This window comes from Porphyromonadaceae bacterium W3.11 (assembly GCA_030434245.1).
Taxonomy (GTDB): domain Bacteria; phylum Bacteroidota; class Bacteroidia; order Bacteroidales; family Porphyromonadaceae; genus Porphyromonas_A.
This window is the reverse complement of sequence record JAUISX010000002.1, coordinates 288,357-519,042: the sequence shown is the minus strand read 5'-3', so window position 1 is coordinate 519,042 and position 230,686 is coordinate 288,357. Positions and strand designations below refer to the sequence as shown.

At 41.6% G+C, this 230,686-nt stretch carries 210 protein-coding genes, 1 tRNA gene and 5 pseudogenes (1 of these 216 running past the window's edge); 98 read left to right on the top strand and 118 right to left on the bottom strand.

The annotated features are described in order from the left end of the window. Positions 1 to 450 precede the first annotated feature (450 nt). The 12 genes and pseudogenes from QYZ87_04930 to QYZ87_04875 all read right to left on the bottom strand — a co-directional run bounded on the left by QYZ87_04930 (position 451) and on the right by QYZ87_04875 (position 8,441). Complete coding sequence (locus QYZ87_04930; GenBank protein MDN4753874.1) at positions 451 to 621, bottom strand: hypothetical protein; 171 nt, start codon at positions 619 to 621, stop codon at positions 451 to 453. Further along, the gene (locus tag QYZ87_04925) at positions 614 to 898 is read right to left on the bottom strand and encodes a transposase (GenBank protein MDN4753873.1); all 285 of its coding nucleotides are present in this window, start codon (positions 896 to 898) and stop codon (positions 614 to 616) included. Before QYZ87_04925 ends, QYZ87_04930 begins: the two co-directional genes overlap by 8 nt. Then, the gene (locus QYZ87_04920) at positions 895 to 1,278 is read right to left on the bottom strand and encodes a DUF4372 domain-containing protein (protein MDN4753872.1); all 384 of its coding nucleotides are present in this window, start codon (positions 1,276 to 1,278) and stop codon (positions 895 to 897) included. Before QYZ87_04920 ends, QYZ87_04925 begins: the two co-directional genes overlap by 4 nt. Before the next feature lie 112 nt (positions 1,279 to 1,390). After that, positions 1,391 to 1,756, bottom strand: a pseudogene (locus QYZ87_04915) (Arm DNA-binding domain-containing protein). 365 nt (positions 1,757 to 2,121) lie between these two features. Then, positions 2,122 to 2,466, bottom strand: coding sequence for a hypothetical protein (locus QYZ87_04910; protein MDN4753871.1), 345 nt, complete (start codon positions 2,464 to 2,466; stop codon positions 2,122 to 2,124). 146 nt (positions 2,467 to 2,612) lie between these two features. Continuing rightward, a complete protein-coding gene (locus QYZ87_04905; GenBank protein ID MDN4753870.1) occupies positions 2,613 to 3,065 on the bottom strand; it encodes a DUF1896 family protein in 453 nt (150 codons plus the stop codon). 4 nt (positions 3,066 to 3,069) lie between these two features. Beyond that, positions 3,070 to 4,308 (bottom strand): site-specific integrase, encoded by a 1,239-nt coding sequence (locus QYZ87_04900; GenBank protein ID MDN4753869.1) that lies wholly within the window; start codon positions 4,306 to 4,308, stop codon positions 3,070 to 3,072. 367 nt (positions 4,309 to 4,675) lie between these two features. After that, positions 4,676 to 4,749, bottom strand: a tRNA-Asp gene (locus QYZ87_04895). A 937-nt stretch (positions 4,750 to 5,686) separates the two neighbouring features. Continuing rightward, on the bottom strand, positions 5,687 to 6,175 hold the full coding sequence (locus tag QYZ87_04890) for a hypothetical protein (GenBank protein ID MDN4753868.1): 489 nt from the start codon (positions 6,173 to 6,175) through the stop codon (positions 5,687 to 5,689). A 2-nt stretch (positions 6,176 to 6,177) separates the two neighbouring features. Then, a complete protein-coding gene (locus tag QYZ87_04885) occupies positions 6,178 to 6,603 on the bottom strand; it encodes an STAS-like domain-containing protein (GenBank protein ID MDN4753867.1) in 426 nt (141 codons plus the stop codon). Positions 6,604 to 6,614: 11 nt separating this feature from the next. Beyond that, the gene (locus QYZ87_04880) at positions 6,615 to 7,685 is read right to left on the bottom strand and encodes a hypothetical protein (GenBank protein MDN4753866.1); all 1,071 of its coding nucleotides are present in this window, start codon (positions 7,683 to 7,685) and stop codon (positions 6,615 to 6,617) included. 36 nt (positions 7,686 to 7,721) lie between these two features. Next, positions 7,722 to 8,441, bottom strand: coding sequence for a S24 family peptidase (locus tag QYZ87_04875; protein ID MDN4753865.1), 720 nt, complete (start codon positions 8,439 to 8,441; stop codon positions 7,722 to 7,724). 111 nt (positions 8,442 to 8,552) lie between these two features. On the opposite strand from QYZ87_04875, the gene QYZ87_04870 reads away from it, so the two are divergent. The 14 genes and pseudogenes from QYZ87_04870 (at position 8,553) to QYZ87_04805 (ending at position 16,573) form a co-directional block, all read left to right on the top strand. Further along, a complete protein-coding gene (locus tag QYZ87_04870) occupies positions 8,553 to 8,921 on the top strand; it encodes a hypothetical protein (GenBank protein ID MDN4753864.1) in 369 nt (122 codons plus the stop codon). 79 nt (positions 8,922 to 9,000) lie between these two features. After that, complete coding sequence (locus tag QYZ87_04865) at positions 9,001 to 10,992, top strand: hypothetical protein (GenBank protein ID MDN4753863.1); 1,992 nt, start codon at positions 9,001 to 9,003, stop codon at positions 10,990 to 10,992. 44 nt (positions 10,993 to 11,036) lie between these two features. Next, positions 11,037 to 11,228 carry a hypothetical protein gene (locus QYZ87_04860; GenBank protein MDN4753862.1) on the top strand — a complete coding sequence of 64 codons (192 nt, stop codon included), beginning with the start codon at positions 11,037 to 11,039 and terminating at the stop codon, positions 11,226 to 11,228. A gap of 24 nt (positions 11,229 to 11,252) precedes the next feature. Beyond that, positions 11,253 to 12,137 (top strand): ATP-binding protein, encoded by an 885-nt coding sequence (locus tag QYZ87_04855; GenBank protein ID MDN4753861.1) that lies wholly within the window; start codon positions 11,253 to 11,255, stop codon positions 12,135 to 12,137. A gap of 1 nt (position 12,138) precedes the next feature. Then, entirely contained in the window at positions 12,139 to 12,756 is a 618-nt protein-coding gene (locus tag QYZ87_04850; GenBank protein ID MDN4753860.1) for a hypothetical protein, read from the top strand. A 43-nt stretch (positions 12,757 to 12,799) separates the two neighbouring features. Further along, positions 12,800 to 13,006: a hypothetical protein gene (locus QYZ87_04845; protein ID MDN4753859.1), complete on the top strand. Its 207-nt coding sequence runs from the start codon at positions 12,800 to 12,802 to the stop codon at positions 13,004 to 13,006. After that, positions 13,006 to 13,614: pseudogene (locus QYZ87_04840) on the top strand (master DNA invertase Mpi family serine-type recombinase). The gene QYZ87_04845 and the pseudogene QYZ87_04840 overlap by 1 nt, the downstream one beginning before the upstream one ends. Positions 13,615 to 13,810: 196 nt before the next feature. Next, positions 13,811 to 14,080 carry a hypothetical protein gene (locus tag QYZ87_04835; GenBank protein ID MDN4753858.1) on the top strand — a complete coding sequence of 90 codons (270 nt, stop codon included), beginning with the start codon at positions 13,811 to 13,813 and terminating at the stop codon, positions 14,078 to 14,080. 21 nt (positions 14,081 to 14,101) lie between these two features. Further along, a complete protein-coding gene (locus QYZ87_04830; GenBank protein ID MDN4753857.1) occupies positions 14,102 to 14,437 on the top strand; it encodes a hypothetical protein in 336 nt (111 codons plus the stop codon). 1 nt (position 14,438) lies between these two features. After that, a complete protein-coding gene (locus QYZ87_04825; GenBank protein ID MDN4753856.1) occupies positions 14,439 to 14,954 on the top strand; it encodes a hypothetical protein in 516 nt (171 codons plus the stop codon). Between the two features lie 7 nt (positions 14,955 to 14,961). Beyond that, positions 14,962 to 15,657 carry a DUF3164 family protein gene (locus tag QYZ87_04820; GenBank protein ID MDN4753855.1) on the top strand — a complete coding sequence of 232 codons (696 nt, stop codon included), beginning with the start codon at positions 14,962 to 14,964 and terminating at the stop codon, positions 15,655 to 15,657. Between the two features lie 3 nt (positions 15,658 to 15,660). Then, entirely contained in the window at positions 15,661 to 15,828 is a 168-nt protein-coding gene (locus tag QYZ87_04815; protein ID MDN4753854.1) for a hypothetical protein, read from the top strand. A 12-nt stretch (positions 15,829 to 15,840) separates the two neighbouring features. Then, the gene (locus tag QYZ87_04810; GenBank protein MDN4753853.1) at positions 15,841 to 16,227 is read left to right on the top strand and encodes a hypothetical protein; all 387 of its coding nucleotides are present in this window, start codon (positions 15,841 to 15,843) and stop codon (positions 16,225 to 16,227) included. Positions 16,228 to 16,345: 118 nt separating this feature from the next. Further along, positions 16,346 to 16,573 carry a hypothetical protein gene (locus QYZ87_04805; GenBank protein MDN4753852.1) on the top strand — a complete coding sequence of 76 codons (228 nt, stop codon included), beginning with the start codon at positions 16,346 to 16,348 and terminating at the stop codon, positions 16,571 to 16,573. On the opposite strand, the gene QYZ87_04800 is transcribed toward QYZ87_04805, so the two are convergent. The 6 genes from QYZ87_04800 to QYZ87_04775 all read right to left on the bottom strand — a co-directional run bounded on the left by QYZ87_04800 (position 16,570) and on the right by QYZ87_04775 (position 22,639). Continuing rightward, positions 16,570 to 17,004 carry a hypothetical protein gene (locus QYZ87_04800; GenBank protein MDN4753851.1) on the bottom strand — a complete coding sequence of 145 codons (435 nt, stop codon included), beginning with the start codon at positions 17,002 to 17,004 and terminating at the stop codon, positions 16,570 to 16,572. The two genes, QYZ87_04805 and QYZ87_04800, sit on opposite strands and share 4 nt — an antisense overlap. Further along, complete coding sequence (locus tag QYZ87_04795) at positions 17,001 to 17,498, bottom strand: phage virion morphogenesis protein (protein MDN4753850.1); 498 nt, start codon at positions 17,496 to 17,498, stop codon at positions 17,001 to 17,003. The genes QYZ87_04800 and QYZ87_04795 overlap by 4 nt, the downstream gene beginning before the upstream one ends. 129 nt (positions 17,499 to 17,627) lie before the next feature. Further along, positions 17,628 to 20,222, bottom strand: a complete 2,595-nt coding sequence (locus tag QYZ87_04790; protein MDN4753849.1) for a DUF935 family protein — start codon at positions 20,220 to 20,222, stop codon at positions 17,628 to 17,630. 1 nt (position 20,223) lies between these two features. Beyond that, positions 20,224 to 20,625, bottom strand: coding sequence for a DUF1320 family protein (locus QYZ87_04785; GenBank protein ID MDN4753848.1), 402 nt, complete (start codon positions 20,623 to 20,625; stop codon positions 20,224 to 20,226). Between the two features lie 22 nt (positions 20,626 to 20,647). Then, positions 20,648 to 22,192, bottom strand: a complete 1,545-nt coding sequence (locus QYZ87_04780; GenBank protein MDN4753847.1) for a hypothetical protein — start codon at positions 22,190 to 22,192, stop codon at positions 20,648 to 20,650. Positions 22,193 to 22,195: 3 nt separating this feature from the next. Then, positions 22,196 to 22,639: a helix-turn-helix domain-containing protein gene (locus QYZ87_04775; GenBank protein ID MDN4753846.1), complete on the bottom strand. Its 444-nt coding sequence runs from the start codon at positions 22,637 to 22,639 to the stop codon at positions 22,196 to 22,198. 131 nt (positions 22,640 to 22,770) lie between these two features. On the opposite strand from QYZ87_04775, the gene QYZ87_04770 reads away from it, so the two are divergent. From QYZ87_04770 to QYZ87_04705, 14 genes are read left to right on the top strand one after another with little or no spacing between them, the layout of a single operon-like run. Next, on the top strand, positions 22,771 to 23,739 hold the full coding sequence (locus tag QYZ87_04770) for an HK97 family phage prohead protease (GenBank protein MDN4753845.1): 969 nt from the start codon (positions 22,771 to 22,773) through the stop codon (positions 23,737 to 23,739). A 25-nt stretch (positions 23,740 to 23,764) separates the two neighbouring features. Continuing rightward, complete coding sequence (locus tag QYZ87_04765) at positions 23,765 to 24,661, top strand: hypothetical protein (protein MDN4753844.1); 897 nt, start codon at positions 23,765 to 23,767, stop codon at positions 24,659 to 24,661. A 4-nt stretch (positions 24,662 to 24,665) separates the two neighbouring features. Beyond that, the gene (locus QYZ87_04760) at positions 24,666 to 25,073 is read left to right on the top strand and encodes a structural protein P5 (GenBank protein MDN4753843.1); all 408 of its coding nucleotides are present in this window, start codon (positions 24,666 to 24,668) and stop codon (positions 25,071 to 25,073) included. A gap of 49 nt (positions 25,074 to 25,122) precedes the next feature. Continuing rightward, a complete protein-coding gene (locus tag QYZ87_04755) occupies positions 25,123 to 25,452 on the top strand; it encodes a hypothetical protein (protein ID MDN4753842.1) in 330 nt (109 codons plus the stop codon). After that, a complete protein-coding gene (locus QYZ87_04750; protein ID MDN4753841.1) occupies positions 25,445 to 25,894 on the top strand; it encodes a hypothetical protein in 450 nt (149 codons plus the stop codon). Before QYZ87_04755 ends, QYZ87_04750 begins: the two co-directional genes overlap by 8 nt. Before the next feature lie 31 nt (positions 25,895 to 25,925). Beyond that, positions 25,926 to 26,390 (top strand): hypothetical protein, encoded by a 465-nt coding sequence (locus tag QYZ87_04745; protein ID MDN4753840.1) that lies wholly within the window; start codon positions 25,926 to 25,928, stop codon positions 26,388 to 26,390. A gap of 16 nt (positions 26,391 to 26,406) precedes the next feature. Then, a complete protein-coding gene (locus tag QYZ87_04740) occupies positions 26,407 to 27,006 on the top strand; it encodes a hypothetical protein (protein ID MDN4753839.1) in 600 nt (199 codons plus the stop codon). A gap of 6 nt (positions 27,007 to 27,012) precedes the next feature. After that, positions 27,013 to 27,534, top strand: coding sequence for a hypothetical protein (locus QYZ87_04735; protein MDN4753838.1), 522 nt, complete (start codon positions 27,013 to 27,015; stop codon positions 27,532 to 27,534). A 17-nt stretch (positions 27,535 to 27,551) separates the two neighbouring features. Beyond that, positions 27,552 to 27,716 (top strand): hypothetical protein, encoded by a 165-nt coding sequence (locus QYZ87_04730; protein MDN4753837.1) that lies wholly within the window; start codon positions 27,552 to 27,554, stop codon positions 27,714 to 27,716. Beyond that, on the top strand, positions 27,713 to 31,348 hold the full coding sequence (locus QYZ87_04725) for a glycine zipper domain-containing protein (protein MDN4753836.1): 3,636 nt from the start codon (positions 27,713 to 27,715) through the stop codon (positions 31,346 to 31,348). Before QYZ87_04730 ends, QYZ87_04725 begins: the two co-directional genes overlap by 4 nt. A 13-nt stretch (positions 31,349 to 31,361) precedes the next feature. Further along, the gene (locus QYZ87_04720) at positions 31,362 to 31,820 is read left to right on the top strand and encodes a hypothetical protein (protein MDN4753835.1); all 459 of its coding nucleotides are present in this window, start codon (positions 31,362 to 31,364) and stop codon (positions 31,818 to 31,820) included. A 4-nt stretch (positions 31,821 to 31,824) separates the two neighbouring features. After that, a complete protein-coding gene (locus tag QYZ87_04715) occupies positions 31,825 to 32,562 on the top strand; it encodes a hypothetical protein (protein ID MDN4753834.1) in 738 nt (245 codons plus the stop codon). Further along, on the top strand, positions 32,559 to 35,417 hold the full coding sequence (locus tag QYZ87_04710; protein MDN4753833.1) for a hypothetical protein: 2,859 nt from the start codon (positions 32,559 to 32,561) through the stop codon (positions 35,415 to 35,417). The genes QYZ87_04715 and QYZ87_04710 overlap by 4 nt, the downstream gene beginning before the upstream one ends. A 32-nt stretch (positions 35,418 to 35,449) precedes the next feature. After that, on the top strand, positions 35,450 to 35,659 hold the full coding sequence (locus QYZ87_04705) for a hypothetical protein (protein ID MDN4753832.1): 210 nt from the start codon (positions 35,450 to 35,452) through the stop codon (positions 35,657 to 35,659). Between the two features lie 173 nt (positions 35,660 to 35,832). Here QYZ87_04705 and trxB read toward each other — a convergent pair whose 3' ends face one another. The 9 genes from trxB to QYZ87_04660 form a co-directional block, all read right to left on the bottom strand. Next, positions 35,833 to 36,789 carry a thioredoxin-disulfide reductase gene (gene trxB, locus QYZ87_04700; protein ID MDN4753831.1) on the bottom strand — a complete coding sequence of 319 codons (957 nt, stop codon included), beginning with the start codon at positions 36,787 to 36,789 and terminating at the stop codon, positions 35,833 to 35,835. A gap of 15 nt (positions 36,790 to 36,804) precedes the next feature. After that, complete coding sequence (locus QYZ87_04695) at positions 36,805 to 37,419, bottom strand: LolA-like putative outer membrane lipoprotein chaperone (protein MDN4753830.1); 615 nt, start codon at positions 37,417 to 37,419, stop codon at positions 36,805 to 36,807. A 30-nt stretch (positions 37,420 to 37,449) separates the two neighbouring features. Further along, positions 37,450 to 39,990, bottom strand: coding sequence for a DNA translocase FtsK (locus tag QYZ87_04690; GenBank protein MDN4753829.1), 2,541 nt, complete (start codon positions 39,988 to 39,990; stop codon positions 37,450 to 37,452). Between the two features lie 64 nt (positions 39,991 to 40,054). Continuing rightward, on the bottom strand, positions 40,055 to 41,386 hold the full coding sequence (dgt, locus tag QYZ87_04685; GenBank protein ID MDN4753828.1) for a dNTP triphosphohydrolase: 1,332 nt from the start codon (positions 41,384 to 41,386) through the stop codon (positions 40,055 to 40,057). A 17-nt stretch (positions 41,387 to 41,403) separates the two neighbouring features. Further along, positions 41,404 to 42,108 (bottom strand): Sir2 family NAD-dependent protein deacetylase, encoded by a 705-nt coding sequence (locus QYZ87_04680; GenBank protein ID MDN4753827.1) that lies wholly within the window; start codon positions 42,106 to 42,108, stop codon positions 41,404 to 41,406. Positions 42,109 to 42,139: 31 nt separating this feature from the next. Beyond that, complete coding sequence (gene dnaB / locus QYZ87_04675) at positions 42,140 to 43,708, bottom strand: replicative DNA helicase (GenBank protein MDN4753826.1); 1,569 nt, start codon at positions 43,706 to 43,708, stop codon at positions 42,140 to 42,142. A gap of 30 nt (positions 43,709 to 43,738) precedes the next feature. Next, positions 43,739 to 45,526 (bottom strand): translation elongation factor 4, encoded by a 1,788-nt coding sequence (lepA, locus tag QYZ87_04670; protein ID MDN4753825.1) that lies wholly within the window; start codon positions 45,524 to 45,526, stop codon positions 43,739 to 43,741. Between the two features lie 154 nt (positions 45,527 to 45,680). Next, positions 45,681 to 46,376 (bottom strand): murein L,D-transpeptidase catalytic domain family protein, encoded by a 696-nt coding sequence (locus tag QYZ87_04665; GenBank protein MDN4753824.1) that lies wholly within the window; start codon positions 46,374 to 46,376, stop codon positions 45,681 to 45,683. Between the two features lie 27 nt (positions 46,377 to 46,403). Further along, positions 46,404 to 47,429 carry a L,D-transpeptidase gene (locus QYZ87_04660; GenBank protein ID MDN4753823.1) on the bottom strand — a complete coding sequence of 342 codons (1,026 nt, stop codon included), beginning with the start codon at positions 47,427 to 47,429 and terminating at the stop codon, positions 46,404 to 46,406. Between the two features lie 441 nt (positions 47,430 to 47,870). Here QYZ87_04660 and QYZ87_04655 point away from each other — a divergent pair, with 441 nt between their 5' ends. Then, entirely contained in the window at positions 47,871 to 48,515 is a 645-nt protein-coding gene (locus tag QYZ87_04655) for a hypothetical protein (GenBank protein MDN4753822.1), read from the top strand. Positions 48,516 to 48,937: 422 nt separating this feature from the next. On the opposite strand, the gene QYZ87_04650 is transcribed toward QYZ87_04655, so the two are convergent. Next, positions 48,938 to 50,284, bottom strand: coding sequence for a short-chain fatty acid transporter (locus QYZ87_04650; protein MDN4753821.1), 1,347 nt, complete (start codon positions 50,282 to 50,284; stop codon positions 48,938 to 48,940). Between the two features lie 850 nt (positions 50,285 to 51,134). Between QYZ87_04650 and QYZ87_04645 the strand changes: the two genes are divergently transcribed. After that, positions 51,135 to 52,232: a hypothetical protein gene (locus tag QYZ87_04645; GenBank protein MDN4753820.1), complete on the top strand. Its 1,098-nt coding sequence runs from the start codon at positions 51,135 to 51,137 to the stop codon at positions 52,230 to 52,232. Between the two features lie 35 nt (positions 52,233 to 52,267). On the opposite strand, the gene QYZ87_04640 is transcribed toward QYZ87_04645, so the two are convergent. Next, positions 52,268 to 52,399: a hypothetical protein gene (locus QYZ87_04640; protein MDN4753819.1), complete on the bottom strand. Its 132-nt coding sequence runs from the start codon at positions 52,397 to 52,399 to the stop codon at positions 52,268 to 52,270. Positions 52,400 to 52,532: 133 nt separating this feature from the next. Beyond that, a pseudogene (locus QYZ87_04635) lies at positions 52,533 to 52,622 on the bottom strand (IS982 family transposase). A 234-nt stretch (positions 52,623 to 52,856) separates the two neighbouring features. On the opposite strand from QYZ87_04635, the gene QYZ87_04630 reads away from it, so the two are divergent. From QYZ87_04630 to QYZ87_04600, 7 genes are all read left to right on the top strand, one after another. Further along, a complete protein-coding gene (locus tag QYZ87_04630) occupies positions 52,857 to 54,566 on the top strand; it encodes a tetratricopeptide repeat protein (GenBank protein ID MDN4753818.1) in 1,710 nt (569 codons plus the stop codon). 327 nt (positions 54,567 to 54,893) lie between these two features. Beyond that, on the top strand, positions 54,894 to 55,313 hold the full coding sequence (gene mce / locus QYZ87_04625; protein MDN4753817.1) for a methylmalonyl-CoA epimerase: 420 nt from the start codon (positions 54,894 to 54,896) through the stop codon (positions 55,311 to 55,313). Between the two features lie 24 nt (positions 55,314 to 55,337). Then, positions 55,338 to 56,891 carry an acyl-CoA carboxylase subunit beta gene (locus QYZ87_04620; GenBank protein MDN4753816.1) on the top strand — a complete coding sequence of 518 codons (1,554 nt, stop codon included), beginning with the start codon at positions 55,338 to 55,340 and terminating at the stop codon, positions 56,889 to 56,891. 44 nt (positions 56,892 to 56,935) lie between these two features. Further along, entirely contained in the window at positions 56,936 to 57,199 is a 264-nt protein-coding gene (locus QYZ87_04615; GenBank protein ID MDN4753815.1) for a hypothetical protein, read from the top strand. Between the two features lie 69 nt (positions 57,200 to 57,268). Next, positions 57,269 to 57,772, top strand: a complete 504-nt coding sequence (locus tag QYZ87_04610) for a biotin/lipoyl-containing protein (protein MDN4753814.1) — start codon at positions 57,269 to 57,271, stop codon at positions 57,770 to 57,772. Positions 57,773 to 58,167: 395 nt separating this feature from the next. Further along, positions 58,168 to 58,395 (top strand): hypothetical protein, encoded by a 228-nt coding sequence (locus tag QYZ87_04605; protein MDN4753813.1) that lies wholly within the window; start codon positions 58,168 to 58,170, stop codon positions 58,393 to 58,395. Between the two features lie 978 nt (positions 58,396 to 59,373). Beyond that, complete coding sequence (locus QYZ87_04600; protein MDN4753812.1) at positions 59,374 to 60,516, top strand: IS256 family transposase; 1,143 nt, start codon at positions 59,374 to 59,376, stop codon at positions 60,514 to 60,516. A 400-nt stretch (positions 60,517 to 60,916) separates the two neighbouring features. Here QYZ87_04600 and rplQ read toward each other — a convergent pair whose 3' ends face one another. From rplQ to rpsL, 33 genes are all read right to left on the bottom strand, one after another. Continuing rightward, entirely contained in the window at positions 60,917 to 61,417 is a 501-nt protein-coding gene (gene rplQ / locus QYZ87_04595) for a 50S ribosomal protein L17 (protein ID MDN4753811.1), read from the bottom strand. A gap of 12 nt (positions 61,418 to 61,429) precedes the next feature. Next, a complete protein-coding gene (locus QYZ87_04590) occupies positions 61,430 to 62,428 on the bottom strand; it encodes a DNA-directed RNA polymerase subunit alpha (protein ID MDN4753810.1) in 999 nt (332 codons plus the stop codon). Between the two features lie 44 nt (positions 62,429 to 62,472). Further along, positions 62,473 to 63,072 carry a 30S ribosomal protein S4 gene (rpsD, locus tag QYZ87_04585; GenBank protein MDN4753809.1) on the bottom strand — a complete coding sequence of 200 codons (600 nt, stop codon included), beginning with the start codon at positions 63,070 to 63,072 and terminating at the stop codon, positions 62,473 to 62,475. Between the two features lie 259 nt (positions 63,073 to 63,331). After that, complete coding sequence (rpsK, locus tag QYZ87_04580; GenBank protein MDN4753808.1) at positions 63,332 to 63,718, bottom strand: 30S ribosomal protein S11; 387 nt, start codon at positions 63,716 to 63,718, stop codon at positions 63,332 to 63,334. 15 nt (positions 63,719 to 63,733) lie between these two features. Further along, on the bottom strand, positions 63,734 to 64,114 hold the full coding sequence (gene rpsM / locus QYZ87_04575; protein MDN4753807.1) for a 30S ribosomal protein S13: 381 nt from the start codon (positions 64,112 to 64,114) through the stop codon (positions 63,734 to 63,736). Positions 64,115 to 64,201: 87 nt separating this feature from the next. Next, positions 64,202 to 64,318, bottom strand: a complete 117-nt coding sequence (gene ykgO / locus QYZ87_04570) for a type B 50S ribosomal protein L36 (GenBank protein ID MDN4753806.1) — start codon at positions 64,316 to 64,318, stop codon at positions 64,202 to 64,204. 78 nt (positions 64,319 to 64,396) lie between these two features. Continuing rightward, a complete protein-coding gene (infA, locus tag QYZ87_04565; protein MDN4753805.1) occupies positions 64,397 to 64,615 on the bottom strand; it encodes a translation initiation factor IF-1 in 219 nt (72 codons plus the stop codon). A gap of 60 nt (positions 64,616 to 64,675) precedes the next feature. Further along, on the bottom strand, positions 64,676 to 65,476 hold the full coding sequence (gene map, locus QYZ87_04560) for a type I methionyl aminopeptidase (protein MDN4753804.1): 801 nt from the start codon (positions 65,474 to 65,476) through the stop codon (positions 64,676 to 64,678). A 46-nt stretch (positions 65,477 to 65,522) separates the two neighbouring features. Then, positions 65,523 to 66,845 carry a preprotein translocase subunit SecY gene (gene secY, locus QYZ87_04555; protein MDN4753803.1) on the bottom strand — a complete coding sequence of 441 codons (1,323 nt, stop codon included), beginning with the start codon at positions 66,843 to 66,845 and terminating at the stop codon, positions 65,523 to 65,525. 19 nt (positions 66,846 to 66,864) lie between these two features. Beyond that, positions 66,865 to 67,311, bottom strand: coding sequence for a 50S ribosomal protein L15 (rplO, locus tag QYZ87_04550; protein ID MDN4753802.1), 447 nt, complete (start codon positions 67,309 to 67,311; stop codon positions 66,865 to 66,867). A gap of 62 nt (positions 67,312 to 67,373) precedes the next feature. Next, on the bottom strand, positions 67,374 to 67,553 hold the full coding sequence (gene rpmD, locus QYZ87_04545; GenBank protein MDN4753801.1) for a 50S ribosomal protein L30: 180 nt from the start codon (positions 67,551 to 67,553) through the stop codon (positions 67,374 to 67,376). A gap of 15 nt (positions 67,554 to 67,568) precedes the next feature. Next, positions 67,569 to 68,075 carry a 30S ribosomal protein S5 gene (gene rpsE, locus QYZ87_04540; protein ID MDN4753800.1) on the bottom strand — a complete coding sequence of 169 codons (507 nt, stop codon included), beginning with the start codon at positions 68,073 to 68,075 and terminating at the stop codon, positions 67,569 to 67,571. Between the two features lie 28 nt (positions 68,076 to 68,103). After that, the gene (gene rplR / locus QYZ87_04535; GenBank protein MDN4753799.1) at positions 68,104 to 68,448 is read right to left on the bottom strand and encodes a 50S ribosomal protein L18; all 345 of its coding nucleotides are present in this window, start codon (positions 68,446 to 68,448) and stop codon (positions 68,104 to 68,106) included. A 31-nt stretch (positions 68,449 to 68,479) separates the two neighbouring features. Next, positions 68,480 to 69,031, bottom strand: a complete 552-nt coding sequence (gene rplF / locus QYZ87_04530) for a 50S ribosomal protein L6 (GenBank protein MDN4753798.1) — start codon at positions 69,029 to 69,031, stop codon at positions 68,480 to 68,482. A 24-nt stretch (positions 69,032 to 69,055) separates the two neighbouring features. Further along, the gene (gene rpsH, locus QYZ87_04525; GenBank protein MDN4753797.1) at positions 69,056 to 69,454 is read right to left on the bottom strand and encodes a 30S ribosomal protein S8; all 399 of its coding nucleotides are present in this window, start codon (positions 69,452 to 69,454) and stop codon (positions 69,056 to 69,058) included. A 165-nt stretch (positions 69,455 to 69,619) separates the two neighbouring features. Next, on the bottom strand, positions 69,620 to 69,889 hold the full coding sequence (gene rpsN, locus QYZ87_04520) for a 30S ribosomal protein S14 (protein MDN4753796.1): 270 nt from the start codon (positions 69,887 to 69,889) through the stop codon (positions 69,620 to 69,622). A gap of 20 nt (positions 69,890 to 69,909) precedes the next feature. Beyond that, on the bottom strand, positions 69,910 to 70,464 hold the full coding sequence (rplE, locus tag QYZ87_04515; protein MDN4753795.1) for a 50S ribosomal protein L5: 555 nt from the start codon (positions 70,462 to 70,464) through the stop codon (positions 69,910 to 69,912). Positions 70,465 to 70,503: 39 nt separating this feature from the next. Beyond that, positions 70,504 to 70,824, bottom strand: coding sequence for a 50S ribosomal protein L24 (gene rplX / locus QYZ87_04510; GenBank protein MDN4753794.1), 321 nt, complete (start codon positions 70,822 to 70,824; stop codon positions 70,504 to 70,506). Positions 70,825 to 70,868: 44 nt separating this feature from the next. Then, the gene (rplN, locus tag QYZ87_04505; GenBank protein ID MDN4753793.1) at positions 70,869 to 71,234 is read right to left on the bottom strand and encodes a 50S ribosomal protein L14; all 366 of its coding nucleotides are present in this window, start codon (positions 71,232 to 71,234) and stop codon (positions 70,869 to 70,871) included. A 19-nt stretch (positions 71,235 to 71,253) separates the two neighbouring features. Beyond that, entirely contained in the window at positions 71,254 to 71,511 is a 258-nt protein-coding gene (gene rpsQ / locus QYZ87_04500; protein MDN4753792.1) for a 30S ribosomal protein S17, read from the bottom strand. 14 nt (positions 71,512 to 71,525) lie between these two features. Next, positions 71,526 to 71,729, bottom strand: a complete 204-nt coding sequence (gene rpmC / locus QYZ87_04495) for a 50S ribosomal protein L29 (protein ID MDN4753791.1) — start codon at positions 71,727 to 71,729, stop codon at positions 71,526 to 71,528. Between the two features lie 48 nt (positions 71,730 to 71,777). Continuing rightward, on the bottom strand, positions 71,778 to 72,197 hold the full coding sequence (gene rplP, locus QYZ87_04490; protein MDN4753790.1) for a 50S ribosomal protein L16: 420 nt from the start codon (positions 72,195 to 72,197) through the stop codon (positions 71,778 to 71,780). A gap of 63 nt (positions 72,198 to 72,260) precedes the next feature. After that, positions 72,261 to 73,016, bottom strand: a complete 756-nt coding sequence (gene rpsC, locus QYZ87_04485) for a 30S ribosomal protein S3 (protein ID MDN4753789.1) — start codon at positions 73,014 to 73,016, stop codon at positions 72,261 to 72,263. A 14-nt stretch (positions 73,017 to 73,030) separates the two neighbouring features. Beyond that, positions 73,031 to 73,432, bottom strand: a complete 402-nt coding sequence (rplV, locus tag QYZ87_04480) for a 50S ribosomal protein L22 (protein MDN4753788.1) — start codon at positions 73,430 to 73,432, stop codon at positions 73,031 to 73,033. A gap of 50 nt (positions 73,433 to 73,482) precedes the next feature. Next, complete coding sequence (rpsS, locus tag QYZ87_04475; protein ID MDN4753787.1) at positions 73,483 to 73,749, bottom strand: 30S ribosomal protein S19; 267 nt, start codon at positions 73,747 to 73,749, stop codon at positions 73,483 to 73,485. Between the two features lie 59 nt (positions 73,750 to 73,808). Next, on the bottom strand, positions 73,809 to 74,645 hold the full coding sequence (rplB, locus tag QYZ87_04470) for a 50S ribosomal protein L2 (GenBank protein MDN4753786.1): 837 nt from the start codon (positions 74,643 to 74,645) through the stop codon (positions 73,809 to 73,811). Between the two features lie 8 nt (positions 74,646 to 74,653). Continuing rightward, positions 74,654 to 74,947: a 50S ribosomal protein L23 gene (gene rplW / locus QYZ87_04465; GenBank protein MDN4753785.1), complete on the bottom strand. Its 294-nt coding sequence runs from the start codon at positions 74,945 to 74,947 to the stop codon at positions 74,654 to 74,656. Between the two features lie 33 nt (positions 74,948 to 74,980). After that, the gene (gene rplD, locus QYZ87_04460) at positions 74,981 to 75,616 is read right to left on the bottom strand and encodes a 50S ribosomal protein L4 (GenBank protein MDN4753784.1); all 636 of its coding nucleotides are present in this window, start codon (positions 75,614 to 75,616) and stop codon (positions 74,981 to 74,983) included. A gap of 7 nt (positions 75,617 to 75,623) precedes the next feature. Beyond that, complete coding sequence (gene rplC, locus QYZ87_04455) at positions 75,624 to 76,241, bottom strand: 50S ribosomal protein L3 (GenBank protein MDN4753783.1); 618 nt, start codon at positions 76,239 to 76,241, stop codon at positions 75,624 to 75,626. A 53-nt stretch (positions 76,242 to 76,294) separates the two neighbouring features. Then, positions 76,295 to 76,606: a 30S ribosomal protein S10 gene (gene rpsJ, locus QYZ87_04450; protein ID MDN4753782.1), complete on the bottom strand. Its 312-nt coding sequence runs from the start codon at positions 76,604 to 76,606 to the stop codon at positions 76,295 to 76,297. A 37-nt stretch (positions 76,607 to 76,643) separates the two neighbouring features. After that, entirely contained in the window at positions 76,644 to 78,767 is a 2,124-nt protein-coding gene (gene fusA, locus QYZ87_04445; GenBank protein MDN4753781.1) for an elongation factor G, read from the bottom strand. Positions 78,768 to 78,795: 28 nt separating this feature from the next. Continuing rightward, positions 78,796 to 79,272, bottom strand: coding sequence for a 30S ribosomal protein S7 (gene rpsG / locus QYZ87_04440; protein MDN4753780.1), 477 nt, complete (start codon positions 79,270 to 79,272; stop codon positions 78,796 to 78,798). 558 nt (positions 79,273 to 79,830) lie between these two features. Further along, positions 79,831 to 80,214 (bottom strand): 30S ribosomal protein S12, encoded by a 384-nt coding sequence (gene rpsL, locus QYZ87_04435; GenBank protein MDN4753779.1) that lies wholly within the window; start codon positions 80,212 to 80,214, stop codon positions 79,831 to 79,833. Between the two features lie 430 nt (positions 80,215 to 80,644). Between rpsL and QYZ87_04430 the strand changes: the two genes are divergently transcribed. From QYZ87_04430 to QYZ87_04400, 7 genes are all read left to right on the top strand, one after another. Further along, positions 80,645 to 81,688, top strand: a complete 1,044-nt coding sequence (locus QYZ87_04430) for an aminotransferase class I/II-fold pyridoxal phosphate-dependent enzyme (GenBank protein MDN4753778.1) — start codon at positions 80,645 to 80,647, stop codon at positions 81,686 to 81,688. Between the two features lie 56 nt (positions 81,689 to 81,744). Further along, entirely contained in the window at positions 81,745 to 83,088 is a 1,344-nt protein-coding gene (gene gldE, locus QYZ87_04425; GenBank protein ID MDN4753777.1) for a gliding motility-associated protein GldE, read from the top strand. A gap of 5 nt (positions 83,089 to 83,093) precedes the next feature. Continuing rightward, positions 83,094 to 83,747 (top strand): 4'-phosphopantetheinyl transferase superfamily protein, encoded by a 654-nt coding sequence (locus QYZ87_04420; protein MDN4753776.1) that lies wholly within the window; start codon positions 83,094 to 83,096, stop codon positions 83,745 to 83,747. A 101-nt stretch (positions 83,748 to 83,848) separates the two neighbouring features. Continuing rightward, positions 83,849 to 85,369 (top strand): HAMP domain-containing sensor histidine kinase, encoded by a 1,521-nt coding sequence (locus QYZ87_04415; protein MDN4753775.1) that lies wholly within the window; start codon positions 83,849 to 83,851, stop codon positions 85,367 to 85,369. A 3-nt stretch (positions 85,370 to 85,372) separates the two neighbouring features. Further along, positions 85,373 to 86,113, top strand: coding sequence for a response regulator transcription factor (locus QYZ87_04410; protein MDN4753774.1), 741 nt, complete (start codon positions 85,373 to 85,375; stop codon positions 86,111 to 86,113). Positions 86,114 to 86,507: 394 nt separating this feature from the next. Continuing rightward, positions 86,508 to 88,946 carry a TonB-dependent receptor gene (locus tag QYZ87_04405; protein ID MDN4753773.1) on the top strand — a complete coding sequence of 813 codons (2,439 nt, stop codon included), beginning with the start codon at positions 86,508 to 86,510 and terminating at the stop codon, positions 88,944 to 88,946. An 8-nt stretch (positions 88,947 to 88,954) separates the two neighbouring features. Continuing rightward, the gene (locus QYZ87_04400) at positions 88,955 to 90,202 is read left to right on the top strand and encodes a DUF4249 family protein (protein MDN4753772.1); all 1,248 of its coding nucleotides are present in this window, start codon (positions 88,955 to 88,957) and stop codon (positions 90,200 to 90,202) included. Positions 90,203 to 90,889: 687 nt separating this feature from the next. On the opposite strand, the gene QYZ87_04395 is transcribed toward QYZ87_04400, so the two are convergent. The 10 genes and pseudogenes from QYZ87_04395 to QYZ87_04350 form a co-directional block, all read right to left on the bottom strand. Beyond that, positions 90,890 to 91,438, bottom strand: coding sequence for a cysteine peptidase family C39 domain-containing protein (locus QYZ87_04395; GenBank protein MDN4753771.1), 549 nt, complete (start codon positions 91,436 to 91,438; stop codon positions 90,890 to 90,892). 610 nt (positions 91,439 to 92,048) lie between these two features. Then, a complete protein-coding gene (locus QYZ87_04390; GenBank protein ID MDN4753770.1) occupies positions 92,049 to 92,270 on the bottom strand; it encodes a hypothetical protein in 222 nt (73 codons plus the stop codon). After that, positions 92,254 to 92,685, bottom strand: a complete 432-nt coding sequence (locus QYZ87_04385; protein MDN4753769.1) for a hypothetical protein — start codon at positions 92,683 to 92,685, stop codon at positions 92,254 to 92,256. The genes QYZ87_04390 and QYZ87_04385 overlap by 17 nt, the downstream gene beginning before the upstream one ends. A gap of 12 nt (positions 92,686 to 92,697) precedes the next feature. Next, positions 92,698 to 92,916 carry a hypothetical protein gene (locus QYZ87_04380; protein ID MDN4753768.1) on the bottom strand — a complete coding sequence of 73 codons (219 nt, stop codon included), beginning with the start codon at positions 92,914 to 92,916 and terminating at the stop codon, positions 92,698 to 92,700. 323 nt (positions 92,917 to 93,239) lie between these two features. Continuing rightward, the gene (locus QYZ87_04375; GenBank protein ID MDN4753767.1) at positions 93,240 to 93,617 is read right to left on the bottom strand and encodes a hypothetical protein; all 378 of its coding nucleotides are present in this window, start codon (positions 93,615 to 93,617) and stop codon (positions 93,240 to 93,242) included. Beyond that, positions 93,614 to 94,809 (bottom strand): annotated as a pseudogene (locus QYZ87_04370) (tyrosine-type recombinase/integrase). Before QYZ87_04370 ends, QYZ87_04375 begins: the two are co-directional and overlap by 4 nt. Before the next feature lie 15 nt (positions 94,810 to 94,824). Beyond that, the gene (locus tag QYZ87_04365) at positions 94,825 to 96,054 is read right to left on the bottom strand and encodes a site-specific integrase (protein ID MDN4753766.1); all 1,230 of its coding nucleotides are present in this window, start codon (positions 96,052 to 96,054) and stop codon (positions 94,825 to 94,827) included. 540 nt (positions 96,055 to 96,594) lie between these two features. Continuing rightward, positions 96,595 to 97,251 (bottom strand): endonuclease III, encoded by a 657-nt coding sequence (gene nth / locus QYZ87_04360; GenBank protein MDN4753765.1) that lies wholly within the window; start codon positions 97,249 to 97,251, stop codon positions 96,595 to 96,597. Between the two features lie 11 nt (positions 97,252 to 97,262). Further along, positions 97,263 to 98,291 (bottom strand): phenylalanine--tRNA ligase subunit alpha, encoded by a 1,029-nt coding sequence (pheS, locus tag QYZ87_04355; protein ID MDN4753764.1) that lies wholly within the window; start codon positions 98,289 to 98,291, stop codon positions 97,263 to 97,265. Beyond that, positions 98,275 to 99,333 (bottom strand): lysylphosphatidylglycerol synthase transmembrane domain-containing protein, encoded by a 1,059-nt coding sequence (locus QYZ87_04350; GenBank protein MDN4753763.1) that lies wholly within the window; start codon positions 99,331 to 99,333, stop codon positions 98,275 to 98,277. Before QYZ87_04350 ends, pheS begins: the two co-directional genes overlap by 17 nt. A gap of 129 nt (positions 99,334 to 99,462) precedes the next feature. Between QYZ87_04350 and rsmA the strand changes: the two genes are divergently transcribed. From rsmA to QYZ87_04315, 7 genes are all read left to right on the top strand, one after another. Then, complete coding sequence (gene rsmA, locus QYZ87_04345; protein MDN4753762.1) at positions 99,463 to 100,260, top strand: 16S rRNA (adenine(1518)-N(6)/adenine(1519)-N(6))-dimethyltransferase RsmA; 798 nt, start codon at positions 99,463 to 99,465, stop codon at positions 100,258 to 100,260. Next, positions 100,253 to 101,611 (top strand): magnesium transporter, encoded by a 1,359-nt coding sequence (gene mgtE, locus QYZ87_04340; GenBank protein ID MDN4753761.1) that lies wholly within the window; start codon positions 100,253 to 100,255, stop codon positions 101,609 to 101,611. The genes rsmA and mgtE overlap by 8 nt, the downstream gene beginning before the upstream one ends. An 8-nt stretch (positions 101,612 to 101,619) precedes the next feature. After that, entirely contained in the window at positions 101,620 to 103,158 is a 1,539-nt protein-coding gene (locus tag QYZ87_04335) for a family 10 glycosylhydrolase (protein MDN4753760.1), read from the top strand. 616 nt (positions 103,159 to 103,774) lie between these two features. Beyond that, entirely contained in the window at positions 103,775 to 105,193 is a 1,419-nt protein-coding gene (locus QYZ87_04330) for a PL29 family lyase N-terminal domain-containing protein (GenBank protein ID MDN4753759.1), read from the top strand. A gap of 5 nt (positions 105,194 to 105,198) precedes the next feature. After that, on the top strand, positions 105,199 to 106,815 hold the full coding sequence (locus QYZ87_04325; protein MDN4753758.1) for a PL29 family lyase N-terminal domain-containing protein: 1,617 nt from the start codon (positions 105,199 to 105,201) through the stop codon (positions 106,813 to 106,815). Positions 106,816 to 106,834: 19 nt separating this feature from the next. After that, entirely contained in the window at positions 106,835 to 107,701 is an 867-nt protein-coding gene (locus QYZ87_04320) for a PL29 family lyase N-terminal domain-containing protein (GenBank protein MDN4753757.1), read from the top strand. Beyond that, positions 107,698 to 108,459 (top strand): hypothetical protein, encoded by a 762-nt coding sequence (locus QYZ87_04315; GenBank protein ID MDN4753756.1) that lies wholly within the window; start codon positions 107,698 to 107,700, stop codon positions 108,457 to 108,459. Before QYZ87_04320 ends, QYZ87_04315 begins: the two co-directional genes overlap by 4 nt. A 354-nt stretch (positions 108,460 to 108,813) precedes the next feature. On the opposite strand, the gene htpG is transcribed toward QYZ87_04315, so the two are convergent. Beyond that, on the bottom strand, positions 108,814 to 110,892 hold the full coding sequence (gene htpG, locus QYZ87_04310) for a molecular chaperone HtpG (GenBank protein MDN4753755.1): 2,079 nt from the start codon (positions 110,890 to 110,892) through the stop codon (positions 108,814 to 108,816). Between the two features lie 278 nt (positions 110,893 to 111,170). Then, complete coding sequence (locus QYZ87_04305; GenBank protein MDN4753754.1) at positions 111,171 to 111,338, bottom strand: rubredoxin; 168 nt, start codon at positions 111,336 to 111,338, stop codon at positions 111,171 to 111,173. Between the two features lie 790 nt (positions 111,339 to 112,128). Between QYZ87_04305 and QYZ87_04300 the strand changes: the two genes are divergently transcribed. Beyond that, complete coding sequence (locus QYZ87_04300) at positions 112,129 to 113,514, top strand: MATE family efflux transporter (GenBank protein MDN4753753.1); 1,386 nt, start codon at positions 112,129 to 112,131, stop codon at positions 113,512 to 113,514. A 114-nt stretch (positions 113,515 to 113,628) separates the two neighbouring features. On the opposite strand, the gene QYZ87_04295 is transcribed toward QYZ87_04300, so the two are convergent. The 6 genes from QYZ87_04295 to QYZ87_04270 all read right to left on the bottom strand — a co-directional run bounded on the left by QYZ87_04295 (position 113,629) and on the right by QYZ87_04270 (position 122,093). Further along, positions 113,629 to 114,126 carry a threonine/serine exporter family protein gene (locus tag QYZ87_04295; GenBank protein ID MDN4753752.1) on the bottom strand — a complete coding sequence of 166 codons (498 nt, stop codon included), beginning with the start codon at positions 114,124 to 114,126 and terminating at the stop codon, positions 113,629 to 113,631. Next, positions 114,123 to 114,899: a threonine/serine exporter family protein gene (locus QYZ87_04290; protein ID MDN4753751.1), complete on the bottom strand. Its 777-nt coding sequence runs from the start codon at positions 114,897 to 114,899 to the stop codon at positions 114,123 to 114,125. The genes QYZ87_04295 and QYZ87_04290 overlap by 4 nt, the downstream gene beginning before the upstream one ends. 401 nt (positions 114,900 to 115,300) lie before the next feature. Continuing rightward, on the bottom strand, positions 115,301 to 117,457 hold the full coding sequence (locus QYZ87_04285; protein ID MDN4753750.1) for an elongation factor G: 2,157 nt from the start codon (positions 117,455 to 117,457) through the stop codon (positions 115,301 to 115,303). 523 nt (positions 117,458 to 117,980) lie between these two features. After that, on the bottom strand, positions 117,981 to 119,678 hold the full coding sequence (locus QYZ87_04280; GenBank protein ID MDN4753749.1) for an ATP-binding protein: 1,698 nt from the start codon (positions 119,676 to 119,678) through the stop codon (positions 117,981 to 117,983). 225 nt (positions 119,679 to 119,903) lie between these two features. Next, complete coding sequence (locus tag QYZ87_04275) at positions 119,904 to 120,905, bottom strand: NAD(P)-dependent oxidoreductase (GenBank protein ID MDN4753748.1); 1,002 nt, start codon at positions 120,903 to 120,905, stop codon at positions 119,904 to 119,906. 3 nt (positions 120,906 to 120,908) lie between these two features. After that, complete coding sequence (locus QYZ87_04270) at positions 120,909 to 122,093, bottom strand: pyridoxal phosphate-dependent aminotransferase family protein (protein MDN4753747.1); 1,185 nt, start codon at positions 122,091 to 122,093, stop codon at positions 120,909 to 120,911. 746 nt (positions 122,094 to 122,839) lie between these two features. Here QYZ87_04270 and rnr point away from each other — a divergent pair. The 8 genes from rnr to QYZ87_04230 all read left to right on the top strand — a co-directional run bounded on the left by rnr (position 122,840) and on the right by QYZ87_04230 (position 133,491). Further along, a complete protein-coding gene (gene rnr / locus QYZ87_04265; GenBank protein ID MDN4753746.1) occupies positions 122,840 to 125,050 on the top strand; it encodes a ribonuclease R in 2,211 nt (736 codons plus the stop codon). A gap of 14 nt (positions 125,051 to 125,064) precedes the next feature. Continuing rightward, the gene (gene ruvB / locus QYZ87_04260; GenBank protein ID MDN4753745.1) at positions 125,065 to 126,156 is read left to right on the top strand and encodes a Holliday junction branch migration DNA helicase RuvB; all 1,092 of its coding nucleotides are present in this window, start codon (positions 125,065 to 125,067) and stop codon (positions 126,154 to 126,156) included. A 9-nt stretch (positions 126,157 to 126,165) separates the two neighbouring features. After that, complete coding sequence (locus tag QYZ87_04255; protein ID MDN4753744.1) at positions 126,166 to 127,659, top strand: hypothetical protein; 1,494 nt, start codon at positions 126,166 to 126,168, stop codon at positions 127,657 to 127,659. Between the two features lie 75 nt (positions 127,660 to 127,734). Beyond that, the gene (locus QYZ87_04250) at positions 127,735 to 130,398 is read left to right on the top strand and encodes a transglutaminase domain-containing protein (GenBank protein ID MDN4753743.1); all 2,664 of its coding nucleotides are present in this window, start codon (positions 127,735 to 127,737) and stop codon (positions 130,396 to 130,398) included. Between the two features lie 7 nt (positions 130,399 to 130,405). Then, complete coding sequence (rpoN, locus tag QYZ87_04245) at positions 130,406 to 131,863, top strand: RNA polymerase factor sigma-54 (GenBank protein ID MDN4753742.1); 1,458 nt, start codon at positions 130,406 to 130,408, stop codon at positions 131,861 to 131,863. A 108-nt stretch (positions 131,864 to 131,971) separates the two neighbouring features. Next, on the top strand, positions 131,972 to 132,352 hold the full coding sequence (gene gcvH / locus QYZ87_04240) for a glycine cleavage system protein GcvH (GenBank protein ID MDN4753741.1): 381 nt from the start codon (positions 131,972 to 131,974) through the stop codon (positions 132,350 to 132,352). Positions 132,353 to 132,381: 29 nt separating this feature from the next. Further along, positions 132,382 to 132,897 carry a 5-(carboxyamino)imidazole ribonucleotide mutase gene (gene purE, locus QYZ87_04235; protein MDN4753740.1) on the top strand — a complete coding sequence of 172 codons (516 nt, stop codon included), beginning with the start codon at positions 132,382 to 132,384 and terminating at the stop codon, positions 132,895 to 132,897. A 96-nt stretch (positions 132,898 to 132,993) separates the two neighbouring features. Then, complete coding sequence (locus tag QYZ87_04230; protein ID MDN4753739.1) at positions 132,994 to 133,491, top strand: copper resistance protein NlpE N-terminal domain-containing protein; 498 nt, start codon at positions 132,994 to 132,996, stop codon at positions 133,489 to 133,491. A 232-nt stretch (positions 133,492 to 133,723) separates the two neighbouring features. Here QYZ87_04230 and QYZ87_04225 read toward each other — a convergent pair whose 3' ends face one another. From QYZ87_04225 to QYZ87_04175, 11 genes and pseudogenes are all read right to left on the bottom strand, one after another. Next, complete coding sequence (locus tag QYZ87_04225; GenBank protein MDN4753738.1) at positions 133,724 to 135,226, bottom strand: DegT/DnrJ/EryC1/StrS family aminotransferase; 1,503 nt, start codon at positions 135,224 to 135,226, stop codon at positions 133,724 to 133,726. Continuing rightward, positions 135,212 to 135,355 (bottom strand): annotated as a pseudogene (locus tag QYZ87_04220) (pyridoxal phosphate-dependent aminotransferase). Before QYZ87_04220 ends, QYZ87_04225 begins: the two are co-directional and overlap by 15 nt. Positions 135,356 to 135,370: 15 nt before the next feature. Continuing rightward, complete coding sequence (locus QYZ87_04215) at positions 135,371 to 136,015, bottom strand: acetyltransferase (protein ID MDN4753737.1); 645 nt, start codon at positions 136,013 to 136,015, stop codon at positions 135,371 to 135,373. Further along, positions 136,016 to 136,633 (bottom strand): sugar transferase, encoded by a 618-nt coding sequence (locus QYZ87_04210; protein ID MDN4753736.1) that lies wholly within the window; start codon positions 136,631 to 136,633, stop codon positions 136,016 to 136,018. It abuts the gene before it with no gap. Between the two features lie 8 nt (positions 136,634 to 136,641). Then, a complete protein-coding gene (locus QYZ87_04205) occupies positions 136,642 to 137,811 on the bottom strand; it encodes a glycosyltransferase family 4 protein (protein MDN4753735.1) in 1,170 nt (389 codons plus the stop codon). 4 nt (positions 137,812 to 137,815) lie between these two features. Continuing rightward, a complete protein-coding gene (locus QYZ87_04200; GenBank protein ID MDN4753734.1) occupies positions 137,816 to 138,934 on the bottom strand; it encodes a glycosyltransferase in 1,119 nt (372 codons plus the stop codon). Positions 138,935 to 138,992: 58 nt separating this feature from the next. Next, positions 138,993 to 140,159 carry a hypothetical protein gene (locus QYZ87_04195; GenBank protein ID MDN4753733.1) on the bottom strand — a complete coding sequence of 389 codons (1,167 nt, stop codon included), beginning with the start codon at positions 140,157 to 140,159 and terminating at the stop codon, positions 138,993 to 138,995. A 124-nt stretch (positions 140,160 to 140,283) separates the two neighbouring features. Then, the gene (locus QYZ87_04190; GenBank protein MDN4753732.1) at positions 140,284 to 141,291 is read right to left on the bottom strand and encodes a hypothetical protein; all 1,008 of its coding nucleotides are present in this window, start codon (positions 141,289 to 141,291) and stop codon (positions 140,284 to 140,286) included. 64 nt (positions 141,292 to 141,355) lie between these two features. Beyond that, entirely contained in the window at positions 141,356 to 142,621 is a 1,266-nt protein-coding gene (locus QYZ87_04185; GenBank protein MDN4753731.1) for a flippase, read from the bottom strand. A gap of 10 nt (positions 142,622 to 142,631) precedes the next feature. Beyond that, positions 142,632 to 143,906, bottom strand: coding sequence for a nucleotide sugar dehydrogenase (locus tag QYZ87_04180; protein MDN4753730.1), 1,275 nt, complete (start codon positions 143,904 to 143,906; stop codon positions 142,632 to 142,634). Between the two features lie 30 nt (positions 143,907 to 143,936). Continuing rightward, on the bottom strand, positions 143,937 to 144,914 hold the full coding sequence (locus tag QYZ87_04175) for an SDR family oxidoreductase (GenBank protein ID MDN4753729.1): 978 nt from the start codon (positions 144,912 to 144,914) through the stop codon (positions 143,937 to 143,939). Between the two features lie 347 nt (positions 144,915 to 145,261). On the opposite strand from QYZ87_04175, the gene QYZ87_04170 reads away from it, so the two are divergent. From QYZ87_04170 to QYZ87_04155, 4 genes are all read left to right on the top strand, one after another. Then, positions 145,262 to 146,134, top strand: coding sequence for an SDR family oxidoreductase (locus QYZ87_04170; GenBank protein MDN4753728.1), 873 nt, complete (start codon positions 145,262 to 145,264; stop codon positions 146,132 to 146,134). Between the two features lie 798 nt (positions 146,135 to 146,932). Next, entirely contained in the window at positions 146,933 to 147,592 is a 660-nt protein-coding gene (locus QYZ87_04165) for a hypothetical protein (GenBank protein MDN4753727.1), read from the top strand. Between the two features lie 235 nt (positions 147,593 to 147,827). Continuing rightward, positions 147,828 to 148,451 carry a DUF4254 domain-containing protein gene (locus QYZ87_04160; protein MDN4753726.1) on the top strand — a complete coding sequence of 208 codons (624 nt, stop codon included), beginning with the start codon at positions 147,828 to 147,830 and terminating at the stop codon, positions 148,449 to 148,451. Continuing rightward, complete coding sequence (locus QYZ87_04155) at positions 148,448 to 149,500, top strand: glycosyltransferase family 9 protein (GenBank protein ID MDN4753725.1); 1,053 nt, start codon at positions 148,448 to 148,450, stop codon at positions 149,498 to 149,500. The genes QYZ87_04160 and QYZ87_04155 overlap by 4 nt, the downstream gene beginning before the upstream one ends. Here QYZ87_04155 and QYZ87_04150 read toward each other — a convergent pair. The 11 genes from QYZ87_04150 to topA all read right to left on the bottom strand — a co-directional run bounded on the left by QYZ87_04150 (position 149,487) and on the right by topA (position 160,584). Then, on the bottom strand, positions 149,487 to 150,125 hold the full coding sequence (locus QYZ87_04150; GenBank protein MDN4753724.1) for an ATP-binding cassette domain-containing protein: 639 nt from the start codon (positions 150,123 to 150,125) through the stop codon (positions 149,487 to 149,489). The two genes, QYZ87_04155 and QYZ87_04150, sit on opposite strands and share 14 nt — an antisense overlap. Next, positions 150,122 to 150,973 carry a zinc ABC transporter substrate-binding protein gene (locus tag QYZ87_04145; GenBank protein ID MDN4753723.1) on the bottom strand — a complete coding sequence of 284 codons (852 nt, stop codon included), beginning with the start codon at positions 150,971 to 150,973 and terminating at the stop codon, positions 150,122 to 150,124. Before QYZ87_04145 ends, QYZ87_04150 begins: the two co-directional genes overlap by 4 nt. 1 nt (position 150,974) lies before the next feature. Continuing rightward, a complete protein-coding gene (locus QYZ87_04140; GenBank protein ID MDN4753722.1) occupies positions 150,975 to 151,571 on the bottom strand; it encodes a histidine phosphatase family protein in 597 nt (198 codons plus the stop codon). 24 nt (positions 151,572 to 151,595) lie between these two features. Next, positions 151,596 to 151,946 (bottom strand): S4 domain-containing protein, encoded by a 351-nt coding sequence (locus QYZ87_04135; protein ID MDN4753721.1) that lies wholly within the window; start codon positions 151,944 to 151,946, stop codon positions 151,596 to 151,598. Between the two features lie 51 nt (positions 151,947 to 151,997). After that, a complete protein-coding gene (locus tag QYZ87_04130) occupies positions 151,998 to 152,912 on the bottom strand; it encodes a tRNA dimethylallyltransferase (GenBank protein MDN4753720.1) in 915 nt (304 codons plus the stop codon). 14 nt (positions 152,913 to 152,926) lie between these two features. After that, the gene (locus QYZ87_04125) at positions 152,927 to 153,832 is read right to left on the bottom strand and encodes a nucleotidyltransferase (GenBank protein ID MDN4753719.1); all 906 of its coding nucleotides are present in this window, start codon (positions 153,830 to 153,832) and stop codon (positions 152,927 to 152,929) included. A 28-nt stretch (positions 153,833 to 153,860) separates the two neighbouring features. After that, positions 153,861 to 154,694, bottom strand: a complete 834-nt coding sequence (kdsA, locus tag QYZ87_04120; GenBank protein MDN4753718.1) for a 3-deoxy-8-phosphooctulonate synthase — start codon at positions 154,692 to 154,694, stop codon at positions 153,861 to 153,863. 514 nt (positions 154,695 to 155,208) lie between these two features. Further along, positions 155,209 to 156,585 (bottom strand): mechanosensitive ion channel, encoded by a 1,377-nt coding sequence (locus QYZ87_04115; protein ID MDN4753717.1) that lies wholly within the window; start codon positions 156,583 to 156,585, stop codon positions 155,209 to 155,211. Next, entirely contained in the window at positions 156,582 to 157,400 is an 819-nt protein-coding gene (locus QYZ87_04110) for a hypothetical protein (GenBank protein ID MDN4753716.1), read from the bottom strand. The genes QYZ87_04115 and QYZ87_04110 overlap by 4 nt, the downstream gene beginning before the upstream one ends. Before the next feature lie 98 nt (positions 157,401 to 157,498). Beyond that, complete coding sequence (gene tsaB / locus QYZ87_04105; GenBank protein MDN4753715.1) at positions 157,499 to 158,245, bottom strand: tRNA (adenosine(37)-N6)-threonylcarbamoyltransferase complex dimerization subunit type 1 TsaB; 747 nt, start codon at positions 158,243 to 158,245, stop codon at positions 157,499 to 157,501. A 5-nt stretch (positions 158,246 to 158,250) separates the two neighbouring features. After that, a complete protein-coding gene (gene topA / locus QYZ87_04100) occupies positions 158,251 to 160,584 on the bottom strand; it encodes a type I DNA topoisomerase (protein ID MDN4753714.1) in 2,334 nt (777 codons plus the stop codon). A gap of 810 nt (positions 160,585 to 161,394) precedes the next feature. Between topA and QYZ87_04095 the strand changes: the two genes are divergently transcribed. From QYZ87_04095 to recA, 19 genes are all read left to right on the top strand, one after another. Continuing rightward, positions 161,395 to 161,982 (top strand): DUF3575 domain-containing protein, encoded by a 588-nt coding sequence (locus tag QYZ87_04095; protein MDN4753713.1) that lies wholly within the window; start codon positions 161,395 to 161,397, stop codon positions 161,980 to 161,982. 7 nt (positions 161,983 to 161,989) lie between these two features. Beyond that, complete coding sequence (locus QYZ87_04090) at positions 161,990 to 163,495, top strand: DUF3868 domain-containing protein (protein MDN4753712.1); 1,506 nt, start codon at positions 161,990 to 161,992, stop codon at positions 163,493 to 163,495. 92 nt (positions 163,496 to 163,587) lie between these two features. After that, positions 163,588 to 165,093: an Mfa1 family fimbria major subunit gene (locus QYZ87_04085; protein ID MDN4753711.1), complete on the top strand. Its 1,506-nt coding sequence runs from the start codon at positions 163,588 to 163,590 to the stop codon at positions 165,091 to 165,093. 172 nt (positions 165,094 to 165,265) lie between these two features. Beyond that, complete coding sequence (locus QYZ87_04080) at positions 165,266 to 166,234, top strand: FimB/Mfa2 family fimbrial subunit (GenBank protein MDN4753710.1); 969 nt, start codon at positions 165,266 to 165,268, stop codon at positions 166,232 to 166,234. A gap of 50 nt (positions 166,235 to 166,284) precedes the next feature. Further along, entirely contained in the window at positions 166,285 to 167,553 is a 1,269-nt protein-coding gene (locus QYZ87_04075) for a hypothetical protein (GenBank protein ID MDN4753709.1), read from the top strand. 87 nt (positions 167,554 to 167,640) lie between these two features. After that, positions 167,641 to 171,618 (top strand): FimB/Mfa2 family fimbrial subunit, encoded by a 3,978-nt coding sequence (locus tag QYZ87_04070; GenBank protein ID MDN4753708.1) that lies wholly within the window; start codon positions 167,641 to 167,643, stop codon positions 171,616 to 171,618. A 592-nt stretch (positions 171,619 to 172,210) separates the two neighbouring features. Further along, complete coding sequence (locus tag QYZ87_04065) at positions 172,211 to 175,453, top strand: SusC/RagA family TonB-linked outer membrane protein (protein MDN4753707.1); 3,243 nt, start codon at positions 172,211 to 172,213, stop codon at positions 175,451 to 175,453. Between the two features lie 13 nt (positions 175,454 to 175,466). Beyond that, entirely contained in the window at positions 175,467 to 176,867 is a 1,401-nt protein-coding gene (locus QYZ87_04060) for a RagB/SusD family nutrient uptake outer membrane protein (GenBank protein ID MDN4753706.1), read from the top strand. A 9-nt stretch (positions 176,868 to 176,876) separates the two neighbouring features. Beyond that, entirely contained in the window at positions 176,877 to 178,076 is a 1,200-nt protein-coding gene (locus QYZ87_04055; GenBank protein MDN4753705.1) for a TlpA disulfide reductase family protein, read from the top strand. A gap of 805 nt (positions 178,077 to 178,881) precedes the next feature. Beyond that, on the top strand, positions 178,882 to 182,298 hold the full coding sequence (locus QYZ87_04050; GenBank protein MDN4753704.1) for a BACON domain-containing carbohydrate-binding protein: 3,417 nt from the start codon (positions 178,882 to 178,884) through the stop codon (positions 182,296 to 182,298). Positions 182,299 to 182,774: 476 nt separating this feature from the next. Further along, the gene (locus QYZ87_04045) at positions 182,775 to 184,481 is read left to right on the top strand and encodes a LysM peptidoglycan-binding domain-containing protein (GenBank protein MDN4753703.1); all 1,707 of its coding nucleotides are present in this window, start codon (positions 182,775 to 182,777) and stop codon (positions 184,479 to 184,481) included. Positions 184,482 to 184,483: 2 nt separating this feature from the next. Beyond that, entirely contained in the window at positions 184,484 to 185,146 is a 663-nt protein-coding gene (locus tag QYZ87_04040; GenBank protein ID MDN4753702.1) for a porin family protein, read from the top strand. Between the two features lie 3 nt (positions 185,147 to 185,149). Then, entirely contained in the window at positions 185,150 to 186,823 is a 1,674-nt protein-coding gene (locus QYZ87_04035) for a putative transporter (GenBank protein ID MDN4753701.1), read from the top strand. Positions 186,824 to 186,896: 73 nt separating this feature from the next. Beyond that, positions 186,897 to 190,184: a DUF2723 domain-containing protein gene (locus tag QYZ87_04030; protein MDN4753700.1), complete on the top strand. Its 3,288-nt coding sequence runs from the start codon at positions 186,897 to 186,899 to the stop codon at positions 190,182 to 190,184. A 24-nt stretch (positions 190,185 to 190,208) separates the two neighbouring features. After that, a complete protein-coding gene (locus QYZ87_04025; GenBank protein MDN4753699.1) occupies positions 190,209 to 190,883 on the top strand; it encodes a polysaccharide deacetylase family protein in 675 nt (224 codons plus the stop codon). After that, positions 190,880 to 191,449, top strand: coding sequence for a 1-acyl-sn-glycerol-3-phosphate acyltransferase (locus QYZ87_04020; protein MDN4753698.1), 570 nt, complete (start codon positions 190,880 to 190,882; stop codon positions 191,447 to 191,449). Before QYZ87_04025 ends, QYZ87_04020 begins: the two co-directional genes overlap by 4 nt. 520 nt (positions 191,450 to 191,969) lie before the next feature. Then, positions 191,970 to 193,166, top strand: coding sequence for a saccharopine dehydrogenase family protein (locus tag QYZ87_04015; protein ID MDN4753697.1), 1,197 nt, complete (start codon positions 191,970 to 191,972; stop codon positions 193,164 to 193,166). After that, positions 193,163 to 193,630 carry a thioredoxin-dependent thiol peroxidase gene (bcp, locus tag QYZ87_04010; GenBank protein MDN4753696.1) on the top strand — a complete coding sequence of 156 codons (468 nt, stop codon included), beginning with the start codon at positions 193,163 to 193,165 and terminating at the stop codon, positions 193,628 to 193,630. The genes QYZ87_04015 and bcp overlap by 4 nt, the downstream gene beginning before the upstream one ends. A gap of 17 nt (positions 193,631 to 193,647) precedes the next feature. Next, positions 193,648 to 194,724, top strand: a complete 1,077-nt coding sequence (gene recA / locus QYZ87_04005) for a recombinase RecA (GenBank protein MDN4753695.1) — start codon at positions 193,648 to 193,650, stop codon at positions 194,722 to 194,724. 257 nt (positions 194,725 to 194,981) lie between these two features. On the opposite strand, the gene QYZ87_04000 is transcribed toward recA, so the two are convergent. The 6 genes from QYZ87_04000 to ssb all read right to left on the bottom strand — a co-directional run bounded on the left by QYZ87_04000 (position 194,982) and on the right by ssb (position 200,216). Next, entirely contained in the window at positions 194,982 to 196,892 is a 1,911-nt protein-coding gene (locus QYZ87_04000) for a long-chain fatty acid--CoA ligase (GenBank protein MDN4753694.1), read from the bottom strand. A 33-nt stretch (positions 196,893 to 196,925) separates the two neighbouring features. Further along, positions 196,926 to 197,534: a LuxR C-terminal-related transcriptional regulator gene (locus QYZ87_03995; GenBank protein MDN4753693.1), complete on the bottom strand. Its 609-nt coding sequence runs from the start codon at positions 197,532 to 197,534 to the stop codon at positions 196,926 to 196,928. Positions 197,535 to 197,537: 3 nt separating this feature from the next. Continuing rightward, on the bottom strand, positions 197,538 to 198,248 hold the full coding sequence (locus QYZ87_03990; GenBank protein ID MDN4753692.1) for a helix-turn-helix transcriptional regulator: 711 nt from the start codon (positions 198,246 to 198,248) through the stop codon (positions 197,538 to 197,540). A 71-nt stretch (positions 198,249 to 198,319) separates the two neighbouring features. Continuing rightward, positions 198,320 to 198,916 (bottom strand): 7-carboxy-7-deazaguanine synthase QueE, encoded by a 597-nt coding sequence (locus QYZ87_03985; GenBank protein MDN4753691.1) that lies wholly within the window; start codon positions 198,914 to 198,916, stop codon positions 198,320 to 198,322. Next, complete coding sequence (locus QYZ87_03980) at positions 198,913 to 199,332, bottom strand: 6-carboxytetrahydropterin synthase (protein ID MDN4753690.1); 420 nt, start codon at positions 199,330 to 199,332, stop codon at positions 198,913 to 198,915. The genes QYZ87_03985 and QYZ87_03980 overlap by 4 nt, the downstream gene beginning before the upstream one ends. A 437-nt stretch (positions 199,333 to 199,769) precedes the next feature. Continuing rightward, positions 199,770 to 200,216, bottom strand: a complete 447-nt coding sequence (gene ssb, locus QYZ87_03975; protein MDN4753689.1) for a single-stranded DNA-binding protein — start codon at positions 200,214 to 200,216, stop codon at positions 199,770 to 199,772. Between the two features lie 120 nt (positions 200,217 to 200,336). Here ssb and tpx point away from each other — a divergent pair, with 120 nt between their 5' ends. Further along, positions 200,337 to 200,834 carry a thiol peroxidase gene (tpx, locus tag QYZ87_03970; protein ID MDN4753688.1) on the top strand — a complete coding sequence of 166 codons (498 nt, stop codon included), beginning with the start codon at positions 200,337 to 200,339 and terminating at the stop codon, positions 200,832 to 200,834. Positions 200,835 to 200,936: 102 nt separating this feature from the next. Here the strand turns inward: tpx and dnaJ are convergent, their stop codons facing one another. Together dnaJ and QYZ87_03960 are read right to left on the bottom strand one after the other, a co-directional pair. After that, a complete protein-coding gene (gene dnaJ, locus QYZ87_03965; protein ID MDN4753687.1) occupies positions 200,937 to 202,100 on the bottom strand; it encodes a molecular chaperone DnaJ in 1,164 nt (387 codons plus the stop codon). 10 nt (positions 202,101 to 202,110) lie between these two features. Beyond that, positions 202,111 to 202,710 carry a nucleotide exchange factor GrpE gene (locus QYZ87_03960; GenBank protein MDN4753686.1) on the bottom strand — a complete coding sequence of 200 codons (600 nt, stop codon included), beginning with the start codon at positions 202,708 to 202,710 and terminating at the stop codon, positions 202,111 to 202,113. Between the two features lie 289 nt (positions 202,711 to 202,999). Here QYZ87_03960 and QYZ87_03955 point away from each other — a divergent pair, with 289 nt between their 5' ends. After that, positions 203,000 to 203,401 (top strand): START-like domain-containing protein, encoded by a 402-nt coding sequence (locus QYZ87_03955; protein ID MDN4753685.1) that lies wholly within the window; start codon positions 203,000 to 203,002, stop codon positions 203,399 to 203,401. A gap of 20 nt (positions 203,402 to 203,421) precedes the next feature. Here the strand turns inward: QYZ87_03955 and QYZ87_03950 are convergent, their stop codons facing one another. The 4 genes from QYZ87_03950 to QYZ87_03935 all read right to left on the bottom strand — a co-directional run bounded on the left by QYZ87_03950 (position 203,422) and on the right by QYZ87_03935 (position 211,238). Continuing rightward, entirely contained in the window at positions 203,422 to 203,775 is a 354-nt protein-coding gene (locus QYZ87_03950; GenBank protein ID MDN4753684.1) for a DUF2007 domain-containing protein, read from the bottom strand. A 64-nt stretch (positions 203,776 to 203,839) separates the two neighbouring features. Then, positions 203,840 to 205,249, bottom strand: a complete 1,410-nt coding sequence (hemG, locus tag QYZ87_03945; protein MDN4753683.1) for a protoporphyrinogen oxidase — start codon at positions 205,247 to 205,249, stop codon at positions 203,840 to 203,842. Positions 205,250 to 205,377: 128 nt separating this feature from the next. Further along, complete coding sequence (locus QYZ87_03940) at positions 205,378 to 210,408, bottom strand: alpha-2-macroglobulin family protein (GenBank protein MDN4753682.1); 5,031 nt, start codon at positions 210,406 to 210,408, stop codon at positions 205,378 to 205,380. Beyond that, positions 210,408 to 211,238 (bottom strand): tetratricopeptide repeat protein, encoded by an 831-nt coding sequence (locus QYZ87_03935; GenBank protein ID MDN4753681.1) that lies wholly within the window; start codon positions 211,236 to 211,238, stop codon positions 210,408 to 210,410. The genes QYZ87_03940 and QYZ87_03935 overlap by 1 nt, the downstream gene beginning before the upstream one ends. 461 nt (positions 211,239 to 211,699) lie before the next feature. On the opposite strand from QYZ87_03935, the gene QYZ87_03930 reads away from it, so the two are divergent. The 11 genes from QYZ87_03930 to QYZ87_03880 all read left to right on the top strand — a co-directional run bounded on the left by QYZ87_03930 (position 211,700) and on the right by QYZ87_03880 (position 226,336). Beyond that, complete coding sequence (locus QYZ87_03930; GenBank protein MDN4753680.1) at positions 211,700 to 212,590, top strand: transglutaminase-like domain-containing protein; 891 nt, start codon at positions 211,700 to 211,702, stop codon at positions 212,588 to 212,590. Between the two features lie 619 nt (positions 212,591 to 213,209). Continuing rightward, positions 213,210 to 215,564 (top strand): TonB-dependent receptor, encoded by a 2,355-nt coding sequence (locus QYZ87_03925; GenBank protein MDN4753679.1) that lies wholly within the window; start codon positions 213,210 to 213,212, stop codon positions 215,562 to 215,564. Positions 215,565 to 215,568: 4 nt separating this feature from the next. Continuing rightward, positions 215,569 to 216,909, top strand: coding sequence for a hypothetical protein (locus tag QYZ87_03920; GenBank protein MDN4753678.1), 1,341 nt, complete (start codon positions 215,569 to 215,571; stop codon positions 216,907 to 216,909). Positions 216,910 to 216,928: 19 nt separating this feature from the next. After that, complete coding sequence (locus QYZ87_03915) at positions 216,929 to 218,239, top strand: hypothetical protein (protein MDN4753677.1); 1,311 nt, start codon at positions 216,929 to 216,931, stop codon at positions 218,237 to 218,239. Positions 218,240 to 218,311: 72 nt separating this feature from the next. Then, on the top strand, positions 218,312 to 219,334 hold the full coding sequence (locus QYZ87_03910; GenBank protein MDN4753676.1) for a DUF4876 domain-containing protein: 1,023 nt from the start codon (positions 218,312 to 218,314) through the stop codon (positions 219,332 to 219,334). 344 nt (positions 219,335 to 219,678) lie between these two features. Further along, a complete protein-coding gene (gene mnmG, locus QYZ87_03905; GenBank protein ID MDN4753675.1) occupies positions 219,679 to 221,559 on the top strand; it encodes a tRNA uridine-5-carboxymethylaminomethyl(34) synthesis enzyme MnmG in 1,881 nt (626 codons plus the stop codon). A 25-nt stretch (positions 221,560 to 221,584) separates the two neighbouring features. Continuing rightward, on the top strand, positions 221,585 to 223,411 hold the full coding sequence (gene uvrC, locus QYZ87_03900) for an excinuclease ABC subunit UvrC (GenBank protein MDN4753674.1): 1,827 nt from the start codon (positions 221,585 to 221,587) through the stop codon (positions 223,409 to 223,411). Then, entirely contained in the window at positions 223,408 to 223,857 is a 450-nt protein-coding gene (gene dtd / locus QYZ87_03895; GenBank protein ID MDN4753673.1) for a D-aminoacyl-tRNA deacylase, read from the top strand. Before uvrC ends, dtd begins: the two co-directional genes overlap by 4 nt. Then, positions 223,854 to 224,195 carry a nucleotide pyrophosphohydrolase gene (locus QYZ87_03890; protein ID MDN4753672.1) on the top strand — a complete coding sequence of 114 codons (342 nt, stop codon included), beginning with the start codon at positions 223,854 to 223,856 and terminating at the stop codon, positions 224,193 to 224,195. Before dtd ends, QYZ87_03890 begins: the two co-directional genes overlap by 4 nt. Before the next feature lie 44 nt (positions 224,196 to 224,239). Continuing rightward, a complete protein-coding gene (gene deoC, locus QYZ87_03885; GenBank protein MDN4753671.1) occupies positions 224,240 to 225,103 on the top strand; it encodes a deoxyribose-phosphate aldolase in 864 nt (287 codons plus the stop codon). A gap of 21 nt (positions 225,104 to 225,124) precedes the next feature. Then, on the top strand, positions 225,125 to 226,336 hold the full coding sequence (locus tag QYZ87_03880; GenBank protein MDN4753670.1) for a hypothetical protein: 1,212 nt from the start codon (positions 225,125 to 225,127) through the stop codon (positions 226,334 to 226,336). Here QYZ87_03880 and recG read toward each other — a convergent pair. Genes recG through QYZ87_03865 form a run of 3 tightly spaced genes read right to left on the bottom strand, consistent with a single transcriptional unit; the run spans position 226,333 to position 229,679 of the window. Continuing rightward, positions 226,333 to 228,429, bottom strand: a complete 2,097-nt coding sequence (recG, locus tag QYZ87_03875; GenBank protein ID MDN4753669.1) for an ATP-dependent DNA helicase RecG — start codon at positions 228,427 to 228,429, stop codon at positions 226,333 to 226,335. The genes QYZ87_03880 and recG overlap by 4 nt on opposite strands. Then, complete coding sequence (gene ispD, locus QYZ87_03870) at positions 228,429 to 229,118, bottom strand: 2-C-methyl-D-erythritol 4-phosphate cytidylyltransferase (GenBank protein ID MDN4753668.1); 690 nt, start codon at positions 229,116 to 229,118, stop codon at positions 228,429 to 228,431. The genes recG and ispD overlap by 1 nt, the downstream gene beginning before the upstream one ends. A gap of 12 nt (positions 229,119 to 229,130) precedes the next feature. Continuing rightward, on the bottom strand, positions 229,131 to 229,679 hold the full coding sequence (locus QYZ87_03865; protein ID MDN4753667.1) for an RNA methyltransferase: 549 nt from the start codon (positions 229,677 to 229,679) through the stop codon (positions 229,131 to 229,133). Between the two features lie 237 nt (positions 229,680 to 229,916). Here QYZ87_03865 and QYZ87_03860 point away from each other — a divergent pair, with 237 nt between their 5' ends. Further along, complete coding sequence (locus QYZ87_03860) at positions 229,917 to 230,300, top strand: transposase (GenBank protein ID MDN4753666.1); 384 nt, start codon at positions 229,917 to 229,919, stop codon at positions 230,298 to 230,300. A gap of 1 nt (position 230,301) precedes the next feature. Then, on the top strand, positions 230,302 to 230,686 hold the 5' portion of the coding sequence (locus QYZ87_03855) for a hypothetical protein (GenBank protein MDN4753665.1). It continues 23 nt past the right edge of the window; only the first 385 of its 408 coding nucleotides appear in the window; it begins with the start codon at positions 230,302 to 230,304; its stop codon lies off the right edge, out of view.

Below are 230,686 nucleotides of genomic sequence, written 5' to 3'. Positions count from 1 at the left end.
AGTTATAATAGGAAAAAATGTGTTGGGCTCTTCCTTAGTAGCGGATTCCTAGATGGGGGATGCGAATGGGAAGAGCTCCTTTTTTTAGTGTGCCGTCCTTTTTGTGGGTGGTAGTGCTTAGGGGATAAAAATATCACCCCAGTGTCTTGATTATCTATTTGGACGCAATAGTCGACGCATCTAAATTCTCTTCTCTCTCAATCAGAATTACAATGCTTCATAAGCATAAATTATGGAGTTCGAGAAACAGATTTATTCCTCTACAGAGTAGCAAAGCATTTTAGCTGATAAACAGAAACACAAAGAAAGAGATCTCAATCCCCGAAAGTACGCAGTACATCAAAAATTATTGCTGTCCGGTAAAAGTTTAAAATGACTTTTTGAAGGTTAGATAGCATAGTAATATTGGGGGTTTGCTTTTAAAACTGAAAAAGCAAGCCCCCCCTTTTGTTATAGCTCGGGAAAAAGAGGGTATTGGGGTGGCGAATTAGCCCGTTCTGCCATGATAATTTGCTCTTCTTTGTTTGGATTCTCCATAAATCCGAGGAAATCGGTGTAGTACATGAGTGTGATACGCAACATGGCGACGATTTGTGAGAAAGAGCAGTGCCTTTTAATCATACTCCCTGCATTCTGCCAACCCATACTCATTGACACTGATAACCGATGAAAGTACCGTATAACGGAGGTTTTTCTTCATCTTCGTGACGTAGCAGACGCCCTCCTCTGTAAGTCGCTGGAACTGGGCATAGTCTATGTATGCTCTGTCCATCGCTAGTACGCTTTCTTTTGGCAGATGAACTTCCTTGAGCAAATAATGGTCATGCTTGGCTGCACTCGTTAGCTGGACGACCATAGGCACACCCACTTGGGACTTTAAGAGGGTATGAACTTTCATTCCTCCCTTCTTTTTGCTCGGCTGTCCGCTAAAAATCGCTTGTAACGCTCCAGAAGGTAAGCATACACCTGTGCGAAGAACTCTTGAGGTCGTCGCATATTCGCTTCTGAAAGAGTACTACGCTTCGCCACATAGTCTATTCCAAGGTGCTGAAATTTATGGACTTCTGCTTTCAGCCCAATCTCCAATTCCCGCAATGAGTCATAATGACGAAGAACCCCGAAGAGCATGGTTACCAGGTGGGTATATCCGTCTAACTTCTTGATATACATTTCGCTACCTAGCGTGTCTTTGCTTATTTGCTCGACCTTTGCCCTGTCTATCAACTTTAACACTTGTGCGAATACCGGCTGTCCGGTAAAATATGTACTTTTGCTCATGTCTTATATTTGTTTTGGAACACTAAAGATAAGACAATAGGGGCTGATTTCCAATTACGGAAAACAGTCCCTAACTTTTATACCCGATAAAAACTTTACCGGACAGCAATAGTTCCATATCTTTAACCATTCGGTCGTATCGCTCCAAAAAGGTGATTTGAGTTTGCATACTTCCTTGGAACAGCTCCTTGATGTCTGTTGCAGTAAAGAGCATTCCTCGCTCGCAAAGAACACGATAAGCCGACTGTACCGAGAGAAGCAAGCGTTCCAACTTGCCATTCGTTACCACCGCTTCACGGCTCTTGCCGTTTAGTCTGCTCTCACGAGCATTCCACAACTTGGGGTCGCACGAGAGTTTACAACTGAATTGGGCGATGGTTCGCCCGCAGGTTATACGCCCCATTATCGGAGCTTGCCCCGACTTGTCCAATCCGCTCTTTTTGAGGTAGAGCAACACCTTGAATTTGTCTGTTTGCATACGCTTCTTTTTTATGGGCAAAGTTACCCGTTACCGAAGCGTTCTCAGCTACGCAAAACATTGTGGTACAAAGCATCAGCACCATAATTACAGAAAGATGAGTTACCGAATACTCTTCTGTCAATTACCTTCTCTTACCTCTTCGTTACCATTCGAGGAATGGACTAACGATTTGGTAACGGAACTTCTGCATAAATCCACGCTTTCTGCACTTAATCCCTCTGTGCAAATCACCGAGATATGGCGCAAATCGCTCTCATTTCCATTTACTTACCTTTCATCCTCATTCTAATACCCTTTACTCGAATAGTTGCGCTTGGATTTTTTGAAAAATGCCAAAGATAAGTCATAATTATTGCTATTGGTCAAAAAACTAAAAGAAATAGAACGCATATAAATACTAACCAGAAAACGAGGCTGAAGATAGTGAAAGCGATACGGAGGACTATGCGGACTATCCAACGGAGAGTAAGGAAGCCTGCAATGATGCCGATAACAGTAAGGACTTCGGGGGTGAGGATCTTGGCAAGGAGTCGGTAGCCTCCGTAAAGGATGCAGATGAAAAGGGCGAGAGGAAAGAGTTGTCGAAGTCTCCAACGTATGAGTTGTGACTTGCTCAATTCTGCCTCTGGCGGAGCTTTGGGAGCTTGCTTATCAAAAGGGAGAAAAGCTGGTTCGTGCGGGTCTTTATTCATAACTATCTTATTCATAACTGGAGCCTCTATTGGTTTCAAGAGCGGGCAAGATAAAGCGGTGGCACAAAGACAAGAGTAAGCTTATTGGCGTGTGTCACGGCTTGAATATCTTAGCTCTTGAAACGATAGAAGCTCCATGGGATAATGATAAGTTCCGCACGTTATGCGTCCACCGTTGGGAGCTTATTCTCTTCAATCAGTAGAGCAATAGTGCCAGTCAGTTCAGTGTACAGCAACTCATACGCAGGTGTGCCGTCAAACTCATCGTTAAGATCGTACTTCTGCAATACCTCCTTGACTGCCTGGCTGCCGAGTAGAATAGGTGCAAGCTTTTCAGGCAGTGGTTCAGGTAGTTCAGCCTCGAACTCATTCTCCAAGACTGTCCGAATTGTATCATATGCTGAGAAATGAAGCCCTAGAAATAAAGTCTCTGAAGCTAGTTCTTCCGCTTGCAAGTAGTCATGTCCTTGCTCAATAGCTTCAAGATAGACCGTGAGTGCCTCTTCTGCTCGAGCATTCGTGAAAGCCTTATCCTGTAACTTCCCAGGATGATAATCATTCAAATACTCCTCCAGCTTCAAGAGAAAGTACGATAGTTCTTTCTTTTGTCTCATAATTCTATTGTTGTAAAGGTGGTACATTGTTCAGTGAAAAGTTACCGATCTTATCGGCAAGTTCCATCATATCCTTCTCAATCTTCTTACTTGTGATACGACCATAGATTTGAGTAGTCTTAATATTGGTGTGTCCAAGCATTTTTGATACAGATTCCATTGGGACACCTTTAGTAAGACAAAGGGTCGCAAAAGTATGACGAGCGAGGTGGAAGGTTAAATTCTTCCTAATATTACAAATGTCGGCAATTTCCTTTAAGTATGAATTCATCTTCTGATTGCTCAATATAGGAAAAAGCCTACCTTCCCGATATGTTTCATGGTTGTACTTGGATATTATTTGCTTTGGAACATCAAGAAGAAGTACATTACTCGGAACCTTTGTCTTCTGTCGATTGGTGACGATCCATTGCTTATCGTTCATTGTCACAATATTATCTGGTTTCAGATTGGCGACATCAATGTAGGCAAGCCCCGTAAAACAAGAAAATAAGAATATATCCCTTACAACTTCGAGTCTTTTAACATGGGAGAGGTCTTTGTCAGCCATAATTGCTAACTCTTCTTCCGAAAGGAATCCTCTATCTACCGGTTTAGCATGAAAGTGAATGTCGAGAAATGGGTCATGTAAGATATAGCCTCGTTTTTGAGCATAAATAGTCATTGTTTTCAGAAGCTTCAATTTTTTCTGTGCTGTGTTGTGGGCAATATTTAGCTTTGACTTCAGGTAAAGCTCAAAATCTTCTACAACTGAGGGTGTGAATTCAATAATAGCCAAATCACTCTTGTGATATTCGGCACTTAGAAAATCTCCAAACTGTCTAGTTACTAAGTCGTACTTTTGATAAGTAGCCTTAACCATCGACTTCCCAACTTGTTGAGAGATACCCTCATTGTACTTTTCAAATATCGGGATAATGGAGCTGAACTCCTTGTCATACCCTAAGAATTTAGCCTTAAAAGACTCAGCTGTCAAGTCTTCTTGAAACTCACACTTTCTAAAGAGTTCTTGTGCAGCTGCAGACAGAGAGTCTAAAGAAGCATTAACTTCAATGGCTTCTGCTGTTCTTCCTTTTGCCCTGCTGGTCTGGTTACTCCATAGGGTCTTCTTTACAGCCAGTCGAGTAGACCCAAGGTTCGCCATACCACCGTTGATGTTAACTCGCATCATTATTGGTGATTTTCCCTCTTTGTTCTCGTAGTTTGAGCGTAGGTAGTAGGACACCTTAAATTGATTCTTCATGTCACTTAATTTTAATGTAGCACTAAGAGTCTTTTATGTAGCAAAAACATGGTTTATTGCTACAGTTTTTCACCCTCTCGAATTGCCACAAAGTTAGTAATAAAGTCTCTGAAAGATAGCGAGTTGTAGTATTCAATTTGGTGTTCATTTTGTAGTCATTGCTACAATTTCAGGTCGTGCATTTTTTGTGTAGCAGAAAATGTAGCAGAAAAGTGGTCTATTGATGACTATCTAACCCCCACAAAAGATATTCAGTGGTATGCACTGAAATAAGAAAAGTCGCTGTAAAGACCTGCTTTACAACGACTTTTCGATTGATTTTGAAGCCTAGTTTGACTACTCTCGTAGGTCACTTTTTAGCTTCTTGCGGTATGGACGGGACTCGAACCCGCGACCCCCTGCGTGACAGGCAGGTATTCTAACCAGCTGAACTACCACACCGTTGCTTTCTGGTCTCATTGTTTCCTTTTGCTCTGCAAAGATACATACAAAAAATGATACGTACAAATTTTTATCAAAAAAAAATTTTTTATCCGAAACCCAAAAAGCTACATATAAGGGGGGTAAAACGAAAGGTACATTTAGGGGGGAGGAAGGAAAGTTGGGGGAATGATGATGGATAGTGGGATGTTAGGGGGTTGAGGTTTTTTGGCGTTTGAAAACGAAAAGTACATTTGCTTTAATTTCGGTTTAATTTTGGGTTAACTTCGGGTTAATTTTTGGATGATTTATGGGGCTCTCAATTGAGGGCCTCTTTTGTTTTGTATTTATGGGGGTACTGGAGGTGTTATTGTGCGTTGTGAAAAGGGATTGGTGTAGATTTAGAGGGGTTTTAATAAGAAGACATAAATAGGGTTTACAAGGGAGATTAAAGGGTGTTTATGTGGCTTGGAGGCAAAAGCACTTAAAAACTAAAAGTACATGAGTTAGCCCCAAGGTAACCCCAAAAGTAGCCCCAAAATAGCCGTGGAACATACCCTATAATGCAGAAAACCGCGTTAAATTGAGTTAAAAACACGAGATAGCACCCCACCTAATGGTTAAAATGGAGTTTTTGAGGTCGTGGAACATTTATGGAGGTTGCATTGATTATCAGTGAGTTAGGTGAGTGAAAACGAGAAAAAAGGGGAGAAAAAGGTGGAGAAAGGGTAAAAACTTCGTGTACTTTTTGATTTTTCTAAGACTATTGGATAAGGGCAATCTAATACGTAGATTGCTGGATTTAGAATTTGTTACGTAAGCTCGTTTGCTGCTTGCCCCTTACAATTAGCAGTCTTGTGGCTTATTCTCTCTTCAAAAATCAGATAGAAGTAGGTATAAAAATAGGCTTAAGCAACCTATTGATTTGATCATGAGATTGTCTGTAATACTTTTAAACTTACTTCCTTCTTGTTTTTTGGTCGTTTATTTTACAAATTAGGTCTAAAAATAGATGGTGATTATTCTTGTGAAATCCTTGAATATCATTGGTCAGAGCATTAGAAGGCTTGAACATCTCTGATTTAAAGTTATTCATGTATGACTCATCATTCGTAATTAACTCTCTTAAATCAGCTTGGAAAGGCTTTAAAAATGAGCTGTCAATCCCATACATTTCACTTGCCTTCTTCAAAAGGGCATCGGCTTCAATATTGAATGACTTAAACCATGATAAAATTAATCTCGGATTTATACCTTCTTCCAATATTTTAGAGTATAAAAGATCATACTTATCGCTCAGCTTGTCAATTCTTTTAATCAGAATGTCTTTAATTGTCCTTTCTGCAGTTAGAACAGTTTGCAGAGTATAGCCTACCCAGATGGCTACAAATACCCCAGCAATTGAAACTAAAACACCAACAGCATCAATCCAGTCTGAAATATTCATAATCAATTACTCTTAGCAACCCAATTATCTTTCACAAGTTTACCATTAACAAGTCTAAACCAAGGGGCATGGTCTTCAGTGATTGTTGGAGCATCCTCTTTCTTCCTTCTTTTTTCCCACTCAATAAACGTCTTTTCTTCGAGCATCTTCTTCCAATGTGGTTCAAGGTTAGAAATGATTTGGATGTGTTTTTTTACTATATCCAAAGTGAAGTCATATACCAAGTTTCCAAATGCCTCATCAAGAAATGATGAAGCATAACCATCTGTATTATCAAGATCTACTTGGAGTATAGCATTGTCTTTAACAGTCTTCGCAAATTCTTCGTTCAAAATAGTATGATAATACTCTTCTCCTGAAGCTTCACTTATTTTGCAGTGGCGTAATCCTGGGTATTCTGTAAAGTCGACTATTCTTAGCTTATTCATTGTTATTCTTTTCAATCATTTTCATCATTCAACATATTCTCAATACACTCTCTTGTAATCTTCCATTGGTACATTGTACCCTGAAAAGGAACTGATAAGACTCTTGACTTTTTCTTGTCAACAAAGTCAAGTATAACATTATTGGTTATCACGTACAAATCTAAGATTTTTCTTTCATCAAAGGCTGCTTTTACAGAAATAAGTCCTTTTGCTCTGTTGATCTCCCCAGTTGATGACCCATATTTCATCCTGAAGGCGTTCTCTAGGATTCGGACAGGTTTATTTGCAATAAATAATTCCTGTAATTTGTGAGTGAATTTCCTTCTAATCGTTGAAATAATCCCTCTACCCAAGTCTACCGCTGTGAATGTAACAGACTCCTCCTCCATGTACATCCCGACAAGTCTCATTTTCCCTCTTGCACTACTCCATTCTACTGAATTTCCGCAAATTTCTGTAAAGAGAGTGCTTATTCGTTGTAATCTAATTCTTTCTCCAGTTAAATTCTGAGAAGCCTTTCTGAAGAGGAGAGACATGTTCTTTCTTTCTTCAATCGTAAACTTCCCTTTTTCTGTTTGTATTTTAATGTGTTCTGCTTTTTCAGCCTTCTTGAAAGGATTCCCGTTCTGATCCTTCATGTAGTCCAAGAAACCAGAATCCTCAAAGAATTTCCTACATTCTTTGTTCTTTGGGAATGTCCCCCAAAAAGTTATTCCTTTGTCTCTTTGGTGGTTTGAAATAGCAATAAGAAGACTTATACTTGCATAGTCAATATTCTCAACTCCTTCCATTTCTAGGAAAATCACCCTGTGCAATGGTGTAATCTGTGATGCGTTTTGCTCACTTCTAATCTCATTGAAGAACTTGAGACATTCATCTGTATTGTGCATAAGTCGGAAATCAGTTGGAACTACAATTGGTGGTTTTCTTATGCGTTTATTACTTGGAACATGTCTTTGTTTTTGAAAACTTTTTCTTCTGTTTTTTGTCTTTCTTTTATGAGTAAGATTTCTCTTGTGCAATCTTTCTGCATGAGCTCTATTCCTTTTCTTGTATTTTGACTCTGAGACAAGTTTTTTCATCTATACAATATATGGTATCTAGATATTTTTGAAGGGTTAGTAGCCAGTGAGTTTGATGGAGGCGACGGCAATGAAGAGGTGGCGGACTTTGGATATTTCGATCTCGAAGTCGTCATAAGCTGCATTGTCGCTCTGGGCGATCCAGAATTTATTTTGAAGTGATTTGTCTGGGTGTCTTCTTAGCCTTTTAATAAAGGTGAGGTAATTGTCATCATCATTATCAATTACGATTGCAAACACTTCTCCGAATGGAATATTAACCGTTGGATATTGTCGGTCAAATTGTATTTTCCTAATGGCTACTTTGCTACCCGCTGGGTATGAGCTGGACATTGAATCACCCTCAACTTCGATAATCATATCCGCCTTTGTATTAGGGAGAGCCCAATATGCTTTAATGGTATCGGTACTGATCATATTTCCAACTTCTCCACCCCTAAAAGTATCAGTGTATTCAGGTATCAGCGACATACCTAATCCCTTGGCTACTTCATAGTCCTCTTTATTTTCAAGATAAGTTCCATTGACGGAATTACTTTCACGAAACATATCTCCTTTTCCAGTGATAAGCCATTCGGGAGAAAGTTCACTAAACCTTTCGTATAAGAGCTCAATATCAAATGTTCCTCTATTAAACCAGTTGTTTAATGCCTGTGGAGACATACCTAATTTCTCTGCAAAGTCAGTCTTTGTGCCATTCGAGAAGTGCTTAATTAACTTATAAAGCTGCTCGAGTCGTCTATCATTTACTCCCATAAAGAATATTTTATACCCAAAATGTTTGGCAGTTATAAACATTTCGTTTATATTTGCATTGGTGTTTATAATTAAACACGGTTGTAAATATACTTAAAATAATTTATGCGTATGGAAAGAAGAATTTTGGTGACCCCCGAGGGTCGTGATTTCTTGATGAGATCGTTTGCTGTTAGCGAGCAGATGATAAGCTATGCACTCAACTACAAGCGTCATTCAGATTTGGCCCAGAAGATTAGATCTCTCGCCCTCCAGAGGGGCGGTAAGCTCGTAACCGAAGAGATGGTAACTATCTATGAGAGTAATGGTGATATGATCCAAACTTGGGGTAATCGTGCCCGCTTGGTTGCAAATATGAAGAGTGGAGATGTCATGGTGTACATTGATGGTCAGCTTGACCGCCAGTTCAAGAATATGAGTATTGCTGAGCTCATGAAAGAGCAAAATAGAATCTCATTACTTTTGGGAAGTAGAGGTTAAACTTACTTTGAATATCATAATGGTTCATTTAGAGATTTGTAGTCCCTACAAATATAAGGAATAAAGAAAGGAGTAGTGTATGTATCAGATGGTAGATAATACTTTGGTGCTGTCGGTGAATGATTGGTGTAAGGCGGGTTTGACTTACAAACAGTTTAACCATGATAGCTACCGTGGGTATTTGGATATCTACCAGCGTGGCATCAATGGTAATACACTTATTGATGTCAAGAGCATCAAGCGTAAGGATCGCTTAGAGGTGATTGAGGCTGCGTATGGCAAAATCCAAAAGGCTGAAACGAACTCTGTATTTTATGTTGAACGAGACCAAGGGGCAGTGGAGTTTTTCACTTCTTTTCTGAAAGAAGATGGATCTAAGTTAGATGATGATCAAATCCTAAAGTATATCAATCGAGCATCCATCTTTGAGGGCGTAAAAAGAGGTTTGGAGACACAGCGAGCTGCGAGAGCACGAAGTGGTAAGAGGTTGCTGATGGGGAAGTTTTGGAAGCAAGCGTGTCAATGGTATGGCGAACAATTGAATGACTATCCAGCGGATGAAATTAAGAATGCGAGAAGCTTTGAAAGAGCTTTTAAAGCTTATATAAAAGAGGGTTATCAATCGATATTACATAAAAACCTTGGTAATGATTCAGCGAGATTGGTAAGTGCAAGGATGGAGAATTTATTTTTGGCTATCTATCGTATTTATCACAAGCCATTTGTTACAGATGTTCATAGGATTTACATGGAGTTTGTATGTGGTACAAAAGAGCTATTTGATAAGGAGACTGGGGAGATTTTCAAGCCAGAGGACTTTCGGTATAAAGGTAGAGCTATCGAGGTGAGCGAGGCTACTATATGGAATTACCTGAAGAATGTGCTCAACAATACCTCTATATACGATGATCGCAATGGTAACTTCGATTATGTGAATAAGAGACGACCAAAGCACAAGCGTAAGGTGGGTAAATACTCGCTGAGTAAGATTACCATGGACGACGTGGCTATAAGCCGTAAGAGCGATAAGGAGTGGGTATATAAATATATTGCTGTGGATGTGGTGAGTGGCTATATTTTCAGACCTCCATACATTGTTGGTAAGCCAACGATTGATACGGTGATTGAGTGCTTTCGGTATATGTTTTGCGAACTCATAGAGCTGGGGCTACCGATGCCAGGCGAGCTGGAGGTGGAGAATCACTTGATGCGAGATATCCCTTGGCTTAATGAACTTTTCCCCTTTGTAAGATTCTGTTCGTCTGCAACAGAGAAGCGTGCAGAACATACCAATAGGCAGTTTAAATATGGTATTTCAAAGAGAAATGGGCACACAAGAGGTAGATGGTACGCCAGCCATGAGGCATACAGGAGCACTCGCTATAAAGTAGATGGTGATATGGTAGAGCCTGAATACTCAGTAGATGCAATCATCTGTGATGACCTGAATGATATTGAAGAGTACAATAATGAGCTACACCCGCTGCAGAAGACCTACCCAGGGATGACTCGAAAGGAGGTACTACTCCAGCAGTATAACCCAAATCTGAAGCCCATCGACCAAGCTTATCTATATAAGTTTATCGGTAATGAAACATCCACAAGTATCTATAACAATGACTACTGCCCACTGCAGTATGAGCAATTTACACTTAAGAATTTTGAGGATTTGAAGAGGCTTAAACCTAATAACTATAAGGTGACGGCATTTTGGCTACCCGAGGAGGATGGTAGTATCAAAAATGCCTACTTATACCAAGATGGTAAGTATATCGGTGAGGTCATAAATAGTACTCAATATCAGTACAATGAAAATAAGATTGAGCAAACAGAAGAGGATAGAGCCAATATGCTATATCAAGATAAGCGTAATGCCAAGTTTGACAAATTAATAAGAGATAGAAAAAAAGAAATCTACAAGGTTGGCTGGATGGATGCTCAAGATGCACAGCTATTGGATGATGTGGAGGTGGAAGTACTGGAGGGCGTGCAACCTAAGGGGTATGAGGAGGATGAATTTACTCGGATTGAGAATGTGAATTTTGGTGCCCAAGCGATTGGTGATATGTAATGAATAATAGTATGGATATAGAAGTGAAAATGAGGTTTCCCACAATGACCAGGGATGAATTTTTAAGAGTATTCGATGATGGTGATTGTAAGAGTAATGCCATGAAACAGGTTATTGATTGGGTTCGAGTCCTGCCTAAGTATGCAAAAATACGTATCGATAAAGACTTTACATCAGGTGAATTGTCTTTTACTCGAGTGGATAGAAAGAGGAGAAAGAAAAAAAGCAAGAATTAAATCACTTATAAACAAGGATTAAATATGATTACTGAAGAATTAAAAAACCGAATTGTCAAAGAGATGTTGAAGCGTCGGAAAAACTTCAGCGGAAGCGATGCAAAGTATGCGACATCCTTAGGTATCAACTCTGCACAGTACAGCAGAGTGAAGAATGGTGAGAGAGAGCGAGTGCTGAGCGATGCTACTTGGCTTCTCCTAGCTCGTAAGCTTGATGTGGGTGTGGAGCGAGAGATTGATTGGGTACCTGTGCGTACCCCAGTGTATGATTATATCACCGCTCAGCTGGAGGTGTGCCAACGCCAAAGCATCAGTGCTATTATGTGTGATCTCGCTGATATAGGTAAAACCTACACGGCGACTCAATACGTGAAAAATCATAAGAATGCAGTGCTGATCGATTGCAGTCAAGTGAAGACCAAGCGAAGCTTAATCAAGCAGATTGCCAAAGAGTTTGGTGTACAGACTGTTGGTAAGTATAGCGAACTGTATGAGGATTTGATTTTTTATCTTAAGACCATAGAAAATCCACTCATCATTTTGGACGAAGCTGGAGACCTCCAGTATGATGCTTTCCTAGAGATTAAAGCTTTATGGAATGCTACCGAGAATGTGTGTGGCTTTTATATGATGGGTGCAGACGGATTGGAAGCAAAAATGAAGCGAGCAATAGAGAATAAGAAGGTGGGATATACTGAGATATTTTCACGATTTGGAAAGCGATTTGGGAAGGTCATTGCTGATGGCGATGATGGCAAATTGATCATCAATGCCAGTGCTATGAAAATTATTAAAGCCAATGCACCAGAGGGGGCTGATGTACGTAAGATTTTGAACGGGACGATGGACGGAGAGGGTAGAGCGTGTCTGAGAAGAATTTCTGTGGAACTTAATAAGCTTAGAGTGTGAAATGAAGCGTGCCCTGAGTGTCCATAATGTGATTAAAGCAAAATTCAAAACCCTCGACTTTGAGGGTGAATGGTTGGCCGCATGCGGTCGTCCTGAATTTTGCGGCACATGGTTTATTTACGGGGCTCCCAAAAATGGCAAGACCTCATTTGCGATGATGTTGGCTAAGTATATGACCAACTTTGGGAAAGGGGCTTATAACAGTATTGAAGAGGGTTTAAGCCTTTCGATTCAGATGGCTATGGAGCGAGTGGATATGGCTGCTGCAGGTAACAAGATGGTGCTTCTTGACAAGATGGAAATTGGCGAAATGGTCAAATGGTTAGAGCGGAGAGATAGCCCTGACTTTGTGGTGATAGACTCGGTACAATTCGCAGGATTGAAATTTGATGATTATAAGGAGATCAAAGAGAAGTACCCAGAAAAGTTATTTATCTATGTGAGCCATGTAGATGGAAAGCAACCTGATGGTAATGATGCGAAAAGAATTTGGAGGGATGCCAATATAGCTTTTAGAATTGAGGGCTTTAGGGCTTTTCCGACTGGGAGATACGGTGGCGGGGAGTACATCAATGTAAGTGAAGAGTTAGCAGCTAATTTTTGGGGATTGGAGGTATAGCATGGCATACAATAGGAGATTTTTCTATAAACGAGTGTTGGAGATGCAACGGACTGTGTTGCAAGTGCAGGAAGAGCACAAGGGATTGCCCTTAGTGGAAATTTACAGGCAGTATATCAAAGATCAATTTCACATTAGTAAATCAACCTTTGACCGTTGGCTTTCGATTCCAGCGGGAAGTAAGCTTGCCATGATGGATAAGGATAAAAAGAATTATAAAAAAAAAGGATTTTTTGATTGGGATGTATGATGACAAAAGAACTTGAAATAAATAAAGTTTATGGCTACATACGTGTAAGTAGTGATAAGCAGACTGTTGAAAATCAGAGACACGAAATCAAGCTATTTGCTGAGCGTAAAGGTCTGGTGGTTAATAGTTGGATTGAGGAGACAATTTCAGGAACGAAGTCGTATAACAAACGTAGACTTGGTGATCTTCTAAAAAATATCAAGAAAGATGACTTAATCATCTCTTCTGAGCTCTCAAGGCTTGGTCGAAACTTATTTATGATTATGGAAATATTATCCCTAATCATGAAAAAGGAAGCATACATCTGGACAATTAAAGACAACTATAGGCTTGGCGATGATATACAAAGCAAAGTGCTTGCTTTCGCATTTGGGTTATCAGCTGAGATTGAAAGAAATCTAATTTCACAACGTACATCTGAAGCATTGAAAGCGAAGCGGGCAAATGGAGCTGTGCTTGGAAGACCAAAAGGAAGGAGTAGTACAATTACAAAAAATCCATGTTTTAAAAAAGATGAGTTGATAGTGAGTCTTTTGGCATTGAACGCTTCTAAAAGACAAATATCGAAGATTATAAAAGTTAACAGAAACACACTTGCTCGATACCTTGAAAATACAGAGCCATATAGAGATGAATTTGGAGTGTTTAATCATATACAATATGACAAAGATAATATCACGAAATCAGCAGACAAATCTGAATATCTTAATCGTATTCACTACGACTTGACAAAGAAAGGATTGACTCTTGAGCAAAGCTGTAAGAAGCTAAAAGTAAACGTAAACGATGCAAGAATATTAATGAATGAACGGGGTTTTGCTGAAATATAAAGTAGATAAATTGTTAAAACTGACAGGCTTTGGCAAAGAGTTTGGTTCAGTTGGAATTGATTATTGCTTGACATTTGGGTTGGGATTTTTAGTAATCAAACCTGAGGTACTCTTGGAGTTTTGTGAACAGGCTGGTATGAAAGAAAATGAAAGTATGCAAGAATTTTTCACCAGAACACGAGGAGCTAATAAAGCAAAAATGATAGAGGAAATTATTGGAGCAAAATTGGATAGTAATCGTTGATTTAAGTTTGAATGTAAAGTTATGTTGCAAATCGAACTACATAAGAAGTTTAAGTTGAATCTTAGTCGAGTAGAGATTGAGTCGGTATTGAGGATGCTCCTTTGGTATATCTATACCCGTGAAATTCCTTGTAGATCAATCATTGAGCTCGCTAATATTCAGAGGGCAATTAAGTTAGGTCAGCGGTTAGAAAATAGGCTTTTCAGTATGGAAAAAAGCAAATGTAAATTGACACTTAATATACAGGAGGCGAGCACTATTTATTCAATTATGGAATTACTCTCCTCTTCTGAATTAGGAGCTCTTGATCAAGTGGTTGTTATGAAGGTTAATGATATGATATATAGAGGTGTGTAGTATGGTAAAAAGAGATTACAAAGACATCTGGGCGATGCTCACAAGGATTGCTGGACCATTAGGTAAGGAGGATCTCAAGGAGATCATGTGCGAATCAGTGAGTGATGGGCGTACAAATAGCCTGACTGAACTTAGTGAGGTGGAGTTGACAGCTCTAAGGGTTGAGCTCAAGAAGCAGACAAAAAGTGGCTATGGAAGTAATCCAGATCTTAAGAAGAAACGTGGTCAAGTGCTCAGACAATTGCAAAAGTATGGTATTGACACCCGAAATTGGGATGCAGTAAATGCTTTCTGTAGGGATAGTAGAATTGCAGGGAAGGAGTTTGGTCAGCTTAAAATTGAGGAGTTGGAGGAGATACGTAGGAAGATGTACTCTATCAATAGGAAAAATAGAGAGCGTAAGAGTGAAAAGGTAGAGGTGACTGTAAAGCGGTCAAAGCCTAAACGTAAAAAGCTGATGATCTATAGCCCTATGCCTTTGAGTGAGATGGTTGGAAATAGTAAATATTATAATTGAATGAAGTATGGAAGAGATTAAGAAGGTAGAGATGACGGCGGAGGAGTACCAGGAATACCTCGCCATGAAAAAGAAGAGAGCAGCGGAGGAGGCTAAAGAAAAGAGGAAAGCAGATCTTGAAGCTTACCGCCAGTTGGTTGATACCACCCTTGTGGATGTGTCCGCAATACTGATTGATAAGAGTAGAGAGCTATCTGCTACCAAAGCATACGTACTAGAGCTCTTTAGGGAGGTGATACGGATGAAGCAAGATGTGGTTGGTCTAAAGGAGGGAGGGCAATTCAGCCACACCTTTACCGATAGCGATAGCACTGTACGTATCACTATTGGCTACAACACGGTAGATGGTTACCTAGATACGGTAAATGAGGGCATTGCGATGGTGCGTGAGTACATCGAGAGCCTTGGCAATGATGATAATAGTCAGACACTCGTGCAAATGATCCTGCAACTGCTATCTACTGACCAGCAAGGCAACCTCAAGGCAAGTCGTGTGGTACAGCTGAGAAAGTATGCCAATGAGAGCGGCAATGAGCGATTTATTGAGGGTGTGGAGCTCATCGAAAGTGCGTACCTACCACAAAAAACAAAGCAGTATATCCGCCTAGATATTAGAGATGCAAAGACAAATGCTTGGCGACCTGTGCCACTCTCTTTGACGGATGCAGAGCCAGAGATTAAAAGTGATCATAAGGAGGAGTAGTGTATGAATGATAAAGTAGTGCGTAAGCAAAAGTATGCGGTTCACCTCTTTCAGGTCAATAGACCATGCTTTTCGCAGCAAAGATGCTTGGAAATTGTCGCTGCTCGAGCTGGATATACGACCACCACCGAGGTTAAGAAGTTGTTGGAGCGAAAAGGTAAACTGTGGTAAAAGTAAGATGATATGATAATAGCAGTAGATTTTGACGGAGTGATAAATGCCAGCCCTTACCCCAATGTGGGGGTGCTGGTGGGGGGAGCCAAGGATGCCATGCAGGAGCTGAAGAGGCGGGGGCATCATCTTATTATATGGACGTGCAGAGAGGGGCAAGATCAGACCGATGCCATTAACTTTTTGCTGGAGAAGGGTATCCCCTTTGACAACATCAATTGTAACGCTCGAGAGAACTTCGAGCGCTACTCGAATGATTGCCGAAAAGTGTATGCCGACCTCTACATTGATGATCGTAACCTCGGTGGCTTCCCCGGCTGGAAGGAGGCTCTAAGGCTCATCGATGAGGGCACGAACGAGGAAAAATGCAACCCCTATGAGGGATGTTTTGGATATTAGTAATTTCTTTTTTTCATAATTGTATAGTGATTAATGAGGAGTGGGAAATGCAGTGATGCACGTCCCACTCTGCTTTTTGCTGAATAAACGTTATATTTGTGAGAAGAAGGTAGATGGGATGGGAAAAGTACACAAAAATACACGTAAGATGTCGCTGATCATACAGGAGATTGTGGAGGCGAACTATGAGCCAGGTCGGCAAGATCGCTCCAAGGAGTGGGTGTACCGCTCTATTGTCCAGCACATCTACCCGATGAGCCGCCGCACCTTCTACCGCCACCTGCAGCGGGCAAAAGAGAGCGAAAGCAATCCACCGATGCCACGCCAACGTTCGCTCTTTGACTAAACTTGAATAAAGGTGGTTTCGAAATCTAATCGATAGACAAATAAACCATTGCTCTGTCGCTCACGCTCCTGACTGATACGAGAGAGAGGACTAAAGGATTCTTTACCTGTAAATCCCTGCAGGCACTCCCGCACCTCCTCCACAAGGTCGTAAATCTGTAGTGATCTCGACCGCTCCGATTGGTGCGCTGCCGTACGCATGTAGGTGTCATCTGCGATGCGGATAGTTACCCTCGCATTGCATAGCTGAGAGACTTCAGTAATGTCCTGCTGGCGGTTCACAGAAATAGTAATAAGTGCGGCTGGGTAGGCGATGGGTGGTCGCTGGGTTTCCGCGAATCCCACTTCGAGCTGGCCAGTATCCATGTCGATGTATTTAAGCTGAGTGATGGTCTGTAGTTGCCCGAGGAGGGCGGTGTAAATTGGTTTCATTTCTTTACGATGTCTAATATTTTACTATATATTTTCTCTTCGATTTTACGCATGAGCACCTTGCTACGCCCTATAAATGGGCGTGTTGGCATGGTGAATGGCTTTTTGCCGTAGATCTTTGCTGGTTGGCCGTACTGATGCACTGCAGCATAAGGAGCACTATTGGAGACACGCACCCCATCAGGGAGGTAGGTGTATCGGATAGAGTCTTTGAGTAAGCCTGTTTCGCCATTCAGGATAGGTGCACTGGTCCGCTCAAGACTAAACTTCCTCGTTTGCCCCGAGTGTCCAAACCAGGGCGATTCGGGCTTCCGTCGCTCCACCTCCTTCCAAGGGTTGAGGGTCTCATCGGTAAAGCCCTCATTCTCGAAGCTTGCTTTGAAATGTGCTACCGCTTCCGTGCCCACAATATCTTTAGTAGCATTTGAGCGGAGAAACTCTTGCAATTCCTGCTTCTTAGCTTCTATCACTTTTCCAAAGTCTTGAATATCCATTGTTTGTTCATATTAAATTGTTTACGTACCTTTGTGGTGCACTCAAGAACTCTTGAGTGAATGGTGAGATCGGAAAACATAGACACCGATCGCGCCCCCTGGCAGTGAAGTAAGGTTTATTCCCTGACTTCACTGTTCTTTTTTTATTCTTAAAATCTTCCTGATATCACTAACCTTGTATTTCTTTGTTGTTCCATCAGAGAGCAAAAACGTAACTTGTTTAATATTCTTCGCTCTCCCTTTCTGAAAAGCAGCTTTCGTACCTTCCCATATGGTTGAGTATATTAGTGGCGATTTAATATAGATTACAACCTCATAAGAATTTTGCTTTTGAGCTTCCTTTATAGCGTTTTGCACTGAGGTTTTACTCATACTTTCCAAGACCTTTATATCCAAAAAAGCCCTTTTGGATAAGTCAAATCCATCAGGATTCTTGTCGCCATCATTAATGACAGGCAAAGCCCTTACTTTCCTGCCATATTGCTTCGCGAGTATAGTAAGCACCTTTTCATTCTTCGCCTGCTCAGAGCCGTTTTGGTATCTTCCGTCTGGCTTTTCTAAGTATCCACCACTTTTGAAGTTCTTACGCTTAAATACCCAGTTTTCATACCTTCGTAGTCGTTCGATCATATTCGCCTGCTGGTGCATCTGGCAGAGTTCGTCGCCAGTGCCATCTGACACCAGTCCTTGGCGGCGGCACTCGGGGCAGGTGGCTACGCCCTTGCCCTTGAGGTATGGGTGTTCGTTAAGCTTAACAAACTCGGCTGTTTTGCCCGGATTGTTTTGAAATGTTGGAGGTATCATTTGGGTGATCTTAGGCACACCCGTTGCAGGCTTATCTGTAGGGCGGAAGCTGCATTGGCAATTCCAGTCCCACGGCGGAAGGTAGATATCCCAAAATGGGTCCTCTATCGGTAGAATGGTCCCAACCAGTTCGAGGTGCTCCTCCCGCTTATCTCGTGCATTACTGACGAGATACTCCAAATTTGGGTAAGTATCTTTTGATCGGAGGGCATCTTGGTAGTTGGCGGCCGATCGTGCAGAGCGTACGGCGGTATTGTATTCCGTGCGGAGCCACTGTTCATTCCACTTGATATTGACTGCCTTGACCGCCTTGCGGAACTCTCTAAATGAGCGTAGATTGCCCTTCTCGTCGAGGAGCATCGACACCAGTAGCTTTTGTTCGGCATGTGCCTTAAAGGCTGCAAAAACGCCCGTATTGTACTTAAACTGTTCAAGGAAGCCTTGCTCAGGCTTGCCAAACTCAGGCGATGCAAATGCAGAGTCCACCGCATGCTGTAGTGGCTCATTGGTTACTCTAAAAAGCGATGGAGAGAGGGTCTTCTTGGACTCCTCTACCAGCGCTTCGCCGTATACCTCCTTAAGTGCCTCCTCGAAGAGTTTGTCAATATTGATGGAGTAGTCGTCAGCGAGTTGAATGTCCCCCGTAATAGAGTGCTTCAATCTCAGCCACCAAGGCGTCCGAGGAACTTCCAGGGCTTTTTTTTTTGAAACTGCAAGAGTTACATCATGCAGCTTATTATCGGGTTGCTCCTCCTTTTTTGGCTCCTTCGGCTCCTCTTCTTCAGGCTTCTCCTCCTTTTTGCCTGTGGTTGGCTCGTCTCCATCGGGTGCAGGTATGCCGTAGCGATCCCGCAGGTAACTCTCAGGTATCGCCATTAGTGTAGAGAGCTGAACGAGGTCATTGACCGATGTTTGCTCCATAGAGCTTGGGAAGACAAAGCGGCCACCACTCACGGGCAATCCTCGCTCCTCAAGGAAAGGTAACACCTGACTATTGAGGATACGCTGCACATACTTCTGGTCGCTCTTAAATAGCGACTCCTCCACCTCCATGTGTACCTCACCCAGCGATCGTGCCCCCTTATCCCCTGCGATGGTGGTGAGCGTTTGCCCGAGTAGACTGATTAATATCTCCTCGTTACATGCTTTTCTGAACTCGTCGAATGATGTCCCGCTGGTTGCCTTGGTCTCCCGAATGTCTATCTCCGCACCGTCTGGCACTACCATGTAGGAGGCAGAACCAGCTCGCTCAAGAGCTTGCTCGAGTACCCGCCGAGATGCTTGGTCGTAAGAGTTGTATTTACCAATACGCATGGGCATCCCGAAGAGCTCTATCCACTGTGCCCAATCCCCAAAGCCCCCACGCTTAAAGATAGCATACGGGATGCCTTTGAGGATTAGCCCCCAATAGCGAGGCTTACCGCACACGATCAGCGAGCGCTCCCCCTCGTAAGGGATTACCTTCTCCTCATTAGCGAGGTCAAGGATGATGCCCTTCCGCTCCAAGGAGATATGCTTTGGCGGTATGCCAGCCACCACCAGCCCATTATCATTAAAACTCAGCTCCACAGCGGAGCGACCATAAAATCGAGACTTGGCAATCTCCTTGAGTAGATCCTCAAAAGCAATCGTATCCATGAGGTCATCCATCACCTCTACAGGTTTGCCCTTGCTGTCAGCAAATACCAAATCGGAGAGAGCCACCGCATTGGTACGCTTATCCACCCCATGCGATAGGTATGGATCCAGCAGCATATCATCATACATGTCATAGAGGGTAGAGGTGCGTCCGTAGTCAGCACTACGTAGTGCCGAGCGCCAAGCACTCGCCTCCCACACATTGCGTCGGATGGGCTTAATCACCAAATCTTGTATCACGGTGCCAGTCTGAGCTGGTTTTTTACTCTTTTTCTTTGCCATATCAATAGTGGTTATTGCGTTTAGGGTTGGATCCAAATAGATAAGTGGTAGGCTGGTCGGGCTCACCATCGCCATCCTCGTCAGGCATCGGGAGGTCTGGGCTTACATCACCCTTTTGCACCGCCTTGAGCCAGTCGATGGCACGGGCATACCTGCCGTGTCTAAAATCGAGGTCGCTTCCCACATTGCAGAGCGTTAGGAAGTGCCAAGCCGCAATATCTTTTGCGAAGGTCAAAAGTAGTGCATTACGCTCCTTGCCTTCCGCACTGAAGATGGCTTCTCGGTCATATTTCCCGAGGTAGCTCCGTATCTCTGCCGTGGCGGTATCGATCGCCGCCAGCATGATGGTGTCATCACCACCACTGATTAGGTCCACATCCTCCTTATAGAGGTGTGTTTTCATCTCTTCGATTGTTATATACATCTCAATACCTTTTACTATTTCTGCGAGCTCCTCCGATGATGATAGCATCGGTCGATACACTCGATAATTTTACATTGGTTTGGAAAATCGCACCCTCCAAGCAGTCGGGTCCATCGGCAGGGGCGGGAAGACCTGGCGATACTGCCAGCATCTGCTCTTCGAGTCGCTGCATGTTGGGATTACCCGATTCGTCGATATTAAATACCAACCTCGATTGTCTATTGAGAGGCTCCAGCGTCGCCTCGATGCGGGCATACTTATCTCCCTTACGGGTGCTGTCGGTGATAATCGGTATCATTCCGCCTTGATTCTCACCGAGCTTCACGGCTAGCGGCTGAAGCACTTGCTCCCACACAGGATCCTGCAGGGAGTTATTCTCGATGAAATAATAGACCACCGTTTTACCCCCATACTTTGCCCGCATATCGTAGTACCATTGGATAAAGTCGCTGTTCTTCGTTTGTTCGAGGCAAGCATCATAGACGTAATATTTACCCGCTTGATAACCTACAGCGATGACTGCCTTATGCGACGCTCCCTTGGCTTTTCTCCCGCTCTTATTGCTCGGTGATGGGTCACCGTACACCACGATAAATGGGAGCGACTTCATCGGCGGACACTTACCCCAGGTGATCTCCTTGAATACTTCGCCCTCTGTGATTGGGTTATTGTAGTACTCCTTCTGGATCGCCACCATAGACATTATGGATAGAGCTTGATCAATGTCCTCCTCGCTATTCTTCTCTGGCCAGGAACTTTTGCCATTGGCATCACGGATATTAACAATGTCCACATAATTAGCCTTTTCCATAGCTCGGGTGATACAGCAATCCTTGGCGATGACATTTCCGCAAAAAACAACTCGGAAATTGCCACTTATAGATCGTGTAGGTATCAGAGCCTCCTCGATCCACTTCCACTTGGTCTTGATGCGGTCGGGATTTCGGCACTCCTCATCCGTATCGATATCATCGATGAGGATGCAGTCAGGGCGTGCCGCTTCATTGCGTGTACCACGAGGGGATTGGCCCGCACCTATCGCCCTAAAGCTCACCCCGCCATTGGTGGTAAATTCGCCCTCCTCCCATGCACCTATTTTGGCTTGCTGTCCGTAGTCATTAATGATACGCTGATTGTACTCGAGCGTAATCTGATAAGGGGTGAGGAGGCGGTCGGCATTGTCCTTAGAGTTAGATACGAGGAGGATATTGCGCATCTCACCAGTTAGTGCCAGCTTGATCACCTCCATCATCGTGCGGGTGGACTTGGCGAGCTCTCTCGACCACGCCCGCACCTCGTACCATCGGGCATTGGCCATAATGCGCTTGGTGGCATCAATGTGAAACTTAGCTGGCTTGGCGGAGTAGTAAGATGGGAAGTAGTAGGCGAACCACTCCTCATCGTTTGCCTCCAGTCGCTTAATTCGCTTGTGCTTATCGCTCTCGCTCTCGGTGGTATCGACCACTGCCGAATTGAGGATGCCCAGTTTGGTCTCCTCCCACTCTTGTAGCCACCTCTTATCATCTGCCGTTAGTCTCTTTGCCATAGCCTATAGTTTGCTCTTGATAAATGCGTCCATCAGCGGTATAAATCGTTTGGCAAGGTCCATATCGGTTACCCTTAGAAAACTCAGAAACTGCTGAAAGGAGCTGATGATTTCTCCCAGCCCAGTCTCCCGCTCCATCTTATCGATAGCGGCCGCAAGCTTATTGATGGCATCAGCCTCCTTGGAGTTGGCAAATCGCTCTCCCTCTGGACGATTACTGATGTTATTGTTGAGCTCCGCCACCTGTCTGTAGAGGTGACCGAGCTGCTCCTCACGAGTTACCGTCAGGCTCGCCTGTAGGAGCTCCCAGTTCTCCCGCTTGATCCATCGATTCACCGTAACGGGCGATACACCCACCCGCTCGGCAATTTCTACCTGCGGGAGGTGCTCTTTTGTGTAAAGGAGTTTTGCCCACTCCTTCTTTTGGGCATTCGTCATTTGTGCCATAATCTCTAAATCTTTACTGCAAAATTGAGCTGAAAAAGCCCCAAAAGAAAAAAGTAGTGCCACTATGGCACTGGTTTTATGAGTGTTAGAAGGTAGTTGCCAACTTTGTGGTGTAATTAATAATAGACGCTATGGCAAAGGATAAACTGATAACATTCGTCTTGCACGACGAGACACTAAATACGCACGGGTTCCGAATGCTCACCTCTGGGGCCAACCTCGAGGAGTTTCACAAAAACCCTGTGATGCTCTGGAACCACGACAATTGGGAGCTACCTATTGGTAGGTGGGAGAACATCCGCATCGAGGGCACCAAGATTTTGGCTGATGCTAATTTTGACCTAAAAGACCCCAAGGCGGCCGAGATTGCCCGCAAGGTTGAGGCTGGATATATCAAAGCCTGTAGCATCGGTGCGTGGGCGGTGGCAAGCTCTACCGATGCATCAGTGATGCTCGCAGGACAAAAGTATGCGACGGTTACCGAGTGGGTGGTACGCGAAGCCTCTATATGCACTATCGGTGCTAATCATAATGCACTCTCAGTGGCGCTCTACGACGCCTACGGCACCAAAATCAATATGGAGAGCAGTACAGACATCGAAACGATTATAACACTAATAGATAAACCAATAACAAAAACAGAAGGTATGAATAAGCAACTACTCGAGCTGCTGAACCTTGCAGACAACTCCAATGAATCAGAGGTGTTGCAGGCGGTGCAGAAGCTCTCACAGACCAATCAGGAGCTATCAGCTGAGCTCAAGGGCATCAAGGAGAAGGAGGCAGCAGCCCTCAAGGAAGAGGCAGTCAAGCTCACCGACGAAGCCATCAAGGCAGGGAAGCTCGCAGCATCTGCCAAGGAGAGTACCCTCCAGCTCTTTGCCCTCAATCATGAGGCAGCAAAAGCGATGATAAATGGACTCCCCGAGCGACCATCCATCGCTAACCAAATCAACAACTCCGACAAAAAGGAGGACGGACTCCTCACCATGAGCTGGACGGAAATCGACAAGGCTAATAGGCTGGCGGAGCTCAAAGAGAAGTACCCCGAAGAGTACCGAGAGAAATTCAAGGAATGCTTCGGACGCGAACCAAGATAAGTAGTAATAATAAAAACAAATAGTTATGGCTTTAGAAAAAGAAATTTGGCTTAAAGATATCGAAGAGGGACTTTACCCTGACGACTCATTTGCGAGCAAGTCCAGAGATGACTCAGAGTATGTCGACCACAAGACGGTGCACATCCCAAATGCAGGAGCTCCTAGCGGAGTGGTAGAAAACAGAACTGAATTGCCTGCCAAGGTGGAGGAACGTAAGGACTACGACGTGACGTACGACCTTTCTGAGTTTACCACTAATCCTATCCGCATCTCGAATGCAGATACGGTACAGCTGTCTTATGACAAGCGACAAAGTGTGATCAGCAGTGACAAAAAGGAGCTGCATCGCAAAACTCACGAAAGCATCCTCCAAAAATGGGCCCCTGTCGGTGATTCTACGCGCATCCTGAAGACATCAGGAGCGGAAGTAGATGCTCATGTCCCAGAGGCGACAGGCAAACGTAAGGCGTTCACTAAGGACGACCTACGGAAAGTCTTTACGAAGATGAATGTGGACGAAATCCCTGCGGAAGGGAGGTACGCATTGATGGATGCAATCATGTACGATCAGTTCATCGAAAGCTTGACCGTCAAGGAGTCTGCCGCATTTTTCTCAGCAGTGGATGTCAAGAAGGGTATCGTCGGCGAGCTTTACGGCTTTAAGATCATGATGCGAAGTACTGCACTCGTCTACAATGGGTACGCATTATCCAAAACACCTGCAGAGACAGACAACGCTGGAGTACTTGCATGGCACGAGGACTATGTATCGCGCGCACTGGGAGAAGTAAAAATGTTTGGAGATGAGGATTCTCCTCTCTACTATGGTGATGTCTATGCTTTCTTGCTTCGCGCAGGTGGAGGAAAACGCCGCAACGACAAGAAGGGTGTATACGCCATCGTACAGGAGGCAATAGCGTGATGTAATGAGAGTACCTCGAGGCATAAGGAATAATAACCCAGGCAATATCCGCATAGGCAATAGCTGGCGTGGCGAGGTGCCTCCAGGTGAGCGCACAGATAGGCAGTTTGAGCAGTTTGTCAGCTTGGAGTACGGTTACCGTGCTCTGCTGATGACGCTCAGAACTTACATCACTAAGCACAAGCGGACGACCCTGCGGGCGATCATTACCCGCTGGGCCCCGAGCAACGAAAACGACACCGAAGCCTACATCCGCCGTGCAGCTGAATACTCTGGCATCTTGCCAGGTAAGATGCTCAAGGCGACAGATAAAGTAGAGCTCTGCAAGCTGGCGTATGCGATTAGCCGTGTGGAAAATGGCAGGTACGTGGGTGATATGGCACTGATCGAGCGTGCCTGGGAGATGATTTAGAAGCCCCCTAACCCCCTAAAGGGGGAATGTGAAAGAGAAAGGTTAATTAATGGATTGGAATTTACTCATAGGTACAGTACTTGGGCTGATCGGCACTCCGATAGCTTGGTTAGCGGGTCGAAGGAAGGCGAATAATGACTTTCTACGGGATCTGCAGGATAGCATCGACCTACTCTCCGAGAAAAATAAATCATTGCTTGAGGAGGTGGTGCAGCTGCGGCTTGAAAACTCACAATTGCAGGTCAACCAGCAGGAGCTGATGCGTCAGCTGGAGGCATTGCGTGAGGAGTCCGAGGCGATGAGTGCTGTGCTGAAGGAGATGAACATATCCATCCCTCGCTCGAGACGTAGAACTACAACGATTAAAAAAGATGATTAAACACTATTTAATACTCATTTTAATGCTCATCGCCCTTGCAGGATGCAGGGCGAAGCAACCTGTGATCCAGCAGGTGCCGATTAAGGAGACCACCCAAGTGGAGCTAAAGACAATTGAGCTACCAGGCGACTCGGTACTCATACGAGTGCCGCTCGAACGGCTTTCAAATGGCACTCAGACATCAGGAGTGTCTGTCTCTCCTAAAGGGCTACAGCTCCTATGGCAATTAAGACAAGGTATGCTCGAGCTACAAGCGAGGCACCCTCCAGAGCGCGTCGAGTACCCCGAAACGACTACCATCAAGGAAGTACCCGTGGAAGTGGTCCGAGAGATAGAAGTGAACCACCTACACTGGTGGCAAAAAGCCTTGATGTGGATCGGGGTAATGGCATCTATATACGGATTTATCCGTGTCTATAAATGGACACCACCGCGTCTATAAACGAATTTACTCATCTATAAACACAAATTAAATGGCATTTCAATACAAGATAATCCAACGAAAGAACAGGCTGAAAGACAATCAAGTGATGCAGTCTGCCATGCAGGTCAATAGAGGGCGTGTACCCATTAGGGATATCGCCAAGCGACTGGAGCAAATCACCTCCCTTGGTCGAGGTGATGTGATGAACGTACTGACGCACCTGGGCGAAGTGGTGGCTGAGTACATCCGACTGGGCTACTCGGTCAATCTCCATGAGTTGGGGACTTTCACACCCCGCCTATCGAGCAGGTCGGTACCCGCTGGCGAGAAGTTTACCGCTGATTACATCAAGGGCGTTAATATGCGGTTTACGCCATCCACCTACATCAAGGATGAGCTCAAGCAGCTACAGCTCGAGTGCTCCGAAAATGTGTGCAGTATTGGCAAAAAAGAAGAGAGTGAAAAAGAGACCAGACCTGCTGAACCGGGATCTGGAGAAGACTTAGGAATTTAAAGTAATAGTAATAGTTATGGAGAAAAATATTCCAATTAGAGCAAGAGTTAAGAGTATCGAATTTGGAGATGAACCTATTGACCTTGATGGATATGATTTGTTTAAGAGCAAGTCAAATAAGCAAGCGTATAAGTTGTATACGCTGGAAAATGATGAGATATTTATTCGTCAAGAACCTTACGAAAAGGATGAGATTCGAGTGAATGAATTAAAAACACCTCTTGAGGTTGATTTTAATTCAAGTGCCATTACATTTCAAGGAACATTTATCTGTAAAGGTAAAAAGGACGAAAGTGGTGGTTATCCATCTCCTTTCGCAGATCTGTATAGTGGCCCGACATCTTATAATCACAATAGTCAGATAAACACTTCTATTTTGATCAGATTGTGGGATGACTCGCTTATCTTCATACCGAACGCTAGAGGATATATACGAATGGATTTAAAATTGGGTAAGGGTGGCATGTTTAAATTCCCATTTTACTTTGAATGCCTTGAGGAAGGAAATGGTGTTGTGATTGATTTCCCAGATAAGAGACCCACTGGTGTAAGCGGAGGGGGCGTAAATACTAGTCCCGATCCAGAAGAAACTGATTCTGGAGACTCAGGTATATAAGTCATTATGAAAAGTAAAGAGATAGATATGCCTATTCTGGCGGCAGATTTACTATTAGAAAGGGGCGTGCGGTTTCGACTGACCGCTCCTTTCTTCTTAAGGTGGATATGTCCACGATATGCAACTATTAGAGCTCTGAAGCTCGGTACGATTATCAAGATAGATAAACTTAGTAGGAGTTGTAGTTTGAGCGAATTGAGTAGTAAGTGGAATAATACAGCTCTATCTGCTGAGCAGGCAGTACCACTCTCCGAAGCTATTGCTCTTGCGGTCCTCAATCACCCCGTGAAGCAGCAGCTATTCTGTAAGCTCTTAGCTTGGCAATTGAGGTGGAGCCTCACTGGCAAATCACTTCTTCAGCTTTGGCAAGTGGTACAAAGCATGAATGATGTAGAGGCTTTTACAAATTCTACCGCCTTGATGATGGCCATAGCAAGCCTCATCAATATGACGGGTCAAAAGAGAAGCGAGCATACAGAGGACTCGAAAGCCCCTTCGGAATTATCGGACAGCTTCGTAGAGAGCTAGGAGTATCCCTCAAGCAATTGCTCTGGGATGAGCCTTGGATAGAGCTCCTGCTCGAATCAGCTGATCAGCTCCGACACAGTAGCGATGAAGAACCTGATGAAGAACCTGATGAATGGGATGAAGCTAATGCTAAAGAGATAGAGAGTAGTAGTGAATTGAAGAATTTCTTGAAGAAATCATGAATACCGAACCAGTATATATAGACTTTGAGCTACGTAGTAATGTAGCGGAAGAAGCAAATAAAGCCACCACATCAGTGGAGGAGCTTGCCCGCACATCGATTGAATCCCGCAAGCAAACTCGAGATGCTCTAGAGATGGAGAAAGCGGTGATGAAAGAGCTTAATGCTACGCTTCTTGAGCAAAAACAAATCCTAAGTGAACTGGAGCAGAAAAAGAAAAGTGGAGGCTCCAGCGTAATAGATAACCAAATCAAAAGTGCTAAGGGTGAAATCGCTGCTATTACCGATGCCATCAAGGAGCAACAAAGCAATGTGGATGCCGCAGAAAAGGCACTTGATAAGCTGAATAATACTTATGGTGAATTAGCTCGACGACAGCGTGGCTTGAAAGCCGAAATGCAAGAATTAATCGCCGCAGGTAAGGGGAATACTCAGGAGTACCATACTCTTAGGAAAGAGCTCGAGGAGCTCTCAAGGGCCACACGAATCGTGAATGAGGAGTCCTCTCGACTCGGACATGGTAGAAGCTGGGATGGAATGGTGCAGGGATTGCAGGGATTGGTGGGCTCGATGTCTGCACTACAAGGTGCTTACTTCGCACTTGGTGGTAGTGCTGATAATTATGCACAAGCCCAAGTGAGGCTACAGAGTGCTATCGCTCTGGTGGTAGGCATCCAGCAAGTGCAAATGAGCTTGGCCAAGGGTTCGGCATTTCAGACACAAGTAGTGGCCAAAGGGACACAGATGTGGGCTACTGCGACTACACGCTTAGCAGCAGCTATGAAAATTTCGACAGCAGCAGCAAAAGCACTTAGCATAGTCATTACTGGTGGCTTGATTGTGGGGCTTACTTTTGTGGTCAATATTATTGGTAAAATCACCGATCGAATTCGTCAGCAACAAAAAGACACGCAAAAACTTGCCGATGCTACATCAAATCATCTTGCCAGCCAAATGGCGACTTGGGGAAAGCTCAATGTGATGTATGAGGAGCTCAAAGCGAATGGAGGTGATGTCTCTCGACTACTTAGTGAGAATAAAAGTGACTTTGAGCAGCTGGGAGTAAGTATTAGTAACACATCGCAAATCGAGCACCTCTTCAAAGAAGGAAAGATTGAATTTGAGGAAGCCTTGAAGTATCGTGCAATGGCTATGGCTAAAATGGAGCTGGCAACCGAGCGATATAAAGAAGCTCTCACCAAAATGATTGAGCACGAGAAGCGTGGCGTGAAGCCTACATTTTGGCAAAATGTGGTCGGTTCGGTAGCTGTAGCGAATGGTGTACAAGGATTGACGGCACAGGGTATGGCGCAAGCCTCTTATGAAAAAAAGAATAAGGCAATTAAAGATGAGTTAAATGATGGATTAAAGCTAATTAAAGAAGCCTGGGATGATGAATCGGTATGGAATAACTTTACGAAAAAAAGTGGACTTGCGGCTCAAAACAAATTGGCATCTGCATCTAAGACAGTGGTAGATTATGCCCAGCAATTAGCATCATTGCAGAAATCAATAGAGGAAGAATTGAGTACATCTATCATCGCTCAAATGCAGGAGGGCACTGCTAGAGAATTAGCAGTGCTGGATGCGAGAAACAAATCAAGAATTGATAAAATAAAGGAGTATGAAGGTAAGCTCAATGACCTTGAATCCAAGTCAAAGATAGATGTATCTAAGCAAAGAGGTCTGCTGAGAGAGTTGGAGCTAGAGCAGCAAAAAGAATATGAAGTAGAGCGACAGCGTATCATGGAAGCATCTCAAAAGGTCATCCAAGAGCTCGAAAAGGAGCTTAACTCCAACTTCCTTACGGATAAGGAAAGAAGATTGGAGGACCTAGAGGATTTCTACAATCAAATGATAGCCGTAGTGAAAGAAAAGGGGGGAACTATCGAAGAGCAAAATAAAACAATTAATGAAATTGAGCTGGCTAGAATGAAAGAGCGCTCAAAGCTACTTCGTGAATTTGAGCTCAAGGACCTTGCATTTCAAGAGCAAATAGCCAATAGGCGAGCTGAAATCGCTAATCAGAGAGGTGGATTTAAGCTGGACACAGATCGGGAGCAGTATAAACTCAACATCCAGCTTGAAGGTGTCGAAAAGCGTATTTCGCAGCTCGAAAAAATGGCTGAAGCAGGTGATGATGTAGCTGAAGCACTTGAGGATGCTAGAGTAGAGCAAGAGCGTCTCAATGGTGAGATTGCTAAAATACCGCTGAAAAGAGTGCAAGAGCTTGGAGATGCCGTAAAGGGTATTTTTGGCTCGATGTCGAAATTGGGTGGGATTATGGGTGAAGTGTTTGGAGAGCTTAGCAATAGGGTGGATGATGTGCTTAAATTGATGGATGATACCCTGAGCCTACCTGAGCGAATAGGAGCTGGTATTTCGGGTTTGGTTGATTTGGTGGGGATGGCGATGAATCAGGCCCGAGAGAATGCAGAAGCGGAAGCTAGATTTGCATCACTAATTGAGAATGCGTACCACCGTGCTGCACTTGCCCGTATAGAAGCTCTAAAGTATAAGCCCTCCAATATTTTCGGAGTCGATAATCCATTTGCTCAAGTAATCGCTGGTGCCAATCAGTATCGCAGTGCCATGGAGGAGCTATCTGCTACGATTGATAGGATGGGTGAAGGCCAAATACAAGTAGGAACTAAAAAAGTAGTCAGTGGGAAAAATATAGCTAAAGGTGCTGGGGGAGGTGCAGCCGCTGGAGCAGCTGTTGGCTCTTTCCTTGGGCCAATAGGTACAGGCATCGGAGCTGCAATTGGAGCTGGAATTGGAGCTATAATTGGTGGACTATTTGGGGCTACCCAGCGTAAGGTAGTTCCGATATTTAACTCACTAATAAGCCAATTCGGAAGTGTCCTAAAGTCTGGTAGTAAAACATTTGAGCTGAACCCCAAAATCATAGAGAATTATGCAAAGCTAGATGATGCCACTAAAAAATTAGTTGATAATTGGGAGCAAATACGAGAAAAAGCCCTCGAAGCCGAAAAGCAAATGGAGGATAGCTTTCGTCAGCTGGCAGGTGATTTAGGAGGGATGCTATCTCAATCTCTTGCAGATGGGTTTCGGTCAAATGATATAGAGGCGGCTCTGAGGGAGTTTGACGGAAAAGTGAGTGAGGTCATCATGCAAATCATAGAGCAGCAGTTATTCGCCACCTACTTTAAGGAGCACTTTGATGCCCTAACAGAAGGAATGAAAGCATCTTTTTCAGTAGGTGGTGATGGTGATATCATTGATGATATTAAAAAGTTTGTTAGGGATTACCGCCAAAACTTAGATGCTTACGAGGATGCTATCCGAGAGGCTGAATCGGAATTGGAAGCGCAGGGATTTGAGATGGATAGTAAGCGAGAAGCTGTCGAAAAAAGGGGATTAGCTCAAGCAAGCCAAGATAGTATCAATGAGCTCATGGGTATTTCCACCAATCAATTACTTCAGCTAAGACTTTTGGTGGAGTTCGAAAAGAAGAAGGAGCTTCAGGATCGTACACAATTTATGCTGCTCCAGTCGATGGCTCGAAACGTGGAAATTATCGCATCCAATTCGGTATTTCTAAGGAGGCTGGAGACGATTGACCAATTTTTGAATAAGATGGATAGAGAAGGAATATTACTTAAAGGATAAATAAATATACGATATGAAAACGCTATACCTTGAAGTTGCGAAGCAATTGAGTGAGAAGTGCCCATTCTTGCGAATGATAGATCTAGACCTTGGGCAGATGGAAACTCCATTTGGTGCTACATCACGACCAATGGTGGCATACCCATGTGCATTGATTACTATTGATATCCCGAGAGTAGAGGATATTACCATCCTAACCCAGAGATGTGTGGCTACAATTACTATCCGTTACAATATTGATCGAACCCAAGATACGGCATTGCATGTGAGTGAAGCTCGACGCTCTCAGGGCTTAGAGCCTTATGATCATATTACTGAAATATACAAAGCTCTTCAGGGCTTTTGGACACCTCACTTTTCGCCACTTCATCGTACTCGGCAGGGGCGAGAGCATAGTGCACCCAAGGGTATCTTTCGATATACCATTCAGTTTGAGACAGAGTTTGAGGATTTTTTGGCAGAAGAAGATTAATGATATGGATAATCGCATATATTACGCTGTGGGAGGGTATGCGGACCTCTTCAAATTTCCTCCTCGTAAAAAGCCATTAACCAATAATTGGAATGATGAGGATGGGCTGGAAGTGGATCTAAGAGTTCCTCTATGGGATATTTATAATGTAGAATTAAGGGTGGTGTATTATCCGAATGCTTATAGCCTAATTGACCGAATGAGTGATAAGCTGGGTGATAAAGCTAAATATCTGATTCCCGTTTCTATTTCAAATCATACTTATAAATACCATGTAAAGATTAGCGAAGCGACAATAATCTATCAGTGCATTAAACCGATTGAGTTTTGGCAAGATTTGAGTTATGAGCGTGGCTCACATCGCAAATATGATGTACAGGACCATACACTTAACGATATTAAGCTGGGTGATATGGGCATACTGGTTAATGAAGTATGGGATGATTTGAAGTTTCCTCAGCTCTACAAAGAGCATGATTATGGATGCAATAGTCTTGACTTGAGTGGAGTAGAAGTTTATCAACAAAATAAGAAAAAGAAAACCAGAGAAATAGCAGCTCGGTGCACAATCCCATTTAGTGATAAATACCAGCTATTGGGGGCATTGGCAAAACTAGCAGAACAAGTAACTCAACCAGATGAACAGAAATTTGATGGTATGCAAGGTTACTATACTCGCATGGACGAGTGTAGCATTACGAGAAACAAGTTTGAATTCACATTTAATTTTCAATTAATATGAAACTAAAGATATATAACTATAATAGCCAACAAATCGCAGATGTGGAAGTCTCCGACCAATCAGATGCAACTTTTGCCATAATGCAGAGCGGTCGCTTGACCCTACACTTCAAAAGTAAACAGGTGATAAACTTCACGCCAAGTAGCTGGTGCCAATTTGAGGGTGTCAGGTTTATTCTGGTGTACCCTGAGAAAATAACAAAGCTATGGAAGGGATACTACGAATACACAGTGATATTTCATACCGAAGCAGAGCTAACCAAGATGAAGCTTGTAAAAGACCCCTCGAACGTCGCTCGAACGTCATTCGTCTTTACGGGTAATCCACGTGAGTTTGCTACACTAATAGCTCGCTCACTCGGGAATGAGTGGAGCGTAGGGCAATGTATAGACTCATCCTATAACAAAACGATTGCCTTTAAGCAGGATTCTTGCTGGTCTGCACTTGGTAGAGTTGCCCAAGAGTTTGATACCGAATGGGTGATTCAAGGATACCAGATTTCTTTTAAGAAGCATGAACTTAACGCGACTAATCCCCTGAAAATGTCTTATGGAAAAGGAAAAGGGTTTGTAACGGGAGTATCCAGACAGGGGAGTTCAGACCAACAAGCCATAGGCCGATTGTATGTGCTAGGTGGTAGGAGAAATATTGACTATGCTGATTATGGCGATAGTGCCTTACACCTTCCGAGAAGTTGGTCAGATGGCCGACTTCGGACTGATGAGAATGGAAAGTATATTGAATTTATTAATGGCAATGGAAATGAAGGGGCGGTAGAGCTTACTGAAATATACCCTCATAGAAAAGGTACAGTGAGTGGGGTGGTCACTGTCAATGCCCAAAAGAATTTCTATGACATCATTGATGGAAGTATTCCTGAATCACTTAACTTCAATGATTATCGAATACCGCAAGAAAAAGCGTCTATTAAGTTTGAGACAGGAGCACTTGCAGGTAGAGAGTTTGATATTAAGCAAACACAGGATGCTCTAACTGGATATCATCATAGTGAGCGTAGGATAGAGATAGTACCAGCCGAGCATGATGGAATTGTAATGCCATCAGCAGAGTGGATGCCAGCGGTAGGTGATAAATATGCTATTTTTGGCATCAAATTACCTCATGAGTATGTGAGAAAAGCTGAAATGGACCTACTCAGTGAAGCGATTAAAAAGATTAGTGATGAAAATAAAGTACCCTACACGTTTGACGGAAAAGTTGACGGGATTTGGAGTAAAAGTAAGTGGCTGGAGGTAGGTGGAATATTGAAGCCAGGTGGCTATATCTTTTTTATCGATGAGGAATTTCACCCACAGGGTACTCCAATACGCATTACTAGCGTGCGATATCAAGTCAATAGCCCTCACACACCAGATATCACACTGAGTAACACTTCAATCAGTGGTACATTTAGTAATAAGATTGACAGTATTTCGGCTAATGATGTAATCTATAAAAAGCAAATAGATGGTGTAGTACGTCATCAGAGGTATGAGTATCAACAAGCTTTGGAAGCTATTGGAATGATTGAAAAGGCCATGACTGGTGTAGAGGACTTTACCGCGGGGATTAAACCATCCGTAATGCAGACAATGGCAATATTAATCGGTAGCCAAAGCTCACAGTTTGATTTTGTTACAGGTTTTAATACTACTCAGACGGCTAATTTTTGGGTGTACTACAATCAAGCTAGCCAATGTGTGGAGATAAATTCTGCTTATATCAGACATCAAACTTTAGGAATTACTTCGCTTAGTAACGCTCGTAATCCCACGGATTATCGATACTGGTACCTTGATAATTATATATCTCCAGCACTTACTGATGCAAAATCTAGTTATTATATATACGCTAAGGTTGAACGAAATGGCTCAAAGGGTTATTTTCTTCTCTCTGAAGAACCAAAAAACTTTGAAGGTGAAAATTGTTATTTATTACTCATAGGAACGTTGTCTAGTGAAATAGAAGGATCAAGGGTATATAATAGGCTTTATGGTGTATCTATGTTAACACCTGGGCAAATGTTAGTAGATCTAATTAGCTCTGCTTCAGGTGGTCTAACAATTGATCTGATCAAGTCAGAAATAATTTGTGAGATGCTTAAATTTCGCCGTCCACAAGATGGTGAAATCCTTAATGCTGTAAAAATTATAACAGATGTAGATAACGTGATAAATGCATTACTGAATGGCATTGTGAATGATAGGCCAGCCCTCGAGTTTCTCGTAGATATGTATAATAAAGGTGCTTCAATAGCACAGATGGGAATTCTTTTTGCAAAGGCAATGCTTTTTAGTAATAGTAAGGATAATGTTACTGCATACATTAATGGTGATAACAGTAGCAATATTCCGTTCGTTGAGGCAGGTATTAACAATTTTGGATCAGCTAATCAATCAAGTACTTTCTCGCTTTATCACGATGGGTCATTCAGAGTAGGAACGCCAAATAGTTATTTGAAATATACCCCTGATGTTGCTAGTAAATTTGGCCTTACTTTGTTCGGATCAGGGCTTAATATGCCTGGGGTATTATACATAGGAACATTTGTTGAAACAGGGCTTAGGCCTGTTATCGGAGGAATTGTAAATAGGGAATTTGAATGGGGTCAGTTAGCTAATACTTCTAAGAAAGTAAAGATGATATTTACTGAACAGACACAAGAATTTTTTAAGTATACAGTTTTGCATTATGCAGGAACTGTTAATTATATACCTATAGTGATATCAAATCGGTTTGTGAAGTATGATAATAAGTTGGATAATAGCTTTGATGCATATTTTGACACTGCTTTCGAAGGAAGTGAGCAAATCACAATAATGATAGCTGGGAAAAACTTAGAGGCTTATGATTGATGTTTTAATAATCAGTATTAGTAAATTTGCGTATGATAGATAAAAGAAAAATAGCAATCATACGTATGGATTCAAAGACCTGTACTCAAGGCATACTTTCACCAAGAAGTTATGCAGAAGTTGAGAGCCTTTGCGATCCTAATTTTTTCAGATGGCTTTTCAACGATGATACTTTGCAGCCATTTACGCTACCTAAATATTATAGTGTGGATTGGGAGCAATTCCTTAGTGAGCTTGAATGACATTTAAAATGTAATTTATGGGCATTATTTATGTGATTAATTTCATTACGCTACTATGGTACAGTTGCAGATTAAATTATTCAATCAATATTACTACTCAATACCCTCATAATACTTGTACTTTTTGATTTGTCATTATGTACTTTTCGTTTTTTTGATTATACATATAATCTTTAGGACAGAGGATTTTCACCCACAAATCTCTCCGCACTAATGGCTGCCTTACAGCCACTTCCAGCTGCAGTGATAGCCTGACGGAAGTGTGGATCAGCTACATCACCAGCAGCATAGACTCCTTCTATATTTGTATCGGGCATGCCATTCTTAGTAACGATATATCCTTGAGCATCAAGATCAATTTGACCATTTAGGAAGCCAGTATTAGGAGTATGTCCTATCGCAAGGAAGAAGCCATCAATCTCGATATCTTTTTTAAATTCATTCTCTTCACCCTTGTTCACTACAAGATGAGCTCCTTCGACTCCATTTTTACCAAATAGACCTACAGTCTGATGTTTCCATAGGACCTCAATCTTGTCATTAGCCAAAACACGCTCTTGCATCACGACAGAAGCACGAAGTTGGTCTCTACGAACAATCAGGTACACTTTCTTTGCAAGAGAGGATAGATAAAGAGCCTCCTCACATGCTGTATCGCCACCTCCGACAACTGCAACGACTCGATTACGATAGAAAAATCCATCACAGGTAGCACAAGCACTAACACCCATGCCAGCATAAGTCTTTTCATCTGGAAGTCCTAAGTATCGAGCAGTAGCACCAGTCGCGATAATCACAGACTCCGCCTCAATATTATAATCACCTCCATTGACTTCTGCGATGAATGGACGCTTACTTAGATCTATACTTGTGATGGTTCCATCACGCATGTCAGTTTTAAATCTTAAAGCTTGCTCTCTTATGTTCATCATCATCTCAGGGCCTGTCATTCCCTCAGGATTTCCTGGAAAGTTCTCTACTTCAGTAGTAGTAGTCAACTGTCCTCCTGGTTGCATTCCTTCTATCAATACTGGTGACAGGTTAGCTCTAGCAGCATATATTGCTGCTGTATATCCAGCTGGACCTCCCCCAATGATCAATACCTTTGTCTTAACTATTTCTTTAGCCATAACTATTCATTTATATTATCTTAAATCTATAACCATAATACCAGGAAGTTTGTTCTTGGTAAACCTATAAAAGTCTTTCTGTTGCATTCCTTTAAAGGCTTCTTGTTTAAGGCTCCTTAATTTCACGACAACATTCTCCTCTACGCCCTTTTCCTTAAGAATGAGGGATAAAGGCAATCCATCCCTCGAAATCTTCACTTCTATCCATTCTATGTCTGACGAACGATAGGGAATCGCCTTCAATAAGATATACTCTCCATCCGCACGTTCTGTTATTTTGTAGTCTTTAGAGTTTATCCTATTAAGATTGAGAAGCGGATTAATCTCCACTAAATCTGCAGGCTCAGGAGTAGTCAAGTTCACTTCTCCACTCTGAGCAACATACACCCATAAATCCACCCCATCATACCAAGACTTCAGCAACTCACTCTCGAAGTAAAACTTATTACCATAACCATAATAGCTCGCAGGTTGGTCTTTGTATTCCCCAATAGTATATACGAGTTGGATCTGTAGCCCCTTTGAAGCATCAAGCCATTTGTATAGCTTACCTAATGAGGTCTCTTGTGCTAAAAGAGATGATGGTAGCAAAAAAAGTAAAGCACCGATTAATAAAATGTTCTTTCTCATACTCATTTGACAATAACAAAACAAAAAAGTTTATTCGTCTGGATTAAGGACTCGCCTTAATTGGTCCTCATTCTGCACAAGTACCTCTCTAGGCTTCTGCCCATCTTGTGGCCCAACTATACCAGCATGCTCTAACTGCACCATCAAGCGAGCAGCTCTATTGTATCCAATCGCAAATATTTGTTGTATAAAAGAAGTACTAGCTCTCTGCTCCACTACCAATCGGTATGCCACCTCATTAAATAGCTCATCTCTTTGGGAAGGGTCCTTCGCCCCATCACCAACAAAGCCATCGCCTGAAGGTCCCTCTGGAACTGGCTTAGGAAGTTCATATGCCTCAGAAAATCCTCTTTGACTACTGATAAAATCAACCAATGCATTAACCTCAGGAGTGTCGACAAAGGCACACTGTACACGTGTCAAATCATTCCCTTGAGAATACAGACTATCACCTCTACCTATTAATCGATTGGCTCCAGAGGTATCTAAAATGATTCTTGAGTCAGTAGATGACATCACCTTAAAAGCAATACGACCTGGGAAGTTAGCCTTAATCGCCCCAGTAATGATGGAGGCCATTGGTCTCTGAGTGGCAATAATCGCGTGAATACCTACAGCTCTTGCTTTTTGAGCTAAGCGAGTAATAGGCATTTCTATCTCCTTACCGCCCGTGAGCATCAAATCACCATACTCATCTATTATCAAAACTATGTATGGTAAGAATTTATGTCCATGTTCAGGATTGAGCAATCTCTTTTTGAAGCGTTCGTTATACTCCTTTATGTTACGCATATTAGCCTTTGCCAACAATGTGTAACGCTGCTCCATTTCCTCACAGAGAGAATTAAGCGTATCTAGAACTCGCTTAGGATCAGTAATGATGACTTGATCTTCCTCTACCAGCTTAGCCATATAGTGCTTTTCTATTTTACCATACATGCTAAACTCCACCATCTTCGGGTCAATCATCACGAACTTGAGTTCTGTGGGGTGCTTTTTATATAGGAGTGAGGTTATCACAGCATTCAGCCCGACGGACTTACCCTGACCTGTAGCCCCTGCTATCAAGAGGTGAGGCGTCTTCGCTAAATCAAAAATAAAGACATCATTAGTAATGGTCCTACCAAAAGCAACAGGCAACTGAGCCTTACTCTCTTGGAAAGCTTTCGATGCAATTACTGATCGCATACTTACTATGCGAGGATTCTTATTAGGCACTTCCAGACCTATCGTTCCCTTACCAGGAATAGGTGCTATGATACGGATACCCATCGCTGACAGGCTCATAGAGATATTATCCTCTAAGCTCTTAATTTTAGAGATATGGATACCAGCAGCAGGGACCACCTCATATAGAGTAATAGCTGGACCTACGGTAGCCGTAATAGAGGTTATCTCTATTCTAAAGCTCTCAAGGGTACTAATGATAAGTTGCTTATTCTCATCGATCTCTCGCTGATCGATCTCCTCATTCTCTTGGTCGTACTTCCGTAAGAGCTCTATACTAGGCATCTCATATCTAGAGAGCTCCAACTTAGGGTCATACAACCCTTGCTCTGAGACCAACTGCTTAGCTCTCGCCTCAGCCTCACTCACTGAGACTTCATCTGTAGCATTCCTCAGATCGACCACGTCAATTTTCAAGTCCCCTTCCTTTGAAGGTACACTAGTCTTAGCTCTAGGCATAGAAGACAGCTCAGTAGTGCCACCAACTACAGGCTTTACAGGTGGGCCTGCAGGCGTCTCATTAACAATAGGCATTTCAGGCGTAGCAGGAACTGGCTCTGAAGGGGTGGCATCTTTCTTTGACTTCTTTTTTCGACTAAAATACTTCCCAAGGCCCCAATTTTTCTCTTTCTTTTCTTTTATGATCTCTTCTTCTGGAGATTCTGTCTGGACCCATTTTCTACTTGTCCAATGCAGGTATCGATGTCTGATCGGCTCAAAGAAAATGAATAAGATCAATAATAAGCCTAGAATGATCACAAGTATGACTCCAGGCCATCCGATCATGATCTTCAATTGACGAAACATCTGATGTCCCAATACGCCACCAGGATAAAAGAAAAAACGCCCTACAAATGGCTTGAAAAGACTTGCTAACGTTAGTGAACTCCAAAAAGTGGCAATAACACTAAAGAAAATGGTCTTAAAATACTTAACTCGCAGATAGGGTATCTTAAGAAGCCCAACGCCAATAGCACCAATAAGGTAAATAATGAATACGACCCCTAACCCTACCCACTCATTAACCATCTGGTTCATGAGTTGATAGCCGATCACACCTGTTTTGCCATCTATCTTCTTGCTGAACTCCTCAGGAGAAAGTCCCGAGCTATTCATCAAGACGCTTTGATCAGCAGCACCATACTTAAGGTAAGAGAATAAAGCGACTAGCAAAAAGAGGGCAAGCAACGTTAGTAAGCCACCTGTAATGGTTGTATATGCACGCTCCTCCTTCATCCTCGTAAAGGCATTTCTCCACTGCTCACGCATACCTCCATCCTTCGATGCTGATGTCCTACGGACGTTAGCTCTGGGGACAACTCTTTCTCTAGTTTTTTTACTCATCGTTACTATACTATGCTCTACATTAGTCTCTATTTTTTTAAGAGACAAAGGTACAATTCTTATCTTAAATGGCTGGTAAACTCATCCCTGTAAATTTGCGATAGAGATCCAAAGCATAGACATCCGTCATCCCACTGATGTAATCAAGTGCGGACTGAATCTTACCATACATACTCTTACGACTCATATCATATTGTGGAGGGATACGATTGAACCAAAGTCTAGAATAAGCGTTGTCAGGCTTGGTCTGTGCCTCAATCAACGTATCCAGAAGGTACTCAAAGATACGAAAACCCGCAAACTCAATATCCAAAACTTCTTTGGCGAAATAAATCTTACTAAAGGCAACCTCTCTGGCTCTCTTATATGCTTCTCGCTCACGCTCCGGCATAGACTTGATCAAACTCCCTCTGAACGTCCCACACATAATATCCTCTTCATACTTCAGAAATGTAGTAATAGAAGCTTCCACCAATGCTCCTATAGCAGTACTCCTAAGGTATGCTATCTGCTCATTATCATCAGTTACTTTCTGAAGCACCGCCTCTACTCCCGGCATACGATCTGGATGTAAGAATGCGGTCATAAGCTCCATACACTCCTTTTTGCTGATCAGTTTGAGCTTATAGGCATCCTCCAGATCCATGATTTGATAGCAGATATCATCCGCTGCTTCTACCAAATAGACCAGTGGATGGCGTGCGAAGCGGGGCAGTCCCCCATCCTCCGACAGTCTCAATATCCCCAGATGGTTCGCTATCCGACTGTAGCTCTCCTCCTCGGTAGCAAAGAAGCCAAACTTTCCATCCTCTTCAGAATCCTCCGAGGTATATGGATACTTCACAACAGAAGCCAATGTGCTATAAGTCAACACAAAGCCTCCATCCCGACGCCCTTTAAAGGCATGAGTCAAGAGCCTAATAGCATTTGCATTTCCTTCGAAATGAGCAAAGTCTTGCCACCGGTCCCCTTCTTCTCTTACTTGATCAAGCCACTTCTGTCCTTTCCCTTCAAGGAAAAATGCACTTATAGCACGCTCGCCAGCATGACCAAAAGGCGGGTTGCCCATATCATGTGCCAAACAAGCAGCTGAGACGATCGCCCCAAAATCAGAATGATCCACTCCGATGTCAGGCTCTCGTTCACAAATAGAGCGACCAATCTGAGTCCCTAGTGAGCGTCCAATGCAGCTCACCTCCAAACTATGAGTGAGCCTATTATGAACGAATATACGACCAGGAAGAGGAAAGACCTGAGTCTTATTCTGCAACCTGCGAAATGGAGCAGAAAATATTAGTCTGTCATAATCCCTCTGGAAGTCAGTCCTATTGGATTGCTTCTGCTCATAATTCTCTAAACCAAATCGACGATCACTCACGAGTCGTCGCCACTCCATTCTCTCTGTGCTCTTACTCATTGGCTATATTTTTCATCCAGTATTTCCTTAAGCACTTTCATCCCTTCACTACCTCCCATCCTTAAGTGATGAAATGAGCTTGAGCCTGGTACCTCTTTAGGATCTATAAGATAGATAGGTACACCCTTGCGAACAAACTGAACCAACCCAGCAGCAGGATAGACATTCAAGCTCGTGCCTACGATCAGAAAGATATCCGCTTGCTCTACCTCTCTCATCGCATCGGTCATTCGTGGCACAGGCTCGCCAAAGTAAACAATGAATGGACGAAGCATATTCCCCCTCTCATCCTGATCCTCTACAGTCATCCTTAGACGTCCCTCAGGCAGTGGCAAAGGGTTAGACAAGTTAGCTACACTACAGCACTTCATTAGCTCACCATGCAGATGAATCACATGGCTACTGCCAGCTCGCTCATGGAGATCGTCTATGTTTTGAGTTACCACTGTAACATCGAAGTCATCCTCAAGATCGGCAAGTAACATATGACCCTCATTGGGCATCGCTTGGACGCACTGTTCACGACGATCATTAGCAAAGTTAATGACCAATTCGGGATTACGTCTAAAGCCCTCAGCACTTGCCACATCTTCGACATCATACTGCTCCCACAGTCCACCTGAATCCCTAAAAGTAGCGATACCACTTTCAGCACTCATGCCAGCACCAGTAAGAGCCACTAATTTTAGTTTCTTCTTCATTCTTCTCTCCTTATATTTTACAAAAACATGATCAAACCGTTAGTCCGCCATCATCCATACTATCTAATATAGGGTCACCAGTCCTATTTCCGGCTCCCATAGATGGGGACTCATTGATGCGAGAGCTAAAGGTCTGTACATTATCATTATAAACCTCATGATCCAATGCAGAGGAGAACTTGATAATATAATCTTGGAATCGTAAGTACTTCGACCCTATCTGACCATTACGGTGCTTTGCAATAATAAATTCTGCCAATCCCCTCACATCTCTATTATCTTCGTCCTCAATAATACCATAGTACTCTGGACGGTGAATAAAACAGACCATATCGGCATCTTGCTCAATTGCTCCAGACTCACGCAAGTCTGATAGCTGTGGTCGCTTACCCTCCTTGGGACGAGACTCCACGCTACGATTCAACTGAGATAAAGCTATTACCGTTATATTCAACTCCTTGGCTAATTGCTTTAGTGAACGACTGATAGTACTAACCTCCTGCTCACGATTGGCATTAGCCTTAAGTCCACTTGCTGTCATCAATTGCAGGTAGTCAATCACGATGAGCTTAACTCCATTTTCCCTAACGAGACGACGTGCCTTACTTCGAAGGTCGAAGACAGACAAGCCAGCATTATCATCTATATAAATTGGGGCTCTCTCTAGAGTAGGAAGAGCATCTACAATTTGCTGCATCTGATCGGATGTAAGTTTACCTCGCTTAATCGTATCATTAGGAACTTCTGTATGGTTTACAATCAGACGATTAATCAACTGCCCCTTACTCATCTCCAGACTGAATATAGCCACAGGAATACCATAATCCACAGCCATAGCCCTCGCCATAGAGAGGACAAAAGCGGTCTTACCCATACCTGGACGTGCTGCCAGAATCACCAAGTCACTGGGGTGCCAACCAGAGGTCATCTCATCGATCTCACGAAAACCAGTATATATACCACTGATACCCTCCTCTCGCTCGGCGGCCTGCTCAATATCTTTCAGTGCTCCCTTCAATAACTCACTCACATGCTGCACATCATCTTTGTCTGCCCCCTGAGTGATCTCAAAGAGCCGACTCTCAGCATCTGCCATGGTGTCTGTGACTGGGTTCGATTCGTCAAAAGCATTATTAATAACACTATTACCAAACGAAATCAAATCACGCTGCAACATCTTATCAAAAAGAAGTCGTGCGTGGAACTCTAAGTGAGCAGTAGAGTTAACGAGAGCTGATAAGGTTGCAACGTATGCTAGCCCATCTGTCACTTGGAGCTTTCCATCTAATTTTAATTGCTCTACGACCGTCTGGGCATCAATCGGCTTTTCATCCAAAGCCAATTGCTGAATAGCCTCATATACATACCTATTTCGAGTATCATAAAAACACTCAGGCCTTAGGATTTCCGAAACGGATGGAAACGCATCCCGCTCCAAGATAAGAGCACCCAATACCATCTGCTCCACCTCGATATTATGAGGCGGGACAGTGGATGCCAACGCCTTAGAGACAGACTTAGGGACGCTCTTACTCGTTTGGCTACTGACCTGTGCTTCACTATAAGCATAGTCTGTAGTAAATTTTTCTGGACTTGGCATATCTTATCTTCTTACCCGTAACAAATTTATTTAGTCTAACTTCAGGACAGCTAAGAAGGCTTTCTGTGGCACTTCTACGTTACCCACCTGTTTCATCCTTTTCTTACCTTCTTTCTGCTTCTCTAGCAACTTACGCTTTCGAGAGATATCCCCTCCGTAGCACTTCGCCGTAACATCCTTTCGAACAGCTTTGATAGTCTCTCGTGCGATAATCTTCGCACCGATAGCAGCCTGAACAGCAATATCAAACTGCTGTCTTGGAATTAACTCCTTGAGCTTCTCACACATACGACGGCCCAAACTCTGAGCATTATCGATATGAGTAAGTACTGACAAGGCATCTACACTCTCGCCATTTAACAAGATATCCACCTTGACGAGCGAAGAGCGTTGATAATTATTGATATAATAGTCAAAGGAAGCATACCCCCTACTCACGCTCTTTAGTCGGTCATAGAAATCAATCACAATCTCTCCTAAGGGCAAATCATAAACAAGCTCTATACGATTACCAAATAGATAGTCTTGCCTTACGAGGTTACCACGCTTGCCCAGACATAAGGTCATGATAGGACCAATGTAGTCCGTAGTCGTTATAATAGAGGCCCTGATCATCGGCTCTTCTATATAGTCTATGGTAGCAGGGTCTGGTAACCCCGAGGGGTTATGCACCTCTATCTTCTCACCTTTTTTAGTATAAACAAAGTAAGAGACGTTGGGAACTGTCGTGATCACATTCATATCAAACTCCCTATCCAGACGCTCCTGAACTATCTCCATGTGTAATAACCCAAGGAAACCACAACGAAAACCAAAGCCAAGGGCGACAGAGCTCTCCGGAGTGAACGTCAGCGAAGCATCATTGAGCTGAAGCTTTTCTATAGCGGTACGCAGATTCTCAAACTCAGAGGTTTCGATCGGATAGACTCCAGCAAACACCATCGGCTTAACCTCCTCGAAGCCCTCAATGCCTGTTGTTGCACCTCCTTGTACATGAGTAATGGTATCTCCGACCTTTACCTCTGTTGAGGTCTTTATTCCAGAGATGATATAGCCTACATCACCAGTTCGGACCTCCTTCTTAGGGATCATAGCTATCCGAAGAGTCCCGACCTCGTCAGCCTCATACTCTTTTCCGGTAGCAACAAATTTAACCTTGTCTCCACTATGAATAACCCCATTAACCACCTTGTAATAAGCAATAATCCCTCTATATGGATTAAAGACGGAGTCAAAAATCAGACACTGTAGCGGTGCTTCAGGATCTCCCACAGGTGGGGCTACTCGCTCTATAATTGCGGCAAGGATATCCTCCACCCCTTCACCAGTCTTTCCACTGGCTCTCAGGATTTCGCTCTCATCACACCCCAAGAGGTTAACAATCTCCTCTCCCACTTCTTCGGGTCTAGCACTAGGCAAGTCGATCTTATTGAGCACAGGGATGATGGTTAGATCTTGCTCCAAAGCCATATAAAGATTGGAGATGGTCTGAGCTTGAATTCCCTGGGCAGCATCCACAATCAGCAAAGCCCCCTCACACGCAGCGATAGACCGAGAGACCTCATACGAGAAGTCCACGTGTCCTGGGGTGTCAATAAGATTCAGTACATATTTCTCCCCCTTATATATATAATCCATCTGCACAGCATGACTCTTGATCGTAATGCCTCGCTCTCGCTCCAAATCCATGTCATCTAGGAGCTGATCCTGCGAATCTTTTTGATTTACAGTGTGGGTAAATTCCAATAGTCGATCGGCTAGAGTACTCTTACCGTGGTCAATATGTGCAATGATGCAAAAATTTCGAATATGCTTCATGTAGTCTTTATATTATATTTCTTTAGCTTACAAATATACCCAATCTAGCTCAAAATGCCTTATCATAAATTAGACAGCAAATGATTCAGGAGTTATCGTTCAAACCCCTGAATCACCTTATATTCCAACAGATGGATACAGTAGGAAGATGTTGTTATGCGTCCTTTAAAATGGCACTATGAGATTGATACCATTGATCCTTAGCGTAGATAAAAAGTACACTTCCATCTTTAATCGTATCAATCACCTCCTTCGCCAACTGACGAGGCACAGCTGGACAGCCTAAGCTCCGGCCTAAACGATGTCCGCCAGCCACAACACTTGGATCACAATAATCTGCTCCGTGCATTACGATCGCACGCTTATAGGCCAGATCATTAACCCCCTTTTCTAGCCCATACAATTTTAGAGAGTAACCATTACTGCCGTTGTAAGTTCCACCAGTAAGAAAAAATCCAAGCGAACTCATATAGGATCCCTCCTTGTTGGAGAATCGAGTTGCCATCATATCCCCGCTATTTCTACCATGAGCCACTAGACTCTTGCAAAGGACCCTTTGGTGAGCCATATCTATCACCACCATACGTTCTTCGGTAGATGGCTTAGAAAAATCGATGAGTGTGAGGACCTCACGGCCCTTTTCCTCAATCTTATTATACCCTCTCAGTGCAGTTCTAAAGGCATCGAAGCCAACCACATCATTTAGCTTCAATGTAGCATATAGTGCACCCTCCACCACCACAGAATCATTGAGATAAATAGCTCCAACTTCTCTCGATGCCTCAGTCCTAGAGGGAGATAATGCTGCTATACACACCGCAATAAATCCTAGCAATACTTTTCTAAACATTCCCTTCAACCCTTTTTTATTAAAATCTTATTCTATAACAATCACAAATGCACCCAATGTGGGAGCCCAATTATATACAAACTCAGCATGTGACGTCGCATTACGCACACACATATGTGAACGGGGAATCGTCCCCAACGTCCGGCTATACTCTATTTCTTTTGAATTCACTCCATTAACTGGGACTCCATGTATATATCCTCCATTCGAAAAGCGTGAAGCGTATGGAGCGTACCCAGCCAAGTCAGAAGTTCCGTCTTTCAGGTAAAACATCTTTCTCTTTTTCTGCTGAAGCATAAAAATGCCGAGGGGAGTCTCATGACCATAAGGAGGATTATGCTTTCCTGTAGTTGCTGGATTCATACTTCGTACTACCCACTTGGCAGGAGCCTCACGCTCTAAAGAGGCTATGTTTTGGTCCGCGACATCAACAAAGACGACATGATCAATACTCACAGAATCGGGAACGAGTGTCACATACCTTTTTTGGGTGAGCCACACCTCTTCCGAGTCAAGGAGACTCAGTTTGTAGAAGGACCCGATACTATCTATAAGATGAAATGGTGAACCATCCCGACCATAGCGTCTTGGGACTATACTATCTGACTCGCTATAAAGAGGCACAGACTGATAACGATGGATACCAAGCGAGTCAGTAACCAGTCGATAGCCCTCATCTCGGTGCCAGTTATGCACCAAGGGAGCCTCTCGGTTCATATTCCTATAATTCTGAAGCACCCCCCACCGCTCTGGCCTATCATGATGATTTTCCACTACAGCCAAGTACTCTTTAATAGTATCCCACTTAAAAGTCCTAACGGTGTCTTCATACTCATAGGAATCCTCTAGAGTATATTTATCATACAGCAAGTCTTTGCTGATCTCTATATCACTACTCTCTACTAGTTTCGGCTCTGGGTCAGAAGACTCTACAGCCAACGTATCTGCTTGAAATCGATCCTCATCTTTCTCTACACTAGACTTAGCATTAGTGCATGAAAGGAAGAAAACTAGTAGCAATATAACGTTTCCCAACTGGAATATCCGATACATTCTCTATTTTATCTATAACTAGCGGAGCAAAAGCCTCTCAACTACAGACAAGTGCTCCAAATATCATTCTTTATGTCAAACTCAACGTTGCAAACATACAAATATTTACCGAGAGTAAAGATCTTATCCTTATGGGTACGTATTAAGAAAACAAAAAAGACTCAAGACCTGAACAAGCATCTCAAAAAAAAATAGTGTGGTCTTAAATAGCTCACCTAGTAATAATACGATTGTATTCTTAAGTCCAAAAGACACAATGCTGATACTTATGGATTGTAATAAGACGAAACATACCGTTTTTTGTACATTTACATGAAAGATAAACACTTATTAATTTTCACGCAACATTTAGGTAAGTGCACATCTCTTATTATGACATACCCATGACGACACAGGGTTAAATGAATTTTATTTTCAAAGAGTGTTGCGGAATAATTGGCAATGAAGAAGATATTTGCAACAGTAATGGCTCTATGCATTACAATCTTAACGACCTCTAACATTCAAAAGGGGCACAATAACCATAGCCCTTCCCCCAGCAACACTATACTTAATGACACGGTGGAATTAGTATCAGATTCTGAAAGGGATAGCATTGCCAATTTCATGATTGAATTATATGGACTTGATCAAGGAATAAGGAATAGTGACTTAAAGAATAGACATCCAGAGATATACAACACAGTTCTTCTAAGTACCGACTCTATTACTTTTGAGCGTTTCATCTCTTTTGTTAAAAGATATGGATTACCCACTCGGGAAATGATGGGAGAGTACTACGATTTAGAACCTATCCAGACATTATCCAGTATTATATTTCTTCATAACCCCCACCGACTTGTAGAGCCAGAAACTTACAAATTATTGAAGAGAGAACTAGCAAATCATAGGATAAAACCAGAAGCATTAGCTATTATTCTTGATAAGTACTATGTTGCATACCACAATAAAACGATTTACAATTCACCATTTAAAGCTTGGACAAAACATAAAGGAGTCCTCCTGTCAGACAAAGCCTTATCTGATAGTCTTCTACAAGATATAGGGCTTACACCTCTCCCAGACTCTGTTTTTGTAAATGAATGACCATATGTAGTGCAAAGCCAGATTCATTCAAATTGGTCAAATAGATACGTTCTCCAAACGCTAAATAACCATTAATGACACATTAAAAACAGACAAAAATAGCATATTGAAAGTATCATTAATACGAGCACTAAAAGACACACAATACTAATTAACAGTACACTTAGCGAGCCATTACCTTAAAATTTCTCCACCACATGGGTGGAGAGATTTTTAACCTACACGAGTCAAACGATGCTCAATTGTACGTATACATTACATTTGCCCATTATGCATTTTTCTAATACGTAGAAAGACTGTATCGATTAAGCCTTGTCTGTCAGAAGTGCAACATTTTTTATCTTGATGTGAGATATGAAATCTCACAATAAACAAGATGTGCCTAAGCTATCTCTAAAGACATCTAACACCAGACTTATTAGCTAAGCCCACATCAGCAAACCGGCACAGATAATAACGCCCGTAACAAGGAAGTCAATCAAGCAAAAGCCCATAATATCCCGTGCCCCTAACTTGGCAATACCTAAGGCTGGAATAGCCCAAAATGGCTGCACCAAATTGGTCCAAGCATCTCCCCACGCAATGGCCATCCCTGTCACCACTGGTGAAACACCTAATGAAGCTCCAGCAGGCATCATAATAGGAGCTTGCACTGCCCATTGTCCTCCACCTGAGGGGACGAAGATATTGACAATTCCCGCACTCAAGAAACTGAGCAATGGAAAGGTGGTAGAATTAGAAATCTCTATACACCCGTGACTAATCTCAGTAGCTAAGGAGCTACCTCCTGCTGTCCCTACCATAATACCCATAATGCCGGCATAGAAAGGGAACTGAAGTAAGATACCTGCACTACTCACGGCTGATTTAGTAAAAGACTTCACATAATTAATAGGCCGTTTATGAAGTATCATCCCCAAAAAAAGGAAAATCATAATGACAGTATTCAAATCTAGTGAGCCGCCTCTATAGAAAAGTTTTATCACTAGATATGATAAACCCAGTAGTGTGATAAGTAGATTTAGGATTATGCTCCTCTCTGCTTTCTCAGCCGGTGTGTTCGTTAATGGATCCTCTTCCTCTTGAACCTCAATCAATAACTTCTTATTAATTGTGATGGCCTCTCCTTTCTTAGGATGCATCAGTGCATTTATCAGTGTTAGAGCTACGATAACCGCCGCAACCATCACCAAATTATTAACGGAGAAAATAGTCTCAGAAATAGGAATAGCCTTAGTCAGCACACCCATAGAGACATTAGTCAAGGCTTCACCCTCTGTTGCCATCGCCAAAGGAATAGAGGCTGATAAGCCACTATGCCATACCACAAAGCCACTATATGCAGACGCAATTAACAGACGATAGTCTACTCCATCCAGCTTGCCAGCTATCTCCTTGGCAAAAATAACACCGATAATGAGACCAAAGCCCCAATTGATCCAACATGCAATTGAGGAGACCAAGGTAACTATGAAAATCGCAGAAAACGGAGTTTTAGGCAATGACGCCATCCTCGACAGACCTTTCTTAACAGATGGTGCATCAGCTAGGGTTGATCCACAGACCAATACCATCGCCATCTGCATTGAGAAAGCCAATAGGCTCCAAACTCCATCACCCCAATTCATCACGACATCCACAAGAGTATGACTACAGATACCCATGGAAAGGACTACAGCCAATAAGGTTAAAATAATCGCAAAAATAAATGGTTCTGGGAGATACTTCTGTACAAACTTTACAGATCCCCTAATCAATGATTGAAACATAGCAAGAAGTTATTATAAGATCGATATTTTAGTAATATTTGCAAATTTACTAAAGTTTCGCACGAATCATCATATAATAAGCAAAATAAACAAGGGGTTAAGGCAATAATTAACGATCTAATAATCGTCAACCGAATTTAAGGACATAATGCTTATCTACATCTTTGTCTCACAGATCACGTCCTCAAGAATATCTTATTAAGGGCCCTCTCCTCATCAGACTGTGCTAACTTATGAAGGCAATATGAAAGATAGTCATCGGAAAATGATCACCTAGAGGAGTAACAATTCTTCCTATTGGAAGCAGAAACGCTTCTCATAGGAAAAAATATTTTTTCCTATGAGAAGAAATTAAGTTTCATATAACCAACGTGGGATCCAATAAAACTAGCTGATAATCAATATGTTGTGACTTCCATTAAGAGGCTTGCTCATTAAAATCTCTATTATAATTGCATATAGAAGCTTCCTATGCTAAAAATGAAGTTTAGGGAAATAATACTCAACAAAAACTAGAGAATTAATACTACATCTCAATCTAGTGCCTAGTGCCTATTCAGTCGAACTCACGTTAATAAAAAATAAAAAAAATGACGCCAAATAAATTCTTAATTAGGAGCTTTTCCCAATCCTCTAAGGTAAGTTGCACCTGGCACTTAAATCTAGGTTACAATTCAAAGAGGGTAGACATTAGGAATTTTATTATATTGATCTTACATAGATGGGTTATGGTGCAAAACAAAATAAAAAAAACAGAAAAGTCTATGAATATTGAAGAATACTAGCTTGAACTGTCAATCAATAAATACATAACTTAATAAGCTTGAATTTAAACAAAATGAAAACGAATATGGAAACTGGAAATATTGCTCGGATGAGTACTGATCTTAAGATGTTTGGCTTAAAAAACAGGAATAAACCCGAAGTGTGGGAAGATGGCTTAAGAACCACTGGAGAGAAAGGGACTTTTGAATGGTGGTATTTTGATGCCCACCTGGATGACGGCTCTACGATTGTTATTCTATATCACACAAAATCTATGACAAAAGCAGACAAGCCACTTACACCTTACATTATACTTACCATTGACAAAGAAGATGGATCTAATATTACAAAAACATATGAATACAACGCGGAAAAGTTTTCTGCATCAAAAGACTCGTGTGATGTCAACATTGATGGTAATTATTTCAGAGGAAACTTAAAAGAGTATGAAATTTACTTTAAAGATGAAGACCTTGAATTAACTGCAAAAATTCATAGAACCTCAGAAAGCTGGCGTCCTGGAACGTCAACACATCTATTTGATAGCAAAGGAGAAAAATATTTTTCGTGGGTCGCAGCAGTTCCAAAGGGAGAAGCTGAAATAACCTACACTTACAAGGGAGAAAAAACTCAGACAAAAGGCTCTTGCTATCACGACCATAATTGGGGGACTATAAGCTTAGCAGAAGTACTCAATCATTGGTATTGGGGAAGAGTAGATATAGGTCCTTACAACATAATTGCCAATCAATCTAAATACAATAAAGAGTATGGTAACTCGGTACTTAAGATTATTAACTTCTCAAAGGATGGTAAGGTAGTAGCAGATAATGAGGATTATCTTACTGTTTACAGAAGTATTCCTATGCTAGACGAAGAATTCAAAAAAGACATTAGTGATGATTTGGTCTTCATATATGATGACCCTAATGATGATTATCGATATGAACTATACTTATTCAGAGAAAAGACAATACAAGCTGCTGATTTATTAGAAAATGCGGTTGGTGGAAAGGGCTTAAAATATGCTCTTGCAAAAACGTTCACAGGTTTTGATGGAGCTTATTATAGATTTCTAGGAAAAGCTGAGTTAAAAGTATACAAAGGTAAGAAACTGATAGAAGAATATGATAGTACAACTGCTGTTTGGGAATTAATGTATCTAGGGAAACCGCTTGAATAAAAAAACGACATCCCACATTGCATAAAAATAACAGCTCATACGGTAGTAAATCCAAGAATTACAGCGTGCTTCAATTTGTCATAACTTGACAGAGAAGTGCTAAGCAGTCGGCTAGTATTCTCATACTCACCACCATTGAGGCGTAATAGCTTTACTATGTTTCGCATCGTGCCTCAATGGTGGTGGCTATAACGTAAGTTTAATACGAGTTCTATTTAGACGACTGTATCGAGTGCGTCTTTATCAATGATTTCATGGATTAAGAAAGGCTTTTTGGTCCCATTATAGAGTCCTGTCTCTTGACTTAAGGACTCTATATCTTGACATGTGAAAAAGTATGAGTATCGTCATGTCCTCACTGTCAAAAAGATGTGATCTTCTATTTCTTCTCACGCTCTTCGTTCTTTGGCATTCTCAGCAACGACGCGATCAAACTAAGTAGATAAAACACCGGTCGCACGAAAATATTTCTCTCAAAGTGCTTTACAAATGACACACGATACAGCTGAACGACTACGTGGTATTTAGTTTTGTTCCCTAGGTAAATCTCTATACATCATACAGATCTAAAGGAAATTGGGTACCTTTGAAGAAGAATATATAAACATTATTATACAGATGACTATGAATGTAAGAAGATGGATGCCATGGGCATTTTCAACTATTTTAGTATTCCTGCTCGCCTCATGTGCAGCTAAAGTTAAACCTCTGGATGCGAGTTATGTAAGGACAGAGCCCCAACCTCTTGAACTCAAGGGCGGGAAGGTTCCCGTAACCATTCATATTAACTTCCCAGACAAATGGTTCCCTAAGAATGCAACGATGCGTATCACCCCTGTTCTCAAGTTTGCAAAGGGTGAAAGATGGGGTACAGAATATAGATTTCAAGGGGAAAAGGTGCGTGGTAACGCGACCACTGTAACATACAACAATCCTCGCTCTGCAACGCTTCACTCAGACTTTGTCTATAAGCCTGAAATGGCTGTATCAACCCTAGTACTCATGATAGAAGCTGAGATAGGTCATAAGCAAATAAAGCTGGCAGATATTAAAATCGGCGAAGGTGTCCTCTCAACGGAAGCATTGGCAAGTGCAGAATATAGCTCTCCAGCTATCGCACCTGATATTTTCCAAAGAGTGATTAAAGAAAAGTACGATGCTGACATTCACTTCCTTATACAGCAGGCTAACATCCGTGGCTCAGAGCTAAACAAAATGGATGTCAAAGAGTGGAAAAATGTGGTAGAGAGTGCCAATACAACACCCAACCAACGAGTAAATGTCGAAGTGCAGGCATACGCATCTCCTGATGGAGGTATAGAGCTGAATGAAAAGCTGGCCGCACAACGCGAGAAAAACACGACAAAAGAACTAAAACGTGAGTTCAAAAAAACGAATACTGACGTGGAGGTTGATGCCCACTACACTGCTCAGGACTGGGAAGGATTTAAGGAACTGCTGGAGAAGAGCGACATTCAAGACAAGGAAATTGTGCTAAGGGTCCTTTCCATGTATGATGACCCTGAGGTTCGTGAGCGAGAAATCAAGAACATCAGCTACGTTTTCGGTCAGCTAGCGGACGAGATCTTACCGCTCTTACGTCGTTCTCGCCTCGTTGCCAATGTGGAGATCATCGGCAAGAGTGATGAGGAGATTGCAAAATTAGCCAAGGAACGTCCAGGGATGCTCAACCTAGAGGAGTTGCTGTATGCAGCGACTCTTACCAACGACATAAGCCGTCAACGTGCTATATATACATCTGCGACACAGGTCTCCCCTAATGAGCCACGGGCTTACAATAACCTCGGTGCACTGGCTTACAAAGAAGGCAACTACGCATTAGCAAAACAATACTTCGAAAAAGCTCAGTCTATCGACAGAGCAAATAACATCGTAACACCCGAGACGATGATGAACATGGGGTTAATCAAGATGCTCGAAGGTGACGATAATGAGGCACAAACACTCATCGGGCAGGTATCTGGTGTACCTGAATTAAATGAAGCGCTTGGGCTCATCTACATCAAGCAAGGTAAGTACCCTGAAGCAGCTAAGGCTCTATACGATGCTCGTACAAATAATGGTATCCTAGCTCAAATCCTAAATAAGGACTACAACAGAGCTTTGGAGCTATTCGACATGACCACAAAGAGGGATGAGATGACATACTACCTACAGGCCCTAATTGGAGCACGTACATCACAAACCGATATCATCCAGAAGGGAATCACAGAGGCGGTAAAGATTAATCCATCCATCGCCCCAACGATCCTGAAGGACAAGGAATTTGCGAGATATGCTACTCAACGCTTCTTCCTTGATGCTCTCCAATAACAACAAAAGTTAGTGTTGTCTAAATAAAAGAGGTGTAACTGATCAGTTACACCTCTTTTATTTAGACAGCCTATATGAAATTAATCCATTAAAGGCATCTAAAGAAATGCTATTTTTCAAGCATTTTAATGCCTCTTTATAGCAAGTTTAACGAGAAAAACGTTCATAATATAAAGAAAATAGTATATATTTGCATTGGTCAATAATGTGCAAACACTTCTTCACCTCATCACTAAAGATGAGGGAGGATGGGTCTCTTAACACTTTATGGACAGTATATGGGATAGAAACAACATTAATTATAAACCCTATTAATAAAGCAAAAGTATGAACATCTCACACATTGAGCATCTTGGAATTGCCGTAAAGAGCATTGAAGAACACCTACCATACTACGAAGGTGTGCTTGGAATGAAGTGCTACAACATTGAGGTTGTAGAGGATCAGAAAGTAAAAACCGCTTTCTTCAAAGTGGGCAACAGCAACACAAAGATTGAGCTACTAGAGCCTACTAGCCCCGATAGCACTATCGCAAAATTCATAGAAAAGCGAGGCGAGGGTATACACCATATCGCATACTGTGTAGATGATGTAGAGAAGTCACTACGCGATGTAGAGGCGAAAGATGTGCGACTCATCGATAAAAATCCTCGTGGTGGTGCAGAAGGTCTAGAGATAGCATTCCTTCACCCAAAGAGTACAGGTAGTGTGCTAACTGAGCTTTGCCACAATCCTGCAGAAAAATAATTTGAATTATAAAACATCGGAAATATGTCAACACAATTAGATAAGATACAGGAGCTGAAAGAGCTTCGTGAAAAAGCTCGCCTAGGAGGTGGAGAGAAGAGAATAGAGAAGCAACACAGCCGTGGTAAGTACACTGCTCGTGAGCGTATCAATATGCTTCTAGACGAAGGTAGCTTTGACGAAATGGATATGTTCGTTCAACACCGCTCTACTAACTTCGGTCTAGAAAAGACTAAATTTTATGGCGATGGTGTCGTTACTGGTAGCGGTACCATTGATGGTCGTCTAGTATATGTTTTTGCTCAAGACTTCACCGTTATCGGTGGTGCTTTGGGTGAAATGCATGCTGCTAAGATCTGCAAAGTAATGGATCAGGCCATGAAGATGGGTGCTCCTGTTATTGGTATCAATGACTCGGGTGGTGCACGTATTCAGGAAGGTGTGAATGCACTCTCTGGTTATGCAGAAATCTTCCAACGTAACATCCTAGCTAGTGGTGTCGTACCACAGATCTCAGCTATCTTTGGTCCTTGTGCAGGTGGTGCTGTATATTCTCCAGCACTTACTGACTTTACGATCATGGCTAGTGGTACTAGTTACATGTTCTTAACTGGTCCTAAGGTGGTCAAGACCGTGACTCACGAAGATGTAAGCCAGGAGGACCTTGGTGGTGCTTCAGTACACGCATCTAAGAGTGGTGTGGCTCACTTTGCTGTTGATGACGAAAAAGAAGGTATCAATCTTATTCGCCACATGCTTAGCTTCATGCCATCTAATAATATGGAGGAAGCACCTATCTTTGAGTGCAACGACCCAATCGACAGAATGGAAGAGTCTCTTAACGAGATCATTCCTGAAAACCCAAATAAATCATACGATATGTATGATGTCATCGGTGCAATCATCGATAATGGCGAGTTCCTAGAAGTTCATCGTGACTTCGCGGAGAATATCATCTGTGGATTTGCTCGCTTTGGAGGACAGAGCGTAGGTATCGTAGCTAACCAACCAAGATCTAAGGCTGGTTCACTGGACGTTAACGCTAGCCGTAAGGGTGCTCGTTTCGTTCGTTTCTGCGACGCATTCAATATCCCACTGGTAACCCTAGTGGACGTACCAGGATTCTTACCAGGTACAGGACAAGAGTACAATGCTGTAATCACTCACGGTGCTAAGATCCTATACGCTTATGGAGAGGCTACAGTACCAAAGGTAACAGTTATCCTTCGTAAGGCTTACGGTGGTGCATACATCGTAATGAGCTCTAAGCACCTACGTGGTGATGTTAACTTCGCATGGCCTACAGCAGAAATCGCAGTAATGGGCCCAAGTGGTGCAGTAGAAGTAGTCTTCGCTAAGGAGGTTGCTGCTGCTGAAGATCCAGCTGCCGCTGCTGCTGAGAAAGAAGCTGAGTACCGTAAGGCTTTCGCTAACCCATATAATGCAGCTAGCTATGGCTACATCGATGATGTTATCGAACCTAGCAATACTCGCTTCCGCATCACCCGTGCACTACGTCAGCTAAGGAATAAGAGGGTACAAAATCCTGCTAAAAAGCATGATAATATTCCTCTATAATTCTTTTCGAAAAGAATAGATATAACTTATTAAGGATAAAATATATGAGACACAACGACGACGGGATCCAAGTAGTGGTCAATGTCAATGTGAATGTCAATGGTAAAAGTATTACAGGCGGTAATAACTACGAAGAGGCCTCTGATGAGGTTCAAGCAGCTATCGCTACAGCTCTTTACCAGTACCTAAATGAAGGTGGCATGACAGTGAGAAGTGGTTCAACATCTCCAAGAATGCAAAACCAACAACAAACATCTGCATGGGCGAATAAGGGTCTAACCTTACGTCGCATGCCTGGACAATGGTAATCCTTGTGAATAGATTACTATTTCTTTGAAAAAGATATTGAATAGACCAAAACAAAGATTCAAAAAGATATGAATAAGAAATTTGCATACACCATCAATGGTACTAAGTACGAGGTGGAAATTAATGGTATCGAAAATGGTATCGCAAAAGTGGCTGTTAACGGCACTTATTACGATGTCAGACTAGAGGATATGGCTCCTGCCCAACAGGCTGCTGCTCCAGCACCAGCTCCTGCAGCAGCTCCAGTAGTAGCAGCTCCTGCACCAGTTGAGAAGCCTATACAAGCAGCGCCAGAAGCAACACCTGCTCCTGCACCTAAAGCAGAGCCAGCAGCTCCTGCAGCAGCACCCACAGCTGGTGGATCACCTGTGGTTTCTCCACTTCCTGGAGTGGTGATTAAGATCATCGCAAAGGTTGGTGATACTGTTAAGAAGGGCGACAAACTTCTAGTCCTTGAGGCTATGAAGATGGAGAATGATGTAAAAGCTCCAAAAGCTGGAACTATTGCATCTATTGAAGTTGCTGAAGGAGATAGTGTCCCAGAAGGAACAACTCTTATCACCATTGCATAAAAAGTATTATTTAGCTTTCGCTAAATACCTAATAAGTAAAGGCTGGAAAACGATTATGTTTTCCAGCCTTTACTTATTCAACAAACCACAAGTAATTATCATTACAACCCCCAACAAGGCTACCGTCAACTATTCTACCAACCGACGAACCAAGAAAAAAGCGAAAGACCTCTATCCCGAATGGTATCAAAAGCGAATATTAGAGGGGGCTTCTCTATAAGACTTAAGAGGTTAATAGGTCAGTGTAAGATTGGTGAAAAAACAAGATTTGGAATAGCTACTCCTTGGTGGTTGCTCATCGCTATCATTGTTTGATGTTTTTAGCCACCTATGGTAAAAAGTGTAATGTACCCTTTGAGAAAGTCAAGAAAGATATTTTAGAGTTTGTGCTACGAATGGATACCGTTACAGGTAAGACCGAGCAACATTTCACGAAACAGAATGCTTTGGACACTCTCAAAGCCTATAAAGAGAGTGACAAGACGACCCTACCAATCAAGATTATATCCGACCACACAGGGCTTCAAATCATGCAAAACAAACGCAATGGACGAAACACTATGAACCATTTAGAAAAAGCAAGGGCAGTTCAAGAAAAAGACTATCCAAACGGTTCTTGGTGATATGAAGACGGCAGATCGAGAGCCACCGCAGAGAATAGCGAACATTATACTAAAGTGCAGAAGTGGCGAAAAAAAGACCCTAATTCGTCCAATAAGAGCCTTTGTGCAAGAGAAACAAGTCTAAGTAAGACAACAAGTCCACAAGTGGTGGAGCCATATTCAGATTTGAAACTTGTAAAATTTACTCTTTTGTGTTGATAAAAATGAAGGGCGATTATGGCTGCTCTACATTTATTGAACAACGGTTTATATTTATCAAGAAGGAAGAAAAACCTACTACGCAAAAGACAAGTAGTATTAATCCCTCAAGTAAATCAAATTGAATCGCCTTAAACATTAATAAACAAAAGGCCCCAATAAATGTCTTTTTGAAAAATAATAATAGTATTACCTTTATGTCGTTGACTCAATAACAAGAACCTTCTAATGCTACACCAAAAGGAGATATGAGTGCAACTGTTTGCTTTCCAGTAAATTCACCTAAAGTCGTTCATTTTTCTTTATTAAAGAACGAGCTCCAGAAAGTCCAAGTACCATCATACAAGAAAAGAACACAGCCAAGTATATTTTTCCGTTTACTATGGCCTCCGTCAACAGAACAATATACAGTATACAAGAAATTGTACACGTGGCATATATATAAAAACTTTTTCCCATAACTAATACGCTGTTATTGCACCTACCAACCTACCAGAAACACCTCCAATTATTGCACCTATGGCAGTCCACAAACCACAAAAGGCAGACCCGATAAAATGTACCTCAAAGACTTGAAAGTCGTTTGCCACCCACAATACTGGCAGCACACCATCTCACGTCATTTTATTGCTTTCTATACCACAACCGTAGTATTAACCCACCGCTTCGCTCCTAATTCGGTACCTGCAGATACTGTCCCCAAAAAGTGTGTAAGTCCCAAGAATGTTATCTTTGAAAAGTTAAAAACAAAAGATAAACAAGAAGATGAGACTTACACAAATGCAATTTAAGGAAATTCTATCAAACTTGATGACAGAGCCAAATGGAGTTGGCCGTTTAATGGAGTTAATCATCGAAATAGCGATGCAAGGGGAGAGGGAACTGTATAAAGAAGATAGTGGCGATGTGAGCAATGGATACCGCTCCCGTCGCATCTTTGCGAGTGGTAATATGCTAGAATTACGAGTACCCCGAACTCGACAGCAGGGCTTCATGCCCTTGATTTTAGGCGTTCTCAAAGATCAAGAGAAAGAGATGGGAGAACTAGCAGGTTATCTATATAGCTGCGGTAATACGATGGAGGATATCTCTGGAGTATTCGAGCGTTTGTATGGTAAACGTTATAGTACGAGTCAAATCAATCGTCTCTCCTTATCGACCCAAGAAGCAGTAGAAGAGTGGCGTCAAAGACGTCTACCGAGGACTTTAGAGGCACTTGTTATCGATGCTACATATCTTCCTGTACGGAGAGGAGAAAGTGTGAGCAAGGAGGCATTTTTTGTAGTGATGAGTTTAGATAGCGAAGGACGTCGAGACATCGTGGGTGTCTATAATAATCCAACAGAGGGAAGCGGCATCTGGGGCGAGTTTTTTGAGGATCTAAAAAGCCGAGGACTCGAAGAGGTAGGACTAATCATTTCAGACGGGTTGAATAACATTGAAGAGGTTGCATGTGAGCACTTTACAGAAGTGGAAGTCCAGCTCTGCACGGTGCATCTACAGCGAGAAATAACTCGAAAGATACGCCCTCGAGATAAGTCAGCCATCGCAAGTGATCTACAGGAGGTCTTTAGTAAAGACGGCTCAAGAAGCTCACCTTTAGATGGCCTAGAGAGCTTTAAAAACTTTGCGTTCAGATGGCGTAAGAGCTATCCTTTTCTCACAAAAATAGCTAACGGTCAGAGGATAGAGTATTACTTCACATACCTAAAATACGACGTCAGTGTTCGCAAGTACATTCATAGTACTAACTGGATAGAACGCTTCAATAGACAGGTAAAGAAAGGGGCTCGATATAAATGTGCATTACCTAGCGTAGAATCCGCTCTACACTTGATAGGTAGTATTGCAATCAATGCAAACTATCTGAAGAAAAGAATAGGAGATCTAACTCTTGGACTTAGGAAGAACAATGAAAAGTAAATAACAACAATGTGCTTTATTTTCCAACACAAAGATATCAACCTAAAAGAATACGGCAAGGCGGTGTCTCCGCGGTGCTACGACAGCCTTGCCTTAATTCTTTATTGGTCTATCTTTAATGTTTATGGAAAACAAAGCGAAAAAATATGTAGGTTTGCTTTTCAGAGACGCATTCTGCCGTACACACTTTTGGGGACACTACCTCTGCCGTACACACTTTTGGGGACACTACCTGGCCTGATACTATCCCGAAAAAGTGTGTAAGTCCCAAGAATGTTTTCTTTGTTAAAATTAAAAAGTCACCGCTAGTAAAAAATCCTAGCAGTGACTTCACTTTAAATCAATAAACCCTTACATTAGGGTTATGTCGCAGTCCTATTAATAAACAAGGACTTGATCTTTACTCTTCTGAATTAGCCTCTTCCTTAGCTGGAGCTTCATTGTTTGCTACAGGAGCAGCAGTCTCTGAATTACCCTTACTGCGGCGAGAGCGACGAGTACGCTTACCAGATGTAGATTTCTTATCTTCCTTAATACGGTTTTCATTGAAATCCACTAACTCGATAAGGCACATCATAGCGTCATCACCTTGACGGTGACCAGTCTTTAGAATACGTGTGTATCCACCAGGTCTATTTGCTACCTTTTCAGCAACTACAGTAAAAAGCTCATTCACAGTAGCATGGTTTTGTAGCTTCTGGAATGCCATACGACGTGAGTGTACGGTATCTTCTTTTGATTTGCTGATAATTGGCTCTACATATACCCTTAATGCCTTAGCCTTAGGTAATGTAGTGAAAATTCGCTTATGAGTAATAAGTGAATTTGCCATATTTGAGAGCATAGCCTTACGGTGTGCTGCAGTACGTGAGAGGTGATTAAACTTCTTATTGTGTCTCATTATTTTGTCGTATTACTCTTTATCAAGTTTGTACTTTGAAATATCCATGCCAAAGGTCAGCCCTAATGTACTAAGTAGATCTTCTACCTCGGTGAGAGATTTTTTACCAAAGTTGCGGAACTTCAAAAGTTCATTACGATTATACTGAACCAAGTCGCCGATAGTCTCAACATCTGCGGCACGCAGACAATTAAGAGCTCTAACAGAAAGTTCTACATCAGCAAGCTTAGTCTTAAGTTGCTGACGCATCATAATCGCATTTTCATCAAAAACTTCTTCTACTGCCTCAGACTCAAGCTCAATATCAATACTCTCATCACTGAAAAGAGCAAAGTGCTTAATAAGAATAGATGCAGCATCTTTTAATGCTTCTTTGGGTGCTATAGAACCGTTGGTGTCCACTTCGATTAAAAGACGATCATAGTCAGTCTTTTGCTCTACACGAGTATTTTCAACGGAAATCTTCACGTTGGTAATTGGGGTATAAATAGCATCAATAGCAATTTGCTGTGGATCATCGAAAGATTCGGCGATCTCTTCTGCTGCCATCCAACCTCTACCTTTATCTATCGAAAGTTGAATTTGAAGATTAGCAGACTTATCCAGAGTACAAATAACTAGATCTTTATTAAGCACATCAAAGTTTGATAGAGCCTCAGAAATGTCTTGTCCTGAAAATGTTTCTTGTTTCTTGCCATTAATATTAATGGTAACAACCTCTTCATTTTCTCCTGGAACAATCTGCTTCAGATTAACTTTTTTTAGGTTGAGGATAATATTAGTAACATCCTCTACGACCCCCGGCACACTGTCAAATTCATGATTAACACCATCAATCTTAATAGAATTGATAGCAAAACCCTCTGGAGATGACAGTAATATTCGACGAAGAGCGTTACCTATGGTCATCCCATAGCCTGGCTCAAGGGGCTTAAACTCGAACTTGCCATGAGTAGGCGTCGATTCAAGCATAAGTACTTTGTCTGGTTTTTGAAATGCAATTAAAGCCATATTCTCTTCTTCTTATTCTGTATAAAAATATATAGGTTGGGGGATTACTTAGAATACAACTCAACGATAAGTTGCTCCTTAATAGTCTCAGGAATATCCGCACGCTCTGGAATGTGTAGGAATGTACCACTTAGTGAAGCAGCATCCCACTGAAGCCATGGATATTGATTGTGGCTTAGTCCTTGTACAGCATCAGCTACAATCACTAACGACTTAGAACGCTCACGCACCCCTACTACTTGTCCTGGAGACAATGTGTATGATGGAATGTCCACAACTTGTCCATCCACCACAATATGTCCGTGATTAACAAGCTGACGTGCAGCATTACGAGTACGTGCAATACCTAGACGATATACCACATTATCAAGACGGCGCTCTAAAAGCTGAATAAGCACTTCACCACGAACCCCAGGCATACGTGAAGCACGCTCATAAAGGTTACGGAACTGACGTTCAAGAACGCCATAGGTGTACTTAGCTTTTTGTTTCTCGCGCAGCTGCAACCCATACTCAGACGTTTTGCGACGGCGTGAATTACCATGCTGGCCTGGAGGGTAGTCCTTTTTACTTTTTACATTACCGAAGATGGATTCACCAAACTTACGGTTTACTTTGGCTTTTGGGCCTGTGTATCTTGCCATGTTTGTAATTAATAAAACATTGTGGTCACCACTCGAATCTTATACAAAGTGGATGACACTAAATAATATTTACATATCTCTATTATACCATGAAACATTGTTACGCACAGCCGCGTCGGGAAATCATTAAGAGTAGTGCTTTCACTGGCAACCACTCTGCATTAAATAGCTAGATTAGCCCTAAAATCTGCGTAAAAGTCTCATTAAATCGAGCGAGTGAGTCCCTCATTTAAAAATGATAGGACAAACGTCAAACCGATTAAGGCTTACGACGCTTAGGAGGACGACATCCATTGTGTGGCATTGGAGTGACATCAACAATCTCCATCACTTCGATACCTGCACCATGAATAGTACGAATTGCGCTTTCACGTCCATTACCTGGACCTTTAACGTAAACTGTTACCTTTCTCAAGCCTGCATCGTATGCAACTTTAGCACAATCTTGTGCTGCCATTTGTGCTGCATAAGGAGTGTTTTTCTTAGAGCTACGAAAGCCCATTTTACCAGCACTCGACTGAGAAATAGCTTGCCCTTGATTATTGGTAAGGGTTATAATTATATTATTGAAGGAAGAGTGAATATGTGCTTGCCCAATAGCATCCACTTGAACTTTTCTCTTCTTAGCAACTGATTTCTTTGCCATACTTTTTCTCTAAAATTACTTAGTAGCCTTTTTCTTATTAGCGACGGTCTTTTTACGACCTTTTCGCGTACGAGCATTATTCTTAGTACTCTGACCTCTAAGAGGGAGACCAATACGATGACGCACACCACGATAGCAGCCTATGTCCATAAGGCGTTTAATATTAAGCTGAGTCTCACTACGAAGATCACCTTCTACTTTAAAATTAGAAGTAATCTCCTCACGGATAGCAGCGGCTTGGTCATCTGTCCAATCCTTAACTTTGATGTCTTGGTCAACTCCTGCATTCTCAAGAATGGTAATAGCTCTGCTGCGACCTACTCCGTAGATATAAGTCAAAGCAATAGCACCACGCTTATTTTGTGGCAGGTCAACCCCAACAATTCTAATTGCCATATAATGTTATTGTATAGTTAGTTACTTGTAACTGTGTATGATTTTTCTCGTCAATCAAGAAAACATCCTTACCAAGCATTCAGAAAATTAATTCTGACGTTGCTTGAATTTAGGATTCTTCTTATTGATAATATAGAGGCGTCCTTTTCTACGAACAATCTTGCAGTCTGGGGTACGCTTCTTAAGTGATGTTCTAACCTTCATTTTTATTCTCTCTAATCCTCTCTTAAAGAATAGTTCTTCACAGAAAGGAGATTATTAATTCGAATTTCTTTAGATCCTTTACTTATAGCGGTATGATATACGCCCTTTAGTTAAATCATAAGGGGACATTTCTACCTTTACCCGGTCTCCGGGTAAGATGCGTATGTAGTGCATGCGCATCTTGCCAGAGATATGTGCTGTTATCTGATGGCCATTATCAAGCTCCACCTTAAACATTGCGTTTGAGAGAGCTTCAACTATGACTCCATCTAATTCTATTGCTGGTTGTTTTGCCATAAATAGGTTATCTTTCTCCTTCCTTAAAAAAATTCTAAATTCTTACTGTAATTAATATCATTAAAAACTTTCGCAGCCTAATGTCTCATATACGTAATCAAAGCTGCTCATGATCTTTGCTCGCCCATCCACTACGGCTATACAATGCTCATAATGAGCCGATGGTTTTCTATCTTTCGTGCGAACTGTCCAGCCATCGTCATACATAACAACGTTCTTACTGCCAAGATTAATCATCGGTTCAATACAAATGCATAGGCCCTCTTCTATTACTGGACCTCTACCACGTCGTCCATAATTTGGCACACTAGGTGACTCGTGCATAACGCGACCTATACCGTGACCCGTAAATTCACGGACAACGGAATAACCACGCTCCTCACAATAGCTCTGTACTGCATGACCAATATCGCCAATTCTACGACCTACTTGAACTGCCTCGATACCCTTATACAAAGAATCTTTAGTAGTGTTAAGTAAACCTGCCACCTCTTGACTTATTTCGCCAACAGGGAATGTAAATGCGCTATCTCCGACAAAGCCATCAATAAATGTACCACAGTCAACGCTAATAATATCACCGTCTTTAAGAACTACACTGTCCGAGGGAATTCCATGAACAATATATTCATTAATAGATGTGCATATACTTCCCGGAAAACCATTATAACCTAAAAATGCTGGCTCAGCTCCATGATCCTTAATGAAATCATAGGCGATAGTATCCAGTTGTTTAGTAGTGACACCTGGCTTAATATGTTTTGCCAACTCACCAAGAGTCTTACCTACAAGTTGATTTGCCTTGTAAAGCTTGTCGATCTCTTCTGAGCTTTTTAGTATTATTTGTTCCCGTTGTAGCATGAGCTTTAAAAATTAATTACAAAAATGGAAATCTCCAAATTTAGAATCAGTACATATTTCCTGCACGGCCTTTAATATGACCTGTTTCAAGCAAACCATCGTAGTGATGCTGAAGAAGATGACTCTCAACCTGCTGAAGTGTATCTAATACAACTCCTACAAGGATGATCAATGAAGTACCTCCGAAAAATTGAGAGAACTCTGGAGAAACTCCAAATAATCTTGCAAAAGCTGGTAAAATAGCCACGATAGCAAGGAATAAGGCACCTGGTAATGTAATTTTACTCATCACATTATCTAAATAATCCTTTGTTGCCTTACCAGGCTTTACACCAGGAACAAAACCATTTGAACGCTTCAAGTCATCTGCCATCTGCCCAGGATTAATAGTAACCGCAGTATAAAAATAGGTAAAGAGAATAATCATGGCCGCAAAAATAAAGTTATACCAGAAACTCTGACCAGTTACAAACCCTTGCCAAAAAGAGGAAGTAGTTTGATAACCAACTAATGTTACTGGTATAAACATGATAGCCTGAGCAAAAATGATCGGCATCACGTTAGCAGCATTTACCTTAAGTGGAATATACTGACGAGCCCCACCATACATACGATTACCTACTGTACGACGAGCATACTGTACAGGCACTCGACGAGTTCCCTGAACAAGTAAAATAGCACCAGCGATCACGAATAAGAGTATAAGCAATTCAAGTACAAATAGGAAGATACCACCAGGGTTTTGGAAACGAAGAATAAACTCATTTACCAATGACTGAGGTAATCTAGCCAAAATACCTACTAAGATAATGAATGAAACTCCATTACCAATACCCTTATCTGTAATACGTTCACCTAACCAAAGTGTAAACATAGAACCTGCTGCCATTATTAAAGTGCACGAAAGACTAAACATAATACCGCTAGGCATAGCACTTCCTGCAACGAGAAGTTGTTTATTTAGGTTAAGTAAATAGATAGGTCCTTGAATAAGAAGAATTATAATAGTAAGATAACGTGTCCACTGATTGATCTTACGACGACCGCTTTCACCCTCTCTTTGCATCTTTTGGATCTTAGGCCATACAATACCCAATAACTGCATCACAATTGACGCAGAGATATAAGGCATGATACCTAATGCCATAATAGAGGCGTTACTAAAAGCACCTCCGGAAAACATATCCAGCAAAGCAAGCACACCACCACGGGTTTGATTTTTTAACGCCACGAGCGTTGAAGGGTCAATCCCCGGTAATACGATCTGAGTGCCTAGTCGATAGATTACAATTAACCAAACCGTAGTCATGATACGGCTTCTTAAGTCCTCTATCTTCCAGATATTTCTGAGCGTTTGAATAAATTTCATCAGTACTTTATCTCACTTATTATAGAAAAATGATTTCTCCGCCAGCTTTCTCAATAGCATCCTTAGCTGATGCTGATGCTGCATGTGCCGTTACTTTCAGAGCACTCTTTACTTCTCCGTTACCTAAGATCTTAATCCTAGCATCTTTATGCACCTTGCCAGCCTTCACTAATTCAGTTACAGTAATCTCTGTTACGTTCAAAGATTCAGCAACCTCTGTAAGGGTAGAAAGATTAACTGGAGCATATTCTATTCTATTAGGATTACGAAAGCCAAATTTAGGCACTCTTCTCTGAAGAGGCATCTGGCCCCCCTCAAAGCCAAACTTCCTAGAGTATCCAGAGCGGCTCTTAGCCCCTTTATGACCTCTTGTAGAAGTTCCTCCCATACCACTACCTTCACCTCGACCAATTCTCTTACGAGATTTAGTAGATCCAGCAGCAGGTTTCAAATTGGATAGGTTCATATCAATATCAAATCTCTTATATTTTTAGACTCATTTATGGCATGGCCATAAACAATATCGTATTACTCTTCGATTATTTGGATAAGGTGACGAACCTTATGCATGTTACCACGCACTGAAGGAATATCTTCCACCTCAACCACTCTATTCATTTTCTTAAGTCCGAGAGCATCTAACGCAGCTTTTTGGTCCTTAGGACAATTTATACGGCTACGGACTTGTTTAATCTTAATCATACTCATCTTTTTGTCTCCTGCTTAACCGTTGAATACTTTTTCTACAGCGATCCCTCTGACGTTAGCCACATCAAGTGGACTACGTAACTCAGAAAGAGCTTTCACAGTAGCTTTTACAAGGTTGTGAGGATTACTAGAACCCTTACTCTTAGCTAGCACATCGGTCACACCAACACTCTCAAGTACAGCACGCATAGCACCTCCGGCTACGACTCCAGTACCCTCAGATGCAGGCTTAATCATTACAACCGCACCACCATAGCGAGCTGATTGTTCATGAGGAATAGTTCCTTTGTGAACTGGCACCTTAATAAGATTCTTCTTAGCAGCTTCGGTTCCTTTTTGGATAGCTACTGTTACTTCACTAGCTTTACCCAAACCATAGCCAATAATACCATTCTCATCACCAACAACGACCATAGCCGCAAGTGAAAAAGTTCGACCACCCTTTGTTACCTTAGTAACACGGTTGATAGCCACGAGCCTCTCCTTTAATTCAAGGCCATTTATGGAGTTAATTCTTTTCATATCTATTCTTCGTCCTTATCAAAATTAATTAGAACTTTAGTCCAGCTTTACGAGCTCCATCAGCTAATTCTTTCACTCGACCGTGGTAAAGGTAGCCATTTCTATCAAATACTACACTCTCAATCCCAGCCTGAATAGCTCTTTCACCTAAAGACTCACCTACCTTAGCTGCAATTTCCTTTTTGGTCATCTTATCAGTAATCTTAGTAGAATCACTTGCTAGAAGTGTCTTACCTTCGACATCATCAATAATCTGAGCATAGATCTGCTTGTTACTTCTGAATACTGTGAGCCTTGGTCTAGCAGCAGTACCGTAGATCTTCCTCCGCACTCTAGATTTAATCTTAAATCTTCTTTCTCTTTTAGTTATCATAGTTATAATACCTTTCTAAAATGAAATGTGATTACTTAGCTGCGGTCTTACCAGACTTTCTACGGATGTACTCACCAACAAACTTAATACCCTTACCTTTATATGGCTCAGGTTTACGGAAAGAACGAATCTTTGCACAAACTTGTCCTAGCAATTGCTTATCAGCACTTTCAAGAATCACAAGAGGTGCTTTATTACGCTCCATCTTTGTTTCCACCTTAATCTCATCTGGTAGCATCAAGAAAATTGGGTGAGAATAGCCTACCGAAAGCTCAAGAAGTTGACCTTGGTTAGCAGCTCTAAAACCCACTCCAATTAGTTCCATCGTCTTAGTATAACCTTCAGTTACACCAACCACCATGTTATTAATGAGTGAACGATACAACCCATGAAGAGCTCTCTCTTCTTGTGCATCAGTCGTACGAGATAACTTAATCTCGTTATCTTCAATCTCAATCTTAATTCTAGGGTCAACGTTTTGACTTAGTTCACCCTTTGGACCCTTTACAGTTACTACGTTATCATTAATAGAAACGTTGATACCTGCGGGAACCGTAATTGGTAATTTACCTATCCTTGACATTCTATATCTCCTTTATTCTATTAATTAATATACGTAGCAAAGTACTTCTCCACCAATCTTAAGATTAGCTGCTTCCTTATTGGTCATTACACCATGAGAAGTTGAGAGAATTGCTATTCCTAGTCCATTTAGTACGCGAGGCATCTCATTATGTCCGACATATTTTCTAAGTCCGGGACGTGATACACGCTCTAGATGCTTAATAGCACTTGCTTTAGAAGCCACATCATATTTTAGCGCAATTTTAATTGTGCCTTGTGGGCCTTCGTTATCCATAAACATGTAGTTCAGGATGTAGCCTTTCTCGAAGAGGATCTTTGTCATCTCCTTCTTCAGGTTACTCGCTGGGATTTCCACCACTCTATGCTTTGCCATAATAGCATTGCGTAGGCGAGTTAAATAGTCCGCAATTGGATCAGTCATTTTTTCTTTCGCTTAAATTAATCTGATAGCGTCACTCGTTCTAAATCGTGACACCTCAAACAATATTTAAAACACTCACTTAATTATGTACATTCGCTAAAGCCTTACGTATAAAAACCTATCAGCTATTCGCCAATGTACCTACCTACAGCTAATAATCTTAGATTACCAGCTAGCTTTTTTAACACCAGGTATCAAGCCCTTAGATGCCATTTCTCTAAATTGGATACGAGATATCCCAAATAGACGAATGTAACCCTTAGGACGACCTGTAATGCTACAGCGATTATGCAAGCGAACAGGGCTTGCATTCTTAGGGAGCTTTTGAAGAGCCTCATAATCACCAGCTGCCTTAAGCTTTGCACGCTTATCAGCATACTTTGCGACCATCTTTGCTCTCTTACGCTCCCGCGCTTTCATTGATTCTTTAGCCATTTCCTATACTTGGTTTATAGTTAGTTCGATTCACTTTTCTTGAATGGGATACCAAATTCCTTTAGTAGTGCATAACCTTCTTCATCAGTTTTTGCACTAGTAACGAATGTGATGTTCATACCCATAATCTTTGTTACTGAGTCAATATTAATTTCAGGGAAAATAATTTGCTCTGTAACGCCTAGTGTATAGTTACCACGTCCATCAAGTCGACTATCAACACCACGGAAGTCTCTAATACGAGGAAGTGCAATACGAATCAACCTTTCAAGGAACTCGTACATCTTTTCCCTTCTTAGAGTCACCATGATCCCAATAGGATTACCTTTACGAACCTTAAAATTAGAAATATCCTTTTTCGAATAGGTAACAATCGGCTTCTGACCTGTAATCAAAGCAAGCTCACCAAGAGCGACTTCGATTATTTTCTTATCGGCGGTTGCTGCACCCAAACCTTGATTGATAACAATCTTCTCAAGGACAGGTACCTGCATTATACTGCTATAACCGAATTGCTTCATCAGAGCAGGTACAATTCGCTCGATATATTCATTTTTTAAATTATCTGTAGCCATTTCTTTCAGATATATACTCTTATTGTGCTGCTATCTTACTCACTTCAGAAGCTCGCCTGATTTCTTCGCATATCTTACAAGCCTTCCATTGTCATCGCGCTTGCGACCAATTCTTGTAGGGCCACCAGTCTTAGGATCCACAGGATTAAGATTGGAGATATGGATTGGAGCCTCTTTCTTGATCATACCGCCTTGAGGGTGTGTTGCTGATGGCTTAGTACGTCTTGTGACGATATTCATTCCTTCAACAACAGCACGCTCCTTAGCTGTATCTACCATTAGTACGCGACCAGTCTTGCCTTTATCATTACCAGCAAGAACATATACTGTATCGCCTTTCTTTATATGAAATTTACTCATATTGTCTTGTCCTTTTAGTCTAATAACTCACAAAGATACTAATATTATAGCACTTCTGGAGCAAGTGAGACAATCTTCATATTCACGGCACGAATTTCACGTGCTACAGGACCAAAAATACGTGTTGCTCTGATGTCGCCTGATGCATTTAACAGCACACAAGCATTGTCATCAAAACGGATATATGATCCATCAGCTCTACGAATTTCTTTTTTAGTCCTTACGATCACCGCTTTTGATACGGAGCCTTTCTTCACGTCGCTACCAGCGATTGTGCTCTTTACAGAAACCACAATCACGTCACCGATCGAAGCATACCTGCGGCGAGTGCCACCAAGTACACGGATACAAAGTACTTCACGAGCACCACTATTATCCGCAACAGTTAGTCTTGATTCTTGTTGTATCATAGTCTTATACTACTCTCTATTACTTCGCTCTTTCAATAATCTGGAGCAATCTCCAACGCTTTGAGCGGCTGAGAGGTCTAGTCTCCATAATTCTCACAATGTCGCCTTCGTTGCACTCATTATTCTCGTCATGCACATGGAACTTTTTAGTTCTACTCATGTACTTACCATAGATAGGGTGCTTTTCTTTCCATTGAACCGCAACAGTAATAGTTTTATCCATTTTGTTGCTTGAGACGACGCCCTGTCTAACTTTTCTTAAATTTCTATCATTCATCTTAGAGCGACTTCTTAGTTGTTAATACTCTCAATACTTTTCTCGCTAAGTATAGTCTTCAGACGAGCCACAAGCTTACGTTGCTTTGTAATTGAAGATGGTTGATCTAAAGGACTCACCTTATGGTTAAGCACCATTTGATTAAGTCTTGTTGACTCCACATCAATTCTCTCTTGAAGCTCCTGTACCGAGAGTTCTCTTATCTCATTACTTTTCATATCAGTTCTCTTACCTCAATAAAATTATTTCACTACCGGTACTCTAAATCAATACTCATAATCGCGACGTACTACAAATTTTGTAGTAACGGGTAACTTCTGAGCAGCAAGGCGTAATGCCTCTTTTGCTACTTCATAACTTACGCCTTCGATTTCAAAAAGCATACGCCCAGGAGTAACAGGTACTACGAATCCTTCTGGAGAACCCTTACCCTTACCCATACGTACTTCAGCAGGCTTTTTGGTGATTGGCTTGTCAGGGAAAACCCTAACCCAAACCTGACCCTGACGCTGCATATATCTAGTCACAGCAATACGTGCCGCTTCTATTTGGCGACCAGTGATCCACTTACTCTGTAGGGATTTGATACCAAAAGAGCCAAAAGCTAACTGGTTACCGCGCTGAGCATTTCCTTTCATGCGGCCTTTCTGCTGTCTTCTAAACTTGGTCTTCTTAGGTTGTAACATTATATTATATGTCTTTCTTCTAAGCTGTTAAATATCATTGGATATCGTCAGAAAGTCTCATGATTAGTCGTTATTCTTGCGACCACCACGACCGCCTCTGCGACGACCACCTCTATTGTTACCGCGGTTACCGCCTTCACGACGATTACGCTTATCTCTCTGAGCAGTGAAGTCTGGTGCTAAATCTACTTTACCATATACCTCACCTCGACAGATCCAAACTTTTACTCCGATCAAACCAACCTTTGTTAAAGCAGGCTCGTGAGTATAATCTATATCGGCACGGAATGTATGCAATGGAGTACGTCCTTCTTTAAAGTTCTCACTTCTTGCCATTTCAGCACCATTCAAACGACCGCTTAATTGCACCTTAATTCCTTCAGCACCACTTCTGATAGCGTTACCAATAGCAAGTTTTACAGCACGACGGTAGTTCATTCTACCCTCTAGCTGTCTAGCAATACTATCAGCTACGATTACAGCATCAGTTTCAGGATTGCGAATCTCGAAAATATTCAGCTGTATTTCCTTATCAGTAATTTTCTTAAGCTCTTCTTTAAGCTTATCAATTTCGCTACCGCCACGCCCGATAATAAAACCAGGACGTGAAGTACAAATTGTAATTGTTACTAACTTAAGTGTTCTCTCAATTACGATTCTTGACACACTAGCTTTAGCCAGGCGAGCTGTCAAGTACGTACGAAGCTTATGGTCTTCCAGTAGGGTATCAGCCATGTCACCCTTCTTTCCAAACCAGTTAGAGTCCCAGCCTCTAATAACACCCAAGCGATTGCTTATTGGATTAGTTTTCTGTCCCATCTACAAATACGTTCTTAATTATCACCTTTTAGTGTATCTACAAAAATTGTCAGGTGGTTGCTTCTCTTGCGAATACGAGTTCCTCTACCTTGAGCTCTTGGACGAAGACGTTTTAAAGTCACACCTTCATCTACATAAATCTTAGATATATACAACTCGCCTTCTTCTGCTTGGCGACCATTCTTTTGCTCCCAATTGCTGACTGCACTTTTTAAAAGTTTCTCAATCTGTGCAGAAGCATTTCTTCTAGAGTAGCGAAGCACTCCAAGTGCTTTATTCACTTCCATACCACGTACCATATCCGCCACCAAACGCATCTTACGCGGTGATGAAGGGATATTGACAAGCCTAGCGAAGTACTCATTACTTCGAGCTTCCTTACGTGTCTCTGACGCTAGTCTTTTTCTTTGACCCATATTAATAAAAATCTCTTTCTAAATATTATTTAGTGTCCCGTGGTATGGGATTACCTCTTATTACCACCGTGTCCACGGAAAGTACGAGTTGGAGCAAATTCGCCCAACTTATGTCCTACCATGTTCTCAGTTACGAATACTGGAATAAATTTATTTCCATTGTGAACCGCTATCGTATGTCCAACGAAGTCAGGAGAGATTACGGATGCACGGCTCCATGTCTTAATGACATTCTTTTTGCCGTTCTCATTCATATCAAGTACTCTCTTTTCTAACTTGATGTCAATATACGGTCCTTTTTTAAGTGATCGACTCATAATTTTTAGTCCTTAGTTAAGCTCTATTATACTACTATTATGAAGCTTTTGTCCGTACATTACTTACTCCGCTTCTTCTTCCTACCCTCAAGGATATACTTTGAGGTTTGCTTCTTTGGAGCTCTGGTCTTCAGACCCTTAGCGTAAAGTCCAGTACGGCTACGTGGGTGTCCACCACTTGCACGTCCTTCACCACCACCCATTGGGTGATCAACTGGGTTCATAGTCACACCTCTGTTATGAGGTCTCATTCCTAACCAGCGAGAACGTCCAGCCTTACCGCTACGCTCTAGTGCATGATCGGAGTTTCCTACACTACCAATTGTTGCTTTACACGCAGCCAATATACGGCGTACTTCACCGCTAGGCATTTTTAATACCACATATGCTCCTTCACGTGAAGTTATCTGTGCAAATACACCTGCACTACGTACCAACTTAGCACCCTGTCCAGGTCTAAGCTCTACATTGTGCACCACAGTACCTACTGGGATTTTACCCAAAGGCAAAGCGTTACCGATCTCAGGTGCCGCAGTTTCTCCACTCATTACGGTTGCTCCTACTTCAAGACCATCGGGTGCGACGATATACGTCTTTTCACCATCTGCATAGTACAATAGAGCTATACGAGCTGATCTATTAGGATCATATTCAATAGCTTTTACTGTAGCTGGAATACCATCTTTTCTTCTCTTGAAATCGATGAGGCGATATTGTTTCTTATGACCACCACCGATATAGCGTACAGTCATCTTACCGGTGTTGTTACGACCTCCGGTACGATTCATTGGTACTACTAGAGATTTTTCCGGTGTACTCTTTGTAATCTTATCAAAAGCACCGATAATCTTATGTCTCTGCCCAGGAGTAGTGGGCTTTAATTTACGTATTCCCATTTCCTATATTAAATGTGATTAAAGAAGTCTATTTCCTGACCTTCTTTGATTGTTACGATCGCTTTCTTGTATGCCGGAGTACGGCCTACAATGAGCCCACCTTTTGTATAGCGAGCTTTACGCTTACCATCGTAGCGCATAGTGTTAATGCTAACAACATTCACACCATACATCTCCTCTACAGCTTTCTTTATCTCTTGTTTCTTTGCAGTACGAGTTACTTTGAAGCCATAGCGGTTAGGCATTACTTCAGTAATGTCTGTAAACTTTTCAGTAATAATTGGTTCTATTAAAATTCCCATTTCTATATACTATCTATCTATGGTTCGTACTCACTATCTAGCAAGGAGCTCAGAAAGCTTACTTAAGGCACTCTCGGTAATCACAAGATGATTAGCTTCCATCACCTTATATGTATTCACATCAGAAGCCTGCATTACAGAGGTCTTCGGAATGTTACGGAAAGAAAGAAGAACATTCTTGTTGTTCTCAATTCCGTCAATAAGGAATAAGCTTCTCTTATCTGTAATCTTAAGAGCACTCATCATGTCAGCCATGGCTTTAGTCTTAGGAGCATCCATTTGGATATCCTCGATCACTACAATAGAGTTATCTCTAGCCTTCATACTTAGTGCAGAAATACGAGCTAACAACTTAGCTTTCTTATTAATCTTCTGCTCATAAGAACGTGGACGTGGTCCAAAAACAGTACCACCGCCCTTAAGTAGAGGACTCTTAATACTACCACGACGTGCACCACCAGTACCTTTTTGCTTAAATAGCTTTCTAGTACTAAATGCTACTTCCGCTCTCTCCTTTGTTTTATGGGTGCCCTGTCTCTTATTAGCCATGTAACGCTTTACATCGAGGTAAATGACATGCTCATTAGGTTCGATTCCAAAGATGGTATCATCTAGGGTCACCTTTCGTCCGGTCTCCTGACCGTTTATGTTCATTACATTCAGTTCCATGTTACACTTAAATCTCTACAAATATGACGGCACCCTTTGGTCCTGGCACGCTACCCTTTAAAAGTAGCACATTGTGCTCAGGCATTACTTTAATCACTTCTAGGTTTTGAACAGTCACTCTACGGTTTCCATCTTGCCCAGCCATTCTCATACCCTTAAAAACTTTAGAAGGGTATGAACTTTCACCAATTGATCCTGGGTGACGAGCTCTATTTTTCTGTCCGTGAGTAGTCTCTCCTACTCCATGGAATCCATGACGTTTAACTACACCTTGGAATCCCTTACCCTTACTTACACCTACGACATCCACATAACGGATACCTTCAAGTAGGGCTACGGTAAGTTCATCACCTAGCTTGTAATCATCAGAAAAGTTCGTGAACTCGGCCAAGTATCTCTTGGGTGCTACGCCAGATTTCTTAAAGTGACCAGCCTGTGCTTTAGTTGTATGCTTCTCTTTCTTGTCTTCGAAGCCCAACTGGAGTGCATCATAGCCATCCACTTCCTTTGTTTTAACCTGAGTAACCACACAAGGACCTAATTCGATAACAGTGCATGGGATATTCTTCCCCTCGGCACTGAAAACGGAAGTCATTCCGATTTTTTTTCCTATTAATCCTGGCATTTCAGTCTTAACTTATTGTTACACAATATTATACTCTTACTACTCTCTCACCATTAAATATCTGTCTTGATCTCGATCTCGACACCACTAGGGAGCTCTAGACGAGCTAGAGCATCCACAGTAGCAGTACCGGCATTCACGATATCAATCAGACGTTTGTAGGTGCTTAGTTCGAACTGCTCACGACTTTTCTTATTAACAAAAGTTGAGCGATTCACTGTGAAGATACGTCTATGAGTTGGAAGTGGAATTGGACCTCGTACAATTACGCCGGTTGGCTCCACAGCCTTTACGATCTTCTCAGCAGACTTATCGACCAGAGCATGGTCATAAGACTTAATCTTGATTCTAATCACTTGATTCATATACTACAGTCGGATATATTGATATTATACCTTTGTCTTATTTAAGTAGATCAGCACGTCCATCGACTTCCTCCAAGACTGCCTTAGCAATACTTGTAGACATTTCTTCGAAATGGCTGAAAGTCATTGTACTTGTTGCTCTACCAGAAGTAATTGTACGGAGAGCTGTCACGTAGCCAAACATCTCACTTAGTGGAGTCTTAGCTTTCACAATACGTGCACCATTACGATGACTTTCCATACCTTCTACTTGACCGCGTCTCTTATTGAGGTCACCGATCACGTCACCCATGCTTTCTTCTGGAGTTACTACCTCAACCTGCATGATTGGTTCTAGTAATACAGGACCAGCCTTTTCACTAGCGTTCTTAAAGCCTTGCATTGCACAAACTTCAAATGAAAGCTGATCAGAGTCCACTGGGTGATAACTACCATCGATAAGGGTTACCTTCAAGCTATCCAAAGGATAACCAGCGAGTACACCACTCTTCATAGCACGTTCAAATCCCTTCTGAACACTTGGGATATATTCACGAGGAATATTACCTCCCTTAACCTCATCAATGAATTGAAGTTCACCCTCAAAGTCCTTATCTGCAGGCTCCATACGGAAGATGATATCTGCAAACTTACCTCTACCACCTGTCTGACGTTTGTAAACTTCACGCATTTCAACAGGCTGAGAGATAGCTTCTTTGTAGCTAACTTGTGGACGACCCTGGTTACACTCAACCTTAAATTCTCTTCTCAGACGATCAATAATGATCTCAAGGTGAAGTTCACCCATACCACTAATAACAGTCTGACCAGTATCCTCATTGGTCTTAACAGTAAATGTTGGATCCTCTTCTGCCAACTTAGCAAGTCCCATACCCAGCTTATCCATATCCTTCTGAGTCTTTGGCTCTACAGCTATACCGATCACAGGATCTGGGAAGTCTATACTTTCCAATGTGATAGGAGCTTCTTCAGCACAAAGAGTATCACCAGTACGAATATCCTTAAAGCCTACACCTGCACCAATATCTCCAACGTTGATTTTCTCCATTGGATTTTGCTTATTGGAGTGCATCTGGAACAGACGGCTGATACGCTCTTTCTTACCAGAGCGGCTATTGTACACATAGCTACCAGCATCGAGGTGTCCCGAATATACACGGAAGAAACATAGACGACCTACATATGGGTCAGTAGCAATCTTAAATGCTAATGCACACAAAGGCTCATCTTCGTCAACCATACGAGTCAGCTCGACAGTCTCATCATCAGGATCAGTACCCTTAATCTCTGGTGTATCTAAAGGACTTGGTAAATAAGCACAAACAGCATCTAGAAGTGTCTGCACACCCTTGTTCTTAAATGAAGATCCACACATTACAGGATTGATCTCCATAGAAAGAGTTCCCTTACGAAGTGCTGCACGAATCTCCTCTTCTGTAATAGAGCTAGGATCATCGAAGAACTTCTCCATTAAGTTCTCATCAACCTCTGCTAGACTTTCTAGTAATTTCTCACGCCATTCATTAGCATCATCGATGACATCAGCAGGAATCTCCTCTACGTCATATTCAGCACCCATGGTTTCATCATTCCAGACAATCGCCTTCATTGAAACAAGGTCGACAACGCCCTTAAAAGTCTCTTCAGCACCAATTGGCACCTGAATAGGCACAGCGTTCGAACCTAGCATATCCTTTATTTGACGTACCACTTCGTAGAAGTTTGCACCGCTACGGTCCATTTTATTAACATAAGCGATACGTGGGACATGATATTTATCAGCCTGACGCCATACGGTCTCACTCTGTGGCTGCACACCACTTACTGCACAAAATGCAGCAACTGTACCATCAAGCACACGCAAAGAACGCTCAACTTCTACTGTAAAGTCAACGTGTCCCGGAGTGTCAATAAGATTAATTTTATACTTGTTATTTCCATAGTTCCAGAAGGTAGTAGTAGCAGCACTGGTAATAGTAATACCACGCTCCTGCTCCTGCTCCATCCAGTCCATAGTAGCAGCTCCATCATGCACCTCACCGATCTTATGTGTAAGACCAGTATAGAAAAGGATACGTTCTGAAGTAGTAGTTTTACCGGCATCGATGTGCGCCATGATACCGATGTTTCTTGTTAGCTCTAGATGTGTCTTGTTAGCCATTGTTTTAATTAACCTTTCTCTCTAATAATTAGAATCTGAAGTGAGCGAATGCACGGTTAGCTTCAGCCATACGATGCATGTCCTCTTTACGTCTAAAGGCACCACCTTGTTGATTATAAGCATCTACGATCTCTGCAGATAGCTTATCAGCCATAGTCTTACCGCCTCTTTTTCTAGCAAAGAGAATCAAGTTCTTCATTGAGATAGACTCTTTTCTCTCAGCTCGGATCTCTGTTGGCACCTGGAAGTTTGCTCCACCAATACGGCGAGTCTTCACTTCTACTTGAGGAGTAATATTCTCTAGAGCTACTTTCCATATCTCTAGAGGAGTCTTCTCCTCATTAGGCAACTTATTCTTCACGATCTCAAGTGCAGTATAAAAGATGTCGAAGGAAAGATTCTTCTTTCCATCATACATCATGTGATTAACAAATCTCGTTACCGAAACATCGTTAAAAACTGGATCAGGTAGCACCTGTCTCTTTTTTGGTTTTGCTTTTCTCATATTAACATCAAAAAGTACTTCCCCACTCCTCTAGCATTTCCAAGCTCTTACATCGCCCACTACACCCATTCCGTTAATGTAATGTTAACAGCAAAGCAGACAAACTTGGCAAGCCTCCTTCGGAAGAGGTCTTTTTTACACGCGTTGATTATCTATCATTCGCTCTGAATTGAAGGCTTCACATTTAAAAATGTATCCACCTCATTGAGCAATACTACGATTTTTGAAGCAAGCCATCCAGAAGTATGGAGGCATCTTCTCTAGATACGTCTTCTCATCCACTTAGCTAGTCCAATTCAAACGACCCGCTCCACCAAGCAAAAATGCTTATCTGGAGGACTTCCTCCGAGATACTGGTGACACTCCGCCTTAACGGAATGAGCTTCAGATACTATAGTGGCACCGTGCTACACTTAGTTAGCTATGGCCTTCCAAGGGGTAATATGCAGTAATTTACCCGCCACCATTTCAGCAATTTTTCATCCACCTCTAACGTCGATTTCCACTGCTACCGACATCGGCCCCTCTCACCCCACGAGCCAAACACAGGCTCGTTTTTTACTTCTTAGCGTCCTTTGGTCGCTTTACTCCATACTTGCTACGGCGCTGTGTTCTACCATTAACACCTGAAGCATCCAATGTACCACGTACAATGTGATAACGAACACCAGGAAGGTCTTTCACACGACCACCACGCACAAGCACAATTGAGTGTTCCTGTAGGTTATGTCCCTCACCTGGGATATAGGAGTTAACCTCCTTACCATTGGTTAGACGAACACGAGCCACTTTACGCATAGCTGAGTTAGGCTTCTTAGGCGTTGTGGTATACACACGCACACAAACCCCTCTACGCTGTGGGCAACTCTCAAGAGCAGGGCTCTTACCCTTCTCCTCAATTGTTGTACGACCCTTGCGGACTAATTGTTGAATAGTTGGCATTTTATACTCTCTCGTTTTTTAAAATTCCATTTCAGTATGCTTCAAAAACTGAAGCACGCCTTTTCGAGTGGCAAAGGTACAGAATAAATAGCAAACATCCAAATTATTCATAAGCCCTAAAGTTGAGATCTACCTTGGACGGCCTGACACATATTATATAGGCTTACTTTCAACACTCTAACAATCGGTATTAACAAAGGGATGACCTCCTAAACACAAGAGAAAACACACTCCATCAAGCAAACATAAAAAAGCTCTAAAAACATCAAAAATCTACCCACCCCTGCGACACGAAAAATAAGAGCTAGCACAATAAATCATTTTTACATCACATGAAATACAAAGATTTCAAGTTATTAGGACTTTTGAGTATCTTTGTGCAAGATATAATTAGTATATACACCATTATATAAGAATTGATGTTCTTGAGATGATACAGAAAAAAGGCAAGGGAAAGATCGTTGACAACCATGCGATAAAATACAATTTTGGGAATACCCAATGGCAGGGGGGTGATTTAGAAAAACTAAAGGCTCACTTAGTGGACCATATGGACCTTATTTCTCATTATCCAGAGCGAGAAGCGGAGACTCTCGTTCGGCTATTATCACGCCGACTTGAGGTTGGAGAGAATGAGGTTATGGTCACAGATGGGGCTACTGGTGCTCTACACCTTATTGCTGGACTTACACCGTCAGCCGTATCTCTAGTTTTGCCGCCTACGAACAAAGAATTCTATCATGCACTCACACGTGCGAAGCATACAGTTCGTATCCAAGAAGATGTAAAGGAACTCTCCAAGCTAGAGCTTGATGGAGTTGAGATGCTTTGGCTATCCAACCCAAATAATCCTGACGGACGTTTCTTTAGCAGACGTTCACTGCTCAGCTTACTTAGGGAGCACCCCGACCTTATTGTTATCGTCGATCTCTCCCTCGCTAACTTTGTTGTGGAAGATAATATCAAGGCTTCTGACATCAAGAAGTACCCCAACTTAATCGTGGTATCTTCTTTTTCGAAACAATACAATATCCCAGGTCTCCGTGTGGGTTACATGGTGGCAAATGAGGAGAGAATCAAACGCTTTCACCAGAATTATACACCTCGCTGTGTCGGGACACTGGGTATAGAAGCGAGCAGATACATCCTCCTTCATCCAGCTCAGTTTACCATACCTATTCGTAAATGGCTAAGAGACTCTTTGGACCTTGCTGACGAACTAAATAAGCTAGATGGCGTTACTATTTTATATGGAGCTCCACCTTTCTTCATTCTACAGCTAGAGGTGGGTACTGCCGATGAGCTCTCTAAGTTCCTCCTTAGCAAATACAGTATCAAGGTAGGGATTGCTTCTGACGACATTGATCTGAAAGATAACGAAATCCGCATCTGTGGCTTCTCCAACGCGAGAGCAAACGAACTAATCATAGAGGCTATCTCTGAGTATCTAATTGGGAAACAAGACAGAGATTAACCTGACAGCCAATAAAAAAAAGGCAGTTAACTTTTATCTAAAATTCAGTATCAACTTTGGACGACCCTAGTTATTTTAGTACACTATTAGCAGGTGTTGAGGTACTCCCTCTCACTACTACCACAGTCATAGCACTTATTTTAGCGATCTTATCTATTGTAGCAAGTGCCTACTTCAGCGGTAGTGAGGTCGCATATTTTTCCCTACGTCCCAATGAACTAGAGGAACTTAAAAGTAGTGATAGCAAGAAAGACAGAGATATTCTAGATCTTTTAGCTAATTCAGAGTACCTATTAGGAACCATCCTAATCGGCAATAACTTTGTAAATATCTTCATCACCATGCTTCTCAGCTACGTGGTGAGTAACACATTTGATTTCTCAAATGCTCCAGTTATGGGCTTTGTAGTACAGGTCATTGGCATCACGGCGATACTCCTATACTTTAGCGAGATCATGCCAAAGGTGTACTTTCAGAACCATGCCCTAACGTGTACTCGGAGTACTGTTTTCCTAATGGCACCCCTAGTACGTTTCCTCAATCCATTTACTAAAGGTCTAGTGAACATCGGGAAGGCGGTCACAGACCCAATAAGGAATAAGGAGAAGCAGGTATCACATGAAGACCTCGAAAAGGCTATCGAATTAACAGCAGATAATGAGGAGGAGCAGGGACTCCTCAATGAGATTGTTCGATTTTACCAAAAAACAGCCAGCGAGGTCATGACTCCAAGAATGGATGTTGCGGCCGTTGAGATAAATACCTCCTTTCCAGAAGTCAAAAAACTGATCATCGAGAAAGGGTATAGCCGAATGCCTGTATATGATGATCGAATAGATAATATCTCAGGGGTGCTCTATGCCAAGGATCTACTATCTCACCTTTATGAGGGGGATAACTTTGAGTGGCAAAAGGTCATCCGCAGTGCCTTCTTCGTTCCAGAAAGCAAACGAGTCAATAACCTACTCGAAGAGTTTAGAGAACAGAAGATACACATGGCGATAGTGGTGGACGAATTTGGGGGTACAAGTGGTATCGTGACCATGGAAGATCTGCTAGAAGAGATCGTTGGAGAGATAGAGGACGAGTACGACACTGACGAAGAACAGCTTTATACAGTACAACAGGATGGTACATATATCTTTGACGCTAAGATATCCATCCTCGACTTTCTTAGAGCTGCGAAACTAGAGAACTATCACAATATCCTAGAGCAAATGGATGAGGCAGACACCTTAGGTGGACTTCTCCTAGAGATCAAGGGGGACTTTCCGACTGTGGGTGAGGTGATAACAATGGATGGGCATGAGTTCAAGGTCACAGAAATGGGACGACGTAGAATCAGCAAAATACAATTTAAGCGAGCGCCAATAAAGGACAATCTTCACGAAAAGAAGTAAATACGATGCCGTTAAATCTGACAATAGCAGATCCTCAAGTAACCATATACCTAACCCCTATCCAAAAGAGATTAGATAATAAGAGGAGTGACGAACGATCTACTCTTGAAGCACTCCTAAACAGCGGAGTAATTACTGAAATCCCTCAAAATATCGGCATCATCCATCAGAGTAATGGGTCTCCAATCTTTTCTGAAGATATAGGTCTGGGTATATCCATATCACACTCTGATCACATCTTGGCAATAGCTATTTACGAAAACACCTATAGGGTCGGGATTGATATTGAGGAGCGCGCAGAACAAGCAGCCCTCATCATTAGACGTGTTGCGAGTGAGTCTGAACTTGCTCTTATGAAGACCTTTCAGCTCCACCCTATTATCCTCTGGAGTGCAAAAGAGGCTACTTTTAAAGCCTTTTCCGACAAAGTCATCACCATGAGTGGGCAAGTGGTACTAAAAGACTGCACTCCGGATATCAATACCCTGACGCTAAACGTCATAAAGAATAATCGAAAGCAAGCCCTCATCGAAGTCCAATACATAGACACATTCAACGAAGTGCCTTGCCTAAGGTCATTTCTCCCAGAGCATCCGTTTGTCCTAGCGATAGCAAGCAATATCCCCCAACCCAAGGTCACGATAAAGACACTCCCTTAGAATCTCACGAAGTATATACCCGAGGAGCTCCCTCCTTTTTCAATTTATTTAACAGTCATTATGTTAATTCATTGAGAGAATATACGTAATTTGCATACGATATGAGAAAATGGACACTTTGGCTTGTCGTTGGTGTTATGGCACTAGCGTTTATTGGTTTGCTGTATATGCAGATCAATTACATCAATGTTGTCTATCGTTTCCGAAACGAACAGTTTGATAGTGAAGTCCGCCATGTACTTAGTGAAGTCAATAAAGAGGTGGAAAGAACAGAGCTAACTAGACTGGTTGCTGAAAAGCTAGACATCCCCTCAGAGACCTATGATCTTAGAGGTGAAGGGCTCTTCTGGGAAGAGAAAAAAAATAGTGCCTTCAATATCAACGACTCTAGTCTTCTGAACCATGAACAACTCGCTCTAAATGGGCTCAAGCTTATTGATACCCAAGAGAAGGGCATGCAATTCAAAGCGGCGTCGAGGGCTATTATGGATCAGATGCAGAAGAGACTTGATGAGGTAAAGTCTATCATCTTTGAGCTCACGATGGAGATGGTTCGAAACAATGAACCCCAACCAATATACGAGAGAATTTCTGGAAAGCAGCTAGATGAATATATATCCGAGAAAATCACCTTGGCTAACATTACTATCCCCTATGTATATGAGGTAGTTGATAAGGATCAGAGGGTCTTCTATAGTACGGGAAAAGTCCCCAGAGATGATAGCTACTCAGTCTATACTCAGGTGCTATTCAGTAATGATAACCCTTCAAGGATGTATTTCCTAAAAATATACTTCCCTGGCAAGAGACAGTATATATCTAGTTCGATGAACTTTATAGCACCTAGCATTATCTTTTCGGTACTACTCTTACTCATATTTATATTTACAATCGTATCTCTATTTAGGCAAAAGAAGATAGAAGAGCTACGAAATGACTTTATCAATAATATGACCCACGAGCTAAGGACACCAGTCAGCACCATTATGCTCTCCAGCCAGATGCTAAGTGACCCTACCATGCTAGAGAATGATGAAAGCCGCGAGCGCGTCTTATTCTCGATTATGTCAGAGGGCAAACGACTGGACCTACTCATTGATAAGGTACTGCAGATGTCCTTCTTTGATAAGGATAAGATCAAACTCAAGAGGAAGGAAGTTGACATAGAAGAGTTGGTACTTTCTGTCACAGGGATATTTAGCTTAAGGGTTGAAAACTACGGGGGAGAATTAGATGTAGAATTAGACGCCAACGAGACCGTGATTCTAGGTGATGAAATGCACCTAACCAATATAATTTTTAATCTGCTCGATAATGCGATGAAGTATCGCCATAAGGAGCGACCACCAATGATTAAAGTAACCACATCAAACGATTCGTCTAATGTGATCGTCACAATAGAGGATAATGGTGTCGGGATGAAAAAGGAGTATCTCAAAAAGGTATTCCAGAGATTCTTCCGAGTCCCTACAGGAAATCGGCACGACGTAAAGGGCTTTGGGTTAGGTTTGGCTTATGTAAGTAAAATCGTACAAACCCACAAGGGTAGCATCTCAGCAGAAAGTGAATTAAATAGAGGAACGAAATTTATTATTAAACTTCCACTTAAAAAGAAAGGATAAGATATGCAAGAGGTTGTAAAAGTATTTTTATGCGAAGACGATGAGAACTTAGGTCCATTGTTAAGCGAATTTTTGAATGCAAAGGGGTATGAGACAGACTTATACCATGACGGACAGGAAGGCTACGAAGCCTTCGTTGAAAATCCCAAAAAATGGGATATCTGCGTCTTAGACGTCATGATGCCTAAGAAAGATGGATTTGAGCTAGCTGAGGACATCCGTGCGACGAACTCTGCCATTCCTATTATCTTCCTAACAGCTAAGACTATGAGCGAGGATGTGGAGCAGGGCTTTAAGCTAGGAGCTGATGACTACCTAAAAAAGCCATTTAACACAGCTGAGCTCACTATGCGTATCGATGCTGTCCTTCGTCGTGTGCAAGGGGTAAAACCAGAAGTGGTTCAATTCTACAACATCGGTGACTTTGTATTTGATACACAGCGTCAAATGCTCACCTATAAGGATGAGGAGCCACAAAAGCTCACTACGAAGGAGACAGACTTGCTGACTCTTCTCTGTGTGAATGCCAATTCATTGATGGAGCGTAACTATGCTCTTAAGACCATCTGGGGTGAAGATTCATACTTCAATGCCCGTTCAATGGATGTGTATATCACTAAGTTGCGTAAGCACCTCAAAAGAGATGAAAGGGTTGAGATTCAGAACAAGCATGGAAAAGGCTACAAACTGATCACGCCTGGAGTAAACTCTGAGCCTGATGAAGATAACACAAAGGTGTTATAAGAACTTTATAATAGAGGGAATGTTTCACGGGGGATAAAGCTTTAGGCGGTGAAGATTTGGACGAAGGGAGCGGACTCAAAGTTCGTGACCTAGTCTGGATGCCGAATGCATCGCAACTGATAGCTGTCGTGAAACACTCTAATAATAAATAATAGGGGGGCATAGCGTGTACGCTATGCCCCCCTATTATCATATCACATTATACTCAAAAAAAAAGATCAAAAACCCATTACAACCAATATAACGAGAGTTGTTACATCCAACTCTCGCTTTTCAGGGACAGTGTCTATTTTATAGAGTCATATATAGGTCAGACTATTTTCGTATTAGCAATTAATTATTACATTTGCCACACTTAAATATAGAGTAGTTTTACATAAGCTATTGAATCATAATGAAGAGAATTATCGAGCTTGTGCTGATTTTTTTAGTCTTGCCAATAATTGGACTAGCACAACAACACAGTGTACAGCTTTCGGGCTATGTATATGATGCAGACACTAAAGAGGCACTCATTGGAGTAACGATTCAGAACCTCGGTGACAAGAGTGGTACACTTACTAACAACTATGGTTATTACACCATTACCGTCCCTGCTAATGAGGCGGTTAGGATTCGCATCTCATACATTGGCTTTGAGCCCATAGAGCAGACCATCAAGCTCGAAGCTTCGAAGAGACAAAACTTCGAGCTTACCGAAGCGATGGAGAGCCTTAATGAAGTCGTTGTACTCGGCAGTCACACCACAGAACTTAGGACACTCGAGACGGGACGTATCAAACTCACGGGAGATGATATCCGCAAGGCACCCACCTTTATGGGAGAGAATGACCTCCTCAAGTATGTGCAGCTCCTACCTGGCATAGCACAGGGGAGTGAGGGCTTTTCTGGTCCTATCGTACGAGGTGGTGGCACGGACGAAAACCTCTATCTGCTTGACGGTAATCCTCTCTACAATGTCACTCACTTGGGTGGGCTGTTCAGTACGTTTAATTCAGATGCCATCAAGTCGGTCAATTTCTACAAAGGCAGCTTTCCAGCACGCTTTGGAGGGCGCTTGAGCTCTGTCCTTGACGTAAGGCAAAAGGACGGTGACATGAAGGAGTTTCACGGCACTTTCTCTGTTGGATTGCTCGCCTCCAAACTCCACCTCGAAGGACCCATCTGGAAGGATCGCACCAGCTTCAGTATCTCGGCACGCCGCACCTATCTCGACCTTATCTCTAAACCCTTTATTGCTATGGCCAATAAGAAGAGTCGCGAGGATGGCAATGGAGATGAGTCCACTCCTAGCTACAACTTCCACGATATCAATGCAAAGGTTAATCATATCTTCGGCGACAAAGATAGGGTCTTCCTTAGTTTTTACCTAGGTAATGATATCCTAAGCGTCCATGACACCTATAACTATAACCAAATCAATTACGAGAAGAATCAAGCCACCCGATACCAAGACATCTCCGACGTCTCTATGAGGTGGGGCAACTTGCTCGTTTCGCTAGGCTGGAATCATATATTCAGCCCTAAGTTCTTTGCCAATACCACCCTCTCTTACGGTCAATATCTCTCCAAGATCGTGATAGAGGACGAGGAGCTGTATGGATCAGAGGCAAGTAAGATGGAGAGTATGAACAAGCTTAATTATCGAATCAATAGCGGAATACAAGACCTTGGGATAAGGTCCGACTTTGAGTGGAGGCCTAATAACCAACACTTTGCACGATTTGGCATCGATGCGATTGCACACAGATTTCGCCCCATGACCATGGAGTCAAAAGTTACTGGCGATGGGGTTACCGAAATTGATCTCAACAGGCTCAAAAAAAATCTAGGCTCCATCATTACTTCTAAAGAGCTAGCCCTCTACGCCGAGGATGAGATACGACTACACGATCGTTTCTCTGCTAACCTAGGTGTGCGAGGCTCATTTCTCTATGTTGAGGGTAAGCAATTCTGGAGCTTGGAGCCTAGGGTCTCAGCCAATTATGCGATCCTCCCCACACTCAGCCTCAAAGCTTCGTACGCCGAAATGAGTCAGTACGTGCATCTACTGCAGTCCACAGCCGTCTCATTACCCACAGACCTATGGGTACCGGTCACCTCCAAGCTTGAGCCCATGCGATCTCGGCAGGCTGTACTAGGACTCTACTGGGAAGAGAAGGGTTACGAAGCCTCGCTAGAGGGGTATTACAAGTGGCTCCATAATCAGATAGCATACCAAGACGGAGCAAAGCTCTCCTTCTCAGAGGTGGGGTGGCAAGACCGTGTCGCACAAGGAGAGGGAAGAGCCTACGGAACAGAGCTCATGCTACGTAAGACTAGAGGCAATTTGACTGGCTGGATTGCATATACACTCTCATGGTCTGATCGCATATTCCCTGGTGGAGAAGTCAATAACGGTATTCGCTTTTGGGATAAATACGACAACCGCCACAAGGTCAATATCGTAGCCAATTGGCGTATCAATCGAAAAGTAGAGCTATCAGCAGCATGGATCTTCTCAAGTGGTAACCACATGACTCTAGAGACAGAGAAATACTTCGATATCTCAGGTCGAGAGAGACCCTTCATCAGCGAGCGAAATAATTATCAGTTGCCCCCTTATCACCGACTAGACCTCAGTGCTAATTTCTACCGCTTCGGTAAGAAAGGGCAAGAACACATCTGGAATATTAGCATCTACAATGCCTATGTACACCACAATCCTTTCCTCATCATAGAGGGAGAGAATTACGTGGACAATACTGAAGGAAAACCCATCAACAAGAGGACCTACAAGTCAATAAGCATCTTCCCCATTATCCCATCGATTAGCTACACCTATAAATTTTGATTAAGAGCATGAGACAGTATATATACACGATCGGGCTCGTGATAGCCCTACTTCTTACCTCTTGTGAGAAGAACATCAAGATCGACCTCGACATCCCATCAGAGCGTTTTATCACCGTCAATGGGATCGTCATTGCAGATGAACCCATCCTCCTACTCCTCTCAAAAAACCTACCACTCCTACAGAGTACTGATTACTGGAGCATGGTCCTTGAGGAAGCGACCGTCACCATCTATCTTAATGACGAGGAAGCCGAGAAGCGTACCATCACAAGATCACAAAGGCCATGGAATCTAGAGCTACGAGACCTCTACACCCTAGGAATAGAGCCCTATTTCTACGGTGCTTACAACAAGGAGCTCATCTACAAAAGTCACCTCATACCCCATGCTGGCGATCGCCTCAGGATTGAGGTCACCGCTTCGGGATGTACTACAGCACACTTCGAGGAGCAGATACCCGAGGCTCCAGAGCTCACAGATATCCGAGTGAGCGTTGTCAAAGATGAACCCCGCGATCTATTTGACTACTCCAGCCTCGTATCGAAATACACCCATGCCTACGAGGAAATGTTGCACAGCATAGGTCTCAAGGGGCAAGAGATAAAAGGGGCACACCAATTCGAAAATCTCGTCAATACCCAAGCGTACCAGAGGGTCGTCTTTACTCTACACAATCAGCACAAGTCCCAAGACTACGTGCTCGGCATCCCTAAAAGAATCAAGCACGGCTATCCCGCCATTAACCCTAACGTTCCTCCTATTGGACCCGAAGAGGAACAAGAAACAGTCCAAAAATTAATCGATGCTCTACTCTTCAAAGTAGAGCGATTTGCTTGGATTGAAGACAATGCCGTCTTTAGCCTAGAAGCGAGAGCCATCTCCCGAGCTACTAATAAGTCCCTAGACATTCGTCAGCTCGATCGCATGCTTGATGCAGTGTGGTTTATGCCCTATATAAGCAATATCTCAGTGCATGAGAATGGAGAGAAAATCCAAGTACTCCTACCACTCTTCCATAAGCGTCCTTACGAGTCAAAGCTCGAGGAAGAGAGACTATTCCAAGTCTTTGCGATCAACCCCACGTACAACGCCTTTGCCCACAAAAAATACGGTGATAACGAGCTTGATAACGATGTTGACATCACCGACGACCTTCAGGAAGGCTTGGGCGAGCACGACATCACCATCTCCAATATACACAATGGGCGGGGCATGATCCTCGTCGCCACTCCGGCGAGCATCAAGCTCAACTGAGAAAGGGGCACGATATAAATGTGCGTTACCCAGTGTAGAATCAGCTCTACATCTGATAGGTAGTATTGCAATAAGTGCAACCTATCTGAAGAAAAAATAGGAGATTTAACGCTTGGACTTAGAAAGATGCACAAGAAGTAAATAAGAACAATGTGCTTTATTCTCCAACACAAAGATATCACCAAAAAATACGGCAAGGCTGTGTCTTCGTAGTGCTACGACAGCCTTGCCTTAATTCTTTGTTGGTCTATCTTTAATGTTTATGGAAAACAAAGCGAAAGAACATGTAGGTTTGCTACTCAGAGACGCATCCTGGCGTACACACTTTTTAGGATACTACCGGTAAAGAAAGGGGCTCGATATAAATGTGCATTACCTAGTGTAGAATCGGCTCTACACTTGATCGGTAGTATCGCAATCAATGCAACCTATCTGAAGAAAAGAATAGGAGATCTAACGCTTGGACTTAGGAAGAACAATAAGAAGTAAATAAGAACAATGCGCTTTATTTTCCAACACAAAGATATCAACCGAAAAGAATACGGCAAGGCGGTGTCTCCGCGGTGCTACGACAGCCTTGCCTTAATTCTTTGTTGGTCTATCTTTAATGTTTATGGAAAACAAAGCGAAAAAATATGTAGGTTTGCCATTCAAAGACGCATTCTGGCGTACACACTTTTGGGGACACTACCTGGTATACACAAGAGATCCAAATATTGATTGGACGATGACCCCCTTGTGAGGCTTCAGCAAATATAACAACCGACTAGCGATCGAAATCTTCTTATCCTCCTTCTTAAAGACATCTTCATCAGGCATCATAATCACCAAGACACCAGTCCACCTCTCTCCAAACTTAGCTAGCGACCATTTCTCCAGCTTTCCACTAGCTGGATCCATAATCTGCACCCACTTATCAGTGACCTTATATATCACCACATAATGTTGCAACCTACCATCAATAATAGTATGAGCAATTGCGGGCAAGGGTATCCTTTCTAGTGGCTCTAGATTTGGGGCACCATCGTGCCTCAGAGACTTCACCGCTTTGGTCATAAAGCCGAGCTTCTCTGCTGCTGTGATTAGCCCCAATACATTTGTACCCTTTCTATCAGTGGATGCCATTTGTCGTATTCGAGCAATCGGCATCGACAGTCCATAGTGAGCCGAAAGTGATGCTAGGCAAGCTGCACCACAATCTGTTATATCGTGCTGCTTTATCTCAATTACACTCATAGACTAGGTAAAGATTAGCTGGTAAACAAGGGGGATTGTATTTGTCAACAAATGCACCATAAAAATGGATGCAAATGGGTGCCTCCCTTGTCTTAGATGATAGCCAGTCATATATAGAATTCCTGGAAAAACAGCAAAAATAACATAGCCTATGGAGTAAAAATGTGACAAGGCAAAGGCTAGACTACCAATAAGAATAATAAGCCATATCCTCTTTCGGAAGAAGTCAATCTTATTTAGCAAATAATAAGGTAGTGCTTGAAATAATGCTGTCTCAATTAGTGGTACCATAAGAATATAATTTATATAGTCAAAGACTCTTTCGGGTGGCTCAAAATCCCCTTGCGATATAGGTCCTGAACAAACGAACCAAGCAAACAAATTAAAAGCAATATTCCAGAGCAATCCAACTAACCAGAAAATCCCTACAAATAGCGCAGTTGGGACATTTGCAAGCCATCTAAAAACTTTGTCCATATACTTTACGGTAATACAAGAAAAACACTTGAGGAAGACAAAGATTTTCATCTTCCTCAAGTGCCTCGATTTTACAACAATTCTAACTTTGTACTATATGAAATAGCAAACTCTAAGAGAACTGTACAATTAGTTAGTAAGCGTGAGGCAAACCACCAGTCTCAACAATCATCTCTACCTGCTTGTCTAAAAGAAATTTTGCTCCTCTTCCAATAGCCTCACCAAGATTAACTGCCTGTCCCACTAACCATCCAGCTCCTCTTACCAATGCATCAGATAATTCACTTCCGCCATCAATCATGACGAGTTCATCCTCACGGACTTCTTCAAGCCCAAAGTTATCTAATTCTTTCATACTTATCTTTTTTGAAATACATAAATGGTAAAACAAACACTCCACCTAGCGTAATCGCAATCATGTCATACCAATCTCCACCTCCTAATATCATATCTAAACCTTCAAGTAAATAATTACCGAGTACAACGGTGGCTAGTAGGACATACTGCCACTGGGTACCAAAGATATCATATACTTCTGGATCTCCAGAAGAATAAATTTTAAGTGTCAAATACCCTACCAGTACAGAAGAAAAACTTGGATAATTATTCACAAACGACAATCCGTCCTCAACATCACAATTTGCATAAACATAGGGTCTATAAACCTTAACCACTAATGTGTGCAGTAAAAGTAAGAGGAATAAGATTACAATATCATATTGTGGAGTATGATTCTTTACCCGTTTTATGGCTTTACTAAATACATTCACGCAGACATCAAATTACTTTCTTGCCGCATCATAACCTTGTTTAAACTGCTCTGCAGTGTTACTAGGATTATGAAGTATGTCGATTGCTATAGCACCCAGACTAAGCCCTAACAGCCACTTTCCCGCAACAATTGCAGCAGCAACAACTGGGACTACACCCCCATCCACTGCTCTCGCTTCTTCATCACACATAGGGGCTAGACCCACAACATTCAGTTCGATTTCTCTCATTTTCTTAATCTTCTTAGTTATAAATCAAAGTTTAACTTCACTTGAAAAAGGTAAATAAAAGAGGGAAAACGACCAAATTTTTGAGCAACTATCTCGTATTTTTTTCAGTAATAAGTGCAATGCGGATAGAATACGCCTATAGGTTTTAATTTCTAATGTTGATTGGGTTAGCTGTGAAAGGAAAAGTTTTTTAAAGTTGTCGTAGGTGTAATTAGTGTGTAGTCGAATATTTATCAAATCCGACTACACCCTAATCCTTTTTCTTTCATTGCATTATCCCTATTGTAGTAATGTAGTAACTACAATGATATAGATAAGTACCATTATAACCTAAGTAATAGAGGAAACCATTTGATGTTAGACTCTAATACCTTGGAGCAGATGTAATCTCTAAATCGCTTCGCCTCTATGCTCTCTAGACAAAAGGAGAGAGCTATAATCATCTGTAGAGTACATAGAGGTGCTTCTCCTGCATATTGCCCTTCCCCATAAATTGGCAAAGCCTCTACCTCTGTCTCTGAGAGATAAAGTTTGCCTTCAGCCTGTATCTTTTGCAGTAGTCCATTAACCTTATACCAGCTGACACCAAAGAAGCGAGCCAACTCTCCCTCTGTCATCAGTACTACTCCACTACCTCTTCTGACTATCTCCCATTTCCCGTCTTTCATCTCCTCCCACTCAAACCAGCTTTTCTCTTTCATCGCTTACCCTCCTTTCTCTTAGCTATTAGTTTATCCATATCTTCGCTTATCTTTTGGTCGGTAATCTGAGCATAGATTTGAGTGGACTTAATGGTGGTATGTCCCATCATCTTAGCAATGCTTTCCATTGGCACTCCTGCACTCAATGCCATTGTCCCAAATGTGTGTCGTGCCATGTGAAACGTTAAGGTCTGACGGATACCACAAGCTTGACCTACAGCATTCAGAGCTTCACTTAGCTGATGATACTTATAACTCTCAGAAAATAGTTTGCTCTCGTCCTTATTAGCTTGTTTCAATGCAATCTCCTTAGCAATTGGATGCAGTGGTACTAGTGACTCCACACCTGTCTTTTCTCGCTCCTTACGGATGTAATGCTCTCCATCAACAGTCACTCCGAAGTTTGCCTTTGTGAGTGTCTGTATATCGGAGAATGACAACCCAGTAAAGCAAGAGAAGAGAAACATCCGCCTTGCCTCCTCTGCTATCTTATCACTCATTGGAAATTTGAGTAACTGTTCTACCTCTCCTTTATGTAGGTAGCGGAGCTTCCTCTCTACTGCTTCATACTTTGCACTCTCAAAGGGGTTAGGCGTATTACCCCTTGCCCAACGGCTCTGTACATCAAACGACTAAGCCAACACAAGTACTGATTGATAGTAGCTGATGCAAGTCCTCTCTTCTTCAAATAGAAACGATACTTCTCAAATAGTTCCTCTCTAATAGTGTTTAACAGAATATCTTTACCCTCTCCTATCTGTTCAGCCACAAACTCCCTTAGTATCTGGTCTTTTCTAGTAGTTCCTTGATATGTGCTTTTGCTAATAGACTTACCCACACAAGCCTTGACTGCTTCCACTTCTGCTCTGCCCGCTTCTAATAATGTTACTTGTGAAGTCTCCTGATGAAGTAATCTGTTCTTTACCAGCTCAGCACTTACCACTCCATCCCTTTGCAGTAGCTCTGTATAGCAACTCTCGATCCTCGCCCTAAACCCTTGCAATCGCTCATTTATCCTCTTGTCCTTGGTCTCTCCTCTCTTGCTATTCCAATCACTGACCAGACACTCCTCGCCAGTTGTTATAGTTGTTTGCTTTCCGTCTATCGTGATGCGACAAAGAATAGCTGTCTTCCCATCAGCTTTTACTTTACTTCTATTGATGTAGAATAATGTTCTAAATGTACTTCTCATAATGTTTGTGGCCTATTAAAAGGTAATGGATAATTCAGCAGTGAAAGACAAGAAGCGGTCAAACTCCTTAAAGAGCTTTTTGGGGGTAACTTTAGCATACCGCTCTGTGGTTTCCAATCGTGTATGCCCCAGCATACGACTAACGGTCTCAATAGGTACACCTTGTTCTAGGGTGATAAGCGTAGCAAAGGTATGCCTTGCGGTATGTGAGGTGAATGGGAAACTAATACCAGTCCTTAATCGCAGAACTTTTAGCTGTGCCATATACTCTTGGTAAGCAACCGCAGGGAAGAGCTCCTCTCTTTCACTGCTACTAAACATCTCTATCAATCTTATGGCTTCAGGTAGGAGCTTAACCCGACAAAGGGTATCGGTCTTTTGTCTCCGATACTTCAACCACAAAGCACCCTCTTCATCCTTGAAGAGTTCTTTCTTAGTGATACTAACTAAGTCACAATAAGCCATCCCACTGTAACAAGCAAAGAGAAAGAGATCTCTTGCTTGCTCTAGCTCTGCTTCTAATTCATGAAACTCCAACCCTTTGAGTTTCTCCAGAGCAACCCTATCTAATGCTTTAGGTAGCTTATTATCTCCCCGCTCCAGCCTAACGCTCTCAAAGAGTTGTCTATCTATGACCCCCTCTTTATAAGCAAGACGACACACTTTCTTTAGTTTAATCGCAATGGCTCGGTAATAGCTTTGAGACAAACCTTTCTCTCCTCTTATATACCGCTCCAGCTCCATAAGAAAGTCCTCTGTAAATTGTCCAAAGGCGAGGTCTTTTACCTTGTAACGACTGAGAATAAACCTCTGTAGGTGCTTTCTTGCTTGGTAGTAGCCGTTAAGAGTATTGGCTTTGATATCAATACCGATATGCGTTTTAAGCTCCTCTATCATTTCATCAAAGCAAGCTAAGAGAGTGGTTTGGCTCTCTATTCCTCCTTGAAATAGCTCCTTTACGGCCATAGCACCAAATGGCTCTCCTCTCTCTTTGAGGGTACTAAACGCATTGTGAACAGATAGGAGTATCTGCTCTAGCTTACTATTCACCACAACCGCCTCTCGGCTCTTGCCATTCAGACGACTTTCCCGAGCATTCCACAGCTCAGGGTTACAAGAGAGTTTACAACTGAACTGAGCCATAGATTGCCCAACAGTTATACGCCCCATAATCGTAGCTTTACCCTCCTTATTCAGACTGCTCTTTTTGAGGTAGAGCAACACCTTGATCTTACTCTTTTGCATACGCTTTAGTTTTATGGACAAAGTTACCCGTTACCAAAGCATTCATCGCTATGCAAAACACTGAGCCTCAAGGCAAAAGCACCAGTTTAGAATTATTGTCAGTTACCTAGAGTTGCCCCTAGTTACCATTTCCAAAAATAGGTAACGACCTAGTAACGGACCTCCTGCACAAAAACCGTAAACTCTTACCCTCACCCCATATGGCACTTCTACGCAAAACTCCTCACCTCCAACACTTTCCACTCATTCCCTTCTCACCTCTTCCCCCTCCTTCCAATCCCATATAGTTCTACTCAAGAACCTAAAAAGAACCCATATTCGTCACGTAATACTCATTCATCAGAATCACTCTGTATCAGAGTTTTACAAGCCGAAAACCCAATTCAATCCAATCCAACCCACCCCAAGGTGGAAATTCTTGCCACTCCCTAAGAACCGCTTACGAAAAGCAAAGACACACACATTCCTAGCTTTTCTCATAAGGAACTCTTATCTCTGCCCCTATTAATTAAAAAACGTCTGCTATCTATTAGCAGAAAATCAACGAGGAAGAGCTAGTCCCTTCTTGGCATAAAAGCGACAATACTCGGCGAGTCCGCACTCATCACACTTCGGTAGGCGTGCTAAGCAGGTATAACGACCATGCAGAATAAGCCAATGATGACTCTTAGCCATTAGCTCCTCTGGGACATGTCTCATTAGAGCCTGTTCTACCTTAAGGGGTGTATTAGCAGTCTGGGGAGCCAATCCTATTCTCTTCGAGACACGATAGACGTGAGTATCTACGGCTATACGAGGCTGAGCATAGAGTATGCTAAGAACTACATTTGCCGTTTTACGTCCCACTCCAGGGAGCCTAACTAATTGCTTGGGATCCTCTGGTATAATGCCATCAAATTCATCAGCTAGCATTTTTGCCAATCCGACTAAATGCTTGGCCTTACTATTGGGATAAGTGACAGACTTAATATACTCAAAGACAAGCTCAGGAGAGGCCTCCTTCATCACTTCAGGTGTAGGGAAAGCCTCGAAGAGTGCTGGCGTAACCATATTGACCCGCTTATCGGTACATTGTGCGGAAAGAACTACAGCGATAAGCAACTCAAAAGGGGTGGTGTAGTCCAACTCTGTTTGAACCACAGGGCGGTTCTCCTGAAACCACTCCAACACCTTTTGATATCGCTCTTTTATATTCATTCTTCTACCTTTTATCGTGCAGATTCAAATTGGCGAAGGAAACGAAGGTCATTCTCAGAGAAGAGTCGGAGGTCACTCACGCTATATTTGAGGTTAGCGATACGCTCAATACCCATTCCTAGAGCATAGCCAGAGTATTTAGTGCTATCTATACCGCAAGATTCCAACACGGCACTATCCACCATACCACATCCTAGAATCTCCACCCATCCAGAGCCTTTACAGAGTGCACACCCTTTGCCACCACAGATCTTACAAGAAATATCCATTTCGGCACTTGGCTCTGTGAAAGGGAAGTAGCTAGGACGTAATCTGATCTTAGTATCAGGACCAAAAAGTTCGCTTGCAAAATGCATCAGCACCTGACGCAGATCCGCAAAACTAACATTCTCTGCTACATAGAGTGCCTCTACTTGATGAAAGAAGCAGTGTGCTCGTGAAGAGATCGCCTCATTACGATAGACGCGTCCTGGACATAAGATGCGGATAGGTGGTTCTTGCTTCTCCATCAGACGGGTCTGTACTGACGAAGTATGAGTACGAAGAAGGATCTCTGGATTATGAGAGATGAAGAAAGTATCCTGCATATCTCGTGCAGGGTGATCTGGGGCAAAATTAAGAGACTCGAAGACATGCCAGTCATCCTCTATCTCAGGACCATCAGCTACATTAAAACCCAAACGGCTGAAAATCCGGATCACTTCGTCACGAACCAAGTTGAGAGGGTGACGAGTACCTAGAGGCATAGGATAGGCTGAACGGCTAAGGTCTAGGCCTTGCATCTCTTCCTGATGAGCCTCAGCTTCAAACTTTGCTTTCATTTCATCGAAAGTGGAAATTGCCAATTGCTTTAGCTGATTGACCATTATTCCCACCTCCTTCTTATCCTCTGGGGCAACATTCTTAAAGTCAGCCATTAACTGATTAAGAAGTCCTTTTTTACTCAAATATTTGAGGCGTAGAGCTTCTAGTTCGTCTGCCATCTTAGGCATCTCTAGCGCTTTTATCTCTGCTGTCAGTTGTTCAATCCTCTCTTTCATGATCTATATCTAATTCTTCTTTCTTATATTTTTTATTGATCAATGGTAGTAATCCTATGCAGATCAAACCGATCAAAGGATTCCATATAAATTGTTGGGATGTGTGCACGATTAGTGCAAAATTCTGGGCATCCCCTGTCTCTATTCCAAAAAACACTAGGGTATATATCACCATAAAGTGCCACGCCCCCATACCACCCTGTACAGGAGCAGCAATTGCTATCGCCCCCATTAGGAAGGCTATCAAGGCTATCGCAGGCGATAAATGTGCGGTAAAACTAAAAGCAAAGAAAGCGAGGTAAAACTGTAAGAAATAACCCGCCCATATTCCTATGGTATAGAGATAAAATAACCACTTTCTATCCATAGAAACGACTGTCTTCAATCCATTCCAGACATTATCTAGTTGTTCTTTAATCTTTTGTCCAAATTTACCTCTTCCTAATGACTTTACGAAAAAGATAACGCCTATAATGACGAGTATCAATGCGACATAAAACCATGGTGAAGAAAAGATACGTTGCAAACTCTCAATAAAGCCTGGATTTTCTCTAAAGAAATCCGAGAAAAAGCCCAGATTAAGGAACATTCCAAGCAACAAAAGCAGTAACATCACCACAATATCATATGCTCTATCTATAATTAGCGTGCCAAAGAGGGAAGAAAAACTCATCCGTGAGTAATGAGCCATAGCGGCACAACGCCAAACTTCCCCTAATCGTGGCAGAGCCATATTCAAAGTATAGTTACCGTGAGTGGTTAAGATAGAATTAATCGCTCGAGCGTTTGGGCTCAATGATTTATTCAATATCTGCCATCGCATCCCTCGAAACGTATTTCCAACAGTGCCAAAAAAAGCAGCCAAGACCAAGATACCAAAGTCTGCATCGCTTTGGAGCGTCTCGAGTAAGGCATCAACATCCATATTCCTATAGAGTAACCACAGAATAAACACCCCGATAGTCAATGGTATTAATATCTTAGCTGTTAATCTCAGAGCCTTATTTAGCTTACTTTTACCGTTATCTTTTTTACTAATCATCCCTACAAATAATGAGCCACTCTGCTTACTTTTTAGTAGTTTTGTATGATAGAGCGGACTTGGACAGTGAAATATGACTACAAAAGTACTATTTCTTCTGGATATTAAGGAATAATAAAGTAATTAGTAATGAAAGAAGTACGAGCAAAGAAATCCTTGGGACAACACTTCCTGAGAAATCTTGAGATTGCGGAAGATATTGCCGCCTCTTTGGAAGAGGTCTCACTACCCATTTTGGAGGTAGGACCAGGGATGGGTGTCCTGACTCAATTTCTCTCATCTCGATATCCCGAAGTCAAAGTTGTGGAGATTGACACAGAGTCTATTGAGTACCTTCATGCTTACTATCCCGATCTAGAAGTGATAGAGGCAGACTTTCTAAAGTTACCTCTGGACACCATCTTTGACCATAAGCCGTTTCTGCTTATCGGCAACTTCCCCTACAATATCTCCTCACAGATATTCTTTCATATGCTAGAATACCGTGATTATATCCCTGCAGCTGCGGGAATGCTCCAGAAGGAAGTAGCGGAGCGATTAGCGTCGCCTCCTGGAGGAAGAGACTACGGGATTTTGAGTGTCTTACTCCAAGCATGGTACGACATTGAGTACCTATTCACTGTCGAACCTCATCATTTCACACCACCTCCTAAGGTCAGAAGTGGTGTAATCAGATTAACTAGAAATGAGAGACAGAGCTTGGGTTGCGATGAGCGTCTATTCAAAAGCGTCGTGAAGACGACGTTTAACCGCAGGCGAAAAACGATTCGCAATTCTCTCAAAGCACTATTAGGCGAACTTTCCCTACCTGATAGCCATCCACTACTGACCAAACGTCCTGAGCAATTAAGCGTGGATGAGTTCGTACTATTGACAAATGACATTGAGACGTTAACCAAAGGAACTGACGTAGAGCACGATGATTGAGATGACCAATAAGGAACTGGAAGAGGTTCTAAAGCTAATTGAAGAGCGTGACACCAAAGGGCTCAAGGAAATCGTACCTCAACTTTATCCTGCCGATATAGCTGAGCTCCTCGAGGAACTACCTGCCGAGGAGACCCTTTTCCTATACCACCTCTTACCCGGTAATATCGCAGCGGATGTTGTGATGGAGCTGGATGAAGACAATCGTAAAGAGGTCTTAGAGTTATTGACGGACGAGGAAATCGCGGATACCTTCCTCTCATACATGGATACGGATGACGCCGCGGACCTTTTACAAGAGCTGGAGGAAGATCAGCAGGACTCTATTCTTAGTCATGTCGAAGACGTAGAACAGGCTAGTGAAATCATCGAACTTCTTAAGTACAAAGAAGATACCGCTGGGGGTATCATGCGAAAGGAGATGATGGTCGTCAATGAAAATTGGTCTATGCCCAAGTGTATGGAGGAACTTCGGATGCAGGCTAGCGAGATGGATGATGTCTATTACATCTATGTCGTTGACGACGAAGAGCGGCTCCAAGGAATTTTACCTATTAAGAAAGTACTCACGAGTCCTCAAGTAGCTAAGATTAAGCATGTCATGCTTCGTGAGCCCATTATGTTCCATGAAAATGATATGGTAGAGGATGTAGTATTGGCATTTGATCGGTACAACCTTGTAGCCATTCCGGTGGTGGATTCTATCGGCCGACTCGTCGGGGTTATCACAGTTGATGACGTCGTGGACGAGATGCGTGAGCAACATGAGAAAGACTATCAATTAGCATCTGGTCTTTCCCAAGACGTTGAGAGCTCTGACTCTGTTCTACACCAGACAGCAGCACGTCTGCCCTGGCTAATTTTAGGAATGGTAGGCGGTATTTTTAACTCAATTCTATTAGGCCGTTTTGACAACGTCTTCTCTAAGATTCCGACCATCTCTCTTTTTATTCCACTTATAGGTGGAACTGGTGGAAATGTCGGAATGCAGTCTTCTGCCATCATCGTACAGGACCTGGCGAGCAACTCTATTAAGTCAAAGCATATAGCTACTCTCATGTTAAAAGAGCTAGCCATAGCTCTTGTGAATGCAAGTATTATCAGCTTGCTCGTCTGTTTGTACAATTACTTTTACCTCAATGACATTGTAGTCATGGCATCGGTCTCTATCAGCCTCTTTACAGTTGTTCTTTTTGCTAGTATATTTGGGACTGCTGTTCCGCTAATCATGAACGCCATCAAGATGGATCCAGCCCGTGCTACAGGTCCCTTCATCACAATCATGAATGACCTTGTAGGGATGTTTCTATACATGGGAATCACTCAGCTATTATACGGTATTTTTGCATAAATCATTAGATGAAGACATACAAAGTACTATATCTCATACCACTTCTATTACTTCTATTTAGTGGATGTGGTAGCAAGAAAAGAGTTCTGTCCAATAGCGACTTATCCAACCAGGCCAAGATCCAGAAATACATTCCCCAAAAGTTAGAGCTTAGAGCCGCTTGGATTCCTACAGTTTTTCGTTCAGAATATGCGAGACTAACACCAGAGGGGGTGCGTCGTAACCTCATCCAGAAATTAGACTTACTAGAGCGTGCAGGGTTCAATGCAGTCATTTTCCAAGTCCGTTCAGAAGCGGATGCATGGTACTATAGCCCATACGAGCCTTGGAGTAGATCTCTTACAGGTGAGCAAGGAAAAGCACCTCAGCCCTTATGGGATCCACTTCAATTCTTAGTTGAGGAGTGTCACAAACGAAATATGGAGTTACATGCGTGGATTAATCCCTACCGTGCAGCAACGAACCTGGGAGGTCAGATGGCTTCCAATCACCCATACTACCGTCATCCTGAATGGTTTGTCACCTATGGCAATCAACTCTTATTCAATCCAGCCCTTCCTGAAGTTCGTGACTATATAAGCCTTATAGTCAGAGATATCGTAGCTCGATATGATATTGATGCCATCCACATGGATGATTACTTTTACCCTTATCCTATCGCGGGAGAGCCATTTCCAGATAGGGCAGACTACGCTCATCAGTCTAGAGGGCAGAAGAGTATTGACGACTGGAGACGGGAGAATGTCAATATGACCATTAAGCAGATTCAGAAAACCATTAAGTCAGTCAAGCCATACGTGAGATTTGGGATTAGTCCATTCGGTATTTATCGCAACCAAACGAATGATCCAAATGGTAGTAAGACCTTCGGGCTACAGAATTATGATGACCTTTATGCAGACATCCTCTATTGGGATAGAATGGATTGGGTGGATTATATTATGCCTCAAATATATTGGGCAATAGGCAATAAAGCTGCCGAATATACAGAACTGGCTCATTGGTGGCAAAAGAATATCCTAAGAGCACAATACTACATAGGCCAAGACATCCGGCGTACAATGGATCGGGATGAATTGCATACCAAAATGAATATTACTCATCAGACAGCACAAGGACAATGCTTTTGGCCGGGCGATGATTTATTCACCAACTATGCTAATATCACTCAGACTTTACAAACCTCTTATTGGACTAAACCAGCACTCATCCCGTCCACTCCATACCCAGAAGATTTACACACATTTGACGAACCTCATAGAGAAGCCTTTATCTCAAGAGTCGCTGGGATCCAAGAGCTTGTATGGGAGCCAGATATCCCCTACCCTAAAGGTCTAGAGACAAAATACTTCGTCATCTATTGTCACCCAAGAGGGACCAAGCTCTCAAAAGCCACAACCCAAGATTACTTGATGGATATCACATCAGAAAATCATATCGAGCTCCCTCACTTAGGTGGAAAGGAGAAAGTAGCCTTCACGATTACACGCGTCAATCGCTATAACCACGAGATTATTGTAGCACATAACATTAAGGCAAAGCTATAAACAGGGCATGCCATAGAAACTCAATTTCTGTACTCGCTCTTCCCCCTACTCTTTCCATGGCATAGAGATAAGTTTACTCTCCACCCTTCTGCACGCATCTGAATAAAGATAAAGCCCCCTGACTACACTCATTATAGTCAGGGGGCTTCTCTATGTCCTCAACGGACAGTCATGCAACTTCCTTAATCTACAAAATCATTAAACATTAACGCTCATCTATTTAATTACTTCATAATGCTTAAAATATAACCAGATATAGCTACATGTGAAATGAAACAATGCAAATACCAAACGATAAATAACCATATATAGTTATTTATTGTATATTTGCTTCAGAAAGGATTTGAAAAAGTCTTAGAATACTTTTTCAATATTACCTAATCATATAATACATGAGATATTTTTTATTAACCCTTAACAATTAAAGCATGAAAAAGAAAATTGTTTTACTTTTATTTCTGTCCATTGCACTTTGTTTTTCGTGTACCAATTTGGATGATGTAAACTCCAGATTGGATAACCACGAAAAACGTTTATCCGAGATAGAAGCGATGGTCAACACTGCAAATGGAAATATTCAAAACCTAAAAAGTTACTAGAGGCACAAAAGGACAACCTGAGCATCGTCTCTTTTGCTAAATTAAAAGACGGCAGTGGCTATGAACTATTAATGACTGATGGTTCTAAAATAACATTAAGAAATGGCAAAGATGGAGAAAAGCCAAACATTGCCATAAAAAATGATAACGATATTTTATATTGGACAATCAACGGTGATTACCTGCTAGATGCATCTGGAAATAAAGTTATAGCGGTGGGCAAAGACGGAGAAATAGGCTCCACTCCTATCGTACGAATCAATACGGACGGCTATTGGGAGGTCAGTTATAACAAGGGCGTTAAATGGGAACTTGTTTATGACGTAAATGGCAATAAAGTAAAGGCTAATGGCTCTATAGATTTAGGTGACTTTAAAATCATTGAGGATGACGACTTTATCCATATCACATATATGGGACAAGTTTATAGTATTCCAAAAGATAAAAAAACTGTAGAAGCGACAAGCATAACACTTTCACCAAATGAGAGCCAACTAGAAATAGGATCTTCTCTTACTTTCACTATTGAAACAACACCTAAAAATGCCAAACTAAAAGAACTTGAATGGGAATCAGATAATGAGGACATAGCACAAGTCAAAGATGGAACCGTTACAGCGATTAGTGCAGGGGTAGCTATCATTACGGTCAAAGCCTATAAAGGGAAAGTAAAAAGCTCTGCGACAGTGAAGGTAACGAAGAAAAGCAACAAAAAATTAGCTTTAGAATACCTAACTGAATACAATGTAAATAAAACCGGTACTGGGTTTATAGACAATCACATAGGTAAAAACAGTGGTTATTTCACTTGGCATGAAGCCATGAAACTATTCGCAGCTAATAAAAACTTCACCGTGGATGGTATCGGATATCACCTCCCAAGTTTTAAAGAATGGTCATCAATCATACCTAAAGAGATAATGTATGTAGAAACTAAGATGCCTGACAAACTTGGTATTGTAGAAAATGTTACAATTGGTGATAAGAATGCTACATACAAGTCAGATTATAGATTTCCTGGAAATTACGTATTTTATGCTATTCGTTTCAAAAATGAAGATAATGAGCAGTTAAGTGCGTGGCGGTACCAGTTCACGGATAATCCCGAACAGTCAGGTGAAAAAATGCTGCAAATCACTGTACGACCTCTGGGTAAAGACGTATTATCATTAGACGACATCTCAAATCCTGATTACTGGGCTACGAACAACGATAAAGACATTCAGAGAATGCTGCCTGCAGCCGGTTACCTTATCGTAAAAGATGGAGAACCATTTTACTATAATGAATATGGTCATTATTGGTCTTCTACAGAAGATAGAGAGAAGACAACATGGGCTAAGTTCGTCCTCTTCAGCAATTACTTATGCTACTCTGACTATCAACACGAAAAAGGGATATATAACACAACAAGACTATTCAGAAATAACTTCTAAATCATATGAAAACAAATTCAAGTCATTTTTTATTGGCACTCACCCTCCTATCAATGCTTCTGATAGGTTCATGTACTAACCTCGACTCGGTAAATGATCGTATAGATGACCACGAAAAGCGTCTAAATCAATTAGATAATTTGGTGAAAAGTGTAAATGACAACATTAAAAACTTAAAAGCTCTGGCTGAGGCTGAAAAGGACAACCTTGCCATCGTGAAATATACTCCACTAGAAGATAATGCTGGGTATAAACTTGAAATGAGCGATGGCTCTACGATAATCCTCAACAATGGTTTAGATGGAATAACTCCAAGCGTAGGAATTAAGAAAGATACTGACGGGGTATTTTATTGGACTATTAATGGAGAATTTATGCTTGATGCTTATGGAAATAAAATCATGGCAAAAGGCACCAATGGATCAGATGGCATCACACCTTTATTGCAAGTCAATGCCGACGGATTTTGGGAAGTAAGTCTCAATCAAGGTAAATCCTATCAATTACTACTTGGGAAAGACGGAAATCCTATCAAAGCAAAGGGTGAAACCGCTAAAATAGATTTCTCGATTACAGAAACAGAAGATTCAGTCGTAATTAATTATAATGGCAATGAATACATCCTACCTAGGAGTAACAAAATAGTACCAAAAAGTATCACTATAGAACCTACCAAAAAAGTAGTCAAGGTTAACGATACCTTTGAAATCAAAGCCACTATATTACCTGAGAACGTTTCAAACCCAGCCATCACTTGGGAAAGTGAAGACGATAAAATAGCTACAGTCTCAGCCGGTACAGTGACCGCTGTCTCTGTAGGTACTGTCCTCATCAAAGCAACCACTGTAGAAGGAAACTTGACAGCTACTTGTCGCGTCACTGTTAAAGCCAAAAATAGTCACGTAAAACGATTACCGATAGATTACGTTGCCGAATTCAACATTGATAAAACAGGTAAGAACTTTGTCACCTCTCACTCTAATACAGCAGGTGGCTACTTTGATTGGGATGACGCAGATAGAAAATTTTCTAAAAGGGCAGACTTTAAGATTAATGGGCAAGGCTACTACATGCCTACAATGAAAGAATGGTGTGCTGTAGTTCCTTTCAGGAATGTATATTTTATAGAGTTTAGAGACGTACTTAATCAAGAAGAGAGTTTTGTATTCCTTGAAAAATCTTACAACCTAAAGGCTGATTACAAATTTCCAGGAAATGGAGTCGCATACGCAATTAGATTTAAAGGTGGCGATAATTTATTAAGAAGTGCTTATAAATTTGAGTATACTAAAAATCCTCAGGGTAATGGCAGTATGATGATTATTACAGCACGCTATCTAGGTGATTCTGATACAGAAACCACAATTGATGACGTTGCAAAGCCAGAATACTGGAATTCAAATAATGAAGATGATACCATCCGTTACTTCCCTTGCTCTGGGTATAAGGATTTCGAAGAAAATAACATGTACTCAGTTGGGGAATACGGTAATTACTGGTCTGCAACCAGTCACGATTCATTATTTGCAAGGAGGATGCTATTTGGTGGAAGAGATGCCACTTCTAATGAAGGCGGGATGAAAACTAATGGTAGATCCATTAGACTGTTCATGAAAAAATAAAAAAACACACATAATAACTATGAAAAAAATATTTTATGCGGTATTGTTATTGCCGATTTTAATGATTTCATCTTGTACAAATCTTGATGATATTAATCAGAAACTTGATAAGCATGAAGAGCGATTAAAAGGCTTTGAACTTCTCATGTCTCAAGCAAATGAAGGAATTATTTCACTTCAACAGTTACTTGATGCCCAAGCAAAAAAACTAAGTATAAATTCATACAACCCTCTATCAGATGGGACTGGCTATGTATTAAAAATGTCTGATGGCTCGGAGATAGTCCTGAAGAATGGCGTCGACGGTACTACACCAAAAATTGGAGTGACAGAAGTAGATGGAGTCCTCTATTGGTCACTTAATAATGACCTAATTTTGGATGCAAATGGTGATCCTATACCTGCAAAAGGACAAGATGGTAAAGATGGCTTTACACCTAAGATACGAGTAAGCCGTAATGGTGAATGGGAAATCAGCACAGATAATGGTGTGACTTGGGAAAAGATTTTAGACAGTGACGGGAATCCAGTCAAGGCTGCAGGCGAAACCGAAAAAATTGACCTCTCAATTACCGAAACTGATGATGATGTGATTATCAAATATAATGGTAAGACCTTCATTATTTCAAAGAAAGTTAAAGCTGCAGTAACTGAGGTTAAACTGAATTATAATGAGTACACGCTTCGTGTAGATCAAACAGTTTCGCTAAAGGCAACCGTGATGCCAGAGGAAGCAGAGAATAAAAAAGTCACTTGGACTTCTGATCAAGAAAAAATTGCCTCTGTTAGTTCTAGTGGATTAGTTACAGCCTTATCTGTGGGGACAGCTATTATTACAGTGCAACCGAAGATGGAAATCTTACAGACCAATGCGTTGTTACGGTGAAGAAAAAAGCTCCTACTCATGATAAGCTTGCGATAGAATATGTTACTGAATTCAATGTAAATGCGGACGGGACAGACTTCATCACTTCCCAAGACACTAGTGAATCTGGATACTTCTCACATCATAAAGCGATGGAATTATTTGATGTATCTAAAAACTTCACCGTTAATGGTGTGGGATACCACCTTCCAACTCTTGCAGAATTTAGAGGAATCGTTCCAGATTATAATAGTGGAATGAATATAAGTTTTGAGTATGAAAAGAAGGTTGATAACCTCTCAGAGGAAATAACTATAGCAGGCAATACCCAAACATACACTTCAGACTATGTATCATTGGGTAATAATAACGCCTATGGTATTAGATTTAAAGGGAATGGTGACAAACAACGCTCTGCATGGAGATACCAATCTGTAAAGAACCCTGACTCTGAAGGAGAGATGATGCTCATGATTACTGTACGTTACCTAGGACCAGAGAATCTAGATGTAACTACAGACGATATCTCTAATGAAGAATGGTGGGAAAAAGATTCAGAGGATAATATTGTACGTTGTTTCCCAGCCGCTGGTTTTGTGCGCTACACAACTGATGGTTATTATACTCAAATAGGTACACATGGATATTTCTGGACTTCTACTGATTTTAATGCTGGAAATGCTAGAAGTATGGATTATACACCAATGGGGTCTTATACCGCATACTACTGGAATAGCAAATCTTACGAATTCTCAGTCAGGTTATTCTCAAATAAGTAACCTCATATAGAACATTTACTTTTGGGCATGCCAGGAGATCTGCTTCTGTGCATGCCCATTATTAGATACCTTGATCTCAGATTGCGGAGAGGACACAAAGAAAAATTGTATTTATATCATAAAGGAAAAGAGCGTCCATATATTCAGAAAAGGGCTGAATCTGTAAAGTGTCAAACACGCTCTTCTAGACCAATAGATCTATCTTCTCTATCAAGAGACGTAGCTCTCTATGTGCCCAAGTGAAACCCTGCTAACATAGAGAAGCCCCCTGACTACACTCATTATAGTCAGGGGGCTTCTCTATGTCCTCAACGGACAGTCATGCAACTACTTTTATCAGTAGTGTGGATTATCTCAATGTTTCCCTTTTATCAACTCTAATGAACGATTAACGAAATCATCTAACGCCTTACCCTTCAGCAGACCACTAGAGAGCAGACCAAGGTCTATTAACTGAGAGATAATCTTATGCTCTTCACCAAACTTACGATAAATAGCATCTAGCTTCTCATCAATCTCACTGATAGACTTATTGGTTTCAGCCATGTCATTACGAAGGGTCTCCTTCTGTGCATCATCGATATCCTTAGCCTCTAGTTGCTGTTGTAGGACAGATACTCGTGCCTCATGCCCACGTTTATCAGCGGTTAGCTCCTTGTACTCTCCATCTGCCGTCTCATTGAAAGCTACAGCTAGACCACGAACCATTGGATGATCAACATTCAGATTAACGATATAGCTATCAGGCATCTCTTCATAGAAGCTCATACCCTGTTGCATAGCAGCCATATCCTTCATCCTACGCATATACTCACTCTGTACCAAGATCAAAGGATTACCCATCTCACCTTGATGACTTGCACGTACGTTGTACATCACTTTCTGCTCGTGAGGAAGCTGTAGGTCGAACAACTTAGTCAGCAATTCCACCTCTTCCTCTGAAACGTCTGCCGTATCTTTCGGCGCATCCTCTTTTGGGATGAGATTATCCAGCGTGTCACTATCAATACTAGCAAAACGAGATTGAGCGACTTTGCTCTCCAACATCTGGATGAAGTGTATATCTAATTGTCCATCCATTAGGAGGACATCATAGCCCTTATTTTTCGCCTCTCTTATATAGCTATATTGCTTCTCAGTATCGTTGGCGTACAGGTAAATGACATTACCGTCTTTATCAGTCTGCTCAGCAGAAATAAGTTCACGATACTCCTCTAGTGTATAGAGCTTATCATCAGTACTCTTTAGTAAGGCAAACTTCTCAGCTTTGTCGTAAAACTTTTCGTCTGTCAGCATACCATACTTCACGAAGAGATCAAGCACTTCCCATTTTTCCTCGTACTTCTTACGATCTTCCTTGAACAGCTCATTGAGCTTATCCGATACTTTACGAGTGATGTAGCTGGAGATTTTCTTTACGTTACCATCGGCCTGCAGATAACTTCTGGAGACATTCAGAGGGATGTCTGGTGAGTCAATCACCCCATGAAGCAGCATTAGGAAATCTGGCACGATACCTTCCACTGAATCCGTTACGAATACCTGATTACTGTATAGCTGGATCTTATTTTTCTGAAGATCCATATTGTTCTTTACCTTAGGGAAGTAAAGGATACCAGTCAGGTTGAATGGATAATCAATATTTAGATGGATCCAAAAAAGAGGAGCCTCTGACATAGGATACATCGTATTATAAAAGTTTTTATAATCCTCATCCTTAAGCTCACTAGGCATCTCACTCCAGATAGGTTTATTCTCATTTATGATGAGATCCTCGTCTGTCTCGACCTCTTTACCGTCCTTCCAATCTTTCTTCTTACCAAAAACAATAGGTATAGGTAGGAAGCGGCAATATTTATCTAGTAACTGACGAATCTTTTGGGGCTCTAAGAATTCTTTGCTCTCCTCATCAATATATAGTATGATGTCGGTACCACGCTCACGCTTTTCGGCTACTTCCATCTTGTACTCTGGATCGCCTTCGCAGCTCCAGCGGATACTTTCCTCCTCTTCACGATAGCTCTGTGTATATATCTCTACCTTCTTAGCCACCATGAAGCTGGAGTAAAATCCCAGTCCAAAGTGTCCGATGATACTGCCAGCATCATCCTTGTACTTCTCAATAAATTCCTCAGCTCCACTGATAGCGATTTGATTGATATACTTATCAATCTCATCTGCTGACATTCCGATACCATGGTCGCTAATGATAAGCTTATCGCCATCAATCTTCACCTCGACCTTGAGATTATCAAGCGAACCACTATACTCTCCTTTGCTTGAAAGGGTCTTTAACTTCTGTGAAGCATCTACAGCATTACTTACAAGTTCACGTAAGAAGATCTCGTGATCACTGTACAAAAACTTCTTAATGATGGGGAACATATTATCACTCTGGACCCCTATCTTACCATTCTTTTTCTCTTTACTCATATGTCATATAAATTAAAATTTATTTTCTTTTACCATAAAAGGGCAAAGAGGGTGCCAAAATGGACTGACTGACACTTTGTCAGCCCTGAATTTCGTTGTGCACAAAAAAAATAAACATCATGAGTTCTAAAAAGATTAGAAGCACAACACTCATAAATACGCGATGCCAAACAAAACAATAGTAAAAATGACAATAAGAGGACTTAACAAAAAGAAGAGTCGGGCTATCAAACATGTTGATAACCCGACTCCTATTCTTTATCAATTATATGCAAAAATTAATCTTCGTCATATGGTGCGAAGTCAGACTTTTCTGCACCGCAAACTGGGCATACCCAATCCTCTGGGATATCCTCAAATGCTGTACCTGGAGCGATACCTCCATCCTCATCACCTACTTCAGGATCATAAATCCAGCCACATGGCTCACAAATCCACTTTCTCATAACTTTGTTCTTTAGTTTTTGTATAATTACCTTTCATCAAGCTAACCACACAAGGCTAGCTATGCAAATATACCTATTTATGGTTATATGGACATACTTTAATTCTTAATAAACTATTAATTTTCTAAGCATTTTAACAATCCGAAATGAGGTCTTAAGCAGTGGAAAATCTCGAACTATCCCCTATTGTCCTTCGTAGGAGTATCCAATAACAAGAGTTATTAGTGTTAACTTATCTATATCCAACTTTTTAGGTAGGCCAATGCCTGGTACGCTCTATCAATATTATGAAGAAGACTACAGCTAATTGACAATAAATTGATTGGCTTTTTCTCCAAAAAGGCCTCAAGAAGCAGCCCAAAATCATCTTATAGGAGAGATTTCTTCTTCCTATAGGAACAATAATTTTTTCCTATAGGAAGAGCAACTCTTTCATATAACTAAAATACCACCTATTTAAAACCACCAAATAAGAGTATTGTGATTACAATTTCGCACTCCTTATATCCTCTTATTACCAACGGGTTATAGCATATACCCTCCATATACGCTGCATTTTATCACAAAATAGCTATCGTATGGTTATGTCAAATGGGGGGCACATTTTCACAGCCTTACTTAGAGCGTCACTCGTTTTAATTCAAGTGACTCGAAGATTCTTAATTAGCTGGCATATAGGAGATTCATCATAAATACTAGAGACTCTCCACTTTAGATGTTTTCTAGTGTCTCTGGACCATAATAATTGCTTATCTTTGCCACACAAAGACATTCAGCTATATGGTAATCTATGGGTATTAAGGATAAATGGAGAGGAGGATCGACCAATATTGAAGGAGAATTAGATCTTTCTCTGAGCCATATTTTTCAGCTTTCGTGGCCTGTCATGGTCTCGCTATTGGCACAAAATCTCATTGGTGTCATAGATACAGCGTTTATCGCTCGCCTTGGAGAGGTGCAGCTGGGTGGCGTGGCTCTAGCAGGGCTGGTCTATTTTAGTATCTACACCATAGGCTTTGGATTGGCGAGCGGGACCCAAATTATGTTTAGCCATCGATACGGAGCCAAACAATATAGTGAGATCGGGCATGTGATAGGACAGAGTCTAAGGATACTATCCATAGCAGCCCTTTTGGTAGTCATACTAGCCTTTAGTACTGGTCGGTTACTCTTTGGCAACCTCATCTCGAGTCCGGATGTGGCACAATCTGCCATTGATTACTGGAACTACCGAAGCATCGGGTATCTATTCGCCTTTATCGGAAGTGCTTTCCGATCCTTCTTCATAAGTATATCCAAAACTAAAGTATTGACTCTGAACGCCATCGTGATGTCCATTGTCAATATTTTTCTAGACTATGTCCTCATCTTTGGTGAATTAGGATTCCCTGAGATGGGGATCAAAGGGGCAGCCATTGCAAGTGTGAGTGCTGAGATCGCCTCATTAGTATTCTATCTATTGTACATCTGGAAAAAGGTAGATCGTAAGAAGTTCGGCATCAGTTGGAGCATAATCCTTGAAAACGATAGAGTCTTAGTAAGAGCATTGCTAAAACTTAGTTATTACTTGATGATGCAGGCACTCCTAAGCCAGTCAGTGTGGACGATCTTCTTCTTTATGATTGAAAGCTTGGGTGAGCGTGAGTTGGCGATAGCCTCTATCATTCGTAGCCTCTACATCTTACTCTTCTTACCGGTCAATTCTTATGGCACAGCCGTCAGAAGTACGGTTGGACATATTGTAGGAAACGGGCAGCCTGATAAAGTTATCCCTTACATCTGGAAGTCTGTCCTTCTCTCTTTCGGAACGATGCTACTCGTGACTACCCTAGTACAGATATTCCCTGAAGTACCGCTGAGCATATTCACAGATAATCCAGAGTTGATTCACGATTCCATTGGAGCTCTAAGGGTGGTCTGTATAGCAGTACTGATTTGCTCGATTGGAAATATGTTTTTCACCTCAGTGGGTAGTACTGGTGACACCAAGCGAGTCTTTATTATTGAGTTACTTAATATTGCCTTTTATCTTGGTTATGCAGCCATTATGGTTTACCTTATCGAGGGGTCCGTTGCCCTTTGCTTTACCGTTGAGATTCTCTATTATGTAAGTATCGGCTTGATGAGCTATCACTTTATGGCAAGTGGTCGATGGAAGGCCATAGAGGCACGCTGATCCTCTCCATGATTATGGATTTTGACTTATAAAGTATTTGAGGTCGGTTCTGCGGTTAATCTCAGAAGAACCTATGACACAGACGATTCTTTTTTTTGAATCGTCTGTCTTTTTTTATCTTGCTGATTTACTATCTTCTTTTTCTATCGCGGTCATTATTTGACGACGCGTAATGATGGTGGGGATACCTGCACCGATAGATATAGCTGCTAGTATAAACAAGCTAAACATTCCATTATGGATCGTTTCGGTGACAAGCTCAGAAGAAACAGGTCCATTGGTGGTCGCTATACTGATCAATCCAATAATTGAGCGATAAATATAAGTCCCTGGAACCATCGGGATGACACTGGGAATGGCGATGACTAGCGGTGGAGCAAACTTTAGCCTCGCAAAGGGGACACTTAATGTCCCGACACAGACACCTGATGCGAGTGAAGACCAGATCAGACTCAAGTTATTCTCTAAGACTATAAACTTCACTATTCCACTTACAAATGCGATGGAAAAAATAGATAGCAACACTCTTTTGGGGACATTAAATAGGACCGCAAACCCTATACTTGCTATGCCAGCAAAAGCGGCCTTTACTAAAATCGTAAGACTCATCATATAAATATAGAACTACACATCTTTGCAACCATCAATCCTAGAGCAATTGCAAAGGAGATTAGAAAACCATTTACACCTCTAGCAATACCATTTTGCGTATTTCCATCAATTAAATCTGTGATCGAATTAACTAATGGCACCCCTGGGATTAAAAACAGAACGGATGTCGCAAAGGCTGCGTCAGGAGTCTTGCAAGCTGGAATAAAGTAGGCAAACTGAGCAATAAATGCGGCTGTGAATGCAGCTAGAGATACAACTACAAAAGGGTTTATTTTCCTTTTTGATGCTTCTTGCCTGACATAGAGACCAATCACGGTAGCGATAAAACTAATTACCATCGATATGTATCCGCCATCAAGAAGGAAGCAGAACGAAGCATCACTAAGCCCTACGGTCAATAATACAAGCCATCGTTTGTGATGAGGGGTCTTTTTTATACGCTCCACCTCGTTTACAACCTGCTCCACGCTCCAATTTCCCTCTAATACATTCCAACTCATATGGCTAATATTGGATACGATAGCAAAATTAACCGTATGGGGCTCTATCCGCTTAATTTTGCTAAAAGCTACTTCACCTCTATTATCCATCACCGTAACGATCAGACTTCGGTGAGTGATCATCACTTCAAGATTATAGCCCCACGCAGAAGCGATACGACGTAAGGTTACTCTGATACGTTCTGTATTTGCTCCCGAACACATCATCAAGCTACCGATTTCGAGTAAAACGGTAGCAATACGATCTCTTTTACTTTCTTCAGGATAGTGCATAAAGTAGTTTCATCTAATAAATGTCCTAAACTGCATGTTTTAAATTGGTTATCAGAAATCATCTAGGATTTTTTCACTTACTGATTTTCGTTGATGATATTATACCGATAGCTATAAAATAATTTTGCACAAATTTAGCTTATTTTTGTGTATTTAGATCTATTTAATGTGATTTTATAGCCATACAACCAAGCATTTCTCTCCCCCACCTCTATATTTATAATCAAATAAAGTTCTGTATGTAGTAAATTGATTTATAGCTTCTCGCCTTGCAAATTATCTAGCTCTTATTATTGGATCTATCTTGCTCATACATTTCATTGCTGAACATTTATTTAATAAAAAAAGGGTGCCAGCTGCTAGGCTGACACCCAAGACTCACATCTAAAAAGCTATAGTTATTACTCGTCGCTCTCTTCTGTATAACTATCAAGCAGCATCTGTTGGACATCAGATGGCACTAATTCGTAATTCGCAAATTCCATAGTAAAGGAGGCTCTTCCGCCAGTGATAGAGCTCAAGGCTGTTGAGTAATTAGAAAGTTCCTTAAGAGGCACCTTAGCCTTTAGCTCCTCATAATCACCCTTACTCTCCATTCCCATGATGATACCTCTACGGCCTTGAAGGTCACTCATCACATCCCCCATGTAATCAGCAGGCACAGAGACTACGACATCATAGACAGGCTCTAGGACCTTCGGAGAAGCCTCGCGGAATGCTTGACTAAAGGCATGACGACCTGCCAGCATGAATGAGACCTCATTACTATCCACAGGGTGCATCTTACCATCATAGACGATGACTCGTACGTCTCTAGCATACGAACCAGTAAGAGGTCCTTCCTCCATTCGCTCCATGATCCCCTTGAGGATGGCAGGTAAGAAACGAGCATCAATGGCTCCTCCTACGATACTATTCACAAATACGAGTTTGCCACCCCATTCAAGGTTTATCACATCAGTATCACGTGCTTGCACCTTAAATTCCTGGCTCCCAAACTTATAACTACTAGGCACCTCAGCCCCTTCTACATAAGGCTCTACAATTAAGTGAACCTCGCCAAATTGTCCAGCACCACCAGACTGTTTTTTGTGACGGTAGTCACTTCTTGCCGCCTTCGTGATGGTTTCACGATAAGGTATCTTAGGCTCGAAATATTCTACTGGGATCTTATCATTATTCTCTAGTCGCCACTTTAATGTACGAAGGTGGAATTCTCCCTGTCCGTACACAATGGTCTGCTTTAGCTCCTTACTTTGCTCAATGATCCAAGTAGGATCTTCGTAATGCATACGAGTTAGGGCTTCATTCATCTTTTCAGAATTTGACTCATCGACAGCCTTAATAGCACGGCGATACTTAGGAGCAGGATACTCCACAAGCATATAACGATTAGTGCATCCCTTTTCATTAAGTGCATTTCCTACACGTACCCCTTTTAGTTTGACCACAGCACCAATGTCGCCAGCCTTTAGCTCTGTAACTTTTATGCGATTACCACCCTGAGGGATGAAGAGTTGCGAGATTCTTTCTTTACTATCATTTCGATCTGTATTAACTAAATCATCCCCTTCATGTACTGTACCAGAGACCACTTTGAAGTAATCTACCTCACCAATGTGAGGCTCTGTCATACTCTTGAAGAAGTATAGGCTAGTAGGAGCAGAAGAATCATAAGGTACCTTAGTCCCATCCACTGTCTCAAGTGGTTCTAGCTTATCACAGCATGGCACCACGTTTCCAAGGAACTCAAGTGTACGGCGAACGCACATATCTTTCTCTGCACTCACACAGAAGACAGGATACATGTCACGGGCTATAAGTCCAGCACGGATACCATCCCTCATCTCCTCTTCAGTAAGACTTTCACTCTCGAAGAACTTCTCCATGAGTTCTTCATCATGCTCGGCACAAGACTCTACTAAGTTCTTGTGAAGCTCCATAGCTTTATCCTTAAGATTATCAGGGATTTCGAGGACCTCAGGCTTGCCACCTTCTGGACCCCAGCGATACAGCTTCATTTTGAGGACATCAACGATTTCATTAAAGTCAGGTCCTGTCGTAACGGGGAATTGGATAGGAACCACCTTAGAGCCATATCGCTCTTTTAGCTGGTTTAGGGCATTATCATAGTCAGCCTTTTCATGATCCAACTGGTTGATGATAAAAATGACTGGACGATTAAATTTTCTGGTATATCTAAATTGGTTGATTAAGCCGACTTCCAGCCCATATTGAGCATTGACGACCATCAGAGCCGCTTCAGTAATTGCTAGAGAATTAACTAAAGCTCCTACAAAATCATCAGACCCTGGACAGTCTATAAAATTCAGTTTACGATCGCCCCAAGGGATTGAGAAAACAGTAGAAAATACGGAATAGCCATATTCTTTTTCAACTGGGAAATAATCACAAACGGTACTCCCTTGAGCTACTGATCCACGTCGTTGGATAGCTCCACCTTCAAAAAGCATTGATTCGGCCAGGGTAGTTTTCCCTGACCCAGAACTCCCCAAGATGGCGATGTTCTTAATGTCGTTAGTTTGATATACCTTCATAGTCCGTTATTTTTACGAATGATTGTAAATATTGGTTTTAGTCAAATCGTTTGTAAAAAACGATTTATTTGCCAAAGTAAGGACTTTTAACGAGATTAACAAGAACTTAACGTTGCTTTGTAGCAACTTTTGCTGCACATTGGTTGTATTTGTAGTGTGCGTTATGCTCAATAAGTTTTAAGATCTGAAAATCGTGTTGGAAAGTAATTCTCAATAACTCTGCTTTCGGAGAATTGAGATACTATATCTTTTTCAGCTCAAGGGTGCTTACAGACTTCTATTTCATCTTTTAAGAATGGACTATTTGGAGAAAACTAATGACATTTGGAGAATTAGATAGCACATCCTTTTCACTTCCAAGAAGAGGCTTACAGCCTTTCATTTCATCTTTTGAGCACGGGGTTATTTGGAGAAATCTAATAAGATTTGGAGAATGGAGAGAGCACATCTTTTTCACCCTAGCGAGAGGCTTATAGTATTCTGTATTGATCGTTTAGAGAAAATGGATATAACTTGGAGAATTTTAATTATCGTATTTGGCATATAGAACATTGAACACTTCGTTAAGCAAAGAGTCTCCCCTCAAATGGTTATACTTTTTACTTATGATGTACTTTGTGCCACTTCCTTTTCCAGTGGTTTGAATTATATTGTCTTCTTGCAACTTCATAAGCAGATATTTTATCTGATTTCTATTTAACTCATGCTTCATTTGTTCTTCTAAAGCTCCTACTTTGGACTCATTCCCTTGGAGCTTTAGTAGAATGGATTCAATTTCAGATACAATATATCTTTTCCCTATCCGATTGCTCTGTTCTTCAAGACTATAGAAATCTTCATCTAAAATAAATCTCAAAGAATGTCCGGATACTCTTTTTATTAGCCCTGCCTTCTCTAACTGCTCCGCTATATCTGATTTAAGACGTTGGAACATTCCATTTCTTATCATGTATAACGTGATAATTTGTTCTACTCCAAGCCTTGGCTCTTTATTATTATTCTTATACTGATTAATGTATATATGGAATGCTTTGTCTTTTATTTCCGTATTAAGGGTAAGTGATACTTGAAATATATTGGAATCAGTGTAATCTGGTTCTGATTTGCCTTCGGAGAGCATAATAGAATATATTTTATCAACACCCTGTCCACTACGCTCAACTAATCCTGTCTTTTCCAGCACCTCTGCCATAAGCCGACAACGAGGAGTACTATTTACAGTTAAGATGTTTTCGATATTCACCCCTTTTGGGAATCCACCTGGGTTATTTATGGTTATCTTATTAGGGTACTGTTTAATCACAACTTCGCTTGAGATGGTATAGTCTCGATGAACTATAGCATTTAGGATGGCTTCCCTTATGACCTCTTCATTGAAATCGTAAAGATCAAATATATAGGCATCTGATTGTATGGGGTGCTTCCTATTTAGCATGGGTTGATTTATTAGTTTCCATATACTATCAATTGCTATAAATAAAGGTGCTTGGATTTCCTCGCGAGTGTCATAATAGATTTGATCATCTTGATTCCTAAACTCCCATATCGTTTTGCATTGAGGTAATTTAGATTGGATAACTGTTCCTTTCCCCAGTAATATTAAGCAGGCATAATTAAGATTCCCTTTCGAATCGATTAGATTTAGGTCAGATAATGTTTGTGATGTGCTCAAATTAATAAATTGTTCGTTGTTTTGTTTGCGAGCATAGCTTAATTTCATCTTGTTGATGGCATTTTCGTCCAGATCGTCCAAATTTAGGCCTGCACAGGTTTGTGCAGAAAAATCAGGTTCTTGTTCTTGGAGGATAGAGAAGAAGTATTCGTCATTCATAGGGACTATACTGTCTCCAATACGCATAAGAGGGACGTCCTGATATTTTAAGGCTTTGCCAATGGGGCGTGATGGAACATGTATGATTAAGACGCGTTTCTCATCGTCATAGACCACTTCAGTTTCTACACGCACATGTAAGTCATGATATATTTTTTGCTCTAATTCACCCTCTCTCCCTTTCCATGCTTGAGTACCAACGATAGTATGGGGTGGCACATTGTTTTCTTTTACACCAAGAATTAATCTGCCACCACACTCATTTGCCAATGCTACAACATAACCTAATATACTACGTCTATCTTTATCGTATTTATATTGCTTTTTAGCTTCTTTGAATTCGACTTTGTCTTCACTTTCTCTAAGTCTTTTTACTTCATCTATGGTCATATTCGTCTTTTTTAGATTAAGAGAGCTTCTTCTAGTAGGCCTATTTTCAATGTAGACCATTGGTCACCAATGCCTGTTAACCAGTGCAAACAAAAACCTTTTAATAAAAACATTGTCTGCTACAAACATAACACTTTTGATTTAGAAATCACACTCTCTTAAGAACTCAAAAAAAGTTAGTCTTTGAGAGATCTTTCATGATAGCTAAATTTTGTATTGAACTCGCTACTCTACTTCTGAGAAGGCATCTTTGAGTCCTTCTTCCAAATCATATGTTGGCTGGAAGCCAAGAGATAATATGGGCGAGATATCGCATAGCCAATTACGTTGGCTAAGAATGGGATACTTGTCCCGATTTAGCGTAAAGGGCTTGTGGCTGATTCGGCTATAGGTCTGCCCTATGTTACAGGCGAGCTTAATGATGGGCAGAGGGACCCTAACCTCGTGAACTGGGCGATTGAGAATTGTGCTGACTATTCGCGTGAAATCCTGATCGGTATAATCCTTACCATCACTTAGTAGAAACGTTTGTCCCTCAGCTTCAGGATGGTTGAGCAGGAAGAAAACGGCTCTAGCTACATCCTTGACGTACACAAAGCTGAGCTTCTGAGGCTGTCTCCCAGAGAGAAAGTTCCACCCTCTTTTCATACTCATTATGGAGAGCCAGTAATCTTCGTCCCCAGCCCCATACACACCCGTCGGACAAAGTATAGTAAAAGGGATGGAAGCACTCTTGAGGTACTGCTCGGCTTGCCACTTACTTCGCCCATACGCTGTATTGGGACACTGTGAAAAATTTACACAAAGAGGGGCATCAGTGTTGTTCTCCCCATAGCTCCCCATACTGCTCATCAAAAGAAATCTCTCAGGGCGAAGTCGTTTAGTGTCCAACGCCTCAAGGAGTCGTCGGGTATTTTCGGCATTAACCTCAGCAAATTGTTTTGTATCCAGAGTCTTGGTAACTCCTGCATTATGGATGACGTAATGAAAGGGCGGGGCATCTTGGGAATCTGCGAGTTGCTCAAAAGCCCTTCTCATCTGCCCGCTATCTTTATACTCTAACTCTAGGAGGTGTATCCCCTTGAAATGGTCTAGGGTTTTTCTATTGCTCTCCTTGCGAACAGCAACCGTCACCTCGTATTCATGCAGGGCGAGAGCTTCATCAATCAGATAATGACCGATGAAGCCTGTTCCTCCAGTTATGAGCACCCGTTTTTTCACTTCCATTCCCTATAAGATCTCCAACTCTTTGAAGCACATTTTGAGTCTTTGGACTGCTTGCTCTACTTGATCCTTAGTGTGTGTCGCCATCAATGCAAATCTAACCAAAGTATCCTTTGGAGCACATGCTGGAGGTATCACGGGATTAATGAACACTCCTGCATCAAAAGCAAGCTTAGTGACCGTAAAAGTCTTGACCGTATCTCTAACATAAAGAGGGATAATGGGGGATTCAGTCGCCCCAATCTCAAAGCCTTCCTCTCTAAATCGCTTCAGAGCGTAACGAGTCACATCCCATAGCCGCTCCAGGATTTCGGGTTCCTGCTCTAGGATTTCGATAGCTTTGAGAGCAGAGGCTGTAGCTGCTGGAGTACTAGAGGCAGAGAATATATAGGTGCGTGAATTATGGCGAAGATAGTTGATAGTGGTCGCATCAGCAGCAATAAACCCACCAATAGAGGCTAGAGACTTACTGAATGTACCCACGATAATATCTACATCGTCAGTAATGCCTAGTTGATTACACAGTCCTTCTCCATGCTTACCATAAACCCCTATGCTATGGGCTTCATCTACATATAGAGTGGCGTTATATTTTTTCTTTAGAGCCACCAGTTCTTTGAGAGGTGCAAGATCTCCTTCCATAGAGAAGACGCTGTCCACAATAATAAGCTTTAGAGCGTCAATGGGGCAACGACTTAATTGTTCTTCTAAGTCAGCAAGGTCATTATGCTTGAATTTCTTTTGTTGTGCGAAAGAAAGTCTTCGTCCATCTACAATGCTGGCATGATCTTGAACATCGCAGAAGATATAGTCATTTCTACCCACTAAGCTTTGAATACATCCAGAATTTGCAGAAAAGCCCGTGCTAAACACAAGAGCCTCATCTTTACCCACAAACTTTGCGATCTTACGCTCCAGTTCGGTGTGTAAGTCTAGTGTACCATTGAGGAACCTTGATCCCGAGCAGCTACTGCCATACTTCTGAAGAGCGTCAATCCCTGCTTGAATAATTCTCGGCTCATAGTTCAATCCCGTATAAGCATTAGAGCCAAACATCAAAACCCTCTTCCCATCCATCTCCACTTCCGTACCCTGCTTGCCAGTTATTTCACGAAAGTAAGGGTAAATGCCCATCTCCTTAAAACGTTGTGGTCTATCGTATGAGGCCAGCCGTTCTTGCAATAATCCCATTGTAAAATCAAATTTATCAGTTCCAAACATCCATTTTATCCTCATTTGAATTATTTTTTCTGATAAAATGGATTCTCTCGGTGCAAAAGTACTGATTTATTTGAATAAAAGGTCTTATTTCTGGATAAAATTAGAATTGGGACCATCGAATGCCTCACTGAGAACTACTTTATTTTATAACATGAAGGTTAGTTCTTTCATCCATATAATGTTATTTAATAAGGAATATTTATCACTCGTATCGCCTAAAACACATGCTCTTGATATTAGACTCAAATATCAAGAGCATGTGATGAAATGCCATTCTAACTGATTTGTAAACAGATCGGCTAGGAGATTGAATGAGAGTTGCGATACAAGACTCTCTGGTTGGAAGCGGAAGAGCATACTCTTAGGAGTATGAGTATGACTGAAACTCACTAATACAGCCTGTAGATCGCCGTCACACAATACTCTCAATATGTTGTTTATTAAAACCGTATTATTTGAAAGAAGGAGATGAGATCCAAATCATGTTTTATTATTATCATTTCATACGCTAGTCTGTCCGATTTCTCTTTTGACATTTCATGTAATATAAAAAATGATCTAATTCGATTATGGAGATCTAAGAGCATTCTAAAAAAAAGAATCATAGTCTGTGCCCGATATTTTCTAATAGTTTGTGAATAAGGTCATTTCAAAATCTGCAACGACTAGAGGAATTTGGGTATCTTTGTGATAAGAAAGAATAATAAAAAAAACTTATGAGTAAAAAGAAGATTAAAAGAGGTAAAGCCTCAACAAACAATAATAAGAGGGACGACAGAAGAGGGAAACACACCAATTCAGATTCTAGAGCACGAAGCATAGCTCAAATTCGCGGGTTAGTACTGCGTTACTTCCGCAATGACCGTAGCAATGCTCCTATTCACTACAAGCAGCTGGCGAGTAGTATTGGTGCAGAGGGCGAACTCGCGTACGAAATGGTACACGAGTCCATGGACCAACTGGTCCGCGAGAGAATTCTTGCTAATGGCAAGCAAGAGGGAACCTTCCGCTATAACTCACCTAAAAAAATGTTGGAGGGAGTCATCAAGCGTAAGTCAGGGAGAGGGGATAACCTCTTTTTCCCAGATGATGGTGGTGACCCCATTCGCGTAGCAGAGCGAAATACCAATAACGCTATGGATGGCGACCGAGTGGTCTTACACCGACTCGCTACTCGTCGAGGTCAAGATGCAGAGGGAGAGGTGATAGATATTCTAGAGCGTGCGGAGTCAAACTTTGTCGGGGTACTATCCGTTCGCAAGGATGTCTGTTTCTTACTAACCGAAAGCAGAAAACTAGCTAATGACATCTTCATCCCTCAGAATAAGATGAATGGGGGTAAGGATGGAGACAAGGTCATTGTCCGAGTGACAGCATGGCCAGAGCGTGCGAAGAATCCCGAAGGCGAGGTGCTGGCTGTGATTGGAAAGCCTGGCGATAATGATACCGAGATGCACGCTATCTTGGCGGAATTCGGCCTTCCGTACCAATATCCAGAGGAGGTAGAGGCTTATGCCAATCAATTGTCCCCTGACATGGCATACGATGAAAGCTATCAAAGAGAGGATTTCCGTAAGGTCCCCACTCTAACGATAGACCCTGATGATGCAAAGGACTTTGATGACGCCCTATCATACCGAAAAATCAGCGACAATAAGGTAGAGGTAGGAGTTCATATCGCTGATGTAACTGCCTATGTATTACCTGACGACATTATCGATAAGGAAGCTGCTGAGAGGGCTACCAGTGTTTACTTAGTGGACCGAACCATCCCTATGCTTCCTGAGCGTCTCTGTAATGACTTATGTTCACTCAAACCTGATGTAGACCGTCCTGCCTACTCCGTGATATTTGAAATGAATCACGAGGGTAAGGTGCTGAAGCATAGAATTACTCGCACCATTATCCATAGCGATAGACGACTGACATACGATCAAGCTCAAGCCCTTATTGATGGTAAAGATGGAGCAATGAAGGATGAGGTACTGGGCTTGCAACGACTAGCAGAGAAGTTGAGAGCGAAGAGAATGGCAGATGGGGCTATCGCTTTTGAGAGCGAAGAGCTCGCATTTAAGTTGGACGAAAAAGGGAAGCCTCTTGATGTCTATGTCAAGCAGACGCTAGAATCTAATAAACTGGTGGAAGAATTTATGCTCCTCGCGAATAGATCTGTGGCTTCCTTCATTCACCACCTACGTGATGAAAAGAATCCACCGACCTTTGTTTACCGTGTCCACGACCGCCCAGATGAAGAGAAATTGGCTACTCTAAAAGAGTTTGTAGGAAGACTGGGCTATCGCCTGAATATCACTGGGACACCTCAGATGCTGGCACAGAGTATTAACAAGCTTCTGGAGGATGTAAAAGGTAAGCCAGAACAAGACCTGATAGAGACACTGACAGTACGTAGCATGTCTAAGGCTGTTTACCAAACCGATAACATAGGTCACTATGGACTGGCATTCGAGGATTACACTCACTTTACCAGTCCCATACGTCGTCATCCCGACATGATGGTTCATAGGCTCCTCACCCACTATATGAATGGTGGCAAGAGTGTCAATAAGGCAGAGTTAGACGAGATCTGCAAGCATGACTCCAATATGGAGAAATTGGCGGCTGATGCCGACAGAGCATCAGTGAAGTATAAGCAGGTCGAGTACATGCAACAGTTCTTAGGTCAGTTCTTCGATGGTGTCATTAGTGGTGTTCAGGACTTTGGGATCTTTGTTGAACTCACTGCCAATGGTTGTGAGGGACTAGTTCCTATTCGAGACATGGATGATGATTTCTATGAATTGGATGAGCGCACCTTCTCTTTGGTTGGTATCAATCACAAGAGACGTTACTCGCTTGGGGATAAAGTGACCGTGAAGATTGTAAGAGCGGACTTGGAGCGTAAACAATTGGATTTCGAGCTGGCATAAATGGCGTAAAGCAGATGAAGGACGAGGATAGAATCATAGAGGGGCTAGAGGAGTTTGATATTCGTGGCGTAGAGCAGGGCACAACCGTTGTACCTGAGAGCGATGCCTCCGTTTCAGACAAAGACAATGCCCTACGTCCCATCGCCTTTGAGGACTTCAAGGGACAGGATCAGGTGGTCAGCAATCTGGAGATCTTTGTGAAGGCAGCGAAACTCAGAGGTGAGTCACTTGATCATGTCTTATTGCATGGACCTCCCGGTTTGGGGAAGACCACTTTATCCCAAATCATAGCGAACGAACTTGGCGTGAATATCAAGGTCACTTCGGGTCCTGTATTGGACAAGCCGGGAGACCTTGCAGGTGTACTCACCTCCCTAGAGCGTAATGATGTGCTTTTCATAGATGAGATACACCGTATGCCACCTGTCGTGGAAGAGTATCTGTACTCTGCCATGGAGGACTTTCGCATAGATATCATGATAGACAAAGGGCCTGGAGCAAGGAGTATCCAGATAGAGCTGGAGCCTTTCACCTTGATTGGTGCGACCACTAGAAGTGGACTTCTGACAGCACCTCTACGAGACCGATTTGGGATCAATATGCACTTGGAGTATTATGATACGGACACCCTTAGAGGCATCATTCTAAGGAGTGCGGAGATCCTCGGGACCATGTGTGATGAGCAAGCAGCACAGGAGATAGCCTTCCGTAGTCGATGCACCCCCCGTGTTGCGAATGCCCTCCTACGACGAGTGAGGGATTACGCACAGGTCAAAGGTTCTGGACGAATCAATCTAGAGATTGCTACCTACGCACTAGAGGCCTTGAATATTGATAAGCACGGGCTAGACCAGATTGACCACAAGATACTGACAGCCATTATGGATAAGTTTGATGGCGGACCTGTGGGCATCAGTACTATAGCGACAGCTATAGGCGAGGATTCTGGTACCGTGGAAGAGGTCTATGAGCCATTCCTTATTAAAGAAGGCTTTATGAAGCGAACGCCTCGAGGACGAGAAGTAACCCGTCTGGCCTACGAACATTTTGGAAGGGACTTTCACATCAAACCCCTCCATAAAGATCTTTTTAGTGACATAGATTAAGGTAAGGAAATGGCAGGTGGTGGCATGCGAGGACTGATGAAGGATACCGTAATATACGGTGCTACCAATATCATCAGTAAATTTCTTAATTGGCTACTAGCACCCTTTTATATTAGGGTGCTGGCAAATAGTGCTGAATACGGGATCGTTACAAACCTATATGCATGGGTGAGTGTCGTCCTGGTGGTTCTCACTCTAGGGCTAGAGACGGGATTATTCCGTTTCATCAATACCGCAAAGGAGCCTAATAAGGTTTATGCGACATGCCTTAAGATTTTATCCGTCTCTGTAGGCTTATTTTTCATAGCTGGGCAGTTGGGCGTTGGCGAGATATCGAGTTGGCTAGGTTATCCTAATCATCCAGAATTTGTAGGGATATTCATTGCTATTGTGAGTATGGATGCTCTACTTTCGCTCCCCTTTGCCTATTTACGATATGAACGAAGACCATTAAGGTTTGCCTTTTATAAGTTCCTATTCATAGGACTAAATATTATCCTCAACCTCTTCTTCCTAGTCTTCTGTCCCTACCTTGAAGCACAGGGCATCGTATTACCACGTTGGATCTATCGTCCAGACTATGGAGTGGGATACATCTTTATCTCTAATCTCATTGCTACCGGTACAGAGTTGCTATTCATGCTTCCGGTGATTAAGCCTGGACTCAAAGGGTTTGATCGCTCCTTGGTACCACGCTTAGCTAAATATTGTCTCCCACTGGTACTCTTAGGCTTAGCAGGTATTCTGAATAAGATGGCTGGCCAAATCATGCTCCCTATGCTTTATGAAGACCGCCTGGAAGGGATGACACAGCTAGGTATCTATGGAGGTAATCTGAAGATTGCTGTAGTCATGGTGATGTTTATGCAGGCCTTTCGCTTTGCTTATGATCCCTTTGTCTTCAGTAAGATGAAAGAGGACGATGCCGGAAATGCATACCGAGTAGCGATGAATTACTTCGTCTTCTTTGGGACACTAATCTTTCTTGGCGTGATGTATGGGATGGATATATTTAAGCACATCGTAGCACCGGACTACTATGTAGGGCTGAGTGTGGTGCCTGTGGTGATGGCATCCGAGATTCTCTTTGGCATCTATTACAATCTCTCCATCTGGTATAAGATCAGTGACCGTACTCATTACGGAGCAATCTTTAGTGTCATCGGTCTAGTTGTGACCTTCTTAATCATTGTACTTGGAGTGCCACGATATGGGATCATTGCATGTGCTTGGAGTGCGTTTGCCTGTAATGGAGTGATGCTTTTACTCAGTTACTTCTTCGGGCAGAGGATTTATCCCATTCATTACGATACCGGGAAGCTCATAGGAATGCTACTACTGACCACCATATTTTACTTTGTAGGGATGAAGATATCCCCTCAAGAACTTTGGCTAAAACTAACATTGAGAGGAGGGCTATTTATACTCTATTCCTGGGTGATTATTCATTTTGCCACACCTGAATTAAGGGCTCTCATTACTCGATTCGTAACACGCAAGTAAGTGAACACTGCAAAAATGACGAATAAAGTGTATATTTGGAAAGAAAATAGAATTGATCAAAATCATTGAGCGCGTATGAAAACATTCTGGACAATACCTTTAGTGATGCTTCTCTTCCTTGTCTCCTGCAGTGACAAGAGTAATGAAGAGCAACTTTTCCCTGCAAGTATCATAAGACAGGCAGAAAAAGACCTAATGGAGAAAAGTGAATACCTAACAGGTGATAACTCTATTTGGGAATTGACCAGGCAGCCAGATATACCTGATAATGAACAGTCTGCTCTGACGTGGATCTATGCCTACTCATGGACTCCAGACATCTTCGATCATACGGTGGACTATCACTTAAAAAACATTCAGATCGCCCTTCAAGCACGAAATGAAATGCCTTGGGGTAAGTCTGTACCAGCAGATCAGTGGAGACACTTCGTACTTCCTTTAAGGATCAATAACGAAACCCTCGATGACTTCCGAACAGCCTATTACGAGGAGCTGAGGGATCTAGTGCAAGGGATGACCATGGAAGAGGCCGTTCTTGAGATCAACCACTGGGCTCACCAGCATATCACCTATGCACCGAGTGACGGTCGTACATCCTCTCCTATGGCAACCATGCGTAACGCTCTTGGTCGGTGCGGTGAACAGAGCACCTTAATGGCTGCTGCTTTACGTACAGTATGTATCCCAGCCCGCCAAGTTTATACACCTCGCTGGGCTCACACGGACGATAATCACGCGTGGGTCGAAGCGTGGGTCGATGGAGAATGGAAGTATCTAGGTGCTAGCGAACCAGCTCCTGTCTTAAATAATGCATGGTTTGATGGGCCTGTACTGAGAGCGATGCTTCTTCATACCAAAGCGTTTGGACCTTACTCAGGACCAGAAGAGTGGCTTGGAGAAAACTATGTTAATACGGAGCTTAATGTGAGTGAGAATTACATCCCCACAGCACAAGCGAAGGTGCAAGTGAAAGATCAAAATGGCAATCCAATGTCGGGGGTAACCGTAACATTCCGACTCTATAACTATGCCGAGTTGTACCCTCTCGTGACACGCACTACGAATAAGCTGGGCGAAGCCTCAGTGAAAGTGGGATATGGTGACGTAATGGCAGTTGCGAGTAAGGGGGATGACCTTATGGCGATAGGCCAAATCTCGGTAAAAGAGGGAGGAACTACCTTAGAGATGGTGCTCCGTCCTTATAGTGACCTGCCCGAAGAGCAGCATTTTCGCATTGTACCTCCAGTCGCACGTGTGCCTAAACTGGAGATATCCGAAGAGATGACCACTACTTGCAATGCTCGGATAGAAGAGAATAATAAGACTCGCCACGCCTATACCGATACGTTTCCGACTGAAGCCGAGGCGGAAGCGTTGGCAGATCGCCTAGAGCTTAAGGGAAAGATAAGAAGCGAACTCATCCGCTTATTCCCAATGGCTCGAGGATATCATAAGTCGATTGAAGATTTCCTTATGAATGCTAAGGATAAAGGTAAGGCCAATGAGGCGGTATTACTCATAGCAAGTCTGATGGAAAAGGATCTTCACGACGTGGATATTGAAGCTCTCCAGCAAGCACTATCCCGTGACCTCACGACTAATGAATGGCAGGACCCTAGGATCATATCACCTAGAGTGATGCTTGAGCATATATACCAGGCCGAACCAACACTTAAAGAGGCCTTAACCCAAATCAGTAATCGAACCAAAGATTGGGACAAACTCAATAGACTAGAGCGAGCAAATGTCATTGCCCAAGCTATTGGGACCAAGGTTGATGAACGCTATAACCCTAATAAGTTACCGATCAATCCAGCGAATGTCTATAAGTATGGCATTGGAGATAGTCGTAGCTTAACCATCTTATTGGTACGACTACTGAGGACAGCTCACATCCCCGCAGAGTATGACGCCGCTAACTCAGTAGTGCGTATCTGGGACGAAAGAGAGAAGTCACACATCATCCCATTCTTAGAAGAGAAAGAGGACGAAGAAGAGCCTAAAATATCTGCTGAATGCGAACTTAAGCTTAGCTATAAGCCTGCAGGGTATCTCAAGCAACCTAAGTATTTTACACACTTCACAGTCGGATACATAGATAAGGGACAGCTAAAGACATACGAATTTGAATACGACCAGCCTTTCGATGCGATTAATGGAGAGAAGTTGGTTTATCCAAATAACTATACCATGACTGGTGTTCGCCTTGCAGATGGGTCTGTCCTGATGCGTATGGCAAAGCTAGAATGTGGCAAGGCCTCACCACTTGTCTTTGATCAAGATGAGGACGCAGCTAGTGTGATCGGAAGCTTGAACGCGGAATCAACTTATTATGATCTTAAGAGTGAGACGGAAAAGCCTATCATCCAAACGACTGGAAGAGGTTTTTACATCCTCGTTCTTGGCAGGAATCATCACGAACCTACAGATCATATCCTACGTGATATTCATAAGATAGCTAACGAAGATGGGGGCTTGCCATTACCAACTATCGTACTGACAGCTGACAACACAGCTCCTACTGACGAGCTACAGGCACTACTACCAAATGCTGTATGGGGTGAAGACAAAAATAATATAGCAGCTCAGGTCATCGCTGGTTGTCAGCTCCCCGCCATGGTGGATATGCCTCTCGTAGTGATTGCCGATACATTTAATAGAGTAGTCTTTGTATCTCAAGGCTATACCATCGGTATCGGAGATAGATTACAGCACGTGATTGCACAGGTAAAAAACTAATAGGACGATGGCTAAAGGGAGCGAAAGCAAACTAACACAGAAACTTTCTCAGAACCTCTCGACATGGCAGATTCAGCTAATGCAGATGGTAGCTCTACCACATGCAGAGCTGGCAGAACGGATCAAGCAAGAGCTCATAGAGAATCCTGCATTAGAGGAGGGCCCCGCTGATCATCAGGACCAGGAAGAGAATACTTACGAAGCAGAGCTTGGAGAGACTAAGACTGCCGCGGAGATAGACATGGATAACTACATGGATCCTGATGAAGTCCCTGATGCTACACTCAAGAGGTATAATAGCGAAAAGAAAGCCGCCTTCGAAATCCCCTTCTCTGAGGACCCTACTCTTCTAGAGCAATTAGAGGAGCAACTCCTGATGTCCTCCTTATCACATGAGGATCAGAAGATTGCCAGATTCATCATTGGCAGCCTTGATGATGACGGATACTTACGTCGAAGTCTCGAAGGATTAGTCGATGACTTAGCCATCTACCAAGGGGTTTACATAGAAGTACAAGACCTAGAGCGAATACTCAAAGTCATACAGACACTCGATCCCCCAGGAGTAGCAGCACGCTCCCTGCAGGAATGTTTACTCATTCAGCTCAAGAGATGCACCACATCGCCTATTAGAGATCTAGCTATCCGTATTACCTCTGAGCTATTTGACCTGTTTAGCAAAAAGCAATTCAACAAACTTCAAGAGGTCACAGGGGCAACAGATGAAGAGCTGAAGGAAGCCAGTGCCATGATTACAAGTCTTAATCCTACTCCTGGCCTAGATTACACTAGCAAGCTGGAGGATACCTTTATGACGGTCATCCCAGACTTCCAGGTCACAGAATCACAGGGCGATCTCGTTGTCACCCTCCTATCTGGCGATATCCCAGAGGTTCGTATCAGCAAAAGCTTTGAGGAACAGATGCAGGAATACACAGGAGACCTACGCAAGCTCTCTGGGGATCAAAAGGATGCAGGACGTTTCATCAAACAAAAAATTGACGATGCCCGCTGGTTTGTTGAGATGATCAAACAGCGAAATAACACCCTCATCAGCACCATGCTTGCGATCGTGGATTACCAGAGAGACTACTTCCTCACAGGCGATATCCACCTGCTCCGTCCTATGATTCTAAAGGACATCGCCGAGATGACCAATTATGATATCAGTACCATCAGCCGAGTAACCTCGACCAAATATGTACAGACCGATTTCGGCCTCTTTCCCCTAAAGCACTTCTTCAGCGAAGGGACGATGAGAGATGACGGGACCGAGATGTCCACCCGAACCGTAAAGGAGCTATTGGCAGATATTATTGCAGGAGAAGATAAGCGCCATCCCCTTTCAGACGAAGAGTTACGAAACAAGATGAAAGAGCACGGATATAATGTTGCGAGGCGTACGGTCGCTAAATACAGGGACATGATGAATATCCCTATTGCAAGACTCAGAAAAGAGTTGTAACTTTGTTGCGGACAATCTCCTTAAGAATGGTAATAAAATTCATTAGGGAGGCTGTTCTTGTCAAAACCAAAACGAGAAAACTTTTTACTAACTAAAAATTATAAGATTATGAACTTTCCAGAAAATCTAAAGTACACAAGGGATCATGAGTGGCTACTTATCGAAGGCGATAAAGTCACTATCGGGATTACAGACTTTGCTCAAAGCGAGCTAGGCGAAATCGTATATGTAGATGTTGATACTGAAGGAGAAGAGATCGATGCAGAGTCTGCATTCGGATCTATCGAAGCAGTAAAGACAGTATCAGACCTTATTTCACCTGTAGCAATTACTGTAGATGAGCTGAATGAAGCGCTTGAAGATGAGCCAGAGCTTGTTAATAACGACCCTTATGGCGAAGGCTGGATTATCAAAGCTACACTTGCAGACCCATCTAACATGGACGGCTTGTTGTCAGCTGACGAATACAAAGCTCTAATTAAGAAATAAGAACCTTATAAAAAAGAGGAGAGACAAAAATGTCGCTCAAACCAGTAGTAAGCATTATCATGGGAAGTACAAGTGACCTCCCAGTAATGCAAAAATGTATAGATATCTTTGAGCAGATGGAGGTGCCATACGAAGTGCACGCTCTATCTGCACATCGGACACCCTCCGAAGTTGAGGGATTTGCCCGTAATGCAGCTTCACGTGGAATACGTGTCATCATTGCTGCTGCAGGGATGGCTGCACACCTTCCTGGTGTCATAGCAGCAATGACTACTCTTCCAGTTATCGGAGTTCCCATAAAGTCTACCCTTGAGGGGATGGATGCCCTATTGGCTATCGTACAAATGCCTCCAGGTGTACCAGTCGCCACTGTTGGTATTAATGCTGCTATGAATGCAGGATTATTAGCAGTGCAGATTTTAGCAACATCTGATGAAGATTTGGCTGAAAAATTTTCTTCATACAAGGAGGGCTTGAAGCAAAAGATTGTATCGGCTAATCAAGATTTGAGCCGTCTTGAAGGACTTAACTTCAAAACAAACTAAACTTATAACAAAAGAATTCGTTCACAGACGATCTGCATTATTAGCATCGACGGTGAACTTGAATATTATTTCACATATTACATTTATTATTAGATCATGAAGAAAGTATTTTATTTAGCAGTGGCAACTATTTTTGCCCTTTCATTTGCATCATGCAAATCAGACAAATCTCAGAAGAACGAGGAAGGTAGTGTTGAAACTACTCTAGAGGAAGCAGCAAACAATGTATCTGAAGCTATCTCTGACCTTTCTGACGAAGCAAAAGCTAAGTTTGAAGAACTTGGTGAAGGTTTCTTCGGTACTTACGTAGCTACTCTACCAGGTGCAGACAATGCAGGCTTCGAGACTACCCTCGAAATCAATTCAGACTTGACTTACAACTGGTCACAAAACGTTGTTGGCGTTGAGGATGTAGCTACAGACGAAGGTAAGGTAACCGACATTAACTCTGATCTTGTATTGACACTCGTTTCAAACAACGGTGAGACTCAACTTTACAAGGTTATCGATGGCAATAAGCTTCTTATGCTTAACGAAGACGGTTCTGAGCCAGCAGCTGAAACACGTGAATTCTATATCTTTACTCGTAAGTAATAGATAAATCACATAGAAAAAAGAGGTGGTAATCAAATATTTGATTACCACCTCTTTTCTATTTATTACGGTCCTATTTACCAGCATTGAATAAAAACCATTTCTAGAGGCTTCCTACTGCCTCCCTTAAAGCTTCAATCATCAAGCACGGTTAATATTATCCCTCCCATATCTCCGCCGAGCATATAGTATATTTGAGCCACAATATACATTTCATCCTCGAAAAAAAAGATTAAACCATCTCTAAGATAATACCAGCGACCCGCTTAATGTCATCATCAGTAAGCGTAGATCCCGAAGGCAAACAAAGACCGTCACCAAACAACCGCTCAGATGTACCATCTCCATAATAGGGAGCATCTGCAAAAACAGGTTGTAGATGCATTGGTTTCCATAACGGACGGGTCTCGATATTCTCCTCTTCCATACGTAACCGTACATCTTCTCGTGAAAAGCCGGCCTTCTCAGGATCGATCACGATACTTGTCAGCCAGTAGTTGGAGTCGAAGTCGCTACTAGGATTAGTCTGGAAGGATAATCCAGGCACATCCTTTAACAATGCTCTATACAGGTTATTTATCTCTCTCCGTCTAGCAACATGCTGCTCTAGGACTAACATCTGGCCTCTACCTATCCCAGCACTCACATTACTCAGACGATAATTATACCCAATATGAGAGTGCTGATAGTGTGGTGCTTGATCACGAGATTGTGTAGCATAGAACATTACACGCTTTGCCGCTTGCTCTGTAGGACAAATCAAAGCACCACCCCCAGAAGTAGTAATAATCTTATTACCATTGAATGATAGTGCTGCATAATCACCGAAAGTACCACAAGCCCTTCCCTTGTATCTAGAGCCAAGTGCCTCAGCAGCATCCTCCAGTACAGGGATTCCATATCGATTTGCTATTTCCAGGATATCATCCATCTTAGCTGGCATACCATACAGATGCACTGGGATAATCGCCTTAGGCTTCTTTCCTGTTTTTGCTATTCGATCCTTAATAGCCTCCTCCAAAAGAACGGGCGACATATTCCAAGTATCCTCTTCACTGTCTATAAAGATAGGAGTTGCCCCCTGATATACGATCGGATTGGCACTTGCAGAGAAGGTAAAGCTCTGACAAATCACTTCATCACCAGCTGTGACACCCAACTGTACCAGTCCCAAATGGAGGGCAGCTGTACCAGCACTAAGAGCCACAACAGAGCCATTCCAGCCCCCGTTCCCCCTAAAGGGGGCATCTTCTGTAGCTCCCCCTTTAGAGGGATGCGTGGCTTGTGAGGCTCTCAAGTTCTCTGTTATAGTATCAAACACATAATTAGTATTTCCAATGACCTCTTCATTGGTAAAGCGGATAATTCTATACCCTTGTTTCTTGAGCCACTCCTCTCTTATTTTGTCATCTTTTTGTTGAGTTGGATTATTATGATATCCACCATCAATCTCCACAATTAACATTTTATCCAAACATACAAAATCAACGATAAACTGACCAATAATATGCTGACGACGAAATTTATTTCCCTCCAACTTATGCCCTGACATAAGCCCCCACATGATACCCTCCGCTTCAGTTGGGTTATTTCTATTGTGTTCAGCCCTCCTTTTTAACTCTTCATAATACGCTGGATCAGCCGAGTTTAATACAGAGCCCCCGTTCCCCCTAAAGGGGGCCTTTTCTGTAGCTCCCCCTTTAGGGGGTTGGGGGGCTTCTAAATATTGCTTCAGATCTGCCTCAAAGCCATTCACATTAGGGCCCAATGGCACCACAAAGTTATCATCAAACGCCTGCTGAATAAATCTCTGCTCCTCCCCACCCATGTGGGCTAATGACAGCCATATCCTTTCTTCCTTCATAATAATAATAGTTTTTCAATGAAACTTAATTGGTTTTGCAGGGACCCCGACCGCGGTACAATTGTCAGGCAAAGATTTTGTAACTACCGCTCCAGAACCAACTATAGTACTTTTACCAATCTCTAATTGATTGATTATTTTAGCACCAGTACCAACATATACTCCTTCTCTTATAATAACTTCACCCGATATGTTTACTGTTGGCATAAAAGAGCAAAATGACTCAATGATAGTGTCGTGGCCAACAGTACATGATAGATTGAGAATAACAAAATCATTAATTTTTATGTTTACCGTTAAAATCGTTCCTGCACATATAATACACCCTTTCCCAATCGATAATACTTCCTTGGGAGCATGTATAACTGATGGGTGAACCAATGTTGGATAAGATATTTTTTCATTAGTAATCTGTTCTATTACTTTTCTTTTCACTTGAGGACTTCCAATAGCAACAACAATTGACAAGTCTTCTTCATAAGTATTAATCTCATGCATTCCTCCCAAAATGGGGTAAGAATTTATTAGTTGCCCCTTCTCTTTTCCGTCATCAAAGTAACCTATAAATTCATACTGATGATGGCTAGCATTTATATCTTCAATTAGCCAAGCCACCTCACGTCCAAAACCTCCGGCACCATATATAGCAATTTTTTTCATTTAATCAGACATATTATTACCTTTAAACATCTCCATAGTTGCACTTGAAGCAGAGTTTATTCCTTCCCTTTTAAATATCTTGACAATAGTCTTTATTACTATTTTCAAATCTAAAGCTAATGAGATATTTTCTACATACCAAACATCGTATTCAAACTTCTGTTGCCAACTGATCGCATTACGCCCATTCACCTGTGCCCATCCTGTAATACCAGGTCTAACATTATGCCTTTTTCTTTGGTGTTCACTATATAGAGGTAGATATTGGACTAGCAAGGGTCTAGGACCGATAAAGGACATATCTCCCTTTAGAACATTCCATAGTTGTGGCAGCTCATCAATTGATGTTTTTCGAACAAAACGACCAACCCTAGTCAAGCGTTCTGCATCAGGGAGTAACTCATCATTATCATCTCGCTCATCCGTCATACTTTTGAACTTATAGAGCTTAAATATCTTCTCATCTTTCCCTGGACGTTCTTGACAAAAAAAGGCACATGCACCTTTATTAGCAAAGTGCAACCATATAGTTACAATTATAAGAAGAGGAGACAAAAGAATAAGTAAAAGCAATGCCCCTACTACATCAAAAAATCGCTTAAAAAAAATTCTATACATATTTTCGATTATAATTTCTTTCTATCGAGAATTTTTGCTTCTTCCTTTCTATACATTTCCAAAGTCGCTTTCCATACATCTTCTCTTTTAAATCTAGAAGCAATTAATGTCCGAGCATTAGAGGCGTAAAACTTCACACGCCCATTCTCCTTGATAAAGGACGCCATTCCTTTCTTTAGAGCTGAAATATCCTTAGATGGAACTATAATGCCATTGAATTCATGGATAATAATTTCATTAGAACCATTAATATCTGTAACAATACTCGGCAAGCCCATTGCTCCAGCTTCCAAAACCACATTAGGAAAGCCTTCGCGATAACTCGGAAAAACTAAAGCATCTGAAACGGCTAACCATGGTCGAATATCATTCTGATATCCCACCTCTATAATATTAGGGTTTCTCTCTATCTCAGTCATCGTCTCAGGTAGCAACGGATCCAATTCTTTCTCATAACTTCCAACTAAGAGTAATTTGGCGTTTGCGTGATTAAGTTGTTTAAAGGCTGCAATCAATTCATTAATTCCTTTATCCTTCACCAATCTGCCAATAAAAACAAATACAAAATCATCACAAGAAAGCCCATATTTCCCTCTTAACTCAAGCCTTTGATCCTTGAAAATCTCAGGATTAAAATAGTCTAAATCAATTCCAGCCACATTTCCATTATGAATTAACTCCAGTGGTTTCTTAGTTATCTTGTGGTTTATGAGATCGTTCTTAACCCCATTACCCTCTGGGATAACCTTTGTTGCACACCAACAAGTAATGGCATCTGTACACATTAAGACCTTTTTTCTTAAACCTTTAGAAGTAGGAAAAACAAGGCCTGTAAAAGTATGAATACGAATAGGGACCCCAGTCAGTTTTGCAGCGATCATAGATATCAAACCAGCTTTGGGAGTCATAGAGTGTACAATACAAGGTTTTTCTTTTCTAAAAAGCCTTATCATTGCAAACAAAGACTTCAAATCTTGTAATAAAGAAATATGTCTCGCCATAACAACCTCTTCGGTACGAATACCTTCAGACTTTGAAATCTGATTTAGTTTCTCAAGCCCAGCTGCGACTGCTATTACTTTATACTCCTCATTAAGCCATCTCAACTGTCCCTTAAGAAAATTAAGAGATCCTGCAACAGTTGCAGTTCGAATAAGAATTTTACTGTTCTTCTTCATGAAATTATATTATTTTCTTAAGCTGTTCATAAATGGTGGGCAATGAGTAATCAACAGCTCTCTCCCGTGACTTCTTAGCGTAATACATACGCTTCGCGTAGTTATCAGAAAGGAAATTTATCGATTTAATTAATCCTTCAACATCTCCTGTATTTACTAAAACACCAAACTTTGCTTGATAAAAACCACCTTGCGGAATAATAACATCCTCATTATCGTTCAATAACTCCAATGGTCCAGATAAACAGTTTGTTGCAATTACAGGAAGCCCTACACTCATAGCTTCCAACAATGCGTTTGGGAAACCCTCTGAATCACTTGAAAGAATAAATATGTCATCTCGAGAAATCACTCTTAACACATCATTAGTTTTCCCTGGTAGATTTACTTGACCTTCTATTTCAAGCTGTATTACCATATCTTCATAATCATTTCTTAAAGCTCCATCACCCCATATCGTCAAACTATGATGTGGCATCTGTTTTATAACGTTAAAAAGCAACATATGATTTTTAACTTTTTCAAATCTTCCAACAGTTACAATTTTAGATACTTCTTTTTTAGGATTATGTACAATTGACGTAATTTCAATAGGATTATATATAACTCTCATTGGTATTTTTATCCCAAAGTTTTTTGCCAAGTCCTTATTAATATATTCTGAATTTGAAAACAAGATATCAGCTCTATTATAAAATAACTTTAAAAGAAACCTTGAAATAATAAACCCCAGATGCGATCCTCTTTTATATTCCATTGAAGGATAGTTTCGTTCGCTAATAATAAATTTAGTTCTGGAATTAAATAAAGCTACCATGCCAGAAACTATATTTGGTCTAAAGAGAAAAGATATAGAGGCATCAATATGATTACGTTTTAAATATTGTCCATATTTTACAAATGCAATGGGGACACTAAAAAGTCTTCGTATAAAGGAATTATTATTGTTTGGAAACAAAGTAATTATTTCAACATTGTCAGGAATAGAATAATGAAAGTCATCATAAAGCAAAAACAAAGTAACTTTATAATCATCAACCAAAATAGGCAACAGAATAGATATAACTTTCTCGGCACCTCCTGCTCCCATAGACACAGAAAAGATAGATATTTTTCTCTTCATAATTTATTAAATAAGCAATTATACTTAAATAGGCGTACAGTATTTTGACATTCAGTTCTTATATATAGTTGCCTTTTCTAGAATTACTTTTAAGGATGAATATAACCATTAATACAAAAGGGAAAAACATATATTTTTGACGCATCGCGAGACCTAAGTTATACATAATTGCCGCATTGGGTATGGAAATAGACAATATAGAAAAAATAGAAAACCAATAGAAAAAAGACAATCTATCTTTTTCATATCGTAAACGTTTTCTTTCAGCACAGGATTTTATATAATAAAAAAACAGCAGAACCCAAACAGTATTCTCTAATGAAGCCAAAAAGGTTAATAAATTTCTGGCATCGAAAAAAAGTGGTCTAAATAAATAAGAAGTCCATTTCACAATAATATTTTTACCTTGCATATTCACAGTCGAACCACCCTCAGCTGTTGTTTGCTCTAGTTCCTGAAACTTTTCATTTATTGACTGGGCATCTTGAAGTGCTATAGTCTCAGAAATAGCCACATAACCAGGAATTGCTAAAACTAACATAACAAAAACAGTTAATATGCGACCTTTAAAAGAAATGATATTACCCTTAAATATCACTGTAATCAAAAATGCAAACGCAACCAAAGCAACGATATGAACTCGTACCATACTAAATAATATGACAGCGAATATACAATTAACTATTTTTTTTTGAAAAAAAACAAGATAAATTATACTACCAATTGCATACATTGCTAGAGCATCTTTTCCTAAAGCACAAGACCAAAAGTGCAGATTAGGCAGTAAAAAAAGGTAAAACAAATTAGTCCAACGTTCAGAAATTATTGACGAAGAGACTTTGAAAGTCCTAACAATCCCAATTAATCCCAAAATTGAAAATGGCCAATACAACGCAAAATAATTAAGCCCTAACAATTTATTTAAGTAGTGGACAATATATATAAGTGCTGGCGTTCCAAACCTGAAATCGACTCTCCCTAAATAATATTGACTATTAACAACACCTCTATTAAAATAACCTAGTGCATCAAAATTACCACCCTGCAAAGTCATCAAGTAGTAAAAGACAGTCATTATAGAATGTTCTACGATCATTAACACTAATACTTGGTTAACCCTCTTATTCTTAGTTTTATATCTCTCATAAAGACAAATATTTATAACTATTGCAAGCACAGGCACTAGTACATCTGCTACATTATAATAAAAAATTGGGGATGTCATTTCCTCCTATAGTTTTTTATAATAATTAATATATATTACAATAAAGAACACTTAATAACTCCAACTAATAGTCGAACGAATAATCCCAACGACATAGTCCAAAAGTTATTACAATTAGTTCAAATCAATCAACACTCGTTATTAAACTCTCTAATATCCACTCTTGAAAATCAATACTCGTTTCATGCCATTTTAGAGAAGAATCCCAATAACCTGGAGCATTCTTTATACCAGTTACTCCAAACGCATAACTCATTTCAACAATTAATGGATTATTATTATCAATCACAAAATCATATGCACAGGATTGCAATTTCAGTTTTTCCGAAACCTCTAGTGCAATTTGGACTGCATCTAGGTTTATCTCATCATAATTAAAAATTCCACTTCCCGACGCTCTAAAATCTCCGTCTACTACCATTCGTCTTTCTGCAATGGCCCTTCCATTTATCACGACAACTCGAGTATCAAATTTATTATTAGGAATAAAATCCTGGAAATAAACATATCCTTTTTCTTTTGGCATAAAAGAAATTTCATATTTCTTTGGAAATAAAAAAAGCCCTACATACTTAGCAAAATCATAAAAACTATTTCGTCCAGCTAGAAAACCTTTAAAATTTCGACCTGCCATTTTTAGAGGAGACATTTTCATACCAGAACTAAACATCTTCCGAATATATTTCTTCGCCTTTTTTTTGTTCTCTATCAAAAAGACATTTGAGCTCCCAGCCCCACCCCTTAATTTAAAAACTTTTGGATAACTCGTACTCATCGCCCAATTCAGGGCTTCAGTCTTATCATAAAAAACATAACTTGGGACAATGGGTGCTTCAATTGCTTCCAAAAGATACTTTTGAGCCACTTTATCATCAAAATGCCATCCAGTACTAAAATTTGGATAGACTTTCACTCCTGCATGCTCTAAAGCAAATAAAATCCTTTTTGCCGCCAATACATCTTTGTAATATCCATGATGGTGATGCCACAAAAGCACATCACAATCTTTTAGTTGCTTTATGATATCAGAGTCGTAACAATTGACAATTTTATAATCAATATCTCTCTCTTTACAATAAGTTATCCAACGATCAGAAAAACTGCCCTCTCTATAATGTATACCTATTTCCACTTAACTTACTTGTTGTATAAATACTATATAATTAAATTTATTATACTGGCTTTCTATGAATATTTCAGTAACCAGACTCGCTCTTTATTTTTCTCCCCGTTTTCATAACGCTAATGCCTAATATTGCTCTAGTAAGTGTAATCGTCAATGCTGCTCCAATATAGTCGAAATAATACACTAAAGGAAATGATAATAGAAAACCAAGTATTGAACTTATAAATGTTACGTTTCTTAACTTTCGCTCATGACCTAATATTATCATAAAATTAGTTCCATATATATTACTTAAAGCTAAAAAAACAAGAGAGATGGACATAATACGTAACACAGAAACAGCATTGCCAAACTCAGGTGTAAAAAACAACTTGACTAGCAGTGGAGCCAAGAGAAATAAAAAAAATGAAAATGCCAATGATAAGTAAATATTTATCTTTACGTATATATCATGCTTCTCTATCCTTCTTGTCAAAAAAGGGAAAAAAGTTCTTGATATCATAATCATAAATTTCTGAAAAATGGTAACCAGCTTATTTCCAGCATCAAGTAATCCATTTGAAACACTTCCGCCAAAAACACCTAGTAATACTATAGTAAAACTATTATAGAAGTTTGGCATAATGTTATTTATAAATACATCAGTACTATTCTTTATCGCTTTTAGTGCACCAGAAAAGGTTGGTTTTTTTAATTTCACATTCCATTTGCATAGAATTAAGTACATAGCTATTACCCCTGAAACAATATAACCAAGCGATGTAAACAGAGGTTGTAATATATAATCAGACTTTTCTTTAATAAATATAAAGACAGCCACTGTAAAAATTAACTTCGACAAAACATTAAGAATAGTGATATACTTCATTCGCTCCATTGCTTGGAAAAACCAATCTGGAAACATTATTTGTCCTGGAATAATTAGAAAGGTAATTAGAATAACGGTTCGGTTCTCACTAAACTTAGGTATCAAAAACAGAGATGCTAGCAATATCAAAAAGGATATCGCCATCAAGAGACACCTTCCCCATAAAACGTCAGAAAAAATCTCTGAAATTTTTTCTTTATCCTCTCTATTCTTAGCTACATCACGAGTAGCAGTATAATTAAATCCCCAATCTGCAATGGTTTGAAACCACATAATAATGGCTGAGGCAAATGCAATTTTGCCAAAACTATCGACTCCTATTACCCGTGCTAGATAAGGAATTGTAATTAACGGGAAGATGTAACTTGCTACCTGCAGTAGAGTAAGGTAACCAAAATTACTTAAAAGAACGGTAGCATCTTTACTACTACGAATTCTCTTTATACCTTTCCGTATCTTTTCTTTCATATGAGCCAACTTATAGTCTTGTGTCTACGCCTCGACCCAAAATCCATTTTACATCATACACGACACTTTTACTAAGAGCTATGTTTTCCCACTCTAAATCTTCATACTCTTTGTGGGCTACAGCGAGGATGACAGCATCAAATTTAGCTTCTGGGAGCTCATTGGTAATCTCAACACCGTACTCTTCTTTGGTGATAGCTGGGTCAGCCCATGGATCATGGATAGTGACTTTACAGTTGTATTCTTCAAGGGTATGTATAATATCTATCACCTTAGTATTGCGGATATCGGGACAATTCTCTTTGAAAGTAAAGCCGAGTATCAGTACATTTGAATTGAGCACTTGAATACCCTTCTTAAGCATTGCCTTAATTACTTGATCTGCTACGTACTCACCCATACTGTCATTCATACGACGTCCAGCCAAGATGATTTCTGGATTATAGCCATACCGTTGAGCACACTGAGCTAAATAGTAAGGATCGACCCCGATACAGTGACCTCCTACCAACCCTGGCTTAAAGGATAGAAAGTTCCACTTCGTACCTGCTGCCTCTAGTACATCCTGTGTGTCTATACCCATACGGTTAAAAATCTTTGCCAACTCATTCACAAAAGCAATATTAATGTCACGCTGTGAATTCTCTATCACCTTAGCCGCTTCTGCGACTTTAATCGATGGGGCTAAGTGTGTCCCAGCTGTTATTACTGAGGCATATACTTGATTGACTATTTCTCCCACCTCGGGTGTAGAACCTGAGGTTACTTTTAGAATCTTTTCAACCGTATGCTCTTTATCACCTGGATTAATGCGCTCAGGAGAGTAGCCAGCATAAAAGTCCTCATTAAGCTTAAGCCCCGAGACCTCTTCTACAACTGGGATACACTCATCCTCAGTAACACCAGGGTAAACGGTAGATTCATAAACCACAATATCACCCTTGCTAATCACTTTCCCCACGGTCTTACTCGCTCCATAGAGTGGTCCTAAATTAGGATTTTTATTTTGATCTACTGGTGTAGGAACAGCCACCACATAGAAATTACACTCACGAAGTTTATCAATCTCTGTTGTACAGATAAAACCATGCTTATCAATCGCTTCTTTGAGCAAGTTATTATCCACTTCCAAGGTAGAGTCAACACCTGTCATCAATTCATCAACTCGAGCTTGATTGAGGTCAAAGCCAATGGTTGGAAATTTAGTTGAAAATAGTCTAGCTAAGGGAAGTCCTACATACCCTAAGCCAATAACACACACTTTAATATCTTCTAATGTAAGCATATCTTATATTTTATAACCCAATAAGTTTATTTACAAATTCTCATGATACCAGCGAACCGCCTCTCTCAATCCTTCTTTCAAAGTATGACTAGGCTTATACCCTAACAGTTTCTCTGCCTTTTCGATAGAAGCTAGAGAGTGTGGAATATCACCTGCTCTATTTGGTCCATGCTTCACCTCAACATCAGCAATTGCTGGATCGTATTCTACAAGATACTCTTTCAGGTAACCCACCAATTGATTCAACGTGGTGCGATCACCTACAGCAGTATTATAGACCTCATTAACGGCATCTGGATTTTGAGTGAACAATGCTCTTTCGTTCATCTGTATCACATTGTCAATATATGTAAAGTCACGAGAAAACTCTCCAGTCCCATTGATCACTGGACTTTCGTGATTCATGAATTGCTTTACAAATAGAGGAATGACTGCCGCATAAGCCCCATTAGGATCTTGACGACGTCCAAAGACATTAAAATAGCGTAGCCCTATGGTCTCTATGCCATAAATTGAACTAAAGATCTCGGCATAAAGTTCATTAACATACTTAGTGATGGCATAGGGTGAGAGTGGCTTACCGATCTTTTCTTCAACCTTGGGCAACTCTTTAGAATCCCCATAGGTAGAGGAACTAGCGGCATATACAAAACGCTTAACACCTGCATCTCTAGCAGCAATAAGCATATTCACAAAGCCTGATATATTAACGTTATTTGTGGTAGCAGGATCTTTAATAGACCTCGGCACCGACCCTAAAGCAGCCTCATGAAGAACATAATCCATCTCTGCAACTGCACGCTCACAATCCTCAGGATGGCGTATATCTCCTTCGATTAATTCATATTGCTCAGACTTAAGGAATGGCTCTATGTTATACCTATGCCCTGTAGAAAAATTATCAAGGCATCTTACAAAGTGCCCTTTACTCAAAAAATATTCGGTGAGATTTGAACCAATAAAACCGGCACCACCGGTAATCAAGATCTTATACTTCTTATCCATCATTATCACTAAATAGCGACTGTCATTCCCTTTTAATTACAGTGCATAAATAAATACAATTGACATAGGATAAAACTCAACTTACAAGTCATCTTATTTAGAGAAGATTTTATTCCTATGTCTGCAAAAGTAACGATTTATAGCCTATAATAAAAAACATTGTCTTCTTATTAACAGAAGAGAAACAGAGTAGAATCGTGACCTACAATAGCATAGGCATGCACTTGGGTATAACTTGCTAGAGAACAGGCCCTAACATTAAAGTTTGTAAAATCAGACACCATTCATTTATTTATCCATATATTGTCTCATACATTAGATATTTATTAAAAATAAAAACTCATAACACTATGGCTTTAAGACAAAATCAAGTAGTAGTCATAACAGGGGCTGCCGGCGGTATTGGCCGGAGTTGTGCCTATGCTATGAGAGATTATAAGTTGGTAGTAACGGACTACTCTCAGGAGTTGGTCGATAAACTAGTGATGGAGCTGAAGGGCGAGGGAATAGATGCCCTGGGGTTTGCAGCTGACATCACTGATAGCAAGGCTATGGAGGAGCTGAAAAACTTGGCTCTGAGACAGGGGAACTTCAAAGCGGTTATCCATACTGCTGGTGTCAGTGGTGCCACAAAGGATCTAAGGCGTCTTTTCGACATTAACCTTAGGGCTACAGATATAGTGATTGACACCTTCCATGACATCTCTAGGAAGGATAGTGTGATCGTACTGATAGCTTCGATGATGGGACACGCTGTACCGCCAAATCCTGCCTATGATGAGGCTTTACGACACCCGAACAGTAAGGATGCGTTCTCTACCGTAGAGCCCTTCACTAATAAGAATTCTGACCTAATGTACAACTTCACTAAGCGTGGGGTATTACTGCTCTGTGAGGACAACGTGATGCGCTTTGGTAATATGGGGGCGAGGATCGTTACCATTTCTCCGGGAGTGGTCTTCTCTCCTATGGTTAAGCAGGCATGGGCTGACCATCCTGAAGCGATGGAGTCTCAGCGTCGGATGACTCCAGCAGGTCGTTATGGAGTGCCTGAAGACATTGCCGAAGTGGCAAAGTTCTTGATTAGCGATGCGGCTGAATTCATTACCGGTACCGATATTATGGTAGATGGTGGACTTTTTTCTCAAATTGCCAAAGCAAAGCAGAATGCGGCGGAAGCTAACCCGAAGGTGGAAGAAAATAAAAAGAAAAGCGAAAAGTAATTTTTCTTATAGGATATAATGGAATGAAAAAGGCTTATCCTCATGAGGGTAAGCCTTTTTACTACCCTCCGATGCCACATAGAGCGTTCGGCAAATAATCCCAGACTAGGATCACTTGCAGATTGATTAAAACGATCTAACAGTATGGGGCTCCACAAATCACCTCAGAAGATAAAACATCTCGAGCAGAAATCAAAAACTGAAGACCTCATTACGACTTGTAAGCTATTTCACTAAACGTGCATAAAAACAGAGGGAATCAGAAGTACAACAACAAGCAACATACTGATTTTCAATAGAACACACAACATATCAAAACGCAATCACGAAGACCACTTTTGGTAGTCATAAGGAGCCTAATTTCTAGTTATATGAAACAGAAATGTTTCTCATATAAAAGATTTATGTTTCCTATGAGAAGCGTTTGCGTTTCTCATAGGAAGAATTTCCAGCCCTAAAAAGGGGGTTTTTAAATAGATCTCCCATCTTTTCGTCACCGCTAGTCAACTTAAGAGCTAATCCTCCAAGGCTTCACAAAAAAAGCCCCCTCACAACATAGACGAGAAAGAGCTGTCATAGTGTTTCACAGAGCATTAGCCATATTGATATTTCCTAAAATGGCATCTGCTTAACAAGAGAACCGATGTCAAGATGTACTTATCGTCGTCTGACCATCACCTGCCCCTTACACTCGGAATCTATGGGCAGACTCTTCTAAGGTTACATGGTCATAGTGATGTGATTCTTTTGACAAAAAAGAGTATCTTTATCATACAAAACCTTTAAACAACGGGTATCATGAAAAAAGTTATAATTAAATACACATGGCTCCCCCTACTGCTCATCTTATGTAGCACGAGCGTAGAGGGATTGGCACAGAGCATTGACGTGGATATTTTCGGCAACTTGATTTACGAATCTATTGGCCGTGAATACACGGCTAAACTGGAGAAAAACATCTTTGACGACCTTATTTTTTCGGATAACAAGGGAAATGAGATCATCTTAAAAAAGAAGTATATCAAGAAGAAGTATGGTAACATCTTTGATAACCAAGAGTCTAAGATCAGCCTCTTCCGAAGAATGATTAAATTCCACCGAGGTGAAAGCGACTACAGAGCGACCTACGACATAGACATCTTCGACACCATGATTATAGAGGACAATAGGGGGCGAAAGGTGGAAATGGGTAGAGATATTTTCGGGAATGAGACCTATGATGAGGTGTTTAATGGAAAGAACTACTCCATGAGGCGTAACCTTAATGGAGATCTCGTATATATCGTAGGAGATGAGGAGGCTACTCTCCGAAAGGACATCTTTGATCATTGGATTTATGAGGATAGTCTGGGTAATGAATTCCAATTTAGCAAAAGGACTTGGGCAAGGCTGATCGATCGATTTGGCTCTGAAGAGAACATCTTCGACTATCTCGTGTACGAATTTCTACTGATGTAAGGATGCTGGCCTACAACTAAGTACAGCTCTACAACTCACAATGATAGCTAGAGGGGGGCTGTCGCAGATTTCCGTAAGAGTCTCTGATCATCGAGGAGTGCCTCAGAATAGCCGTTAAAATGAGGCTAAATAGTTGTTATATTGCATACAAAGATCCTTTTCTGGAGATAAGCAAGAATATTATCTTTATCTTTACATCCTAAAGTTGTGATAAACCGTCAAGAGAAGAAAGGATATGCAAGTGGAATTAAAAGACTTTTGTGCGAAGGCCATTAAGATCTTCAATGAAGCTATCGAAGATTACCACATCGAGAATAACATAGATGCGGAACCTAATAATAACTACGAGTTTAAGACCATAGAGTATTACCTATATCAGAAGTGCTGGATAGATACTATTCAGTGGCACATGGAGGATTTCATGCGTGACCCTGATATAGATCCTGAGGAGGCACTCCTGATGAAAAGAAAGATCGACAGAAGTAATCAGGACCGAACTGATCTGGTAGAACTTATCGACAGTTACTTCTTACAGCATTTCGCAGGAGTAACGCCGCAACCTAATGCAACCATCAACACCGAAAGTCCAGCGTGGGCTATCGATAGACTGAGCATCCTACAGCTTAAGATTTACCATATGCACGTAGAGGTAGATCGTAAGGATACTAGTGATGAGCAAGTCAGTAGCGTCAAGGCAAAAATGGCCGTCCTTGAGGAACAAAATAGGGATCTTGCTAAAGCTATCGATACTCTATTAGAGGATATCGCTATGGGTAGGAAGTACATGAAGGTCTATAAACAGATGAAGATGTATAATGACCCTAACCTTAATCCTATCCTTTACGGTAAGGAGAGGTGAAAGAGGACGCTCAAAAAAAGACCTATATCATCATACGTTTATCGGCATTGGGGGATGTGTCGATGACCCTACCATACATCTACAATATAGCCAAGGGTCACCCGCATGACTTATTCGTATTTGTGACCCAGCCATTTATGTCGGGGCTATTTCTTGAAGCTCCTAAGAATGTAGTTATTGAGAGACTGGATAAGGGCAAGGTAAGAAATATAATGCAATTGATGAGCTTTGCTCGTCAGTTGCATTTTGCATATCGTAAGGCGGTCGTGATTGACCTCCACGACGTAATACGGACTAAGAGCATACGCTCTGTGATGAAGCTTTATGGGCATAAGACCTACAGACTCAGAAAGCCAAGGATGGCGAGAAAAAAGCTGACCTCTCGCTCAAATGGCACCGTGGTACCGCCTCAGCTTTATCTACCAAAGATGACTGATCTCTACGAGCATCTAATAAGGAAGGCGGGGCTTACCTTTTGCGACCCCATCCAAACCATCATCCCAAGACAGAAAACACTAGACCGTATCACAATTGGGGTAGCACCACATGCTCAGCATAGAGGCAAAAGGATTAGCAAAGAGCAGACCATAGAGTTAATAGATGCCCTGCTCAAGACTTTTCCTAAAGGGCAGATCATCCTCTATGGTGCTCCAGGGAGTGAGACGGAGCAAAACAGAGAGATTATTCAGAGATGTGGCAGTTCTGTGGTAAGACTGACAGAGGGTAGGAGTCTAAAAGAAGAAATCGAAGAGATAGCACGACTACACTGCATGGTCAGCATGGATAGTGCTAATCAACATATAGCCGCCATGGTGGGTACACCTGTAATATCGATATGGGGTGCAACTCATCCTGCAGGAGGGTTCCTCCCATTTGGGATTGACGAAGGTCAATGCTATGGTATAGAGTTAGATTGTCGCCCCTGCTCCATATTCGGGAATAAGCCATGTCACAGGGGGGATTGGGCTTGTCTAGAGCAGATGAACATGGAGGATGTGGCTAAAAAAGTATCCATCCTCATTGGAGGAGATAAGATTATAGCTGAATGATCTTCGTTGTTAGGGTCGAGATCCTCTCTCTATTATGAGAAACAATCACCAGGGCAGACTCTTTCTGAAGCTCTGGTATCAAACAGTAAAGCTGCTCCGAAAAGGCTTCGTCCACATAGGTCGTCGGTTCGTCCATAATCAGGAGCTGAGGATGCGAGACGAGAGCACGTGCTAGGATCACCCGCTGTCTTTCTCCTCCCGAAAGTGCACCTATAGGTCGATCATACAAATGAGCAATTCCCAGACGCTCTAGTGTATTGACGGCTTCTAGGCGATCCTTTTTATTGGGTTTGAGATGTCTCTTATTCAGCGTACCACTAACCACGACATCTAATACAGATATAGGGAACTGATGGTCTAGCTTTGCCTGCTGAGGCACATAACCAATATCTAGATGCTCTAGAGGATCGCCTTCTCGGGTATAATACTGGACAGTACCAGACCTCGGCACTAATAGCCCCAGCAATGCCTTGACCAGGGTAGTCTTACCGCCTCCATTTGGACCTATAATACCAACTACATCATCAGGATAAATCTCCAAAGAGAAGTCCTTGATGATGTCAGGCTCCTGGCTATATCCTACCCGAAGATCCTTAGCTATAAGTATGGGATGAGGGGTATTCACTCAAAGGAACAAATCAATTGCTTCATCTCCTCTTTCCAATTCTCAGCAAGGGGATGAATAGTCCTTAATGGTAGCTCTAAAGCTGTTCCGATACTCTCAGCATTCTTAGTGTCAAACTCCTCCTGTATCAGGACCACCTTTGTATCCAAACGTTTTGCCTCATCCATCAGTCTGACTAAGTGTCGTGCTGTGGGTTCTAACCCATTCTCCTCAATGACCAATTGATGAAGGTTCCACTCATCGGCAAAAAGAGACAATGAAGGATGATAAATCACGAAGGCCACTTCATCCTTATCTTCAAAGGTTGCCTTAGCCAACTTTTCGATATCATTAATCTCTCCCTCTAGATGCTTATAGTTTTCCCTAAAGAGCTCCTCCTCATCTGGAAAGAGTCGGATAAGCTCCTTCAGCATCACCTCTGCCATAGCTCTAGCCCCAGTAACAGAGGTCCAGTAGTGTGGGTCGCCATGTATATGCACGTGGGCATGCTTTCCATCGTGTGAGAAAATCAAATCCTGAGGTAATAACTTCGCCTGGTCGATAACTTCAACATCCTCTGGAAGGGCCTTGACCCACTCGGTTTCAAATGGAAGGGTACCGATGGCAAAATAAGCTCTAGAATCCTCTAGCTTAGCAATCTCAGCTGGAGAGGGATCATAAACCTCGGGGTTGGTCCCAGAGGGTACTAGGACATGCACTTCAGCAAAATCACCTACAATCATCTGAAGGAAGTGCTTCTGTGGGGCTAAACTCACGGAAAGACTTACGGACGAAGTCTCCTCCTTCGCTTTACCACAGGAACTAAACAATATCACACACCATAAAAGGCAGAATACTTTTTTCATCATCTCATCTTTGATTATTATTCTCTATCCTCCAATGCTTTTCATCAATATACGGAAACTTCAAAGAGGTTATAGAGCCATAAGCTGGAACACTCACGAAGAGCTCCCCTATCTCTATAAAGCCTTGAAAGTAGCGCATGCTATTAATAACACCGCCATGACAAAAGACCGCAACTCTACGGTACCTCTCCAACTGAACACACTGGAGGAACTCCTTCAGTCTCTTAAAGAAATCCTCAACCGTCTCCCCTCTAGGTGGTATAATCTGACCTAGATGATCCAGATACAGTGAATTATTAGACTGGCCCGCAATCAGCTCGTCTATCTCTGTCCATGACTTAAGTTCCCAATCGCCAAAATTACGCTCCATCACCCTAGCATCCCTCACCGCTACTTCATCATAGCCGCAATGGATACAGAGTTTCTCAGCCCTACTGAGTGGGCTAGTAAAAATAGCATCATAATGATGGCGATGTAATGCCTCATATACGGCATCTGCTTCCTCAGTAAAAGAGTCACTCACTGGGACATCAAACTGACCGTAACAAAGGTTAGGTGTTACCTGTAACGAGGTGTGTCTAATAAAGTCTATCTGAAACATTAAAAAAATCTCCCTGCTATTATTTTAGAAATCCAGGTCATCAAACTTACTTGGTCTCTTCTTACGATAATCCTTTTTTCCCTTACGTTTCTCCTTGCTCTTCGGATTATCCATATAGTTAAGGTCTTCCTTAGAGTGCTTGCCAAATTGTTCATTAACCTTTTTGCCAGCATTCTCCTTGGTCACCTTACGGAATATCCCTTTGAGGGGAATAAGCACCTCATCTAAGGTCACTTTATCCTCGATGGTAGCTTTGTCTCCAATTGTTGCTACCTGCCCATTAACTTTTACGCGACCTTCACGTAAATGCTCCTCCGCCTCTTTGCGTGTACATTCAAAGTACTCACTAATAATACGACTTACGCGTACTTCCATGTTGTTATATAAAACTCAATTGAATGTTTGATAATAATATATCTGTCACTCTCACTTAATCATATCTATAATCATCTCCGCTGTAGCCTTTGGCGTTTCTAGCGGTTTGATGTATTTCAAGTCAAATCCCCTCCGCTCCATTCCTCTCCACCAAGTCATCTGTCGCTTCGCAAACTGATGAATCGCAATCTCTAAGCGTTGCTCCATCTCACTTCTGGAAAGCTTACCTATGACATACTCTGTCACATACCTATACTCCAACCCGTAGTAAATCAATTGCTCGGGCTCCAAATGCTCTAATAATCTTTCGACCTCCTCAATCATCCCCTCCTCTAATCTCCGCTTTAGCCTAGAGGTTATCCTCGCTCTACGCACCTCTCTATCGATATCAATACAGAAGATAGGTCCCTTAAGTGGAGCTCTCTCTTCATACTGCTCTCCGTGATGCTCAAAGTAATCAGCCACCTCTATCGCACGGATGAGTCGCCTCGGATTACTCCTGTCAGTGTCTTCATCGCGATTTTCATAGCATCCCAATCGCTCCTGTAACTCAGCTAAGGAGAGTAGATTTAACTCATCTCTCAGACGTGTATTCTGAGGCACATCAGGCATCTGATAGCCTTTAAGAGCAGCCTCTACATAAAGCCCCGTACCACCACATAATATCTTAGGCTGATCTTTTGGTAGAGCAGTATAGGCTTCATGAAAATCCTCTAGATAACGATGAAGATTGTACTTTTCACCAGCCTCACATATATCTATCATACGGTATGGTATCTCTTGCCCATCAACGACGAAGTCTTCGAGATCCTTACCAGTACCAATATCCATCCCACGATAGACCTGCCGTGAGTCTGCTCCAAACAGCACGCCGCCTAACATCTTTGTTAGATAAGCCGCTATGGGAGTCTTTCCACTAGCGGTAGGCCCTACAAGGGTGATGATGTCAATATCTTGAGATAACACTAGTACGTCAATCGTTATGCTAGGAGATTCTTAGGATAAACCCCATCATCTACCAACTTCTGAAGCTTAGCCACCACATCATCACGGTCGTCGGCATAAGTCACACCAAACCACTTTGATGGAGTATCTAAGACCTTACAGCGTGACACGCCTCTTTGTATCAAATCATTGACCACGGTAGGAATATAATATTCGCCCTTCTCTGTATGAAGGTTCTTCTCCAAAAATGTGATAAAGGCTTTCACTGAATGGTCAAAATAATCAGGTGTAAAGCCCCACATATTCATTGAGACAGGGGTGTTCTCCTCAAGGCTCTCTTTCTCACCATTTTCATTAGTGAAAACAATCTGGTCTCCTACACGAGCAATATCTGTACGCTCGGTGACCCCAGTCAGATAACTATCATTGTCAGTAGCACACACACCACGAGAAACCGTCCCACTTTCACTTAGGGTGTTCCCAACGCGGTATCCAACCATACAATATTGATCATGACTGCCCTCCATAGACTCTAATTCACGAGCTAGGACTTCGAAGCTTTCTCTCCCATAGAAATCATCCGCATTAATCACAGCAAAAGGCTCTTTGATCACATGACGCCCCATCAGAACCGCATGATTGGTACCCCATGGCTTAGTTCTACCTTCGGGACATGTAAATCCTTCGGGCAAGTCATCAACAGCCTGAAATACAATCTCCACAGGTACCATCTTCTCATACTTACTCGCTACCTTAGTACGAAAATCTTCTTCAAAATCCTTTCGAATCACAAAGACGACCTTTCCAAAACCTGCCTTTACCGCGTCATAAACAGAGTAATCCATAATCGTCTCCCCACTTGGTCCTACTCCATCTAATTGTTTTAGGCCTCCATAACGAGACCCCATACCCGCTGCAAGTACAAATAATGTTGGCTTCATAATAATATCTATAATTTTTGATTTTTGATTATTCTTTTAGAGCTTGTTTTATTCTAAGTGCTTTTGTTAATAAGCCTTCCATCCTGCTTAATGGAAGCATATTAGCCCCATCTGAGAGGGCTTTCTCTGGCTCTGGGTGCGTCTCAACGAACAGACCATCGGCACCCACCGCCACCGCTGCGTTAGCTATAGTATCAATCATCTCAGGCATCCCGCCAGTCACACCGACCTGTCTATTGGGCTGCTGTAAACTGTGGGTCACATCCATCACTACGGGAAAGCCCAAACTCTTCATCTTGGGAATAGAGCGAAAATCCACAATTAAATCACCATACCCAAATGTAGTCCCTCTCTCTGTGAGTATCACCTGTTCATTACCTGTATGAACTATCTTCTCCGCAGCAAAACGCATCGCCTCAGGGGATAGGAACTGTCCTTTCTTAATATTAACAACCTTACCTGTCCTAGCCGCTGCTACTAAGAGATCGGTCTGACGACACAAGAATGCTGGTATCTGTAGGATATCTGCATATTCAGCCGCCATTGTAGCTTCTGAGGGCTCATGAATGTCGGTAACGATGGGTACTCCAAATTGCTGACGTACCTCGCCCAAAATCTCTAATGCTTCGTGATCCCCTATCCCCATGAAGGAGTCCAATCGACTTCTATTAGCCTTACGATAACTACCCTTATACACCAGAGGAATACCCAGTTTATCGCAGATACGAACAAGTTCTTCCGCGACCTTAAGGGTAAGTTCGCGGCTCTCCACTACACAAGTGCCTGCCATCAGGAAGAAAGCATCTCCTGACATCAAGCCACGTATGACCTCTTTATCTTTTAAACTCTCAATGCTGCACATACATCTGCAGTATAGCAATTATGAGTGTAAAGATACCTATTTCTAACAATAACATCACATCATTTTAAAAGTTAACACCTTACACGGTCTCCCTCACAGTTATCTACGTATCCGAGGGCTTATTATCTAGTCCCAAAAGGGGATCTTCCACAAAGGCAATTGATTTCGATCCGAACTCAGCATTCGAGCCTTATCACACACGTCATTACGCCCCCTACATATTCAGCCCTAGAGCCATTTTATTATATCCATATTACAAGCAGTCAGCAGATATAATCACTTAGCGATGAGAATGAGGCTTCATACAACAATCAACGCCAAGACTCTAAAACGGTCACATAAAGGGTTAGAAAAAAAGAGCGTGCATCAGCTAGTGATACACGCTCCACAATCTTATTTCGTTAGAATAGTATGAAGTGCCAGCAAATAAGCTCTTTTTCCTTTTCAAACCACCATCTGGCAGTCAGAAAGCTCATCAAGACAGCTTCACACTACTCACTTAATATACCATAAGTTATTGCTCATCGCCCTCTTCCTGACTTTCATTAAGTTCACGAGGACTTTCTTCTGGCAGCACTGGAATAGGCAAAATGCTATTGCCATTGATATCCTGGAAGATCTTCAGATCAAAGACTCCTATCACCGCCATTAGGTGATCGAATATATCACTCTGGATTCTTTCATAATCTACCCACACGGTAGTGTTGGTAAAGAAATAAAGCTCGAGTGGCAAACCTGTACCTGTTGGCTGTAATTGACGAACCATACAAGTGAAATTACGATCATTAACTTCTGGATGATTTTTAAGATACTCGACAATGTACCTACGGAAAATACCAATATTGGTAAGGCCTCTCCTTGAGAAGGAATCGGCACGACCCTTCTCTACGTTATCCTTATTGATCTCATCCACAGCCTTCACTATATAGTCTCTTAACTCTGGTGCATTCTTAACGCGCTCTAATAGCTCGTTATCAGCGTACCTTATAGACTTCATATCGATATACAAGGCTCGCTTCACACGCCTACCACCAGCTTCTTGCATTGGTCGCCAGTTCTGAACAGAAGTAGAAACCAAAGTATATGGAGGAACGGTATAAACTGTCATATCAAAGCTCCTCACCTTCACAGTTGCAAGAGAAATATCTATCACATCTCCATCTACACCCTGACTGGGTACCGTAATCCAATCTCCTACTCTCACCATATCATTATTAGAGAGCTGGATACTAGCGACAAAGCCCAATATACTATCCTTGAACACCAACATCAAGACTGCAGAGAGAGCTGTCAAGCTCGTAGCAATCGTAGTCATGTTCAATGAGAAAATAATTGAGATAATAACTAGTGTCGCAATGAAGTAGGTGATCCCCTTAAAGACTTGGAATAAATTCACAAATGGGCTGTGGCGATACTTCACGCTACTCAACATACTACTGCGAAGCCCACTGAAGATATTGGCAATAAGCTGTGTGACCACAATGACGATCCACACGTTACATACAACCGTTATAATCACTCTCCAAAATGAGTTTGGTCGAGGCCATACGATTGGTAATAATGAGATCAATAGAGAGATGGCAATCACCCTAACAATCTTTGAAGAAATATTCTTCGCCGCTTTACCTGAATTTTCAAGTGCAGGTATCTTACGTAATAACTTTGGTAATAAACGAACAAAAATAAACCTAAATATAAAATCTAAAATGGCTACCGAGAGTAGCACTACAACAAATAGGATAAGAGTGTACAGAAAGGTACCCTCTTCAATACCAAAGTTTAAGTTCTCTATTAAATTAGAAATTCCATCACGAATCTCTTTCAATGGATATTTCATATCATCCAGCAACTTATCTACTGGAATCGGACGTTCCTCTATCGCTATATTCATATCTTTTTATAAGTAATGTCAAATTCTTTACTACTATTTGTGGCCTTCTCCTCACTCACCGTAGTCGTTTCCATCAATATCTGGATTGGCCTATCATAATGATCTAAAAGATATGATAGGAAGGTTTGTTCATGGAACTGAGGGCCATTTTTAACAATCGTACGGACATAATTACGACTCCTAGTACCCATCAGGTAGGTCAAAGGCATCTCGCAGCTTAAGCCCTTAATAAGCAAGTTTATATCTGGGAAAAGATGATTTTCGATATTCTTGTAGTAGGTCATCTTAAGTCTTTCATTCTCACCTCTAGAAATACTAACGATGTTGCCTTCCTCCCACTTAAAGAAGGTCTGATCTTCGCCAGTACATATCATAGATAATTCTGATCCATTCATAAAGAGGTCATCTCGACGTTCCTTTCCACCCAATAGGCGATGAATGACGGAAGTAATCATGCCAAACTCATTACGAGTATAAATAGAGAACGCCTTAAGATCGCCAGAGTCGTCGTTACTTTCAGCTACGAGTATCTTATCATCATAGTGCTCAAACTCTAAGAACTTCTGATCTATCAGCTGTCCAAGACTACCGAACTTCAGAACACGAGCATAGACACATCGCTCCTCGTCATCCCATGAAAAAGCGTACTGCTCGGACAAGACTCCATCTACTGTCACATTGATTTTATCGATTAACGGTGAGTAATTACCTAACACCTCACTCCGACGACGTTGCTTAGTCTTATACCAATAAGCTCCTACAGCGATAGCACTCCCAATATAAAACGTATTCTTTAAGCATTTTCTAAAACCCATACCTCATTTTTCTCTAAGAATTAATATACCCTTCTCTACAAATCTAATGAAATTGAAGGTAATATCAAAAGATAAATAAAATACAGGACGCCACGAAATCACTCTTTTCGAAGTCGTTTTAACACTTTATTAGGCACACCTACTTTTGCCTGGTACTCCTTGAGATAGAAAGGCTCCCAGTAAGTAACATCTTGACTGCTACCGCCTTCGACTAACACCCAAGCTCTCTTCATCATCGCTGAAGCATCTGGAACAATACCTGGCTGAAACTTCGCCTTAGGGAGCAAGTCGTGAAAGAGCTCCACAGCTTTCTCCGCTCCGGAGCCAAAGAAGTAAGCCTCCCCCTCATCACCGATAGCCTCTTTGATAGATTGCTGTACCTCTGGGTCAGTCAAGATCAAAGCTTTCACATCAGTCAGCGACATCGCCTCAGCGTCATATAGCCCAGCATACACCTCCATTCGTCGTGCATCAATCATCGGCATCAAGAGAGTTCTCCTATCAACGTCATCACACTGACTCAAAAAAGTATGAGCCAGCAGTTCGGTAGTGGTCATCGTGTATAGGGGAAGTCCTAGAGCCATACATAAACCCTTAGCATAACCTGCTACGATCCTCAGTCCTGTATAACTGCCTGGCCCTTCTGCTACCACCACAGCCACTAGCTGCCCCTCTTCAGGAAGACTAGCCAGAACCTCGTGTGCCATAGGTGCAAGTCGCTCGGACTGCTTACTTTTAGCCGATTCGAACGCACTAGACACAATGCCTAACCGCTCGGAAGCTAACGCCACCGAGCAAACTTCAGTGGAGCCATCTATCAATAAGATATACCTATCTCTTTCCATATCTGTTACTTCTTTTTAGCAGTCCGCTTACGTTTCTTTGGTCCTCCCTCTGCGTCTATATCTGCAATAATCTTACGCACTTCTGCTTCCGAAAGCTTCTCTGCATCTGTTCCTTTAGGAATCTTATAGTTCTGCTTCTTGTACTTAATATATGGCCCCCATCGTCCATTGAGTACTTCTACGAGGTCTTCCTTTGAGCCAAAGCTATTGATATGCTTTTTTCGCTCCTGCTCTTTCTTAGCATCGATAAGTGGAGCAGCTTCCTCTAACGTTATTTCGTAAGGGGAAAGCTCCTTAGGAATACTCGCGAAGAGACTACCAAAACGGACATATGGACCAAAACGACCAATATTTGCCTGCACCTCATCACCCTGATAGGTTCCTAAATCTCGTGGAAGAATAAAGAGTTTAAGAGCCTCCTCGAGAGTAATGGTTTCAATAGATAGGGTCGTAGGTATGGATGCAAACCTTGGCTTCTTACCGCCTTCATCATCAGCATCACCGATCTGAATCATCGGGCCAAAGCGACCAATCTTGGCATACACAGGTTCACCACTCTTAGGTTCTTCGCCTAATAGTCGTACACCTACCTTCATCTCGCTCTTCTCCGCAAGGACCTGTTCCACATTCTCATGAAAGAATGAATAAAAGGTCGTGATACTATCGGTCCACTCTTTTTTGCCCTCTGCTATGTCGTCAAACTCTTTCTCTACTTCAGCAGTGAAATTGTAATCCAAGACTTTAGGAAATTGATCCACTAGAAAGTCAGTCACAACAATCCCAGTATCGGTAGGGAAAAGCTTATTCTTATCGGCACCATATACCTCCTTTTTATGACGAGCTGTTACCTTATCATTCTTAAGCTTCAACTCCTGATATTGGCGTTCTTCTCCATCTACGGAACGTTTGTCAACGTACCCACGCTTTTGGATGGTCTGGATGGTCGGAGCATAAGTTGAAGGACGGCCAATACCTAGCTCTTCCAGTCTCTTAACCAAAGAGGCTTCTGTATAACGAGCTGGACGTTGTGCAAATCGTTCACGAGCAATGATTTCATTAGCCGTAATAGCTTCGCCCTCTTTCATGGCAGGAAGCAAGCCACTTTCTTCGCGTTCTTCCTCATCATCATTCCCTTCTAAGTAAACCTTCAGGAACCCATCAAACTTTACTACTTCTCCCTTAGCCTCGAACTTAGTCTTATTATCACTAAGCACCTCTACAGTGGTATTCTCCAACTCTGCATCAGCCATCTGACATGCTAAAGTACGTTTACGAATCATGTCATAGAGAGCACGCTCTTGCCTATTAGTCCCAGCTTGCTCTAACTCGAGATTCGTTGGACGAATTGCTTCGTGAGCCTCCTGTGCACCCTTACTTTTAGTATGATAGGTCCTTGCCTGTACATACTCCTTGCCGTACTCCTTTTCAATCAAAGAGCAGGCAGAAGCGACAGCCGTTTTCGATAAGTTCATCGAGTCGGTGCGCATATAGGTAATGTACCCCGCCTCATAAAGGCTCTGTGCGAGACGCATGGTCTGCCCCACCGGGATACCCATCTTTCTAGAGGCTTCTTGCTGTAAGGTGGAGGTGGTAAAAGGTGCAGCAGGGCGTCTCTTACCAGGCTTCACCTCTATATGATCAACATGATATGACGTCCCAACTAGCCCATCCAATATCTTTCTGACCTCTGTTTCTGAAGATGGACGTGAATGAAGTTCTGCGGAAAAAGTCTCTCCAGACGAGGAGACAAACTCCCCCCTCACTCTAAAGTTACTACTAGACACGTGGTTTTGGATCTCTCGCTCTCGCTCCACTATAATCCTAACCGCCACAGACTGAACTCTACCGGCAGAGAGCTGTGGCCGTACTTTACGCCAAAGGACAGGACTGAGCTCGAAGCCTACAATTCTATCAAGAACCCTTCGAGCTTGCTGGGCATCTACCATCTTCAGGTCAATACTCCTCGGATTATCAAGTGCTTTCTGCACCGCGGTAGGGGTTATCTCGTGAAAAACAATCCTGTTATTAGCGGTTTTATCCAATCCTAGCACATCAGCCAAGTGCCATGCGATAGCCTCTCCCTCGCGGTCCTCATCGGATGCGAGCCAGACCTTATCAGCCTTCTTCGCAGCAGCCCTTAACTCATTGACAACTTTCTCTTTATCCTCGGATATCTCATATTGAGGCTCGAAATTATTATCTATATCGACCCCCATGCCCTTCGTCTTCAGATCTCTAATGTGTCCATAGCTAGACAGCACCTTATATTCTTTCCCCAAAAACTTACTTATCGTCTTCGATTTAGCGGGCGACTCCACTATTAGTAGATGATTTGCCATATCATTATTGTATCATAATCGTTTTAATATGCTGCAAAAGTACACATTATTTATTTTATCGCACATAATCAGGCATTAATCAACAATAACCTGAACGGGAAGGCTATATAGAGGACCATTCATAATGATTCTCCAAATGATTCCGTTATTAATAACATTCACTCATTTAATATAACACATTATATATAGGTATATGCTGTTCTGAAAAAATCACAATGCTTTATTAAATTGAACCTAACGACCAAAGTAAGCCTACTTTCAGAAGAAGACAATTCTAAACGACAGTAGAAATTCCTCGTATAGGAAACGATGCCTCTTCTCATAGACTAAATTTATGTTTCCTATAAGAATCTTATTTCATTCTCACAGGCATCTTGGTCGGAATGATTATTATGTCACAATACAATGTTCTTTATAAATAACCTCTATTAACACTAAGAATAAATTCACAAACAAAAAACCACATATTATGAAATCTTTTTTATTTCCAACTAAATAATTCTAACCGTCATGCATCTTAAAAAAAGTACCCTTCACCTAAACGAAAGCCCTTTATTAGTGAGAAGTTAGAAAACACTTTGAAGTATCCCAAGACGCAAAAAAAATGCCGAAAAAGAAAAACATCAAAGACATTTTATATAGTTTTATATTTTTTTACTAGCTTCATCGTCTAAATTGTGTACTTTTGGAGTAGAAATATTCACGGACAGCTTTTGAACGCATCGGTTTTCAATTCTTTTGAAGACCATACATAGAAGAGGGAGGGGTATTTCTGTAAGCTTAGACTAATCCAGTTGAAGTATAAAATATATGAAAAAGAAAATTTACATTTTTAGCCTATTGTTGGGAATGCTGTCATTCATCAGTGTGCAGAACGCAGAGGCACAAAAAGTAGCAGCCAAGACCAACTTAGCCTATTGGGGTGTATTTGGCTCGCCCAATCTTGGGATAGAGTTCGCTATGGGAGACAAATTCACACTAGACCTTAATGGGGGAATGAACATGTGGAAGTTTAGCGACAATAAGAAAGCGAAGCATTGGCTCGTTCAGCCAGAGGTGAGATACTGGTTTTGTGATGTATTCAACGGACACTTTATCGGTCTACATGGACACGGCGGAGAGTTCAATATTGGCAATTGGAACATCCCAGTGGGTCGTCTAAAGACTTTCAAAGATAATCGCTACGAAGGATACTTCTATGGTGCTGGACTTAGCTATGGCTATCAGTGGGTACTAAGCCCACGATGGAACCTAGAGCTAAGCCTAGGTGGTGGCTGGGCTAGAATCCACTATCGCCAATTTGACTGTGCCGAGTGTGGTGCCTTTAAGAATGAGGGAAATTACGATTACTTCGGCATCACTAGGACTACCCTATCACTTGTTTATTTCATTAAGTAACGATATCATGATTAGAAATATAAGATACATCACCAGCATTCTCGCACTCGTAGGTATGCTGAGCATAACTGTAAGTGCTTCTGCACAGAAAAGTTATCTGGAGAAGATCGACTTTGAGCAAACTCAAGGTGTGAGGAAAGGACAACAAGTAACAATTCTTTCTAAAGTAAGGCTGGACAACGTACGTCTAGGACATCAAGACCTCATCATCTTAGTACCAAAGGTTCAATCGAATAGTGGGACTAATGAGCAGCAGCTGCCACCTATATTTATAGCGGGTTCCACTCGTGCAAAGGTTATTGAGAGAGAGTCCATCCTAAACAACGAAAGAGAGTATATGCTTCCAGAACCTGTAAGCATTACTACTCGTCATAATGGTAAGTCTCAGAGTGTACAATACACGACTCAGATCCCTTACAGCTCATGGATGGATGAAGCGACCCTCTTTTTTGAAGAGTGGGTCATCGGCTGTGCAGAGTGTGACAAGGGTAGAAGTTCAAGACTCATAACCAACCAGATTTTGGTGCCACCATATAAGCCCGATTACAAGCTCGTTTATATAGTACCTGCTGTGGAACCAGTGAAGAGACGTGCTGATAAGTATGTCGCAACAGTAGAATTCCACGTAGATAAGGATCAACTGGATCCAACCTATCGAAATAACCAGCAAGTGCTTAGCGAGATTGGCGAAAAAGTTGCTAACGTCCTCAATAATGAAGACCTTACCGTGACAGACCTTGAAATCATTGGCTATGCGTCTCCTGAAGCATCCGTAGCCTATAATAAATCACTTTCTGAACGCAGAGCCAAAGCTATTTCTGACTTCTTGGTTAATCAACATGGGGTAAGTCGAATAAAGATGATTGTATCTGGCTATGGTGAAGACTGGAAGATGACAAGGGAGGAAGTCGCGGCGTCTGATCTTGCTGACAAAGATAAGATTCTACAAATTATCGACTCTACACCTAATCCCGATGACCGAGATGCGAAGCTGAAGCAGCTATCTAATGGAGCGACGTACCAGACCTTGCTTAAGGAGATATATCCTCGCATGCGTCGTACAGAATATGCCCTATCCTACGTAGTTAGAGGCTTTGATGTGGCGGAGGCAAAGCAGATTCTCAAGACAAATCCTAAGCTTCTTAGCTTAAACGAAATGTACTTGGTCGCACAGAGCTATCCTGCTGAGAGCAAGGAATTCAAGGAGGTCTTTGATATCGCTACTAGGCTTTATCCTAATGAGCCAGTAGCCATCATCAATGCCAGTGCAGCAGACATCGAGGGTGGCAACTACCAAGCTGCCATCGACCGACTACAAAAGATTGGCAATAACCCTGACACATGGAATAACCTTGCGGTAGCCTATGCCCTTTCTGGAGACTACAAAACAGCGGAAGAGTACTTTGGCAAAGCCAACAATGCAGGGAACAGTCACGCGACACACAATATAAAAGAGCTACATAAGTTGCTCGACCAAAAGAAGGGGGATGAATCAATCTCAATGAATGATTAAGGGACACTGATTCCCAAACGATTGGGATAATAAAGATAATAACGATAATAATAACAACAATAATTTTTTATTCACTTTTAAAAGTAAACAAAATGAAAAGAATTTTTAATTTGATTCTTGCAAGTTCCGTCGCATTAGGCTTCGCAGCTTGTAACAACGACAAGGCTCCTCAGGCTGACAACTCTACTGAGGGGACAACTTATGCAGGGATGTACATCTCTGGTGAGAAGAGTATCGCACCAAGAGCTATTTCTCAAACCGATGAAGCTGGTAGAGACGCTGAAGGTAAGCTTGAAACCTTATACTTGTTGTCCACTGGTGGTGATAAGTCATGGTCTTATGTAGATTCAGAAGGGACTGATGGCGAGTTCTGGCCAACTATAACAGGTTCTAAGATTTACAAGGTTGCACCTTGGAAAACTACCGCAGGAAATCAAATTATGGCTTTGATCATCAACAAAGGAAGCGTAACATTGCCAGCAATTGCTTTAGCTGACTCCTATACTATGGGAACTGCTGCTTCAGCCAAGGACGATATTAAAAATCTTTCTACAGATGATGCATTTGTAATGACTTCTGTAAGAGCTCAAAAGACTATTGCAGATAAAAAGGATATAAATATTGTGAAGAATGGATCGACTGAAGGTGAGAACGTCTTTAAGTTTGACTTAGAGCGTGTCGTTGTTCAAGGTAAGGTAGCAAAGGGCGATGATTTAAAATCTGATACAAAAGATGGCAAGGGATCTATTAAACTTGATGACCTTACCTATGCTGCTGTAAATGGTGCTGTTCCTACTTATCTTTTTGCTAACAATGCTGGTAAACGTACGATGGGTGCTAACGGCCAATATGAAGACTTTAAATCTGCTATCGATGATTATGCTGAATTCCAAGGCGCTAAAGAAGCAGCAAATGTTATGGATAAGTTGATTCGCTTAGGAAACATAGATGAGAATAGTAATGACAATCTAGGTGGTTACGCTGCAATTAAGGTTGCTGATGATGAAGATGCTGCTAAACTTGCACGTGGTATCTATTTCCTAGAGAACTCTGTTAAGAAAGATGTCTTTAATCCAGAGAATAAGGACTTTGGTTTCTATCGTATGGCTTATGCAAAGGTGTATGCTACCTTTACTCCTAAAGTTTTATACACACTAAATGAGGATGAAACAAAGCTTATTGAAAGGACAGAAGAAATCACAGTAGGTATGACTTTCTACAAGGGTGCTGATGATGGTTTTCTTTATGACACAAAAGCTGCAGCTAAGAAGAATAACACAAAGTACTATACCTATAAAAATGGTAAATGTGCTTACCGTGCTCTTTGGAATCGTCAAATGGATGTTACAGGTAAGTTAGTTGATAATGCAGATGTTCGTCGTAACAATATTTACTTGCTAAAAATTACTGAATTCCAAGGTCTTGGTATGCCATGGGACCCATCTGACCCTAATGATCCAAACCTACCAAAGCCAGATGGTGAAGATGAGGGTGAAAACCCTGAAAACCCAGACATTGAGGAGTCTGAAACTTATATGCGTGTAGAGGCAGAGGTTATTCCTTGGAACTTGGTTACACGTGACGTAAATCTTAAGTAATCAATTTCAAAAGGGCGTTATGACTAATTATGAAATGATAGAAAAAGAGAAGGGAGTGTAATCCTCCCCAAGGGTATAGGAGCTTGAATGTGCTCCTATACCCACAAATCAAACGAATAACACCTTATAAGTATATATACATAAGGTTATAATTGAATAGCGTGCTAAAGAAATGAAGTTTTCCAATAAATTATCCCTGCTGATGCTCTTAATGATAGCATTGGGAACAGTGTCGTGTGATAAAAAGATATTTGATGATTTATCTGAGTGCCCTCAAGGTGTGATCTTCAAGTTTCACACTCAGACCCCTTGTCAGAGTGCTCCATCCTATCCCTTGGCGATCAAGGAGACTCGCATCTTTGCATTCAATGAATCGGATGTGCTCATAACAAATATGGACACAAAAGATGTGGTGCTAGATAAGGACTACCAGCTCATCACGGACTATCTCCATGTAGGCACTAGCTCATTTATAGCATGGGGAGGCGAAGACCTTAGTAAGTATGACTTCTCAGATTTCGAGGCAGGCAAGACCACTAAGAGCGAGATGATGATCTCACTTAAGCGTCAAGCCGACCAAGCCAACGCCGATATGCCACATTTATACGTTGGTACACCCATCAATGGGAATCTTACACAAAAGGACTATAGGAACCTAGGAACCCACTACGACACTGTGGACTTCCGCATGCAGCAGCTAACCAATATCGTCAGACTAACTGTTCGCGGGCTAAACCCAGCACACCAGTACTCGGTAAAGATCTTAGCAGCTAATTCTAAGTACGACCTCATGGGCGAATCCATCCAGGATACTCGCTTTACATATATATCCCCAAATTCTGAGCAGATAGAGGGTGACCTCAAAGCGGACTTCCGTCTTCTTAAGCTGGAGCATAATAAGGATATCAAGCTTATGGTCACCGACCTAACCACAGACAAAGTGATCTACAGTGCCGACTTAGTAGATGACTTAATTGCGTATCAAGGTAAGTTTGGCACTTCTCCCATCAATCTGGAATGTGAGCACAACTTTGTGGTGGTGCTAGATATCACTCCTACAGAAGAATCAGAGGATACATACATGGCTGTTAAAGCGACCATTAATCAATGGAATCTTGTCTTCAGAGATGTGGCATTATAAATGAAGAATAGATTCTGACCACGATTGAAAGAAGACAAAAAAAATATACAATGAAATTATTATCAAAAATACAACACCTCTCCTCACTAGTCATTATATTAATGGTTGCAGGTTGCTCTCAGATATACGACGAAGATAAGGTTACTTGTACGAAGGAGCAGCCCGTCTCTATCATAGCCAGTATTGATAATGCAAACGTCCGAGCTGGAGGGGCCCCCACACGTACTAATGGCAACGTTGAATCTGATGGTAATTCTGTATGGACACCTGAGGAAGTGGGTTCTTTAGATTTTGAGCGGACAATTAATCATGTTTTTCTTTTCGTTTATAAAATAGGAGAAGATAAACCACATAAGGTTTTTTTCTATCATACTGGGACTAGCCCTCTTACTGGGATTCCCAATTTAGATATTCGGCCATTGAATATTGCTTCAGGAAGCCCAACTTCCTTCACAATGGAATTGGAACTTCTATCAGGATACTATAATTTCATATTGTTGGTTAATAGTGAATCCGCCTTACGAAAAATGAAGGATGATAAAATGATTGAACATCCTGAGCAGTTAGTGGAAAAGAATATGATTCTCACCTCAGATAATCTAAAAGGTTATAATAGGAAGTATCTTCCTATGGTCGGACAGCATGAACTATATGTTCCTTACCATAGGGCGGGGAGCGGAACCGACAGATTGACACTAATCCCAGACATTAAGCTAGAACGCGTTCATGCTTGTGTAGAGTTTATCCTCGACACAGTAGACAAAGATAAACCGGGTATTTTTTTCTCTCCTATTCTAGAAGAGACAAAAGTAACTGGTCTAACGTTGTTAAATGAGCAAAACAGCTACACTGTAATGCCTTCAAAGAAAGACTATACTGTGACAGGGATCGATAGTTCAACGCCTATCCTATCTACACCACTCCCCAAAAAACCTCTTGACCCAGCTCGAGACACCGACTATACAATTGGGATACATTATCAAGCCAGTGGTTACTTGCAAAAGTTTTATAATAGACTGTTACCATACGTTTCAGATTATGATTCTCAGAAAATATATACTTATGTAGCTCCAGCTACATGGGCAACAAATCAGGAGGAATGCCTTTCAGTTAAGCTAGGTGTTCGTTTTCCTGGAGATAGTGAAGATACTTACTATCTCATCCCGCTAACTAATCCGGATGTGACTGGTGATGCCCAATTCGTGACACGTCGCAATACCATATACCGCGTCCACGCCAAGCTCAAAGGACGAGACTTATCCGTCCTCGATTACGATGTGATAGATTGGACGAACCAAGATGTAGATATTCCATGGTAATAAGTTATAGGTCGTGGTATTTCCTGATTTATTCTTAGACAGACTTAACCTTTTGATAATATAATAAACATAATACATATGTATTCTATGAAATTTAATAACTTTAAATTCACAGTAGCAGCATTAGCAGTCCTGATGATATTGCTTACAGCCGGCTGCCGTGATTCATTCTTTGACCGTCACTCAGAGCCTACCTTAGAACAAAAGTCTGAAGATGATGACGAAGAAATGACCATTACCGATGGAATCTCAATAACATTGGACTATGAGTCGCACTCGCTTAAGACACCAATGTTGCGGACAGCTCTAACCGCAATTGATGTAAATAAAGAAAGTGAACTTCGACTTAATGGCACACGAATACTGGTTTTTGACAATAATGAAAATTATCTTTATGATGCTCCAGTAATTAAAATAGAACCTAACATCAGTGCTCCATATAAGGGAAAAATCACATTACTTGCTAAGGAGGGGCAAGGGCTTACTCTTGTACTACTTTCAAATCTAACAAAAGAGGAAAAAGTAAGAATTGTTAGTGGGAAGAAATCAGATGTCCTCAAAAGTTTTAAATTTGGGATTACCAAGGATACAGACTTTGCAGAGGGAGGCCTTCCAATGTGGGGAGAACTAAATCAGCTGACCATCTCTCAAGATCAAGGAGCTCAACCTAATATAGGTAAGATAAACCTGCTACGAGCTGTGGCACGTGTTGATGTTGGACTTAATATGACCGCTAAGGGTAATACTGGTACTGATGCTGATTTTGACGAAACCTCGCAAACCTTACAATCAACCATTATTGATCCACAAAGTAAGAAAGAAATGACAGTCAAATGGGGTATTGATGAAGTTTATTTCTTTAATGCAGCTACAAAAGGACTAGTGGCACCTACCTCTGGTAAATATGCATTGGAGGATGGTAAGGCTAAAGCGAAAGAGGTATCGTTACCATCTGATCCTGGAAAGCAGGATATTACTTATACGGCACATAACAACTTACTGAAGAGAGTCATTTACGTGCCAGAGTCTGATAACCCTGAGCCATCAGCAAGCAATGGTGCTCAGACTTTACCTGGTGATCAAGCTAACTATATGAATCGTCCGTATCTCGTGGTCAAATTGAACTATACTGAGGTGGGAAGCAATGCAAAAGGTGTGACCTACTTCCGTATAGATTTTCTTAAAAAGGAGGGGGATGAGGCTACAGCAAAGTACACCTATCTGCCACTCTTGAGAAATCATCGCTACAAGGTCGATATTAAGAATATTGGAGGACTTGGATTTGAAAAGCTTGAGGATGCAAAGAAGGGTCCATCAGCCAACATTATGTATAATGTCCTCGTGTGGGATGAATCACAGATGAGCAATGTCGTGTATGACGGCCAATATATGTTGGGTGTGAAGACCGATGAATTCACTTTTTATAAGGCGAAAGGAGGTACAGTCTCAACCACTGTTCAGACATCTTGGCCTGATGGTTTTGAGGTGAAAAATCTACCTGATTGGGTTAAAGTGAAATCCATTGAATCAACTGGCTCTGATACATCAGAAACGAGTGAGAAATTAGTCACGTTTGAAGTAATTGAGGATACAAACCAAGTAAGAGAATGGCTTAATAGTGACGACCATGAAGGAACTTATATTCAAGCAGGTCGTATGCGCTGGAACCTTTCTTTTAAGCAACTTAATACGCTGGATGTTAAGATAGAGATATTTTCAGATAAAGAGTGTATAAAACCATTACAGTTTATTGAGCTTGATGAGAGAGGAGAAGCCACTCCCAACAACCCATACACGGTAGGGAAGAAGAAATTCTATGTACGAGTAAATTCTGGCTCTGTTATCTCGGATGTTGCAAATAACACAGGTGATCATTTTTTATTTTCAAGTGGAACTGCTTCTGGACAAGAGCTACCACCACTTGCCCAAGCGAAAGAGATCAGTGCAAATGTCTTTGAGTTTGAGGTGACTGCTTCACCTATGAACAATGAAGAGGATCATTTTGAACTGAAGCAAAACAAGTACATATTTACTGCTACACAGGGAGGGGAATCTGCACAAGCAGAACTTACCATTAATCAAACTGAATACAACATCGTTTTCTACGAAGATGAGGCACTAACCTCTCCCATCACTAACGAATCTGGTATTTACTTAATGGATGGGGAAAAGCACCGTTTTTATGTCAAGAGCAATATCCCATATACCCTATGGCTAGACAATCAGATCATTGACGAAGCTGCCAGAACTAGCGTTAATTCTGATGATAAAGGAAACGCTAAGTTGCCAATGGTCGTTAGTTACTTTGAAGAAGGGGCAGAGAAAAATATAAATTATGTAATAGGACAGTGGATTAAAGTCAAAGAGCAGTTATCTACGTCTAGATTAGGCTCCCCATTGGATTTTAGGGTAGCAAATGATATTAATAATCCAAAGATCATCTATGGCCATGTGAAGTGGGTAGCTGGAACTCCGCTTCCTTCGGTCGCATGGAAGTTCCCAATGTTTACGGGGAACAATAAAGACGAAGTAACAATGATTATCTCTGACTTTGTGAGTGCCACTTTTTTACCAGAGGCAAACTCATATCCTATAACCTTAGGAAAGAGCGGAGTACTCATACCACTATCTCGTATTAATAAAGCCGCGAGCTTTTACGATCTAAATTTTGACTCCCCTGAACACTTCACTGACAGTAAATACTCAGATAGTAGCGATCAAACTGCAAAACTTAATTCCAGTGAGACCTGGGAGAGCTATAAGAGGAGAAATAAACTTAACATATTGGAAGAGGATGATAAAATCTCATTGGAAGTACTTTGGACCGATGTCAAAAGTGTTACAGAGGCGGGGTCTACTAAAGAGAGAAATCCAATTCAAAAGGATGGAACTGCTCCTCTCAAACTGTTAACAACAATTAAAACGGGTGGAGAGCAATACGCATTCCTTTTGCCTGGGAAAGATGAAGATAATAATTATGGAAATCTTGTATTCGGAGTTCGTTCTTCTATTAAAGATCGAGTGGATAATAAGAGAAGCTATTCTCTTGATCCAGCAGAGGAAGGAAAGAAGGCCCTTCTTTGGAGTTTCCATATTATGTTATATAGATCTAGTCAGATTCCAGCAGATAATGGATCAAAAACGAATCCAGACAATAATTCATTAACTTATTACGATAGGAGTATTATTAGTGATTATGAAACAGTTTGGGGTTTAGATGTAGTCTCTTGGCCATATGATTTGGGAGCCTTTGAGTTACCGATAGACTGGAAGACATTGTCAGATAATGGTTTAAGGTATCAAGACTTCAATTATAGGCGTGTAGGGCTAACTTATCAATTTGGTCGAAAAGACCCATTCCCAAGATGGATTAATGCAGTAAACGCACCTACTCGGATTGTAGGGCATGACGGGAAAGAGGTCAAATTTACTTTGCGTAAAGGAGTTACGATTTCGATGAGAGAATCTATCGAAAACCCCATGGTAATGGCGGCTTCGGTTGGGGGGCACCAATGGCTTACAGAAGGCGGTAATACTTTAGATACAAACATTGGACTAGGAGGCTCTTCATCCTTTGGGTATTATGGACTCTGGGGCGGTGGTCCTGCGGTGGGTAATGAATCTACCGCAGGCCAACGTAGGGATATTATGCGTACTACTATTAAGACTGTCTTTGACCCATGTCCGTATGGTTTCGCAGTACCTACCCCAGGTTATAGTTTTACCAGAGTATTTGAAAATGAAAGCAATATGGTCCGCTTCAAGCCTAACTTTGTAGTTTGGGCAAAGGCTGGCTCCATTAAAGTATATAATACATATTCAGGTGACGAAACCAGTCTCTTTAGTATATATACAGGCAATGGAGTATCAGGTACTGGAGAAGGCTTTTGGGCTGTGAGCACCACATATCTAGCACAAGCTCACTATCCAGTGATCCTCCTCCGGTTTGGGACCAATAGGACAAATGAACGTTATCAGGCTGATGTGCATAGAAGTTCACCAATAATGGTGCGTCCATTTACGAATCGCAGAGAAGCAGATTGGAATAAATATATAACTCGATAGAGGAACCCTTCATTATGTGGACTGCTGAGCTGATCTAATTAAGATAGATGAGAAATGCCTTGACCTCGTCACTACACTATAGATGTTGTGACGAGGTCGGGGTATTTGAGAAACTCACCCAAAAAGTGGGTTCTGTGTCGTTCTTTGTAATTTATTGGTGTTCGATAAAAATCTAAATAGTTCATATTACGAATTGAATTATAGCCTATTACACCCACAATTAGAAGAGGGGGGGCACATAAAACTATTTTGATTATCAAAGTGTTAAGTATGTTTATCGGACACCAATATTTGTAATTATTGTAACTAAAAAAGTGTGTAAGTCATAAGAGTGCTATCTTTTACAATTCTCCAAAACAAAAAGAATGATACCAATGCAAGTCTGTCGAAAGTGGCTAAAACTCTTTCCCAAAACCTGAACAAAGAGACACATATTTCCACTCAACCCTTCAAAATTCACTTCAAAAAGATCTGATTAGCAATAATTAGCTATATTTGCCTCACTAAGACAAAAAACAACAAATATTATATTTAGTTATTCTGATGAAGTACCCCCTTATTACACGTAAGGTCAATTAAAATTAAAATAAAAATGAAGAAGATCGTAGAAAAATTAGCTTTCGGCCTTTTGCTCTTCTGCCTGTTTAGTGCAACACTAGGTAGTACCAAGGCTTATGCTACAGCATCTGAGATAACACAGCAAGACGATGAACGACTCATCTCTGGAGTGGTAGTAGACGCTCAAAAAGAAAAGCTACCAGGAGTTAAAATAAATGTAAAGGGCACTTCTAGAGGAGGCATCACCGATCTGGACGGGAACTTTAACCTTAGAGTTAAGCCCAACGAAAAGGTATTAATTTTCTCATTTATAGGATACAAGACTGTAGAGCTTGACATCACAAAGGGATCTATATTTGAGGTGGTCATGTACGATGACACCAAACTTCTAGATGAAATCGTTGTGACTGGGTATCAGACCATATCAAAAGAGCGTGCTACGGGGTCCTTTGCTCTTGTCAATTCGGATGATATTAAGAGTAAACTCCAGACTGACATTTTAGGACGCCTAGAAGGGCAAGTTCCTGGACTACAGAGAAATGAAAAAGGATTCAATATCCGTGGGATTTCTACTCTGAACGGAGTAGCAACACCACTCATCGTACTTGACGGACTGCCTTACGAAGGTGACATCAAAAACATCAATCCATCAACGATTACTAAAGTCACCGTCTTAAAAGACGCTGCGGCTGCATCTATCTATGGTGCTAGAGCAGCTAATGGTGTCATTGTCATAAATACTATGGATGGCTCGAGAGATGGAAAAGTACACATCAATTATGACGGTAGTATCCATTTAACAAGAAAGCCAAATTATAAGTCACTTAATCTCTTAAATACTTCTGAACTAATAGACCTTCAGTCGTCTGCATTTTACCTCAACCAACAGAATTGGAGTGAAGTAGATAAGAGGTATGCCATGAATCCTGTTGAAGAAGCCTTACTAATGCACAAAGCAGGTCTATTATCACAAGCTGATCTGGATAATAAACTTAATCATCTGAAAAGCCTGGATAATAGGGACCAACTGAATGAGTTTTTCCTACAGACAGGCATTACCCACCAACATAACGTATCTGTATCTGGTGGTAATGAGAAATACAGATATTCGGCATCCCTAAACTATATGGGAGATAGAGGAACGACACAGAAAAATAATTCTGAAAATATCGGCGTCACATTAAGAAATACGATGAACTTCCTTCCGTGGTTAACTGCCGACTTTTCCTTTAGTGGTAGCTTTGATAATTCATCCTCTCAATTCGGAGGAGGAAGCTACTTGGATTTCATCTATAACAGACCTTCATACGATATGCTATATGATGAAACTGGACACCCAGCCTATCTGAGGATGGAAAAATCTGAAGAAGAATTGAATAGACTTACCTCTATGGGGCTACTAGATGAACACTACAGTCCTGTCCTAAATAGAGATAAAGAAACCTCATCCAAAAGAACTAACTATTATAGAATACAAGCAGGGCTTAATATTAAGCTTATTGAAGACCTAGATTTGGATTTACGATTCCAAACTGAAAAAAGCTCCTACAAGTTTATTACAAACTATGCCAATGACTCATACCATGTCGCAAACATGATAAATAATGCGGCACAGTATGATGCTGAAGAGAAGCAAATAAACTATAATGTACCACTTGGTGGACAAATGGCAGAGACAAGAGGAGATACTAACGCCTTCACATTCCGACCTCAGCTCAACTTCCAAAAAGATCTTAATGATCATAGCATCACAGCACTAATGGGATTTGAGATACGTGCCACAAAGGAGACAGGGACACGGTCGTATTACATGGGTTATGATGAATATACGTTAGGATTTAAGCCAGTTAATCAATTGGATATTAGTAGAATATCTGGGACAGAGTCTCTCTCAGGCAGTTTCCTTTGGGCAGCACAGAAGGAGAACTATCTATATGATTATGATGATCGTTTTATCTCACTTTATGCCAATACCTCATATACCTTCCAAAATAAATTGAATATAACTGGAAGTATTCGCGTCGATCAATCCAACTTATTCGGAACTGACCCTAAATACCAATATAGACCGTTATGGTCACTAGGTGCTAGTTATGATATTTCTCGGGAAGAGTTTCTTGACAACGTTGACTGGCTCGATTTCCTAAAGTTGCGTTTTACCTACGGAATTGGAGGTAATATTCCGAAGAATGTGGGACCCTATCTCATACTGAATGCGCCTGAGTACAATCCATGGATAGATGATTTTGGCTCTAACATCAAATCACCCCCAAATAATAGATTACGCTGGGAAAAGACCGCAACAACTAACGTCGGTATTGACTTTGCTGTACTAAATAACAGATTAAGTGGGAGCTTCGACTTCTATAATAAGAACACCTCTGACCTACTGGCTTACAGAGATGCTGACCCTACTCTAGGGCATGAACAGTTAATGCTTAACTATGGCTCTATGTATAATAGAGGTGTAGAGCTTTCTCTAAACGGATTAATTATCAACAATGATAATTTCTCATGGAACACAATCTTTGGCTTTAGCTATAATAAAAATAAACTGATTGATGTGGACGATTCTAATAAAGAGATTCTAGGATATACCAATGGACGCACCATATCCAAAGGCTACCCTTATTCCGCAGTATTCAGTCATCGATACGCTGGACTGAGCAAAGAAACAGGTGAACCACTTTACTTCAATAAGGATGGAGAAATAGTAGATGAGATCACTGACATCGAGGACCTTGTTTACTCAGGGACCACAATTGCCCCATACTTCTCATCATTAACTAATAGCTTCAGGTTCTATAACTTTGATCTCTCCTTCATGTTCACCTATAGAGGAGGTAATGTATTAAGAAATGAAGCAGCTCCATATATGGGCTATGCTCCCTCTGTAAACGTAAATAGAGATATTCTTAATAGATGGAATAAACCGGGGGATGAATTGAACGCAAATACCACACCTGCTCTCGTGGGTAGAGCACTTGATACTATATCAGAGGTACACCCGTGGAAAACTGCAGACATTCATGTCATTAAGGGAGATTATTTTAAACTGCAAACGCTTTCTCTATCTTACAACATTGATAAGGATATATTAGCAAAACTAAATATGGAATCGATGAGTGTAACTTTCCAAGCAGACAACATTTGGATAATCCCAATCAATAAAAAGAATGTCAATCCCGAAGCTCTATCACTTGTTGGATACGGATGGGGCCAGAAAGGACTGCCCATTTCGCCCTCATTCAATGTAGGAATTTCAGCAACATTCTAAATAACACATAGTGATGAAAAATACTAAATACTATATCATAATATTCTTTACAGTCTTTACACTTGTTGGATGCAACAAATTCTTGGACAACCAGCCAAAAGGTTTCTTGATTCCCAAAACGGCAAAAGACTATGAAGCTCTTCTTAATGATGGAGATATACTTAAGTCATCAGAGACCTATCCTATATTTATGACTGACGATGCATACATCCCAGAAATGGATCAAACTGGTTTTTTACCTGGCATCAACAACATAGACAAGGTCACAAAAAATCTATACACGTTTCAGAAGGACGTTTTTGGTCAGTCAGAAATGGACGGATTTTGGAGTTACAGCTATAATAGAATCTATACTTATAATGTAATCATCCAACAAATCATGGGTGCAGACAAAGCTACTGATGCTGAAAAGAAAGCCATACAAGCTCAGGCTTACCTCGGTAGGGCGTTTGAGTATCTTAACCTCGTCAATGCCTATGCCACTCATTACGACCATAATACAGCTGATAAAGACTTAGCCGTCCCTCTAATCTTAGATGACATCATTGATCGTGAGGAGTTAAAAAGAGCTACAGTGGAGGAAGTATATGATCAAATTAAGTCTGATTTGTCTGAAGCAGTGAAGCATCTTCCTAACCGTTCCTCTCATGGGGCTTTCAGGGGTACAAAATCAACTGCACTGGGGATCCTCGCACGCATGCACTTATATAGAGAAGAGTACGAAGACGCCCTCAAATATGCCACCGCATCACTAGAAATATACGATGCTCTTCTGGATTTAAAAGAATATGAAGTCGTAAATCCACTCGGTGCTATTGGCCGTATTGATGTACCAACCCTAAACGACAATCCTGAAAACATTTATATCAAAATGCCTCCTTACGTTTACGGCGTTAGTATGACAGTATATGGTTCAAAGGACCTCATCAACCTTTATACTCCGAATGATAAACGTCTGCAACTTTTCTTTACCAATAGTCCTTTTTCCATCCCTCTTCAGGATTATTTATGGTTACCTTTCTTAGAAAGTAATATAGCCATAGCAACGCCGGAAGTATATCTTACAGCGGCTGAATGTGAAGCTCGAATAGGCTCCAAAGATAAAGCGATGGAGTATGTTAATAAGCTTAGAGATTATAGAATCGAGGGTAACACCCCACTAACCGCAACAGACAATGAGGATGCTCTGAAAATAGTGTTAGACGAAAGACGTCGTGAACTTGTATTCCAAGGTCCGTCACGACTGTTTGACCTAAAGAGGCTCAATAAGGACCCTCGATTCGCTAAGACCATCACTCGTAAAATAGATGGAAAAGAGTATAGTCTTGAACCTAACAGCCCTAATTATGTACTTCCGATACCACCTAAGGTATTACGATTTAATCCTAACATGGTTGATAATATCAGAGAATAAATTATATATATGAAAAAATTTATTTATTTTTATAGTGTATTTCTTTTAATACCAATATTTGTCGTGAGCTGCAATAAAAGCTCACAAATTGAGTCAGAGGGCATACAAATCAATGGTGTCGTTAACAACATTGAGAGTGATAGCCTATATCTCTACGACGTATATAGCGAGCACTATGGGTACCTCACCCCTCTTGCTTCATTTCCGCTTGATGAAAATAAGCAGTTCACGTACAGCAACGACACTATACGTTCAAAGCTTTATTTCATCTCTACAAATGGACAGCAAATCCCTGGACTACTTGATCAAAACGGATCCTATATTTTCCTCACTAATGGAAGGAACGAAATTGTTTTGACACAAATTGAACCAGGGGTTATAACAGGTGAAGTGACGAACTCACTCATTGATGCTCAGTATAGAGCATATAAGGAAAAGGCTTACACGCTAGGAAATAGGCATGTACTAGACTCGCTTGACGCTGAATTTTATGCAGCTAGAGATAAAGGAGATACTACTGAAATGGCTCGAATCAAAGAAGAATCTGGTCCCTACTATGATGAAGCCATGGCTAACATGGATGAGTGGATTAAGTCTCAACTTAACGATAACAAATATGAACTATTTGACCTGTATCTATACTACAGCAAAGTCTTTCAAATTACTACTTATAACTCAATAGAAGATATATCAGCAGTACGAGAGGAACTAAAAAAATATAATGAAGAAGCTCAGGCTAGTGCTTACCGTGTACTAATAGAGGAGTCACTCAAATTACAAGAGAAGTCTGCTATTGGGATCGAAGCACCTGATGTCATAGGAGAAAATCCTGAGGGGGAGAGTATTCACCTCAATGACTATAGAGGCAAGTATGTATTAATGGACTTCTGGGGATCTGGGTGCACATGGTGTAGAGCAGAAAATCCCTATTTGTCTAAGACATATAATAAATTCAAGGAAAATGACTTTACCATATTAGGGATCTCAACCGATGTAGATAAGGACGCTTGGCTTAATGCTATCAAAGAGGATCATGCGACTTGGGACCATATAATTCTAGACAAGGAACATAAATCAAAAATCCTATCTGAGTATAACATCATCGGCATTCCACAAATCATTCTTATTGACAAGGAGGGAAAAATACTAGCGAAGGGATTACGTGGAGATGATATCTATGAAACTGTAGCTGAGTACGTTTCAGAATAGATTTTAGTCTATAAGTTGTGAAGGACCTAGCTTATGATATGCTCTTATAGTATATCATCGACCTATGCTAAATAAAATATATCAGTATATTTTTTCAATTTAAATTTGTCGTATCCTAAGTACTCGCAATTCAAGGATATTGCCACTAGAAAAGGTGAATTGTTAGCATCTATACAACCGCTTTAATGAGTTATCCTTCATCGCAATAGCGATGAAGGATAATTCATTAAAAGAAATCACCTCACTTGCTTTATAACGCGATAGATATAAACATCTTTCAATTGCATTCGTGTAAGTCTCATTTTTGTTCATCTTTTGTGTTTGAAAAATTACAAAGAGAACATTCTTGGGACTTACACACTTTTTCGAGACAGTATCTACATAATAATAAAGATAAGATGTGAATCCAAAGCATAAAATTGCTAAAATTCACATTATATAAAGCTTTATACTGACTAGAATAAGTAATTTTTCACGCCCTTTTGTTGAAAAATAGGTACCTTTGAAACACTTCATATAAGAGAGCATCTGATAATGAGAAGAAGAGATGAGTATTTTCATCAATTTAGTTAATACCTTACTTCTCTCGATCATTCTCACTAATCCGTCAACTATAGGTAATAGAAACAAGACTTATAAGGATATGTATGACAGTTATCATGGCAGCCTAAAATTACAAATGCCTATTGATCCTAAGGCATCCTAATTATAATCATGCTGAAAATTGGATAAACAGAATAGATGTGGTTTAGGCTAGAAGTACATGAACTCATACAATAGAATAGAAATTAAAATAACCGATATAATGATAAACAATACACGTAATTGGCAGACTTCAATAATCTCAGCCATCCTAATCCTATTTCTTGGATGGGGAATAACCAGTTGTAAGGATGAGCTTCGTACGAATAAAGGCTTGATACCAGACTCCACAACTGATGAAATAGAGATTGAAGAGGGATGGTTTAAGGTCTCGATGAGTTTTAATGCAGCCGAGCATTTGAACCCCGCTAAAAACCTGCGGACTCTTACTCCAGCACAGGAGAATGGAATCAAGGACAAAAGCGTACGCGTATTAGTCTTTAAAAGTACTGGTACTGGTGATATATTTGACCACGAAGCTAAGGTGACAAAGATAGAACCTAATGTCTCTGATGAGAACGCATCTGGGAAGATCACCTTATTTATTAAGGATTCGGCTCCAGCATCCTATAAGTTCGTAGTCCTAGCGAATGTTCCTTTAGAGAATCCAGCCACCACTGTATTTTCAGGTATGAGTTCTGACGAGGTGCTAGCTCTTTTTACATTCAAAATGCCTAATGATAACACATGGAAAGGCGACGATCTACCGATGTGGGGAGAGCTCTCAGCCGTTGCCATTCACTCACAAGGGGCGGTGCCAAGCCTTGGGACGGTCAGCCTCATACGTGCAGTAGCTAGGATAGATATCGGGTTGAACATGACTACAGAAGGGACTGAGCAATTTAGTGAAAAGGCAAGTGGGATAACAGGTATTTCACTGACCTATGCTTATTTCTATAACATGAATGATAAGGGGTATGTAGCTCCAACGAGTACGAGCTATAGCTCTGCAGAGAAAAAAGTGACGGCTCCATCGGCCCCTACGACGGGTGTAACAACAATTGATTTCGATAAGAATAGTGAGATTAAGAATGATCTCCTACTTCGCTCTGTGTATGTCCCCGAGGCTACAAATGCGAATGCCACCACGACTGACTATATGAAGAGACCGTGTATGGTGGTGGGGTTAAAAGGAACAGTCAAGGGAAATGCTGAGAAGGTTACCTACTACCGCATAGACTTCCTCAAGAGGGAAGGAGCTGAACCCAACGCGACGTATGAGTATCTACCCCTCTTACGTAACTACCGCTATCTAGTGAACATTACCAATGTAGGCGGTCCTGGTTTTGACTCTCCAGAAGAGGCTAAGAAAGGGCCAGCTGCCAACATTATGTACAATGTAGAAGCATGGGAGGAGTCCACAATGTCCAACGTTCAGTACGATGGTCAGTACATGCTCGGTGTCAGCGATGATGACCTCACATACTATGATCGTCATGAAACACAATACATCACTGTTCGCACCTCTTGGCCAGGTGGATGGGAAGCCGCTGTTGAAAGCACAAGTAGCGATTGGTTAAAGATTGACAAGTCGAAGGGTGATAGTGGTTCTGATGTGAACTTAGGCATATCTGTGACTGATAATTCTGCTGATGATGCGACTAAAAGAGAAGGCATCATTACTATTACAGCTGGTCGCATGAGCTGGAAAGTGAAGGTTATACAACTCAATGAGAGTAAGCTTTCTTTAGGACTATTTGATGAGGATGGGGTGACCCCTATTTCTATGGTCGAGTTTCATGCTATAGGAGGAGAGAAGACGATTGTAGTTAAGTACCAGCCAAGTGATGGTCAATATGAATTGAAGAAAGTGAATGGTGATGAATTTGCGATTGAAGAAATAGGAGATAGTAATCTTATCTCAGGAGAGCGTAAGTATAAAATCACAGCTAAGCCAATGATTGACGAAACGGACCTCTTTGAGGTGATTGATAATTTTGCTCAAATTAAGGTTACAGCTGATGATGGCCGTGTATTACGACAGATACTTACTATCAATCAGACAGAATATAATATTATACCATACAAAAATAAAGTAAGTAATCAACTTGTCAATAGCCTATTGGAGGGCGAGAATGAACTATATCTAATGGATGGAAAGGATAAAAAGTTTTACATCAAGTCTAATCTCCCTTACAAGTTAGAGCTGATAGAAAACCATCCCAATGAGATATATGGAGGTGATAAAACGGAACTAATGATTAATGGTTTTGAGTCTAAAGAGTTACTAGGAAAGTTTTCGGGAGAAGAAATCACGTTTACAACATATAATGACCTTACTCAAGATCAGCAAAAGCGAATGTATGGTACAGCTAAATTTAAAATCACATCATTAGCTAAAGACAAGAAAACTGGGAAGCCTATAGTGGAGAAAGAGTTCTATGTAGATCTCGCTAGCGGTATTATTCAGCCAGAAGCTAACTGTTACCTGATGAAGCCAGGCAAAGTGGGCATCTTGATTCCAGTTTCTCGAGTGAATAGTGCCAAAAAGTTCTATGACGGCTATGCTGACCAGATGAGAGATAATCCGTCTTCATATGCCTTAGGTCGTGCCGACTGGGATAATAAAATCGCATTTCCTTCATTGGGCGAGACTGAGGAGTGGGTTGCTGAGTTGGTCTGGTCAGACATGGAGAGTGACGAGATTTTACCAGCACGACCAATAAAACCTGATGGCACAGCAGGGTTTAGAATCATTAAAAAGGTTGGTATTGGTCAGAATGCCTATATATACATACTGCCTGGTAAAACTAAGATAGGCAATGCAATTGTTCGATGTCGGGAAGCAAAAAAAAGTGGAAATACATTGTGGAGTTGGCACATCTGGGTAGTAGATGAATACCCAATGCTAAAGCATATAAATAATCCTAATAGCAACAATCTGGTTCTAGATAGAAATGTGGGTGCTAATAAAGTTGCAACAAGCTATATAGATACGACTAAAGAGAGCTACGGAATGCAGTATCAATTTGGCCGTAAAGACCCCTTTCCCATCCCTAATGATAATGGTTATAAGAGATTAGTTGATAAAAATGGAGATGAATTTACTATATACCAAGGGGCTGGTTATGTTACTATGAAAGAGACAATTATGAATCCAAATGAAATAACTTCAAACAATAATAACTGGATGTATGAAGTTGGTCGGATCAATCGTAAACTGAGAGTATGGTATGAAGTTTGGGGGGGAATCGAAGATAACACTAAAGAACAAAACGGAGCTTGGACAAAGGCATTAGAAACAAGGAAAAGTATTTTTGATCCATCCCCATACGGCTGGAAAATTCCAGCGATGGGTTTAGAAAGTAATTGGAAAACCAACATAGAAACTGGCAAACTAATTCTCCCGCTGAGCGGATATTTCGAAAATGGAGAGATTTCAAAGTTCCAAGAGAATATAACATACTATGGGTTATCTACAGTGCATTCGAGTGACATCGCACCAAGAGCAATTAAATTGGGACCTGATGGGAAAGCTGCTTCTCTTGAATTAGATAAAAAATTCAATCGATCTGGTACCGTTGTGATTCGCTCCATCTATAATCCAGAGGAAAGTGACTATAAAAAGTATCTCCCATAACTATCTGTATGAGATAATTGTATTACACACATACATGGTAAAAAGAGTCATGAGGCATATGGCCCTAGTATAAGTATATCCTACTGTGTAGATTATACTCCACAGTAGGATTTTTTCTTATCAGAAGTTAATACAACTCATTTTTTAACTCTTCAAGAAAATATTTAAAGCACCAAATTCAGGATGGAAGAACCGAAGGAGATATTATAATCAACTATTCTCATTGTCGGAGTTTCGAAGGGCTAGGAGACCTACCCTATAGCTATTCGATATTCACATTGCGACTCATTCTGAGTAGTATAATACTCGTAAGTTAATGAATCTGTACATTTGTGCCTTGTTATTAGTGGTGATATGTCCTTAGAGCTTTTATTTGGAGTGTCGTCTGTAGCTAGTAACACGGCAGACACCTATATCTCTAGTAAAATAGTTATATTTGTCGCTGAGTAATTATTAAACTAGTGATTCGATTTTTTATGACGCATATCAGGAGAATAACCCTATATGCCTTTTTGGCAATCGTAACGATGGCATTCAGTGTTGCTATCGCTCAGAATGCCGAAAGAGGCACGCATATCGTGAAGAGTGGTGAGACGTTATACAGGATTAGCAAGATGTATGACATCACTGTAGAAAAGCTATATGAACTGAATCCTGAGGCTCGAAATGGGATTAACCCAGGCCAGGTACTACAACTGCCCACTTATCAAGACGATAAGGAAGCAACATACCACATGGTAGAGGCTGGACAGACTCTATACTCTATCTCGAAAAAGTATGGTGTCACTGTTGGCGAAATTCTAAAGGTTAATTCTCAAATCAAAAGTGAGACTGAGATAGCTGCTGGGATGATCATTAAGATCCCCCCTCGTACGGATAGAGATATCAGGGTGCCGTCCAATGAGACTACCCCACCGCCTTCGGCTCGTCCTGAAAGTGACGGGATGACAGGGCTCAAACTATATACCGTACCAGCAGGTGCAACCGTCTATAGTCTACTGAAAGAGACAGGCTGGTCTGAAGCACAATTACTTCACTATAACCCTCAGATAAAAGAGGGGCTAAAGGCTGGGATGTCTATCCTAATCCCTGATATGAATATGCAGAATAATCTGGCTATTGGAGATCAAACCCCATTGCTAGACCTTCAGACAGTAGTCTTAACCCTCCCATTTGCAACAGATAACAGTCAGAGATTTAAGAAGTACTACGAGGGCTTCCTCATGGCACTCTTAGACCTAAAGAAGAGCGGAGCAAGCTTCTCAGTCCATGTGGTAGATTGTAGCGATGATAGACTACGCAGCACCATGCAGGAGTTGAAGGCATTACCACGAATTGACCTGATCATCGGTGGTGTCTCAGACCAATCTGTAAGGGAATTATCGCAGCTAGCACTTGATAAATCCGCGACATACGTGATTCCATTCACCTCACGAAACTATACTAATGCCGAGACTGGCAGTGCTGAGATCTATCAGGTCAATACCCCTCATCAATCGCTTTATGCCGAAGCGGCACAGAAGTTTGCACGTGAATATAGAGGGTATCACATCCACATCGTAAACTTTCCAAATGATGAAAAGGGCAAGGATCCATTCATTGATGTGCTGACTCAAGAGCTGAGCAGTCAGAGAATGACATACACCGAAGCGCCTCAGCAAGCCTTTGCTACACCAGAAGATGTTCTAAAGGTTTCGAATGCTTACGGAAAAGTAGTGGTCGTCCCTAATTCAGGATCCATGACAGCAGCGAATAATATCCTCTATCCTATCTCCACAGCCGCAGATAGTCTAGGGGTAACGAACGTTGTCGCCTTTGGTTATCCAGAGTGGCAGACCTATGTACGAGGTTTGGGAAAGATGATGAATGGAGCAGAAGCATCATTCTACACCACCTTTCATGTGGATCCAGATAGTAGTGAATACAAAGCCTTTGAGAGTGACTTTAGGAAATGGTATGGGCATGGACTAGGCAGTACCTTCCCTAGGTATGGACTCCTAGGATATGATACAGGGAAATACTTTTTGACACAATTGTATCGAAATGGATACACCGCAAGTGTCTCTAGAGGAATTCAATCGGAATTCAAGTTCGAAAAGAATAAAGTCAATCCCCACCTTCACAGTAACCTAGGGGTCTTCTTTGTGAAGTATAATTCTCTTGGAGGGACTAGGAGGTATTAACGATGTTACGAAAAAGAGTCGTTTCGCTATTCACCTTAGCTGTGCTATGCATATGTATGGCATCAGCACAGGAAACGTTTACCCTACGATTTATGGTCGGTGTGACAGGAGGAGTAAACCTCTCAAATATGATCTTTCAACCCAAAGTAGAACAAGGGCTGAAAGTGGGGTATGATGCAGGAGTGATCCTCCGATATGACATCGAGGAATATGCAGGTATTTGGGTGGAGCTCGATTACTCTGCAAGAGGTTGGAAGGAAAAGCCTATCGATCACCCTGACCTCTCCTATACAAGGACGCTCAACTACATTAACATGCCAGTGATGACCCACTTTATGATAGGCAAAGGGGCATTCAAGATAACGATAGATGCAGGAGCACACTTCGGTTATCTGCTAGGCGAAAGTAGCGAAGGTAACTTTCCTGAGAAAGGTCTTTCTGGAGTGGTTGTAAAGCAGCATGAGATGCCAGTCGAAAACAAGTTTGCATGGGGTCTTGGCGGTGGCTTAGGCACTGAGTATCACTTTAATAAATATGTAGCGGGGATCAGAGGTTCGTACGTGTATGGGCTTGGAGAGATTTACAATAATACGAGAAAGGATTATTTTGGTAAATCGTCCGAACAGGTAATTGCTGTAAAGCTCTATTTTCTCTATAAATTCTAATGTATGAGAGAGTCATTTCTTGAGTTTTGGACATCGGAAAGCTTGATACAAGCATTGATTATTATTTTCATCACTAGCGGTATCGGGCTATTCATTGGGAAACAGAAGATTGGCAAGTTTTCACTCGGAGGGGCAGGAGTCTTTTTCTTTGGTATCTTCTTAGCACACTTCGGGGTTAAGATTCAGCCAGAGATGCTCCAGTTCTGTCAGAATTTCGGACTGATCTTATTTGTGTATGCTCTTGGGGTTCAGGTAGGTCCTTCATTTGTCTCCTCTCTGAAATCCAATGGGCTGAAGCTCAACGCTTGGAGTCTTGGGTTGATACTATTTGGTTTATTAGCCGTAATCATACTCAATGCCGCTAATGTGGATAACATCAGTAACCTCATGGGTGTGCTGAGTGGAGCAGTTACTAATACACCGGCTCTAGCGGCAGCTCAGCAAGGGGTAGAGATAGTGCATGCCAATAGCCCCACACTTCGTCAAGAGCTGAGCGAGATGGCATTGGCGACAGCCATCACCTATCCCCTTGGTGTGATAGGAGTCATCATTGTACTCGAACTACTAAAGCTTTTCTTCCCCACCAAGTCTAAGCTTCGTGAAGAGGAAACGATAGAGGAGCAGCACTTCGTAGGTGAATACCAAGTGGTTAATGAGGGAGCCGTCGGTCGCACCTTGGACCAGCTCAATAAACTCTTCCAGACAGACTTTACTATTTCACGGATCTATAGAGAAGGGAAAGTATTCCAACCTATGCACAACACGATCTTACAGGAGAATGACTTACTGAGGGTTGTTAGTGATGAGTCTGATGTGGATCAATTGGTAACCATCTTTGGCAGACAAATCCCAACACGATCAGACGTGGAGTGGGATATAGAAAATAGCGAACTTGTCCAGAAGAGACTGGTGGTCTCCAAGGCTGAGTTTAATGGGGCCTCCCTCTCTAGTCTAAGACTTAGAAATCGTTTTGGGGTCACTGTAACACGTATCACGAGAGCCGAAATAGACTTAATCCCCCACCCTAATATCCACCTACAGATCGGTGATAGACTGACAGTAGTAGGTCCAGAGGAGGGTGTGAAGCAACTCACTGAAAGGATCGGTAATCAATTGAAACCCCTAGAGAGCCCCTATCTAATAAGTATCTTTGTAGGTATCACTATAGGTTGTATCCTAGGTTCGGTACCTATCCTGCTCCCAGGACTAGATACCCCTATCAAGCTAGGATTAGCTGGAGGGCCTATCATCATTGGTATCCTCATGGGAGCCTATGGACCACGACTAAAGATGACCACCTATATTACACATAGTGCCAACCTGATGGTAAGAACGCTCGGTATCACCCTATACTTGGCTTGTCTAGGATTATCCGCTGGAGGTGAATTTATCCAGACCATCGTGGAGGGTGCTGGTATGACTTGGCTGATACTAGGTTTAGTAATCACAATGATCCCAACTTTAATCATTGGGTTCCTCGCCATGAAATACTCCAAACTGAGCTATGCGAGTATTGGAGGCTTGCTCTGTGGAAGTATGGCCAATCCTGTGGCTCTAGACTATCTAAATGACCAGTTTGAGGATGATTCACCCACAGTCAGTTATGCTACGGTATACCCTGTAGGAATGTTCCTCAGAGTAATTTTGGCACAAATAGTGATTACCATCCTCCTATAGCGACAGGAGAAAAAGCTATGTACATAGAAATCGGTAACTTTGCGAGAAGATATTTCGAAATAGACTATATATTATGACACAATCAAGGTATAAGATGTGGGAGAGACTCCTCGGGGGGGTCGTCTTTCTTATCGCTACAACGACCTACCTCTTCACGATGGAGAAGAGTGCAAGCGTATGGGATAATCCTGAGTTCATCAGCACGTTTAGCCAAATGGAAGTGGGTCACCCACCTGGTGCACCATTCTATATGCTCTTCTATAACTTCCTCTCACACTTTTACCCTTCAGGTGGCGAAGGTATTGCCATTGCTGCAAATAGCATAAGTGCACTACTGAGTGGGCTGACGATTATGCTGCTATTCCTGACCATCACCCACCTGATACGTCGCTCCTATTATTTACGGGACACCTGGAGAAGCCCGACGACGATACCACTAGACCGAGCATTAGTGTTCCTAGGTGGAGGACTAGTAGGTGCTCTAATGTACGCATTCACAGACACCTTTTGGTACAGTGCCGTAGAGGCAGAGGTCTATAGCTTTAGTTCTTTCTTCACCGCCCTCGTCTTCTATCTCATTCTCAAGTGGGAAGAGCAGGCTGATGACTTGCATTCAGATCGTTGGATTCTCTTGATTGCTTACTTGATGGGGCTGAGCGTAGGTGTTCACTTACTGAACCTCCTAGCCATACCCGCCATGGCGGTCATCTACTACTATAGGAGACATCAGAAAACCTCATGGCAAGGGGTGGTGAAAGCAATCCTCATGAGCTTCGGACTCATTGCGATAATGATGTTTGGAGTGTTACAAGGAGCTCCAGAGGTAGGTGGATACTTTGACCTCTTCTTTGTCAACACCCTAGGGATGCCATTCAACACTGGACTGGTATTCTATATCCTTTTGTTACTCACTATTCTGGGTGTTACCTATTACCATACTATCCGCCGACCTGTGCAGGAAAATAAGTTGCGGGTCCTCTTCCTCCTATCAGTCATACTGATAGGGATTCCATTCGTCGGCTCTAGCTGGTGGATGCCATTATTAATTATTGGTCTCGTGGTCGCGTACCTATTCTTTTATGCCAAGAGATTACCAATACACACGCTAAGTGTCAGTACGATGGGGATGTTTTTATTCTTTATCGGAATGAGCACGTACGGCGTCATCCTCATTCGAGCCAATAGCGACATCCCCATGAACCAGAATAATCCTAGTGACGCTTTCTCACTAAGATATTATCTCTCACGCGAACAGTATGGCTCTACACCATTGATATATGGACAGACCTACGCCTCTCTGCCTGAGTATGAGGCTAATGGGAAGGCTCGTACCACTAAGACCGTGACATACCGCAGGGCTCAAAAGAGCAACCCGACGGATAAAGATCGGTACATGAAGGTGGAGGGCGACCAAGTGGTATATCGCAGCGATATGAAGATGTTCTTCCCTCGTATGTACTCCAACATGATGCCACACTATAAAGATGGGTATGAGTTTTGGGGAGATGTGAAAGGTCGCAGCATGAATGTGAATGACCGTGGCGAATCGCGTACCGTGGTAGTACCCACATTTGGAGAGAACTTGAAGTACTTCTTCAACTACCAAGTTAATTATATGTACTGGAGGTACTTCCTGTGGAACTTCAGTGGTCGGCAGAATGACCTCCAAGGTCAAGGAGAGATCCATAAAGGGAATTGGATCACAGGGATAAAGTTCTTAGATAGCCTAGTATTAGGACCTCAAGAGAACTTACCTGATATAATTTCGGAGAATAAGGGATACAATAGATACTTCATGCTACCTCTGATTCTTGGACTTTTTGGACTGGTAGCTCAGTTGTATGGCAGCCGTAGGAATAAGCAATCGTTTTTAGCGATATTGATGTTCTTCTTTATGACTGGCTTGGCCATCGTTCTGTACGTTAATCAGCCCCCATTCCAAGTAAGAGAGCGGGATTATTCGTACGCGGGTTCGTTCTATGCTTTCTCTATATGGATTGGCTTTGCTGTCCCAGCACTGTATAGCATTCTCTCAAGAGGGAAGAAGAAAAGTCCAGCTCTCGTAGGTGGTATTACCGCACTAGGACTAGGCGTAGTAGCACTGGTCTTCTCCCAAAACCTAGACGATCACAATCGAGATGGGAGGAGCTTAGCATCGGACTTTGGTAACAACTATCTAGAGAGCTGTGATGAGAATGCCATTATCTTATGTAACGGAGATAATGACACCTTCCCACTTTGGTATGTGCAGGACGTTGAAGGAGTAAGACGAGATATTAAGGTGTGCAACACCTCATATCTACAGGCAGACTGGTACATCGATCAGATGAAACGCAACTCATATACCGAGAATGCACTACCCATTACATGGGGACCTAAGGAGTATGGAGGTGAAAAGAGACTAGTAGCCTATGTCCTACCTCAGATGAAGGATACCATCCCTCTACGATTAGGGCTTGACTTCATCGCATCAGATGACCCCGATACACGTAGAGTACAAGGGATCGCAGATGCGTTGGATTATTTGCCAGCACAGTATGTGAGCTTCCCCTATGATGTGGATGCACTCATAAGTAACGGCACATTATATCCATCAGATACAGCCTATGTAGGCGACCAAAAGATGCACTTTGACTTCTCTAAGAAGTATTATCTAGGTCGTCATGAATTGGCCCTTCTGGATATGATGGAAGCCAATAGATTTGAGCGACCAATGTATTATGCCATTACCGTGGGAGAGGATCAGAGATTAGGACTGACTCCAAAATTTAGGCAAACTGGTATGGCCTACCAGATCATGCCATTTGAAACCAGAGGAACTGGCACAGAGATAGACACCGAAAAGATGTATCAGAATGTGATGACAAAGTTCCGCTGGGGTGGTGCAGACATTCCAGGTACTTACTTCGATGAGAATAGCCGACGATTAGTTGAGACTTATCGTAGTGCTGTATTCGGACCATTGGCAAGTGCCTTAGTAGCAAAGGGCGATACCAAAAGGGCTAAAGATGTACTGGACCTTTGCGAGAAAGTGATCCTAGAGGAGAATATCCCTCACAGCATCTCTTCACTCCCACTCGTCACAGCCTACTATGATATGAATGATATAGCCAAGGCAGAAGAGATCTCCATAAAAATCATGGAGGAGAAACTGAGAGAGTTGAATTGGTTCTTTAGCTTAAAGCCACAAGAGTTGGTCGGAGCCCTTCAGGACATTCAGAATGACGTCCTTGTCTGCTCCGAGTTACTGAGATATAATGAGGCGTATAAGGGCTCTATGAGTTCGGTATATGGAGACGACGTGAAGATGTATAAGGACTCTTTCTTAACTATTCATAAAATGATTTCGGGAGAAATCTAATCATTACCAAACGACTGTAACAGAATGTTTATAGAACGCCCCCCTCTACTCTATCGGATTCTTTTTCCTAATGCTACATGGAGAATCCCAGCCCCAGCAGATGAGTCAAAAGTGGTATATCTAACCTTTGATGATGGCCCCATCCCAGAAGTAACGCCATGGGTGCTGGAGCAACTGAGAATACGAGACATTAGAGCTACGTTCTTCTGTGTTGGAGAAAATGTATGGCGTCACCCCGATATCTTTGAGCAAATCCTTGAGGAGGGGCATGGCGTTGGCAATCACACATACCACCATCTACAAGGGATTAAAACGAATACCGCAGATTATCTACAAGATGTCTATAAAGCAAATAAGTTAATCAAATCACGCTTAATGAGACCCCCTCACGGACACATAGGCTGGTGCCAACTGAGAGGACTAATGAATCAATATCAAGTGATTATGTGGGACCTAGTGACCCGTGATTATTCCAAGAAGCAATCCCCTCAGAAAGTACTAGAGAACGTCAAGAGATACGCTCGAAATGGCTCCATCATCGTGTTCCATGATTCTCTTAAAGCAGAGAAAAATCTTCGATACGCCCTCCCATTGGCACTTGACCACCTGATGGAGGATGGTTATGAATTTAGATTACTACCTGGAGCACGACACCTAGAGTCCAACATTTTTGACCAAGAATTGGAAGAAGCAATATGACGAAAAAGAAAAAGAATATATGGGCGTGGCTACTTAAGCTAATCGGATGGAAACCTATTTATCCTGAAAAGGTTACACCAAAATCCATCATATGTGTCGCCCCACACACCTCTAACAGAGACTTCTTCATCGGATATCTATACTATAAGTCACTCAGAGGTCATTCCCCAAAATTTTTAATCAAAAAAGAGCTTTTTTTCTTTCCCCTAAATCTTATTCTCAAGAGGTTAGGAGGAGTAGCTGTTGACCGTAAGGCGGGTGGCTCTACAATAGATCAGACCATCCAACTACTCAACGAAAGTGAACACCTACACATAGGGATAACACCAGAGGGATCAAGGAGCTATAGAGATCGCTGGAAGAGTGGGTTCTACAGAATTGCTCTGGGTGCTAACGTACCTATAGATATTGCGAAGATTGACTACCAAAAGAAAGAGGTAGGTATCTTTGCACAGTGCATACCTTCTGGAGATCTGGAGAATGATATTAAGCAAATCAGACGACTATTCACCAAGGAGATGGCTCGATATCCTGAAAAGTTTGCGGAGCTACCCGATGCAAAATAACTAAGATAAGCAGGTCATCCCCCTTAGAATGTCTGAATCGACTTACCCACAAGATGGCATTGTACAAAAACGTATTGTTGCGTGTCAATTCTGAGGATTAAAAGCAGGTTATTTTTTGGTTATAAGAAACAGAACCCTTCCTTATATGAAGAATATTTTTTTCATATAAGTAGAAGGAACGTTTCCTATGATAAGATTTTTCGCTACTTCGAGAGGAGTCTTTTTCCCTGAAATAGCAACACTAAGTGAGCCTATTTTGCACAAAGAAGCATCGTGCTTCGCTCATTTTCTATAAACATTATTTCATCTCGACGCCCAAAGAGTCTGAGAAATTCATCACAAAAATGCTATGGTCATCCATGAGCAACCCATATAGTCTTAAGAGAGACCACTCTCAATTTTTCTAAAGCATCACGCCTAATATGGGATATATATACGTCCTATAAAGTCAATATTTTATCGTATCTTTGATATGAATAACAACCAGAATTTATAAAATAATTATATATATAGTATTGAAATGAAAGGACGAGTATTAATCATCGGAGCTGGTGGAGTAGGCACTGTAGTAGCTAAAAAAGTAGCTATGAACTCTCACATCTTCAAAGAGATCATGCTGGCCAGCCGCACCAAAAGTAAATGTGATGCCATTGCCTCAAAGATCAAAGAGGCAGAAATAAAGACGGCACAAGTCAATGCAGATAGCGTAGAGGAGTTAGTTGCTTTATTCAACGACTTCAAACCCGAACTAGTCATCAATGTCGCATTACCATACCAAGATCTTACCATCATGGATGCATGCTTGGAATGTGGCGTTAACTATCTAGACACAGCGAACTACGAACCCTTGGACGAAGCCAAGTATGAATATAGCTGGCAGTGGGCGTACCAAGATAGATTCAAGGAAGCTGGACTAACCGCCATCCTTGGATGTGGTTTTGACCCAGGTGTGACCAGTATCTTTACGGCATACGCAGCAAAGCATCACTTTGATGAGATCCACTATCTAGATATTGTTGATTGCAACGCTGGTGACCACAAGAGGGCTTTTGCGACCAACTTTAATCCTGAGATTAATATCCGTGAGGTCACTCAGAATGGTAGATATTATCAGGACGGAAAGTGGATAACCACTGAACCGCTTGAGATTCACAAGTCCCTGAACTACCCTGAGATTGGTCCTCGCGACAGCTATATACTGTATCACGAAGAGCTAGAAAGTTTGGTGAAAAACTTCCCAACCCTTAAGAGAGCTCGCTTCTGGATGACCTTTGGTCAGGAGTATCTAACCCACTTGAGGGTTATTCAAAACATTGGAATGGATAGTATCGTACCTATCATGTATGAAGGTAGAGAGATTGTCCCTATTCAATTCCTAAAAGCGGTCCTTCCAGATCCAAAAGAACTGGGCGAAAACTACACTGGTCAGACCTCTATCGGCTGTCGTATCCGTGGTATAAAAGATGGAAAAGAAAAGACCTACTATATCTATAACAACTGTAGCCATGAAGCTGCCTATAAGGAAACTGGTGCTCAAGGCGTTAGTTATACCACTGGTGTTCCTGCGACTACAGGAGCAATCATGTTCTTTACAGGACAGTGGAGCGGGCATGGAGTCTTTAATGTAGAGGAGTTTAATCCAGATCCATTCCTCGAAGAGGTGGCTAAGCAAGGTCTACCATGGCATGAGCTTCACGATATTGACTTAGAGCTATGATGGAGGTGGGTGAAAAGATCCCAGAAGTACTGGGTCTTGATCAAGATGGACAGGAGATCACTCGTGCAAGCCTAGAGGGACAGAAGGTGATACTATACTTCTATCCAAAAGATAACACAAGCGGATGCACTGCACAAGCTTGTAGCCTTCGTGATGGCATCACTGACCTTCAGGATGCAGGCTATCGCGTGATCGGTGTAAGCAAAGATAGTGCGAAGAGTCATCAGAAGTTTCGTGAAAAGCATGACTTACCCTTTACCCTGATTGCCGATACAGATACTGAGCTGAACCAAGCCATGGGGGTATGGGTCGAAAAAAGTATGTATGGCAGGAAGTATATGGGTACCCAAAGAACCACTTTTGTGGTAGATGAGAAGGGTGTGATACAAGCTGTGATGTCGGGCCGGAACATTAAGACGAAGGAGCATGCCGCACAACTACTAAAACTTATAAATGAACTGTAACGATTGACTAAAATAAAATGGCGAAAAAAGATGAAGTAAAAGAGTCTTCAAAAGAAGAACAATTGGTCGATGAGAAGAAGACGAGCAAGAAACCGGATGTAGATCCAAACAAACTAAAGGCTCTAGAATCGGCTCTATCGAAGATTGAGAAGACCTACGGAAAGGGATCTCTCATGAATATGGCTTCTCAAGAGATAGAGGATGTAGAAGTAATCCCTACAGGCTCTCTTACCCTAGATATGGCTCTAGGAGTTGGTGGCTATCCGAGGGGAAGAATTGTAGAGATTTATGGTCCAGAATCCTCTGGTAAGACCACCTTGGCTATCCATGCCATCGCAGAAGCTCAGAAGACAGGCGGTCTAGCAGCAATTATTGATGCCGAACATGCCTTCGATCGCTCATATGCAGAGGGACTCGGAGTAGATCTTTCTAGACTCTGGATCTCACAACCAGATAATGGCGAGCAGGCACTTGAAATCGCAGAAGATCTCATCCGCTCATCAGCTATGGACCTAGTGGTCATAGACTCGGTAGCAGCTCTTACTCCAAAAGGAGAGATAGAGGGCGATATGGGTGAGAATAAGATAGGCTTACAGGCTCGACTAATGAGTCAAGCTCTCCGTAAACTAGCCTCTATTATTAGCAAAACCAAGACCACCTGTATCTTCATTAACCAAATGCGTGAAAAAATTGGTGCATATGGTAACCCAGAAACAACGACTGGTGGTAATGCTCTTAAGTATTATGCCTCTATCCGCCTTGATATTCGTAAAAGCACCCCAATCAAAGATGGAGACCAAATGCTCGGGAACCTGACGAAGGTAAAGGTGGCTAAAAACAAAGTAGCCCCTCCATTCAAGCGTGCTGAATTTGATATCATGTATGGCGAGGGAATTTCAAAAGTGGGCGAACTGGTAGATGCTGGATCGGACTTAGAAATCATCCGCAAAAGTGGATCTTGGTACAATTATGAAGATACAAGACTGGGTCAGGGACGTGAAGCAGCTAAGAATACGCTTATGGAGAATCCTGATTTGGCAGCTATTATTGAGCAACAAATTAAAGAGAAGATGGCAGAAGGGGTGGCTAAATAAAAAATTTAATTTTATCAATTTGATAGTTAATTAAAATTTATTTTCAAGACAAATGTTTATGCTTTATAACAATTGTTATTACTTGCAAAACTGTTACAAATACATGACATTTGTATTGTCAAAAAAGCATAACCTAATCAATCTTTCTTACCTAATATCCTAATATATTGTGGAACATCCAAGTGAAAGGGGTACAATGACCAGTACCCCTTTCATTATTTTATTATAGATATACTGGAATGCGCCAGCTAGTTGACTCAGTGAGTTGACGATGAGGACTCTTTCTTTTGCTCATCATTAAGATTTGGTAGTTGATTATAGTCATACATCTGAGCTATCTCCTTCTCATAATACTTCTCGACAACCTGCCTCTTCGTTTTAAGGCTATTGGTCAGCATACCATTCTCAACAGAGAGAGGTTCGGAGAGGACAACAAACTTTTTGACGGTCTCATATGAAGCTAGATCTTTCAGTTGTGCAGCAATCCGCCCCTCAAGGAGAGCATAAACACCTTTATGCTTTGCAAGAGTCTCAATATCGGTTGGGACCTCATCTATCTCCTTAGATATCAGATATGCCCTGACCTTATCCCAATCAGGATAGATCAAAGCACTAACAAAACTACGGTTCTCTGCAATCACTACAGCCTGCTCTACGATTGGATCGGTTGTTATGAGATTTTCGATCATCTGTGGAGCTATATACTTACCATTAGCGGTCTTGAAAAGATCTTTCAATCGCTCTTTGAAGAATAGATTTTGATCTTCATCCATTGAACCCAGGTCGCCAGTTTTAAACCATCCGTCTTGGGTGAAAGCCTCTATATTCAGCTCTGGCTTTTTGTAATAGCCCTTCATGACCGTAGGCCCTTTTACCTGGATCTCACCTATCCCATCCTCTCGTTGCTCCTCATTTTGCGGTACAATTCGCACATCAACCCCCTCCAGGGGCTTTCCAATAGAGCCAAAGAGGTAATCTCGCGGACGGCAGAAAGAGACGGTAGCTGTCGTCTCGGTCAGTCCATACCCATACATGAGAGGCACACCAATAGAGACCAAAAAGGCGTGTACCTTATCGGACAATGCAGCTCCTGCTACAGGGAAGTAGATCCCACGCTCTACTCCTACCTTTTTCTTCACCAGCTTTAGTAACGTGCTACTATAAAAAGCATATTGGATTCGTAAGCCTAGAGGTGCTTTCTTACCTTTCACTCTGTAATCAAAGTGATAGTGACGACTGACATCAATACAGTGTGAGGTAATCCGCCTTAGGAGGGGAGGAAACTCTTGTATTTTTTCATATACCCCTACATATACCTTCTCCCAAAAGCGAGGCACATTACACATGTAGTGAGGCCGAACCTCCATCAGGTTATCCAAAATCTCTTTAGGTTTTTGATTCACAGCGATCTTTACACCAGCAGAGATGCAGATAAAACACCAAGCTTTCTCGAAAATGTGCGTCAAAGGCAGGAAGTTCATGCTGATATTACCCGCCTTGAAGTCTGTCAAAAGCTTTAAGTGAGCCTCTATAACTAAGTTAAGGCTCTTATGCATTAATTCCACGCCCTTACTACTACCGCTCGTACCACTCGTGTACATTATAATGGCCGTATCGGTAGGAAGTGCCTCCACTCTCCTCAGCTCCACCTTAGCTTCATTAATAGGTGAATTTCCAAGATTTACAAAATCCTTAAAGTACACTGAGCTCTTGTCATCAGGATAAAGACTGACTGACTCATCGAAGATCACAATCTTAACATCATGATCTATGTTCTGAAGAGCCTTACAAGCGGTGTTATATTGTAGCTGCTCACCTACAAATATCAACCTCATCTCACTATCCTTGATCATGTACTCTACCTGAGACACAGATGAAGTCGCATATATGGGTATGGTAATCGCTCTTACACTAAAGGCAGCCATATCTGCAACTAAGAACTTATCCATATTTTCAGAAAAGACACCTATCGTCTCCTGAGCCTCGATACCAAATTCCACCAAGGACTCTGCTGTTTCTTGGATAGCGTTACCAAAATCAGCTCGAGAAATAGACTCCCATTTTCCTGAGGCTTTATTTTTCACTAATAAAGCAGTCTCATTAGGGTATTCACTCTTTAGAACCTTTGGCACCATGGCCATAGGACATATCGTAATCTTCTTACTCATAGGTTATTCTTTATTTGTCTATTATCCATTTATTCACTCACCTGCACCGTCCACTACTTCGTCGCCTGTGATCAGACCATTGATCAGAGCATAAAATGTCAGCCCTGACACTGTCTTGATATTCAATTTTGATGTTATATTTTTACGATGACTCATCACCGTATTCATGCTTATATTGAGGCGGTCCGCTATTTCTTTATTGGTCATTCCCCTAGCGACCTCCTTCAGCACCTCCTCCTCTCGGAGCGAAAGACCTTTGTCATTATTTTTCTTCAACCCCTTTCTATTCTCATCTAGGATCTCTTTGAGCTTATCTTGAAGCTTGCAGCTTTTCCAATGAGTATAAATATATGGTGGTTCTTTTTCTTCATTTACCACCATTTCGGGTTCACTATTACTAATAACCGGGATCACTAAAGTCCGACGACTAATAAAATATTCGCCATACAAAGCTAATAAGTCGGCCTCAATGAACGCTATATCATATATCTCATCTGTAGAAGAGGTCACAAAAGTGTCAAAGGCATCAAAACTACTAATCTCAACGGATTCTGTAACGTCATCAATAGCACGTATCAGCCCCAAACGCTGCAGTATATCACTAAGGATAATGACAACAGTATGTTTTTTCTTACTAGACATCTCCTACTCTATTTTTCGTGCTTTCTGCATAGACTCTAGCATGGGTATAAACACACGCTCTCTCAACCTATTATTACTCGCTAAGTCGCTCTTCAGAAGAGAAAGGCTGTATAACACAGCATGAAGGAGGTTATCATTAAAGTCCCCCTTCAAATGCCTAATCATGACCTGCATAATATCAGCAACTAATGCCTCTGCTCTATCTGCTTCAGTTCCTGCCTTCTCTTGCCCCTCTAACGTAATAGTAGAGATATTCTCGGCCAACTCACCAGCCAAGGTCCTAAACTGAGGGAGCAACTCCTCTTCGTCTAACCTGACTCTATTGGTGAGGGTCTCCTTCAACTCTTCTAGGACGTGAGGAAGTGTTTGCAGCAGAGGGACGTTTGCCCCACTCTTTTTCACAAACGATGCAATATGAACCTCGATATTGGGTAGCTGAGAGTCCAAGTAATATCGATTCGCCACCTCTAGATAATCAGCAATCAACACCGTATGCTTCGGGGCCAACTTAACCCTACCTAAGTAATCAGGATCTAAGTAACTATTTATGATGTGTAGAAAAAAGCCGGTATCCAACTGACGTTCGTCGCATATTTCGGCAATTGTTGCATCACCTAATCCCAGACGTATCCCGAACCTATTCAGCATCGGTAAGATTGCGATTTGCTCTTGTACTAAGTCACTCAGTACGGTATAAGATTTAACAAGTGCCATTCTCCCATATATCAAAAAGAAATTCCATAACTATCTACAAACTTAATAAAAATACAATGATAATTTACAACCTACTGTATGCCTATTAGTTTATGAAGTTGGAGTGATAGTCTCCATCTAGAATCTTTATGAATGAGATCTAAGCAATGTGTCAAGTTTGACGATGACATTAATAGACGTTCCTTATTCTCCCCAAGAAAAATAGGAGATAACAGATAGTTTCTGGATTGGGGTAAATCATCGATATTCGGAGGTACGGTATCTTCACCGATAGGATAACGTATTTCGTCAATAACAATACCCTCAAAGTTCTCTCTGAGTACTTCAACACTTACCTTAGGGGAAACAGAGATATAATCAAGCCCCTCAGGTGGGCGGGCTGTACCATTCGTTTCTATAGCTTGCCAGTAACCAAGAGACTTAAAGTACTGGACTATCTCCTTTGTTAGTTGTAAGGTTGGCTCACCACCTGTCCATATAATCCGCCGAATACCTTTTTCTTCAAGAACTGCTGCCAACTCCTCTATGGTGTAATACTCACCCTCATCAAAGGTGGTATCACAAAACCAACAATTTAAGTTACAACCTTGGAGCCTAACAAAAGTAACGAGCACCCCAGTATTCATCCCTTCACCTTGGAGGGAAGAAAAAATCTCAACAATCCTCATAGCTCAGCAGAAACAGAGCACTTCCTTGTTTCCTCAATCCTACAACTTGTCAGCCGACATTGATACGGATCTAACAGTGCAGGAGCTACATCATGTAATAAATACAAAGCCATATTTTCTGCTGTCGGATTAAAAGGAACGACGTTCAAACTTTCGGGCGAAATTTTCTCTAATTCAGGAAGCAAAGGGTCTTCTTGCCAAATCAAGAACTTATGATCCCAGTGCGTTTCAAGCCAGTCACATAACACAGACTTGATCACTGAGAAGTCAAGGACTCGTCCTAACTCATCAAGATCATTTGCTTCGACCCCAAAATGAATTCGATAATTATGCCCATGCAAAAAACGACACTTACTTTCATGATTCACGACACGATGCCCACAACTGATGTCGTGGTATCTCTCTGCTCTTATCATAAGACCTTAATTGACAATTAATCTATTGTAATTCATTCATCCAAGACTCGTTAATGTAATAAATATACGATAACCTCTGGTATAACAGTTACACATGAGCAACGTCAACCAGGCTACAACCAATAGGAATCTAAATCTCCAACAAGTCAGTATGAACTAACCAGCCATCGCTCAATAGCCATATACTAACGCGAATGACGACCACAAAGATAAGCATTTTATTCAGGAAACATTAAGGGATCTTCAAAACATATAGGACTAACACATATAGAAGGTCAGGTAATAAAAGAGAAGCATCCTAGTGAGTCCTATTAAGACATATAGCCAATAAGAGGTCGCGACGAAGACAAGCACACCACTAAAAAGCTCCGTTCTAAAACCTTAGAAAACAAGACGTAATAAATCTAAAAGTGACTCCCCTAAAGAAAGGATCTAGATTAAAAAGGGAGATTATCAGGGTCCTCACTCAGGGTATCAAGGTACTCGCCATAAGCCTGATGAATATCTTCTTCAGGAAGACTGGCATTAGCCTTCTTATACTCTTTTTTCTTAATCACATTTACCTTCTGTGCCAAGACTACGGCTTTATACCTTTTCTCTAACCCTGATTTCAATTTGAGATAGGTTAATCGCCCCTCTACCTCAATAAGATCCCCCACTCCAACGGTCTTATCTACAAGCTCGGCCAACTCTCTATAACAGAGAATAGAGTGCCAATCAGTAACCATACCTCTGACCATCACCCCTTCTTCATTAATAGTTCCCTCTGCATCTGTTGCTAGCGATATCATCGCTGTACAGGTATTCTGGTCTAGGTACTTAATCTTTGGATCAGCACCGACATGACCTACTAGGCTCACCTTATTTTCAGTTAGATTATTCATACTCAAATTTACCTATTTCTGAGCAAACCGAATGAACAATATGAGAGCGACATCTGTTTTAAAAGAAAAAGCAAAAACATTGAGTTATAAAGAATATAAAATAAATAGAAACTTTTAATTATGGCAAATATCTTATTTAACGGTAGTCCAGTAAAGAGCAGAGGTACTCTTCCAGAAGTAGGTAGTATGGCTCCTGACTTCACCGTAACAAAGAACGATCTCTCTGATCTAAAACTAAGTGATCTTCGTGGTAAACGAGTGGTGTTGAACATCTTCCCAAGTCTTGACACTGGCGTATGTGCTCAGAGTGTTAGACAGTTCAATAAGATGGCAAGCGAGATGGACAATACTGTAGTACTATGTGTATCTGCGGACCTTCCTTTTGCTCAGAGTCGCTTCTGCGGTGCTGAGGGACTGGACAACGTCATGCCTGTATCCACCTTCAGAGAGGACTCATTTGACTCTTCATACGGGGTAATGATGATAGATGGTCCTCTAAGAGGACTGCTCAGTCGCTCCGTTGTGGTCATTGACGAGAATGGTAAAGTCATCCATACCGAGCAGGTTGATGATATCACTCATGAACCAAATTATAATGCTGCAAAGGCTGTTTTGTAAGCATAGAGACAATTAAGTAAAAAAAGCGAGGAGTAATACGATAATGTATTACTCCTCGCTTTTTTTGCTAACTATCTATGATCAAGTAATTCTACAAAGCTCTTAGTCATAAAACTTCTGACGTTGCTGCTTCATGAACTGCTCCTTCTGACTTTCGGTAGGTTCAAAACCAGAGCTCTCACTCATTGCTTCTACCAGCTTCTTATCCTTAGCATTCAACTTCTCTGGAATAAAGACCTGGATAGCTATCAACTCATCTCCCTTACCATAACCTCTGACACTAGGGAGCCCCTTGTCTCGTAATCGCAATATCTTGCCTGGCTGTGTACCTGGTTCTATAGTAATCTTCACCTTTCCATCAATGGTAGGCACTAATACCTTACCTCCGATTATGGCTGTACTAACAGGTATAAGTAGGTTATATACCACATCATTACCATTTCTAATAAAGACAGGATCCTCAACCTCCTCAAACTGTACCAACAAATCACCATTAGGCCCATTGTTAGGTCCAGCATTTCCCTTGCCGTTCATTGTCATCTGCATTCCAGATGCGACACCTGCAGGAACATTGATTTCGATCAACTCCTCACCATTCTCAAGGCCATCTCCACCACACTTAGAGCATTTGTGCTTTATGACGGAACCGGTACCCTTACACGTTGGACAAGTAGTCTGAGTCTGAACCCGACCAAAAATACTATCCTGTGTTCGTATAACAGTTCCACTACCATGACAAGTGCTACAAGTTTCGCTACCTGAGCCATCCTCTGCACCAGATCCATGGCATTTTGAGCAAGCAACAAGTTTCTTTACTTTCAGCTTCTTAGTGGTACCATTGAGGATCTCTTTAAGCGTAACATGGATGCGAATCCGAAGGTCGCTACCTTGGTTTTGGACGGTACGTCCCCCGCCAAAGCCACCGAATCCGCTAAAACCACCGAATCCGCCAAAACTACCACCACCAAAAATATCTCCAAAGTGTGCAAAAATGTCATCCATGGACATTCCACCAGCTCCAAAACCGCCAGAAGATCCATCTACTCCAGCATGACCAAATTGATCATAGCGAGATTTCTTCTCAGGATCGCTTAACACATCATAAGCCTCAGCTGCTTCCTTGAATTTCTCTTCAGCATTTTTATCACCTGGATTCTTATCAGGGTGATACTTGATAGCTGTCTTGCGATACGCTTTCTTTATCTGATCGGCTGTAGCATTTTTATCAATGCCCAGCACTTCATAATAATCTCTTTTTTCTGCCATTATATCCTCCTTACTGACCAACGACAACTTTCGGATGACGAATCACCTTGTCATTCAGAGTATAGCCGGTCTGAATGCAGTCAATTATTTTGCCTTTCTGCTCCTTATCCTCTGTAGGAACCATAGCGACAGCCTCATGCTTATCTGGATCAAACTCCTCTCCGATGACCACCATAGCATTGACGCCTTGTGACTTAAGGGTTGAGATGAACTTACTCTGTATCAGCTCTACCCCCTCAACAATGCCCTCTATCGTCTCTGCTTTTTTGATGTTAGCTATGGCGAGGTCTAGATCATCCATGATGTCTAAGAACCCAGAGATTGTCTTCTCTCCACCATACTTAATCAAATCACTTTTTTCTTTAAGTGTTCTTTTTCTATAATTGTCATACTCCGCACGAAGTCGTAGATGTGCATCCTTGAGTTCATTCAGCTCTTCTTGAAGCGTCTCAAACTGGTCTATCGCTTCATCAGCTTCCTCATTATCCACCTCAGAGTCCGTCTCTGTCTCTTCTGAGACCTCATTGTCGTGAGCCTCGTCTATATTCATCTCTTCATTTGGAAAATCATTTTTTAGATCATCCAAATGACTATTTTTATTCTTTTTCATAAATCAAAAAGTACTAAAATATTATTCTATTCTCCCTATAACAAGCAAATACCTTGCCACAAGTACATTTCTCCCTTTTTAATCCCTTTTTGTCACCGTTACTACAAGTTCAGACACTGCTGAACTTTCTTTCCATGCTTATATCTACATCTGATATCATGATGTCATCATATTGTAACACAAGTATTAACATGTAATAACACATAAAGTGCTCCACTCCATTAATTTATTCGGTATATTGACAGGTAAAATACTGGGGGTTAGGGCAAAAAGGTAATTTGAAATAATTATGAGAAAGAGTAATGTTAAGTTTAGTGGTTATCGCAAAGAGTTCTTTCTAGATAGTGCTTCTGCACAGAGCGTATGGAATCAAATCTCAACTTCTAGAGGTCTCTCTGAATGGTTTGCTCCTATGGTGGACATCACTGGCAATGATCTACATGTCTATTGGGATGACGCTGGGGACGACCGCAAAGCCCTAATCGTAAAACTAGAACCCCAAAGGCTAATCAAGTGGGTATGGACTGATGATCCAGATAGCTACTTAAGTATGGAGATTGTCTTCACTGAGCTATCACGCACCATATCTTTATTAGTAGATGACCATGACGAAGGATTAGATCCCGAAACCCTGGACGAGCTCTGGACGAATCACATGGAGCGCCTACTAAGCACATTAGGGCTGAGTTAAGATACACTACTACTTAATAACTAGGCAGGAACGACCAACACTCTGCTAGCAATCGCTAGTAAAGCAAGCAGAATAAAAAGGCCTAAGAGGATAAATGTCATCTTCTTAGTGAATGCTTTTCGCTCCTTCGCCATCTCTGCTTCCATTTCTTCTGTAGTATTTGACTCCACGGGAAGGTATCCCGCCTCCTCTAGAATTGCTCTTGCCTTATTATAATCCTCTTCACGAACCATGACTGAAAGTCCTCGTGACATCCCTGGGATTTGACTCATGTGTTCATTCTCTAAACGAACAAAGAAATCCCTATCCTCTAATAGTGTATATGCTAAATGCCCTTCGTTAGGGTCGATGGAGTTATAGACTTCTACTAACATAGCTTATCATTTGATTTCATTTATAAATATCTCTAACAAAAATAGAAAAAAGAGGGCTTTCTATCTATTCTTGCATCAACTCTTTAGCAATACTCTCAGCCAATGTCATGCCCTGAGTAATCCGATGTGCCATACCGATGCCATCTCTGATACCGCCAGCCAAATAGAGCCCTGGATAACCATCTTCAATAGATTGAAGATCGGACAAGATCGTTTCTACACTTTTGTCATACTGAGGAATAGCTTTCTCATACCTAGCGATATGAAGTAAATCAGGACGGATGCTATGTGGAATTTTCATCATCGTATAGAGCTCCTCTAGAGCTTCTTTCTTCAGATCCTCATCGGACATTTCAAAGAAATGCTCTTTGTTTCTAAGCCCCCCCATAAAGATGGTAAATAAGGCACCATCTTCGTATGGTACTCTTCCCTCAAAGCAGGAACTAGGAAAAAGGATCCCAAGTATCTTACGCTTCTCTTTACTTGGCACCAATCCACCAAAGGCAGCACGTGGAACAGAGGGTAAATGATCAAATCCAACGACCACTTCTGCAACTGGAGCATAGGGGAAAGATGCGATGCGTTCAAGACATGGGGCCCACTCATCTGGTAGGATACTAGGAATAAAGTCCGCTCTTACCGTACTCACGACATAATCGCAATTAATGGTAATATCCTGCCCTTCATGATGATAAGAAATACTAAATCGATGCTCTGCCTCCGATGTCGGGGTAATCTTAATCCCATCTGCACCTGTTACCACTTCTCCAGTACGCACAATCTTATTAGCAATAGCACGTACTAAGTTCTCAAAGCCTCCTTCAGCATTAAAGATCCTCTTCGTAGCTTTCTTATCTCTCTCGCTCTTGTGTTCCTTGGCTTTCTTTACAGCCCCACCAATAAAACTACCATGATTCTGCTCAAGATTATAGAGCTTTGGGAGAGCTAGTCGGGTGACTAACTGGTACGGATCCCCTGCGTAAACCCCTCCAATGAATGGATCCACCGCATAATCAACCATACTCTTCCCTAAACGTCGCTCAGCTAATTCTCCCACAGTCTCATTTGGATCGCCCCCTTTTTTTCTAAAAGGCTCAAAAGGGATACCAAACTTATCTCTCCAGCTAAATAGAGGGGTAGCTAGCCCACTAATAGGTCCATCTGGAAGCGGATGAAACTTCTTATCCTTCCAAATCCAACGACTATTTGACGCGGACTTGGCAACAGCCATCTGAGCCTCAGGAGCAGCATACTCAAAAAGCTCTGCAACCTCGGGAGTCGAAACAGACCCAGTATTCGGGCCTATCTCATACGTAAACCCATCCTTATGTAACGTTCTTATCTGTCCCCCCAAACGATCCTTTTTCTCAAGTAACACAAAGGGGATATCCCTCATATCTAATCCCGCTGCGAGCGATAGCCCAGTCAGCCCTCCACCAATAATCACAATGGGGGTATATTTTACATCAGTCATAACAATTATTCCATATCCTTAATAAGTTACCAAAGATACTGATTATTAGCAAGAATCAAAGCGTTTTGACACAGTAAGCGTAAGGTAAAAAAGTCTTTCCCCTCACGCTTACCGTCTTCGATACACAGTTACTCTGCAGTAGTGACCGTAATACTACCCCCAGCACTATTACCTGCAAATTCGGGTGCATAAGTACTTTGGATTTCAGCAGGACCATAAGTGAAAGTACCACTATTAGAGGCTGTAGCCTCTAGCTCTATAGTATGCTGTCCTCTAGGAAGATAGTCTATGTATATGCGATCTTCTGCATCTCTCCGACTATAGGTAAACCAAAGCTTATCTCCAAATCGATAACCACTGAAGTCATAACCAAATTCTGCTCCTGCTGGTCGAGGATCATGTACGGTAACCAGGCTTAAGTCCTGTTCCGTATCAATAGTGTATCGGATAATCAATCGATCGCCCTTACTGGCTGGGTGTTCGTTAGTCACTTCCCTAAACTCTTGTGATCCGTCACCTGATACTTTTCGAGCAAATATTTGCTTACGTACCTTGAGCTTCTCTCCTGTCGGTGTGGCACTCTTGCTAGGCTCTGTCACATGATAACGAACACCACCAAATACATAGTCGCTCTCTACACCTCTCCAACTTATCTTCATCTCTGATGGTAGGTCAGGATAGGTTAATTGAACAAACCCTCGGCCCTTCTCTTCCCTACTAAGAGCATAGCCTTGCCCATTAATAACGACCTCTGCCTTATCCGATATCTTGCTAGGAGTAATCTTATCCAAAATCACTTCAGCCACCTCCATCACTCCAGCACTACGCCACATAGTAGCCTGCTTCATCTTGAGCAAAAATTGGATCAGTTGCTCATCCACCTTCTCTTGGCTTTTGGCTAAAAAGACCTTCATAACCGCAAGCTCATCATCATTATAGCTATAGGTACTACGATCCTCAATAAACTGATGGACCTCCTTGAATTGGTCTGGCTTATCATACCGCTTACTGTATTCAGCAAAACGAAGCATCCAACTAGTATATGCAGTCTGATAGTTTTTTCTAGCATGCTCTACCTGCTTATGATACTCTTTCTCTTCCTTAGCTGACAAATTATCCAGAGAAATTCCGTAGCTACTAGCAATCAGAGCATAATCAATGTAATCATGATAATAACTGTTCTGTCTTTGTAGCTCGTCTTTAAGATAAGCAACACTCACCACGAGATGCTTTTTCAGTTCATCACTCTCAATAGACTTCCAAATTGGGGATAGCTTATTAAGAATATATGAGGTCAAGAATGGCGAAGGCTCATGCCAATAGTTGCTGTAGATAAAACCTCCAGACACCACCTTATGCGAGAGGATTTCCTCTTCCATCTTCAGGAGTGTCTGTGCTAGGACCTTCTCACTAGTGATAAAATCAAAGAACGTAGAGAGTGTCTCTGGATCAGCTAGTCGCTCATCTCTTCCAGACAATTCCTCCTTGGGAATCTCAGAAAGCTGTGCCGCTCTTAATTTTAATAGTGCTCTGAAGTCGGGATACCGTTGCAGATACTGCTCTAGGCGCTTATAAACATTATATTGATATACCGTTCCAAAGAATGAATTATTCTCTAATCCATGATCTCTATAATCATGTGCTAATTGTGTCAATAGCACCATAATAGGGTCAAGGTATAGCTCTAGCTGTGCATCACTCGAGCCAAGCTCTACTTTAGGTAGTTCGAGACTGACACTATCCTGCTTATATAGCGAGATAGGCTGAGACACGATGTAGGTAGATAGATTAGTCATCAGAGGCAAACGGTATTCTACACCATCTGTCATCTCTCCAGCTACTACCTTAGCCTGAATCACTACCTCTTGTCCCATGCTGGTGTCCGCTTGCAATGAGAAAGGTACAGCCTTGGTACCTCCAGCAGGAATAAAAGCTTGTCCTTCTGCCAGTACCTGACCACTCTCAAGCATCACTTGGTAATGGGATTCAAAGGCGGTCTCTCCAGTGTTACGCAAAAGAGCCTCACCCTCTAAATGATCATCCCAAGTCAAGAAACGAGGCATACTAAGCTCGATACTTAATGGCGAATAGACTCTAAAATTGTGATCAGAAATAAGTTGATTCTTAAATCCCTTATCAAAGGTATAGACCTTGATATTGTATTTTGTTTGGGTGTCGGGCAGGTCAAATTCGATAACTACCTGTCCCTTATTATCGGTCGTCAGTAAAGCTGAGAAGAAAGCGGTCTCTGCAAAGTTACTCCTTAGCGTTACCTCTTCCAGATCAGGAGCACCGCTCCCAACAGCAGATTTCTCCACACTAGCTCGCATAGATACAGGGGCTGAAGTCAGGACGACCTCATCGAATGAAGCATATTCTTGATATGCTCCGAATGGGATCATATAATCCGAACCAACCTTTTCCCAAAAACTATCATCCTCAGCAGCGTCTGCCACAGCCTTATCGAAAACAGTAACGATGACGGGGGCACTCTTAAGGGCTCGACCGCCTGATTTCACTTTGACAGTCCTCTTGAAGTGAGTGCTAGGCAAGAGGTATTCATCATCTGTAAAATCTAATCCAGACAATGTTATAGGCTCATTAGCTTCTCCTGCATGCTTATCTATTATTACCGATTCACTATCTGAACGATGACCTGAGACGACATTGAAAATAACCCTCCTTACATGTCTAAGCTTATGGCCATCTAATCTATAGACAACGTTCTTCTCGACTGGTATGTATTGATATTCAATGACCTTTTCATCATCAAACTTAACCATCGTGAGAGTCGTGCTGACAGAACTACCATATAGGATGGTCCCGTTTTCCGCCTTAACAACCCACAGTAAGTCATCATCAACGTTTAGGGTTTTGTCAGATTCGCTGTAAAAATAGTAAGCACTGGATGTATCGCTAACTTCTTTCCCATATCCATCAGTAGCATATAGTCGTAGTTGATAGTATCCACTCTTTAGATGGGGGAAAGAAAACTCTTTCTCTCCATTTATCGGTAGTACCCCAAGAGCTATTTTCTCTCCATTCTCTTTTGACAAAAGCTCTGCTTGGATCGTCCTACCACTAAGATCACCCAATAGTCGAGAGTTATATGGCTGACTACTACTATCTAATGTAAAATGTTCCTTTGTAATATTTTCGTCCTCCAGAAGTGCGTCTGCTGACAACGGCATATCGGTGTCAAGCTTAGAGAAGTACAACCTCTCCATAGCAACATTCCCAAGAGCATCACTCGCCCGAAACTCTAACGTCTGATTTCGACCATATCGCCATATATTATTTCCATCCTCGAGAGAGACTGGCGGTGTTGTCATCACAAATTGACCATTATTGCCAGATTGGGCTTCTATCCTCTCAGAGCCATCGTATGTCATCACGATATTGGCTGCAGTAGGATTTCCGTTAAGGTCCATCGTCTGTCCATAAACCATCATTGGTTGCCCAGAAACATAGCCCTTAGGGATACTATCTATCTTTACGTTGAGATATTGAAGTTTATAATCCTCTACCCGTATATTGTTCGTCCCGTGCTCAGACTCTAATGAAAATCTATTTAACTCAGGGTCATTCGGGATGGTCATCTTTATCTCTGAGATACCATTCTTATTGGTAATAGTGGTAACCTCTTGTACTAACTCTTCTTTTGATCCTCTATATGCTTTTAGCTTTACATCGATGCTCTTGTCAGGTAATTCATAATTCTTTTCTTTCTGAGACCTGACAAGCAAAAGACCTATCTTCACTTCTTGTCCTCTACGATATATAGGCCTATCCAAATAATAATAGAGCTGTATAGCATCCTTTACATCGGGTTGATCCTGAACATCTCCAGGGATATAGTAGCTATCAGGATTCCACAGGCGTGGGTCGTTCACCTTAACCCTATACCCTGACCGACTTGGACTCAAAGGCAGTGTCACAAAACCATCCTTATCGGTGGTAAAATGGGTATTGGTTTCACCAAATGACTCATCTAATTTTTGGACCATGACTCCCGCAACAGGGGTCCCATCATAAGTCGAAATCACTTGGAGGCGGCGACTCTTCTGATCATGCACATAGAGGTTAGAGGCGATCTGATTATAAGTAATGTATTCCCTTTCATCTAGTCTGTTAATATCATCATTTTTCACAGAGTACGAATACTGACCAACATTCGGCAACTTATCATGTACCACGGTTCGCAACACTTGTACTCCGCTATATTTTTTCAACTTATAATTGTTTCTATCATTCTCATCACTCCTATAAAGCGTCACAGCGTCAGAGCGGATCATGGCGAGCAACGACATCTCCACCTCTCCAGTGAGGGTATTTAGCGACCTCACCTCCAAATTCACCAACCCATTATCCAAGAGGTTTTGTAGCCAGCGATTGAGTTCAGCCTTGTACTTATTATTTTGCTGAACTCTTGCTGTCAACTTATGAACTTTTGTGGATAGCTCGTTTGCCATTTTGAGCCACTCCTTCTCGACCTCTGGCAAAGGCTGATCGTAAGATATTTGTCCCTCAAGAGTTCGTAGGGGTTCAGAGTATGTAACATCCAAGAGCTTCGTCTCTAACATGAGGACCTCATCACTCCCTTGAAACTTAGGGATATAGCTACTTATAAGCTCTTTACTCGCTTTAGAATCCAGTATATACAGCAATTGGTCTAACAGCAGATAAGCCTCAGAGTAATAGCGATGCCCTAGAGCTGCATCCAACTCACTCATCACCATCTCATGAAAAGCATCCTCATATCTGCGATTAAATGCAGATAGGACAATAAGGGCATTCTCATAATGGGACTTTTTCTCTTCCATGCTAAAAGACCAGCGACGCACACGAGACTGATAAGCCAGTGAAAAGGAGCTCTTTTCGTCATGAAGGGCTACTCGGTCCTTTAAAATCTGTGATAACACCTGCTTAGCCTCAGCAATAGTCTTCTCCGGACTCCAGAGGGCCACATCCTTTCCTAAATCATTGCTATCATCATACTCTTTAATAACACGATCAGCATTTTGATAAAGTTGATGTAGATAGTGTATCTGCTCGGTCAATCGTTCTTCATTTTTCATATCATTTGTCTTTCCTTGTGCCATCACTGATAAAGAGCCTGCCAATAGCACAAATACAATATATCCAATCCTTCTCATCATTACTTGTCATTTAAGTTAAAACTCTGAAGATTTTCAAGATCTATAGCCCTCTCAAAATCTTTTTCAGCTTGATCCTTCTCACCATATAGCATCCAGATATCTCCCCTGATACGATAATCTTCCGGCGTAATCGTCTTAAGCTCATTAAATATGTATCGAATATCCTCTAGAGCTAAAGCCTTGCGATCTTGTTTCATCCGAAGCCTCGCACGCTCTCTATAAGCATTCGGTACCTTAGGGTAGGTCTCGATAAGGTATGTCAAAACCTTCTCAGATGCCATCATATCCCCCTCCTTGTATAGGACTTTTGCTAGAGCTATCCTAGGTAAATACGCCTCATTATTATGCTCTATGATTTTCTCGAGGTCGCTCTTAGATCCCTCTAAAAGCCCCAATTTCATACGCACTCTAGCCCTATTATATCTAGGTATCTCCTTGTTTTCGTCCTGCTGTACCAGATAATCCAAGTCAAGCAGAGCATCATTTAGCTTACCACTATCCTCCAGCAATTGAGCTCGCCTAGATCTCAGATTAGCAATATCAGGCTGCTGACCAATAGCCAGAGATAATTGCGAGATCGCACCTACGGTATCAGCTCTCGCCACCATCAGCTCTGCTAAATTACCTCGTAACATAAAGTTACTATCCGCATCAGGCATCAATGCTAATGCTTGATGTAGCATTATCTCAGCACTATCAGGCTTTTGTTGCTCATAGTACTGGAAGTACTTAGTCACTAGATCTTCGTACTTTCCCTCCTTATCAGATTGAGCTTGTACCGAAAGGGCACATAGGAGCATCACGCCCACATATATAACGACTTTTCTCATCTATATTTTACTTTTACATATCTAATAGCTAAAGATACCAAAACCCTTGGATATCAATGAGACGAACCACTTCGACTAAAGTTAAACTATCTTTCATTCTCACAAGAAATAGAAAAGTCCGTCCATAAGTAAGAAGAAGATGATTTTAGTCCTGTCAAAAACTATAATCTCCTAAGTACTTTTCATCCATCCATTGAGTGCATAGCACGAGGGCAATCTGACAAAATGAGACTTCGTACGACAGACTTCATTTTGCAACCGACACTCATTCCAAACATCACTAATCCTCCAACAAAACAAAGAGCCAAACCTTATTTCCAGCACACAAAAGAGTCAAAATGTACTTACCAATGCGTTACTAACAATCTTAGGCAAATATGATTCTGTAAATTCTCAATATTCAAAATATAATTGTACATTTGAAATGGTTGAACGCACAAACTTATTAAGTTAATAATCTGATGAAGAAATTTTTCAAGTGGGTGGGTATCACTCTATTGGGACTTATAGCCTTATCTATAATCGCTATCATAGTGATAAAAATATTTCAAGAGGACATACGAGCCTATACGCTAGACAGCAGACAAGAGGACTACGCCCTACTCCTACAAGAATCAAAATATGCTCCTGACACTCTAGAGATTCATCCACTCTTCTGCATGGATGATCCTAAGCTAGACTCCGTAAGGATACACTTCCGCTTAGATACCCTTTTTAACGGGACAGAAAGCACCTATGAAAAAGCAATTAAGCTTCAACGTTTTGTATCGGACAACCTCCCTCACGACAATCCACCAACACAGATTCGTGAAAGGAATGCGTTCTCTCTCTGGAACTATGTAAAGGAAACGGGAAATAACATCAATTGCCGCCAGCACTCTATTCTCTATCGAGACATGGCTCTGTCTGTCGGAATTAAGACACGCTTTATAACCTGCAGGCCGTATGATCACGAAGATTCCGACTGTCACGTAGTGAACGAGGTCTGGTTGCCCGAACTCAAGAAATGGGCTATGATTGATTCGGATCAAGACAAAAGAGTCACTAGTGTAGATGGACTACCTCTATCCATTAGAGAGCTTAGAGAATTGATTGTGGCTAATAAGCCCTATCTCATCAATGGGGAATCCAACAAGGGAAAATATTACCACATGTATATGAGCAAAAATACTTACTGGTTTTCCCGCCACGAAATCAGCGTGATGGACGACGAATCGGGTTTAGAGGGTGATATATACGACCAAAATCGCAGGGTATACCTAATCCCTGTCGGCTTCTCAATTGAGCATGAAAAGCTAACGCACCTCAAGGACGCTCTCAAGACAACTGACCCCGACCAATTCTGGAGGTAATTGATCATCACACCATAATATTATTGAGACTTCAGTTAACTCTAGGTGATACTAGAGCAAATTAGTAGTCATCTATGGGCTCCAATTTTTGGTTTAGACAACAACATATTTTCTTAGTATAAAGAAAATATTCGTGACATAGAGAAAAATCTTTCTTTATATATCAAGAAAACGATGAAGTTATAGTTTCGCATGCTTAGCAACTAATCCACTGATGATCAATGATATAAAACGATCAGAAAAAGTGTGCTATAATCAAGATGGAAAAGGATCCTGGAGTGCCTTAACAAATACCTAAAGAGAACATGACCTCTCAAATCAATCGAACACACAATTAATCAAATAAACAAAAAATCCATTATTTATAAAAGAGTAAAACAAAGAATTAGTCCTCAAATCCTTTATTAATTAATGTTAAACCGAGCTAAAGGCATGTGAATTGTGTGTATAAAGTAGATTCATTAATAAAAAAATCCATACATTTGTGCCACTATTGATTAAATGGAACTAAAATCCCAAAGGAGAGAAAAAAAGACTCCATCATTTAGCCCCATTTTTTACTATTACTAAAATAATCATACCTACGCGTTTACACGCGTAGACTCTTGCGAAAGTAGTTATGTCATTAAAAAAAGTGCTTATCACTGTTTTTTTATGTCTAAGCGTATCCTGTTTTTCCAACATTCAGGTAACGCAAGCTCAAACAGTGTCTGAATTGAAGATTTCTGTACTCGATGAGGAGACAGACGATCCTCTTCCCAATGTTATTGTCAAGACCAATGATAAGGTTTATATCACTGATATGAACGGCGTCTGTGTCGTGCCCAATGACCACAAGAATAAGATCGTACTCTCTTTGAAATTATTAGGGTTTAAAGAAATCGTCTCACAAACATTTTCAACGAAAGGTCGCCAGCAGTTGACGATCAAACTCTCACCTGCCTCTGAAATGCTAGATGAAGTTTCCGTCACTGCACAACGAAGACACACCACTTTATTACAACAGGCTGTGGCTATTGATGCTGCTTCACTAGAGAAGAGTGCCTCCGTATCGCTAGCAAAAATGCTAGAGCAAATCCCTGGTGTCAGTACGATTAGTACGGGAGGAACCATCGCCAAACCGGTGATTCAAGGGATGCATAGTAGTCGCATCCTCCTAGTGAACAACGGAGTACGCCTAGAGAGCCAAAGCTGGGGTGACGACCACGCTCCTGAGATTGACCACACTGGAGCTACCATCGTAGAGGTCATTAAGGGTGCTGAAGCTGTTCGCTACGGATATGGAGCGATGGGCGGTGTCGTCATCTTTAACCAAGCTCCACTGCCATACGGGTCTGAAAGGTTTAAGGTGAATGGTAAGGTCAACCTTGGCTACCTCACCAATGGCAGAGGATTTGACTCCTCTGCATCTGTGGAGATGGGCTACAAAAATTTCGGTCTCAGGCTACACGGGATGTACCAGAAGGCTGGAGACTATTCCACCGCTGAATATATTCTTAATAATACGGGATATAACAACATTAGCTTCTCTGGACTTTTGGGGTACAAGAATAAGCATTTCAATGCCACCATCTACGGTAGTATCTACTCTTCACGAAGTGGTATCTACTACGCTAGTAAGATTTCCGACATTGATCAGCTGATCGCCAGATTTGAAGCAGGCCGTCCAGATGAATCCTCCTTCCGTCCATTCTCCTACAAGCTCGAACCTCCCTTCCAGCAGTCTCAACACGTGACCATCAAAGGGGACTTCAAGTACGACATCAACGAAGATCATAACCTCGAGCTCAAAGTTTCTTATCAAGACAATTTGAGACAAGAATTTGAGAACAGAAAGAAGGCTGACCTCAGCTGGATCCCAGTACAGGACCTTATGCTCACCACATTTAATGGAGAGCTTGGATGGGATGGCAAGTGGAATGTTCTGGGAATGGAGACTCAGGCTGGGGTTTCTTGGCTGTACCAATACAACTACAACATCCCAGGAACAAAACAGCCTGCCTTTATCCCTAACTTTACGGCTCTTACCATGGGTGGCTACTTGATACACAAGATTACGTTGGATCGACTGATGCTCTCTGCAGGTATGAGATACGACGTCAGAGCTCAGGCCATAAGCGGATATACCACTATGTCTAGCTATAAATACTATGACGAATTCCGTACCTACCGCAACTTCACGGGGACCTTAGCTGCACACTATCAATTTAACGACAACTTTGATATGCGTACCAATATTGGCTGGTCATGGAGACCACCAGATATCAATGAGTTGTATGCGACAGGGCTTAACCACGGAGCTTATTGGATCGTGGGGAACAAGGATTTGGAATCCGAGCGAGGGTACAAGGCCGTTCTAGGTGGGTCTTATCATAACTCATGGTTATCCATTGATCCTAGTTGCTTCTACCAGCATGTCCAAAACTATATCTACGACAGTATCGGGAAAGGGAATAATCGATTCCACAACCACCCAAGTGGGAAGTATCCTAAGTTCATCTATGAACAGGACGAGGCTCGCTTCTGGGGAGGAGACTTAATCGCCACTGCACAGGTCATGGAGGGACTAAAGGTAAGTGCTAAAGGAGAGTGGATCGTAGCACGAAACCTGACTCAAGACACTTGGCTACCATTTATGCCATCGGATAGATATGGACTTTCATCAAACTATGAGTGGACCTGGGGTGATGACTATTCATGGCATGCAGAAGTCAATCTAGAAGGAAGCTACGTAACAAAACAAAAGAGATTTGATCCCACAAAGGACTTGGTACCAGATTCTCCTCCTGCATACTTTCTTCTCAATGGTTCCGCAGAAGCCACTAAGGATCTGGGACACGGAAAAAGCATTAAAGTAATGCTCCTTGGGGACAATATTCTAAATACCCTGTATAAGGAATATACGGACCGTTTCCGTTTTTACGCACACGCCAGAGGAGCTCAAATCACATTAAAAACCATTTTCAGTTTCTAAGCATATGAAGTTTACGAAAATAATAATCCCATTCATCATTGGATTACTTCTTCTTACCAGCTGTAAGGGGGGCTTTGATGAATTTATGAAAGATTGGGTGGTCGCTCCACCAGCTTCTATAGAACGTAATGTAAAGGGTCATGAACAGATCTTCTATGTGCAGGCTATTTTGCGTATTGCTCAAATGAAAGAAAAGGATGCTCAAAACCCTATGGAAAGGAGATATTGGGCTTACAACAATAGCGGTGAGAAGAAATCGCCCTTCCCCCTGTATCAGGAAATTTCATTTGATAAAAATGATGAGGGGAATATGACCATCACATCCAATCGTAAAGCCTTTGACATTGTGAAAGGTGAAGGTTTATACTACGCTCTAGAGCTAAGGTATTTCGATGCCAATAATCAGCTCATCAACCACCAATTTACGGGCTATTATCCAGATGATGACGACATCGACAACTCGACACTGGCGGTACATCAGCACTTCTTCACCGTACAAAACTATGCACTTAAGCAAGAAAATGAGAAGAAAGAGCCAGAGCGTGGGTACATCCTCGTCTATCCTATGACCTTGGACAGTATTTACTACGATAAATACCTATTCAAAGGGGCTCCTGGGCAGAGAGAATTAGCAACCTTGACCTCCTCAACGAACATCTATGCACCAGTCGATAATTACACATCCAATACGCTTAGATATAACCATGCCTTAGCCCAACGTGCAACAGAAAAGACCTTCACTCAAGGAGCGACTGATCCCTATCAAGTGGATGGTGTCACGTACAGATTATACAAGACCATTGATGCTTTTGACCTGAATGACCTCATCCCAGAAATCTTTAGATATGAGTACCGTGATACAGATCCAATAGAGGGCGAACTTGGGGCTCTCATGACTGGAGCTGACGATTTAGGACGGACCGTGGAGCGTATCAACGTGGGTAATAGGGTCATTCGCCTAAGAAAGGAGAGAAGCCTATTCCCTGGTGCAGACCTTGACCACATGGGATTTAAAGGGATGCTGAAGTTCTATCAATCTAATATTACGTTCCAAATGAGGGTCGCTCTTTGTCACATAGTCACCACAAAGGGAAGCGAAGGGAAATATGATATGCGGGCTAATCCTGGACATGTTCGGAACTATAATGAGATCAATAAGTCTTGGAATAGTTTTGATATTGACTACCCTATCCCATTTAGAGTGATCGCTGATGCAGATGGGGATAAAGATCTATTGATCAAGGATGTGCAGCGGTTTTATCCTAAAGCTAAGGCAGAGGATATCATGGATATGTTCGGAGGCAATCCTGAATACTTCTTACAATTCCCTCACATAACTATGTAAAATAAAAAAGTCACTGACCATGAATAAAATATACAAAATAGGATCTCTCGTATTAATTTCATTGGTACTGCTTACTTCTTGTAAGAAGTTTGTATTCTTTGAAGTACAGGTGGATGAGGACAATAATCCTATTACAAAAAAGAAAATGCCAAAAACAAGTGCGGACCTATATGAGCCACCAATAGTCACAACAGATATCCCTAATCCTGACCCTGATGGTGCTTTTAATGATTGGGCCACTTGTCTTCTATTGATAAAAGAAGGACACTCTCATGGGAGTGGAAAATTACACGGTAATCCGGTACTCTCCAGAGGCATGTGGAGACAGGAGCAATTGGCCATGATTCATAATACCGCCAATGGGATTGAGGTCAAGGTTGACTCAACTTCAACAGTCACCTTCTTTGAAAAAACTCGAGGGATACATGGCCCTGAGGAACTACGAATAGTGGGAGGGAATAAGCTCTGGGCTTTCTGTCTCCGTTTTTTTGACAAGGAAGGTAAGATGATTAATAATGAGATCCTCAAGCAATCCGATCAATACCAAATCTTCTTCACCATTAGCGATCTGGACGACAAAGGTCAGCCATACGATGTGATGGATCTGAGGTACGAAGAGGATGAGGACGGCAATGTAATTACCCCTGTACCATCTGAGTTCTTCAAGAAAAGAGCTTCTTACGAAGCCCGTCGTGAGGCAACACACAAGGTCTTTCACTATACTTATCGTGACACTTGGCAAGAGGAAGATATGTCAGATGGTGTACGCAATCTATTCAATATAAGACTCTTACCACCTCTTGAGAAAACAGACTACGATAAAGCTTCAAATATCTATGACCAAGATAATGTAGGGCTGAAGGGACATATCCGATTCTATTACAATGATGGATACGTCGACCCTAAAACATGGCCACTAAAGTTGAGCCAAGGTTATGGGTTTACGAGGACCACTAACTTACTGCCTAAATTTTATTTGGCCATCAGAGTTCTGAAATGTCCGAAGGGAAAGAAAGCGGTCATCGACCCTAAAGCCTATAATGAAGGTGTAGATCCAGATGAGCGTATCTCTCCGATAAGCAAGAGGATTTGTGCTCCATTTGATAAGCCTGATGAGCGCTCTGAGTGGACTGAAGTTATCAGAATGAACATTCCAATCAGGATGTATTGTAATACCGATGATTCCAACCCAACAAACATTGATGCATACGAACCTTACTACTTCCAAATATCTCGAGAAATAGGATTATCCCCTGAAGAAGGGTTCGAAGCAATAAAAAACGTTGACCCTTATGATACAGCGGGATGGGTCCCAGACTTTTTCCTCTAAATAAGGCCACATATAATGATTTACAAAAATGTATTTAAATGAATCTTATTTAATTTAATTCCCAATTAAGTTATGAACAAAAATTTAAAGAACGGACTACTCTTAGTAGTCATCACAATGTTAGCCTTAACAGGCTGCAAGAAAGGTGAAGCTCCAATCGGTGGCGGTGCTAACCATGGTGGACAATCAGAAAAAAAAGATGTACCTCAACCTCCAAAAGAACTAGACCACCTCATCTTCGAGGAAATATTCTATGTGGGGACTTACCAAGAAAAATATAAAGTTGGTCGTATGACTGAAGCGGATCATTATATCAAAATTAATAATCCTACGAAAGAGACAATATACCTTGATGGGTTGGCCTTAGTTGAAGGTGCATTCAATCCGACTAACCCACTGAATATCCCAAAAGAAGAGGATCATATCAAAACGCACATCGCTACATCTAAGCTAATTAAGTTCCCTGGATCAGGAAAGGAGTATCCTCTAGAGCCAGGCAAAAGTGTAGTGCTTGCAAATGCTGCCATTAATACAATTGAGGCAAACGAAGGGGAAGGGTCACTAGATCTAACAAACGCAGACTTCGAGATTTATACCCCTAAACAGATTGAAGACGACTTATGGCTGGAAGAAAATCCCAAAGTGCCTAACATGGAGATGATCTATTATGATGTTCAGGGTTTTGACCTATATGAACCGCTTGGATTTTCTATGGCAAAAGGACACGGTGTAATCGCATTGGTCAAACTAGGTGTAACAATAGAGGAGCTGAAAAATGAATCTTACATCTGGGACTATCGTTTTTCAACTAGCTCTCAAGGAGGTCACTCACACTCAACCCAGCAACAGTGCCTGAAGATTCCTAATGAATGGGTCATTGATGCCGTAGTACTCTGTCCGAATGGAGCAAACAAGTGGGCTGTAGTAGATCCTAAAATTGATGCCGGTTCAAATGGAGTGATGTACGCAAATGATGTAGAAGAGTCCTACTCTCAAAAGGCATTGATTCGTAAGCATAATGGAAAGAGCTATGAGGATACCGACAACTCAACCGTTGACTTTGAAATTAAACAAGCTTCTCTTCTTAAGAAATAAAGTATAAGGGAAACTTATTTCATACGACTTTTAACAGTGATGCATAGAGGTTACTTGCCTAGCCTCTATGCATCTTTTTATCCAGTAAGAGTTTTACGATTCAGCAATCCAAAACTATCGTTCTGCACTAAAGATGACTACAATCCTTATCACACTGCACATATCCGAGCCTTAGCACATCCTATATATTGAATCTAAAATTCGAACTCTCCAGAAATCAGAAAATAAAGCTCTATGAATAACACTCTATTCAATCTTATCGCATTTCGATAAAAGAATAAAGAAAAGTGAATTTCAAAAAAAATAAGAATGAGTGTTCAGAGAAATCAGTATCTTTGCAAGTTATGAGATTTGATTATGATGTGATAGTAATAGGTGCTGGACATGCGGGTTGTGAAGCGGCTCGCACAGCAGCCTTATTGGGTTCTGAAACCCTCTTAATCACCATGGACATGGAGAAAGTAGCACAGATGAGCTGCAATCCTGCCATAGGTGGTATTGCGAAAGGACAAATCGTCCGTGAGATTGATGCTCTGGGGGGCTTTATAGGGATTGCCTCTGATAGGAGTACAATCCAATCTAGAATGCTAAATAGAAGCAAGGGTGCTGCAATGTGGAGCCCTCGCTCTCAAAATGACCGAATGCTCTTTTCAAGATATTGGAGAGAGGAGCTGGAGCAGACCCCCAATCTATTCTTTTGGCAGGATAATGTGAATCAGCTTATCATTAAGGATAATGAGGTAAAGGGAGTCTCAACCATCTTAGGTGTCGAATTTAAGGCTCCTCGTATCATCTTGGCGAATGGAACGTTCTTAAATGGCTTAATGCACGTAGGCAAGGTGCAATTTGAGGGAGGCCGTATCTCGGAGCCTGCGGCTCATGGTCTTAGCGAACAACTTCAAGGACTTGGATTTCGCTTAGACAGGATGAAAACAGGCACGCCAATGAGGTTAGATGCCCGCTCTATACACTTTGACCTCTGTGAGCCACAGTGGGGTGATGAGGATCATCATCAATTTAGCTTCCTTCCAAGCGTCAGCAATAGGGAACTTCCTCAGAGAGCATGCTACATCACCTATACAAATGAAGAGGTGCACAAGATTTTGCACGATAACCTCGCCGACTCTCCGCTCTATAACGGTCAAATCCAGAGTATAGGTCCTCGATACTGCCCTAGCATCGAGACTAAAATCACAACGTTCGCTGAACGTCCAGCACATCAGCTCTTCATAGAACCCGAAGGGGTGGAAACGACTGAATACTATCTCAATGGGTTCAGTAGCTCAATGCCCTATGAAGTACAAATTCAGGCATTAAAGAAAATCCCTGCACTTAAGGACACCCATATCCTTCGCCCTGGCTATGCCATTGAATACGACTTCTTCGATCCTACTCAACTACATCACACCATGGAGTCAATGCTGATACATGGGCTATATTTGGCTGGGCAAATCAACGGGACCACTGGCTACGAAGAAGCCGCTGGTCAGGGTCTTATAGCAGGCATTAATGCACACCTCTCCCTTCACGCGGAGGAGGGTTTCGTTCCAGCAAGAGATGAAGCCTACATCGGGGTTATGATTGACGACCTTGTAACAAAGGGCGTTGACGAACCATATCGTATGTTTACCAGCCGAGCGGAGTACCGCATCCTCCTTCGCCAAGACAATGCGGATGCCAGACTAACCGAAAAGGGCTACCAATTAGGTCTTGTAAGCGAAGAGCGTATCACACACTATCGCAAAAAGATGAAAGCAAAAGAGTATTTATTAAAACTTGTCAACGAGACCTCTGTAGCACCTTCTTCCGAGATAGACCTCTTCTTAAAAGAAAAGGGGACAACGCCGTTAAAACAACAGGTAAAACTCATTGACATCCTAAGACGACCAACCATCGACCTAGAGAGCATTTCGCCTTATATACCCGCACTTCAATCATTCGCAGAAAATCACAAGGACATCATTAACGAAGTCTATGAGGTTACTGGGATTGAGATCAAATACGAAGGATATATTGAGAAAGAAAGATTGCTAGCCGAAAAAGCAAAACGACTAGAGGCCATAAAGATCAGAGGACACTTTGATTACTCTACAATTAAGGCTCTTTCTACTGAAGCACGCCAAAAACTCGAACGCATCAATCCCGAAACCATCGGACAGGCATCCAGAATTCCTGGAATTTCGCCATCGGACATTAACATTTTGTTGGTAATGATGGGACGTTAAATGTTCCACGTGAAACATCCGCATAATGATTATCACGAAAAAAGAGATAAAATCGAGCATTAGCTTTATCCCAGAACAACCAGGATGCTATCTATATAGAGATGCTAATGAGACTGTCATATACGTAGGTAAAGCAAAAAACTTACGTAGAAGACTTGCATCATACTTTCAAAAGAACCAAACTGACCGTAAGACAAAAGCTCTCTTGAGAACGTTCCAAACGGTTGAGTATATGGTGGTGGAAACGGAATTGGATGCCCTTCTCCTCGAAAATAATCTCATCAAGCAGTACCAACCGGTCTATAACATCTTACTAAAAGAGGGCAATCACTACCCTTACATCTGCATAACAAATGAGGAATATCCTAAAGTCATGGTGACTCATAAGGTAATTCGCGATGGGAGTCAATACTACGGCCCCTACCCCAACAGGAGCATGGCATGGACTTTAATAGGGTTATTCAAACACATCTATAAGTTTAGAACATGTAACTTAAAACTAAATGAGGAGGCGATACAAAGAGGAAAATTTAGGGTGTGCCTAAAGTATCACATCAATAGATGTAAAGGCCCATGTGTGGGATACCAAACAAAGAAAGAATATAACGAGCTGGTTAATCAAGCTCGGATGATTCTAAATGGGGACATAAAATCTGCAAAGAAGGATCTGGAAGAACGGATGGCAAGAGCTGCAGCGGAGCTAGACTTTGAGAAAGCAATGGAAATAAAGCAAACAATAGAGGCAGTCCAGAATTATCAAGCAAAGAGCACCATCATAAGTGATGTGATTGGCGATGCACTGGTAATAAGCTCAGCTAGCGATACAGAAGCTTTCTACATCAATTACCTAATCATCCGTGATGGGAATATTATCTCTGGTAGGACCTTAGAGTTCAAAAAGAGAATCGAGGAAGAAGAAGATGAGATATTAGCAACCATTATTATGAAGTTATTGGATGAGCATCATTCAATTAATATCAAAGAGGTTATTCTTGCTAAACAACCTGAATACGCAGCTTTTCCAGAAATAAAATTCACAATCCCTAAGCGAGGAGATCGGAAAAAGGTCTTAGAACTGAGCCAGAGCAACGTGTCGCAATATATTGAAGACAAAAACAAAAAAGCTGAGAAGTTGAATCCCGAGCAAAGAAACACTCAGATTCTACGAGAACTAATGACCGCGGTTGGACTTCCCAAGCTCCCCTATCACGTCGAGACCTTTGACAACTCTAATATACAGGGATCAAATCCTGTAGCTGCTTGTGTCGTGTTCAAGGGAGCGAAACCCTCACGCAGTGATTATCGTCTATACCACATCAAGGGTGTATCTGGACCAGATGATTACGCTTCAATGCACGAGGTCGTGACACGGAGGTATAAGAGAATGAAGGAGGAAGGAGAGAGACTGCCTGACCTGATCATAACTGATGGTGGAAAAGGGCAAATGGGGATCGTAAGAAAAGCTCTAGAGGAACTAAATTTAGAGATCCCTATCATGGGGTTGGCTAAGGATAATAAGCACAATACAAGCCAAGTGCTCTACGGAAATCCTCCAGAAGTGGTAGGCATTATGCAGAGAAGTCAAGTCTTTTACCTACTAGAGAGAATTCAAAAGGAGGTACATAGGGTCGCAATTAATTTTCATAAAAAGGTAAGGAGTAAAAAACAAGTTCATTCCGAACTAGATGAGATTAAGGGCATAGGTCCAGTAAACAAAAAGAAACTCATTAAGACCTTCAAAAGCGTTAAGCAGATCAAAGAAGCAAACCTTAATGAGCTCCAAGAAGCCATAGGAAACACTAAAGGGAAACTTATATACGATCATTTTAATAAGAGTAATATAGAGAAATGAAAGTAGTCATTCAAAGGGTAACGGAAGCCTCCGTCACAGTGGAGGACAAACTAATCAGTCAAATTGGTAAGGGTTTAATGATTCTTCATGGAGTAGAAGTCGGTGATTCAGAAGAAGACCTCAAATACATCCATAAGAAGATCATGAAACTACGGATTTTTGACGACTTGGATGGAGTAATGAACGAAGACATATCTCAAGCTAATGGAGAAATCCTACTAGTATCTCAATTCACATTGCTTGCTAATACACGAAAAGGGAACCGACCAAGCTATGTCAACGCAGCCCCTCCAGAAATATCATCCCCTCTATATGATACTCTTGCTAATATGCTAAGTGAGAGTTTGGGAAAGCCAGTCCAAAGAGGTATATTTGGTGCTGATATGAAGGTAAAACTAATCAATGACGGTCCTGTAACGATTGTCATAGACAGCAGAAACAAATGAGTAGCCCCACATTAGAGGAGGTCCAGAAAAGCGTCGATCAGTGGATAAAAGACTTTGGCGTTAGGTATTTCGATCCCTTAACCAATATGGCAATTCTGACGGAGGAGGTCGGTGAAGTAGCTAGAGTTATGAGTCGCCTGTATGGAGAACAAAGCAGCAAAGAAGGGGAGGAGATCAGCAAAGAACGACTAGCCGATGAATTAATGGACGTAATTTGGGTCGTTACCTGTATTGCTAATCAAACAGGCTGTGACCTTACAGAAGCCTACAAGAAGAATATTAATAAGAAAACAATAAGAGATAATAAAAGACACTTAACAAACGAGAAATTGGCATAAATTCTCGTATGTCAATTTTTTTTATTAGGATAAACAATTTAAAAATGGTAAGTAAATTTCAAGAGGCGTTTGATGCCTTCTCAAAGATCCCGAGTGACGACCAAGTAAAGGTAGAGATTAAAAAGTTGATTGATCAGCATTACGATGCATTGAATAACAAAGAAACGATCAACTTCCTACACAGTACAATTGACCTTACTTCGCTGAGCAGTGACGACAATGATGATCAAATCTACCACTTCACTCAACAAGTGAATTCACTAGATGACGAAAACCCTGCAATTAAGCCGGTAGCAAGTATCTGTACGTATCCTAACTTTGTAAAAGTAGTAAGAGAAAATCTAACTACAGAAGGAGTTGGAGTATGTGCCGTATCTGGAGGATTTCCTTCATCACAAACATTTATGGAAGTGAAAGTTGCAGAAACTTCTCTTGCTCTCCAAGATGGAGCTGATGAGATAGATATCGTCCTGCACATTGGGAACTTCCTAAGTGGCGATTACCAAGCTGTAAGCGACGAAATACAAGAGCTTAGAGAAGTCACAAAAGGTAAGACTCTTAAAGTCATCATCGAAACAGGTGCTCTACAAAAGCTTGAAAATATTCAGAGAGCAAGTATCCTATCACTATTCTGCGACGCAGACTTTATCAAAACCTCTACAGGTAAGGGATACCCAGGAGCGTCATTAGAGGCAGCATACGTCATGGCTACAGTACTAAAAGAGTATCATGAAAAGTATGGTGTCAAGAGAGGACTAAAAGTAAGTGGAGGCGTAAGAACCACCGAAGAAGCTATTCAATACCTCTGCATCATTCGTGGTGTACTTGGTGAAGAGTGGATGACAAACAAGCTGTTCCGTATCGGTGCAAGTTCTCTAGAGAAAGATATCCTAAAGAGCTTAAGATAATATTTGCTCTTAAATGTCATTATGATGGAGATCGGCTATAAAGAGTTCCCGACTGAATTATCTGTCGATCTTCCGATTAGTAAGAGCATTGTAGCACGACAATTAGTGCTTGATTACATACATAATACCCCCCTAGCCGACCGCATAAATCGGCTAGAGGGGTATTTCTTACCCCTAGATATAAAATATATCGCCAACGCTCTCCTGAGGCTAGAAAAGCGAAAAAGAGCAGGCAACAGAGAGCCAATATTACTTGAGACTGGACAAAGCGGAACTGCTTATCGCTTTTTACTCGTTCTTGCATTATGGGAAAAGGGAGACGTTACCCTATCACACGAACCACAACTAACAAAAAGAATTAAAGCTATCGACCTCTTACCGTTTATCGAAATAGGAGCAAAAATAGACTTCAGACCAGATCAGAATAAAACCTATATTAAAGGAAATAGAAAAGTCACTGGAGATGTAGATGATTCAAAATGGAATACAAGTCAATTCAGTAGTGCCCTTCTGCTGACAGAGCCATTACATAGAGGCAGTATAAGATTACAGAAAGATCTGAACCGATCATCATACAGTTACTACGAACTCACCCAAAAAGTGATCAAAGAGTACCGAACAACGACATCGACGTCGGAAGAAGGCGACTGGAGTGCAGCTGCCTTTTGGTATCAACTAATGGTATCACATCCTGAAATACATGCTATCCACTTTAATAACCTAAACGCTGAAAGTGCCCAACCTGACAGAGTCATAACACGCATCTTCCAGAACTTTGGAATTAATACAGATGCAAATAACAAATTAACTCGAATTCCAAAGGTCAGTAATAAGCTTCACATAGACCTTTCGCAATCGCTTGACCTATTCCCGAGTATAATGATCTCGGCAATTTGGCTTAACATACCATTCGAAATTAGCGGCATAAAGAATCTTAGAGTAAAGGAAAGCGACAGGATAAGCTCCATTATTGAGAATTTTAAGGCTCTTGGCGTTGATGACATCAACGTAAAAGATGATATCATATATAGAATTAATCTACAAAATGTTCCACGTGTAACATTCAAAGATAATGCTATACTTAATAGCTATGACGACCACAGGATAGCCATGTCTTTCGGCGTTCTAGCAACATCTATTACAAATAAAAATTACAAGCTAATAGGAGCTGAAGCTGTAAGCAAGAGCTATCCTAACTTCTTTGAAAGCTTACTAAAGAAACAACAGGGCTAAGAAATCAATCCCCAATCTTTCTCATCTTCCAAATCCTGTTGTAGTCTTTGTCTGAGCAAGAAATTCTTAGGATCCATCAAATTAGGATCTTCAGTAAGAATATGCTCAACAAGGTTTGAGCAAAAATGAACCATTCTACTATCCTGAGCCAAGTCCGCAATTTTCATTGAAATGCCAGTACCGCTCTGAGCTGTTCCCTCAAGATCTCCATGTCCTCGAAGTTTTAAATCTTCTTCTGCGATATAAAAGCCATCAGTACTATCACACATGATATTAATGCGGCGTTCGGAAGTCGCACTAATGTTATTGGGTGACATCAATATACAGTAGCTCTGATCGCTACCTCTCCCTACTCTTCCTCGAAGCTGATGTAATTGCGATAAACCAAAACGCTCAGCACTATTAATAATCATAACAGTAGCATTAGGTACATTCACTCCCACTTCAATAACGGTAGTTGCAACAAGAATATGAGTCTCACCAGAGACAAACTTCCGCATCTCCTCTTCCTTATCTTCGCTATTCATCTTTCCATGAACCATCCCAACGTTATGACCAGGAAAAGCCGCTACCAAATCCTGAAAGCCTTCCTCTAGACTTTGGAGATCCAACTTCTCACTCTCTTCTATAAGTGGAAAAACAACATAAACTTGCCGACCGAGTAATAACTGCTGATGCACAAATTGATTCACAGACATACGATCTTTCTCTCTTGCATGTGACGTCACAATAGGAGTTCGACCTGGTGGCAACTCATCAATAATAGAGACATCTAAGTCACCGTAAAGGGTCATGGCTAAAGTTCTAGGGATAGGGGTAGCACTCATGATCAAAATATGCGGGTTAAGCCCCCTACTCTTTTCCCATAAGACACTCCTCTGATAGACACCAAAGCGATGTTGCTCGTCTATCACCGCTAGTCCTAAATTATGAAATTGAACATAATCCTGAATCAAAATATGAGTGCCGACCAAGATATCTATCATCCCATTTTTCAATTCCTCCAATATAGGTTTACGCTCACGAGCTTTCATTGACCCAGTTAACAGAGCCACCTTGACATGATGATCGTTAAGCATTCCACTAAGTGATTGATAATGCTGTTGAGCCAAAATCTCAGTTGGTGCCATCAAGCAGGCTTGAAAACCATTGTCAAGAGCTAGTAACATAGAGAGAACTGCTACAATCGTCTTACCACTACCCACATCCCCTTGGAGTAATCTATTCATTTGAAATCCACTCTGCATATCAGCATGAATTTCTTTTACAACTCTCTTTTGAGCATTTGTCAAGTCGAAAGACAAACCATGGCTATAAAAGGAATTAAATCGCTCTCCTACATTATGATATACATAACCTTTCGTCTCCAGCCTTCTTCGAGAATGAAGATATCTCATTCTGAGGGCAAAAAAGAAGACCTCCTCCATCTTAAGCCGTGCTATAGCTCTTTGTAGAAAGATAGGATCCTGAGGAAAGTGTATCATCTCTAGAGCTTCTGCGTGAGAAAGCATATTGTACTCCTGAACAATGTACGAGGGAAGTGTCTCGGGAAGATAGCCCTTGACCTCATGAAGAAGGTTATCCATTAACTCGCTAATAGCTTTGCTAGAGAGAGATGACTTCTTCATCCTTTCAGATGTATTATACATAGGATAAAGCCCCTTGACGGACTTCTTTGAAGCGTTCACGAGCTCCATCTCCGGGTGTGCAATAGTGAATATACTATTGAAGAGCGTAGGCTTACCAAAAATGGTATATGACTCGCCCACCTTGACACTTCGGAGAATATACTGTATGCTATTAAACCAAACCAGTTCTATCGTACCCGTCTGATCTTCAAAGTAGGCCTTAAGCCTTTTCTTATAACGCGATCCCTCCTCTACAAAACCTAATAGCTTCCCTTGTAGCTGAACGTAAGGCATCCCAGGTCTAAGCTCTTTGACCTGATAAATTTTAGTCCTATCAATATGCTTATATGGAAAATAGTAGAGTAGATCACGCCAGGTTTTAATGTCAGCTTCTTTCTCTAAAACCTTTGCTCTACGTTCCCCTACCCCTTTAAGATAGGTTATATCTCTATCCAGAATATCCATTAATAAGAATGCTCGTCCAAGATAAAATCAGCTAATAACAAATCCTTTGGTGTAGTAATCTTAATATTATTAATATCTCCAGAAACCAACACAGGAGAAATAGAAGCATAATGCTCAACGATGCTCGCATCGTCAGTTAGTGCATCTAATGGTGAAGAAAAAAAAGAGTCATAGGCATCTAACAAAATAGAGCGTTTAAAGCATTGAGGCGTCTGGACAAGATAAACCTTATTACGATCAACAGAATAAGGCGTCCCGCCATCCAAAGATATCCTCACAGAATCGATCGGTAAGATAGCTGGAATGACGGCATCAGAATCAGCCATAGCATTTACTAAATCGTCAAACATTCTTGATGTAACAAAAGGGCGTACAGCATCATGTATTGCTACGTAATCACAGCGTGCTTGCTGCAATCCATTAAAGACACTCTCTGCTCTTGATTTCCCACCATAGGTCACACATACATTCTGCAAATTATATCTTTGCAAAAGTTGACGCACATAATCAATATCGCCTAATGGGACGACCAAAATCAACTCACTCTCTGGCGATAGTCTATTGAGGTTTAATAGTGTATGAATGAATATAGGTATTCCCTTAAGCTCTATATATTGTTTAGGAACATCTTTTCTCATACGACTTCCCTTACCTCCAGCAACCACGACAATTGAAAGCTTCTTACTCATAAAGGAAGTAGTTTAATCAATCTTATAAAGCTCTGAAACAACCCATAACACAATTCCTGCAGCTACACTCACATTCATTGAATGCTTAGTACCATATTGCTTAATCTCCACAGTTCCATCACAGAGATCCATAACAGACTGTTGTACACCTTCGACTTCATTTCCAAGAACTATAGCTAAGGGTTGATGCGTATTAAGTAAAGCAGAAAGTTTAGGTAACATAACACTACCCTCAGCCTGCTCTAATGCCCATACCTGGTAACCATTAGCTTTAAGCTGAAGTATAGCTTCATCACAATTTTGGTAATAGGACCACGGCACAACTTCTTCAGCACCCAACGCACTCTTATGAATCTCGGCATGTGGAGGTTGTCCCGAAATACCACAAAGCATTATCTTCTCCAGACGAAGAGCATCAGCAGTCCGAAATACAGCCCCAACATTATGCATGCTGCGGACATTATCTAGTACCACAGTTATAGGACGTTTAGCTATCTCTTGATACTCTTGCGGCTGTAGCCGCTCCATCTCCTCTATTTTTAGTTTTCTAGCTCTACTCATACACTCAAATATAATAAAATTCCCAGATACAAAGCTAGCAGCAGACAAAAGAGGGTATAGGTACTTTCTAAATATTCTACCGATACTCTCAAATCATTGTACTGGTACTTTCGAAAGATTGTACCGCTACCTTCAAAACCGAAAATTCTATGCTATTCCTGAAAAAAGTGCACAGAAATTAATTAAAAACTGATGTGTGCTATCCTGAAATAGTGGACAAGAAGAAGAAGAAAAGTAATGGAAGAAAAAAGCACAAAAAGAATGAATCCTCAACATTCGAGGTATTATAGTAATGAATTTAGGTATCTCGTAGTGAATGATCTTCTCTGTACTGGAGATTCAGTAGTAGATGTAGCTAAAAGATATAAGATTGGCTGTGTTACACTTTATAAATGGTTGAGTATCTTTGGAGTAGAAACACCATCAAACAACCTAGTAAATGAAGAGGGTATGAGCAAAAGTGAGAAAGAATTACGACGAGAATTATTAGAGTTAAAGCGTGAAAACTCACGTTTAAAAGTAGCAAAAAGAACAGCAGAGTTGGACGCCTTATTCCACAAGACAATGTTGGAAAAAGTAGCAGAGAAGCATAATATAGACATAAAAAAAAGAGCGATTTGAAGTGATCGACACTCTCCTAAAAGGTTTTAAAGACCAAAATAGTCTGTTTAGTATCAGCGAGTTGTGTCTTCTAGCTAATGTTAGTCGTAGTGGCTATTATAACTACGATCACAGTCGTAAGTATAAAGAGGAAGAACTAAGTGCTCTTTCAGGGTCCATCGTTTACTACTGTCACTATCTCAGACAAAAAGCCCATTTACCCAAAGCCGGTGGAAATCAGCTTTATCAGCTCTGTAAAGAGTACTTTGGAGAGAAGATGGTCATAGGTCGTGATAGATTCTTTGATATTCTTAGAGCCAATAACTTATTGCTACGAGCTAAGAAAAAAAGAGGGGTCCCGAGAACTACGTTTGGTGTGGTAAACCACGGATTTGAAGACCATGTCG

What these genes read in the sequence shown, in the direction of transcription:
- QYZ87_04930 (MDN4753874.1), bottom strand. Translation starts at nt 621, where the DNA reads ATGATTAAAAGGCACTGCTCTTTCTCACAAATCGTCGCCATGTTGCGT.
- QYZ87_04925 (MDN4753873.1), bottom strand. Translation starts at nt 898, where the DNA reads ATGAAAGTTCATACCCTCTTAAAGTCCCAAGTGGGTGTGCCTATGGTC.
- QYZ87_04920 (MDN4753872.1), bottom strand. Translation starts at nt 1,278, where the DNA reads ATGAGCAAAAGTACATATTTTACCGGACAGCCGGTATTCGCACAAGTG.
- QYZ87_04910 (MDN4753871.1), bottom strand. Translation starts at nt 2,466, where the DNA reads ATGAATAAGATAGTTATGAATAAAGACCCGCACGAACCAGCTTTTCTC.
- QYZ87_04905 (MDN4753870.1), bottom strand. Translation starts at nt 3,065, where the DNA reads ATGAGACAAAAGAAAGAACTATCGTACTTTCTCTTGAAGCTGGAGGAG.
- QYZ87_04900 (MDN4753869.1), bottom strand. Translation starts at nt 4,308, where the DNA reads ATGAAGAATCAATTTAAGGTGTCCTACTACCTACGCTCAAACTACGAG.
- QYZ87_04890 (MDN4753868.1), bottom strand. Translation starts at nt 6,175, where the DNA reads ATGAATATTTCAGACTGGATTGATGCTGTTGGTGTTTTAGTTTCAATT.
- QYZ87_04885 (MDN4753867.1), bottom strand. Translation starts at nt 6,603, where the DNA reads ATGAATAAGCTAAGAATAGTCGACTTTACAGAATACCCAGGATTACGC.
- QYZ87_04880 (MDN4753866.1), bottom strand. Translation starts at nt 7,685, where the DNA reads ATGAAAAAACTTGTCTCAGAGTCAAAATACAAGAAAAGGAATAGAGCT.
- QYZ87_04875 (MDN4753865.1), bottom strand. Translation starts at nt 8,441, where the DNA reads ATGGGAGTAAATGATAGACGACTCGAGCAGCTTTATAAGTTAATTAAG.
- QYZ87_04870 (MDN4753864.1), top strand. Translation starts at nt 8,553, where the DNA reads ATGGAAAGAAGAATTTTGGTGACCCCCGAGGGTCGTGATTTCTTGATG.
- QYZ87_04865 (MDN4753863.1), top strand. Translation starts at nt 9,001, where the DNA reads ATGTATCAGATGGTAGATAATACTTTGGTGCTGTCGGTGAATGATTGG.
- QYZ87_04860 (MDN4753862.1), top strand. Translation starts at nt 11,037, where the DNA reads ATGACCAGGGATGAATTTTTAAGAGTATTCGATGATGGTGATTGTAAG.
- QYZ87_04855 (MDN4753861.1), top strand. Translation starts at nt 11,253, where the DNA reads ATGATTACTGAAGAATTAAAAAACCGAATTGTCAAAGAGATGTTGAAG.
- QYZ87_04850 (MDN4753860.1), top strand. Translation starts at nt 12,139, where the DNA reads ATGAAGCGTGCCCTGAGTGTCCATAATGTGATTAAAGCAAAATTCAAA.
- QYZ87_04845 (MDN4753859.1), top strand. Translation starts at nt 12,800, where the DNA reads ATGCAACGGACTGTGTTGCAAGTGCAGGAAGAGCACAAGGGATTGCCC.
- QYZ87_04835 (MDN4753858.1), top strand. Translation starts at nt 13,811, where the DNA reads ATGAACGGGGTTTTGCTGAAATATAAAGTAGATAAATTGTTAAAACTG.
- QYZ87_04830 (MDN4753857.1), top strand. Translation starts at nt 14,102, where the DNA reads ATGTTGCAAATCGAACTACATAAGAAGTTTAAGTTGAATCTTAGTCGA.
- QYZ87_04825 (MDN4753856.1), top strand. Translation starts at nt 14,439, where the DNA reads ATGGTAAAAAGAGATTACAAAGACATCTGGGCGATGCTCACAAGGATT.
- QYZ87_04820 (MDN4753855.1), top strand. Translation starts at nt 14,962, where the DNA reads ATGGAAGAGATTAAGAAGGTAGAGATGACGGCGGAGGAGTACCAGGAA.
- QYZ87_04815 (MDN4753854.1), top strand. Translation starts at nt 15,661, where the DNA reads ATGAATGATAAAGTAGTGCGTAAGCAAAAGTATGCGGTTCACCTCTTT.
- QYZ87_04810 (MDN4753853.1), top strand. Translation starts at nt 15,841, where the DNA reads ATGATAATAGCAGTAGATTTTGACGGAGTGATAAATGCCAGCCCTTAC.
- QYZ87_04805 (MDN4753852.1), top strand. Translation starts at nt 16,346, where the DNA reads ATGGGAAAAGTACACAAAAATACACGTAAGATGTCGCTGATCATACAG.
- QYZ87_04800 (MDN4753851.1), bottom strand. Translation starts at nt 17,004, where the DNA reads ATGAAACCAATTTACACCGCCCTCCTCGGGCAACTACAGACCATCACT.
- QYZ87_04795 (MDN4753850.1), bottom strand. Translation starts at nt 17,498, where the DNA reads ATGGATATTCAAGACTTTGGAAAAGTGATAGAAGCTAAGAAGCAGGAA.
- QYZ87_04790 (MDN4753849.1), bottom strand. Translation starts at nt 20,222, where the DNA reads ATGGCAAAGAAAAAGAGTAAAAAACCAGCTCAGACTGGCACCGTGATA.
- QYZ87_04785 (MDN4753848.1), bottom strand. Translation starts at nt 20,625, where the DNA reads ATGAAAACACACCTCTATAAGGAGGATGTGGACCTAATCAGTGGTGGT.
- QYZ87_04780 (MDN4753847.1), bottom strand. Translation starts at nt 22,192, where the DNA reads ATGGCAAAGAGACTAACGGCAGATGATAAGAGGTGGCTACAAGAGTGG.
- QYZ87_04775 (MDN4753846.1), bottom strand. Translation starts at nt 22,639, where the DNA reads ATGGCACAAATGACGAATGCCCAAAAGAAGGAGTGGGCAAAACTCCTT.
- QYZ87_04770 (MDN4753845.1), top strand. Translation starts at nt 22,771, where the DNA reads ATGGCAAAGGATAAACTGATAACATTCGTCTTGCACGACGAGACACTA.
- QYZ87_04765 (MDN4753844.1), top strand. Translation starts at nt 23,765, where the DNA reads ATGGCTTTAGAAAAAGAAATTTGGCTTAAAGATATCGAAGAGGGACTT.
- QYZ87_04760 (MDN4753843.1), top strand. Translation starts at nt 24,666, where the DNA reads ATGAGAGTACCTCGAGGCATAAGGAATAATAACCCAGGCAATATCCGC.
- QYZ87_04755 (MDN4753842.1), top strand. Translation starts at nt 25,123, where the DNA reads ATGGATTGGAATTTACTCATAGGTACAGTACTTGGGCTGATCGGCACT.
- QYZ87_04750 (MDN4753841.1), top strand. Translation starts at nt 25,445, where the DNA reads ATGATTAAACACTATTTAATACTCATTTTAATGCTCATCGCCCTTGCA.
- QYZ87_04745 (MDN4753840.1), top strand. Translation starts at nt 25,926, where the DNA reads ATGGCATTTCAATACAAGATAATCCAACGAAAGAACAGGCTGAAAGAC.
- QYZ87_04740 (MDN4753839.1), top strand. Translation starts at nt 26,407, where the DNA reads ATGGAGAAAAATATTCCAATTAGAGCAAGAGTTAAGAGTATCGAATTT.
- QYZ87_04735 (MDN4753838.1), top strand. Translation starts at nt 27,013, where the DNA reads ATGAAAAGTAAAGAGATAGATATGCCTATTCTGGCGGCAGATTTACTA.
- QYZ87_04725 (MDN4753836.1), top strand. Translation starts at nt 27,713, where the DNA reads ATGAATACCGAACCAGTATATATAGACTTTGAGCTACGTAGTAATGTA.
- QYZ87_04720 (MDN4753835.1), top strand. Translation starts at nt 31,362, where the DNA reads ATGAAAACGCTATACCTTGAAGTTGCGAAGCAATTGAGTGAGAAGTGC.
- QYZ87_04715 (MDN4753834.1), top strand. Translation starts at nt 31,825, where the DNA reads ATGGATAATCGCATATATTACGCTGTGGGAGGGTATGCGGACCTCTTC.
- QYZ87_04710 (MDN4753833.1), top strand. Translation starts at nt 32,559, where the DNA reads ATGAAACTAAAGATATATAACTATAATAGCCAACAAATCGCAGATGTG.
- QYZ87_04705 (MDN4753832.1), top strand. Translation starts at nt 35,450, where the DNA reads ATGATAGATAAAAGAAAAATAGCAATCATACGTATGGATTCAAAGACC.
- trxB (MDN4753831.1), bottom strand. Translation starts at nt 36,789, where the DNA reads ATGGCTAAAGAAATAGTTAAGACAAAGGTATTGATCATTGGGGGAGGT.
- QYZ87_04695 (MDN4753830.1), bottom strand. Translation starts at nt 37,419, where the DNA reads ATGAGAAAGAACATTTTATTAATCGGTGCTTTACTTTTTTTGCTACCA.
- QYZ87_04690 (MDN4753829.1), bottom strand. Translation starts at nt 39,990, where the DNA reads ATGAGTAAAAAAACTAGAGAAAGAGTTGTCCCCAGAGCTAACGTCCGT.
- dgt (MDN4753828.1), bottom strand. Translation starts at nt 41,386, where the DNA reads ATGGAGTGGCGACGACTCGTGAGTGATCGTCGATTTGGTTTAGAGAAT.
- QYZ87_04680 (MDN4753827.1), bottom strand. Translation starts at nt 42,108, where the DNA reads ATGAAGAAGAAACTAAAATTAGTGGCTCTTACTGGTGCTGGCATGAGT.
- dnaB (MDN4753826.1), bottom strand. Translation starts at nt 43,708, where the DNA reads ATGCCAAGTCCAGAAAAATTTACTACAGACTATGCTTATAGTGAAGCA.
- lepA (MDN4753825.1), bottom strand. Translation starts at nt 45,526, where the DNA reads ATGAAGCATATTCGAAATTTTTGCATCATTGCACATATTGACCACGGT.
- QYZ87_04665 (MDN4753824.1), bottom strand. Translation starts at nt 46,376, where the DNA reads ATGTTTAGAAAAGTATTGCTAGGATTTATTGCGGTGTGTATAGCAGCA.
- QYZ87_04660 (MDN4753823.1), bottom strand. Translation starts at nt 47,429, where the DNA reads ATGTATCGGATATTCCAGTTGGGAAACGTTATATTGCTACTAGTTTTC.
- QYZ87_04655 (MDN4753822.1), top strand. Translation starts at nt 47,871, where the DNA reads ATGAAGAAGATATTTGCAACAGTAATGGCTCTATGCATTACAATCTTA.
- QYZ87_04650 (MDN4753821.1), bottom strand. Translation starts at nt 50,284, where the DNA reads ATGTTTCAATCATTGATTAGGGGATCTGTAAAGTTTGTACAGAAGTAT.
- QYZ87_04645 (MDN4753820.1), top strand. Translation starts at nt 51,135, where the DNA reads ATGGAAACTGGAAATATTGCTCGGATGAGTACTGATCTTAAGATGTTT.
- QYZ87_04640 (MDN4753819.1), bottom strand. Translation starts at nt 52,399, where the DNA reads ATGCGAAACATAGTAAAGCTATTACGCCTCAATGGTGGTGAGTATGAG.
- QYZ87_04630 (MDN4753818.1), top strand. Translation starts at nt 52,857, where the DNA reads ATGAATGTAAGAAGATGGATGCCATGGGCATTTTCAACTATTTTAGTA.
- mce (MDN4753817.1), top strand. Translation starts at nt 54,894, where the DNA reads ATGAACATCTCACACATTGAGCATCTTGGAATTGCCGTAAAGAGCATT.
- QYZ87_04620 (MDN4753816.1), top strand. Translation starts at nt 55,338, where the DNA reads ATGTCAACACAATTAGATAAGATACAGGAGCTGAAAGAGCTTCGTGAA.
- QYZ87_04615 (MDN4753815.1), top strand. Translation starts at nt 56,936, where the DNA reads ATGAGACACAACGACGACGGGATCCAAGTAGTGGTCAATGTCAATGTG.
- QYZ87_04610 (MDN4753814.1), top strand. Translation starts at nt 57,269, where the DNA reads ATGAATAAGAAATTTGCATACACCATCAATGGTACTAAGTACGAGGTG.
- QYZ87_04605 (MDN4753813.1), top strand. Translation starts at nt 58,168, where the DNA reads ATGGATACCGTTACAGGTAAGACCGAGCAACATTTCACGAAACAGAAT.
- QYZ87_04600 (MDN4753812.1), top strand. Translation starts at nt 59,374, where the DNA reads ATGCAATTTAAGGAAATTCTATCAAACTTGATGACAGAGCCAAATGGA.
- rplQ (MDN4753811.1), bottom strand. Translation starts at nt 61,417, where the DNA reads ATGAGACACAATAAGAAGTTTAATCACCTCTCACGTACTGCAGCACAC.
- QYZ87_04590 (MDN4753810.1), bottom strand. Translation starts at nt 62,428, where the DNA reads ATGGCTTTAATTGCATTTCAAAAACCAGACAAAGTACTTATGCTTGAA.
- rpsD (MDN4753809.1), bottom strand. Translation starts at nt 63,072, where the DNA reads ATGGCAAGATACACAGGCCCAAAAGCCAAAGTAAACCGTAAGTTTGGT.
- rpsK (MDN4753808.1), bottom strand. Translation starts at nt 63,718, where the DNA reads ATGGCAAAGAAATCAGTTGCTAAGAAGAGAAAAGTTCAAGTGGATGCT.
- rpsM (MDN4753807.1), bottom strand. Translation starts at nt 64,114, where the DNA reads ATGGCAATTAGAATTGTTGGGGTTGACCTGCCACAAAATAAGCGTGGT.
- ykgO (MDN4753806.1), bottom strand. Translation starts at nt 64,318, where the DNA reads ATGAAGGTTAGAACATCACTTAAGAAGCGTACCCCAGACTGCAAGATT.
- infA (MDN4753805.1), bottom strand. Translation starts at nt 64,615, where the DNA reads ATGGCAAAACAACCAGCAATAGAATTAGATGGAGTCATAGTTGAAGCT.
- map (MDN4753804.1), bottom strand. Translation starts at nt 65,476, where the DNA reads ATGCTACAACGGGAACAAATAATACTAAAAAGCTCAGAAGAGATCGAC.
- secY (MDN4753803.1), bottom strand. Translation starts at nt 66,845, where the DNA reads ATGAAATTTATTCAAACGCTCAGAAATATCTGGAAGATAGAGGACTTA.
- rplO (MDN4753802.1), bottom strand. Translation starts at nt 67,311, where the DNA reads ATGAACCTATCCAATTTGAAACCTGCTGCTGGATCTACTAAATCTCGT.
- rpmD (MDN4753801.1), bottom strand. Translation starts at nt 67,553, where the DNA reads ATGAGTATGATTAAGATTAAACAAGTCCGTAGCCGTATAAATTGTCCT.
- rpsE (MDN4753800.1), bottom strand. Translation starts at nt 68,075, where the DNA reads ATGAAAAGAATTAACTCCATAAATGGCCTTGAATTAAAGGAGAGGCTC.
- rplR (MDN4753799.1), bottom strand. Translation starts at nt 68,448, where the DNA reads ATGATAACTAAAAGAGAAAGAAGATTTAAGATTAAATCTAGAGTGCGG.
- rplF (MDN4753798.1), bottom strand. Translation starts at nt 69,031, where the DNA reads ATGTCAAGGATAGGTAAATTACCAATTACGGTTCCCGCAGGTATCAAC.
- rpsH (MDN4753797.1), bottom strand. Translation starts at nt 69,454, where the DNA reads ATGACTGATCCAATTGCGGACTATTTAACTCGCCTACGCAATGCTATT.
- rpsN (MDN4753796.1), bottom strand. Translation starts at nt 69,889, where the DNA reads ATGGCTAAAGAATCAATGAAAGCGCGGGAGCGTAAGAGAGCAAAGATG.
- rplE (MDN4753795.1), bottom strand. Translation starts at nt 70,464, where the DNA reads ATGGCTACAGATAATTTAAAAAATGAATATATCGAGCGAATTGTACCT.
- rplX (MDN4753794.1), bottom strand. Translation starts at nt 70,824, where the DNA reads ATGAGTAAATTTCATATAAAGAAAGGCGATACAGTATATGTTCTTGCT.
- rplN (MDN4753793.1), bottom strand. Translation starts at nt 71,234, where the DNA reads ATGATACAACAAGAATCAAGACTAACTGTTGCGGATAATAGTGGTGCT.
- rpsQ (MDN4753792.1), bottom strand. Translation starts at nt 71,511, where the DNA reads ATGAATGATAGAAATTTAAGAAAAGTTAGACAGGGCGTCGTCTCAAGC.
- rpmC (MDN4753791.1), bottom strand. Translation starts at nt 71,729, where the DNA reads ATGAAAAGTAATGAGATAAGAGAACTCTCGGTACAGGAGCTTCAAGAG.
- rplP (MDN4753790.1), bottom strand. Translation starts at nt 72,197, where the DNA reads ATGTTACAACCTAAGAAGACCAAGTTTAGAAGACAGCAGAAAGGCCGC.
- rpsC (MDN4753789.1), bottom strand. Translation starts at nt 73,016, where the DNA reads ATGGGACAGAAAACTAATCCAATAAGCAATCGCTTGGGTGTTATTAGA.
- rplV (MDN4753788.1), bottom strand. Translation starts at nt 73,432, where the DNA reads ATGGGTCAAAGAAAAAGACTAGCGTCAGAGACACGTAAGGAAGCTCGA.
- rpsS (MDN4753787.1), bottom strand. Translation starts at nt 73,749, where the DNA reads ATGAGTCGATCACTTAAAAAAGGACCGTATATTGACATCAAGTTAGAA.
- rplB (MDN4753786.1), bottom strand. Translation starts at nt 74,645, where the DNA reads ATGGGAATACGTAAATTAAAGCCCACTACTCCTGGGCAGAGACATAAG.
- rplW (MDN4753785.1), bottom strand. Translation starts at nt 74,947, where the DNA reads ATGGGAATTTTAATAGAACCAATTATTACTGAAAAGTTTACAGACATT.
- rplD (MDN4753784.1), bottom strand. Translation starts at nt 75,616, where the DNA reads ATGGAACTGAATGTAATGAACATAAACGGTCAGGAGACCGGACGAAAG.
- rplC (MDN4753783.1), bottom strand. Translation starts at nt 76,241, where the DNA reads ATGCCAGGATTAATAGGAAAAAAAATCGGAATGACTTCCGTTTTCAGT.
- rpsJ (MDN4753782.1), bottom strand. Translation starts at nt 76,606, where the DNA reads ATGAATCAAGTGATTAGAATCAAGATTAAGTCTTATGACCATGCTCTG.
- fusA (MDN4753781.1), bottom strand. Translation starts at nt 78,767, where the DNA reads ATGGCTAACAAGACACATCTAGAGCTAACAAGAAACATCGGTATCATG.
- rpsG (MDN4753780.1), bottom strand. Translation starts at nt 79,272, where the DNA reads ATGAGAAAAGCAAAACCAAAAAAGAGACAGGTGCTACCTGATCCAGTT.
- rpsL (MDN4753779.1), bottom strand. Translation starts at nt 80,214, where the DNA reads ATGCCAACTATTCAACAATTAGTCCGCAAGGGTCGTACAACAATTGAG.
- QYZ87_04430 (MDN4753778.1), top strand. Translation starts at nt 80,645, where the DNA reads ATGATACAGAAAAAAGGCAAGGGAAAGATCGTTGACAACCATGCGATA.
- QYZ87_04420 (MDN4753776.1), top strand. Translation starts at nt 83,094, where the DNA reads ATGCCGTTAAATCTGACAATAGCAGATCCTCAAGTAACCATATACCTA.
- QYZ87_04415 (MDN4753775.1), top strand. Translation starts at nt 83,849, where the DNA reads ATGAGAAAATGGACACTTTGGCTTGTCGTTGGTGTTATGGCACTAGCG.
- QYZ87_04410 (MDN4753774.1), top strand. Translation starts at nt 85,373, where the DNA reads ATGCAAGAGGTTGTAAAAGTATTTTTATGCGAAGACGATGAGAACTTA.
- QYZ87_04405 (MDN4753773.1), top strand. Translation starts at nt 86,508, where the DNA reads ATGAAGAGAATTATCGAGCTTGTGCTGATTTTTTTAGTCTTGCCAATA.
- QYZ87_04400 (MDN4753772.1), top strand. Translation starts at nt 88,955, where the DNA reads ATGAGACAGTATATATACACGATCGGGCTCGTGATAGCCCTACTTCTT.
- QYZ87_04395 (MDN4753771.1), bottom strand. Translation starts at nt 91,438, where the DNA reads ATGAGTGTAATTGAGATAAAGCAGCACGATATAACAGATTGTGGTGCA.
- QYZ87_04390 (MDN4753770.1), bottom strand. Translation starts at nt 92,270, where the DNA reads ATGAAAGAATTAGATAACTTTGGGCTTGAAGAAGTCCGTGAGGATGAA.
- QYZ87_04380 (MDN4753768.1), bottom strand. Translation starts at nt 92,916, where the DNA reads ATGAGAGAAATCGAACTGAATGTTGTGGGTCTAGCCCCTATGTGTGAT.
- QYZ87_04375 (MDN4753767.1), bottom strand. Translation starts at nt 93,617, where the DNA reads ATGAAAGAGAAAAGCTGGTTTGAGTGGGAGGAGATGAAAGACGGGAAA.
- QYZ87_04365 (MDN4753766.1), bottom strand. Translation starts at nt 96,054, where the DNA reads ATGCAAAAGAGTAAGATCAAGGTGTTGCTCTACCTCAAAAAGAGCAGT.
- nth (MDN4753765.1), bottom strand. Translation starts at nt 97,251, where the DNA reads ATGAATATAAAAGAGCGATATCAAAAGGTGTTGGAGTGGTTTCAGGAG.
- pheS (MDN4753764.1), bottom strand. Translation starts at nt 98,291, where the DNA reads ATGAAAGAGAGGATTGAACAACTGACAGCAGAGATAAAAGCGCTAGAG.
- QYZ87_04350 (MDN4753763.1), bottom strand. Translation starts at nt 99,333, where the DNA reads ATGATTAGTAAAAAAGATAACGGTAAAAGTAAGCTAAATAAGGCTCTG.
- rsmA (MDN4753762.1), top strand. Translation starts at nt 99,463, where the DNA reads ATGAAAGAAGTACGAGCAAAGAAATCCTTGGGACAACACTTCCTGAGA.
- mgtE (MDN4753761.1), top strand. Translation starts at nt 100,253, where the DNA reads ATGATTGAGATGACCAATAAGGAACTGGAAGAGGTTCTAAAGCTAATT.
- QYZ87_04335 (MDN4753760.1), top strand. Translation starts at nt 101,620, where the DNA reads ATGAAGACATACAAAGTACTATATCTCATACCACTTCTATTACTTCTA.
- QYZ87_04325 (MDN4753758.1), top strand. Translation starts at nt 105,199, where the DNA reads ATGAAAACAAATTCAAGTCATTTTTTATTGGCACTCACCCTCCTATCA.
- QYZ87_04320 (MDN4753757.1), top strand. Translation starts at nt 106,835, where the DNA reads ATGAAAAAAATATTTTATGCGGTATTGTTATTGCCGATTTTAATGATT.
- htpG (MDN4753755.1), bottom strand. Translation starts at nt 110,892, where the DNA reads ATGAGTAAAGAGAAAAAGAATGGTAAGATAGGGGTCCAGAGTGATAAT.
- QYZ87_04305 (MDN4753754.1), bottom strand. Translation starts at nt 111,338, where the DNA reads ATGAGAAAGTGGATTTGTGAGCCATGTGGCTGGATTTATGATCCTGAA.
- QYZ87_04300 (MDN4753753.1), top strand. Translation starts at nt 112,129, where the DNA reads ATGGGTATTAAGGATAAATGGAGAGGAGGATCGACCAATATTGAAGGA.
- QYZ87_04295 (MDN4753752.1), bottom strand. Translation starts at nt 114,126, where the DNA reads ATGATGAGTCTTACGATTTTAGTAAAGGCCGCTTTTGCTGGCATAGCA.
- QYZ87_04290 (MDN4753751.1), bottom strand. Translation starts at nt 114,899, where the DNA reads ATGCACTATCCTGAAGAAAGTAAAAGAGATCGTATTGCTACCGTTTTA.
- QYZ87_04285 (MDN4753750.1), bottom strand. Translation starts at nt 117,457, where the DNA reads ATGAAGGTATATCAAACTAACGACATTAAGAACATCGCCATCTTGGGG.
- QYZ87_04280 (MDN4753749.1), bottom strand. Translation starts at nt 119,678, where the DNA reads ATGACCATAGATGAAGTAAAAAGACTTAGAGAAAGTGAAGACAAAGTC.
- QYZ87_04275 (MDN4753748.1), bottom strand. Translation starts at nt 120,905, where the DNA reads ATGGAAGTGAAAAAACGGGTGCTCATAACTGGAGGAACAGGCTTCATC.
- QYZ87_04270 (MDN4753747.1), bottom strand. Translation starts at nt 122,093, where the DNA reads ATGGGATTATTGCAAGAACGGCTGGCCTCATACGATAGACCACAACGT.
- rnr (MDN4753746.1), top strand. Translation starts at nt 122,840, where the DNA reads ATGAGTAAAAAGAAGATTAAAAGAGGTAAAGCCTCAACAAACAATAAT.
- ruvB (MDN4753745.1), top strand. Translation starts at nt 125,065, where the DNA reads ATGAAGGACGAGGATAGAATCATAGAGGGGCTAGAGGAGTTTGATATT.
- QYZ87_04255 (MDN4753744.1), top strand. Translation starts at nt 126,166, where the DNA reads ATGGCAGGTGGTGGCATGCGAGGACTGATGAAGGATACCGTAATATAC.
- QYZ87_04250 (MDN4753743.1), top strand. Translation starts at nt 127,735, where the DNA reads ATGAAAACATTCTGGACAATACCTTTAGTGATGCTTCTCTTCCTTGTC.
- rpoN (MDN4753742.1), top strand. Translation starts at nt 130,406, where the DNA reads ATGGCTAAAGGGAGCGAAAGCAAACTAACACAGAAACTTTCTCAGAAC.
- gcvH (MDN4753741.1), top strand. Translation starts at nt 131,972, where the DNA reads ATGAACTTTCCAGAAAATCTAAAGTACACAAGGGATCATGAGTGGCTA.
- purE (MDN4753740.1), top strand. Translation starts at nt 132,382, where the DNA reads ATGTCGCTCAAACCAGTAGTAAGCATTATCATGGGAAGTACAAGTGAC.
- QYZ87_04230 (MDN4753739.1), top strand. Translation starts at nt 132,994, where the DNA reads ATGAAGAAAGTATTTTATTTAGCAGTGGCAACTATTTTTGCCCTTTCA.
- QYZ87_04215 (MDN4753737.1), bottom strand. Translation starts at nt 136,015, where the DNA reads ATGAAAAAAATTGCTATATATGGTGCCGGAGGTTTTGGACGTGAGGTG.
- QYZ87_04210 (MDN4753736.1), bottom strand. Translation starts at nt 136,633, where the DNA reads ATGTATAGAATTTTTTTTAAGCGATTTTTTGATGTAGTAGGGGCATTG.
- QYZ87_04205 (MDN4753735.1), bottom strand. Translation starts at nt 137,811, where the DNA reads ATGAAGAAGAACAGTAAAATTCTTATTCGAACTGCAACTGTTGCAGGA.
- QYZ87_04200 (MDN4753734.1), bottom strand. Translation starts at nt 138,934, where the DNA reads ATGAAGAGAAAAATATCTATCTTTTCTGTGTCTATGGGAGCAGGAGGT.
- QYZ87_04195 (MDN4753733.1), bottom strand. Translation starts at nt 140,159, where the DNA reads ATGACATCCCCAATTTTTTATTATAATGTAGCAGATGTACTAGTGCCT.
- QYZ87_04185 (MDN4753731.1), bottom strand. Translation starts at nt 142,621, where the DNA reads ATGAAAGAAAAGATACGGAAAGGTATAAAGAGAATTCGTAGTAGTAAA.
- QYZ87_04180 (MDN4753730.1), bottom strand. Translation starts at nt 143,906, where the DNA reads ATGCTTACATTAGAAGATATTAAAGTGTGTGTTATTGGCTTAGGGTAT.
- QYZ87_04175 (MDN4753729.1), bottom strand. Translation starts at nt 144,914, where the DNA reads ATGATGGATAAGAAGTATAAGATCTTGATTACCGGTGGTGCCGGTTTT.
- QYZ87_04170 (MDN4753728.1), top strand. Translation starts at nt 145,262, where the DNA reads ATGGCTTTAAGACAAAATCAAGTAGTAGTCATAACAGGGGCTGCCGGC.
- QYZ87_04165 (MDN4753727.1), top strand. Translation starts at nt 146,933, where the DNA reads ATGAAAAAAGTTATAATTAAATACACATGGCTCCCCCTACTGCTCATC.
- QYZ87_04160 (MDN4753726.1), top strand. Translation starts at nt 147,828, where the DNA reads ATGCAAGTGGAATTAAAAGACTTTTGTGCGAAGGCCATTAAGATCTTC.
- QYZ87_04145 (MDN4753723.1), bottom strand. Translation starts at nt 150,973, where the DNA reads ATGATGAAAAAAGTATTCTGCCTTTTATGGTGTGTGATATTGTTTAGT.
- QYZ87_04140 (MDN4753722.1), bottom strand. Translation starts at nt 151,571, where the DNA reads ATGTTTCAGATAGACTTTATTAGACACACCTCGTTACAGGTAACACCT.
- QYZ87_04135 (MDN4753721.1), bottom strand. Translation starts at nt 151,946, where the DNA reads ATGGAAGTACGCGTAAGTCGTATTATTAGTGAGTACTTTGAATGTACA.
- QYZ87_04125 (MDN4753719.1), bottom strand. Translation starts at nt 153,832, where the DNA reads ATGAAGCCAACATTATTTGTACTTGCAGCGGGTATGGGGTCTCGTTAT.
- kdsA (MDN4753718.1), bottom strand. Translation starts at nt 154,694, where the DNA reads ATGTGCAGCATTGAGAGTTTAAAAGATAAAGAGGTCATACGTGGCTTG.
- QYZ87_04115 (MDN4753717.1), bottom strand. Translation starts at nt 156,585, where the DNA reads ATGAATATAGCGATAGAGGAACGTCCGATTCCAGTAGATAAGTTGCTG.
- QYZ87_04110 (MDN4753716.1), bottom strand. Translation starts at nt 157,400, where the DNA reads ATGGGTTTTAGAAAATGCTTAAAGAATACGTTTTATATTGGGAGTGCT.
- tsaB (MDN4753715.1), bottom strand. Translation starts at nt 158,245, where the DNA reads ATGGAAAGAGATAGGTATATCTTATTGATAGATGGCTCCACTGAAGTT.
- topA (MDN4753714.1), bottom strand. Translation starts at nt 160,584, where the DNA reads ATGGCAAATCATCTACTAATAGTGGAGTCGCCCGCTAAATCGAAGACG.
- QYZ87_04095 (MDN4753713.1), top strand. Translation starts at nt 161,395, where the DNA reads ATGAAAAAGAAAATTTACATTTTTAGCCTATTGTTGGGAATGCTGTCA.
- QYZ87_04090 (MDN4753712.1), top strand. Translation starts at nt 161,990, where the DNA reads ATGATTAGAAATATAAGATACATCACCAGCATTCTCGCACTCGTAGGT.
- QYZ87_04085 (MDN4753711.1), top strand. Translation starts at nt 163,588, where the DNA reads ATGAAAAGAATTTTTAATTTGATTCTTGCAAGTTCCGTCGCATTAGGC.
- QYZ87_04080 (MDN4753710.1), top strand. Translation starts at nt 165,266, where the DNA reads ATGAAGTTTTCCAATAAATTATCCCTGCTGATGCTCTTAATGATAGCA.
- QYZ87_04075 (MDN4753709.1), top strand. Translation starts at nt 166,285, where the DNA reads ATGAAATTATTATCAAAAATACAACACCTCTCCTCACTAGTCATTATA.
- QYZ87_04070 (MDN4753708.1), top strand. Translation starts at nt 167,641, where the DNA reads ATGAAATTTAATAACTTTAAATTCACAGTAGCAGCATTAGCAGTCCTG.
- QYZ87_04065 (MDN4753707.1), top strand. Translation starts at nt 172,211, where the DNA reads ATGAAGAAGATCGTAGAAAAATTAGCTTTCGGCCTTTTGCTCTTCTGC.
- QYZ87_04060 (MDN4753706.1), top strand. Translation starts at nt 175,467, where the DNA reads ATGAAAAATACTAAATACTATATCATAATATTCTTTACAGTCTTTACA.
- QYZ87_04055 (MDN4753705.1), top strand. Translation starts at nt 176,877, where the DNA reads ATGAAAAAATTTATTTATTTTTATAGTGTATTTCTTTTAATACCAATA.
- QYZ87_04050 (MDN4753704.1), top strand. Translation starts at nt 178,882, where the DNA reads ATGATAAACAATACACGTAATTGGCAGACTTCAATAATCTCAGCCATC.
- QYZ87_04045 (MDN4753703.1), top strand. Translation starts at nt 182,775, where the DNA reads ATGACGCATATCAGGAGAATAACCCTATATGCCTTTTTGGCAATCGTA.
- QYZ87_04040 (MDN4753702.1), top strand. Translation starts at nt 184,484, where the DNA reads ATGTTACGAAAAAGAGTCGTTTCGCTATTCACCTTAGCTGTGCTATGC.
- QYZ87_04035 (MDN4753701.1), top strand. Translation starts at nt 185,150, where the DNA reads ATGAGAGAGTCATTTCTTGAGTTTTGGACATCGGAAAGCTTGATACAA.
- QYZ87_04030 (MDN4753700.1), top strand. Translation starts at nt 186,897, where the DNA reads ATGACACAATCAAGGTATAAGATGTGGGAGAGACTCCTCGGGGGGGTC.
- QYZ87_04025 (MDN4753699.1), top strand. Translation starts at nt 190,209, where the DNA reads ATGTTTATAGAACGCCCCCCTCTACTCTATCGGATTCTTTTTCCTAAT.
- QYZ87_04020 (MDN4753698.1), top strand. Translation starts at nt 190,880, where the DNA reads ATGACGAAAAAGAAAAAGAATATATGGGCGTGGCTACTTAAGCTAATC.
- QYZ87_04015 (MDN4753697.1), top strand. Translation starts at nt 191,970, where the DNA reads ATGAAAGGACGAGTATTAATCATCGGAGCTGGTGGAGTAGGCACTGTA.
- bcp (MDN4753696.1), top strand. Translation starts at nt 193,163, where the DNA reads ATGATGGAGGTGGGTGAAAAGATCCCAGAAGTACTGGGTCTTGATCAA.
- recA (MDN4753695.1), top strand. Translation starts at nt 193,648, where the DNA reads ATGGCGAAAAAAGATGAAGTAAAAGAGTCTTCAAAAGAAGAACAATTG.
- QYZ87_04000 (MDN4753694.1), bottom strand. Translation starts at nt 196,892, where the DNA reads ATGAGTAAGAAGATTACGATATGTCCTATGGCCATGGTGCCAAAGGTT.
- QYZ87_03995 (MDN4753693.1), bottom strand. Translation starts at nt 197,534, where the DNA reads ATGTCTAGTAAGAAAAAACATACTGTTGTCATTATCCTTAGTGATATA.
- QYZ87_03990 (MDN4753692.1), bottom strand. Translation starts at nt 198,248, where the DNA reads ATGGCACTTGTTAAATCTTATACCGTACTGAGTGACTTAGTACAAGAG.
- QYZ87_03985 (MDN4753691.1), bottom strand. Translation starts at nt 198,916, where the DNA reads ATGAGGATTGTTGAGATTTTTTCTTCCCTCCAAGGTGAAGGGATGAAT.
- QYZ87_03980 (MDN4753690.1), bottom strand. Translation starts at nt 199,332, where the DNA reads ATGATAAGAGCAGAGAGATACCACGACATCAGTTGTGGGCATCGTGTC.
- ssb (MDN4753689.1), bottom strand. Translation starts at nt 200,216, where the DNA reads ATGAATAATCTAACTGAAAATAAGGTGAGCCTAGTAGGTCATGTCGGT.
- tpx (MDN4753688.1), top strand. Translation starts at nt 200,337, where the DNA reads ATGGCAAATATCTTATTTAACGGTAGTCCAGTAAAGAGCAGAGGTACT.
- dnaJ (MDN4753687.1), bottom strand. Translation starts at nt 202,100, where the DNA reads ATGGCAGAAAAAAGAGATTATTATGAAGTGCTGGGCATTGATAAAAAT.
- QYZ87_03960 (MDN4753686.1), bottom strand. Translation starts at nt 202,710, where the DNA reads ATGAAAAAGAATAAAAATAGTCATTTGGATGATCTAAAAAATGATTTT.
- QYZ87_03955 (MDN4753685.1), top strand. Translation starts at nt 203,000, where the DNA reads ATGAGAAAGAGTAATGTTAAGTTTAGTGGTTATCGCAAAGAGTTCTTT.
- QYZ87_03950 (MDN4753684.1), bottom strand. Translation starts at nt 203,775, where the DNA reads ATGTTAGTAGAAGTCTATAACTCCATCGACCCTAACGAAGGGCATTTA.
- hemG (MDN4753683.1), bottom strand. Translation starts at nt 205,249, where the DNA reads ATGACTGATGTAAAATATACCCCCATTGTGATTATTGGTGGAGGGCTG.
- QYZ87_03940 (MDN4753682.1), bottom strand. Translation starts at nt 210,408, where the DNA reads ATGATGAGAAGGATTGGATATATTGTATTTGTGCTATTGGCAGGCTCT.
- QYZ87_03935 (MDN4753681.1), bottom strand. Translation starts at nt 211,238, where the DNA reads ATGAGAAAAGTCGTTATATATGTGGGCGTGATGCTCCTATGTGCCCTT.
- QYZ87_03930 (MDN4753680.1), top strand. Translation starts at nt 211,700, where the DNA reads ATGAAGAAATTTTTCAAGTGGGTGGGTATCACTCTATTGGGACTTATA.
- QYZ87_03925 (MDN4753679.1), top strand. Translation starts at nt 213,210, where the DNA reads ATGTCATTAAAAAAAGTGCTTATCACTGTTTTTTTATGTCTAAGCGTA.
- QYZ87_03920 (MDN4753678.1), top strand. Translation starts at nt 215,569, where the DNA reads ATGAAGTTTACGAAAATAATAATCCCATTCATCATTGGATTACTTCTT.
- QYZ87_03915 (MDN4753677.1), top strand. Translation starts at nt 216,929, where the DNA reads ATGAATAAAATATACAAAATAGGATCTCTCGTATTAATTTCATTGGTA.
- QYZ87_03910 (MDN4753676.1), top strand. Translation starts at nt 218,312, where the DNA reads ATGAACAAAAATTTAAAGAACGGACTACTCTTAGTAGTCATCACAATG.
- mnmG (MDN4753675.1), top strand. Translation starts at nt 219,679, where the DNA reads ATGAGATTTGATTATGATGTGATAGTAATAGGTGCTGGACATGCGGGT.
- uvrC (MDN4753674.1), top strand. Translation starts at nt 221,585, where the DNA reads ATGATTATCACGAAAAAAGAGATAAAATCGAGCATTAGCTTTATCCCA.
- dtd (MDN4753673.1), top strand. Translation starts at nt 223,408, where the DNA reads ATGAAAGTAGTCATTCAAAGGGTAACGGAAGCCTCCGTCACAGTGGAG.
- QYZ87_03890 (MDN4753672.1), top strand. Translation starts at nt 223,854, where the DNA reads ATGAGTAGCCCCACATTAGAGGAGGTCCAGAAAAGCGTCGATCAGTGG.
- deoC (MDN4753671.1), top strand. Translation starts at nt 224,240, where the DNA reads ATGGTAAGTAAATTTCAAGAGGCGTTTGATGCCTTCTCAAAGATCCCG.
- QYZ87_03880 (MDN4753670.1), top strand. Translation starts at nt 225,125, where the DNA reads ATGATGGAGATCGGCTATAAAGAGTTCCCGACTGAATTATCTGTCGAT.
- recG (MDN4753669.1), bottom strand. Translation starts at nt 228,429, where the DNA reads ATGGATATTCTGGATAGAGATATAACCTATCTTAAAGGGGTAGGGGAA.
- ispD (MDN4753668.1), bottom strand. Translation starts at nt 229,118, where the DNA reads ATGAGTAAGAAGCTTTCAATTGTCGTGGTTGCTGGAGGTAAGGGAAGT.
- QYZ87_03865 (MDN4753667.1), bottom strand. Translation starts at nt 229,679, where the DNA reads ATGAGTAGAGCTAGAAAACTAAAAATAGAGGAGATGGAGCGGCTACAG.
- QYZ87_03860 (MDN4753666.1), top strand. Translation starts at nt 229,917, where the DNA reads ATGGAAGAAAAAAGCACAAAAAGAATGAATCCTCAACATTCGAGGTAT.